157 protein-coding genes, 1 tRNA gene, 1 rRNA gene and 1 riboswitch (1 of these 160 running past the window's edge) are annotated in these 170,389 nt (G+C 45.4%); of the genes, 71 read left to right on the forward strand and 88 right to left on the reverse strand.

Annotation, left to right across the window (positions count from 1 at the left end; all coding sequences use genetic code 11):
• From MHN00_RS18270 to MHN00_RS18285, 4 genes are all read right to left on the reverse strand, one after another.
• Window positions 1–27, reverse strand: partial view of a sodium/sugar symporter gene (locus MHN00_RS18270; RefSeq protein ID WP_014975374.1) — the 5' end (the start) only. The gene continues 1,536 nt to the left of window position 1, outside the view; the window shows 27 of its 1,563 coding nt (coding positions 1–27); the start codon lies at window positions 25–27; the stop codon falls past the left edge of the window.
• A 357-nt stretch (window positions 28–384) separates the two neighbouring features.
• Window positions 385–1,524 (reverse strand): galactokinase, encoded by a 1,140-nt coding sequence (gene galK / locus MHN00_RS18275; RefSeq protein ID WP_039217399.1) that lies wholly within the window; start codon window positions 1,522–1,524, stop codon window positions 385–387.
• A complete protein-coding gene (locus MHN00_RS18280; protein ID WP_014947878.1) occupies window positions 1,517–2,572 on the reverse strand; it encodes a UDP-glucose--hexose-1-phosphate uridylyltransferase in 1,056 nt (351 codons plus the stop codon). The genes galK and MHN00_RS18280 overlap by 8 nt, the downstream gene beginning before the upstream one ends.
• 172 nt (window positions 2,573–2,744) lie before the next feature.
• Entirely contained in the window at window positions 2,745–3,764 is a 1,020-nt protein-coding gene (locus tag MHN00_RS18285) for an aldose epimerase family protein (RefSeq protein ID WP_014975371.1), read from the reverse strand.
• A gap of 328 nt (window positions 3,765–4,092) precedes the next feature.
• On the opposite strand from MHN00_RS18285, the gene MHN00_RS18290 reads away from it, so the two are divergent.
• Window positions 4,093–5,094, forward strand: coding sequence for a LacI family DNA-binding transcriptional regulator (locus tag MHN00_RS18290; protein WP_014947876.1), 1,002 nt, complete (start codon window positions 4,093–4,095; stop codon window positions 5,092–5,094).
• Window positions 5,095–5,506: 412 nt separating this feature from the next.
• Here MHN00_RS18290 and MHN00_RS18295 read toward each other — a convergent pair whose 3' ends face one another.
• Entirely contained in the window at window positions 5,507–6,370 is an 864-nt protein-coding gene (locus tag MHN00_RS18295) for an alpha/beta hydrolase (RefSeq protein WP_014947874.1), read from the reverse strand.
• 232 nt (window positions 6,371–6,602) lie between these two features.
• On the opposite strand from MHN00_RS18295, the gene MHN00_RS18300 reads away from it, so the two are divergent.
• Window positions 6,603–7,217, forward strand: a complete 615-nt coding sequence (locus tag MHN00_RS18300; RefSeq protein ID WP_239302016.1) for a hypothetical protein — start codon at window positions 6,603–6,605, stop codon at window positions 7,215–7,217.
• A gap of 74 nt (window positions 7,218–7,291) precedes the next feature.
• On the opposite strand, the gene MHN00_RS18305 is transcribed toward MHN00_RS18300, so the two are convergent.
• Together MHN00_RS18305 and MHN00_RS18310 are read right to left on the reverse strand one after the other, a co-directional pair.
• The gene (locus MHN00_RS18305; RefSeq protein WP_069943537.1) at window positions 7,292–7,876 is read right to left on the reverse strand and encodes a beta-phosphoglucomutase family hydrolase; all 585 of its coding nucleotides are present in this window, start codon (window positions 7,874–7,876) and stop codon (window positions 7,292–7,294) included.
• Window positions 7,877–7,940: 64 nt separating this feature from the next.
• Window positions 7,941–9,278 (reverse strand): MFS transporter, encoded by a 1,338-nt coding sequence (locus MHN00_RS18310; protein ID WP_069943536.1) that lies wholly within the window; start codon window positions 9,276–9,278, stop codon window positions 7,941–7,943.
• A gap of 344 nt (window positions 9,279–9,622) precedes the next feature.
• Between MHN00_RS18310 and uvrA the strand changes: the two genes are divergently transcribed.
• Window positions 9,623–12,454: an excinuclease ABC subunit UvrA gene (gene uvrA, locus MHN00_RS18315; protein WP_069943535.1), complete on the forward strand. Its 2,832-nt coding sequence runs from the start codon at window positions 9,623–9,625 to the stop codon at window positions 12,452–12,454.
• A gap of 203 nt (window positions 12,455–12,657) precedes the next feature.
• The gene (locus MHN00_RS18320) at window positions 12,658–12,825 is read left to right on the forward strand and encodes a hypothetical protein (protein WP_012516741.1); all 168 of its coding nucleotides are present in this window, start codon (window positions 12,658–12,660) and stop codon (window positions 12,823–12,825) included.
• Between the two features lie 77 nt (window positions 12,826–12,902).
• Here the strand turns inward: MHN00_RS18320 and MHN00_RS18325 are convergent, their stop codons facing one another.
• From MHN00_RS18325 to MHN00_RS18335, 3 genes are all read right to left on the reverse strand, one after another.
• On the reverse strand, window positions 12,903–14,405 hold the full coding sequence (locus tag MHN00_RS18325; protein ID WP_014975364.1) for an Hsp70 family protein: 1,503 nt from the start codon (window positions 14,403–14,405) through the stop codon (window positions 12,903–12,905).
• A gap of 76 nt (window positions 14,406–14,481) precedes the next feature.
• On the reverse strand, window positions 14,482–15,717 hold the full coding sequence (locus MHN00_RS18330) for a S41 family peptidase (protein ID WP_069943534.1): 1,236 nt from the start codon (window positions 15,715–15,717) through the stop codon (window positions 14,482–14,484).
• A gap of 11 nt (window positions 15,718–15,728) precedes the next feature.
• Window positions 15,729–16,205 carry a hypothetical protein gene (locus tag MHN00_RS18335; protein ID WP_014947866.1) on the reverse strand — a complete coding sequence of 159 codons (477 nt, stop codon included), beginning with the start codon at window positions 16,203–16,205 and terminating at the stop codon, window positions 15,729–15,731.
• 213 nt (window positions 16,206–16,418) lie between these two features.
• Here MHN00_RS18335 and MHN00_RS18340 point away from each other — a divergent pair, with 213 nt between their 5' ends.
• Complete coding sequence (locus tag MHN00_RS18340) at window positions 16,419–16,838, forward strand: thioesterase family protein (protein WP_014947865.1); 420 nt, start codon at window positions 16,419–16,421, stop codon at window positions 16,836–16,838.
• Between the two features lie 22 nt (window positions 16,839–16,860).
• The gene (locus tag MHN00_RS18345) at window positions 16,861–17,559 is read left to right on the forward strand and encodes a 2OG-Fe(II) oxygenase (protein WP_069943533.1); all 699 of its coding nucleotides are present in this window, start codon (window positions 16,861–16,863) and stop codon (window positions 17,557–17,559) included.
• Here MHN00_RS18345 and MHN00_RS18350 read toward each other — a convergent pair.
• The 4 genes from MHN00_RS18350 to MHN00_RS18365 form a co-directional block, all read right to left on the reverse strand.
• Window positions 17,556–18,503, reverse strand: coding sequence for a dihydrodipicolinate synthase family protein (locus tag MHN00_RS18350; RefSeq protein WP_069943532.1), 948 nt, complete (start codon window positions 18,501–18,503; stop codon window positions 17,556–17,558). The genes MHN00_RS18345 and MHN00_RS18350 overlap by 4 nt on opposite strands.
• Before the next feature lie 27 nt (window positions 18,504–18,530).
• Complete coding sequence (locus MHN00_RS18355) at window positions 18,531–19,016, reverse strand: DUF3299 domain-containing protein (protein ID WP_049587082.1); 486 nt, start codon at window positions 19,014–19,016, stop codon at window positions 18,531–18,533.
• 141 nt (window positions 19,017–19,157) lie between these two features.
• Window positions 19,158–19,688 (reverse strand): inorganic diphosphatase, encoded by a 531-nt coding sequence (ppa, locus tag MHN00_RS18360; RefSeq protein WP_014947861.1) that lies wholly within the window; start codon window positions 19,686–19,688, stop codon window positions 19,158–19,160.
• Between the two features lie 130 nt (window positions 19,689–19,818).
• Complete coding sequence (locus tag MHN00_RS18365) at window positions 19,819–20,796, reverse strand: class 1 fructose-bisphosphatase (RefSeq protein WP_014947860.1); 978 nt, start codon at window positions 20,794–20,796, stop codon at window positions 19,819–19,821.
• 311 nt (window positions 20,797–21,107) lie between these two features.
• Here MHN00_RS18365 and mpl point away from each other — a divergent pair, with 311 nt between their 5' ends.
• The 3 genes from mpl (at window position 21,108) to MHN00_RS18380 (ending at window position 23,982) form a co-directional block, all read left to right on the forward strand.
• On the forward strand, window positions 21,108–22,466 hold the full coding sequence (gene mpl / locus MHN00_RS18370; RefSeq protein WP_239302018.1) for a UDP-N-acetylmuramate:L-alanyl-gamma-D-glutamyl-meso-diaminopimelate ligase: 1,359 nt from the start codon (window positions 21,108–21,110) through the stop codon (window positions 22,464–22,466).
• Window positions 22,467–22,537: 71 nt separating this feature from the next.
• Window positions 22,538–23,170, forward strand: a complete 633-nt coding sequence (locus tag MHN00_RS18375; protein ID WP_014975357.1) for a flavin prenyltransferase UbiX — start codon at window positions 22,538–22,540, stop codon at window positions 23,168–23,170.
• A 2-nt stretch (window positions 23,171–23,172) separates the two neighbouring features.
• The gene (locus MHN00_RS18380; RefSeq protein ID WP_069943530.1) at window positions 23,173–23,982 is read left to right on the forward strand and encodes a S1/P1 nuclease; all 810 of its coding nucleotides are present in this window, start codon (window positions 23,173–23,175) and stop codon (window positions 23,980–23,982) included.
• A 31-nt stretch (window positions 23,983–24,013) separates the two neighbouring features.
• On the opposite strand, the gene MHN00_RS18385 is transcribed toward MHN00_RS18380, so the two are convergent.
• On the reverse strand, window positions 24,014–25,255 hold the full coding sequence (locus MHN00_RS18385) for an extracellular solute-binding protein (RefSeq protein WP_069943529.1): 1,242 nt from the start codon (window positions 25,253–25,255) through the stop codon (window positions 24,014–24,016).
• An 88-nt stretch (window positions 25,256–25,343) separates the two neighbouring features.
• Window positions 25,344–25,829, reverse strand: a complete 486-nt coding sequence (gene rraA, locus MHN00_RS18390; RefSeq protein ID WP_014947855.1) for a ribonuclease E activity regulator RraA — start codon at window positions 25,827–25,829, stop codon at window positions 25,344–25,346.
• A gap of 352 nt (window positions 25,830–26,181) precedes the next feature.
• Here rraA and MHN00_RS18395 point away from each other — a divergent pair, with 352 nt between their 5' ends.
• The 9 genes from MHN00_RS18395 to MHN00_RS18435 all read left to right on the forward strand — a co-directional run bounded on the left by MHN00_RS18395 (window position 26,182) and on the right by MHN00_RS18435 (window position 34,190).
• Window positions 26,182–26,700, forward strand: coding sequence for a phosphatase PAP2 family protein (locus tag MHN00_RS18395; protein WP_014947854.1), 519 nt, complete (start codon window positions 26,182–26,184; stop codon window positions 26,698–26,700).
• A gap of 1 nt (window position 26,701) precedes the next feature.
• Window positions 26,702–27,769, forward strand: a complete 1,068-nt coding sequence (locus MHN00_RS18400; protein WP_239302019.1) for an MJ1255/VC2487 family glycosyltransferase — start codon at window positions 26,702–26,704, stop codon at window positions 27,767–27,769.
• A 12-nt stretch (window positions 27,770–27,781) separates the two neighbouring features.
• Window positions 27,782–28,018: a lipoprotein gene (locus MHN00_RS18405; protein WP_069943528.1), complete on the forward strand. Its 237-nt coding sequence runs from the start codon at window positions 27,782–27,784 to the stop codon at window positions 28,016–28,018.
• Entirely contained in the window at window positions 28,018–29,268 is a 1,251-nt protein-coding gene (gene lysA, locus MHN00_RS18410; RefSeq protein ID WP_014975352.1) for a diaminopimelate decarboxylase, read from the forward strand. The genes MHN00_RS18405 and lysA overlap by 1 nt, the downstream gene beginning before the upstream one ends.
• Window positions 29,269–29,303: 35 nt before the next feature.
• Entirely contained in the window at window positions 29,304–30,134 is an 831-nt protein-coding gene (gene dapF / locus MHN00_RS18415) for a diaminopimelate epimerase (protein ID WP_014947850.1), read from the forward strand.
• Window positions 30,131–30,826, forward strand: coding sequence for a DUF484 family protein (locus MHN00_RS18420; protein WP_014947849.1), 696 nt, complete (start codon window positions 30,131–30,133; stop codon window positions 30,824–30,826). Before dapF ends, MHN00_RS18420 begins: the two co-directional genes overlap by 4 nt.
• 5 nt (window positions 30,827–30,831) lie before the next feature.
• The gene (xerC, locus tag MHN00_RS18425) at window positions 30,832–31,752 is read left to right on the forward strand and encodes a tyrosine recombinase XerC (RefSeq protein WP_239302020.1); all 921 of its coding nucleotides are present in this window, start codon (window positions 30,832–30,834) and stop codon (window positions 31,750–31,752) included.
• A 20-nt stretch (window positions 31,753–31,772) separates the two neighbouring features.
• On the forward strand, window positions 31,773–32,513 hold the full coding sequence (locus MHN00_RS18430; RefSeq protein ID WP_014947847.1) for an HAD-IA family hydrolase: 741 nt from the start codon (window positions 31,773–31,775) through the stop codon (window positions 32,511–32,513).
• Window positions 32,514–32,681: 168 nt separating this feature from the next.
• A complete protein-coding gene (locus MHN00_RS18435) occupies window positions 32,682–34,190 on the forward strand; it encodes a diguanylate cyclase (protein WP_202285854.1) in 1,509 nt (502 codons plus the stop codon).
• 97 nt (window positions 34,191–34,287) lie between these two features.
• Here MHN00_RS18435 and cysE read toward each other — a convergent pair whose 3' ends face one another.
• On the reverse strand, window positions 34,288–35,094 hold the full coding sequence (cysE, locus tag MHN00_RS18440; protein ID WP_014947845.1) for a serine O-acetyltransferase: 807 nt from the start codon (window positions 35,092–35,094) through the stop codon (window positions 34,288–34,290).
• A gap of 463 nt (window positions 35,095–35,557) precedes the next feature.
• On the opposite strand from cysE, the gene uvrD reads away from it, so the two are divergent.
• Both uvrD and MHN00_RS18450 read left to right on the forward strand, forming a co-directional pair.
• Window positions 35,558–37,729, forward strand: a complete 2,172-nt coding sequence (uvrD, locus tag MHN00_RS18445; RefSeq protein ID WP_239302021.1) for a DNA helicase II — start codon at window positions 35,558–35,560, stop codon at window positions 37,727–37,729.
• 42 nt (window positions 37,730–37,771) lie between these two features.
• Complete coding sequence (locus MHN00_RS18450; RefSeq protein WP_014977963.1) at window positions 37,772–39,049, forward strand: diguanylate cyclase; 1,278 nt, start codon at window positions 37,772–37,774, stop codon at window positions 39,047–39,049.
• Window positions 39,050–39,114: 65 nt separating this feature from the next.
• Here the strand turns inward: MHN00_RS18450 and rarD are convergent, their stop codons facing one another.
• The 3 genes from rarD to MHN00_RS18465 form a co-directional block, all read right to left on the reverse strand.
• Complete coding sequence (gene rarD / locus MHN00_RS18455; protein WP_081333945.1) at window positions 39,115–40,029, reverse strand: EamA family transporter RarD; 915 nt, start codon at window positions 40,027–40,029, stop codon at window positions 39,115–39,117.
• Between the two features lie 229 nt (window positions 40,030–40,258).
• Entirely contained in the window at window positions 40,259–41,596 is a 1,338-nt protein-coding gene (locus tag MHN00_RS18460) for a magnesium transporter (RefSeq protein ID WP_014975345.1), read from the reverse strand.
• An 87-nt stretch (window positions 41,597–41,683) separates the two neighbouring features.
• On the reverse strand, window positions 41,684–42,196 hold the full coding sequence (locus MHN00_RS18465) for a thioesterase family protein (protein WP_081333944.1): 513 nt from the start codon (window positions 42,194–42,196) through the stop codon (window positions 41,684–41,686).
• 213 nt (window positions 42,197–42,409) lie between these two features.
• Between MHN00_RS18465 and recQ the strand changes: the two genes are divergently transcribed.
• Entirely contained in the window at window positions 42,410–44,251 is a 1,842-nt protein-coding gene (gene recQ / locus MHN00_RS18470) for a DNA helicase RecQ (protein WP_014975343.1), read from the forward strand.
• 85 nt (window positions 44,252–44,336) lie between these two features.
• On the opposite strand, the gene MHN00_RS18475 is transcribed toward recQ, so the two are convergent.
• Window positions 44,337–45,005: a glutathione S-transferase gene (locus MHN00_RS18475; RefSeq protein WP_014975342.1), complete on the reverse strand. Its 669-nt coding sequence runs from the start codon at window positions 45,003–45,005 to the stop codon at window positions 44,337–44,339.
• A 105-nt stretch (window positions 45,006–45,110) separates the two neighbouring features.
• Between MHN00_RS18475 and MHN00_RS18480 the strand changes: the two genes are divergently transcribed.
• The 4 genes from MHN00_RS18480 (at window position 45,111) to MHN00_RS18495 (ending at window position 50,688) form a co-directional block, all read left to right on the forward strand.
• Window positions 45,111–45,428 carry a hypothetical protein gene (locus MHN00_RS18480; protein ID WP_069943523.1) on the forward strand — a complete coding sequence of 106 codons (318 nt, stop codon included), beginning with the start codon at window positions 45,111–45,113 and terminating at the stop codon, window positions 45,426–45,428.
• An 88-nt stretch (window positions 45,429–45,516) separates the two neighbouring features.
• Complete coding sequence (locus MHN00_RS18485; RefSeq protein ID WP_239302022.1) at window positions 45,517–48,363, forward strand: EAL domain-containing protein; 2,847 nt, start codon at window positions 45,517–45,519, stop codon at window positions 48,361–48,363.
• A gap of 132 nt (window positions 48,364–48,495) precedes the next feature.
• A complete protein-coding gene (ribA, locus tag MHN00_RS18490; RefSeq protein WP_014947836.1) occupies window positions 48,496–49,110 on the forward strand; it encodes a GTP cyclohydrolase II in 615 nt (204 codons plus the stop codon).
• A gap of 135 nt (window positions 49,111–49,245) precedes the next feature.
• Complete coding sequence (locus MHN00_RS18495; protein ID WP_239302023.1) at window positions 49,246–50,688, forward strand: DUF3300 domain-containing protein; 1,443 nt, start codon at window positions 49,246–49,248, stop codon at window positions 50,686–50,688.
• Between the two features lie 81 nt (window positions 50,689–50,769).
• Here the strand turns inward: MHN00_RS18495 and MHN00_RS18500 are convergent, their stop codons facing one another.
• Window positions 50,770–51,642, reverse strand: a complete 873-nt coding sequence (locus tag MHN00_RS18500) for a hypothetical protein (RefSeq protein ID WP_239302024.1) — start codon at window positions 51,640–51,642, stop codon at window positions 50,770–50,772.
• Window positions 51,643–51,815: 173 nt separating this feature from the next.
• On the opposite strand from MHN00_RS18500, the gene MHN00_RS18505 reads away from it, so the two are divergent.
• The 3 genes from MHN00_RS18505 (at window position 51,816) to MHN00_RS18515 (ending at window position 54,715) form a co-directional block, all read left to right on the forward strand.
• Window positions 51,816–53,297, forward strand: coding sequence for a methyl-accepting chemotaxis protein (locus MHN00_RS18505; RefSeq protein ID WP_239302025.1), 1,482 nt, complete (start codon window positions 51,816–51,818; stop codon window positions 53,295–53,297).
• A 36-nt stretch (window positions 53,298–53,333) separates the two neighbouring features.
• The gene (locus tag MHN00_RS18510; RefSeq protein WP_171336953.1) at window positions 53,334–53,852 is read left to right on the forward strand and encodes a DUF6436 domain-containing protein; all 519 of its coding nucleotides are present in this window, start codon (window positions 53,334–53,336) and stop codon (window positions 53,850–53,852) included.
• 122 nt (window positions 53,853–53,974) lie between these two features.
• Window positions 53,975–54,715 (forward strand): glutaredoxin, encoded by a 741-nt coding sequence (locus tag MHN00_RS18515; protein ID WP_069943519.1) that lies wholly within the window; start codon window positions 53,975–53,977, stop codon window positions 54,713–54,715.
• Between the two features lie 95 nt (window positions 54,716–54,810).
• Here MHN00_RS18515 and MHN00_RS18520 read toward each other — a convergent pair whose 3' ends face one another.
• From MHN00_RS18520 to MHN00_RS18545, 6 genes are all read right to left on the reverse strand, one after another.
• Window positions 54,811–55,791, reverse strand: a complete 981-nt coding sequence (locus MHN00_RS18520; protein ID WP_014947830.1) for a histone deacetylase family protein — start codon at window positions 55,789–55,791, stop codon at window positions 54,811–54,813.
• A complete protein-coding gene (locus MHN00_RS18525) occupies window positions 55,788–57,629 on the reverse strand; it encodes a bifunctional acetyl-CoA hydrolase/transferase family protein/GNAT family N-acetyltransferase (protein ID WP_014947829.1) in 1,842 nt (613 codons plus the stop codon). The genes MHN00_RS18520 and MHN00_RS18525 overlap by 4 nt, the downstream gene beginning before the upstream one ends.
• 113 nt (window positions 57,630–57,742) lie before the next feature.
• Window positions 57,743–58,240: an alpha/beta hydrolase gene (locus MHN00_RS18530; RefSeq protein ID WP_014947828.1), complete on the reverse strand. Its 498-nt coding sequence runs from the start codon at window positions 58,238–58,240 to the stop codon at window positions 57,743–57,745.
• A gap of 56 nt (window positions 58,241–58,296) precedes the next feature.
• Window positions 58,297–61,395, reverse strand: a complete 3,099-nt coding sequence (locus MHN00_RS18535; protein ID WP_014947827.1) for an efflux RND transporter permease subunit — start codon at window positions 61,393–61,395, stop codon at window positions 58,297–58,299.
• 21 nt (window positions 61,396–61,416) lie between these two features.
• Window positions 61,417–62,562 (reverse strand): efflux RND transporter periplasmic adaptor subunit, encoded by a 1,146-nt coding sequence (locus MHN00_RS18540; protein ID WP_014947826.1) that lies wholly within the window; start codon window positions 62,560–62,562, stop codon window positions 61,417–61,419.
• A 316-nt stretch (window positions 62,563–62,878) separates the two neighbouring features.
• On the reverse strand, window positions 62,879–63,556 hold the full coding sequence (locus tag MHN00_RS18545; protein WP_239302026.1) for a DNA-J related domain-containing protein: 678 nt from the start codon (window positions 63,554–63,556) through the stop codon (window positions 62,879–62,881).
• A gap of 196 nt (window positions 63,557–63,752) precedes the next feature.
• Between MHN00_RS18545 and MHN00_RS18550 the strand changes: the two genes are divergently transcribed.
• Window positions 63,753–64,469, forward strand: a complete 717-nt coding sequence (locus MHN00_RS18550; RefSeq protein WP_239302027.1) for a DUF1499 domain-containing protein — start codon at window positions 63,753–63,755, stop codon at window positions 64,467–64,469.
• Between the two features lie 74 nt (window positions 64,470–64,543).
• On the opposite strand, the gene MHN00_RS18555 is transcribed toward MHN00_RS18550, so the two are convergent.
• A complete protein-coding gene (locus MHN00_RS18555; RefSeq protein WP_014947823.1) occupies window positions 64,544–64,861 on the reverse strand; it encodes a multidrug efflux SMR transporter in 318 nt (105 codons plus the stop codon).
• A gap of 115 nt (window positions 64,862–64,976) precedes the next feature.
• Window positions 64,977–65,579 (reverse strand): LysE family transporter, encoded by a 603-nt coding sequence (locus MHN00_RS18560; protein ID WP_014975330.1) that lies wholly within the window; start codon window positions 65,577–65,579, stop codon window positions 64,977–64,979.
• Window positions 65,580–65,756: 177 nt separating this feature from the next.
• On the opposite strand from MHN00_RS18560, the gene MHN00_RS18565 reads away from it, so the two are divergent.
• On the forward strand, window positions 65,757–66,641 hold the full coding sequence (locus MHN00_RS18565) for an ArgP/LysG family DNA-binding transcriptional regulator (RefSeq protein WP_171336954.1): 885 nt from the start codon (window positions 65,757–65,759) through the stop codon (window positions 66,639–66,641).
• Between the two features lie 41 nt (window positions 66,642–66,682).
• Here the strand turns inward: MHN00_RS18565 and MHN00_RS18570 are convergent, their stop codons facing one another.
• The 3 genes from MHN00_RS18570 to MHN00_RS18580 all read right to left on the reverse strand — a co-directional run bounded on the left by MHN00_RS18570 (window position 66,683) and on the right by MHN00_RS18580 (window position 70,085).
• Window positions 66,683–68,230 carry a diguanylate cyclase gene (locus MHN00_RS18570; protein ID WP_239302028.1) on the reverse strand — a complete coding sequence of 516 codons (1,548 nt, stop codon included), beginning with the start codon at window positions 68,228–68,230 and terminating at the stop codon, window positions 66,683–66,685.
• 208 nt (window positions 68,231–68,438) lie between these two features.
• The gene (locus MHN00_RS18575; RefSeq protein WP_041693652.1) at window positions 68,439–69,626 is read right to left on the reverse strand and encodes a diguanylate phosphodiesterase; all 1,188 of its coding nucleotides are present in this window, start codon (window positions 69,624–69,626) and stop codon (window positions 68,439–68,441) included.
• 150 nt (window positions 69,627–69,776) lie between these two features.
• Window positions 69,777–70,085, reverse strand: a complete 309-nt coding sequence (locus MHN00_RS18580; RefSeq protein ID WP_239302030.1) for a hypothetical protein — start codon at window positions 70,083–70,085, stop codon at window positions 69,777–69,779.
• Between the two features lie 224 nt (window positions 70,086–70,309).
• On the opposite strand from MHN00_RS18580, the gene MHN00_RS18585 reads away from it, so the two are divergent.
• The 3 genes from MHN00_RS18585 (at window position 70,310) to MHN00_RS18595 (ending at window position 73,578) form a co-directional block, all read left to right on the forward strand.
• The gene (locus tag MHN00_RS18585) at window positions 70,310–70,777 is read left to right on the forward strand and encodes a hypothetical protein (protein ID WP_014947817.1); all 468 of its coding nucleotides are present in this window, start codon (window positions 70,310–70,312) and stop codon (window positions 70,775–70,777) included.
• A gap of 137 nt (window positions 70,778–70,914) precedes the next feature.
• A complete protein-coding gene (locus tag MHN00_RS18590) occupies window positions 70,915–71,586 on the forward strand; it encodes an OmpW family outer membrane protein (protein ID WP_239302032.1) in 672 nt (223 codons plus the stop codon).
• Between the two features lie 177 nt (window positions 71,587–71,763).
• Entirely contained in the window at window positions 71,764–73,578 is a 1,815-nt protein-coding gene (locus MHN00_RS18595; RefSeq protein WP_239244778.1) for a sodium:proton antiporter, read from the forward strand.
• A 34-nt stretch (window positions 73,579–73,612) separates the two neighbouring features.
• Here MHN00_RS18595 and MHN00_RS18600 read toward each other — a convergent pair whose 3' ends face one another.
• From MHN00_RS18600 to MHN00_RS18615, 4 genes are all read right to left on the reverse strand, one after another.
• Window positions 73,613–74,656: a succinylglutamate desuccinylase/aspartoacylase family protein gene (locus MHN00_RS18600; RefSeq protein WP_061438987.1), complete on the reverse strand. Its 1,044-nt coding sequence runs from the start codon at window positions 74,654–74,656 to the stop codon at window positions 73,613–73,615.
• A 3-nt stretch (window positions 74,657–74,659) separates the two neighbouring features.
• The gene (gene rimK, locus MHN00_RS18605) at window positions 74,660–75,568 is read right to left on the reverse strand and encodes a 30S ribosomal protein S6--L-glutamate ligase (RefSeq protein ID WP_061438984.1); all 909 of its coding nucleotides are present in this window, start codon (window positions 75,566–75,568) and stop codon (window positions 74,660–74,662) included.
• A 127-nt stretch (window positions 75,569–75,695) separates the two neighbouring features.
• A complete protein-coding gene (locus MHN00_RS18610) occupies window positions 75,696–76,808 on the reverse strand; it encodes a DUF21 domain-containing protein (protein ID WP_239302033.1) in 1,113 nt (370 codons plus the stop codon).
• A gap of 32 nt (window positions 76,809–76,840) precedes the next feature.
• The gene (locus tag MHN00_RS18615) at window positions 76,841–78,181 is read right to left on the reverse strand and encodes a magnesium transporter (protein WP_061438980.1); all 1,341 of its coding nucleotides are present in this window, start codon (window positions 78,179–78,181) and stop codon (window positions 76,841–76,843) included.
• Between the two features lie 203 nt (window positions 78,182–78,384).
• On the opposite strand from MHN00_RS18615, the gene MHN00_RS18620 reads away from it, so the two are divergent.
• From MHN00_RS18620 to MHN00_RS18640, 5 genes are all read left to right on the forward strand, one after another.
• Window positions 78,385–78,657, forward strand: coding sequence for a hypothetical protein (locus MHN00_RS18620; RefSeq protein ID WP_203229262.1), 273 nt, complete (start codon window positions 78,385–78,387; stop codon window positions 78,655–78,657).
• A 1-nt stretch (window position 78,658) separates the two neighbouring features.
• Window positions 78,659–79,519, forward strand: coding sequence for a mechanosensitive ion channel domain-containing protein (locus MHN00_RS18625; protein WP_061438978.1), 861 nt, complete (start codon window positions 78,659–78,661; stop codon window positions 79,517–79,519).
• Between the two features lie 8 nt (window positions 79,520–79,527).
• Window positions 79,528–80,127: a sigma-70 family RNA polymerase sigma factor gene (locus MHN00_RS18630; protein WP_171336956.1), complete on the forward strand. Its 600-nt coding sequence runs from the start codon at window positions 79,528–79,530 to the stop codon at window positions 80,125–80,127.
• Between the two features lie 94 nt (window positions 80,128–80,221).
• The gene (locus MHN00_RS18635; RefSeq protein WP_171336957.1) at window positions 80,222–81,049 is read left to right on the forward strand and encodes a glucosaminidase domain-containing protein; all 828 of its coding nucleotides are present in this window, start codon (window positions 80,222–80,224) and stop codon (window positions 81,047–81,049) included.
• A 48-nt stretch (window positions 81,050–81,097) separates the two neighbouring features.
• The gene (locus tag MHN00_RS18640; protein ID WP_171336958.1) at window positions 81,098–81,970 is read left to right on the forward strand and encodes a mechanosensitive ion channel domain-containing protein; all 873 of its coding nucleotides are present in this window, start codon (window positions 81,098–81,100) and stop codon (window positions 81,968–81,970) included.
• 72 nt (window positions 81,971–82,042) lie between these two features.
• On the opposite strand, the gene MHN00_RS18645 is transcribed toward MHN00_RS18640, so the two are convergent.
• Window positions 82,043–82,561: a hypothetical protein gene (locus MHN00_RS18645; RefSeq protein ID WP_061438967.1), complete on the reverse strand. Its 519-nt coding sequence runs from the start codon at window positions 82,559–82,561 to the stop codon at window positions 82,043–82,045.
• A gap of 43 nt (window positions 82,562–82,604) precedes the next feature.
• Complete coding sequence (locus tag MHN00_RS18650; RefSeq protein WP_061438965.1) at window positions 82,605–82,817, reverse strand: hypothetical protein; 213 nt, start codon at window positions 82,815–82,817, stop codon at window positions 82,605–82,607.
• A 152-nt stretch (window positions 82,818–82,969) separates the two neighbouring features.
• Between MHN00_RS18650 and MHN00_RS18655 the strand changes: the two genes are divergently transcribed.
• A complete protein-coding gene (locus MHN00_RS18655; RefSeq protein WP_171336960.1) occupies window positions 82,970–83,170 on the forward strand; it encodes a LapA family protein in 201 nt (66 codons plus the stop codon).
• Between the two features lie 53 nt (window positions 83,171–83,223).
• Here MHN00_RS18655 and MHN00_RS18660 read toward each other — a convergent pair whose 3' ends face one another.
• The 13 genes from MHN00_RS18660 to gmk all read right to left on the reverse strand — a co-directional run bounded on the left by MHN00_RS18660 (window position 83,224) and on the right by gmk (window position 97,220).
• A complete protein-coding gene (locus tag MHN00_RS18660; RefSeq protein WP_239302034.1) occupies window positions 83,224–84,405 on the reverse strand; it encodes an NAD(P)/FAD-dependent oxidoreductase in 1,182 nt (393 codons plus the stop codon).
• Window positions 84,406–84,407: 2 nt separating this feature from the next.
• A complete protein-coding gene (locus MHN00_RS18665) occupies window positions 84,408–85,439 on the reverse strand; it encodes an ABC transporter ATP-binding protein (protein WP_239302035.1) in 1,032 nt (343 codons plus the stop codon).
• Entirely contained in the window at window positions 85,439–86,959 is a 1,521-nt protein-coding gene (locus tag MHN00_RS18670; RefSeq protein ID WP_014975321.1) for an iron ABC transporter permease, read from the reverse strand. The genes MHN00_RS18665 and MHN00_RS18670 overlap by 1 nt, the downstream gene beginning before the upstream one ends.
• On the reverse strand, window positions 86,956–87,990 hold the full coding sequence (locus tag MHN00_RS18675) for an extracellular solute-binding protein (RefSeq protein WP_014975320.1): 1,035 nt from the start codon (window positions 87,988–87,990) through the stop codon (window positions 86,956–86,958). Before MHN00_RS18675 ends, MHN00_RS18670 begins: the two co-directional genes overlap by 4 nt.
• 9 nt (window positions 87,991–87,999) lie before the next feature.
• A complete protein-coding gene (locus MHN00_RS18680) occupies window positions 88,000–88,809 on the reverse strand; it encodes a hypothetical protein (protein ID WP_014947811.1) in 810 nt (269 codons plus the stop codon).
• Between the two features lie 431 nt (window positions 88,810–89,240).
• Window positions 89,241–89,714 carry a peroxiredoxin gene (locus MHN00_RS18685; RefSeq protein ID WP_014947810.1) on the reverse strand — a complete coding sequence of 158 codons (474 nt, stop codon included), beginning with the start codon at window positions 89,712–89,714 and terminating at the stop codon, window positions 89,241–89,243.
• A gap of 1 nt (window position 89,715) precedes the next feature.
• Window positions 89,716–90,501: a class I SAM-dependent methyltransferase gene (locus MHN00_RS18690; protein ID WP_239302036.1), complete on the reverse strand. Its 786-nt coding sequence runs from the start codon at window positions 90,499–90,501 to the stop codon at window positions 89,716–89,718.
• The gene (gene recG, locus MHN00_RS18695) at window positions 90,494–92,566 is read right to left on the reverse strand and encodes an ATP-dependent DNA helicase RecG (protein ID WP_014975318.1); all 2,073 of its coding nucleotides are present in this window, start codon (window positions 92,564–92,566) and stop codon (window positions 90,494–90,496) included. Before recG ends, MHN00_RS18690 begins: the two co-directional genes overlap by 8 nt.
• Before the next feature lie 194 nt (window positions 92,567–92,760).
• On the reverse strand, window positions 92,761–93,468 hold the full coding sequence (gene trmH / locus MHN00_RS18700) for a tRNA (guanosine(18)-2'-O)-methyltransferase TrmH (protein ID WP_039226916.1): 708 nt from the start codon (window positions 93,466–93,468) through the stop codon (window positions 92,761–92,763).
• A gap of 3 nt (window positions 93,469–93,471) precedes the next feature.
• Window positions 93,472–93,858: a RidA family protein gene (locus tag MHN00_RS18705; protein WP_014975316.1), complete on the reverse strand. Its 387-nt coding sequence runs from the start codon at window positions 93,856–93,858 to the stop codon at window positions 93,472–93,474.
• A gap of 24 nt (window positions 93,859–93,882) precedes the next feature.
• The gene (gene spoT, locus MHN00_RS18710; protein WP_039226917.1) at window positions 93,883–95,994 is read right to left on the reverse strand and encodes a bifunctional GTP diphosphokinase/guanosine-3',5'-bis pyrophosphate 3'-pyrophosphohydrolase; all 2,112 of its coding nucleotides are present in this window, start codon (window positions 95,992–95,994) and stop codon (window positions 93,883–93,885) included.
• 142 nt (window positions 95,995–96,136) lie between these two features.
• Window positions 96,137–96,409 (reverse strand): DNA-directed RNA polymerase subunit omega, encoded by a 273-nt coding sequence (rpoZ, locus tag MHN00_RS18715; protein WP_014947805.1) that lies wholly within the window; start codon window positions 96,407–96,409, stop codon window positions 96,137–96,139.
• A 169-nt stretch (window positions 96,410–96,578) separates the two neighbouring features.
• Entirely contained in the window at window positions 96,579–97,220 is a 642-nt protein-coding gene (gene gmk, locus MHN00_RS18720; protein ID WP_156077709.1) for a guanylate kinase, read from the reverse strand.
• 206 nt (window positions 97,221–97,426) lie between these two features.
• Between gmk and MHN00_RS18725 the strand changes: the two genes are divergently transcribed.
• Window positions 97,427–98,098 (forward strand): alpha/beta fold hydrolase, encoded by a 672-nt coding sequence (locus MHN00_RS18725; protein ID WP_239302037.1) that lies wholly within the window; start codon window positions 97,427–97,429, stop codon window positions 98,096–98,098.
• Between the two features lie 195 nt (window positions 98,099–98,293).
• Here MHN00_RS18725 and MHN00_RS18730 read toward each other — a convergent pair whose 3' ends face one another.
• Window positions 98,294–99,355, reverse strand: a complete 1,062-nt coding sequence (locus MHN00_RS18730) for a GGDEF domain-containing protein (protein WP_014947802.1) — start codon at window positions 99,353–99,355, stop codon at window positions 98,294–98,296.
• Window positions 99,356–99,551: 196 nt separating this feature from the next.
• On the opposite strand from MHN00_RS18730, the gene hemC reads away from it, so the two are divergent.
• The 11 genes from hemC to MHN00_RS18785 all read left to right on the forward strand — a co-directional run bounded on the left by hemC (window position 99,552) and on the right by MHN00_RS18785 (window position 111,988).
• Window positions 99,552–100,490 (forward strand): hydroxymethylbilane synthase, encoded by a 939-nt coding sequence (gene hemC / locus MHN00_RS18735; protein ID WP_014947801.1) that lies wholly within the window; start codon window positions 99,552–99,554, stop codon window positions 100,488–100,490.
• A 63-nt stretch (window positions 100,491–100,553) separates the two neighbouring features.
• Window positions 100,554–101,285 (forward strand): uroporphyrinogen-III synthase, encoded by a 732-nt coding sequence (locus tag MHN00_RS18740; protein ID WP_131137854.1) that lies wholly within the window; start codon window positions 100,554–100,556, stop codon window positions 101,283–101,285.
• A complete protein-coding gene (locus MHN00_RS18745; RefSeq protein WP_239302038.1) occupies window positions 101,286–102,458 on the forward strand; it encodes a uroporphyrinogen-III C-methyltransferase in 1,173 nt (390 codons plus the stop codon).
• The gene (locus MHN00_RS18750; RefSeq protein ID WP_239302039.1) at window positions 102,455–103,630 is read left to right on the forward strand and encodes a heme biosynthesis HemY N-terminal domain-containing protein; all 1,176 of its coding nucleotides are present in this window, start codon (window positions 102,455–102,457) and stop codon (window positions 103,628–103,630) included. Before MHN00_RS18745 ends, MHN00_RS18750 begins: the two co-directional genes overlap by 4 nt.
• Window positions 103,631–103,741: 111 nt before the next feature.
• Window positions 103,742–103,853: riboswitch (TPP riboswitch) on the forward strand.
• Window positions 103,854–104,128: 275 nt separating this feature from the next.
• Window positions 104,129–106,039 carry a phosphomethylpyrimidine synthase ThiC gene (gene thiC, locus MHN00_RS18755; protein ID WP_239302040.1) on the forward strand — a complete coding sequence of 637 codons (1,911 nt, stop codon included), beginning with the start codon at window positions 104,129–104,131 and terminating at the stop codon, window positions 106,037–106,039.
• Window positions 106,036–107,637: a thiamine phosphate synthase gene (gene thiE, locus MHN00_RS18760; RefSeq protein WP_239302041.1), complete on the forward strand. Its 1,602-nt coding sequence runs from the start codon at window positions 106,036–106,038 to the stop codon at window positions 107,635–107,637. Before thiC ends, thiE begins: the two co-directional genes overlap by 4 nt.
• Window positions 107,630–108,424 carry a HesA/MoeB/ThiF family protein gene (locus MHN00_RS18765; RefSeq protein ID WP_239302043.1) on the forward strand — a complete coding sequence of 265 codons (795 nt, stop codon included), beginning with the start codon at window positions 107,630–107,632 and terminating at the stop codon, window positions 108,422–108,424. The genes thiE and MHN00_RS18765 overlap by 8 nt, the downstream gene beginning before the upstream one ends.
• Complete coding sequence (thiS, locus tag MHN00_RS18770; protein ID WP_014947794.1) at window positions 108,421–108,630, forward strand: sulfur carrier protein ThiS; 210 nt, start codon at window positions 108,421–108,423, stop codon at window positions 108,628–108,630. The genes MHN00_RS18765 and thiS overlap by 4 nt, the downstream gene beginning before the upstream one ends.
• 1 nt (window position 108,631) lies before the next feature.
• Window positions 108,632–109,402, forward strand: coding sequence for a thiazole synthase (locus MHN00_RS18775; RefSeq protein WP_239302045.1), 771 nt, complete (start codon window positions 108,632–108,634; stop codon window positions 109,400–109,402).
• Entirely contained in the window at window positions 109,399–110,532 is a 1,134-nt protein-coding gene (gene thiH, locus MHN00_RS18780) for a 2-iminoacetate synthase ThiH (RefSeq protein ID WP_101563236.1), read from the forward strand. Before MHN00_RS18775 ends, thiH begins: the two co-directional genes overlap by 4 nt.
• Before the next feature lie 229 nt (window positions 110,533–110,761).
• The gene (locus MHN00_RS18785) at window positions 110,762–111,988 is read left to right on the forward strand and encodes a threonine/serine exporter family protein (RefSeq protein ID WP_014947791.1); all 1,227 of its coding nucleotides are present in this window, start codon (window positions 110,762–110,764) and stop codon (window positions 111,986–111,988) included.
• 98 nt (window positions 111,989–112,086) lie between these two features.
• On the opposite strand, the gene MHN00_RS18790 is transcribed toward MHN00_RS18785, so the two are convergent.
• The 4 genes from MHN00_RS18790 to MHN00_RS18805 form a co-directional block, all read right to left on the reverse strand.
• Complete coding sequence (locus MHN00_RS18790) at window positions 112,087–113,199, reverse strand: YcjF family protein (RefSeq protein WP_239302046.1); 1,113 nt, start codon at window positions 113,197–113,199, stop codon at window positions 112,087–112,089.
• Between the two features lie 2 nt (window positions 113,200–113,201).
• Window positions 113,202–114,587 (reverse strand): YcjX family protein, encoded by a 1,386-nt coding sequence (locus MHN00_RS18795; protein ID WP_239302047.1) that lies wholly within the window; start codon window positions 114,585–114,587, stop codon window positions 113,202–113,204.
• A gap of 213 nt (window positions 114,588–114,800) precedes the next feature.
• The gene (locus tag MHN00_RS18800) at window positions 114,801–115,562 is read right to left on the reverse strand and encodes an MBL fold metallo-hydrolase (RefSeq protein WP_014947788.1); all 762 of its coding nucleotides are present in this window, start codon (window positions 115,560–115,562) and stop codon (window positions 114,801–114,803) included.
• 137 nt (window positions 115,563–115,699) lie between these two features.
• A complete protein-coding gene (locus tag MHN00_RS18805) occupies window positions 115,700–116,623 on the reverse strand; it encodes a LysR family transcriptional regulator (RefSeq protein WP_075177690.1) in 924 nt (307 codons plus the stop codon).
• Between the two features lie 213 nt (window positions 116,624–116,836).
• Between MHN00_RS18805 and MHN00_RS18810 the strand changes: the two genes are divergently transcribed.
• Window positions 116,837–118,057: an acyl-CoA dehydrogenase family protein gene (locus MHN00_RS18810; RefSeq protein ID WP_239302048.1), complete on the forward strand. Its 1,221-nt coding sequence runs from the start codon at window positions 116,837–116,839 to the stop codon at window positions 118,055–118,057.
• A 73-nt stretch (window positions 118,058–118,130) separates the two neighbouring features.
• Here MHN00_RS18810 and MHN00_RS18815 read toward each other — a convergent pair whose 3' ends face one another.
• The 3 genes from MHN00_RS18815 to MHN00_RS18825 all read right to left on the reverse strand — a co-directional run bounded on the left by MHN00_RS18815 (window position 118,131) and on the right by MHN00_RS18825 (window position 121,474).
• Window positions 118,131–118,658 carry a hypothetical protein gene (locus MHN00_RS18815; RefSeq protein ID WP_239302049.1) on the reverse strand — a complete coding sequence of 176 codons (528 nt, stop codon included), beginning with the start codon at window positions 118,656–118,658 and terminating at the stop codon, window positions 118,131–118,133.
• 24 nt (window positions 118,659–118,682) lie between these two features.
• Window positions 118,683–119,213 carry a hypothetical protein gene (locus MHN00_RS18820; protein ID WP_039227006.1) on the reverse strand — a complete coding sequence of 177 codons (531 nt, stop codon included), beginning with the start codon at window positions 119,211–119,213 and terminating at the stop codon, window positions 118,683–118,685.
• A gap of 167 nt (window positions 119,214–119,380) precedes the next feature.
• Window positions 119,381–121,474 (reverse strand): TonB-dependent siderophore receptor, encoded by a 2,094-nt coding sequence (locus MHN00_RS18825; RefSeq protein ID WP_239302050.1) that lies wholly within the window; start codon window positions 121,472–121,474, stop codon window positions 119,381–119,383.
• Window positions 121,475–121,967: 493 nt separating this feature from the next.
• Here MHN00_RS18825 and MHN00_RS18830 point away from each other — a divergent pair, with 493 nt between their 5' ends.
• On the forward strand, window positions 121,968–122,696 hold the full coding sequence (locus MHN00_RS18830) for a sce7726 family protein (protein ID WP_239302051.1): 729 nt from the start codon (window positions 121,968–121,970) through the stop codon (window positions 122,694–122,696).
• Between the two features lie 12 nt (window positions 122,697–122,708).
• Here the strand turns inward: MHN00_RS18830 and MHN00_RS18835 are convergent, their stop codons facing one another.
• The 3 genes from MHN00_RS18835 to MHN00_RS18845 are packed head-to-tail and all read right to left on the reverse strand — an operon-like array spanning window position 122,709 to window position 124,996.
• Entirely contained in the window at window positions 122,709–123,833 is a 1,125-nt protein-coding gene (locus MHN00_RS18835) for a beta family protein (protein WP_239302052.1), read from the reverse strand.
• Between the two features lies 1 nt (window position 123,834).
• A complete protein-coding gene (locus MHN00_RS18840) occupies window positions 123,835–124,335 on the reverse strand; it encodes an ImmA/IrrE family metallo-endopeptidase (protein ID WP_239302053.1) in 501 nt (166 codons plus the stop codon).
• Window positions 124,325–124,996 carry a hypothetical protein gene (locus tag MHN00_RS18845; protein ID WP_239302054.1) on the reverse strand — a complete coding sequence of 224 codons (672 nt, stop codon included), beginning with the start codon at window positions 124,994–124,996 and terminating at the stop codon, window positions 124,325–124,327. The genes MHN00_RS18840 and MHN00_RS18845 overlap by 11 nt, the downstream gene beginning before the upstream one ends.
• Window positions 124,997–125,457: 461 nt before the next feature.
• Between MHN00_RS18845 and MHN00_RS18850 the strand changes: the two genes are divergently transcribed.
• A complete protein-coding gene (locus MHN00_RS18850; RefSeq protein WP_014947779.1) occupies window positions 125,458–125,706 on the forward strand; it encodes a DUF2960 family protein in 249 nt (82 codons plus the stop codon).
• A gap of 136 nt (window positions 125,707–125,842) precedes the next feature.
• On the opposite strand, the gene MHN00_RS18855 is transcribed toward MHN00_RS18850, so the two are convergent.
• The 4 genes from MHN00_RS18855 to MHN00_RS18870 form a co-directional block, all read right to left on the reverse strand.
• A complete protein-coding gene (locus tag MHN00_RS18855) occupies window positions 125,843–126,472 on the reverse strand; it encodes a hypothetical protein (protein WP_239302056.1) in 630 nt (209 codons plus the stop codon).
• Window positions 126,473–126,611: 139 nt separating this feature from the next.
• On the reverse strand, window positions 126,612–128,381 hold the full coding sequence (locus MHN00_RS18860) for a BCCT family transporter (RefSeq protein ID WP_239302058.1): 1,770 nt from the start codon (window positions 128,379–128,381) through the stop codon (window positions 126,612–126,614).
• Window positions 128,382–128,484: 103 nt separating this feature from the next.
• Window positions 128,485–129,897, reverse strand: a complete 1,413-nt coding sequence (gene nhaC / locus MHN00_RS18865) for a Na+/H+ antiporter NhaC (RefSeq protein WP_239302060.1) — start codon at window positions 129,895–129,897, stop codon at window positions 128,485–128,487.
• Between the two features lie 192 nt (window positions 129,898–130,089).
• Window positions 130,090–130,166, reverse strand: a tRNA-Arg gene (locus tag MHN00_RS18870).
• Between the two features lie 264 nt (window positions 130,167–130,430).
• On the opposite strand from MHN00_RS18870, the gene MHN00_RS18875 reads away from it, so the two are divergent.
• Both MHN00_RS18875 and MHN00_RS18880 read left to right on the forward strand, forming a co-directional pair.
• Window positions 130,431–130,838: a c-type cytochrome gene (locus MHN00_RS18875; RefSeq protein ID WP_014947775.1), complete on the forward strand. Its 408-nt coding sequence runs from the start codon at window positions 130,431–130,433 to the stop codon at window positions 130,836–130,838.
• A 103-nt stretch (window positions 130,839–130,941) separates the two neighbouring features.
• Window positions 130,942–133,542 carry an EAL domain-containing protein gene (locus tag MHN00_RS18880; protein ID WP_014947774.1) on the forward strand — a complete coding sequence of 867 codons (2,601 nt, stop codon included), beginning with the start codon at window positions 130,942–130,944 and terminating at the stop codon, window positions 133,540–133,542.
• 45 nt (window positions 133,543–133,587) lie between these two features.
• On the opposite strand, the gene rep is transcribed toward MHN00_RS18880, so the two are convergent.
• Entirely contained in the window at window positions 133,588–135,603 is a 2,016-nt protein-coding gene (gene rep / locus MHN00_RS18885; RefSeq protein ID WP_039226949.1) for a DNA helicase Rep, read from the reverse strand.
• 112 nt (window positions 135,604–135,715) lie between these two features.
• On the opposite strand from rep, the gene MHN00_RS18890 reads away from it, so the two are divergent.
• A complete protein-coding gene (locus MHN00_RS18890; protein ID WP_014975278.1) occupies window positions 135,716–135,967 on the forward strand; it encodes an accessory factor UbiK family protein in 252 nt (83 codons plus the stop codon).
• A 101-nt stretch (window positions 135,968–136,068) separates the two neighbouring features.
• On the opposite strand, the gene ubiA is transcribed toward MHN00_RS18890, so the two are convergent.
• The gene (gene ubiA / locus MHN00_RS18895) at window positions 136,069–136,926 is read right to left on the reverse strand and encodes a 4-hydroxybenzoate octaprenyltransferase (protein ID WP_239302061.1); all 858 of its coding nucleotides are present in this window, start codon (window positions 136,924–136,926) and stop codon (window positions 136,069–136,071) included.
• Entirely contained in the window at window positions 136,923–137,492 is a 570-nt protein-coding gene (locus tag MHN00_RS18900; protein ID WP_239302062.1) for a chorismate lyase, read from the reverse strand. The genes ubiA and MHN00_RS18900 overlap by 4 nt, the downstream gene beginning before the upstream one ends.
• 148 nt (window positions 137,493–137,640) lie before the next feature.
• Between MHN00_RS18900 and MHN00_RS18905 the strand changes: the two genes are divergently transcribed.
• Window positions 137,641–138,054 (forward strand): flagellar basal body-associated protein FliL, encoded by a 414-nt coding sequence (locus MHN00_RS18905; RefSeq protein WP_039226957.1) that lies wholly within the window; start codon window positions 137,641–137,643, stop codon window positions 138,052–138,054.
• A gap of 55 nt (window positions 138,055–138,109) precedes the next feature.
• On the opposite strand, the gene glpG is transcribed toward MHN00_RS18905, so the two are convergent.
• The 7 genes from glpG to MHN00_RS18940 all read right to left on the reverse strand — a co-directional run bounded on the left by glpG (window position 138,110) and on the right by MHN00_RS18940 (window position 145,906).
• A complete protein-coding gene (gene glpG / locus MHN00_RS18910) occupies window positions 138,110–138,973 on the reverse strand; it encodes a rhomboid family intramembrane serine protease GlpG (protein ID WP_039226959.1) in 864 nt (287 codons plus the stop codon).
• Between the two features lie 140 nt (window positions 138,974–139,113).
• Window positions 139,114–139,425, reverse strand: coding sequence for a thiosulfate sulfurtransferase GlpE (gene glpE, locus MHN00_RS18915; RefSeq protein ID WP_014947767.1), 312 nt, complete (start codon window positions 139,423–139,425; stop codon window positions 139,114–139,116).
• Window positions 139,425–140,450: an L-threonine 3-dehydrogenase gene (tdh, locus tag MHN00_RS18920; protein ID WP_014947766.1), complete on the reverse strand. Its 1,026-nt coding sequence runs from the start codon at window positions 140,448–140,450 to the stop codon at window positions 139,425–139,427. Before tdh ends, glpE begins: the two co-directional genes overlap by 1 nt.
• Window positions 140,447–141,643, reverse strand: a complete 1,197-nt coding sequence (locus MHN00_RS18925; RefSeq protein WP_014977894.1) for a glycine C-acetyltransferase — start codon at window positions 141,641–141,643, stop codon at window positions 140,447–140,449. The genes tdh and MHN00_RS18925 overlap by 4 nt, the downstream gene beginning before the upstream one ends.
• 163 nt (window positions 141,644–141,806) lie before the next feature.
• Entirely contained in the window at window positions 141,807–144,251 is a 2,445-nt protein-coding gene (locus MHN00_RS18930; RefSeq protein ID WP_239302063.1) for an EAL domain-containing protein, read from the reverse strand.
• A 9-nt stretch (window positions 144,252–144,260) separates the two neighbouring features.
• Complete coding sequence (locus MHN00_RS18935; RefSeq protein WP_039226964.1) at window positions 144,261–145,436, reverse strand: hypothetical protein; 1,176 nt, start codon at window positions 145,434–145,436, stop codon at window positions 144,261–144,263.
• A complete protein-coding gene (locus tag MHN00_RS18940) occupies window positions 145,433–145,906 on the reverse strand; it encodes a hypothetical protein (protein WP_039226966.1) in 474 nt (157 codons plus the stop codon). The genes MHN00_RS18935 and MHN00_RS18940 overlap by 4 nt, the downstream gene beginning before the upstream one ends.
• Before the next feature lie 479 nt (window positions 145,907–146,385).
• On the opposite strand from MHN00_RS18940, the gene MHN00_RS18945 reads away from it, so the two are divergent.
• On the forward strand, window positions 146,386–147,117 hold the full coding sequence (locus tag MHN00_RS18945; RefSeq protein WP_014977890.1) for a 3-deoxy-D-manno-octulosonic acid kinase: 732 nt from the start codon (window positions 146,386–146,388) through the stop codon (window positions 147,115–147,117).
• A 98-nt stretch (window positions 147,118–147,215) separates the two neighbouring features.
• Window positions 147,216–147,704, forward strand: coding sequence for a pantetheine-phosphate adenylyltransferase (gene coaD / locus MHN00_RS18950; protein WP_131138286.1), 489 nt, complete (start codon window positions 147,216–147,218; stop codon window positions 147,702–147,704).
• A gap of 18 nt (window positions 147,705–147,722) precedes the next feature.
• Here coaD and mutM read toward each other — a convergent pair whose 3' ends face one another.
• The 9 genes from mutM to radC form a co-directional block, all read right to left on the reverse strand.
• On the reverse strand, window positions 147,723–148,532 hold the full coding sequence (gene mutM, locus MHN00_RS18955) for a bifunctional DNA-formamidopyrimidine glycosylase/DNA-(apurinic or apyrimidinic site) lyase (protein WP_014947759.1): 810 nt from the start codon (window positions 148,530–148,532) through the stop codon (window positions 147,723–147,725).
• The gene (locus MHN00_RS18960) at window positions 148,533–148,997 is read right to left on the reverse strand and encodes a hypothetical protein (protein WP_239302064.1); all 465 of its coding nucleotides are present in this window, start codon (window positions 148,995–148,997) and stop codon (window positions 148,533–148,535) included.
• 266 nt (window positions 148,998–149,263) lie between these two features.
• Window positions 149,264–149,419 (reverse strand): 50S ribosomal protein L33, encoded by a 156-nt coding sequence (gene rpmG, locus MHN00_RS18965; protein ID WP_012516577.1) that lies wholly within the window; start codon window positions 149,417–149,419, stop codon window positions 149,264–149,266.
• An 11-nt stretch (window positions 149,420–149,430) separates the two neighbouring features.
• Window positions 149,431–149,667, reverse strand: coding sequence for a 50S ribosomal protein L28 (gene rpmB, locus MHN00_RS18970; protein WP_014947757.1), 237 nt, complete (start codon window positions 149,665–149,667; stop codon window positions 149,431–149,433).
• A gap of 337 nt (window positions 149,668–150,004) precedes the next feature.
• Window positions 150,005–152,107, reverse strand: a complete 2,103-nt coding sequence (locus tag MHN00_RS18975; protein WP_014977887.1) for a YjbH domain-containing protein — start codon at window positions 152,105–152,107, stop codon at window positions 150,005–150,007.
• Complete coding sequence (locus MHN00_RS18980; RefSeq protein WP_039236677.1) at window positions 152,104–152,853, reverse strand: capsule biosynthesis GfcC family protein; 750 nt, start codon at window positions 152,851–152,853, stop codon at window positions 152,104–152,106. The genes MHN00_RS18975 and MHN00_RS18980 overlap by 4 nt, the downstream gene beginning before the upstream one ends.
• Window positions 152,853–153,542, reverse strand: coding sequence for a YjbF family lipoprotein (locus MHN00_RS18985; RefSeq protein WP_014947754.1), 690 nt, complete (start codon window positions 153,540–153,542; stop codon window positions 152,853–152,855). Before MHN00_RS18985 ends, MHN00_RS18980 begins: the two co-directional genes overlap by 1 nt.
• A 94-nt stretch (window positions 153,543–153,636) precedes the next feature.
• Window positions 153,637–153,990, reverse strand: coding sequence for a hypothetical protein (locus tag MHN00_RS18990; RefSeq protein ID WP_239302065.1), 354 nt, complete (start codon window positions 153,988–153,990; stop codon window positions 153,637–153,639).
• Window positions 153,991–154,082: 92 nt separating this feature from the next.
• Window positions 154,083–154,760, reverse strand: a complete 678-nt coding sequence (gene radC / locus MHN00_RS18995) for a DNA repair protein RadC (RefSeq protein WP_014947752.1) — start codon at window positions 154,758–154,760, stop codon at window positions 154,083–154,085.
• A gap of 209 nt (window positions 154,761–154,969) precedes the next feature.
• Between radC and coaBC the strand changes: the two genes are divergently transcribed.
• Both coaBC and slmA read left to right on the forward strand, forming a co-directional pair.
• Window positions 154,970–156,199: a bifunctional phosphopantothenoylcysteine decarboxylase/phosphopantothenate--cysteine ligase CoaBC gene (gene coaBC, locus MHN00_RS19000; protein WP_239302066.1), complete on the forward strand. Its 1,230-nt coding sequence runs from the start codon at window positions 154,970–154,972 to the stop codon at window positions 156,197–156,199.
• Window positions 156,200–156,314: 115 nt separating this feature from the next.
• Window positions 156,315–156,902: a nucleoid occlusion factor SlmA gene (gene slmA / locus MHN00_RS19005; protein WP_012516568.1), complete on the forward strand. Its 588-nt coding sequence runs from the start codon at window positions 156,315–156,317 to the stop codon at window positions 156,900–156,902.
• Between the two features lie 257 nt (window positions 156,903–157,159).
• On the opposite strand, the gene MHN00_RS19010 is transcribed toward slmA, so the two are convergent.
• Window positions 157,160–158,797 carry a M28 family metallopeptidase gene (locus MHN00_RS19010; protein ID WP_014947750.1) on the reverse strand — a complete coding sequence of 546 codons (1,638 nt, stop codon included), beginning with the start codon at window positions 158,795–158,797 and terminating at the stop codon, window positions 157,160–157,162.
• Between the two features lie 189 nt (window positions 158,798–158,986).
• Here MHN00_RS19010 and MHN00_RS19015 point away from each other — a divergent pair, with 189 nt between their 5' ends.
• From MHN00_RS19015 to MHN00_RS19055, 9 genes are all read left to right on the forward strand, one after another.
• Window positions 158,987–159,322 (forward strand): DUF1820 family protein, encoded by a 336-nt coding sequence (locus tag MHN00_RS19015; protein ID WP_239302067.1) that lies wholly within the window; start codon window positions 158,987–158,989, stop codon window positions 159,320–159,322.
• A gap of 38 nt (window positions 159,323–159,360) precedes the next feature.
• Window positions 159,361–161,112: a DUF885 domain-containing protein gene (locus MHN00_RS19020; protein WP_239302069.1), complete on the forward strand. Its 1,752-nt coding sequence runs from the start codon at window positions 159,361–159,363 to the stop codon at window positions 161,110–161,112.
• A 2-nt stretch (window positions 161,113–161,114) separates the two neighbouring features.
• Window positions 161,115–161,624, forward strand: a complete 510-nt coding sequence (locus MHN00_RS19025; RefSeq protein ID WP_061438886.1) for a hypothetical protein — start codon at window positions 161,115–161,117, stop codon at window positions 161,622–161,624.
• Window positions 161,625–161,871: 247 nt separating this feature from the next.
• The gene (locus MHN00_RS19030) at window positions 161,872–162,621 is read left to right on the forward strand and encodes a recombinase RecA (protein WP_239247523.1); all 750 of its coding nucleotides are present in this window, start codon (window positions 161,872–161,874) and stop codon (window positions 162,619–162,621) included.
• Window positions 162,621–164,108 (forward strand): DNA polymerase Y family protein, encoded by a 1,488-nt coding sequence (locus MHN00_RS19035; protein WP_239302070.1) that lies wholly within the window; start codon window positions 162,621–162,623, stop codon window positions 164,106–164,108. The genes MHN00_RS19030 and MHN00_RS19035 overlap by 1 nt, the downstream gene beginning before the upstream one ends.
• A 36-nt stretch (window positions 164,109–164,144) precedes the next feature.
• Window positions 164,145–167,234 (forward strand): error-prone DNA polymerase, encoded by a 3,090-nt coding sequence (locus tag MHN00_RS19040; protein ID WP_239302071.1) that lies wholly within the window; start codon window positions 164,145–164,147, stop codon window positions 167,232–167,234.
• A gap of 130 nt (window positions 167,235–167,364) precedes the next feature.
• Entirely contained in the window at window positions 167,365–168,168 is an 804-nt protein-coding gene (locus MHN00_RS19045; RefSeq protein WP_231506374.1) for a hypothetical protein, read from the forward strand.
• Window positions 168,149–168,979, forward strand: a complete 831-nt coding sequence (locus MHN00_RS19050; RefSeq protein ID WP_239302072.1) for a substrate-binding domain-containing protein — start codon at window positions 168,149–168,151, stop codon at window positions 168,977–168,979. Before MHN00_RS19045 ends, MHN00_RS19050 begins: the two co-directional genes overlap by 20 nt.
• Window positions 168,980–169,115: 136 nt before the next feature.
• Window positions 169,116–169,655 (forward strand): acyloxyacyl hydrolase, encoded by a 540-nt coding sequence (locus MHN00_RS19055; protein WP_239302073.1) that lies wholly within the window; start codon window positions 169,116–169,118, stop codon window positions 169,653–169,655.
• A gap of 390 nt (window positions 169,656–170,045) precedes the next feature.
• Here the strand turns inward: MHN00_RS19055 and rrf are convergent.
• A 5S ribosomal RNA gene (rrf, locus tag MHN00_RS19060) occupies window positions 170,046–170,161 on the reverse strand.
• Window positions 170,162–170,389: the final 228 nt, after the last annotated feature.

A 170,389-nucleotide genomic window follows, 5' to 3' on the forward strand; every position in this document is an offset into this window, starting at 1 on the left:
CGTGATATCTATTGATGCTAATTTCATAGTTTTTCCCAAAGTTCTTATTTTGGGTGCGGCGATTGTTATGCAGGGTACACAGGTGAAAAATTGTTTTTATTATTATATTGGTTGTTGCCACACCAGTGTCACGTTATTAAAACGCGTTTCGCAAAGCACAATAAATCATAAATGGGTGAAAAACTCACCGTTAAACTTATCGCGTTATTGCGGGTAGTATTAGTATCACACTTTGTTTACTTTTTTTAACTAGAAATGTGCACTTTTTGTAAAAAAAAAGCCGCAACCAATGGATGCGGCTTAAGGGACACAAACAATTCTAAAGAATAGGATTGTTTAGAAAGGGGAGAGGTTTGTGCATTAATGCTGTATTTAAATCGATAATTAGGCAAACGCGCCCTGTGTAGCCGTACACACATAAATGTCAGCACTGTATCCTGTTTCATCAGAGTACTTGTCGGCCACGACTTGCTTCACCGCTTCAACTTTGTCGGTAGGTACAAGGGCCACTACGCAGCCGCCGAATCCACCGCCAGTCATGCGAACACCACCCGATTTACCCAGCACTTCACCAATGATCTCAACCAAGTAGTCGATTGGGCGAACGGTAATTTCAAAGTCATCACGCATGGAGATGTGAGATTGCGCCATGGCTTCACTCACCGTTTCGATGTCGCCAGCTTTTAAGGCTTGGCTTGCTGCCAGTGTTCTAGCGTTTTCGGTAACAATATGCTTCGCGCGGCGATAAACCACCTCTGGCATATGTGCTTTAGCGCCTTCTAGCATTTCCATAGTTGCTTCGCGTAACGATGACACACCCAATAACGACGCGCCTTGTTCACACTGCTGACGACGCAAGTTGTATTCACTGTCAACCAAACCACGTTTAACATTCGAATTGATGATAACGATTTGATGCGAGTCTGGTAGTGGTGAATGCTCAATGGCTAGCGACTGGCAATCAAGCAGCATTGCCATGCCTTCATTACCCATAGCAGAGATTAACTGATCCATAATTCCGCATGAGCAGCCTACGAACGTATTCTCGGCTTTCTGGCCTAGCAGTGCAGCCTGTACGCCATCGAGGGGCAACTCATACAGCGCGCTTAACGCTTTTAGTATAGCCACTTCAAAAGATGCCGAAGAGCTTAACCCAGCACCTTGTGGCACATTGCCCGTAACCAATAAGTTAGCGCCGCCAAAATCTGGCATGGCCTCTTTAAGTACTTTCACTACGCCGCGAACATAGTTTGCCCACCCTTGTTCTTCGTCATAGTTAATGTCTGACAACGAAAACTGGTTTTGCTGATTTTCGTAATCCATCGCGGTAACCACGATGTCATTATCTGCGCGCTTTGTTGCCGCAACCCACGTTCCAAAGTTGATTGCAGCCGGAAATACGAACCCTTCGTTATAATCGGTGTGCTCACCAATAATGTTCACTCGACCCGGCGCATGTGCGATTAACGCTGGCGCCTCGCCGTAGTGCGTTTCAAAATTAGAAGAAAGTACTTGATTATCCATTCGCATTCTCACGTTTCTTATAGTGCACTGTGGATAGTGCTTTTAATCTGTCTGCCGCTTGTTCAGGGGTCAAATCTCGCTGTGCCTCTGCCATCATTTCGTACCCAACCATAAACTTGCGTACACTTGCTGAGCGCAGAAGTGGTGGGAAGAAATGCGCATGTAGCGTCCATTCAGGGTGCGCTTCACTATCAAATGGGGCACTGTGCCATCCCATAGAGTATGGGAAAGACGTTTCAAATAAGTTGTCGTACTTCGCTGTAATTTCGCCAATGATCTTAGCAAGAGATAGCGACTGAGAATCCGAGAGCATGTGCATAGATTGCACGTCAAATCTCGGTAACAGTAGCGTCTCAAAAGGCCAAGCGGCCCAGTATGGTACAACTACAACCCAATCATCATTTTGACACACGACTCGCTCTTGCTTCGCTACTTCTTGTTCGGCATAGTCCAACAGCATAGGCGTGCCGTTATCACCAAAGTATTGCTGTAGCTGCACGACTTTTTTCGCTGGGTCGGTAGGCACATGCTGCTGCGCCCATACTTGACCATGAGGGTGAGGATTTGAACACCCCATCATTGAGCCTTTGTTTTCAAAAACTTGTACCCAGCGATAGGTTTCACCAAGTTCAGCGGTTTGTGCTTTCCACGTGTTGACTACGTCTACGCGTTCTTCATCGGAAAGCTCAGGTAATGTTTTGCTGTGATCAGGGGAAAAACAAATAACACGACTGCAGCCTTGCTCAGTTTCGAACTGAAACAGCCCCTTTTTCTCACTGGCTTGTTCTGTATCTTGCTTAAGGGCAGCAAAATCGTTTTGAAAAACAAACGTACCTTTGTAATCAGGGTTAACTTCACCATTCACGCGGGTGTTTGTTGGACATAAATAACACGTAGAGTCGTAAGATGGCTTTTGTTCGTTGTTTGGCTCTTCTGAGGCTCCCTGCCAAGGGCGCTTCGCTCTGTGAGGCGACACTAACACCCACTCACCCAACAAAGGGTTGTAACGGCGATGTGGATCGTTGGTAGGGTCGAAAGGGGTTCCCATAATCACTCTCTCTGAATTAGCCTGCTACGCTCTAATGCGCAACATTAAATAGGGTTAAACGTTTACCCTGATAATGATATAGCAAGCTTCTACGTTTATCAATTGCGTAACAAAGAAAATTAATTGTTAAATTGATAACAAATAATTTTCTTTTGTCACTACATAACGATTTCTATGCGCTGAACTTGTATCGCATACTTGCTTTGAAGGTTTCCCCGGGTTTTACGAAACAGTTTGGAAACTCGGGCTTATTGGGTGCATCCGGGAAATGCTGTGGTTCTAAGCACAAGGCACCAAGCTGATCGTCGGTTTTCAACCCGCCAGTATAAAACTGCAAACCCGGCAAGTTAGTAAATAACGACATAGCAATACCTGTATCAAGTGCTTTTACGGTTGCTTGTGGGGTATGCTCAGGCGTATCACGGAGTACATAGTTGTGGTCGTAGCCTCCCACCCTATCAAATAATGGATGGGAATTAGATTGCTCTGCCCTTTCTTTTATTGCTGTAGGTTTCGTGAAATCAAAGGGAGTATTGGCAACTTCGACCAGTTTTCCAGTTGGCAGCAAGGTGCTATCTGCGTCCGTTACTTTGTCAGCATCTATATGTAGCAATGTATTACCCACTTGCGGGTCGTTGCTCAACGTGAAGTAAGCATGCTGCGTGAAACTAAGCGGGGTTTCTTTGTCTGTGTTTGCGGTGATCACAAGAGATAACTCGTTGTTTTGATCAAGGGAATAGCATGCCTCTACATTAACAGTTCCGGGAAAGCCACCTTCCCCATCAGGACTAGTTAAGGTAAATGTTACAGCCACACTGTCTGTCGTCTCTTGGACGCTTGCCGCCCAAACCTTCTTATGAAATCCAGCTAGGCCGCCGTGTAGATTATGTTCACCGCCATTTTTATCTAAGGTGTACTCTGTTCCATTTAACGCAAACGAGCCATGTCCAATTCGGTTTGCGTAGCGTCCTACGATCGCACCGCGATAGCTCGGGTCATCTATATAGTCTTGTAGAGTCTCGAAAGTTTGGACACAACTTACCGATTCACCTTCTGCATTCGGGAAGTGAATTTCTTTAATAATTCCACCGTAGTTAAGCAAGGTAACTGACATGCCGTTGTCGTTAGTTAACGTAAAGGCGTTTATGACTTCGCCTTCAACTTCACCAAATGCAGATACATTTATTTTCATAACAAAATTTTTACCTTAAGACGTGCTTAGTAAACTGACGCGTTCCAACCTACCACACATTTTTTATACATTAATGAATAATGCAATCTTTCAGAATGCCTAGGAGGTTATACGTTTTCCATTCTTTTTTACAGCGGTTTGATTAACAATCATAGAAGGTAAAACCACTTAGGTAATCTAACGCTCTTCATCTCTCTAATGCATCTCAGCCCCGTAAAAGACACCACAAGCTAAGCGTTAGAATTTTATCTTTTTTTGTAAATATAATGTACGCTATGGCAATCAGGTCAATCGACACTCCACGCAATAAAACGAAGTTTGAAAGAAAATGGCAACAATAAAAGATATCGCCCAAGCCGCTGGCGTTTCATTAGCGACCGTATCAAGAGTTATTAATAATGGTCCTAAAGTGGGCAATGATACTCGCAAGCGTGTCAAAAAAATCATGGAAGAAATGGGTTATCGTCCCAACGCTAATGCGCGGGCACTTGTAACCAAACGTAGCGCATCTTTAGGCGTTGTCATTGCTGAGCTCCACGACCCATTTTTCGCTATGTTAGCCCACGGTGTGGAGTCCATTACTCGCAAAAATAACGTTCAAATTTTATTAAGTGCCGGCTCTATTGAAAAAGAGACTGAACTTCGCGCTATTGAAACACTGCTAGAGCATCGAGTAGAAGCCATGGTAGTGCACAGCAAAGCACTTGATGACGAGACCCTGATCGGTTTTGCAAACCAAGTTCCAGGCTTTGTATTAATTAACCGCTATATACCAGAAATAGCAAATCGTTGTGTGTGGCTTGATAACGTTACCGGTGGTCGCCTTATGGCGGAATATGCCATCAACCAAGGCCATGAACATGTCGCGGTGATAAGCAGTCAGTATCGCATAGACGATCCTAATCATCGCCTCGAAGGGATTAGAAACGCAGTTAACAATGCGAATTTAAGCTTGCCTGAAAGCATGATTGAGTATGCTACGCCCGATCAGGAAGGTGGTGAACTGGCAATGCAAAACTTGCTTGCTACTGGTGCAAAATTCACTGCTGTTTTGGCTTATAACGATGCTATGGCATCTGGTGCTATGACCATGCTGCAGGATCATGGTATTTCAGTTCCAGAACAAGTTTCTGTGATGGGATACGATGATGTGCTGTTAGCAAAGTACTGTCGTCCTAAATTAACGACTCTGCGTTATCCAGTAGAAATGATGGCGGCAAAAGCGGCGGAACTTGCATTGAAGTATGCATCGGGAAGCAAACCAGAAGATGGGCTTACCTTTAAATATACTCCTACAGTAGTAAAACGAGATTCAATGGTTAGGGTTTAGCTGTTCGTTTTCCTTTCAAAAATTAATAGACCAAAAAAAGTACCCGCCTATGGCGGGTATTTTATTTAATCACTTACAAGCCAGTTTGATGGATGATTAATCGTAATTCGATGTATAGTTGAGCAACTGTGTTCTAAAAATTTCATGACACGAAACTATTGACAAAAATACCCGCTTGATCGTTTTGCCTCGAACTTTTATCCCCAAAGAGCAAAATTGCCTGATCCTGCACAGCTTTACGATCAAAAAAGATTAAGATCGAGCACAGTTGCTCTACAGCGCTTGATTTAACTGACATTTCGTGATCCGACCAGAAAGTGGTGAAAAGATCGTGATCTGTTGTTCTATATGGCTATTAACAGACTTACCAACAAGGTTTTCCACTACTTATCCACAACGAGTAAGGTTTCTATTACTGAGTGAATCTTGCTAAAAACTGCTTGTACTCTTGTATGGCATAGTCACTTTTTAGCGTTGCGTTGTGCGTCGCACCAGGAATGACCGAAATATACTTTTCGCTACTTGATGCATCTTCTAATAGCTGCTGACTAATCGGGTAAGGCGTTATTTTGTCTTCCTCACCCACCACCAGCCATAGCGGTCCCTCATAGTGACGCAAGATTGGGGCTATTTGCATACTATGAACTTCATCGTGAAGCTTCATGTTTGTGAATGAATTAGAGAAGCCTGGCACCATGTTGGCAATTAAATCAGAGATATTATTGAAAGCGCCGTCTAATACTAAAGCGTCTATCTTTCTATTTGCAGCAACATAGCTTGCGAAATAGCTGCCTATACCTCGGCCGTGAACGATAGTGGGAATTGAGGCGTCAAACGCACTTGCTACATAGTCAAACTGGGTTAACGCATCTTGTTTAATAGCGTTAATACTTAAGTCCTTCGCTTTATCACTGGCTCCTACTCCCTGATAATCGAGCCACAATATATTAGCGGGCAACTTACCCAGTCTATGAATAACGCTGTTGTTTTCGCTTACAGGCATACGATTGTCTGCAAAGAAAACAATGTTAACAATAGGGTCAGGGTAAGAAACAGCAACGCCTCTCAAAGTTAACCCAGCGTCATTTTTAACTTCAACACGGGTTATGCCCGCCGAGGTTTTGTCTTTTTGAATTGCCGCGTGTAGCTTCGTAGTATCAAGGGGCTTTTGCTGAGTGTCTTGATAAAAGAAGGCCGAAGGGGACACGTTAATTGCGCACCCAATAAGTGACACACTTGCAACTACACTAATTACCGCGTTTTTTAAGCTCATCATTAAAGAACTGTCCGTGTTGAATGGTTATGGCGAAATTTTTATTCAGGTTACATAGGTGTAATGGTTGTGTCGCTGATCAAAAACTCGCTCAGCAAAATCAACAGTCCCACACCTATGCTAAACAAGCTGTAACAGTTTGCAACAGTTGTTCTGTTTCTTAGCGATACAAACTTTCTTATACTAAAGACAATATTACTTGCATAATTTATCTGCATAAAACAAAAATAATTTAATGAAAAGTAGAACATTTTCCATGTCTTACGCTACATCACCAGCTCGACTTATTGTTGCCTGTTGTGCCCTACCCTTACTTATTGCCTGCGAGTCTACGCCACCCGAGCTTGACTCATCATTAATTCCTGCGTCGCAGAGAAAAGACTATCAGCTAACCATGTCTAAAGCGAAAGCTTGTCCAATTAACTTGGCAGAACTAATCGACATACGGTCGAGTAAAGACTTGCTCGTTGGAAGCAGTAATGTAACAGAAGACACGCTCTATTCACTGCTACAGCAAAGCTTAGAAGCGATGAATGTCAGCCCAGATATTGAAGCAGCCAACAGCGTGAAAGTAGTACTAAACCGCGCGTTTATAAAAAGCTTAGGAAGTAATATGGTTGCCACCGTGGTGCTTAATGTTAAGTACAAACCTGACTATGCCGATGAGTATTCACCCGCCACCACCTTCAGAGGGCAAAGCATGAGTGTGAACGCCAGTGTCAGTGAAAAAGAGAGCAGTCAGATTGCTATCGATGCAATGAAAACCGCCATTGATGATGCCACCAAACGTATAAAGTCTTCACTGTTACACAACTGCGGAAATGCGCTAAGCGAACTAGAGGCGGTATAAGCCTAAGAAACTATAAAGTGAACGCGATTGAGTGAGCGTAAGCCCTAAGCTCGAACTTTCAATCAGGGTAAGATTCAGTAGATAAGCCGCGTATTGTCGACCATAAAGCACGCCATGCCACCGTCAACCGCCGCTTTTCGTCCCATGTCGGTATCTTCAAACACCACACAATGCTGTGGTGCTACACCCATTAATTCTGCCGCACGCACAAAGGTTTCAGGGTGAGGTTTACCTTGAGTGACGTCATCGGCTGTAACCAGCGCAGATAGTTGGGCTAGAAGGCCGTGTTCATTTAACACCATTTGAGCGTGCTGCCTATCTGAGCCTGTCCCCACTGCAATGGGCATGCTTCCCTTATAATGGTTAAACACGTCCAGGGTATCTGGGATAAGCCTTGGCAAATGGTCTAGCCCTTCAAACGCCTGTTTTTTATATAGAGCAACCTCTGCTGGATCGTGGCTTTTTCCATACTTTGCATTCATAAGATGTACGGTTTCAAAGGTAGGAACACCACCTAAACTGTATTGGTAGTCTCGGTCGAAGGGATAACCAAACGCATCGCACGTAAGCTGCCACGCATCAATATGCGCGCCCATTGAATCGACCAAGGTGCCATCCATATCAAAAATAATGGCTTTGTAGCTGCTTAGGTCAATCATGGTGTTCGCTTCCTTTTCAAAATGGTGTAGTGCTAGCCCTTCATGGTTGCAATGCGATGAGCAACTATGCAGACAACACGTCTCGCGCTTTTACCGCATCAAAATCACGATCAACTTTCAGGTATACCGCGTTATTTTGGCTGTTTAATGTCACTTCCAACACACCAGGCACTAACAGCAGCTCGGCTTCAATGCTGGAAACATTTGAACTATCAAAATCTCCATTCATCATCACACGCTTAACCCGGCTCACTTCTTTAACACCAAGAATAATAAAAAGCCAAAGCAGAGTGCTAGCAGCACCAATGCCATAAGCTAACTCTTGCGACCAAATATCGGTGACGAAACCTGAAATTACACCGCCCAAAAATGCACCAAAAAATTGAAAACTGGCGTAGAGGCCCATGGCCGTTCCTTTTTGTCCCGCAGGCGCAATGCTCGACACCAATGCAGGGAAATTCGCTTCCAAATAATTAAAGCCAGTAAAGAAAAGCACCACGGCAGCGGTAACCCACCACCAGCTATGGTCCTCTAAACTCAGCGCCAAAAACGCGCCGCCCATTAATACAACGCCGGTTACAAGGAGCGATTTAGGCGTACGGCCTCTTGCTGCCCCCATCATGATAATTAGACCTACAATTGACGCGCCTAAAACGGGTAAGTAAACCGTCCAGTGACTATCTAGCGTCATATCAAAATTCAGTAGCGTTACGGGCAGTTGAACAAACAACAGCGTTATCATCATATGTAGAATCATCACGCTGATATTTAAACGCCATAACTGAGAAGAAAAGATTAAGCGCTTTAGCTGGTCTTTTTGTGGCAGTGTATCGCCACTGCTCAGCTGCACACCGTTTGGCACTACCCATTTAACCAGCGGCATGCAAAGAATCGCCAGAATACCAGTAATACCAAACACACCAGCAAGCCCGTAGCTGTTCGCAATAAGAGGTCCTAAAATAACGGCTAAATAGAATGAAAAGCCAATGGCTATGCCTATGATAGCTAACACTTTGGCTCGCTGACTTTCCCGGCTTACATCCGTAGCCAGCGCCATTATCGCTCCTGCAATTGCCCCAGCGCCTTGAAGAATACGCCCAACAATCATCATGGCCATACTGTCGGCGTTTGCTGCTACAAAGCTTCCTAATGCAAATACAGCAAGCCCTAGCAAAATAACGGGTTTACGCCCCCATTTGTCAGACATCATACCCATAGGAATTTGCAGCGCAGCTTGGGTTAGGCCATATCCACCCACGGCAAGTCCTACCAACAGCGGCGAGTAATCCGGGTAGTCCATTGCGGCTACAGCCAACACGGGCATAACCATGAACAGCCCCATCATGCGTAATACGTAAACGGAGGCGAGTGCAAGCGCAGCGCGTAATTCCAAAGCGTTCAAAGCGTCTGTTTCCCTCAATAAATAAAATCAAAAAAACATAAAAGCGCGCAGAGAACACCTGTTTCTGCTGCATTAAGAATAAGGTCGCGAAGTGTAGCATAATACAATTGGTATTTTCTTCTGCTCGCGAGGTAGATTTAGCCCTCTCGCACTACTCTTTTTCTTACTAGGGGTTTAAAAGTGGGGATAAAATCACCCTTTTGCAATGTCGATAAGCGAGAGCTAATCGTAAGCTTATGTCCGTGAGGTGATCTGCTTACTCCGCTTACAGTATAACTTGAATGTCATATCACTTTACTTGACACCTATGGCATACTGATTCTTTTTCTCTCATTTAGGCTTCAATGGATAAAATCGAAATTCGCGGTGCTCGCACCCACAACTTGAAAAACATCGATTTAACACTGCCACGAGACAAACTGGTGGTGATAACCGGCCTTTCTGGCTCGGGTAAATCGTCTCTTGCATTCGACACGCTTTATGCAGAAGGCCAGCGTCGTTACGTTGAGTCTTTGTCTGCCTATGCTCGTCAGTTTCTATCTATGATGGAAAAACCAGATGTTGATCATATTGAGGGTTTATCACCAGCAATATCCATTGAGCAGAAATCAACATCGCATAACCCCCGTTCAACGGTGGGTACCATCACTGAAATATACGACTATCTGCGTTTGATGTTCGCGCGAGTGGGCACGCCACGCTGTCCAGACCACGATGTACCGCTAGATGCACAAACGGTCAGCCAAATGGTCGATAAAGTGTTAGCAATGCCCGAGGGCAGTAAGTTAATGCTGCTAGCGCCTATTGTTAAAGAGCGAAAAGGCGAGCACGTTAAGACGCTGCAAAACCTGTCTGCTCAGGGCTTTATTCGCGCGCGTATCGACGGTGAAGTGTGTGATCTATCCGATCCGCCACCTCTCGATTTGCACAAGAAGCACACCATTGAAGTTGTGGTCGACCGCTTTAAAGTGCGCGACGATATGGCACTGCGTTTGGCTGAATCATTCGAGACGGCGCTTAGCCTTGCTGGCGGCAACGCGGTTGTGGCTGATATGGACGATAAAGACGCAGAAGAAATTGTATTTTCTGCTAACTTCGCCTGTCCACACTGTGGTTACAGCATTAGTGAACTTGAACCTCGTCTGTTTTCATTTAATAACCCAGCGGGTGCATGCCCAACTTGTGACGGGCTAGGTACAAGACAGTTTTTTGACCCAGCACGCGTAGTCGGCAATACCGAATTGAGTCTGTCTGGCGGCGCTATTCGCGGATGGGACAAGCGCAGCTATTACTATTTTCAAATGCTACAGGCAGTAGCAGACCATTATAAATTTAGCCTTACCGCGCCATTTGAAGAGCTCGATAAAAAGCACCAAGACATTGTGCTTTACGGGTCTAAAGGCAAGTCGCTGTCGTTTAAGTACATAAACGAGCGTGGCGACGTGATGGAGCGTAAGCATCCATTTGAGGGCATTATCCCTAATATGGAGCGTCGCTATCGCGAGACCGAGTCAAACTCGGTGCGAGAAGAGCTAGCAAAATATTTAAGCCAACAGCACTGCAGTAGCTGTAACGGCACGCGTCTGCGCGTTGAAGCACGTAATGTATTTATACAAGACACCAACCTGCCAGCCATTGCTGACATGTCAATTGCCGACGCGTATGGCTTTTTCGAGACACTCAACCTTGAAGGCCAACGTGCTCAGATAGCTGAAAAGATTTTGAAAGAAATCATGGACCGCTTGCGCTTCTTGGTAAACGTAGGTCTTAACTATCTTTCTATGTCGCGCAGCGCCGATACCCTATCGGGCGGTGAAGCTCAGCGCATTCGACTGGCAAGTCAAATTGGCGCAGGCTTAGTAGGCGTTATGTACGTGCTGGATGAGCCCTCTATCGGACTTCACCAACGGGATAACGAGCGCTTACTTGGTACGCTTACGCATTTGCGTGACCTGGGTAACACTGTGTTAGTTGTAGAGCACGACGAGGATGCCATTCGCGAAGCCGATTACATTGTAGATATTGGCCCGGGGGCGGGTGTACATGGCGGTGAGATAATTGCCGAAGGTTCGCTGGAAGATATTAAGAACAGTGAACACTCACTTACTGGAAAATACTTATCTGGTAGAGAGAAGATTGATATTCCTGCAACACGCACACCGGTTAAAGACGACAAGTGGCTAGAGCTTTTAGGCGCTACCGGCAACAACTTGAAGTCTGTTGATTTACGTATACCTACCGGTGTAATGACCTGTGTGACGGGTGTATCGGGCTCGGGTAAATCAACGCTGATTAATGACACCTTCTACAAAATTGCGCAGCGCGAGCTGAACAAGGCGACCACGTCTGAACCGGCACCGCATAAGTCGATGACCGGATTAGACCAGCTCGACAAAGTGGTCGATATTGACCAAAGCCCTATCGGCAGAACACCGCGCTCTAACCCAGCGACTTACGCTGGCATTTTCACTCCAATTCGTGAAATGTTCGCCGGCACACAAGAGTCGCGTTCACGAGGTTACAAACCTGGCCGCTTTAGCTTTAACGTGAAAGGCGGTCGCTGTGAGGCGTGTCAGGGTGACGGCGTAATTAAAGTGGAAATGCACTTTTTGCCAGACGTATATGTGCCTTGTGACGTGTGTCAGGGCAAACGCTATAACCGTGAAACCCTTGAGATAAAATACAAAGATAAGAACATCCACGAAGTGTTGGAAATGACGGTGGAAGATGCCCGTGAGTTCTTTGATGCTATCCCGGCTATTTCGCGTAAATTGCAGACGCTCATGGACGTGGGCTTGTCATATATTCGACTAGGCCAAGCAGCCACTACCTTATCAGGTGGTGAAGCGCAGCGCGTAAAATTGGCGAAAGAGTTGTCAAAAAGAGACACTGGGCAAACACTCTATATCTTGGATGAGCCAACCACCGGGTTGCACTTCCACGATATTAAACAGTTATTAGCCGTCCTTCACAGACTGCGCGATCACGGTAATACCGTTGTGGTTATTGAGCATAACTTAGATGTGATTAAAACCGCAGACTGGATTGTTGACCTTGGACCCGAAGGTGGATCCGGAGGTGGCCAGATTATTGCAGAGGGAACACCTGAGCATGTGGCACAACAAGAAGTTTCGCACACAGGTCGATTCCTGAAACCCATGCTCACACAAGCTTGAGCCGGTAACGAGGTAAATCCGTTAGCGTAAAGCGCACTCGTTTTCTATTTTGTTGCTGTGTAATTTACACAGCAACTTGTAAGAAGTGCGCGTTGACGTTTATTTACACGTTTTTCCATGCTGGTCAGAGCTTGTATTGGCAAATCATACGTTACGATGATTTTTGTGTATTTTTGCAGTAAGAATTGCTGGAGCGACAACTAATGAACCAAACGCCGCCATTAGCCTTAGTGAAAACATGGTATCACCTACTGTCATCATCAGAAGACAATGATGTGAAAGCACGCGCACAAGAAATGCTGTTAAAAGCCTTCGAGTCGCCTGAGGCCATCGCGATTTATCTAAAAGAACACAATATCCTTAAGCACTGATCAAAAAAGCCTTAGCGTAGTAAAGGCTACTACGCTAAGGCTTAGTGTTTTTCATATCGAAAAAAGAATAGAAAAGGTTAAGCGTGCTTCGCCGCTTGAATAGCTAATCCTTCGCACACCGAGTTGAAGGCGTCATTCTCTAATCGCGGTAAACCGGTAAGCAGGTTTTCATACAGCGCATCAACGACGATTGGCGATAAGCTCATACCACCTGTGATCATCACCACTTCTGGCTTTTCACTGCTGTTTTCCAAGCATTCCACCACTAGCGCTTTCACTTTATCAAGCCAAGGTTTTAATGCCTTTTTGAGCGAGTCTTGCGAAATCTCCACGTCAAAATCATCTTCGATATAGTGCAGCGGCAAGGTAATGTTCTGCTTACTCGACAGTAGTTCCTTGGCTAATCGAGCCGAGTTCACCACACGGGCAGACAACTTGTTCTCCTGAACAATAAGCAAGCGTTCTAGTTGGGCTGGCTCTTTAATCACAGACATGGTTTGAGAAATATCTAACCCGTAATCGTCAGAGAAAAAGCGAGTAAGAGCAGGAATGTTATCAACCGCACACATGTCAGAGAAGTACGTAGGAGGAACAGGAAGCCCGTTAATCATCTTAAGGCCCATTCCCATTTCTGGGGCAATAGCCTTAAGCACCAAGCTTTTATCGCAATCCATACCGCCTAATCGTCTGCCTGTTACCGACAGAACATCATCTTTGCGATCAAGCTGATTTGAACGCTCTGGGGAAAGCTTAATACAGCAAATATCCGTGGTCCCCCCACCAATATCGACAATCAGCGTAGTGGTATCCCTTGGTAGGGTTTGCTCAATTTTATACGCCGCTGCGATAGGTTCATCTAGGAAATTAACCCCTGTAAACCCGGCTTTCGTCGCCGCTTCAGTCATAATTTGAATGGCTTGCGCGTTCCCCTCTTCACCGCGGGTGCCGTGAAACTTAACAGGACGGCCAATAACTGCATTATTAACAGCCTTGCCTAGCTGTTGCTCTGCACACTGTTTAAAATAGGCCAGCTGCTTAGCAATAATACCGATGAATGCTTGTTTTTGGTCACCGTCTAGCGAGGCGCCTAGAAAGTTCTTAGGTGAATAAATTAGACGGCCTTTATCAGGCATTTTAAGAAAGCGTCTAAACCCTTCTTCACCAAACGCAAACTTACCGTGCTCTACCAACCGCAGCAAAGGGATTTCGTCTAGCGACATGGCATGCATCAATTGCGCAATAGCTTTACGCTGTAATGCAGGCTTGTTGTGCAAATCACCGCGCAGCGAGTCGATACGGTCGCTATACATCGCCTGTTCTTTTGGATCTTTTGCCGAATAATAGCCGTCCTTCGCCTTATCTATTTGCTCACTGATGACGCGCTGTAACTGCGCCACTTTCGCTTCAACCATGGCATCAGGAGGCGGCGGCAGTTCATCTTCAAAATAGATGAACACCGAAGAACGGATTTTATTGCCCTTCTTATCTAACGGGTCGAGTTTGATGTGCTGATGGGCCGTTCCATCAAAATACACAACCTCAGAATTTGATGTACCGTAGTCAATCCCAATCGCAGTCATAGTATGTTCGCTCAAAAAGTTAGAAGCGGATTGTAAGTAAATACGAAAGTGCTTTCTAGCTTTGTATGTAATTGAGCTATATTGCTTTTAACAGAGCTATTGCAGCATTTAATTCTGAGTCACTGGCTGTATGCCCGTCCCAAGATACCGCCTGGGGCACAAAGTCCTCTCGATATGAGCCGTTCACATGGTAAAGACGTTCAAAACCCAGCTCTAAAGTTATGGTCGATTCAGGTAGTTGAAATTGATTTATCCCGCCAAGTAAATCAGCCATGGGTGTGCCGATTACCGCCTTTGCACCAATGGCATCAAAGCCAATAGCCATACCTTCTCCCATACTGCCGGTCCAATGACCAACGAGTACCACTACTGGCTTACTGTAATAAGGTAATGAAGGGGTAACATAGGCCAAGTGTAGCTCTGCTTCTTGGTAGGGTTTTCCCGCATTTTGAATTTTGTAACCTTGATATGCGGTTTTGGCATTTACAAAGTGCCCCAAGATAGGCTCAGCTACACCAGTGTTTCCCCCGCTCGGCGTATTACGCAGGTCAATCACTAACCCCTGTGTTGATTCAAGTGACTCAAGAGCTTCTTTGAACGCACGAACGGTTTCAGAATTACCTAGATTGTTATTAAAGCGGATGTACCCGATTCCCTCTTTCTGCTTAACTATCAGAGGGGCTTTTGTTCGAAGTAGATTAATAGCGTCGTAGCTAGCTGCTAATAGCACGCGTTTGGCATCATCAAAATCAGACGCCACTTCAATGTGCCTCTCTTGATTGCGACGCCCACCTAAAGCCACATTAACCGCCCACGTTTTATGTGCGTCAGTAAGCGGTAGCAATGTGTTTCCAAAAACGCGATGTATTGCGGCTTCAGTAGACTCGCCGTCAATACCCACAATCACGTCACCTAAGGCTAACTGGCTATTGGCAGCAGCACTGCCCGCTTTAATACGTGTTATAACAAAGTCATCGCCTTGCTTTTCCACCCAAATATCAGACCCCGTTGGCGTGACGCTGTAGTCCGCTTCGTTTAGCGGTGATACGTTAAAATGCGGGTCGATAAAAAACTGCTTCACCACCTGCAATACGTCGACAAACTCCTCTTGCGTTGTCGCGTTTATTGCAAGGGGTTGGTAGTACGCTTTTAAAGCTTCCCAGTCGGTAGGTGCCGTATCTAAGTAAGCGTAGTTATCTTCAACAGTTTGAACAAAGGCTTGCCAGCTTTCTTTCGTATTGAAACCCTGGCTTTGTGCGCAGCTGCTTAGCGGAAGGAGTAATGACAGCAATATAATAATTCGATAAATCATAATGTTCCCTATTATGAATTGGAGTGATAAGGAAATTGTTCATTTAAGCGCGTAAGAAGCGATTGTTTTTTTAGCGCCTGCTCCATGCTTTTGAGAGAGGCTTCAAGATTGACCTCTATCTCTTCCCAAAGGGCATCATATACGTCTTCAAATTCTTGCATTATCGTCACTATCTGCGCCGCCTCGGCCTTTGCTTTGGGCGCAATATCGTACACGCGCTTTCGCGAGTCTCGTTCATCGGGCACAGAAACAAAAAAGCCGTCTGCAACACTTTGCTTCAACCGACTTTCAATAAGTTGACGTGAAAGACCAATGTGACTTGCTAGCTCAGTTGACGAAAGAGGCCCTTGAGTATGAATCGCCAGTACCAGAGAAATACGATTTGCAGGCAGACTAATATTAAGCGCTTCAAATACCTCTTGGCCTTGAGTTGCAATAAGCTCGCTAGCACGCAAAAGTATTGCGCCAAACTGAGGACTTCTGATCATAAATAGGCACCTTGTGATTTTTCTTCAAACTCATTTATGAAAATATTTGCGCAAAAATTTTCGCAAATCAACTTATTTTTGAATATGTATGTTTTGGTTAGGTGTTAAAAATGTTTTCCAACCGGATCAATTACTGTTTGATAAATGACTGAAATAGCCGCGGCATAATGCTAGAGTGAAAGCTAAATAAACAACGAACCCTACTAAAAAAATATGAGCCATTCAGTACCATTAGTTACGTCATTCGACGTACGTTTTTGTGAAACAGATGCCTTACAACATGTAAGTAACACAGCATTAGTCGCTTGGTTTGAAGCAGCCAGAGAGCCTATTTTCAGAATGTTTACCCCTGAACTAGACTTACAAAATTGGCCGCTAATTTTAGCCAGCTACAAAGTCGATTTTTTAGCTCAAATTTTTTATGGCAAACCTGTGACGGTTAAAACTTACGTTAGCCGGCTAGGCAACAGTGCATTCGACGTGTTTCAAGAGTTATGGCAAGACGATAAGCTGTGCTCAACAGGCATTACCACCATGGTACATTTTGACTATAAAACACAGCGCTCTGCGCCTATCCCGGATAAAGTGAAATCAGAACTACAATCTCACTTTAAAGAAGTACCAACTCAGTAATAAAGCGCAGTACGAGGTCTCCATGAGCGATTTAATTGAAGTTATTGATGATGTGTTACCACCAGAGCTGTGCAAACAACTCATGGAACGCTTTGAAAGCAGCCCTAATTTATCTCAAGGCCGCACCGGTGGTGGCGTCGACTTAGATAAAAAGCGCAGCATGGATGTATCGATAAGTCGCAACCCGGAATTTAAAGACTTATTTCAACTAGTGATGCAGCACACTGGGCAGCAGCTGGTCTCCTACATTGAAAAGTACTATTTTGCGCTTGTTGGGCCCATTGGCTTAACCGTACGCCATCCCAAAACTGGCGAACCGGTGAAAGTAACAGGTGAAAATTTTGATGAAGTGGGTAAACCCAATTTGGCTAATTTGGTGAATTACCTGTTTCGGGTTGGCGATGTAAATGCACAGCGCTACACCGCGGGCAATGGTGGCTACCCATACTGGCATTCAGAAGTCTATCCACAGCTTCAACATAACGATGCGCTGCACCGCGTGTTGCTGTTTATGTACTACTTAAACGATGTGGAAGAAGGCGGCGAGACGGAATTTTATTATCAAAACCGTGCGGTTAAGCCTAAAGCAGGCAGAATGGTGATTGCGCCAGCCTATTTTACTCACACGCATCGCGGCCAAATTCCAAAAAGTAACGACAAGTACATTTTAACGTCTTGGCTTCTGTTTAACCGCGCTGAACAGATTTATACGCAGGGCTAGCTTAACGATAACTTCGAGATGATGTGCTCTAGCTCGCTGTACTCTTTCTTGTCGATAGGTAAAAAGGGTGCAGGCAAGCTAGGCGTTTCACAATAGCCCAAGATTTCTGCTGCGGCAGCAACCACACGCAAACCACCGCCATTGCGCGCAAACATGCTCCATATTCCGCTTAACGCTTGTGACTGAGCCTGTGCATCAACAGCATTACCTGACTGAGCGGCGTCGATAATACGCATTACGGTTCGCGGGAATATTCCCCCTATAACAGAGAGCCAAAGGTCACAACCTTCACTCATTCCTGCTGCGCCAAAACTATCACCACTCACGCCTATAGCAATGTTTGCAGGCATTATCTCTCGTAATGATGCTAATCGACGAGCGCCTTCGCTACTGCTTGCTTCACAGGGTGGGATATCCTTGCTCGAACTATTATCCATTGAGCTTTTGGCAAACGGAGTACCGGGTATTTTAATCGCTCCGATATTCGGTAATTTTCCAATGCGGCGGTATAAATCTTCGCTGAAGGTAAAATTAGTCACGCGAGGATTTTCGTAAACGCAGATAGGCACAGATACCTCGTGACTCACTGCCTCATATAGGCCATACACTTCTTCTTCGTTAAGCACTTGATAGGAAACGGGTGCTAACAGCACAGCATTAACACCTGCTTGCTGCACAGCTTCAACGTTTTTTAGCACGTCATAGGTTCTCAGCGCCCCAACGCCTGCCATAACAGGAATGCCATTTGCGTGGTCGACGGCGAGCTTGGCTACGTCGTACTTTTCCCCTCGCGTTAGATAAGGATACAGCCCAGTAGAGCCTATCGCGCAAATTGAATCTACATTCGCCGAAGCCAAATTCTCAACAAGCCCTTTAAATGCTTTGTAATCAATAGCTTCTTGTTTGAATGGAGTAATGGGAAACGCTGATAATCCTGTAAACACCTGATATCCTTTTTAAACGTTTTATGCTTAAAACCCTTCTACGGCTTCGCCTTTCAAACGGTAACCTACAGACGCAATGTCGCCTTTCCAACCGTCAGTCGACAGTTCGCCGGTTACCCAAATTGCATCGTAAATATTATCTATGCGCACACCTTCTTCAAATTTTACGTAAACAATTTGATTAGACGGCGGCGGTGGTACGTGAATACAGGCTCCGAAATATGGAACAAGTAAGAACTCAGTGGTTAGCTCTGCCGTACCTTCTAGCGGCACAACAAAACCCGGGATTTTCACCCGTTTACCATCAAAGGTATCGACAACCGGTGCGTCAGGCTGAAGCTGACTCATCTCGCCATTGTGTTGAACTGAAGGTGGCGCGAGCTCATTAAAGCCCTCTGGCACTAGGTCTTCCCAGTATACTTCAGTAGGAGTTTCATCTGCCAGTGCGTTGAAAGTTACAACCATCATTATTACAGCAAACAATGAAGTCATGGATAATTTATGGTGAATCATACTGCTCTCTATCGTTGAGTATTTTGTTCGCTTTTTTGTATCGGCTTTTGCTTGTCGTTTTCAATCTTCACTTTTTAGCCACATACAAAAAGGGCTGGTATTACACCAGCCCTTTGTATCATCAATTTAAAGCAGCGTGAATTATTCTGCTTCGAAACGCGCGATGCTTGCGGTAATTTCTTCTTTTGCAGCGGCAGCGTCTGCCCAACCGTCAATCTTCACCCATTTGCCTTCTTCAAGATCTTTATAGTGCTCGAAGAAGTGCTCAATTTGCTTAAGAAGAAGCGGAGGTACGTCTGCAATTTCTTTAACGTCACGATAGATAGTAGAAAGCTTGTCTACTGGTACCGCTAGTACTTTTGCGTCTTTACCAGACTCGTCAGTCATGTTTAGTACGCCAACTGGACGACACTTAATGACAGAACCTGCAAGTAGTGGGAACGGAGTCATTACTAGAACGTCAACTGGGTCGCCATCTTCAGACAACGTGTTGTTCACGTAACCGTAGTTAGTTGGGTAGTGCATGCAAGTTGCCATGAAACGGTCAACAAATAGTGCACCTGTGTCTTTGTCTACTTCGTACTTCACCGGGTCAGCGTGTGCTGGAATTTCGATGATCACATTTACTTCGTCTGGTACGTTTTTACCAGCAGAAATAGCACTTAAGCTCATTCTTTGGTCCTTTCAATGATGTATAAGAAATTTTGGGTTAAGTATACGGTGACAGCAGCAAAATAAAAACGCTTTACGACCCATGTCGTACTAATCTCTTTATTTTTCGTCAAATTTTGCTGCTTTTTCGCTATTTCGCGTTGTCGTTGTAGCTCAAGCACATCTCAACTTCTTCTTTAGAGCCGATAATGCACGGTACACGTTGATGAATTTCTTCAGGCATAACTTCCAGAATTCGGCCTGTGCCTGTTTCTGCTTTTCCACCTGCTTGCTCCATTAAGAATGCCATCGGGTTAGCTTCGTAAAGCAAGCGTAATTTACCTGGCTTAGACGGGTCCCTGTTATCGAATGGATACATAAAGATGCCACCGCGACAAAGCAAACGATGAATATCACCCACCATTGCCGCTACCCAGCGCATATTAAAGTTTTTGCCTCTAGGGCCATCTTTACCTGCTAGAAGGTCGGCAATGTATGCCTGCATTGCAGGTTCCCAATGACGCTGGTTGGACGCATTAATCGAAAACTCTGACGTTTGCTCAGGTACTTGAATATTAGGGTGAGTAAGCAGGAAACCACCGTGGGTTTTATCAAGCGTATAAATATGCGTGCCGCGACCCGTCGTCAACGCCAGCATAGTAGACGGGCCATACAGCACATAGCCTGCAGCTACCATCTGCGTTCCAGGCTGTAAGAAAGCAGACGGATCGTCTGGTTTCATCCACTGTGGCGCATGGGTAATAGAGAAAATAGTACCAATTAGGCTGTTAATTTCAGTGTTTGACGACCCATCTAGCGGATCGAAGCTTACTAAGTAATTACCGTCTGGATTACACGGTACAACGTCATCTTCTTCTTCAGACGAAATGGCTTTTACGTAGCCAGATTCCCTTAGCGTGTCTTTTAAAATGTGGTTAGAGATAACGTCGAGCTTTTTCTGTGTTTCGCCCTGTACGTTTTCTGAAAGGGTTGAACCGAGCACGCCAGCAAGTGCGCCTTGACTCACGCGGAAAGAGATTTCTTTACAGCCCGCTAGCAGTGTACGAATGAGTAAAATTAACTCAAGCGGTGCACCGTCTTGTTGCAATTGGGAATTTAAACGTTTCATTGAATGTAAGCCTTTTTTTCGTGTGTAGGGTGTTGTGCTACCAGTCGCTCAGCTTTCCTTACCGGCGTTTGTCTGAAGCACACACAGGTTTTAAACCTGTGGTTAGATTGTAACCGTGTTCTTGGGTAAGTGGAACACGCGCGTAAAATGTCATACACACACCATACCAGTTTGCACATCATAGATTCATAGGTGTTTAGCGTATTACAACGGCTTAAGGCATTTATTGAATGATTAAAATTGAATTATCTATAGGCCACGGGGTTCTGATACAGTACCCCAATAACATGATAATTCATTGAGAATGCGCTATGCATGTACATATTTTAGGCATTTGTGGAAGTTTTATGGGCGGCATCGCCGCTATTGCTAAATCACTCGGCCACAAAGTAACAGGGTCTGATAAAAACGTTTATCCGCCCATGAGCACCCAGCTTGAAGCATTAGGCATCGAGTTGACCGAAGGTTATTGCGAAAGCCAGTTTGATCCAGCGCCAGATATGGTAGTAATTGGTAACGCGATGTCGCGCGGTAACCCCGCCGTTGAATACGTGTTAAACCGAAACCTGCCTTACACTAGCGGCCCACAATGGCTGCTTGATAACTTACTAAAAGATCGTTGGGTCATTGGTTTATCAGGTACCCACGGTAAAACGACTACTAGCAGTATGGTCGCGTGGATTTTAGAACACGCTGGTCTTAACCCTGGTTATTTGATTGGCGGCGTACCAGAGAATTTTGGCGTATCGGCTCGCGTGGGTGAAAGCCCCTTTTTTGTCATTGAAGCTGACGAATACGACAGCGCATTTTTCGATAAGCGTTCTAAGTTCGTACACTATCGTCCAAAAACCTTGGTAATTAACAACCTTGAGTTTGACCATGCAGATATTTTTGCTGACCTTGGGGCTATTCAAACCCAGTTCCACCATTTGGTTCGCATGGTGCCAGAAAACGGGCTTATTCTTACACCTAACAATACGGCCGCAATTGAGGAAATGCTTAAGAAAGGTTGCTGGTCTTCTCGCCAATCGTTGGGCAAAGAGTGGCATGCAGAACTGTTAAAGAAAGACGGCAGTGAATTCAATGTATTACATAACGGCGTTATAGCTGGAACGGTAACCTGGGCTTTGGTTGGTCAACACAATGTGGACAATGCTTTAATGGCCATAGCTGCCGCCCACCATGCAGGTGTTACCTTACCTGTTGCCATAGAAGCCTTATCATTTTTTAAGAATGTTAAGCGTCGCATGGAGGTAAAGGGTGAAGTAAACAACATCACCCTTTATGACGACTTTGCACACCACCCTACTGCAATTGCGACTACACTTGATGGATTGCGCAAAAAAGTGGGTAATGCCCGTATTCTGGCTGTGCTAGAGCCGCGCTCTAACACGATGAAAATGGGGGTGCACAAAGATACGCTGGCAAACTCATGGCAGAAAGCCGATGAGGTTTACCTTTATGAACCTGAAGGCATGGACTGGTCGTTAGTCGATTCGGTAGCGGACAGCAACGCGCCTACGCACTGCTTCAGAGATGTAGAGAAGATCGTTCAAGGCGTTTGCAACGTAGCACAACCGGGCGATCATATTCTTGTAATGAGTAACGGCGGTTTTGAAGGCATTCATGGCCGAATACTCGACGCCCTAAAAATGAAGTCCAAATTGTAAATAGACAGAATAAAACGAAGTGTTACCCGATAGACAAGCGCATTACGCTTGTCATCTACAGAGGCTATACAATGAAACATGACAAGCAAGTCACGCTTGCTATCACAGGCGCATCTGGCGCGCCTTATGCGCTTACACTATTGAAATCGCTAGTTAACGCCGATTACCAAGTGTATGTATTAATCTCTTCCGCTGCCAAAGTGGTGTTTGCCACCGAAGAGAACGTCAAGATACCCGGGCGACCAGAAGACGCTGCCGCGTTTTTTACCGAGCATTGCAATGCAAAGCCAGACCAAATCAAGGTTTTCGGCAAAGAAGAGTGGTTTTCACCAGTAGCTTCAGGCTCAGCGGCCCCCGCAAAAATGGTGGTTTGCCCGTGTTCAACAGGCACCCTCTCGGCCATTAGCATTGGCGCTAGCGACAACCTTATTGAGCGCGCAGCTGATGTTGTTCTAAAAGAGCGTGGACAACTTATTTTGGTGCCTCGTGAAATGCCACTTTCTTCTATTCATCTAGAAAATATGCTCAAGCTTTCGCAAATGGGTGCTACTATTATGCCTGCAGCGCCTGGCTTTTATCACAATCCTAAAACTATCGATGACTTGGTAGATTTTGTGGTGGCGCGCATACTAGATCACCTAGGTATTGAGCAGTCTCTTGTCGCAAGATGGGGCTACCAGTCTTCCAAACATTCTGAGGATTAACCATGTTCGCGTTTGCAAACAGGATTTGCGCAGTTGCGCTGAGCACGCTATTTACATTGTGTATTTCATCACCCGCTTTCGGATGGGGGCAAACCGGTCACCGAGTGACTGGCGCTATTGCCGAGCAATATCTTAGCCCTCTTTCACAAGCTGCACTAATGGAGTTATTACCACACGGTTCGTTGGCTGAAGCCTCAACTCACGCTGACGAAATGCGTTCTGACCCCAGCGAATTTTGGCAGAAAACCGCAAGCCCTTGGCACTATGTATCTGTACCTGAAGGAAAGACCTACGAAGAAGTTGGCGCACCAAAGCAAGGTGATGCGGTTACCGCGTTAAAGCAGTTTACTGAAACGTTAAAAAGCGACACCGCCACCGTTGAAGAAAAGCGTCTGGCCCTTCAGTTCATTGTACATATTATTGGCGACCTTCATCAGCCGCTTCATGCCGGCAATGGTACTGATCGTGGTGGTAACGACGTAAAAGTGCGCTTCTTCTGGCAAGACTCTAACCTACACCGAGTGTGGGACTCGCAAATGCTAGATCAGCGCGACCTGTCGTACTCAGAGTGGACGTCTTGGTTAACAAAAGCTATTACGGCTAAGGATATTCGCAGTTGGGCCACCACCGACCCCATGGTGTGGATTGAAGAAAGCACCGCTATTCGCGATACCATTTATCCTGATGACGCTAACAATATGAGCTATGACTACTTATACAACCACCTGCCTACTGCAAAAAAGCGTTTGCAGATGGCCGGAATTCGCATTGCCATGTATTTGAACAGCGTGTTTGACGAAGCAGAGCACTAGTCAAAAGTTAAGCTCGATTAGCATCTCGCAGTTAATCGAGCTGATACACTTCCAACCTTAGCGCTTCAAGAGCCTCTGTCGTACTACCTACATCTGCTGATTTCATAAAGTCTCTCAACAGTGTCATGGCAGGTTCTGCGAATTCGTGAGGCACGACCCTATCGAAATATGGACTTGTGCTTTCTGCCGTATTTAACTGCTTAGCGCCCATATCATTAAAGTAATTCGGAAAATGCTCACTTCCCGCCAAAGGAGAAAATCCCCCTGCGTGAAGATTAAATCGCGACTGGGCCTTGTGTGTCGCCATGAACGACAAAAATTGTCGCGCCGCTTTTTGCTTCGAAGAACTAGCCCGAACAAAAAACACATCCAAAGGAGCTAGCTCAATGGTTTCTTGACCAGGACTGAGCTCTGGGAAAGAAAATATCCTAATTTTTGACTCTGCACTTTCAGGAATACGAGAGCTTAGAAAATGTCCAATTAACGTAACGCCTGCCAAGCCTCGGTACAGATAAGGCATGGGATCATACCAGTCCATGTTCTCTCCCGTATCCATGAAATAGCCCTTATCAATGAGTACTTTCCACAGAAGAAAAACCTGCACGACTCGCTCATCTTTATATGAGACACGGCCTGATAACAGTTCGTGGTGAAAGGACTCTCCATAAAGCCGTAAACTAATGAATTCAAACCAGCTTGTTAATACCCACGGCGCATCATACCCAATGGCTATGGGCGTAATACCTTTCTCTTTTAAAGCCTGACAGAGGTGAAGAAATTCGTCCCACGTACTTGGCTCTGCGAGTCCCATAGAATCAAAAAGCTCAGCATTATAAAAAAATGACCACGGATAATGGGATACCGGAATAGCGTAGAAGCGGCCATTAAGGCTAACTTGAGAGGACACCGACACTCTAAACGCATCTGTTAGTCGCTGTGCTTGCCAAACGTCACTTATGTCGCTCACCCATCCACTGCGAACAAGGTCGAGCAGCCGCTCGTCGCCATACCAATAAAGTACGTCTGGCCCTTCACCCGTTTTAAGCCATTTGAGAACTTGCTGCTTATACTTATCGGTATGTACGCCCACCGCATTGAGCGTAATATCAGGCGCTACTTTGGCAAATTCTTGCTCAATGTCAGAGATTAAGTAACGTTCGTTAACGTTATCATTCAGCCATCCGACAGTAAGCGTCTCTGCCTTTGAGGGCAAGGCCAACATAGCCAAAAAAACGGTTAGATAACAAGGATATAACCCGTAAATTGCTCGCACCAAAAGCCCCTGCTTAAACTGAGTTTGCAGAACTTATCGGTTAATAAACGCCAGGTGCGCCCCTAAAATTACGCGCTATTTATGGCACTCAGTCCAGATCGAGAGGTTCAGGAGAGAGAATAACGCCCGTGCTATCAGCATAAAGATGATCTTCTGGTAAAAACGTAACGCCACCAAAGTTAACGGGCACGTCTACCTCACCAATACTTTCACACTCAGCATTTACTGGAATGGCGGCTACCGCCAAAACACCGATATCTAATTCGGCAAGGCTATCAACTTCTCGCACGCTGCCGTATATCACAACCCCTTCCCAATCGTTGTCGATTGCAACTTGAGCAGAGGATGCATCGAACAGTGCACGACGGCTAGAACCACCGCCATCAATAAGCAGTACTTTTCCAGCGCCGGGCTGAGCAAGTACTCGGTCGATAAGGCCTCTGTCTTCAAAGCATTTAATTGTGGTAATTTCACCACCGAAAGAATACCGGCCACCAAAGCTCGCGAAAATTGGATCTACCACGTCTACGCTATCAGCAAACAAATCGCATAATTCAGATGTGTTGTATTCCATCGTTCTGCCTTACTAAAATTGAGAAGACTAAAATTAAGTGAAAACAAAGCGCTGCTTACGCTTCTAAAACTAGCATAGCATTAAATGTGGCAATGCAAACGTTTGATTTAACGCCTTTCGTCGAATTTTCTACTTTTTTCAAAACTCATCAAAACTTGCTCTCCCCTCCCCCAAATGAGCACATATTTTGCTTAGCTTTCTGTCTTTTACAGCCATTCCCAATATCTGTTCGCCAGGACAAAAGAAAAAGTAAAAGCGAAGCTCGCTGTCAAAAAAGTTTCTTTTTTTCGTCACCCACTGGTCACAGATGAACTTTAGCCTGTGCAGTAATTAACCGATAGGGGACAAGGCGATGTTGATTAAATCCTTGACCAAATACGATACTGACTTGTTTTATCGCCTGTACAAACTGACGCAAAAAAGAGACTGCAGAAGTATTATCTGGCTGTCGAAAACCGGCGATGGTTACCTGTACCTTGTTATCGGTGCGCTGCTTTGGGCATTTGAGCCTGAACACGGTGAGCTTTTCCTCTACACAGCGCTGATGGCTTATGCGCTGGAATTACCCATTTATGTGCTGCTTAAGAAAATGTTCAAGCGCCCTCGCCCTTGCGATTTTCTAATGAATTTAACAGCACATGTCACGCCTTCTGATAAATTCTCTCTTCCTTCAGGCCACACGGCAGCAGCCACATTGATGGCGAGCATAGTGGCTCATTATTATCCGTCGTTTGCGGTATTAGCTTACAGCTGGGCCGCGTTAATTGGTCTTTCACGTGTGTTACTGGGTGTTCATTACCCGTCAGACGTGATCGCAGGGACACTTTTAGGCGTTACAATAGCAACGTTGAGCATTTCTATTCTGGGGTAGCATGAGATTATTGTATGGTGTGCAAGGCACCGGTAACGGACACATCGCCCGTGCGCGAATAATGGCTGCAGCTCTGGCACAGCGCGATGACATTAACGTTGACTTTGTGTTTACTGGTCGTCCCCCTGAGAAGTATTTCGACATGGAAATATTCGGAGAATACCGAACCTTTACTGGCCTGAGCTTTATCACCAAAGGAGGCCGGGTTGATAAATGGGCGACCGTTAAAGATGCAAATGTAAGCCAGTTCATTAAAGACGTGAAAGCCTTTGATACCAGCAACTACGATTTGCTGGTCAATGACTTTGAGCCCGTTACGGCGTGGGCAGCTAAACAGCAAGGTCTACCATCTATTTCGATTAGCCATCAGGCTGCATTTGCCTACGATGTTCCTAAAAGTGGCAACACGATTTTCGACTCCTTGCTAATGAAAGTGTTTGCACCAACAGAGATTCAACTAGGCGTGCACTGGTATCACTTCAATCAACCAATTATTCCGCCATTCGTTGCAGAAAAGCCGATTGTGTCTTCGGGAAATGGTCACGTTCTGGCTTACTTACCTTTTGAAGATATTGAAGATGTTCAACAAATGTTGGAACCCCTAAGCGATCAGGTTTTCGAATGCTTTCACCCGAACATCGATGAAGCGAAAGAAGTGGGACATATTCATTGGCACCCTACATCTAAGAAGCACTTTCAAAAAGCCCTACAGCACGCCAGTGGCGTAATCGCCAATGGGGGGTTTGAGCTATCGAGTGAGGCACTTCAACTGGGCAAGAAGCTGCTTATAAAACCTTTACACGGCCAGTTTGAGCAACTATCGAATGTGCTTACATTAAATAAATTGGATTTATGCCACACCCTGTTTCAACTTGATACCGACATTGTTGAAGAGTGGCTAGAAGCTCCCGACAACGAAGCAATTGCCTTTCCAGACAACCCCAACATTCTTATCGATTGGCTTAAAAACAAAGACTTTTCTGATACGCAAAGCCTGTGCGATGCGCTTTGGAAAAACGTTCGATATGGCGATAAAACACAAGAACGATTATTGGCTCTTGCAATTTAACGCCGCAATGCGATGATAGCGGCATTTGTCGTATTCTTCGCGGGATTTTTCGTGCTTAAAAAGTCAGTTGTTTTCTTGCTAACACTCACAGCATTATGTGGCTGTGGTTACAAAGGGGCGCTCTACATTCCTGACGCGCCTGCACAAAACACGTCTGCTGAACCAGCGTCTTCTGAAAATGCAGAAACCGGCGCCGACTCTGACACCAATAACACTTCACCCGCAACTACTTCTGGAGAGCTGAACTAGTGGATTATTTCGCCTACAGCCAAGGTCAGCTTCATGCTGAACAAGTGGCTGTTTCTGATATTGCAGCCCAGCATGGAACGCCGGTTTACATCTATTCACGTGCAACATTAGAGCGTCACTGGCACGCATTTAATGATGCCATTGGTGAGCATCCTCACCTTGTGTGTTACGCGGTAAAAGCGAATTCGAACATCGGTGTATTAAGCGTTCTAGCCAAATTAGGTTCAGGCTTTGATATCGTTTCAGCAGGTGAACTCGCTCGCGTAATCGAGGCCGGTGGCGATGCAAGTAAGGTAGTATTTTCAGGCGTTGGTAAAAAGCATGATGAAATTCGCTATGCGCTAGAACAAGGCATCATGTGTTTCAACGTAGAATCAGAGCCAGAGCTTCATCGAATTAACCAGGTTGCAGGCGAAATGGGCGTGAAAGCCCCTATTTCACTGCGCATAAACCCGGATGTGGATGCCAAAACTCACCCTTATATTTCTACAGGCTTGAAGGCAAATAAATTCGGTATTGCTCGTGAGCGAGCGCTTGCTACCTATGAATTGGCCGCATCGCTACCTCATTTAAATGTTGTTGGTATGGACTGCCATATCGGCTCGCAGCTCACAGAAATCGGCCCATTTGTAGACGCCTTGGAGCGCTTGCTTCTGCTTATTGATGAATTAGCTGAACGCAACATTATCATTGAACATTTAGATGTGGGCGGTGGTCTTGGCGTTACTTATAACAACGAGCAACCACCTCATCCTAAAGCCTATGCACAAGCCATGGCTGAAAAAATGGTAGGCCGTGAAAACCTAAAGCTTATTCTTGAGCCAGGCCGCGCTATTGCAGCAAACGCTGGTATTTTAGTTACCGAAGTTGAATTCATTAAAGAAGGTGAAGAAAAAAGCTTCGCCATTGTCGACGCTGCAATGAACGATTTATTACGCCCTGCACTTTACTCAGCATGGCAAAAAATTATTCCTGTAAAAGAAGAAACTACGGCAACACCACGTATCTACGATGTGGTAGGCCCAGTGTGTGAAACTGGTGACTTTATAGGAAAAGATCGTGAATTAGCCATTGAACCAACAGACTTACTTGCAGTTCGCAGCGCCGGTGCCTATGGTTTTGTTATGGCGTCAAACTACAACAGCCGCTGTCGTCCAGCCGAAATTATGGTAGACGGTGACAAAGCAATTGTGGTTCGCGAAAGAGAAAAACAAAAAGATCTCTGGCAAGGTGAGTACAAACTTCCGTAAACTAGAGACAAACTAACAAGATAGATGCGCGTTTAATGCAGGTTCAATTTTCTAAAATGCACGGTTTGGGTAACGATTTCATGGTTATTGATAACGTTACTCAGAACGTCTTTTTCTCTAAAGAAAAAATTCAGCAACTGGCTAACCGAAACTTCGGCATTGGCTTCGACCAGCTGTTGATGGTGGAACCGCCTTACGATCCTGAACAAGACTTCCACTATCGTATCTTCAACGCGGACGGTTCGGAAGTAGAACAGTGTGGCAATGGCGCACGCTGCTTCGCACGTTTTGTTAAGCAAAAAGGTCTCATTAATCGCAACAAAATTGTCGTAAGCACCAAAGCTGGAAAAATGGTGCTGTATCTTGAGAAAGATGGTCAGGTTACTGTGAACATGGGTAAACCTGAATTCGAACCTGCGAATATTCCACTTAAAGCCAATAAGCAAGAAAACACCTACATATTGCGAGTCGGCGAGAGCACGCTATTCATTGGATCGGCATCGATGGGTAACCCACATTGCGTGATGGAAGTCGACGACGTTGATACTGCTAATGTGGCCGAGATTGGTCCGCTTGTTGAAAAGCACGAACGCTTCCCTGAAGGCGTAAACGTTGGCTTTATGCAAATAATCAATGAGTCACACATTAAACTTCGCGTATTTGAACGAGGTTCAGGTGAGACCCTGGCCTGTGGTAGCGGCGCTTGTGCAGCGGTTGCAATTGGCCAGATTCAGGGTAAATTAGGAAAAGACGTGCGGGTGGACTTACCCGGAGGCAGTTTACGTATACGCTGGCCCGGCCCAGATAACGTGTTAAAAATGACAGGGCCTGCCGAGCACGTGTACGACGGACATATAAATCTATGAGCGAATTATCAGGGCAGTCTAACGCTACGCAATTGATTGAGCCATTTAACGACACAACGGAATTGTCGAGTGCCGATGTGCGCGCGTTCTTGTTACAAAACCCTGAGTTCTTTGCCGAGCACCCCGACCTTCTTGAAAAAATTAAGCTTCCCCACGAGCAGAAAGGCAGTGTTTCACTGGTAGAAATTCAAAGCGATCAGCTTCGAAAGAAAGTTAGGCAGCTTAATTTTAAACTCAATCAGCTGGTGAGCATCGCTAAACAAAACGAAAAAATATATCGCGTTTACACCGATTTAAACGTGCAGCTTCTGCGCTGTGAAAGTGTTGCCGAAGTTCAGTTTACTTTGGAAGATGTGCTTCAAGAGCGTTTACAATTGTCGTCGGCGGTCATTAAAAGCTTTAAAGGTCCGCACGCGATCCCTGAGCTACAGCAACGTTTATTTACTGAAAAACGTTTTAAAAATACCAACTTTTTCTTTGGTCGATTATCTCAGCACGAACGCCAGCTTCTTTTCGGAGAAAGCCCTGCGGAGTCTGTAGCGCTAATGCTGCTTGGTGACAACCGTGAACTCGGTATTTTAGGTATTAGCAGCAGTGACGCCAGCCACTTCACCCCAGATATGGACACCTTGTTACTTCAACAGCTTCAGCAAGTGCTTAATATCATCTTGCCTGAAATGATGGGATATTAGGTGTAGTGTCTACGGACGCATTGATAAGCGAACCTTGCCAGCAATGGCTAGATAAGTTTCTGCTACATCTACAGGTAGAACGTGGGTTATCTCTTCAAACTATCAAAAATTATCAGCGCCAGCTTACCGAAGTTGCAAAGCTACTTGGGCTTTACGAGTGGTCGGGACTAACGCCAAGCGACATAAAGCGGGTAATGGCTGATGCAAAGATGTCAGGGCACAGCCCGCGCAGTATAGCATTGCGCCTATCGGCACTTAGAACCTTCTGCCAATATCTTATCGATCATCAGCAACTATTCAGCAACCCTGTAGAGGGTATTCAAGCTCCGAAACAAGGGAAGCCATTGCCTAAGCAACTAAGCGTAGATGAAATGCAGCAGCTTCTTAATGCCTCCCCCCGAAGCAGTGACGACGATGAGGGTATGCAATTACGTGATGTGGCTATGTTTGAGCTACTTTATGGCTGTGGACTGCGCTTGAGCGAACTGACTGGGCTTAATTTGGCCGACTGTCTAAAGGACGGTACCGTGAAGGTCATGGGTAAAGGAAGTAAACAGCGAATACTTCCGTTAGGCCGACACGCACAAAAAGCACTTAACGCATGGTTAAAGGTACGCCCTGCCTACGCATCACCTTACGAAAGTGCGGTCTTTGTGAGTAAGCGCAAAACCCGCATATCCAATCGACAAGTCGCTAATCGCCTCGATAAAATGGCAAGCGAACAGTCGCTGTCACAAAAAGTAAGCCCTCACAAACTGCGCCATTCCTTTGCTACCCACGTATTAGAATCCAGCGGAGATTTGCGTGCGGTTCAAGAGCTATTAGGTCATGCTAACTTGTCAACGACACAAGTTTATACCCATCTGGATTTTCAGCATCTCGCTAAGGTTTATGACGCGGCTCACCCTCGTGCACACAAGAAATAACGCTACTAGAAGGTTTCCCCATGCAGTTTTTCAGGTCTATCAATAACGTCGAGGCTATGACCTTCGACCTTGATGACACTCTCTACAATAATGAACCTATTATTCGACGCGCAGAGCAAGCCCTTCAAGCGCATATTGCTGAACATCACAAACATGCGGCTAAGCTAACATCACTTGATTGGCTACAGCTTAAACGTGCGGCTATCGCCAAAGACGCGCGGTTGGCTTCTGATATGGGGCAGCTTCGTCGCGTTGTTTTAAACGCTGCACTATCTGGCACGCCAGCAAACCAGTTATCAATAGTCCCTACAGAAGACACTGCATTACGTGCTGCTGTAGACAGCTGCTTTAATTGTTTTTATGACGCAAGAAGCGATTTTGCATTAGCCAGCAATGTTCACCACACCCTCGATAAACTTAGCCAGCACTTACCGCTCGTTGGTATTACTAACGGCAATGTAAACGCGCAAAAAGTAGGGTTAGACCGTTACTTCACGGCGATCTTACACGCCAGTGTGGAACGGCCTATGAAGCCTGCTCAAAACATGTTTGATGAAGCGGCCTCACTGATAAAGGTAACGCCGTCGCACATTTTACATGTGGGCGATAATATTATTAAAGACGTCTTCGGTGCCATTAATGCAGGCTATCAGTCGGCTTGGTTTGCATGTAATCGTCCAATGCAGTTGAAATTAGAACCCGTTTCAGTACTTCCACACGTTCAGCTTGATTCATTAGAAGAGCTTATTCAATTTGTCTAGGCGCTATTTATCTCGAAAATACAGACCTTTACTACTTATTCTTTTGCGGGATGTGAACCTTTGAGTAAGCCGCATTCTTAAAGGTCTTGAGAGCCGCACTTAGGGCGTATAGATTTTAACGCTCACTCGTTATACACTGAAAACTGAAGTCGTAGTTTTTGTGTCCTCATGGAAAAACCTGCTATCTCGAAGTCAAGGTCGCAACAAGCGTCCAAGGTAGATAAGCCAACCTCGAATGTTCATGAACATGCCGAGACAGGTCGTTCTTTTTGGCCGTTTAAGCCACTGTCTGGCTTGTATCAAGATGTATTTATTATCTTGTCTTGGATTGCCATATGGCAAATTGGACGCATTGTTGAATACACTGAACACGCCAGTGTTTGGTTTCCTGCGGCAGGCTACACCCTTGCATGCTTCTTAGTTTTAGGTTGGCGCGCGGTAGTGCCTATTATGGTGGCCGCCATTGCGATTACCGTCTGGAATGGTCATAACTACTCGCTGCCATTAAGTAACGTAGAAATGATGTGGGGCGGCGTGTTATTCGGCGTTGCACATATGCTCCCTTACTATGCAGGAGCCAGTGTTCTCGGCCATCTATTGAGGAAACCCGACGTCACCACACCCCAATTAATCGTCTCGTTCTTGATTATCGGCTGTATTTCGTCGTTAGTTGCCACGCAACTTGTCATTGGTTCACTTGTTCTCACTAATCAGATGTCAGCGGCGGATATTAAAGAGGCAATGCTGCCCTTTTGGATAGGGGATATGGCTGGTGTTGTTGTGCTTGCACCTCTTTTTGCTGGCTTGTTAGTAAAAATAAGTGCGGCTTCTAAAATAGACCTCTTGGCATTTTCTAACTGCGCTTCATCCGATTTACACAGCTACTTTAAGAAAGTGGCAATCAATTTGACCCTCATACTATTCGTCATGTTACTGGCAAAACTTACCCAGTCCCGTGATAGTGCATTTGCTATCTTTTTTCTCGCCATTACCCACATGTGGATAGCGTGTACTGAAAGTACGAAGCGCAATGTTATAAGCCTTGCAATAAGCAGCTTATGCATTGTTTTGTTGGTGCATATATTCGCCTTAATGGATTACGTCAAAGTGTATCAGTTTGCACTCAACGTTATTGCAGCCAACGCGTTGTTTGGTATAGCCATTCCTCAGTTACAAGCAGACAATGCTCTGCTCAAAGACCGTGTTTTTGTGGATACCTTAACCCAAGCTTATACGCGGGAGTATTTGGCCCAGCGCAGCGCACTTGAAATGGCTCAGAGCCGTGAATCGGGAAGCTCGCTTTATTTCGTTATGTTTGATTTAGATAAGTTTAAACGTATTAACGACGAATTAGGCCATGTAGACGGCGACAATGCATTGCGCCGCTTAAGTCAGGTGACGAAGGATATTGTGCGTAAAGCTGATGTTTTTGCCCGTTTCGGCGGCGACGAATTTGTATTGCTTCTGCCTAATATCAGCGAGCAAAACGCCCTTAATTTGGTGGAAAAAGTACGTGAAGGAATAAACGCAATCGTTATTTCAGAAGTGTCATTATCATCGAGCTTCGGCGTCACTCTCATGCAGCAAAGCGATACACTCGAGACACTTATTCAGCGCGCCGACCGCGCACTCTACGCATCAAAAGAAAAAGGCGGCAACACAATAACCCTCAAATAATGGGGTCAGAGTACATTTAATCGCTCAAATACGCTGAAGACAAAAATGTACTCTGACCCCATTATTACGAAAGCAGAAATGTACTCTGACCCCAATTTTATACGTGGGAGTTATCTTCTAGTACGTTTTGGCGCATGGATTCACATGGGCTTTGACAAACCGGTCTCCCAACCACTTTAGCTGGAACACCCACCACAGTAACGTGAGCCGGAACACTATTAAGTACAACGCTACCAGCGCCCACTTTTGAGCCTTCACCTATTTCAATATTTCCAAGGATCTTGGCGCCAGCGCCAATTAACACGCCTTGGCGAATTTTAGGGTGACGGTCGCCCGACTCATTACCGGTACCACCTAATGTAACGCTCTGCAAAATAGATACGTTGTCTTCAACCACTGCAGTTTCGCCCACTACAATGCCGGTTGCATGGTCAAACATGACGCCTTTGCCTATACGCGCAGCAGGGTGGATATCTACACCAAAGCTTGCCGAGTTGCGGCTTTGTAAGAATAAAGCAAGCTGATGACGCCCATGAACCCAAAGGTAATGCGCCATGCGGTGTACTTGCACAGCATGAAAACCTTTAAAGTGAAGTAAAGGAGTGAGGTAATCGTTGACCGCCGCATCCCGCGCCTTAATCGCTAGAATGTCAGCAATAGCCGCTTCGCTGATACCAGGCTCAAGTAAGTAAGCTTCATCGAAAACTTCACGAATGGCGAGCGCAGGCATGACGTCGTCTGCCATTTTGTTCGACAGAATAAAGCTAAGCGACGATTCAAAGTTGTGATGTGCAAGAACACTGGCATGCACATAGCTAGACAGCAAAGGCTCTTTTTCAGCAACAACTTGCGCTTCTTGTTTCAGCGTAGACCAAAAATCGATGGGCGTTGTAAGTGCGGTCATGAGCATGTCCCGTTATATAAAAATGCTGTGTTCTATCAGAAAATTGGGTAAGCAATCTAAACTTGTTCCTTGCTGGGCATATCTATGCTGACAAAAGGGAACGCGTAAAAGTTTACCTGAGTTTGATGTGATGCAATACCGATGTGATACCGACCAAGCGCATAATTCGATCAATTTATCGAATTAATTCGTTATAGCTAATAACCGTATCGTACATGTATACATCGTTAAAGCATTCTGCTCTCTCGCTGCGTCTAACTGAGTGCTTCAATTAATTTAATAGAACGTTCAGAGCGCTCGTATCTTTCATTAAATAATACTTAAAATCATGATTACACACGAACGTATAATGCCGTTGAAGTTTATCTTCACTGGGAAAAACTGGACTGTATAAATTAACAGGCAGGTGGCATAATAGCGCGCTGCTGAATGTATAACACTATCAACTAACAGGTACCACACTATGGATGTATCTCGACTGCTAGACGAGCTAAACGACAAACAGCGTGAAGCAGTAGCAGCCCCACTATCTAACGCCCTAGTTTTGGCTGGCGCGGGCAGTGGTAAAACCCGCGTATTAGTGCATCGCATTGCGTGGTTAATGGAAGTCGAAAACATCGCCCCTTTTTCTATTTTGGCAGTAACCTTTACCAATAAAGCAGCCAAAGAAATGCGCGGCCGAATAGAGTCGTTGATGGGTCGCAGCCTGCACAATATGTGGATTGGTACCTTCCACGGGCTTGCGCATCGCTTACTACGTGCGCACCATGCAGAAGCCAACTTGCCTGAGAATTTTCAGATAATTGATTCGGACGATCAATATCGACTTATTCGCCGCATTCTGAAGGCCATGAACCTGGACGAAAAGCATTGGGCGCCTCGTCAAATTCAGTGGTACATAAATGGCAACAAAGACGAAGGCTTGCGCCCTCAGCACATTGAAACCCACGGCGATCATATTCAAAAGACCATGCGCGAAGTCTATGCGGCATATCAAGACGCTTGTGACCGTTCAGGCTTGGTAGATTTTGCTGAACTGTTGCTACGCGCACATGAATTATGGGCTAAAAACCCAGAAGTATTAGCCCACTATCAACGTCGTTTCCGTGCAGTGTTGGTAGACGAATTCCAAGATACCAACAATATCCAATATGCATGGCTTCGTATGCTGTGTAGTGGTGGTAATAATAACATTATGATTGTTGGCGACGACGATCAGTCTATTTACGGCTGGCGCGGCGCGAACGTAGATAATATTCAGCACTTCCTGAAAGACTTCAACGAGCCTACTACTATTCGCCTTGAGCAGAATTACCGCTCTACAGGAAACATTCTTAAAGCGGCGAACACGGTTATCGACAACAATACGGGCCGTTTAGGGAAAGAGCTTTGGACGGAAGACGCGCAAGGCGAGCTGATTTCTGTATATGCGGGTTTCAACGAGCTAGATGAAGCGCGCTTTATTGTTTCGAAAATCAAAGATTGGCTTAATCAAGGCAACGCCCTTACTGATACCGCTATTCTTTATCGAAACAACGCCCAGTCTCGAGTACTGGAAGAAGCCTTGCTGCACGAAGGGCTGGCGTATCGCATATACGGCGGTCTGCGCTTCTTCGAACGCCAAGAGATTAAAGACGCCCTTGGCTATATGCGCATGGTGAGCCATCCGCACGACGATGCAGCTTTCGAGCGTGTAGTAAACACCCCAAGTCGCGGTATTGGTGAGAAAACCTTATCGCAAGTGCGCGACACCGCGCGAATGCACAACTGTTCAATGTGGCAGGCGTGTCAGTTGCTCATTAATGAAGGTGGCTTTAAAGGCCGCGCGCTAAACGCAATGCAAAGCTTTGTGTTGCTAATTACTGAGCTAGAGCAATCCACGTTAGATGAGCCCCTTGACCAACAAGCCGATAAAGCTATTCGCCAGTCTGGTCTGTACGCCATGTACCAAGCAGAGCGCGGAGAAAAGGCCCAAGCACGTCTAGAAAACTTGGAAGAATTGGTTACTGCATGTAAAACCTTTATCCCGCCTGAAGAAGCCGAAGAAATGTCGCCTCTGGCAGCCTTTCTAGCTCATGCGTCGCTGGAAGCAGGTGAAACCCAGGCGGATAAAGACCAGGATGCCGTGCAAATGATGACCATTCACACCGCTAAAGGCCTTGAATTTCCACTGGTATTCTTAGCAGGTGTAGAAGAAGGCATGTTCCCTAGCCAAATGACTAACGACGAGCCAGGTCGAATGGAAGAGGAACGCAGACTTTGCTATGTTGGTATGACCAGAGCAATGCAAAAGTTGTATATTACTTATGCAGAAAGTCGTCGACTCTATGGCCAAGATAAGTATCATACTGCTTCTCGATTTATTCGCGAAATGCCAGCAGACTGCGTTGAAGAGGTTAGGCTGAAATCGACGATTTCGCGGCCCGTGCACAACCGCTTTAGCCAAGCGACGTCGCACGCCAGTTTTGAAGAAACGGGCTTTAGTTTAGGTGAGCGAGTTGTACACCGTAAATTTGGCGAAGGGATCGTACTTAACTACGAAGGGAGTGGTGAGCACGGTCGAGTTCAAGTAAACTTCGACGAATTTGGCAGCAAATGGCTGGTACTTGCTTACGCAAAGCTGGAGAAAGCGTAACATTATTAATAGGCAAGGTAGCCTAAACCTAAGTTGAAATGTATGCAGCAACACGTGCTGATCATCGAAAATGGTGAAGGCAACCTTGAACTTATAGCGAAATTAGTACGCCGGGCTGGTCTTACCCCCGTTGGCGCAACGTCGCTGACAGAAGGCAAAGCACGGTTTTCGCAAAATATGCCGGAAACCTTTCTGTGTGCTATTGTTGCATACTCGCTTCCCGATGCACCAAAAGGCGAAGCCATCGACTTTACGGTTGAGTCTTTCATTCCCACCATTGCTACAACAGAAAGTTTAGATAGCGCTATTCGCGATAAAGTCCTAGAACGTGACGTTGTCGATTACATTCCCAAAGAAAATTCGCAGAACTACGACTACCTCAATCGTCTTATTAGCCGATTAGAAAAAAACAAGTCTACTGGTGTCGTCGTGGTAAGCACTAATCGGGTGTTGCGCTCAAAAACCGTTTCATTACTTCAGCGCCATAATTTTATTGCGTTTGAATGCCTAACGGCTACAGACGCTATGCAATGCTTGTCTGAACACAAAAACGTACGTCTTGTTATCACTGACAACACGTTGCCTGATATGACAGGCACGCACTTTGTCGCCAGTTTAAGAAAAGCCTTTTCGAAAGAGCAGCTGGCAATTATGGGCGTTGCTGGAGGCAAAGGCATGTTAATGTCTGCGCACTTTATTAAAAGTGGTGCAAATGACTTCTTGCGAGTGCCCTACTGTCATGAAGAGTTCTTGTGTCGCGTGATGCAGAACGTGGAATATATTGAAAGCGTTGAAGAAATTCGTCGTGTGGCCAACACCGACTATTTAACAGGTTTGCCTAACAGGCGCCACTTCTTCTACATGGTTACTGTACAACACCAAAACCTGTCTGAGGATCACGCTCTCGCCCTTATTGACCTAGACTTTTTCAAATCGATAAACGATACCCATGGCCATGACGCAGGTGACATTGTGCTAAAAGCCATGGCGGCCCTTATTGAGTTTTATTTTCCGGACGAAATTATCTCTCGCTTTGGTGGCGAAGAGTTTTGTATATACATGCCGTCAACACCACTAAAAGAAGCCTGTGAGCGTCTAGACGACTTCAGAAAAGTGGTGGAAGCGGAAATTATTCAACTGCCTAAAAGCGACATTAAAGTGACCTGCAGTATTGGGGTAAGTGGCGCGCACACTCAGCGCGTAGATAAGCTACTAAGCCTTGCCGACAAGCAGCTTTACGCCGCCAAAAATAGTGGGCGTAACCAAGTGAAGTGCGAACCACCAGATGTTCCTCAGCAAGAGCAAGCTTCACTGCTTTAGCTTTTCACTCAATCAACCGCCGCTTAGCTGTCCGACGTTTAATTAAAGACTTGTGCGCAAAGCCCCTACTCCACCGCTAGCTTTCGCGCTTTACGCTGACTGCGATAATTAACCAGCGAGTCGGCACTAAACAAGATAAGCGCTAACCACACAAAGCCGAAGGTTACCAAGCGCGACTCTTCAAGCGGTTCGCCGTACAGGTAAACCGCCAGTATGAACATAAGCGTTGGGCCAATGTACTGAAAGAAGCCCAGCGTTGAATACATGATGCGCCTTGCTGCAGCGGTAAAACAAAGTAGTGGCGCAGTAGTTACAATGCCAGCCGCTAAAATAAGGGTATTTAGCGTGGCGTCGTTATTAAATAAGTTACTGTACTCAGAGCCAAAGAAGACCCAGTAAATAATAGCGAATGGCGAGAGCATTAAGGTTTCAATGAATAGGCCGGGTAGCGAGTCTACTGCCACTTGCTTGCGCAATAAGCCATACACGCTAAAACTTCCCGCAAGCACCAAAGCAATCCACGGCACGTGGCCGTAAGAGAAAATAAGAATAGCCACGCCAATAACGGCAAGCCCAACGGCTACACGCTGTAAGTTACGCAACCTTTCACCTAAGAAAAGTCGACCTAGAAATACGTTGATAAGAGGGTTGATGTAATAGCCAAGGCTTGCATCAAGAATATGGTCGTTATTAATTGCCCAAATAAACAAGAGCCAATTCGCCCCGAGTAACAACCCTGCAACGAATAAAATCTGCATAACGCGCTTATTGCGAAGGGCGGCGCCCACTTTGGGCCACTGCTTTAGCGCGGCTATAAGCCCAACCAAAAGCACCACAGACCAAATTACCCTGTGCATCAGGATTTCAGCAGCCGGCAATACCATCAACTGTTTGAAATAAACAGGTGCAACACCCCACATACTATATGCGGCAATTGCACAAATAACGCCGACTTGAGCGGCACTGGCTTGCTTAGACAAGACTGACTCCAACGAAATTCGGGGGAAGAAGGCGCGTATTGTTTATCAGGTTAGGTGAATACACAACCCTTAACGCTTTCCAATGCGGCAAAGGACGTGTAACAAGCGGCATAATTAATGAAACGTAATTAACAAAAAATGAAAAAGCCCCACTAAATGTGCTCATTCAATGGGGCCTAAGATCCGTTCGTCATGAAAAAACAGGACAAGGTTTTTCGCGGGAATGGTGCTACAGCAGAAACAGTGTGCCCAAACCTAAGAATGCTACAAAGCCTACAATGTCGGTTACGGTAGTCAAAATGACCGACCCCGACAGTGCAGGGTCTATTTTCAGCTTGTCCAATATTACAGGCACAAATACGCCTGCAAGTGCGGCAGCTACAATGTTGAACAGTATGGCCAAACAGATAACCAACCCTAACATGGCATCGGTAAACCAGAAATAAGCAACAACGCCAATTACTAAGGCCCAAATCACGCCATTAACGCCGCCTACTTTAAGCTCTTTCACCATCAGCGCCCGTAAGTTGGCAGGCGTGACCTGCCCCAACGCCAAGCCGCGTACAATCAGGGTTAGCGTTTGACTACCTGCAATGCCTCCCATACTTGCCACTACCGGCATCAGTACCGCAAGGGCAACCACTTGTTGAAGGGTGCCTTCGAACAATCCAATAAACCACGAAGCTAAAAATGCGGTAAGCAAGTTAATGCCAAGCCAAAGGGCACGATTTTTCGCACTTTTCGCCACAGGCGAGAATAAATCTTCGTCCTCATCCATACCGGCCGAAGCCATCACTTGGCGTTCGTAAAACTCGTTGACCAACTCACTTGCAGAGGTTACATCTAATCGGCCGAGAAGCTTGTTGTTTTCGTCAACTACCGGCAGCGACGCAAGCCCAGAACGTTGAACAAGTAGCGACGCATTCATAGTGTCGTCAGCCCCTTGAATGGTCGTCACACTTTCTTCCGACAAGTCGAATAGCGACACGTGATCTTGCGCATTGAAGAGGTGGCTAATTTTAACCAGCGCGGAAAATTGACCTGAGCGGTTCACCAAAAAAATGCTGTCACAATGCTGAGGTATGTCACGTCTTAATAAGCGTAGTCCTTCGCGCACTTTCGCGTTCGAAGGCAACACTAACTGCTCGTGGTTAACCCAGTGCCCTATTTGGTTATCGGGGAATTGTGTCGCTTCTCTGAAGTACTTACGCTCTTTAGAATCAAGTGATTCATAGGCCATATCGACAAGGCGTTTTGGCAATGAATCGAGTAGTTCCAGTAAATCTTCTGCGTCAATATCAGCAAAAATAGACGCCCATTCGTCGTGCGGCGTATTGTCGATAAGAATTTCACGAGGGTCGCTACGCATCTCAACCAATACGTCGAGCTTACGGTCGCGAGGAATGCCTTCCCATACCGCCAAACGTTTTTCTACGGGCAACGATTCTAACAGTGATGCGATGTATACCTCGTCCTGCCCCGCAAGGGTGGCTAACAAGGTCGCCGGATCGTCACCCATACTATCGGTAACAATCTCTTCAATTAAGTCTGGTAATGGCTCTGCCATGCTACACCTCCCGTTAATACCGCTCACTTCCTTTACACAGCTTGAAAACAGGCGTGATGGGGTGGTGCAAACCAATTGGCGTGGCTGCTACCCCAGCATGTATGTACCTGTTCCAAAGGCTATATGGTCGCCTTTTTCGTTGTGCAATTCCATTCTGCAAACCACTAATTTACTGCCCTTGCGTATAATCATCGCTGTTGCAATAAAACGCTCACCTCTTCCCGGCCTTAAGTAGTCAACGCGCATATCGACCGTGCCCATGGTGGGCAATCTAACTTGAAGGTCCGCAAGGTGTTCACGTGCGGTTTGTTTGATGGTTTCTACAATTGAAACTAAACCACCGATGGTGTCTAGCATAGTCGCTGTTACACCGCCGTGTAGGATTTTTTGCATTGGATTGCCGGTTAGCGCTGGTTGCCAATCAAGGTGCAGGGAGATCTGTGTATCCAGCCCCTTTCCTTCGGTAACAAATTCCAAGCCCAGCAACTGGTTAAACGGCATAGTATCACGAAAAAGCGCAATTACATGTTTAATCATTAGTTCATGGTTTAGTGTTTCGCTGCCCTTAGCTTCGTCTTTATTAGTCGTTTTGTTATCCACTCGCTTTCCTTGATGAATTGATATTTGTAATGTGCTTATAAGCAACATTACTACCGAACGTAAGTTTGACGGAAATTCATCCAACCAATGATGTTGAATCAAAATAAATTATAAGAGCTGCTGCCCCTCTGATCAGGACTATCGCTGAATTTTAGTCTAGTTTTTTAAATTGCCCCGTGAAGACGTCGCCAAAAACGCGTAAAATCCAGCGCCATGACAACTGCAATAGCTCCATCAGAATTAGCGCCAGAAACGCAACGTGTAAAAACACCAGAAACCGTCTTAAAAGATGTATTTGGTTACGATGCTTTTCGCGACGGTCAAGGCGAAGTCATTCACCAAGTATGTGAAGGTAAAGACGCACTTGTTTTGCTTCCAACAGGTGGTGGCAAGTCGCTGTGCTATCAAATTCCTGCGTTAGTGCGCCAAGGCACCGCTATTGTTGTGTCACCGCTTATATCGCTTATGCAGGACCAAGTAGAACAGCTTAAAGCGCTGGGCGTAAAAGCTGCCTATCTCAATTCAACGCTAGAAGCAGACGAACAAGCACGCATAAATGACGCACTGCAAGCTGGCAAACTCGACTTGCTCTACGTGTCGCCTGAGCGTTTAATGCAGTACTATTTTCAGCAGTCGCTTGCGCACGCCGACATTGCCTTATTTGCCATTGATGAAGCGCACTGCGTTTCCCATTGGGGGCACGATTTCAGGCAGGATTATCGCGCTCTGGGGCAAATAAAATCCCGCTTCCCCTCTATTCCTGTTATTGGACTCACAGCGACTGCAGATTCGGCCACCCAAGCAGACATACTGACGCAGCTAAACCTTAACGACCCGCTGGTTTATAAAGGCAGCTTCGACAGACCCAATATTCGCTACCGCGTAATGAGCAAGTACAAAGCCTTTGATCAAGTTGTTGCTTACGTAAAACAGCAAGAAGGTAGCGGCATTATTTACTGTAACAGTCGCGCTAAAGTCGACGACCTGCACGCTAAATTATTCAGACAAGGCTTTCGCTGTGCGGCCTATCACGCGGGTATGGATAACGACGAGCGAGAGCTGGTACAGCGCCAGTTTCTTAACGACAAAATTGATATTGTGGTGGCCACCGTTGCCTTTGGCATGGGTATCAACAAATCGAACGTGCGTTATGTGGTTCACCACGATGTTCCGCGCAGTGTTGAAAGCTATTATCAGGAAACCGGCCGAGCGGGGCGAGACGGCTTGGAGTCAGAAGCTTTATTGTTGTTTGATGAAAAAGACGCAGCCCGCGTAAAACAGTGGATAGAGCAAGGGGAAATAGCCGAGCGCAACCAAATAGAGTTACAAAAATTTGCGGCTATGGAAGCTTTTTCAGAAGCGCAAACCTGTCGTAGACAAGTACTCCTGAATTACTTTTCGCAGTTCAGCGACAGCGCCTGTGGCAACTGCGACATTTGCCTAGACCCACCTAAGATGATCGACGGTTTGGTGATTGCACAAAAAGTACTGTCGTGTGTACTTCGGCTCTCACAGCAAGCCTCTAGCCAGTATGTCATTGATGTTTTGCGAGGCAAGCAGCTTAGGCGCCTTCAGGAAGCAGGCCACCACCAGCTTTCCACATACGGCATAGGTAAAGATAAGTCGGATAGCTACTGGCACAACATTATCAACCAGCTTGTTCATAAAGGCCTTATACGCGTTGATATTACCGCTCATGCCGCATTGCGCTTAACCGAGGCCGCTCGGCCTGTGCTAAAAGGTGAAGTAGCGGTTCAGCTTGCCGTTCCGCGACTTGAATTTAAGCCCGACAAGAAAAAAGCAAAACAAGCGCCTGCTAACTATGACCGAACGTTGTTCACCCGTCTTAAGCACTTACGCAAAGTGTTGGCCGAAGAAAATGAAGTGCCGCCGTATGTGGTATTTAGTGACGCCACCTTAGTGGATATGGCGTGTAAACTCCCCACTACGCGCAACACCTTACTTGATGTAAGCGGCGTAGGCCAAACCAAACTCGAGCGCTATGGTGAGGCTTTTATCCAGCTTATTGATGATTACATAAATCGAGAGCACTGAGGGCTTGCAGGCCAACTAGACTCTGTTTTCCAGCTGGCCGCAGGGTTTGCACAAAGTAAAAGTGCACGCAGTAGAGATAAACACACTAGGCGTAAGCGTATTCTCCCCCTTTCTCAAGTGCAGCTTTGTAGGCTTCTCTGGCATGAACTCGTTTTACGTAACCCTGAATAGCAGTAAAATCTTTCGCACGCCCGCTGGCTACCAACGACTCTAACGGAAATATCATTTGAACATCAGCGCCGCTGGGTGCGTCACCCGCAAACCAAGTATTTTTCGATAAGTAAGATTCCACATAGCGTAAGCTCTGCGCTAAATTAGGGCCATAATAGGCATTTAAAATACCGTCTATCAGTTTGTTAGTAATTGGCTTAATAAAGAAAGGCTTCGAACCTTTTTGACGCGCTTTCTCCAGCACTAAGTTTGCCACTAGAGGCGGCATTAGCGAACCTTCAGCGAAATGCAGCCAAAACCAATACTGTTGAAGTGCCTCTGGGTCTTGAGGTACAGAAAATGCGTCTGTAGCGTGGTGGCGAACAAGGTATTCCACAATAGCACCAGACTCGGCAATAGCACCGTGCGGCGTAGTAAGCACCGGAGAGCGTCCCAGCGGATGAACAGCGCGCAATGAATCCGGCGCTAGGTTTGTTTTACTGTCTCGTTGATAGAATTCTATTTTGTACTCTACGCCTAGCTCCTCAAGAAGCCACAAAATTCGCTGCGAGCGAGAGTTATTTAAATGGTGAAGTGTTAGCATACCCCGTCCTTAATACGCTTAGATTAACGCTATTGTTTTTGTGTTGTACTATATACACTTTATAAAGCAAGCAGGTTTACAATAACCAGCGAATTGATAAGTTCTATGCAAAATCTCACCAAAGAAGACATTCAACAGCACGCCGTGGTTAACGAACAAAGCGTAGAAATCCGCGTTGCATTACCTTTAACGCCTCTTAAAACTCAGCAGTGGGCAGAGCAGTTTTGTGAACTTTTTCACTTTTCACTATCCGACGCAGATTGGGGAGCTGATCGCTTTCAGGCGCTTGTTACCACTCAATCCAGCAATACAAATTTTCAATGCATACTATGCATTGAGTGGCTTTGCGAGGCGATATGGCTGGAACCGGTAGGCACTCAACAATCACCGAATGCGATCTACCAGTATCTTCAAAACACGTAAGTATTACCGTGCCTTTTTCTTTCTGTTTGGCTTTTAGGACAGACTAGTATTATTCTATAGAAAACACATAATTAGCGCTTCAAGGATCATGCTAGTGCCAATCTCCCAGCTAACAAAGTACGTTGCAGCTTTGCTCATTAGTTGGGTGGTTCTAAGCATAAACGCCTTTGCCAGCCCGCGGCTTGTTATCGATGAGTCTTTCGAAAGGGAAATCATCAACCATTATGCTCGGGTATCAATTGCACCTAATAGCGCAACCTATTTTGATGTATTGACGGGAAGCTCCACAAAAACACCAACAGCAACGGCTTCTTCAACAGAACGTGTGTGGTATTCAACAGAGCTTGTCCACTCTGGCTATAGTGCCATTCCCTTAGTGCTTAATATCGACCGACTAAACGTTGATGATTTGCAGATTTATCTTTTAGACAGCAGCCAGCGAATTATAAAATCGTACCGTTATCAAGCCGGTAAAGGTGACTATTCGTTAAGACAACCGCTTCCAAATATCAGGCTTGCTTTCACCCTTCAACCATACCAAGACGCTCGGTTACTAATCGCAGTGAAAGACGAGGGGCTAAAGTACTTTCCAATGTCACTATGGGAGCGAGACCTGCTTACTCAACATGACACTAATATGCTGACTTTGCTTGGTGCTGTGTCGGGTGTGATGGCACTCATTGCTTCCTATTTTCTTTTTTCCTACTTATATCAGCGTATTCCTACCCGCTTCTGGCTCACCTTGTCGTCATTGGTGCTTATTGCGTTATTGTTCATTACAGAGGGTGGTCTCGCGTTTTGGCCTAGCCTGACTAACGCCAGCGAGCATTTTTACGCCGTATGCTTCGGCGTATTACTACTGTGTATTGGAAAAGTGACTCATCACCTGTTCTCTCGTGTGCCTTTTGTTTTAAGGCTGCTAAATTATGCTCTACCTATTGCTGCTACCATTTACTGTTTTACCGTAAATGCTTATATGGTCACAATCACGCTGCTTATACTCACAGCGGCGATGGGTTTGTATCACGTTACCCTTGCTCTTATCTTTAAAGACAAAGGCAGTAGTGTTGTCAGCACCACTTATATTCTGGCCTGGCTATCTTTCTTTGCGTTTTACGCCTTGGTGACCCAAAACCTTTTCAGCGACCTTATTTATACTGTCGATGTCGCGATGGGAATGCTGTTTTTCTTAACCTTGGGTTTCCTGTGTTTTGGATTTGCGGTCATCACAAAAGAGCAGGTACTCAATCAACATAAGCTCTCCTCTCAAGCTGAAACAATTTCTAGCTTAAATCACTTTTATGACTTGTTCCGAAACTCCGCTGAAGGACACTACACATCAACCTGGGACGGTAAGCTAATTTCAGTTAACCCTGCGATGTGCAAGGTGTTTGGGTATGAGAATGAGGAAGAAATGCTTAGCGAGGGGGCAAGCACAAAAGCCTTTTACGCATCACCAGAAGACAGACATGTATTGTTAGGTGAGATATCACAGCAAGGCCACGTCACCAGAAAAGAGATACGGGGAAAACGTCGGGACGGCACTGAGTTCTGGTTTTCATTGTCTTGCCAGATCCGCGAGAACGATGAAGGAACTTACCTGTACGGCTCAATTATTGATATCACGGAAAAAAAGCAATCCGATTTAAGCCTTCAGTATTTGGCCACTCACGACTCACTAACCGGCGTATACAACAGACGGCAATTTGAATCAGTCTTCAAGGAAAAAGTACATAACCACAGCGCGTTACCTGTGTGCCTACTCTTTTTAGATTTAGACCGATTTAAAGTCGTTAACGACACCTGCGGTCACAAAGCGGGAGATGTACTCATAAAAGACGTCGCCCGCCTGATTGAAAATACGCTGCTACCCAACGCGCAGCTAGCAAGACTCGGGGGTGATGAGTTTGGCGTTATCTATTCAGATTTAGATGCTGATGCGGTTTATCTCAATGCAGTGAAAATTCTCAATGCAGTACAGGCCTATCGGTTCATGTGGGATAACCGAATATTCAACCTAGGCGTAAGTATTGGCATGGTTGTGTGCGACGATAGTAACGTTAGCTCAGGGCAGTATTTAAGTATGGCTGACGCCGCCTGTTATTTTGCCAAAGAGCAAGGCAGAAATCAGGTGCATAGATATAATAAAGATGATGAGAGCATGCAGCGCTATCAGCGTGAGCTGGACTGGGTCTCTTCTATAAACAACGCCTTGGAAGAAGGGCGCTTTGAACTTTATTACCAGTCATTAAGACCTTTGAGCAAAGCCAGCGATGGGCACTATTATGAAGTGCTACTGCGCCTAAGGGAAAAAGACGGAAAAATTGTTGAGCCCGCTAATTTTTTACCCACGGCAGAGCGCTTTGAAATGAATGTAAATGTCGACAAATGGGTAGTCACAAATACGTTCAAATGGCTGTCTGAAAACCCTGAACATCTCGCTGAGTTAAGGCGATGCAGTATAAACCTTAACTGCCATTCATTAGCAGACAGAGATTTTACGCTATTCATTTTAAACGCTTTCGAAACCTTTAATATTCCTTACAACAAGATCTGTTTCGAGGTGATCGAGTCGGTAGCGATAATAAAAATGGAGGACACCCTTGCCTTTATGCGCACTTTTAATCGCCTTGGGTGTTCGTTTGCCCTAGACGACTTCGGTAGCGGCTTCTCTTCGTACAGTTACCTTAAGAGCTTGCCGGTTAATCAGGTAAAGATTGACGGTATGTTTATCAAGGATATGCTGAACGACAGTGTAGATACGGCTATGGTTGCGTCAATCAATGATGTAGCGAAAGCCATGGGTATGCAAACCGTTGGGGAATTCGTTGAAAATGAAGGCACCATGGCACAACTTGGCAAAATGGGCGTTGATTTTGCCCAAGGCTATAGCGTTGCAAAGCCTGCCCCGCTGCGAGAGTTTACGCCACTTTAATAACTGCACTTAATATACGTCTTACGAAAAAAGTGATAGCACTAGCGTCAACTCGCGTATAATAAAATGGTAGACTTGCAAAAAAAGAAGTCATCCCCACTTATTGCCTACTGTCCAAAGTGTAGAAGTAACATGAGTAGCAAACAGCCTAAATACGAATATGTCAGTACCGCAAAATTACCCACTCGCATGGGTGATTTTAAAATACACGGCTTTGTTGAAGCCAGCGGCCAAGAACACGTTGCCCTTTCTTATGGAGAGTGGAAAGAAGACGACGTAGTGCCAATTCGTATCCATTCAGAATGCTTAACAGGCGATTCTTTATTTAGCACTCGTTGTGACTGTGGCTTTCAATTAGAAAAAGCCATGCAAAATATCGTCGATAATGGTCACGGTGTGCTTTTATACCTTCGCCAAGAAGGTCGCGGTATTGGTCTTTTAAATAAAATTCGCGCCTACAACCTTCAAGATAGCGGTATGGACACGGTAGAAGCTAACGAACATCTTGGATTTGACGCCGATTTAAGAAGTTACGATATCTGCAAGCTGATGCTAGATACGCTGAATGTGAAGCATGTTGAGCTTATGACAAACAATCCGAAAAAGTTGGCAGCACTAAAAGCGCTTGGTATAGACGTGGTTGCACGTAAGCCTATTGACCACGGTATCACCAAAGACAACAAGCATTACTTAAAGACGAAAACAGAAAAGCTTGGGCACGCTTTCGACCCCCACGTTTTCAAATAGACAAGTTATTTAAAAACGCCCACACCAATGTGGGCGTTTTCTATTCAGCTTGGGTTAATCATAGACTGGTTATAACGTATACAGACTTACCATTTAGCGCGCGAAAAGCCGTTGCTCATGCGCTAAGGAGAATGTATGAAAAACATAACCTTATCTGTGATTGTCGCACTGTCTAGTGTTTCAGCGCTACCTGTCATCGCCCAGTCGAACGCCAACCTTGCACATGTTTCTGCGTCAACGCAGCAATATTCTGACGCTGAATTAGACAGTGTACTTGCGCCCATTGCGCTTTATCCTGATACCCTGCTTACTCACATACTGATTGCGGCTACCTACCCGCTTGATGTAGTTGCAGCCGACCGCTGGCGCCAAAGCAACAAGCATTTAACCCCGGAACAGGTCGAAAATGTGCTGGCGAGTGTTAACTGGGATCCCAGCGTAAAAGCACTTGCTCCGTTCACCGACTTACTCAGCACCATGGCGAATGATCTTCAGTGGTTACAGCAACTTGGTGATAACGTATTAATTGATCAAAGCCGTGTGCTAGACCGCGTGCAGGTGCTTCGACAACACGCCCTCAACACTGGCAATCTGGTGACCAATGACTACATTGAAGTTGAACGGGAACGTGAGCCTACTCGCGAAATAATTTACATTGAGCCCCGTCAGCGGGAAGTGGTGTATGTGCCTTATTACGACCCTCATGTTGTGTACGGTCACTGGTGGCACACAACTTCACCAGTTCGCTGGCGTCATCACGTAAGCTATCATCATCATAGCAATGTCTATTGGTCTCCAAGCATCCATCTTTCTACGTTCTTTTTCTTTGGTAGCGTGCACTGGCATAACCGTCATGTGGTTATTCACCGCGAGCCTGTACGCCGGTATTATCACGGTAGCCCAAGAAAACGCGTGATAAGCCGAGACTATCGTCGCTGGGAACACAACACGGTGCATCGTCGTGCGCGTTACTCTACTCGAGTAGTTCACAATGCGCCTTCGCGATATGAACATGCGGGTGTGTCGCGGGCAAAGCACTTGTCGAATAAACACGCTAGCACGGTAAACACATCGAAACGCCAAAATGACAGAAATACCGTAAGACCCATCGCGCGTACCGAAAATACCAAGACTGTAAGACGCACTATTGAGCCAAAACAGGTAACGCCACTTAGAGAAAGTCGTTTTCAGAACAAACAAGACTCGGTAAGCCGCAAACAATCCATTGAGCACGCGCTAAAACGCAATCAAGCGGCGAGCAGAAGCGAGAAGCCGACTAGAGACCGGACGCTAAGCCAGTTAAAGCGGGACAAACCCGCTCGGATATCAACGCCGTCAGAGTCGAAGCAATATGCTAATAGAGAAAACACGCTAAAACGCCCAGCTAAACAAAACATAAATCGAGAGCGAATTGAAAGAACGAGTCCGCAAAACAAGCCGGTGGCTCGAGAGAGCAGTAAGCCAAGACGAATTGAGCGTGCGAGGACTTCTTCAGTAAGCCGTGCTCAAGTTAAGAATTCTGAATCAAGCAGAAACAGGACGATAAAGCAGGGACGAACTGAGAAGACGATGCGTTAGCACTAAATTAGAGCGTTAGTTTTATATCAGTAAGCCAGCAAACCTATAGTTTGCTGGCTTCACTTTTCATTTATTCAACGCTTAGGCCCTATTCAAATGAAAGCTTATCAATGCGTCGACAAAGCGCAGGGGAGACTGTTCATCTAAATTGAAGTAAAGAGAGGGCTCAATAAGTTCAAGTTCCATTATCGCCCAGCCACTGCCCTGCCTGACTAAATCAACCCGTGCATAAAGTGCTTCGCAAGGCATTGCTGACAATGCTTTCTGGGCAATATCAAGTTGTTCTTCATCTACGGCAACGGGATGTAAGCTCCCCCCGTGTTCTTCTTGTACGCGAAAATCGCCTTTCTGCGGCACCTTTTTAATGGCATGGCTGTACTTCCCGCCAAAATAGAAAAGCGAGTACTCCCCTTCTTCAACCACGCTATTTAAGAAAGGTTGAATCATGAAATCACGTTGATTAAACGTATCAGAAAGCGCCTGTTGCTGTTCATGCCAATTTGAGACCGAGAGCTTAAACGTATCATCAGCATTAGCGCTAAGCGTAGGTTTAACCACCACAGTGTCGCAATTGAAATGGGAAAAGGCCTCATCAATAACACTGTTATTAAATGCATTACTCCACCGTGTACTTACAATAGGCACGCCCTTGTCCTGTAGGTCTATTAAGTAGTGCTTTTCAATATTCCACTGCATAAGAGGCAATGGATTGAGCAAGGTTGCGCTCGACGCATCAATTTGAGTCAAACAAGCCAGAAAGGCCTCTGGATGCTGCTGATAATCCCATGTACTGCGCACAATCACGTAGTCAAACCTATCCCAGTTCTCTGACTGACTATGCCAAGATATGGTTTCTACAGACCAACCGTTATCATTGAAAAACGGGATCAAAAGCTCGTCGTACACAAAAAAGTCTTCAAGGTGGTCAGTAGAAAGAAAGGCGATGGCAGGCATGATTGTGTCCTTTAGCTTGTTTAGGCATTCGAAGATTAAACTTTTTTAATAACAGTAACTTCTATACAAAAGTTAAATGGCGTAAAAACCGTGACTTACGTAAACTGTGGCGAAGTTAGCACACCCCTTATTTTTAACCTACACTTAATCCCAAATACTTGTCGGAGATTGGCATGCAGTATCCTTGGCTCCTAGAAGGTCACAAGATTTTTCGCGTTGTAATTGTTATCCAACTGCTAATTGCGATTGGCATCGGTTTTTATACTGGCGAGATTCTTCCTGCATTTGTTCTTGGTATTCCAATTGCTGCCGTACCACTTGTCCTTAGTTTGCAAAATCCCTATTCAGCGATAAGTCGCCATGCGATGGCTATCGGTGTTCAACTGCTAGCAGCCCTCCACATCCACCAGTCATTCGGGTTAATTGAAGTCCACTTTGAAATCTTTGTTCTTCTGGCATTTCTTTCCTACTTTAGAGACTGGAAAGTGGTGGCAACCGGCACCGCAGTCGTTGCTGTACATCATATTTCGTTCTTCTTTTTACAAGCGGGCGGCGCGCCGTTATTTATTTTTGAAGAAGGTCACGTAACCTTTCCTATCTTGCTGATGCACGCCGTATTTGCGCTTTCGGAGGGCGGTGTTTTGATGTACATGGCTAAACAAAGCCATCAAGAAGGTGCCGGTGCGGCTGAACTGCGCTTAGCTATTGAGACCATGCAAAAGGGTGACGGTAGACTCGATTTATCTATTGAACTTAATCGAGGCCACAAGATTGTTAGACCTTTCGCAGAGCTCATCGACCAAGTAAAAGCATTAATTGAGCTTGCTTCAAATTTAACAGACGAAGTTGTTAGAGGCTGTGACAAGATGGAGCTGGCGGCAAACAACATGTTTGAAATCAGCAGAAACACTGACCAAGAGATTGCCATGGTATCGGCATCGTCAGAAGAAATCGCACAAACGATGCAGCTGTCTACCGAACAAACAACCCTTGCCAGCGACAAAGCCTCTGCGGCACAAAGTTCTTCGCAGACTACGCGCGACTCTATTTCCAACACAAGCCGCACCATAGATTCGCTGCGCAACACATTAAATGCGGCAGCGCAGACAAACTCGGCGCTTAACGAGCAGTGCGCGCATATTTCTGACGCAATGCGCTCCATCACCGCCGTTGCCGAGCAAACTAACTTGCTTGCGTTGAACGCAGCAATCGAGTCAGCCCGCGCAGGGGAACACGGCAGAGGTTTTGCCGTTGTTGCCGATGAAGTACGTACTTTGGCTATTCGCTCAAAAGAAAGTGCAGACCAAATCACAAGTATTACTGAGCAGCTAGTTGCCCAAACCGCCAGTTCAGTCGAACAAATGCAAACCTGCATTCAGCTGGTTGATGAAGCCGTTGTATCGAGCGATAACGCCACTTCAGCCATGACCCAGATCATGCAGCAAATTCGCGAAGCGAGCGAAAGCATGACCGAAATAGCGACATCAGCGGTGGAGCAAGAAACCGCATCGTCTTCTATAGCGCAAAGTACGGCGCGATTAAGCGAATTCACTTCTGAGGAACTGGCTACCGCTGAATCGCTAGCAGGCGAAGTTGAGGTGTTGTCACAAATCTCTCAACGCATGCGCAGTGCTATCGAGCGATTTAAGCTTTAACCAAAGCGCTAGAAGCACGCTGTTGGCATTTGGGTTATGCATAAAAAAACAAGCTGGATACTTTTGTTGTTATGGGCGGTGAGTTTACTCACCGCCTTGTTGGTTTACGGTCAGCGCCAGCTTTCTTCCTTCGACCCAAATGGTGATTTACTTCACCGCACAACAGCGCCTAATTTTGACGCTTCACTTGTCGAACTACTAAACGAACAAAACATTGCCCCTGGTTCTGTTATTCATGTGGGAACGCAGTCTCATTGCTACTGTGAAACGTTAACTACACCTCACCAAACTCAGCTATTAACAAAGCTAGGAAATGACTTTCATCAAGTCAGAGTGAATATAGAAGACGTACCAGAACTCGCCGCTATGCTTGATGCAGTGCCCGCGCTTATAGTTTTAGACATGCAAAATCAGCTTCGCTATTTAGGTCCATACGCAACGGGCTACGGATGCTTTACCGGAAAGAACCTTGTCGAACAGGTTGTAAGCTATACTACACAACTCCCCTACAACGGTGCGGTAATTAACACTGATGCAACTGGATGCTTCTGTTAAACCCTTGGCATGGATTATGTAACTTATCTTTGTATATCGTGATATCACTATAAACATGGCAGAAGGCGCGCATATTTTGCGCACTAGGTGCCGTTTCGTGAAAGGTTTACAAGGAGTCCACAATGTCAAAGCGCGCCGTTCTTTATCGCATGGTTACCCCTGATCACATTTGTCCCTTCGGACTTAAGTCGAAAGATTTGCTAGAAAGAAAGGGCTACGATGTTGAAGACCATCACTTGTCCAACCGAAGTGAAACTGACGCTTTTAAAGAGAAGCATAATGTGAAAACCACGCCGCAAACGTTTATCGATGATAAGCGAATTGGTGGCTATGATGACTTACGAGATTATTTCAATTTGAAGCAAGAAAGTGAGTTCGGTTCGCGCTACACACCTATCATTGTGATTTTTTCTTTAGCCGCCCTTGTGGTATTTGCGCTCATGCTAAAAGGTGGACTCCCGACAGGTATTGAACCTTTCATAATGAATTTCATTGGCGTCACCATGGTGATCCTCGCATTACAAAAACTACAGGACATTGTAGCGTTCTCAAATCAATTCATTACTTATGACTTACTGGCAATGAAGCACGTAAGGTACGCGTATGTGTACCCTTTCGCAGAAGCGTTTGCTGGGCTTGGTATGCTAGCGGGGCTTCCCGCACTATTAGTTTCACCTGTTTCTATTTTTATCGGCGCAATAGGTGCAGTTTCAGTTATTAAAGCGGTATATATCGATAAACGTGAACTTAAGTGCGCCTGTGTGGGCGGTAATTCAGACCTTCCTCTTGGGTTTATCTCGCTTACCGAAAACCTTGCCATGTTAGGTGCTGGCCTTTACATGCTTACACGATGGATAGCCTAAGTTAAATGAAGGCTGATGCACCGGTGTTGAGCTGGTATCTATTACCGTGTTTACCCGTTGAATTAACAACACGATAATTCACTTGCTATGAGACCCTATTGAGTTTCTTCAATAGGGCGGCTCATACCTTTAAGGTGCGACACCACACTGCGGCCTAGTGCACTTAAATCGTAGCCACCTTCTAACATGCTGACTATGCGACCATGGCAACACTCGTCAGCCACTGCGCGAAGTTGTTGGCTTATCCAGAAATAATCGTCTTCCACCAGTCGCAAATGCGCCATAGGATCTTCTGCGTGGGCATCAAAACCCGCTGAGATAAAAATCAGCTCAGGTTGAAAGTTGCGCAATGCGTTAAACCAGTGCTGCACTTTTTCTCTAAATACTTCACCTGTAGAGCCTGCTTCTAGCGGCACAGAAAGAATATTACTTGCCGACACCGGTGAACCACTGTGTGGATAAAAAGGATGCTGGAAACTGCTGCAAAGCATGATGCGTTGATCGCCAGCAACAATTTGCTCGGTACCGTTTCCGTGGTGAACATCAAAATCGATTATGGCAACGCGCTTTAGTTCATAGTTTTGAAGGGCATAGCGCGCAGCTATAACAATGTTATTAAAAATACAGAAGCCCATGGCGCTGTCGTATGTAGCGTGGTGACCTGGCGGCCTTGTCGCGCAGAACGCCTGCCTGTCACTGCCTTCCATAACCCAATCCACCGCATTACATCCCGCACCAGCCGACTCAAGTGCTGCATTTAAGCTGTGTCGCATCAAGCCGGTATCTTCGTCTAACCATGCCACGTTATCCTTGCGTTCGGAATAGAGCGTTTTTTCGTGGTCGCTAAATATGGACTGAGCCGCATGCTCAAACACACTTTTCACATAGTAAGGGTCGTGGGCTAGCTTAAGATAAGCTTCAGCAATAGGCGTAGCATCAGCGTGCTCACACACCATATCGAGTCCAGAAGACAGTAATTGGTCGTCTATGGCGAACAGGCGATCCGGTGACTCGGGATGATCTTTCCCTAAGTCGTGTTTAGTGCCGTGTTTGCCGCGAAAAATTTTAATTGTCATGCGAGTGATGCCACATCTAGTACTAACTCTATGTCACTGGGGTCGCCAGTGAACTTCCGTTTAAATTGCGCTTGCTCGAAAATGGCAATCATCGGGCTGTTGTCGCCACGCACGTAGGCCATCATCTTTGCAATGCCTCGTTTTTTCGCAACGTTGATCAATTCGTTTAGCAGCCTGCTTGCCATCCCCTTCCCTTGCTGGGTTTCACGGGTAACAAACGCTGCTTCACAGGTATTGTCATTTGGATTGAAGTAAAAACGCCCTACTGCGTGAATGGTAATACGGGAGCCTTCTTGCCTTACAATACATAACGCCGCATCTGAGCTTTGATCCACCGACACCAAATTACACGACTTTTCGCGCGACATTTGCTTCGGGTCGTAGTTGTAACGCAGCCTTAGTGTTTCTTTCGTATGGGAGTAAAAGAATTCCTGCAAACGCCTTTCATCGGCGGGGTTCAGCGGGCGCATGTAATAGGTTTCCCCCTGAATATTCAGTTTTTTAAGCTGAATAGCACCCAGTTCAGGAATATCAGTTGGGTACTTTTCCTGATAATGAGGTACCCAATAATGCTGTCTTACTTCTTCTAAGAGCGCTGCACGGAATTTGGGGTGTGCCACACGAATAAGTTCCAATGCACGCTCTCGAATGCTTTTGCCTTTAAGCGATGCTATGCCGTATTCGGTCACCACGTACTGAACATTGCCCCGCGAAGTAACAACACCCGCCCCTTCACTTATACGGGGTGTGATACGGGAAATGGTTTCATTTTTGGCAGTAGAAGGCAGCGCTATAATCGCTTTCCCACCTTTACTGATAGACGCGCCCGTTACGAAATCAACTTGCCCGCCTATGCCACTGTAAAAGTCGTAGCCCAATGAATCGGCGACGACCTGACCGGTTAAATCCACTTCAAGCGCACTGTTAATGGCAACCATATTATCGTTCTTGGCAATATTGGTGGGTTTGTTTACGTAGCTACTTGGATAAAATTCAATGTGAGGGTTGCTGTCGATTAAATCGTAAAGCTGGCGAGTACCAATAGCAAAGCTAGTAACAATTTTACCGGGGTGGAAAGTCTTCTTCTTGTTGGTGATAGCGCCCGACTCCAACAGTTCAATAATACTGTCGGTGAGCATTTCGCTGTGAATGCCTAAGTCTTTATGGTTACACAGATATTTAAGGGTAGCACTCGGTATTTTCCCAATACCAAATTGCAGCGTTGCGCCATCATCCACCAGCATTGAAACATACTGACCAATTCGCTCTGCCACCGAATCGATAGGCGGCGGCGTTACTTCAACAAGTGGCTCTTCGGCTTCAATGCAGGCCGTTATTTCGCTGATATGAATATAAGAGTGCCCGGCGGTTCTTGGCACCTGAGGATTAATTTGAGCAATGACCTTTTTGCTTTGTCTGATTGCTGACATAGCAATATCCACTGCAGGACCCAGTGAGCAATAGCCGAATTCATCGGGTGGGCTTACGTTAACCAGCGCAGCATCCAGTGCCAGCGTACCGTCGCTGAATAAGCTTGATATTTCAGACAGGAAAACGGGGGTATAGTCAGCACGGCCCTCATCGACCGCCTTACGCATGGCTTCGCCACCAATGAAGAATGTATTCGCTTTAAAGAGGTTTTTATACTCTTCTTTCACCCATCGGGTGTCGCCTAAAGCCAGCATATGAACCAGCTCGATGTCGCTAAACCCTTCGCTGTTATCAATGAGATGCTGCACTAGTGCATGCGGCACCGAGGCATTTCCGCCAACAAAGACACGGCAACCAGACTTTATCAGCGACGACCATTGTGGCGCTTGAGGTAAACTAAATGTCATTTCCATCTGCCCTGTTTTAAGCAATAACTCATCATGCCATAAAAACAGGCGCTTTCCCGCATTTGCGTAAGCGTGAACTATAAGCGATTGGTCGTAGGCTTACCGATTCATCATTAGTATCGAAATTTTTCCAACCAATTTCTGAAAAACGGAGAAATAACAGATTTGCTGTTCGCGAGGCGATGGCCGTCATTAAGTAATAAGAGCTGAGCTTTTTGATGGCGCGCGTACTTTAAGCTATTTTCGATAGGCACGATATCGTCATTCCAGCCGTGCACTAGGCTCACGTAGCCGTCGTAGGGGAACCGTTGAATTTCGTAGTTTGGCAAATACAGTGCAGGAGCCATAAGGAATACGCCTCGTGCCGAGATTTGGCTTGCTGCGGCAAGTGATACATAGCCGCCCATGCTTGAGCCAACCAGAACAACATCATTGCACTTTTCAGCAATAAACTCTTTAAGTCGCGCTAGGCGAGCTTCCGGGCAGTCGAGATCTTGATAATCAATACTCTCGACGCCAAAACCCATATCGCTCGCTACATTTGAAAGCGTTGTTATTTTACTGCCCCATGGACCGCTTTCTTTGCCGTGAGAAAAAACAACGGTGGTCATTACCGATATCCCTATTCAAAAATGAAAAGTTTTTCCCACTCTAGCGCACTTGCTTGTTACTTGTCTTCCCTGTGAAAGAGTTTTTCTACCAGCACATAGAACATGGGCACGAAGAAAATCGCCAAGAAGGTAGCGGCGAACATACCACCCATAACCGCAATACCTATTGCATTTTGGCTGGCTGCGCCTGCTCCGCTAGCTAGTGCTAACGGCGTTACTCCCAAAATAAACGCCATTGACGTCATTAGAATTGGGCGGAAACGCTGAGAGGCTGCATTTGAAACCGCAGTCATTAAATCTTCGCCGTTTTCGTACTGCTCTTTTGCAAATTCGACAATAAGAATAGCGTTTTTCGCCGCCAAACCTACGGTAGTCAAAAACGCTACTTGCAGGTACACATCGTTCGGCAAGTTGAAAATAAACGCAGCGGTTACAGAGCCGAGAATCCCCAAAGGTACCACTAACATAACGGCGAATGGCACAGACCAGCTTTCGTACAGGGCTGCTAAGCACAAGAAAACAATCAAGATTGATAGTGCGTAAAGCATAGGCGCTTGCGAGCCTGCTTCCTGCTCTTCATAAGATAGGCCTGACCATTCAATTGCGAAGCCTGGCGGTAACTGCTCAACCAATTTCTGCATTTCAGCCATTGCTTCACCCGAAGAGATACCTTCAGCAGCACTACCTTGAATATTGACAGACGACACGCCGTTAAAACGCTCTAACTTAGGTGAGCCATAAACCCATTCAGTGGTCGAGAACGTGTTAAACGCCACCATCTCGCCGTCGCTGTTGCGAACAAACCACTTATCCAAGTCTTCAGGGGTCATGCGATGAGGCAAATCTGCCTGCATGTAAACACGCTTAATTCGACCTTTATCAATGAAGTCATTTACGTAGCTGGACCCCCACGCTATTTGAAGCGCGTTATTGATCTCACTTAAATTCAATCCAAGTGCCGACGCTTTCTCGCTATCAATATTGATTTTAAATTGAGGTACATCGCTTAAACCATTGGGGCGAACACCCGCCAGCTTTGGATTCTGCGCTGCCATGCCCAACAGCTGATTACGCGCATTCATCAGCGCTTCGTGACCATTTCCACCACGGTCGACAAGCTGCATATCAAAGCCCGTTGCATTACCTAGTTCCATGATAGGCGGAGGCACTATAGGAAAGGCTGAGGCATCTTGAATTTGGCTAAACGCGCCAAAAGCTCGGTTCATCACTGCAAACGCAGAATTATTTTCGTCTCTTACGCTCCAGTCGTTGAAGTTTAAGAAAGCCATACCCGCGTTTTGCGCCTGACCCGCAAAGCTAAAGCCCACAACCGCGAACATGCCGTTAACCGCGTCTTGTTCTTGCTCAAGAATATAGTCTTCCACTTGCTTGATAGACTCGAGCGTACGGCCAGCTGTTGCACCAGGCGGTGTGCTTACCAACACCATCATACGCCCTTGGTCTTCATCTGGAAGAAACGCGCCAGGAAGCTGGCTGAAAATAAATGCCATACCACCTACCAGCAAACCATAAACAACGAAATAGCGCTTAAAGCGTTGCGCCATATGAGTTGTAGTCTTTTGATAGCGATCGCGGCCTTTGTTAAACGTGCGGTTAAACCAGCCAAAGAAGCCTTTGTTCTTGTCATGGTTTTCCGGATGCTTTTTCAATAACGTGGCGCACAAAGACGGTGAAAGGACAATGGCGACCAATACCGAAAATGCCATAGCCGACACGATAGTAACCGAGAACTGACGATAAATAGCGCCTGCTGAGCCGCTGAAGAACGCCATTGGGATAAATACCGTTGAAAGCACGGCCGCAATACCAACAAGTGCACCTGTGATTTGAGTCATCGACTTTTTAGTGGCTTCGGCAGGTGAGAGACCTTCCTCTTCCATAATACGTTCAACGTTTTCCACCACCACGATGGCATCATCTACGAGCAGGCCGATAGCAAGTACCATAGCAAACATGGTTAGCACGTTAATACTAAAGCCAAATGCCAGTAGCACAGCAAAGGTGCCGAGCAATACCACAGGTACCGCAATGGTAGGAATCAACGTTGCACGCCAATTTTGAAGGAACAGTAGCATCACCAAGAATACCAGTACTACCGCTTCAATAAGCGTATGTACTACCGACTCGATAGAAAGCTCGATAAAAGGAGAACTATCAACCGGGTAAACCACTTTAACTGTATCTGGCAAATTCGAGCGCAGTTCTTCAACTCGGGCTTTTACTGCCTTAATGGTATCTAGTGCGTTTGCGCCAGAGGCAAGGCTTATCGCCATACCTGATGCAGGCTTGCGATCGTATCGAACAATAACGTCGTAGCTTTGCGCACCCAGTTCAACACGCGCAACGTCACGCACGCGAACCTGAGAACCATCGGTATTTACGCGAAGTACGATGTTTTCGAAATCTTCAACGGTTTGAAGGCGACTTTGCGCTTGAATAGTCGCGTTAATTTGCTGATTTTCTATTGCAGGCATGCCACCTAATTGACCAGCAGACACATCTGTATTTTGTACCTGAACGGCGCCTTGAACGTCAGTAGGTGTAAGATTGTAGCTGTACAGTTTATCTGGGTCTAACCATATACGCATTGAACGCTGCGCACCGAATACCCGTACATTTCCCACACCATTAACACGGGAAATCGGGTCGCGAAATTGAGAAACTAACAGGTCGCTCAGGTCATATTGCGTCATTGAGTCGTCTTCAGAATAGAAGCCAACTGCCAATGCAAATGCGCTATTTGCTTTAGTTACGGTTACCCCTTGTTGCTGTACTTGAGTAGGCAACAGCGGCAGTGCACCCTGTACCTTATTCTGAGTTTGTACTTGCGCAATATCAGGGTCAGCACCAGGCTCAAAAGTGAGCGTTATAGACATGCTGCTGTTCGAACTGCTTGCCGAGAAATAACGTAGGTTATCAATTCCCGTCAGACTTTGTTCTATTACCTGAGTAACCGAGTTCTCTACGGTTTCTGCAGATGCTCCAGGATACGTTGCTGAGATAGTCACCGAGGGCGGTGCCACCTTGGGATATTGTTCAATGGGGAGTGAGGTAATTGCCAACACACCCGCCATCATTGTGATAATTGCCAGCACCCATGCAAACACGGGCCTGTCTATAAAGAAACGAGCCATATTACTTAAATCCCTTGTTTGCTATCGTGAGCCACGTGATGATGGTTGCCACTCTGACGGATTAACTTTCGCGCCAGGCTTCACCTTCTGATATCCAGTTACAATTACCTTTTCGCCTTCGCTCACACCGCTTAGGGCAACATATTGGTCTCGATAGATTTTGCCTATTTCCAAAGTACGGCCTTCAACTTCGTTGTTTTGGTTAACAACATAAACTGAAAGCGAACCGTCTGGTTGGCGTGTCGTTGCGCGTTGAGGAACAAGCAGCGCATTTTCGCGTCCAGTAATGACGTGGCCTTTCACAAACAAGCCAGGCAGCAATACACCATCTGGATTTGGCATTTCAGCACGAAGGGTTACCGACCCAGTGGTCTCATCAACCGTTACCTCAGAAAATTTAACGCTGCCTGTTTGGTCGTAACGCTTGCCTGTTACTTCATCTACCGTTAATTCAACATCCATCGAACCTTGGTTTCTCATTGACTGGCGAAGCGTAATAATTGACGCACCTGACTCCTGCATATCAATGAAAACTGGGTCAAGCTGTGTAATGGTTGCAAGTTGCTGAGATTGGTTCGTAGTAACAAGGGTACCTTCAGTAACAAAAGAGCGGCTAATACGTCCGCTGATTGGGGCGTACACTTTGGTGTAACCCATATTAACCTTCGCTACGTCAACAGCAGCCTCAGCTACGCTAATTGCCGCTTGCGCTTGATCTTTCTGAGCAATTACGTCGTCATATTCTTGTTTGCTTACCGCGTTTTGCGCAACAAGGTCGTCATAGCGTCGCGCCTTTGCCTCCAACGTTTTAAGGTTCGCTTGAACACTTTTCAAATCGGCTTTTGCGCTATTTAACTGTGCTAGATAACGGGCTTCGTCAATTTGATAAAGCTGCTGTCCTTTTTCTACATGTGCGCCTTCTTCAAACAAGCGCTCCGTAATAACACCATCTACCTGAGGACGCACCTGAGATTGACGAGACGGGCTTACTCGGCCCGGTAACACCATTTCATGTACTACAGGTTCTTGTTTCAGTGTAACTACCGATACTGAGGGTGCAGGCATACCTTGCTGAGCACCTTGCTGTGCTTGCTCGCCTTCATTCGAACACCCAATAACGCCGACAAGGGTTATTAATGCTGCAGTAACATAAAAAATGCGACTCATAAATTTTCTATTTCCCAATAACTTTTTGTACAGAACACGGCCTTTGCTCTGCATATCCAATTTTAAAATTAAAGCTTATTGCTTCCGGTGCACCGAATTATCTAGCGCATTTCAAAGCCTGAAACTGCGATAATTGGTTTTGAAGTGGCATAGTTAAGCGATCATTGATACGGATCTACGCTCTTATAGGTCATATTGTGCGCATTTATAGATGATAATAAAAGTCAATGAAGTTGAAATTACTGAAGTTGTCGGTCAAATACCTGAGCGTGTATACGTTATACGAATAAAGCGAAATCACAGCGCACTTAACGTTCTATTTTAACGAATAATAACCCAGCAATAACTGGTAGGCGTGAATGACGTCTTGGGCTTCCTGTTGCGTTCCTCCCTTATCAGGGTGAACCAACTGCAGGGCTTTTTTATATACTCGTTTTAGTACCGACAAAGAAACATGTTCATCTTGGGGCAGGCCCAGAAGCGCGTGGGCATCAGCAATATCTTCCTGCTCAAAGGTGTGCGCGTTTCCTGAGGCCATGCGATGCCAAAACGCATTGAGCAGTGCATCTACACTTTTTCTGTCGGCCTTCTCAAAATTGCCCCAGTCCAAGTAGTATTCAGCTAAGGCATCAGCTTCGGTTATTGCTCCAACCTTATCCTGACTTTCTTTATCTTTATAATTGTCGCTGTGGGCACTTTCTTGGTTTAGCTTAATATTAAGAGTATGAATGTCTAGCACGCCTTCGCCCTGCTCTATCCAACGACGTTTAAGTTGATAAAGGGCGTGAAACACAATGAAATGGGTTTTAAAGAGCATTAAAGGCTCTCGTAACGAAGCGTCATCAAAAAAGCGATATGGCGCTTTTTTCAAAATCTCAATGAGCTCATACTCGCTCACACCACGTTGAAAAAGCAGCTTTTGTGTCGATAACGTATCAACAAGTAGTTCGGCTTGAAGCACGTAAGCTTCGCTGGCATCAGGCTGATTTTGCAAAACTAATTACCTTGCTTTAAATAGGGTTCATCCAGGGCCTGCTGGTCTTTGATGTACGTTAAAGACCAACAGCCCTAGTGTACAAACATGTTAAATATTGGCCTAGTACCGATTTTATTGCTAGAAAGTAATCCAAAACGCAACGTTCACTGTTAAAGTAGCTTAGTAAAAATAAAATAATAACTTTGGAGTTCACTTGAAAGCACTCATTGCCCTTACCAGTATTGTCGGTTTTCTTATGGTGGTATTACCCGGCCCCCTTTATCAGTATGCCGGTGTGAGTTTAGGCACCGCATTTACTTCACTGCGATTTGGCGTTTATGTGGGCGGCGCAGCGTTGATACTCATTATTTTGCAGGTTTTGATTAACCGTAAAAACGTTAGCTGGGGAAGCACCTTTATCTGTGCCATTCTTGCCCTGGTTGCTGTAGGAATGCCGGTGAGCATGATGAGCAAAGCCAGCGCAGTTCCTCCGATCCATGACATTACTACCGATGTCACTAATCCGCCGGAGTTCGTTGCAATTGCTCCGCTACGCGAAGGTGCGCCTAACTCCATCGCTTACGAAGGCGGTGAAGTCACTAAGCAGCAACTAGAAGCTTACCCTGAAATTAAAACTCAATTGCTGCCGCAACCTGCAAATGAGGTCTTCATCGCTGCAGAAAAAGCCATAGAGGCGCTTGGATGGGAACGCGTTAATGAAGGCGTATTGCCGAACACCTTAGAAGCCACCGACACCACAGCGTGGTTTGGTTTTAAAGACGACGTAGTTATTCGTCTAACCGCTAAAAGCGACGACACACTGGTTGATATCCGCAGCAAATCACGAGTAGGGAAAAGTGATTTAGGCAAGAATGCTGAACGTATCGAAACCTTTATGGCAGAGCTTAGAAACCAACTTGGATATCACTAAAACCTGACCACCCGCTTAAAAAACAAAGCCCGTTCGCACTAAGCTAACGGGCTTTTTTGTAATTGGACCTAACTTTAGTGGGCCAACTTTAAGACAACAACTCCTGCAACAATAAGCGCTACGCCGAAATATCGTGCCAATGACGAGGGATCGCCATAAAACATAACACCCACTAAAAATGTGCCCGCGGCGCCTATTCCTGTCCACACAGCGTACGCCGTTCCAATTGGAATTTGTTTTTGCGCCATCCATAAACAAAAACCACTGGCAGCCATAAACCCAACCGCAAGTAAAATACCCATTACGCGGGTTTCCGCCTCTTGTGACATTTTTAGTCCAACAGGCCAACCAATTTCCAGAAGGCCCGCCACAATCAAATAAATCCAGCTCACCAGTCTATCCCTCTCTTCGCGCTCATCGTCAACTATCACAGATGCGTAGCGTACCGTCTTAAATCATAAAGCGTACTCGACGCGTCGTAATATTTTGCTATTTAGCGCTTTTGCCTTACAAACTCGCCAACTGAATACTTACCATACCTAATACCGCAGCATTAAGACGGTTAAACCAACGCCAGAAATTAGGGCGCTGCATATGGTGTGCAAAACGTGCGGTTAAGGTACTCAAACCTACGAACCAAACCACCGATGCACCAATAGCTCCACCCACAAACCACCATTTATTTTCTTGCCACTGACTCGCTAAGTTTCCCATCAATAATAAAGTGTCTAGGTAAAAGTGGGGGTTTAACCAAGTTACTGCCAACGCAATGAGCAATGCTTTTTTGAACGACAGTTGCTTTTTCGCCATTTCTAAAACAAGCGCGTCGTTGGCCAAAGATGATTTTATTTTGTTAAAAGCAATCCACAGTAAGAACGCAACACCAGCCCACTTGGTGATAGACACCAGCATTGGGTATTCCTGCAATAGCAAGCCAAAGCCCATCGCTCCTAAGCTTATTGAGATAGCATCGCTTAGGATAAACAGCAGGACAAATAAGGTTGTCCACTGTCGCTTCATCGATTGCTCAATCAAAAAACTGTTTTGTGCGCCTACTGCAATAATTAGGGTACCGCCCATCACGAAACCACTTGTTGCTGCCGCCAACATGATAAATGCCTCTTAGTGTAAATAAGTTCAAACGCCGTAGCTGTAACGCAGGTTAAGGTTACATGCTGAATAATTGGCTTGATTTTATACACCTTGAAAGACTAAATTAAATTAATGATATTTGTTTTGAATAAGCAAAATTAATACTTATAACCTTCTTTTCACAGGTAGTCATTAATGTTGGATTACGACGCGCTTCGATGCTTTCATGAAGTGTTACGCTACGGCGGATTTGAAAAAGGTGCACAGGCCCTAAACCTCACCCAGTCGGCGGTATCGCAAAAAATAAAACGGCTAGAGCAGAGTGTCGGCGGCCCAGTGATGGTTCGCACCAAGCCGCTTCGCGCTACGCCACTGGGAAAAGAGCTGCTGGCGCATATTCAAAAAGTAAGCGTATTAGAAGAAGCGCTGAATATACAAAGTGGATTAGAAGCGTCGGCTGCACCTATAAGCGTTGCCGTGAATAACGATGTGCTGGCTACCTGGTTCTCGCAAGTAATGGCCGCGTTTAGTGATAAGCGTGCCAACCCGATTCATATTGTTAATGCGGATCAAACTCAAACCCGAGACATATTACAGCAAGGCCGTGTAATGGCTTGCATTAGCCAAACAGGTACACCCGTTACCGGTGGGCAATCTTTAAGACTGGGAACCATGCGCTATCAACTTTATGCATCGCCTCGCTTCATTGAGCGATACCTGCATAAAGAAATATCACCCCAGAGCGTGATGAGTACACCGGGTTTGCTGTACGACGAATACGATGTGACTTTGCTGACTGATTATCAACGAGAGTGTTTAAACATAGCCCCCTCTTTTACAACTTGTCATTGGTATCCATCGTCTCATGGCTTTGTCAAAATGGCGCTAGATGGCGTGGTGTGGGCTTTGCTACCCACGCTTCAAGTTGAACAAGAGGTTAACGAAGGCGATCTCGTTCCGTTATTTCCTCAAAAAGAGCTTGGTGTACCGTTATTTTGGCATTGGACAACCCTTGAATCGGCAGCGCTGGCCGACTTGACCAAAGCCGTAAAAAATATAGCGAAAGCGCAGCTTAAATGACCCTAATACACTGCGTGTGTGATACGTTGCTGGAAGGTTAATTAAGAAGACGCCAATTGAGCCGTCTTATGCTTCTCCTTAACGCTGTACATCAGTTTATCTGCTTTATTTAACAGAGTGGTGAGATCTTTGCAGCGTTCATTTGTGATATATGTGCCTACGCTTGCCGTAACAGAAATAACAACGTTATCGGTTCTAATATCCCTTTCCAGCAGACTGGCTTCTATGCGCGCAGCCAAGCGCTCAGATTGTCCTTCACTGTAACAGTGGCTTAGCACCACAAATTCATCGCCGCCAAGGCGCCCTACTGCATCTTGGTCTCGGCATCGGCTCAGCAGAATTTTAGCAATAACCTGCAGCACCTTATCGCCACAATGGTGCCCATATTGATCGTTAATCTCCTTGAAGTTATCAACGTCGATAAATAGCAAGGTTAAATACCCTCCTTCCTTGTTGAAGTTAGTAAGCAGGCTTTGTGCTATTCCTTCCCATCCACTACGGTTTAGCACTTTACACAAGGAATCTGTAGACGCACGTTTGAATGCACTTAGCCTGTCGTCATCGAGCTTTTTTACCTTTCTCGACGTGGCAATAGCAAAAATAAACGCTTCAATAGTTATTCCCACAATAAGTCCGTAGCGGTACATAAACGCTGACACGTCTGAAAAAACCAATCGAAACATCATGGAAAACACCATGACAGCAATACCCATTAATACTAAGTTTGAGCAATGTACTTTGCGGTAGGCGGCGTAAACACAGCTTGATAGCGTACAGGTCATTGTTATCAGCGTGATAAGACTTAGCGTACTATTTACTCTCATCGCATCAGAAGTGGACAGAATGATCTGCACAAATGAAAGTGCCAGTGCCGAACACGCCATTCCCAGAATAAACTGGCGCTGCCATACTTTTAGCAGTGCTTTGAAATCGAGTAGTTGATCAAGAAACTTTACCGCAGCAAATACCGTGATCCCTGCGAATAACAGATGCAGTTTAAAGTTCGAGAAAAAGGCGACATGGGGAAACGCAATGTTCAGTAACCCTTCTTGAAGCAAAAAGAAAATTGCCGCACTGAGCACATAGAAACTGTAGGAGTAAAAGCCGTAGTTGCGCATACTCGTTCCCAGCATTCCTACGTACAAGGTTAACGCTAAGCAAAAGCCGATGAACAAGCTTAATGTGAAGGTATGTATTGACGCCAACGTCTGAAAATCATTTAACGTAGCGATATTTAGCCTGACAGGTCGCTGTACCTGAGAGTTAATATCCAAAAATAGACGCTTATGGGTATTATCTATTGCATAGGACTCAAATGCGCCGGTTAACTTGGGGACTTTTTGCATCTCGCTGTCATACAGCTGATTATAAGAAAGGTAGTTTCTTGGGAAATAGAGAACGTGAGTCGCGTTGACGTCGCAGCTTAACGAAAGTCGCTGTGCACCTTCTTTAAGTACGATAGACAGAGCACTATCGGTATCAGTATCAGAAGTACCATTTTCAGCATTAATGACGCACGCTGCATTGGCAAACGTGCCGAACGTCAGCAAAATCAACCCAAACAACAAGCGAACAAAATTACGCGACACTCCACATGCCATAGATTTGCTTCCTACTGGTACCGCAGCTAAATCCGTGTAGCAAAAATATCCCTGTACGGCTATTACACAAAGATGAGTTATGAGTATTTATATTCTGGTATAAAAACTCACACCCATTAAGCTTAGTTTAAAAATGTGAGAACGCTGAAAAATATCCTGCGGAATGACAAGAAATGTATATTTTTCCTATGCGGAGTTAGCTGCTAGCGCCGTCGAAGGAAAAATCAATACCACTAACACCATTTAATTTGGGCTTTGCGAACAAGAACCCCTGAAATCTTTGTACACCCGCATGTTGCAACCACAGCCACTCATCAATCGTTTCGACGCCTTCTACCACCAAGGGAATTCCCATAGAGTTGGCAAACTCGAGTACAGCCTCGGTTATTGCTTGTCGATGCCCGCTTTCGTGAATGCCTGTCGTTATTTTTCTATCTAATTTAATTTTGTCTGGTGTGAAGTCTGCGAGTAACGATAACCCTGCGTACCCTGCGCCGAAGTCATCTATAGCGACTCTCATGCCTCGTGAACGGATCTGCTCAATTGCTTGGTAAAATGTGTCACTTTCGCTGATTATTTCTGTTTCGGTAACTTCGATAACAAGCTGCTGTGGTTTCAATTTATTGCGTTTAACCAATTCGTGAAGGTAGTCTGCGACGTTGACGGTGGAGGTAATCGCTCCGGGGCATAAATTGATGGATAAAGACTGGTCTGAAGATAGCAACGCAGCGCCTTGCTTAATTGCTATAGCTTTGCTTTTTAGGTCAAAATCGTACTTTTCCGGCCCAACCAGCTCCTCCAAAATAGTCTCAGGGTATCTCCCATCGTTACTTCTGATTAGGGCTTCAATTGAAGAGACACGAGCTCTGTAGGTATCCACAATAGGCTGAAAGGCAAACTGAATGTCAGAGTTTTCGAAGGGTTTAACTGCTTTCTCTGACGTCGTAACGTTAGCTCTTACGTCTTTGCGCGCGTTATCACTTAAACAAGTTCGCCATTTCCCAGAAGCAAAGCTGTTGAGAAGCGCAAATATCCGGCTTTCCCGGCTAATATTAATGTCCGAAGGTAACCAATAGCAGCGGCTTCCTTCTGCGACAGAAAGCGTTCTTAAATGCCAATCTCCAAAATCGCGTTTGTGAATGACCATTTCGGTCACTTTCATAATGTTGCTGTGACGACTGTCTGTTTTTATATGTTCGAAAAGCGCGTTTACCTTCTCACAATCTCCTTCAAGCACTTGAAAGAAGTATTCCCCATCAAACAAAAGAATACCTGTAATGTGGTTTTTCGCATTAAATGGCAGTGAATCGTTTGTTATTTTAAGAAGTTCATTTTCATCAATTTTTACCGTCGACTGACTTCTGTAAACTAACTGCTTAAGCACGGGTTGCCTCTTGTTAAACTTTGTTTTCATCCCTGCTTCGAACTAGCTGCAACCTCTTTTTACAGCTTTCTTTTCATAGTGTGGGGCAAAGTATAGTCTTAGAAACGAGAATCTCGCAAAGTCGGTTTAGGTAACTTTGCTTAACTTGAATTAACGTCTTTCAATTGCGGGAATCTCAATATATGCATCGGGATCAGATTCTTTTAGGGCATTAAGTTTACGTTTTATTGTCGCTCGCTCATCAATAGTTTCACCAAAAACCTGTACATGTAAGTCGGCAATCAGCGCCTTGCCCTGTTCATTGGTAATTATCCCTAGAAGCTCGCCAGCGTGCATAAACCCTTGTACCCGATATTTCTCAGCATCGACCTTTTTACCGTTTTTGCTGGCTGTATAAAGCGCGATAAGCTGTTCGGTACAAGCATCTAAAAAACGTACCTTCTGTTTCTCATCAATCATTATTTTATTCTTTCCTTCGGTGGCTTGTATTCAAACACCTTAGCGAGATTTTGATGTTATGGGTAGATGTAAGCTTAACTATGCGCCTAACGCCGACTAAGTTAGGCCTATCGATTACTTCAACTAAAGTTCATTGGTGAAATAGCCATTTGATGCCTACGCTCTCATTAGTGCTAGAAAGAAACTTTCTAGGTAGTCACCGTTAAATTTATGTGAGCATCACTATGCGAGTTCAAATAGCGTTAGGCTTGGTTGCGGCCTTAGTATTTGCCCCCGTTGTTGTTGCAAAGGGAAATGCTCATCATTGGGAAACGTCACCCCATCATTTATCTGCATTGGTAGGTACCACTTACACAAAAGAGTGCGGAAACGCTTTTACACTAGGTATCGATTACGAATACCGTGTGAGCGACTTTTTAGGCGTAGGCTTTGTGGCTGAATACGCGTTTGAAGACTTAGACGCTTACACCTACCTGCTTGTTGCTGACCTGCACATTACCAATAATTTTATTGCACAAATAGGCCCCGGCGTTGAGTTTCACGGCAGCCATAAAATGGAGGTGGCCCGGTTAGGCTTTTTGTATGAGTTTGAAGTATCGGGGGTTACCATATCGCCGCAGCTTCATTACGACTATCATCGAAATCATAAAAGTGCAGTGGTTGCTGGTCTGGCAATTGGTATGTCGTTTTGATTACAGCGCAATTCTGCGCCGTTTTTAGCTTTTTATATGACGAAGGCTTTTAATCTAACGTTAATCTTCTAGAAAGTTCTTTTTAAGTAAGTCTGTTTAGTCTTATCTGTGTTCAATTATCAGACTGAGAGACTACGATGAAAAACTTAGCTTTAGCACTAACCGCCCTTCCCTTTATTGCTTCAGCATCCAATGCAGTTGCATTTGAAAAAGGCGACATTCTCGTCCGAGGTGGCTTTGCCACGGTTGCACCTGATGAATCGTCTTCAAACATTAACGTGGGTGACGACTTGGGCTTTGGCCTGACCATTGATAACAACACGCAATTGGGCCTCACCGCGGCCTATTTCATCACGGATAGAGTTAACGTAGAAGTATTAGCCGCAACACCGTTCACACATGACGTTAATTTCGCTATCGATAACCCATTAGGAACAGGTAACCAGCTAGGCGAAGTAACCCACCTTCCGCCCACAGTGACGGTTAACTATTACTTTAACGATCCATCAAGTGTTTTTCAGCCCTATGTGGGTGCGGGTCTAAACTATACGTTTATTTATGACGAGCAATTTACGGGAGCTAATGAAGAGGCAGGGCTTAGTGACTTATCTCTTGATAACTCGTTTGGCTTAGCCGCACAAGCGGGAATAGACTATCAGTTAAGCGAAAGATGGTTTTTGAATGCCGCCGTTCGTTGGATAGAAATAGACACAGAAGCAAGCTTCAACCTAGGTGATACCCGGGGCTCTGTGAGCGCTATTGAAATAGACCCCTTTGTCTATGCTATTTCGCTAGGTTACCGGTTTTAGGTAACCGTTTAATGCGTAGGCAGTTATGAGTGGAAACCCAGTCTTGAGCTGAGAAGCCTAAAATAAACAAAAGCTAATCTACGACTTAAGTTTTTATTCATTGAGTTTATGGATAATGTACAAGACTCTGCTAACGCTAATTGTGACTTTTCAATAGTTATCGGCGTCTTGAGTGTTATGAATAACAAACTTGAGGCGTCTATGCATAATTTAGAGCCTATTTTTTTACTTGTTTTAATTGGCTTTTTTTCTATCGCGAGTCAGCTAATAGCCTATCGATTGCGCCTACCTGCGATTTTGTTCTTACTGCTTTCAGGCCTGTTTATGGGGCCAGTAAGCGGCATTTTTAACCCCGATGCGGTATTCGGCGATTTGCTGTTTCCGATTGTTTCTTTATCTGTTGCCATAATTTTATTTGAAGGTGCGTTAACCTTAAATCTTCAGGAACTTGGCAACCATAAGAAAACCGTTATGCGGTTATGCTCATCAGGAGCCATCCTTTCTTGGTTGATTGTAGCGCCTGCTGCATATTATCTAATGGGTTTAACGTGGGAATTAGCCTTTCTATTCAGTGCTATCGTGACGGTAACGGGCCCTACTGTGGTAATGCCCATGATACGCGCCGTTAGACCATCTAAGAATGTTGCTCAAATCTTAAAATGGGAAGGCATTGTTATCGACCCAATCGGTGCTATTTTGGCTGTACTGGTATTTGAATATATTGTGTCTCAGCAAAATGCGTTGAGCCACACGCTGCTTGTTTTCTTTAAAACTGTGGCGGTTGGTATTTTCTTCGGCTTGGCAAGTGGATATGTATTGTCCAAAGCAATCAAGCGAGGATACATTCCTGAATATTTGATCAATACATCTGTGTTGATTTCCGTGCTCATTAGTTTTGAAGCATCAAACTTGCTTGCGCACGAGAGTGGATTACTTGCTGTTACCGTAATGGGTATGTTTTTAGCCAACAAACGTGACATAAAAGTAGACGATATTGTAGAGTTCAAAGAGACCCTTTCCGTACTGCTTATTTCTGGGTTATTTGTCATCCTTGCCGCGCGAATCAAGCTAGAGGAATTATATGCGATTGCTCTTCCAGCAACGCTTTTACTTCTAGTGATGATTTTTATAGCAAGACCGCTCAACGTGTACTTTTCTACAAAGCGCTCGTCGTTAATATGGCAAGAGAAATGGCTGATATCTTGGATGGCACCGCGAGGCATTGTGGCTGCCGCAGTATCTGCGTTATTCGCTATTAAGCTCGACATGATTGGCTACGCAAACGCCGACATTCTTATTACTCTGGTCTTCTTTGTTATTGTGTTTACCGTTACGTTACAAAGCTTAACCTCTACGCACATAGCCAAAGCACTAGATCAAAGAGAAGAAGCTGCTAAGGGTTACCTTATCTTTGGCGGCGGTCACTTCGCGAGAATGCTGGGCAAAGAATTGATGTCGTTGGGCTACACAGTAAAGATTGCTGATACGAACTGGGAATCCATTTGCGCTGCAAGAATGGAGGGAATACCTACTTATTTTGGAAACCCAAGCTCTGCACACGCAATGAGGACAATGGATTTAACCGGCATTGGCAACGTACTGGTCATGTCTAGTTATAAACATTTAAACCCCATTGTTACTCAGCACTTCCAGTATATTTACGGTGATGAACACGTGATGGGCATTAGTCACAACGATCAAAAGGGATTTGAAGGCCATTCTTTGAGCGAACATTACCTGCAATCTTTGGGATTATTTGGAGACACAACTTACTCCAAACTGGCTAGCCAGACTTCCAAAGGCGCGGTGATAAAACGCACTGCATTAACGGCCTGCTTTACGTTTGATGACTACAAAGCCAAGTATATGAGTCAGTTTACCGCGCTTTTCTTTGTGGACTCAAAAGGCAAGCTTACTGCATTTAAGAGTAAAGAGAGTACACCTCCCGGTGAAGGTTGCCAGATTATTAGCCTAATTAGCCAGATGGGTTAAAAGAAGAGCAAAAAAGAGGGGGAATTGCTTCCCCCTACTTCATTTCATCGTAATGAATGGTTTCCTCAGGCATGAGGTTTTCCACCAGCTGGTCGAGGTTGTCGACCACATCCTCAGGCTCTTCAAACAACGCAACGTGGAACATTGCATCACCTTCTTGTACCAAAGGTATGTTTTGTTTACCAATGATGATACCTGAGCGCGGCGCGATGACATCGTGAACGTAAGTGCCTGTAGGACTACAGACCTGCGCTAAGACATCGCCTTTTTTTACGTGATCGCCCAGTTGCTTCACATCACGCACTATCCCGCTTTCAGGTGCACGTATCCAAGAACTTTTATTCGCAATAAAAGGTTCAATTAACGGCTTTTTACGGCGTCGCTTCGCTACCATGCCAAGGCTGGCTAGCACGTTGTAAATACCCTTTATTCCTGCTCTTATTGATAGCTCGTCAAATCTTAACGCTTCGCCCGCCTCGTAAAGCAAAATACGAGTACCAGACTCCGAGGCCGCCTGTCTCAATGAACCATCGCGCAAATTGGCGTTGAGTAACACCGGAACGCCAAACGCTTTGGCTAAGCTTAAGGTGTCTTCGTCAGCCAAATTCGCACGAACTTGTGGCAAATTGCTTCGGTGAATTGCGCCGGTATGCAGGTCGATACCGTAATCGCATTTGCTAACAATTTCAGTCAAAAACAAGTTAGCTAAACGCCCCGTTAATGAGCCTTTGCTAGACCCAGGAAAACTCCTGTTGAGGTCACGGCGATCTGGCATATAACGGCTTTGCGTTAACATGCCATACACATTCACCATAGGCACCGCTATCAAGGTTCCTCGAGTTAGCTTAAAGGTGTCCGACGCTAATAAACGCCGAACTATTTCAATACCGTTAAGCTCATCTCCGTGAATGGCCGCACTTATGAATATTGTCGGCCCCTGACGCTTTGCTCTTATGACTTCAACGGGAATAGACATTTCCGTGTCAGTGTAGAGCTTGGCAGAAGTAAGTGAAAGCTTAACCCTACTTCCCGCTTTTATCTCTGTATCGCCGATAAACAGTGATGGAATACGAGACATGTATTAGCCCTGCCCACGGGTTTTAGTGTTGTGCGGCTTAGCTTTGGTATTTTCGATAAATTCGATGATCATGTTTGCCACGTCTTTATTGGTAGCATTTTCGATACCTTCAAGACCTGGAGATGAGTTCACTTCCATTACCACTGGGCCATGGCTTGAGCGCAATAAATCAACACCACAAACGTTAAGCCCCATTGCTTTAGCCGCTGCTACTGCAGTTGTACGCTCTACCGATGTAAGTCGAATTAGCGTTGCACTTCCGCCGCGATGAAGGTTAGAACGGAATTCACCTGGAGCGCCTTGACGCTTCATTGCCGCGACCACTTTCCCACCGACTACGAAACAGCGAATATCTGCTCCACCTGCTTCTTTAATAAATTCTTGAACCAGGATGTTCGCCTTAATACCCATAAATGCTTCAACAATACTCTCAGCAGCTTTGTTGGTATCGGCTAACACCACACCTATGCCCTGCGTACCTTCTAGAAGCTTGATTACAACAGGCGCTCCACCTACGTTCGCGATTAAGTCTTTAACGCTATCTGGGCTATGCGCGAATCCGGTTCTAGGTAGACCAATACCTTTGCGCGATAACAGCTGCATTGAGCGCAATTTATCTCTAGAGCGACTAATCGCTACTGACTCGTTAACACTAAACGCCCCCATCATTTCAAACTGACGAACAACGGCCGTACCATAGAAGGTAATAGATGCGCCTATACGTGGAATAATGGCGTCGTATTTGGGTAGAGGCTGGCCTTTGAATCGAACCGAAGGCTTGTTACTGGTAATGTCCATGTAGCAATGCAATGTGTCGATAATATCAACTTCATGGCCACGCGCTTCAGCCGCTTCTTTAAGACGTTTGGTAGAGTAAAGACGTTTGTTTCTCGATAAGATAGCGATTTTCATAAATGCTCCTTTGTTTTTTTTGTAGACGATTACGCAAAAACAAAAGTCACAAACTTTTATAAAAAAAGGCGACATCTGAAATGAGTCCAACTTAATGGGGTCACTTCAATCGTCGCCTTTTCTTTATTTACTCTGAAATAGAAGGAGCTGTTTCCTTTTTCTCCGATTGCGCGCTTACCACATTAGAGAGTAATGCCTCTGGCATGGCTGAGCTTATTCCCTTAAGCAACCTACCTAAGATATCGGCGCCCGTGATAATGCGGGGCTTTTCTCCCCACACAAGCACTACATCCACATCAATGGTGCCATCGTGATGGGCATCTAACGATTCCTGCGCTTTTAGATGCCAAATTACATCTCCCAGCGTTAAGTTCTCGTCGCGAACAATTAACGGCCTGTGACAATAATCGTAAATATCAAATGGCTTGTCGGTATCAAACAATGCTGCGCGAAGTGCACCATCCGCGTCTAAAATAAGGTGCGGCTGGTTGTTTTCATCCGCCAATACAACCCAGTTGTGTCCGCTACGGTTAATTCTACGAAGTAATTCGTCAGAACTCTCACGCACAAAATCAGGCACTATTGGGAAGTCCACTTTTGTAGGTAATGAAATAATGGAGTCAGGGTCTAGTAACTCACCTTCTTGAGACACGCGAATATCATCGATTGCCAGAAAGTTCAGTGCTCCAATACCTTCAACGTGATCAACCTCCGCTTCTTCGGCTTCAACGTGCTGTTTTAACACGCGGCGAAGATCACGGTCTCGCATGTATTCCACACCCTCTTTGCCTAACCAGCCATCGAGAATAAGTGCAGAAGGCTTGGCTACAGGATATAAAACCAGCTGATAAAACCGCAGCGCAGGCGACAAGATTGACGCCATTTTCATCGCGTTTCTTGAAAAATAGGCCTGCGGCAAGATTTCACCAAAAATCGTGATAAAGCCGGTAGAGAAAATAAACGCACTGGCACCAACAAGTACCGAGTCAGAAAGCAGCGTTAATAATACGTTTATCCCAACATTACCCCACAGTATGGTAGTAAGCAGAAAGTTCGAATCCTGTCTTAACTTAAGGATTTTCTGCGCGGATTTATGCCCATGAGACACTTCCATCTCTAGCTGCAATCTGTTGAGCGAGAAAAAGGCCAGGTTCAACCCGGAAAACATCGCTGATTGTGAAATACAAAACAATATGCCCAACCAAATGTAGAGCTCTTGTTGAGTAAGAGAAAACTCCATAAAAACGTCCTAAACTTGTAGCGTTAAGTTAACTACATTAGTAACAAAGTACCGAGACCTAGAAAGGCAACAAAGCCCACAATATCCGTCACGGTGGTGAGTATGACCGACCCCGATAACGCAGGGTCAATATTGAATTTTTCAAGTAATACAGGAACAAAAATACCTGCAATTGCGGCGGCAATGATATTAAAAAGGATCGCAAGTCCAATAACTAACCCTAGCCAAGTATTGCCAAACCAAAGCATAGCAACGGCACCAATAACAAACGCCCAAATAACACCATTTAACCCACCTACTTTTAGCTCTTTAACAAGAAGTGCGCTTACGTTTGCTGAGTTCACCTGCTTCAGCGCTAACCCTCGGATGATTAACGTCAATGTTTGACTACCTGCAATACCTCCCATGCTAGCGACAACAGGCATCAATACCGCCAAGGCAACCACTTCTTGCAAAGTAGCCTCAAATAAGCCGATAAATGCACTTGCCAGAAAAGCGGTGAGCAAATTTATCCCCAACCATAACGCACGCCCCTGGGCACTTTTTCTAACCGATGAGAACAAATCTTCATCCTCATCCATACCCGCACCTGCCATCAGCTGGCGTTCATGCTCTTCAAACGAGAGTTCGGCTGCGGTAGTGACATCCAGCCTACCTATCAGCTTTTGATTTTCATCTACCACCGGCAGTGCACCGAACCCAGAAAGCTGCACGGTTTTCGCTGCCATTGCGCAGTCTTCGGTGTCCCTTATAGTGGTCACATCTTCCAACGCTACATCGACCAAAGGTAAATGCTCTGGCAGTCCGTGTATCTGCGATATCTCCACTGCCAAAGAAAATTGACCAGAACGGTTCGTCAAAAACAAGAGGTCGCAGTGTTTAGGGGTTTCCCTTCTAATCAATCGAAGCGCGTCTCTTACTTTCGCGTTGCTTGGCAGCGATAAAAAGGAATGCGACGCCCAGTGACCAATTTCCTCTTCACTATATTCGTTAGCTTGGGTGAAATACGCTTTTTGAACTTTATCCATCGCCAAAAATGCTTGTTCCACTAGCGCTTTGGGTAAAGAGTCAGCCAACTCCAATAAGTCATCAGCCTCAATGTCAAAAAACAACGTCTGCCATAACGATGGGTCTGTTGAATTAATCAAAACCTCTCGTGGGTCGCTGCGCATTTCTATCAGTACATCTAGCTTTTTCGCGTCGGCAATGGTGTCCCATAATGACAAACGCTCATCAATAGGAAGGGATTCCAGTAAAAGCGCCAACTCTTTTTCATCAGCTTGTGCTATCACTGTGGCGCTACCAAGAAGCTCTTCATTTGCGGGCGAGTGTTGAATCACTTCTTCAACCAATGTAGGCAATATTTCAGACATGCCGCATTCCTTAATTCCAAAAACTACGGCTACTGACGAGCTTTGATTCAATAAAGTCACATTTTTTTGTGACTTTTCTTCATGTGCCCTCGTCTTTTTAACCAATACTTAAACTAAAGGCTATCTAGTAGGAGACATCGCAGTCTGTACATAATGTAGTGTCACGACAGACGCATCATCCTAACGGCATATGGGGTTGAAACGTGGACTTAGATGAAGAAAAGCTCAGGCACTTACTAAATGAAGATGTAGACGGGGTTAATGAGAACCAGTCTCTGGAAAAAGTATTATCCGATGGCAAAAAGGTTGTTGCGGTTAAAGATGTGGCGAGCTTATTTGTTGGATGGGTTTGGGTAGTATTTCTAGGGTTTGGCGCCTCTCTCTACTCGGCAAAAAGGCAATACGAAAAGCACGTATCAGCCAAGAAAAAACCTTTAAGAATAAAAAGTGAAACAAATTTAGATAAGGAATATTAGCATGGACCTCAATATATGGGCGCAGTCCTTCAGTAATGCATTTAACCGGTTTTGGACCGAAGTAGCCGGCTTTTTACCTAATTTAATTGCAACCGTAATCGTTGTGCTTTTTGGCCTGTTCGTGTCGAAGGTATTAACTAAATGGGTAGCAAAGCTTCTTGAAAAATTAGGGTTTGACTCGCTCTGCGAAAAGCTGGGTATTCACCGATTAATAAATTCCATGGGATTTAAAACTCGCGGTTCTGAGTTAATTGGCAAATTGCTTCACCTGTTTTTCATTCTGATAATTTTAGTAGCAGCTGCAGAAACCTTAGGGCTCGAACGCTTCTCGGCAATCCTTGACGAATTCATTCTTTATCTGCCTAAGCTATTTGGCGCACTGCTAATTGCCTTAATCGGACTTTTCATTGCTAAGACTGGTAAGAGTCAACTTGAGACGTCTTTAGAGAACGTTGGTGTTGAATACGGCGCCGCGGCAGGACGAGTGTTGCAACTTCTTGTTCTGTTCATAACCTTCTCTCTCGTTATTGGTCAGCTAGAGTTAGAAACAGAATTGTTGAATACAATTTTTACTGTGTTAATTGCGAGTTTAGGCATTGCGCTGGCCTTGGCACTGGGACTTGGTACGCAAACAGTGGCAAATAGTATTGTGTCTGGCATATACGCCCGTGAGCAATTACTGCCAGGCGATGAAGTAGAGTTTGAAGGTTTCGTTGGCAACGTAGTGTCGGTAAGCACAGTAAACACGTTATTGGAAAGCAAAGAGGGTAAACGTCTGAGCATTCCGAACCAAGACTTACTTTCAAGCAAGTTTGTAGTCACCAAGCTTGGAGCTACAAAGCGTACAGATAATAAAACGTGAGATAAGACATGAACGATCTAGAGAACGAAGTGATTCGTCTCTCTGATCGGCTGTCGCAACTCAGTGATGACGAATTAGTGCGTATTGCAAAATTGCAGCTTCCTTATGTGACTACAGCGTATGAAACTATATTTCACCGCTATCATAAAAAGTTACTGCAGATATGCTTCCGTTATTTGAAATCAGCCGAAGAAGCAGAAGAGACGGTAAATGATACGCTTCTGATTGTATTTAATAAAATCAACCAGTTCGAAGAGCGAGCAAAATTTCGAACTTGGTTGTACAAAATTGCACACAATCAAGCATTGACTCGCTTAAGAAAAAAACAAGCAGAACATGTTGAGCTTAATGAAGCGTTACCAGAAATAGAAAAACACGAGGAGCAATCTCAGCAAGACCATACTAATGAGCAACAACAACTGAACAAACTCCTGGACTTACTCAGTCTTGAAGAGCGTTCCATTGTTGTTTTTCGCATGACGGGAAATCTAGAGTTCTCCGAAATATCACAAATACTTGATGTAAAACTCAGTGCAGTGAAAATGCGGTATAAACGAGCCCTAGAAAAAATGGCAGTGTCTGCCAAGAAAAGTCACGTTAGCGAATAAAGTTTTCGGAGTATCAGGTTTATCTTTGCTGCCCTTCCAGCAAGATACAATCCCTTTATAGGGATGATCTGATACTCCCTTTTGGAGACAGACAATGACAAAACTTACTATAAATAAGTCTTGGGCTTTCATGGCGGTACTTTTGGTTGTAACTGCATTGGCGTTACATGCCTATCTGACCGAACGCAGCTCAACAGGGCTTCCCAATATTAACCCTGCTCCCGAAGTGACCTTGCGGTCGATGCCAAATTTTACTTCTATTCAAGATGTTAAAGAGAAAAAAGAACGTTTTTTTAATACGTTATATCCGCTTATTGAAGAGGAAAATCGCCATTTATTAAAAAAGCGTGCCGCGATAATAAAACTGCGCGAACAAGAGGTGTTAACCTCCCATCAATCGAAATGGCTTAATAAAATAATGTCACATTATGCCATTGACGAAACCCTGCCATTAGAGAATAAGTACGAGATTCTATTGCGCCGAGTAGACTATATTCCCCCTTCGCTTGTGTTAACCCAAGCGGCGATTGAGTCGGGCTGGGGAAGCTCTCGTTTTACACGCAAAGCGAATAACCTATTTGGACAGTGGTGTTTTGAAAAAGGATGTGGTGTGGTGCCGTCATCGCGAGATAAGGGCAAACAACACGAGTTGGCTAGCTTCAAATCTGTTAATGGTTCGATACGCGCTTACCTAAAGAACCTCAACACTCACTTTGCCTACATAGAGCTAAGAGAAACCCGGGCATATCTGAGAGAAGCTGATATTCCCCTAACGGGGCTCGCGCTCGCTAAAACCTTAACCCGTTACTCAGAGGAAGGCGATGCGTACGTTGACAAGGTATCAGCCTTCATAAAATTCAATAAACTATCCCGTTTTAATACCAGTTTTGAACAAAGTCTTGTAGCCTCAAACAATGAATAATTTTATTCCGCTGAGCTTGGTACAAAACTATAACGTTGAGGAGACTCGATGAACGATTTCATTGCTTTTGTAAACCGACCTGTCTTCGAGTTTATGTCTCGTGAATTCACGGTTGGCATGCTGATCCTAATCCCGTTAATGCTAATCGTGGCGGTATGGCTACTTAAATTCATTTCTAAAATTATTCCACGCTTGCTTATCAAAAATGGAGTAACACCCGACGCGGTGCACTTAATTAATCGCGTTGTGCAGATATTGGTGCTGGTCATGTTAGTGATAACCACCCTCGATATCTTGAATGTCCCGTTAACTGCTTTCGCCTTTGTATCAGGTGCAGTAGCGATTGGTGTTGGTTTTGGTGCGCAAAATATAATAAACAACTTTATAAGTGGCTGGATCTTGATGTGGGAGCGGCCAATTCGCATTGGAGACACATTAGAAGTAGATGATACCCGAGGCCGAGTAGAAGCCATTAATACCCGCTCAACGCGTATTCGCCGTGTAGATGGGGTGCATATGCTAGTCCCTAACAGCAAGCTGCTGGAAAATACAGTCATTAACTGGAATCTGGTGAATACTGAAACGCGAACCTCGGTAAAGGTAGGGGTTGCGTACGGCTCTTCAGTAAGAGAAGTGGAACAACTCATCTACAGTGCCGTAGGCAAGCTTGACGGTGTTCTAAAAACCCCGGCGCCCGCGGTAATGTTTGACGACTTTGGCGACAATGCCCTTAATTTTGAGGTGTACTATTGGCTAAATGCGAGCTCAGAGATGGAGCGGCGTAAGTCTCGTAGTGACCTTCGCTTTCTTATCTGTGAAGCCTTCGAAAAAGCGGGAATTGTGGTCGCCTTTCCGCAACGAGATGTTCATATTGATGGGGAGCTAGTACTGACTAAAACAGAACAGAATTGGCGTCCTTAATGCTGACACAAGATTTCTGCTAGCTGAACAGCTGCGACGCATCAGTGCATGCATCGCAGCCACGCCTTCGTTTTATTCGATTTCACCGATGATTGGTGCGTTTAATTTTATTCTCTGGCTGTTGCGGATAAACTTACTTCCCTGTTCAATCAATTGCTGGCCTTCCTTAATACGCTCAAATGCTTCCACTTGACGATCTTTGGATTTTTCAATCAACGAATTACCCTTTCTAACTTCATTGATGGCATCTTCCCACCGCTCTCCTATTGAAGAGAGTGTGGTCGCTTCAAACGCAACTTCTTTTGGACTAGTGGAAGCGCCTAGCTGTAGTACAGCCAACTGGTAAGCTTGCTTTGCCGCGATGATTTTCTCGGTTCCGGATTGAATAGATCCTTCACCCTCTCTAAGCATGGCACGCGCCTTCTCTAAATCTTTTTCACCTCTTGTTAATAATTTTTCCCCTCTCTCAGAAAGCTTTTTACCTTCTTCCCACATTCTATCTGGGTCATTTGTATAGTTTTCCATGCTAGGTGTTGAAGTACACCCCAATAGGATTACTACACTTGCAAAAACTAAAACCAAATATTTCATTTAATTCTCCTTACTACTAATCGATTCTAACTTAATTAATCTATTAGCTTTCGCTTTTAAACACGTTGTACTTAGAGTTGGACATCAAGATACCCACCGTCATTCCTATTGCAAATGCAGCACAAATCACAGCCGCAACCGGAACAGATAAACCGTTAAAACTTGACGCTATATAAGTATCTTGTTTACTTAAAAGAACACTTGCCGCAAACAAAAAAAGCAGTAAAAGCGATACCGTAGTTGCAATTACTCTCATTCTTTACCTCGTTTTTCTGGGTCTTGTCGTAATAGATGCGCCCCCGCGATCAAAAGTCACAAAACACGAAAAAATAAAATTAAAATTTTTTATCAAAAGTTGTGACTTCGACGTAGTAAAAATCGTCAGTAAGGGAAAGAAGAGGAGATTATATGAAAACTAAAGTCGCAATTTATTTGTCATTAGTTGCTTTACTAGGCGCTATACTTTTTCAAAATATTGATACAATCAGTCTTCAAATTTTGCTTTTTGAGTTTCAGATTCCGCTGGTTTTGTTAATGGTCGTTATGTTCGCGCTAGGAGCGTTAACCTACGGTTTGCTAGATTATTTTAGCGTTAAAAAGAAGAGGTAATGCGTCACTGACGCATTACCAATTCATGCTAATAACGAGTTGCGGGGTCTGAACTAAACCACCTGCCCTGCTGCCCAACCACTGCTCCACGCCCACTGGAAGTTAAAGCCACCGAGCCAACCAGTAACGTCAACCACTTCGCCAATGAAGTACAGGCCTTCGACATTTTTCGCCATCATGGTTTTTGATGATAGGTCATTGGTATCTACACCGCCTATAGTAACCTCGGCGGTGCGATATCCTTCTGTGCCGTTTGGCTTTATTTGCCAATTCTCTAGGGTGTCAGCAATGGCGTCGCACTCGCCGTGAGTCAGCTGTTTCACCGGCACGTTGCGCCAACTATGATACTCAATAAGGCTCTGTACCATACGCTTTGGAAATACTTTATTTAAACAGGTGGCAAGCAATGCGTCTGGCGTCTCTGTGCGTGCAGTCTGTAGAACCGCCGTAGCATCGTCGTTAGGTAGCATGTTGATACTTAAGCTGTCACCCGCTTCCCAATAGCTGGAAATTTGGAGCATGGCAGGGCCGCTTAACCCTCGGTGGGTAAATAACATCGCTTCTTTAAACGTAGTATTGTTGCAGCTGGCATATACATCAACTGCGATACCGCTAAGCTCTGCCAGTGTGTCTTTATCTTTATCGTGCAAGGTAAAGGGAACAAGTGCTGCGCGAGTAGGTAAAACGTTAAGACCAAATTGCTGCGCTATTTTATAGCCAAATGGCGTGGCTCCTAGCTTTGGCATGCTTAAACCGCCGGTAGCAATTACAAGGGATTCACATTCATACTCACCATTCGAGGTTTTAAGTGAGTACCCACTTTCATTCTTTTCTACACTTAGAATGTCGCAACGAGTGGTAATCGTCACATCCGCTTTGTTGCACTCATTTAGCAGTAAATCGACGATCTCTTTGGCGCTATCATCACAAAACAGTTGGCCCAAGGTTTTTTCATGGTAGGCAATGCCATACTCGGCAACCAAGCCAATAAAGTCCCATTGGGTATAGCGACTGAGTGCCGACTTACAAAAGTGAGGGTTTTGCGAAAGAAAGTTTTCAGGGCCTGCATACATGTTAGTGAAGTTACAGCGGCCACCGCCGGACATTAGGATTTTTCGGCCCACTTTTTTGGCGTGATCAAGCACTTCTACGCTGCGTCCACGCGCGCCGGCCTGCGCCGCACAAAAAAGCCCTGCAGCTCCTGCACCAATAACAATTACATCGCGCTTGATCACAATTAACCTCTAGGAAAAACGGCCAATGGATGTGTGGTTATTAGCTGTACGAAGGCGCGAGTACCGGGCTTTATAGCATTTTCGTGGCTTACTCGTACTTTAAGCTCGTCGCCGCAATCTAAGACAACCGCGTAAAGCCGACTTTCGCCTTCGTAGCGTACCCATTCAACCGTACAGTTAGTTTCACTAAGTGTAGCATCTAAGCTTAAATCGTCAGGGCGTACCAACAAGTCTACGTTGCCGCTTGCACCTTGAAGCGGTGTGCCCGGCACATTACCAATATCGGTAACCACTGTTTTGTCTGTATTTGCTGCGCTGCTATCGAACGTCGCACTTAAGAAGCTCGCCTCGCCCATAAAACGCGCCACAAAACGGCTGGCAGGAGAAGAGTAACAGGCTTCAGGTGTGTCTAATTGCTCAAGCACACCTTTATTAAGTATACCCACTCTATCGCCAACGCTTAGCGCCTCTTCTTGATCGTGCGTTACCCAAATAGCAGGTACGCCTGCTTTTTTTAAGGCATCGCGAATTTCCCAGCGCAAGCTGTCTTTTAGCGCAGCATCAAGGTTTGAAAGGGGTTCGTCTAGCAATACAAAGGAAGGTTCGTGAGCTAGCGTTCTTGCTAGCGCAACACGCTGCTTTTGACCGCCAGAAAGACGTGCAGGTTTTGCATCGCGGAAGTTATCTAAGCCTAATAATTGAAGCCAATGATCGGCCAGCTTAGTGTCTTTTAAACGAAAGCAAACGTTCTGCTGAACGGTAAGATGAGGAAACAACGCAAAGTCTTGAAACACCATACCCACGTTACGCTTTTCAGGCGGAACATGTTTGTTTGCTGTACTTTCCCATTCACCTAGGCTCATAGCACCTTCTGAAATAGGAATAAGCCCAGCCAACGCTTGCAAAATGGTGGTTTTACCGCAGCCGGTTGGCCCCACCAGCATCAGGATTTCGTCTTGTCCAAGCTCAAGATTTAACTTGTCGACAACGCGGGTAGACCCATAATTCACTGACAAATTATTTACAATAAGCATTACGAACGATCATCCTCGGTAACGGTAAACTGGGCTTTTCTTTCGCCCGACAGCATGAGAATTAACCCCACACCTGATAATAAAACAAGTAAAAGCCCTGGCACGGCTGCGCGGCCAAAGTAACCCGCTTCGTAAACTCGCCACATATAGGTAGCTAAGGTTTCAAATCCTGTAGGTCCTAACATAAGCGTTGCAGGTAGTTCGCGCATGGCTTCTAAGAACACAAGCGCTGCACCCGCAATCATACCACGAAGGGTTAACGGCAGCGTAATTCGCATAAATGCCTCACGCGGGCTAGCGCCCAGCACGCGAGCGGCTTTTACCAGACCTGAATCAATATTCTCAGCCGTACTTCTTACACTTCCCACAGCAAGTGGGATAAAGCGCAGCACATAAGCCATCACAAGCAAACTTAACGTTTGATAGAGCGCGGGCAACTGCAGGCCAACATAAACAAGGGCCGTCCCCATTACGATACCCGGAACCCCAAAGCCAAAATAAGTAATGCGCTCCATAAAGCGTCCAGCTTTTCCGGCAATAGCGGCGTGAGCCACCGGAATGGCGAGTAATACAGCAACAATTGCTGCAATAAATGACGCATGAGCTGAGTTCCACGCATAGCTAAATTCAAAACCGCCGGCGCCTTCTCGCACTAACCACAGCGTAAAAATAGCAAGGGGAAGCACAATAGCCATAAATACCACCGGCATAGTAGCCAGCAACATTAGGTTTCGCTGCCAGCGAGCAGGAAACAACGATAAATGCTTACCTGGGCGCTCTTGAGCGCCACTAATACGACTTTCTATAAATAGAATAAGCCCAACAATAACCATTAGCTGAAGGCTCAGCATGGCGGCTTGACTAAGACCGAAGGCGTTATACTCAACAAAAATAACTCGGGTAAAAGTGTCAAAGCCCATTATTGCAGGCGTACCAAAATCGGATAACGCATAAAGTGCAGCAAGGAGTGCCCCTGCGGCAACGCTATTCACAACACGCGGTAAAACCACTCGCCATAAGCTTGCGCCTAAGGTTAACCCTAGCGTGCGCGCCGCGTTAACCAAGCTTGCATCTAAACTCAGTAAGCTTGAACGGGTTGTCATCATGACGAATGGATAAGTATAAAGGCTCATGACCAGCGCAGAGCCCCAAAGGCCGCTGATAGGTGGCGTGCTAATTCCCAGTACGTTTTCAATTTCGCCACCTGTGCCAAATGAAAAGTACATCGCAAATGCGCCAATGTAGCTTGGTAGTGCTAATGGCGCGGCAAGTAAAATGAGCCAAAACCGCTTAAATGGCATCTGCACATAAGCGGTTAAAAAGGCAAGCGGTACTCCGATAAGTACAGAGCCAATAATGGTAAGCACCACCAATGACACCGTGTTCGCTAGTACCCTTAAGTTATGAGTATCAAAAAGTTGCGCACTATCTTGAGCTAGAGAAAACAAAACGCCGACGGGCAATAAAGCCATCAGCGCGATAAGAAGTGCCAGTGGATACGACTTTGGCCAATTTGTCACAGTACGCCAACTTCCCTCATAAGATTAAGTGTAGGGCGTAAGTCAGCCAGTTTACGAAGGTCCATTTCAGGCGGTGACAGCGTGCTTAGGTCAGCTAAGCCTTGCGGCTGTTCAACCCCTTGAACCAGAGGTATTTCGTAGGCTTCGCGAGCAAGATAAGACTGAACTTCGTGCGAAAGCAGGTAACGAATAAAGTTAACCGGCAAGTCACCGTCGCTCAATGCCACAATACCAGACGCATTTACTAGGCAACCTGCGTCGCTTTTACTGTACGCAAGCGCTACGTTTGCATTCGGCTTACCTGATTTAAGGCGAAGGGTGTAGTAGTGATTCGCAAAGCCAATATCGACTTCACCACGTTCAACGCCCATCACTACACCAAGTTCACCTGCGTACTTTTTCGAGTGCTTATTAATGCCTTTAAGCCATGATTTAGTGGCTTTATCACCCTCTAAAATGCGCATTGCAGTGACAAAAGACTGAAACGATGAGTAGGCTGGCGCCCAGCCAATTTTTAAATCGCTGTCGGCTAACGCCATCACGCTTTCAGGGATTTGCTCCGGTTTAACACGCTCAGTGTTGTAAGGCAGTGTACGCACACGACCTGTTACCGGTGACCAGCTCGGGTACTGAAAATCTTCACGCAGCTGCGCAGTAAGGTCGTCTGGCAACGGCTTAGCCGCGCCAGCATCAGTTACCATGCCAATCGAGCCCGTGTCTACGGCCCAGAAAAGGTCAGCGCGTTTAACGCCTGCCTTAGTCTCAGCTACGATGGTGTTGGCCAATGCCGCAGAGCCGCCGCGTCTTATTTTAAGATTAAGCTTTGGGTTGCGCTTTTCAATGGCCTTTAGAACATTCTCGTACAAGCCACCTTCACCACGACCTAAGTAAAGTGTGAGATCACCTTCTAATTTAGGCAATGACTCAACTGACACACTGCCTGTTTGTGTCATAGCGTGAGCAAAACTAAACGGCAAACCAGATAATGCACCGGCCGCTGCTAAGCCTTGTAAGAATGTTCTACGTTGCATACACCTTCCTTAAAATACGTCTTTACGACTTTGTTCTACTTCAACCAAAAGTGCGCGAGCGCGGTCAAGTTTGGCCTGCATAGACTCTACGACCTTACGAACTGAATCAACGCCAGTGTCTTTTGAGATAGCTTGTGGAAGCGTTACGTTAAAGTCTTTCTCCAAGTCTTCAACCAAAGCTGCGTTTTTCGCAATCAAATCACCTTCCACACCTTCAAATCGTTGAAGGTAAGTATCGTGAACGAGTGTAGTTGCTACTTCGTGAAGCTGTTCCGCGTACTTAGCAACAACACGATCAAGACGTGTTTTAATGTCGTCGATAACTTCAGGGCCTGTGGTAGGTTCTTTTTCGGTGGTCTGAACCTTGTTCACTAAGCCTTTCTTTTGATACTGGGACGCAAGTTTAACTGCGCCTAACGCCTGCCACAAGGCATGATTTAGCTTCTCTTGCTCTACGCGCACGTCTGCAACAGGCTTGCCTTCATCAATGGCGACTTTCACACCATAAATACCTTGCCAAATAGAGGCGTAAATAGGCACATACTGGGTTTCAATAGCAGAGTGAAAATCCACCTCTTCCCAATACTCAATCAGTGCATCGGTCTTAAGCGATTTATCTTTTGCTTCATACGCATCAACAACACTGCCAAACTTGCTTTCTAACCAATGTACCTCTTCCGTATATTCGCCGATGTGCGCGTGAAGATTGTTCACGTGATCGCCAATGGCACCGTTAGCAAGCGCCTGAGAAGATAGCATCGAGAAAGTGACCGCAGAAGCCAGTACCAAAGCACTCATTTTTTTCAGTGTTGTTGTCATAATTATTCCTAAAACGTTTGTCTTTTCACGCAAATGATACTTATTATCATTAAGCAAGTAAAGGTAACTGAACGAGCCCACATGCTAAGTAACGTAGTGTGTTAGCCCTTATTTTTTCTGCACTTTCGACACAGAATACTACATGTTAGTTCATTAACCTTCACTGAACGTACTGATATTCAACGCTATTTACAGAGCGCCAGATCATACATAGGTTACATTTTAATGAAAATGGCAACCAAGTATACGCTTAACTAAAGAATACCAAGCTGCATAGATAGTTGCCCACTCAGAAGCTTGCCAGACCTTCTCGAAGTGCGAGTAATTAACTATGCGGACTGGTATGAACGAACCTTCACAAACATCTAAACGAAAAGAGCCCGCAACCTTAGTTGCGGGCTCTTGATATTATTAACGCCGTAATTTCGGTGTTACAGGCTATCTAACATGGTTTGCGCATCGCTAACGTCGAAACGACCTGGGTCTTCAACGTTTAGCTTTTTCACTTCGCCATCTTCCACAAGCATGGAATAACGTAACGAACGCAAGCCGCCGAAATTGCCCGTGCTCATGTCTAAGCCAATTTGCTTGGTAAAGAAACCATTGCCGTCTGCCAGCATTATGATCTCTTCAGCGTTGCTCGCTTTGCCCCATGCATCCATAACAAATGCATCGTTCACGCTTAAGCAAATAATACTATCAATACCTTTGGCTTTAAGCTTATCAGCAAGCGCTACATAGCCCGGTAAGTGGGCTTGAGAACAGGTCGGTGTAAATGCACCGGGTACCGCAAACAATACAACGCGTTTATCCGAAAACAGTTCGTTCGTTCCTGGGTTGGTTATTTCGCCGTTTTCTAAAAGGCTAAAATCTACTTCAGGCAAAGTGCCCCCAACTTGTATCATGCTACTCTCCTAGATTTTTTTGACACAAATACACATCAAATCTGTGTTTTTTGCTTTCAATAGCCATTGATGCTTTTATTCCTGCCAGCACGTCTGCACTGTTTGGGCGTTTCACCACTACCCGGTGCGTGGCTAGCTCTAGTGCTGGCGGTAACAGCGCATCTGCGTCTGGGTCATGACCAAGCAGTTGCTGAAACAGCCGCATTTCCTTTTTCACCAAGGCTGACTTCTTTTTGTGTGGGAACATGGGGTCTAAGTAAATAGCGTTCACATTCTCACCAGTGAAGTATTGCATTACCTCAGCACTATTTCCATGTTGAAGCGACATTTTAGCTGCAAGTTCCGGAAAACTAAGCGCTAATCTGCGAATACCATCTTCAAGCAAGGCGGCAACCACGGGCGATCGCTCTATCATAGTGACCTTGCAGCCAACGCTTACCAATACAAAGGCATCACGACCTAGCCCAGGCGTTGCATCCACTACGTGCCATGCTTCATTGCCTTTGAGACCAATTGCCTTAACAATGGGCTCTTTGCGCCCTCCGCCGTGCTGCTTGCGATACAAACTTGCCGGCGAAGCAAAATCAACCTCTACCGGATTCACTTTTTTCTCACCTGCGTCGGCAAGCCCTAGCACGCCGTTTTGAACCTGCAAATACAGGCCTTCGATAGGCTTTTCACTGCTGCTAACAACAGGAAAACCCCACTTTTCGCTGATTGCACTAATTAATGCAGCGTCATCCCTATTGGCGTCATCACAAGTAATTAAAGGCACATGATTAAGCATGACCGTACTGCTCCTTATGCCCTATCCATCTATTAATGATGGCTTGAGCGTGAGAGGGGTATTTGTCCCAAAGGGTATAGGCAATTTCCTGAACCTTAGGGATAAGAGCGGCGTCGCGTACTAGGTCTGCTATTTTAAGCTCGGCCATTCCCGTTTGCTTAGTACCCATAAATTCACCCGGGCCACGAATTTCCAAATCGCGCTGGGCAATATAAAAACCGTCGTTAGATTCGCGCAATACGCCAAGGCGCTGAGTAGCGGTTTTCGATAGTGGGCTCTGGTACATAAGTACACACTGACTTTCTACCGCACCACGCCCCACTCGGCCTCTAAGCTGGTGAAGCTGCGCTAAACCCAATCGTTCAGGGTTTTCAATGATCATGATGCTGGCATTAGGTACGTCTACGCCTACTTCAATAACGGTAGTCGCTACCAATAAATCCAGCTTTCCGTCTTTAAAGTCGGCCATAACCTGCGCTTTTTCTGCAGGCTTTAAACGCCCGTGTACCAAACCAACGTGTAAGTCTGGCAGCGCAGTACGAAGGGTAACCGCAGCGTCTTCTGCTGCCTGACACTCCAACACTTCCGACTCATCAATTAGCGTACATACCCAGTAGGCTTGGCGGCCGTTTTCTTTACAAGCCTGACGTACGCGCTCTATCACATCGGCGCGGCGTGTATCGGGTAATACCACGGTTTGCACCGGTGTTCTGCCCGGTGGCAACTCATCAATAACCGAGGTGTCTAAATCGGCATAGGCTGTCATGGCCAACGTTCTTGGAATAGGCGTCGCCGTCATAATTAGCTGATGAGGGTAGCGACCTTGCTGCTCGCCTTTATCTCGCAGGGCCAAACGTTGATGCACACCAAAGCGGTGTTGTTCATCTACAATAACCAGCGCTAGCTGCTGGTAATTTACGCTTTCCTGGAAGATGGCGTGAGTACCCACCAACATTTGAATATCGCCAGCTTCTAAGCGGGCTAATACTTCATTGCGGGCTTTGCCTTTCAGCTTTCCGGCAAGCCAACCTACTTCAATACCTAAAGGTTCTAGCCAGCCACGAAAGTTATTGGCATGCTGTTCAGCCAACAGCTCAGTAGGTGCCATTAACGCTACCTGATGCCCTGCACCAATGGCTGATAGCGCGGCCAGTGCCGCAACTAAGGTTTTGCCCGACCCTACATCGCCTTGTACAAGGCGCATCATAGGCCGCGCGTGCTGCATATCTTTTTGAATATCTTCCACTACCCGAGCCTGCGCCCCCGTTGGTGAGAATGGCAGTTGAGCGAGCATTTTATCGATAAGCGGCTGATTCACCTTAATAGGGATACCGGGCTGGGCGTCAGATAGCTTGCGTACTTTCAACACACTTAGGTGGTGTGACAATAACTCTTCCAGAATTAACCGATACTGAGCAGGGTGCAGCCCCTCTTCCATTTCGTGTACGTCTACATCTGGTGGCGGGCGATGCACCAAATGAAGCGCCTCATTAAGGCTAATTTGGTCATCGTAAATACCGTCGGGCAGTAGGTCGGCCAGCGCGCCTTTATCTAGTAGTTTTAAGGCCTGATCAGTTAAATTGCGAAGGGTTAACTGCTTAACACCGTCTGTGGTGGGGTAAACTGGCGTTAGTGATTCTTCTGATGGTGGCGCGTCTTCATCCACTAATTTAAATTCGGGATGCATCATTTCAATGCCCCACTTTCCAGTACGCACTTCTCCGAAACACCGCACCGTGTTTCCCGGCGTCATAATAGACCGCTGCACTGCACCAAAGTGGAAAAAGCGTAAGGTTATGGTACCCGTACCGTCGCTAAGCTTAACCACTAGCATGCGCTTCTTTCCGTACTGAATATCGGCGCTCATTACCTCGCCCTGCACGCTTACATGGGTAAACGGGCGGCACTCTGCCACGCTATAAATACGGGTTCTGTCTTCGTAGCGGTGAGGGAGATGAAACAGAATATCTTGAAGGGTAAACAAACCTATTTTGTTAAGCTTTTCTGCCACCTTTGCGCCTACGCCTTTAAGCGCAGTAATGGGTGTAGTGGCCAGTGCTTGCATCAAGCGATATCCTTCTTTTGGAACATTAACTATTTAACCTTTGAATTGGCACAAGCTGGTGTTATTCAACGTGTTATAGGAAAAGAAGTGTAAAGGATTGTTGAGAGGTTGGCGAGTACGCTTTAGGCCAGTTTTTTACGCTGGCCCTTATACAAGTAAGAGCAAAACTAAAAGTGCAACCAATAGGTTAGGCCCTAGTCGGCCTCTAGCGCGTTTGCTTCTGCTTTTGTGATCTGCATTTCTTTCCACCAGCTATCGTCGGCATCCACTTCACCAATGGCGTTAATAGCAGGCAAAGGCAAACCTTTGCGTTGGCAAAGTTTATACAAACGCGGGTAACCATTTTGAAAGGCCAATGCTTGGCACTCTTCTTCTGATAACTGCTGGGTGTTATACATACCTGCAATTGTACGTTGGCGCTGGGCTTCGTAAAGTACTAACGCTGCGGCTACCGATACGTTCAATGACTGCACCATGCCCATCATAGGAATAACAATGTCGTGGTCGGCAACGGCTTTCGCCTCATCAGAAGCACCATACTTTTCCTGACCAAACAAAATAGCCGTAGGCTTGGTGTAGTCAATATCACGAAAATCGACCGCGGTATCAGATAAGTGGGTTACCAGCACCTGCATGCCTTGGCCTTTTAGTTCAGCCATCGCGTCGTTGATATTATCGTGATTGGTTTGACGCACCCATTGTTGGCTGCCCATAGCAGTGCCGCGACGAAACTGATATTTCTTTTCCCACACGGTGTGAACGCGATGAATACCCACTGCATCACAGGTTCTCACTACTGCAGATACATTATGCGGCTTGTGTACATTTTCAAGGCAAACCGTAAGATCAGTTTGCCTTCTTTCCAGCACTTGTCTTATGCGCTGGTAACGCTCAGGTGACATGGCTTACTCCGGCAGTTCCATTACACCATCAATTTCAATTTGTGCACCTTTAGGCAATGCAGACACCTGAACGGCTGCGCGTGCTGGGTAAGGCTTGGTGAAGTAACGACTCATAATTTCATTAACCGTTGCAAAGTGACCTAGGTCGATAAGGAAGATGTTCACCTTCACTAAGTCGTTTGTAGTGCCGCCCGCAGCGTCACACACCGCTTTAATGTTCTCAAAAACTTGTACAGCTTGCGCTTCAAAGTCGTCAGAAACCATTTCCATAGTTTCAGCAACAAGAGGAATTTGACCTGAAAGATAAACGGTAGTACCTGCTTTAACCGCTTGGCTGTAAGTACCAATAGCAGCAGGTGCCTTATCGGTCTGAATAATAGACTTAGACATAGTAGTTCCTAAATAGTGTAGTAATTAGTGTCGTGATTGACTATGACGAGACACTCTTTGAACTTCCGGCATAGTACGTATTTTCTTCATTACGCGAGCCAGGTGCACACGGTTGTGCGTGGTTAGTTCAAGGTCAATAAAGTAGATATTACTCTCTTTCTCTTCAGTTTGCAGACCAATGATATTGGAATCGCACCCTGAAATGGTGTTCGTTAAAGTTGCCAGTGTGCCCTGATGGTTAAACAACTCTATACGCAATGACGCTTTAAATTCGCCTTGCGGGTTGTCGTCCCACTGCATGGGCAATACGCGTTGAGGTTCTTCTCGCGTAAGCTTGCGAATATTGTTACACCCAATTTGGTGAATAGTCATGCCGCGGCCTGGGCTTAAAACCGCTACAATTTCATCGTCTGGAATAGGATGGCAACAACGAGAATAGTGAACAAGCAGGCCTTCTGTGCCGCGAATAGCCACATTACCTTTCTTGTCTGATAAGTCTGTTGTGCTTTCACCCAATAAACGGCGCGCTACAATTGCGCTTAGCTCGTTACCAAGCCCGATATCTACTAGCAAATCGTCAAAATTAGCATGCTTAGTTTCGGCCACCACACGTTCGATATCTTCGTTTGGAATATCGTCTAATTTCACGCTGCCTAACGCATGGCGAAGTAGACGGTTACCCATGTTGACCGCTTCTTGAGAGTGCTGTTTACGCAGATACTGACGAATACGGGTTCGCGCGCGAGCGCTCACAACAAAGTTTAGCCAGTTCGCATTAGGCTTCGCTTTCGGCGAGGTAATAATTTCCACGGTTTGACCGTTTTCAAGCGGCTTGCTTAAGCTAAAGTTTCTGCGCTCTACGCGCACACCTACGCAGGTATTACCCACATCGGAATGCACGGCATAAGCGAAGTCAACGGCGGTTGCGCCCATTGGCAACTCGATAATACGTCCGTCTGGTGTAAATACGTAAATTTCATCAGGGAACAGGTCGGTTTTTACCGATTCGATGAATTCAAAGGATGAGCTGGCCGATTGCTGAAGCTCAAGCAGGCTTTGCATCCACTTGCGCGCTCGAAGCTGTGCAGTGGTGCCATTATCGCCAGGCTCTTTGTAAAGCCAGTGCGCCGCCACTCCTTTGTCTGCCATTTGGTCCATTTCCTGGGTTCGAATTTGAATTTCCACAGGAATGCCGTGCGGGCCAATTAATGACGTATGCAACGACTGATAGCCGTTGGTTCGAGGGATAGCGATATAATCTTTAAAACGGTTTTCAATAGGCTTGTACAGCCCATGCATAGCACCGAGGGCGCGATAACAGTTATCTACCGATTGAACAACGATGCGAAACGCATAAATATCCATTACCTCATTGAACATAAGTTCTTTGTTTTTCATTTTGCGGTAAATGGAATACAAGTGTTTTTCGCGACCCAATACATTCGACTCAATTTGGTAGGCGTCTAAACGAGTGTTCAGCTCTTCGCGAATGTTTTCGATAATCTCTTTACGATTACCGCGGGCCTGGCGCACAGCAGACTTTAGTGCGCGATGGCGCATAGGATACATGGCCTGAAAACCTAAATCTTCAAGCTCATTTTTAATGTCGTGAATACCCAAGCGGTGGGCGATTGGCGCGTAGATCTCTAGCGTTTCTAGCGCAATGCGGCGGCGCTTGTCTGGTCGTAATGACCCGAGCGTGCGCATGTTGTGCGTGCGATCAGCAAGCTTGATAAGAATAACCCTGATGTCTTGCACCATGGCCATCATCATTTTACGGAAGTTCTCCGCCTGCGCTTCCTGTTTAGTGCTAAACGCGAGTTTATCTAGCTTACTAACACCTTCTACCAGTTCAGCAACGGTATCGCCAAAAGCTTCGGCTAAGTCTTCTTTGCTGTAATGGGTATCTTCAATAACGTCGTGAAGGAGTGCCGCCATGATCGTTTCGTGATCAAGGTGCATGTCAGCCAAAATACCGGCAACTGCAACTGGGTGAGTAATGTACGGATCGCCGCTTGAACGCATTTGTCCGTCATGCGCTTCTTGCGCAAGCACAAAAGATTCTTGTACCAACTGAACGCGGTCGGCTGGTAAGTACTCTAAAACTTTCTGCTTTAAACCTTCAAACAAATACACAGTGAAGCGTGACCCTTATCTAACGTTACAACCCTAAGAATACGTTTAATTGTGCAAGAAGCCAATACGCCAAAAGTAAAGCGCCAGTGCTTTTTTCAAAGCACTGGCGCTAAAATACCGATAAAACCGTTAAAAAGAGGTTTTATTGATCAGATAGGATGTTTGCTACTGATGCAAATTCAGCATGTTCTTGCTGCTCTTGAGCTTGAAGTTCTGCTTGTTCAAGCGTAGCAGCCGTTACCAAACCTTCTTCAATTTCACGAAGTGCTGTAACAGTTGGCTTATCGTTTTGAACGTCAACCATAGGATCTTTGCCTTCAGTGGCAATTTGACGTGCACGGCGTGCAGCAACAAGCACTAGGTCAAAGCGGTTACCAATTTTATCTACGGCATCTTCTACAGTTACGCGAGCCATGTATTTCTCCGAAAATTAGGTTGAGCAAGTTATTCAAAAAACGGCCGCGTAGTATACACAGATACGTGGCGCGATCCTAGCGTTTTGTTTGAATTTGAAGCAGTCAGATCATGCAATTTATGCAGCGATCGTTCGATGCTAAAACAAAACACGTGTTGTTAAGTTAAGCTTACGCGCTACCGAGCAGTTCGTCCAATAGCACTTGATGGCGCATTTGTTGTTTTCCCGTGCGAAGTCGCTGTGCTGTAACGATGGCTTCCAAATCGTTTAATGCAGTCGCGAAGTCGTCGTTGATAATTACACTTTCGAATTCATTGAAATGAGACATTTCAGCTACGGCTTGCGCCATACGCCCTGCAATGACTTCTTCACTGTCTTGACCGCGATTATTTAAACGCTGCTCTAGCACGTCGAGTGAAGGCGGAAGAATGAAAATACCGCATGTGTCTGGCATAAGCTTTTTAACTTGGCGCGCGCCCTGCCAATCGATATCTAGAAATACGTCAATGCCACGGTGCAAAGTTTGTTCAATTGTCACGCGGGATGTGCCGTAATAATTGCCAAATACTTCTGCGTATTCAAAAAACACACCCTGTTCAATCAGCGCTTCAAACTGCTCTCGGCTCACAAAATGGTAGTGCACGCCGTCGACTTCACCCGGACGAGGTTGACGTGTTGTATGAGATACAGACACCTGCATTGGCGTAGCTGTATTGCTTTCATACTTTTCCATTAGCGCCTTTATAAGGCTTGATTTTCCTGCTCCAGAAGGAGCTGCAAGAATGAATAAGTTGCCGAGTAGTGAAGCCATAGGGTATTAAAATTCTTTCAAAATGTGGTGATTTCAAGTGGCAATGATAGCATATTAAGCGGTTGTGCCGTACCTTTCATTGCATAGTGAAAACTTGGATCACTCTACCAAGCTTATGCCGATGGGTTACCACAGCAAAAATTAATGGGGTCAGAGTACTTTTCTGGCCCTAAATGTACTCTGACCCCAAAACTAGGAAATAAAGCATGACTCAGCAACTTCTGCCGTGCGTAGAGATAAACCCATCCACTACGCCTGATGCCTGCGTTATCTGGCTTCACGGTCTTGGCGATTCAGGCCATGGTTTTGCGCCTATTGTGCCCGAGCTAAAACTGCCCGAATCAATGGCGGTTAAATTTCTCTTTCCTCACGCTCCAGAACGCCCTGTGACTATCAATGGCGGCATGAGAATGCGCGCTTGGTACGATATTAAATCGTTAGATTTTGAAAGCCGTGCGGACTTAGAAGGTGTAAAAGAGTCGGCTGCTCAGGTAGAAGCGCTTATCGAAGCACAAATTGAAAGTGGCATTCCTAGCGAACGTATAGTACTTGCAGGATTTTCTCAAGGCGGTGTTATTGCTCTGCACTTGGCACCTAGATATGCCAACAAATTTGCAGGTGTTATCGCTCTATCTACCTACATGTGCGAGCCATCACTTCTTGAAAGCGAAGCAAAAGACACAAACCGCGAAACGCCAATTATGATGGCACATGGTGAGCAAGACGAAGTGGTGCCGGTATTTATGGGCAATGCTGCGTTTAAAACGCTGAGCGAAAGTGGCTTTAATGCCACATGGCAGACTTACACTATGCAGCACAATGTTTGTATGCAAGAGCTTAACGACATAAGTGCGTGGCTTCAAAAAGTTCTAGGGTAATGCCTTAAGAGCCTGTTGGCCCTTGCTGCAAATTACGTTCATATAATAAAACCCAACAGGCCCTAGTATTTGAACAAAAGAGAAAGCTGGTGACGCAACAAAAGCCAGCTTTATTCTTAGCGTAAGTGGGTACACGTCTATCGATTGCAAAGTTGCGCCTTCCGTCTCTTCTTTATTTCGCGTTTATTCCAATAACTATTCGACGACTCTGTTGCGCCCCGCATTTTTAGCTTTGTAAAGATTGTCATCGGCCTGCTTCAAACAAGCGTGCAAGTTTGTATCAGTAAGCGCTGTGGCTACACCAAAGCTTGCGGTTATGGAGTGATTAACATCACCCTCTACAAACGGATTAGCTTCAATCACCTTTCTCATTTTTTCCGCTAATTTTACCGCTTGGCTCAACGTTGCATGAGGGAATAGAACCAAAAACTCTTCACCACCGGTTCTTGCCACCACGTCAGTAGTTCTTACTGCTTCTTTCATTAGGCGAGTGATGTGTATAAGCACTTCGTCACCAATATCGTGGCCATAGGTATCGTTGATTGTTTTGAAATGGTCAATATCTACCACCACCGCACTTAAAGGGAAATGAGCACCGGGATCTTGCATTGCGCGTTCAAAAAAAACAGCTTCAAGGAATCGCCGGTTAGGAAGTTTTGTAAGCGGATCGGTATTAGCCTGCCGCATGCGCTCTAAATTTTCACGCAGCATTTCTTTTCTGCTTTGATGCCAGAAATTTTCACCTATAAAGGCGACGCAAATGAAACAGAACGTAGCGATTAAGAAGCGGGAGACATGCTCTGCTGGGTACTCAGCCACTATTTTTTCTTGATTGTAGAGCATAAAAATAGCGATACCCATGGTCACTGCTACGTAAACCATGGCGGGCTTGAAACGCACAACAACTATCTGAATAAAAAGCAGGGGAAAAATAAAATAAAGCCCAGTGTTATTGAGTCCGCCGGTATAAACCAAGCCGTTTATGGTAAATGCTACCACTAAGCCTGCTAAATAATAGAAGACATCAACGCGAGGGAACATATGGGATAACGCCACATTGGCGTACACAAAAGCGGCTGACCCCGCCAGCGTTCCAACGAGCAATGGGTTGTTTGTACCCATGTTAATCCACGCCATAAACGCCATAATTGTGCCACCAACATAGGATATGAAATATAGCGTTAAGCGCCTTCGTTTTGCTTCCGCTTCATCTTGCTGAGCACTTCTAAGTAATTGACGCAACGACGAACTGTCCATAAAAAGACTTATCTCCGCATTTAAAACTAATTGACCATTATTCCTTTCAGCATAGACTGAATGTCTAATAATAACCAAGGAGAAAACTGCGCCTAATTTCAAACATTAATACAGAAAATGCGTATACTACGGGGTATATCGTATGACGTTATGTGATACATCGTTTTAGTTTCTTTTTATATAGTTTGGAATAGCCATGAGTCACCTCAACACTACCCGCACCGTTCGAATTGCTACTAGAAAAAGTGCTTTAGCGCTTTGGCAAGCAGAGTATGTGAAGGCAAAATTGTTGGAGCATTATCCGTCAATGACCGTTGAGCTTGTGCCTATGAGCACGCAGGGCGACAAAATTTTAGATACACCTCTGGCGAAAATTGGTGGTAAAGGACTTTTCATAAAAGAGCTTGAAATTGCCATGCTTGAAGGCCGTGCCGATATTGCCGTGCACTCTATGAAAGACGTACCGGTCGAATTTCCTGAAGGTTTTGGCCTTCACGCTATTTGTGAGCGAGAAAACCCGTTCGACGCCTTTGTTTCAAATAACCACGACAGTTTAGATGCCCTACCCCAAGGCGCAGTAGTAGGTACGTCTAGCCTTCGCAGGCAGTGCCAAATTCGCAAGTATCGCCCTGACCTTATTATCAAGGACCTGCGCGGAAACGTGAATACTCGCCTAGCCAAGCTAGACGCAGGTGAGTACGACGCTATTATCTTAGCTTCTGCTGGCCTTATTCGCCTTGAAATGGAATCTCGTATTCGCATGCCGTTACCCGCTGATATTTCACTACCCGCCGTTGGACAAGGTGCCGTAGGTATTGAGTGCCGTAACGACGATGAAGAGCTAATTAAGTTGCTACAGGCGCTGAACCATACGGACACCAATACGCGCGTTACTGCGGAACGCGCCATGAACGAGAGATTGGAAGGCGGCTGCCAAGTACCTATTGGTAGCTTTGCTACGCTTGATGGAGATGTGCTGACACTAACCGGTATGGTTGGTAAGCCAGATGGTTCAGAACTGCTCTTTGCTTCTGCTACAGCGTCGCGAGAAAAAGCCGCAGATATTGGTGTTGAAGTTGCGGAATCCCTTCTTGAGCAAGGTGCCGGTGAAATCTTAAAGGCGCTTTATAACTAAGTTATAGTTTGTCGAATGCGTGCAGGTTTACGCAGTAAAATAAAAGGATGAAAATTCGATAGTATGTTGCTGTTTACACGCCCACTGCCAAAGTTAAAAGCAAGCGCTTCTGCCTTTGAAAAAGCCGGAATTGACGCGGTAGGCGTTGCCACGTCTAACATCATTGATATTTCGTCTGAAAGAAAAGCTGCTGCAGAATTTTTAGCGTCAAATGCAGTAAACGCAATTGTTGTTACCAGCGTATATGCTGTAGACACCGTTATTGAAGGCTTACGCGAAACGGCTAACGACTTACCATTGATCATAGCTGTGGGCGATGCCACTGCACGAAAATTACAAGCGGGACTTCAGGCGTTTTCATCGACGCAGGTTGCTATTCCCGAAGCCCATACATCCGAAGGTATACTGGCAATGCACCAACTTAATGAGGCAAACTGTCAGCATGTCGTTATCATTAAGGGTGAAGGTGGGCGCGACGCCATAGCCACTGGATTAGACGAAAAAGGTATTTTAGTGAATAGCTTTTGCGTTTATAAAAGAGAGCAACTTACAAGCCCAATTTACACAAAACGGTGGAAAATGGGCGAAGTTAGCGGCATTATCGCTACAAGCGAAGCAATGGCACTGCAACTAATTGCGCAATTTGGCCAAGCACTTAAATCAATTAAATGGTTAACAGTGAGCGACCGAATTGCCAAAACCCTCACTAGCCAAGGCATTAAAGAGGTAGCGGTTTGTCAGCGAGCCACCGATCAGGCACTCATCGCCTGGGTAAAGGATAACTGGGAGTATTGAATGGCCAACAACAATGAAAGTAGCCCACAAAAAGAGGAACTCGTGAAAGTGGAAGCTGAAAAAGACGTTATCGAATCTTCTGCCACGCACAGTGAATCAACATCGTCGGGGGCTGCTAAAAAGAAATCGTCGGGAAATGGTCTACTGTGGTTTGTTGTAATCATCCTTTTCCTTATTGTGCTTGGTATGGCTGGCGCAGGTTACTGGTATTACATGCAGCAACAGTCGGCAAGCAAGGACTCTGAATCTGCACTTCAAACGACGACCTCTCAGCTAAACACTATTGAGCGTGAGCGCGCTGGTCTTGTTGCCTCTATCGACAAAGTAGCTCGCACCAACCAGACGTTAGAAAGCACGGTAGCCGAGTTAAAAGCGCAAAACGAAAAGCTGACGCTGCAAGCTGAATCGACGCTTGAACAACTAAACAATATGGAAGGTCGCCGCCCGGCAGACTGGCTCATTGCTGAAGCTGATTACTTAGTTCGCATGGCAGGCAGAAAGCTTTGGTTAGAAAACGACGTACGCACAGCAATTTTGCTGCTAGTTAACGCAGATAAACGCTTAAAGTCGTTGGCCGACCCATCGGTACTTCCGGTTCGCGCAAACCTTGCTGAAGACATTCAAACACTTCAACAGCTTAACCCTGTATCACAAAGCTCCGTAGCCCTTGCGCTTACAGGCATGATAGCGCAAATAGATAAGCTACCACTTGATACCTTTGAAAAACCACAAGACGCCAATGCAGAAGACACGATCTTATCGGAGTCAGCTGACGACTGGCAGGAGAACCTTGCAAAAGTGTGGCGTTCACTGGTGAACGATTTTCTTACCATAAAAACCATTGAAGGCCCGGTTGAACCAGTGCTTTCACTGGAAGCGCAGTTTTTAGCAAAAGAACAACTTCGTCTGCAGCTTATGCACGCGCAAACTGCCGCGCTTCAGGGCGATGCAGGACTTTACAGCCAGTCGCTTCAATACGCTCAAACGTTAATTATTGAAAAGTTCGACACAGAAAAAAGCCAAGTAACGGGCTTTGTAGATGCACTACAAAACCTCATTGCTACCGATGTATCGCGCCCAATACCTACAGAGCTAGCGTCACAAAAACCGCTAGAGCGTCTATTGGATAGCCGCGTTAAACAGGTGTTCGGACAAGGAGCAAGTGCACTATGAAATGGTTAGCTGTTGCCCTTGCGGTATTAGCCGCATTCGTTGTTGCACTAATTGTTGGCCCGATGTTGTTAGGCGATAAGGGCTACGTACTCATATCACTGGGTAATACCGCTGTTGAAATGACGGTGATTAGCTTTTGTATTTTAGTGATAGGTGCCGTCATTGCCTGGTACGTACTATCTCGACTTGTATTGTGGGCGTTAAGCCTGATCACAGGTTCACATAAATGGTTCGGCACTTTGGGTGAGCGCAAACGTAAGCGTGCGTTTTACGACGGCTTACACGCAATGGCTGCAGGTGATTTTGATACGGCTCAAAAGGCGCTAAGCAAAACCACCAACGGCGATTTCGAAGGCGTTAACTATTTGGCGTCAGCGCAAATTGCTTTTGCCAATAACGATTTAGCCAAAGCCCGTTATTTCCTTGTTCAGGCAACTGATTTTCCAAAAGCAAAAGTATCCGCAACGGTCATGCACGCGCGTATTGATATGGCTGAAGAAAAATACGATGCGGCACTAGAGAAACTTAACGAGCTTGACGAGCAAGACCGTGAAAACAAGCAGGTTGTGCAGTTGAAAGCGCAAATTCTTGCCAAGTTAGGTAAGTGGCAAGTACTTCAGGAGAATTTGTCAGGCTGGCGTAAAGCATTGCCCAAAGCGGATTACACCGCATGGAGCCAGCGCATCGCCAAAGGTAAGTTTGCCGAAATTGCCAGCAAACAAGGCGCTGTCGAACTTAAATCGTATTGGGAAACCCTACCTCGTAAGCTTCGTCACGACGATGCTTACCGCGCGGCCTACATTCAACAGTTACTTGACCAAGGTATGCATGCTGACGCACAGAATTTGCTAGTTGAATGGCAAAAACGTGGCCCGAACAGCGCCCTGTTTCCGCTGTTCACGCAGCTTAATATTCCTGATGCATCGCCATCACTACGACTGCTTGAAAGCTGGATAAAGCAAGACGAAGAAAACGTGTCGCTATACTCCACGCTAGGCCAAGTTGCATTTAACTCAGGCGATGATGTGTTGGCGGAAAAAGCCCTGCTTAAAGCCACCAAAATGAAGTCGCGCAAAGAAGACTTATTGCTGCTGTCTGCAATTAGCGAACGCAAGCACGACACAGCCACTGCACTTCAGCTTTACAAGGAAGGTCAGCAGCTAGCCAGCTAGATGAATATTCATTTAGCTTTCTGGTAGTACTTGTATTACCCGTAAAATTGAAGATATAGTAAAAAGGAATTCTCAATTCGGGTTGTTTCAACAACAACCCGAATTGACTTAAACAACTTGTCGGAGTGCTTCACTGTTAACCCAGTAAGCTGAGACCGCGAAAGTGGGATCCGTAGAACCTGATCAGGCTAATACCTGCGAAGGGAACAAGAAAATACAAAGTGCACAATGTTAAACCGTGGTTTAGCGTTGTGAAGCGAAGTTGTTTTGCTGTTGATGATACAAACACACCCATTACGGTGCTGCTCGTCACTCAAGGTAAACTGTTCAAGTTTATCCCCAAGTCAACATCAACGGTGTAAAGGGCTGTAATCACCAAAACCTTTACCGACAATCTCGCTAAAGTAACGGGATTATTCCCCTTCTACACTTACACTTTGTATTCTCCTTCACTCCTGACAAGCATTTTTAGAACCTAAATTAACAAGGTAAAATGCTATGTCGAACAGACGCGAACAGCGCCAACAAGCACAACAATTCATTAATGAACTTGCGGGCGAAGCTTACCCAAATTCAACGCGCCACTACGAGTGTGGCAGCCGTGACGATATTCGTGTGGCCATGCGCCTTATTCACCAACACGACAGTTTAGTGGGTGGAACCGAAGACAACCCTATTTTAGAGCCAAATCCGCCAATTCCTGTTTACGACACTTCAGGCCCCTACGGCGACCCAAAAGAAAACATAGATGTGCACAAAGGCCTAGCTCCGCTTCGCCAAACGTGGATTGAAGAGCGTAGCGATACCCTTGAATTAGAGGGCGTTTCATCAAGCTTTGCAAAAGAGCGTGAAAACGACATATTTACCGAAGATTTCCGCTTTATTCGCAGCCGCAAACCACTAAAAGCAAAAGCAGGTAAAAACGTAACCCAGCTTCACTACGCAAGACAGGGCATTATTACTCCAGAAATGGAATACATTGCCATTCGCGAAAACATGGGCCGCCAAGCCATTAAAGATGCCGAACTGACGCAGCAGCACAAAGGCGAACACTTTGGCGCGAATTTACCCGAGACCATCACGCCTGAATTTGTACGCCAGGAAGTGGCCGCAGGCCGCGCCATTATTCCATGCAACATCAACCACCCCGAGTTGGAACCAATGATTATAGGGCGCAACTTTCTAGTAAAGATTAACGCAAACATTGGTAATTCAGCAGTCACCTCGTCTATTGAAGAAGAGGTAGAGAAGCTGGTGTGGTCAACGCGCTGGGGCGCTGATACCATCATGGATCTATCTACCGGCAGAAACATTCACGAAACACGCGAATGGTTGCTGAGAAATAGCCCTGTTCCCCTGGGCACCGTCCCCATCTATCAAGCGCTAGAAAAAGTAAACGGTGTAGCCGAAGATTTAACGTGGGAGATGTTTAAAGACACCCTAATTGAGCAAGCTGAACAAGGCGTAGACTACTTCACCATTCACGCTGGCGTGCTGCTTGAGTACGTACACCTTACCGCAAAGCGGGTAACCGGCATTGTATCGCGCGGCGGTTCGATAATGGCAAAGTGGTGCTTAAGCCACCACCAGCAAAGCTTTCTGTATGAGCACTTTCACGATATTTGCGAAATTTGCGCTAAGTACGATGTGGCGCTGTCGCTAGGTGATGGCCTGCGCCCTGGTAGCGTAGCTGACGCTAACGACGACGCGCAATTCTCTGAATTACGTACCCTTGGTGAGCTGACGAAAATTGCATGGGAGTACGATGTTCAGGTAATGATTGAAGGCCCGGGACATGTGCCAATGCATATGATTAAAGCGAACATGGAAGAGCAGCTTAAGCATTGCCACGAAGCGCCGTTTTATACCCTTGGCCCCCTCACCACCGATATCGCTCCTGGCTACGATCACTTCACTTCAGGTATAGGTGCTGCCATGATTGGTTGGTATGGCTGCGCAATGCTGTGCTATGTAACACCTAAAGAGCATTTGGGCCTACCTAACAAAGAAGACGTTAAACAGGGGCTGATCACCTACAAAATTGCAGCCCACGCTGCCGACTTGGCGAAAGGACACCCAGGTGCACAAATTCGCGACAACGCCATGTCGAAAGCACGCTTTGAATTCAGGTGGGAAGACCAGTTCAATTTAGCTCTCGACCCGCATACCGCGCGCGCTTATCACGATGAAACTTTGCCGCAGGCGTCTGGCAAAGTTGCGCATTTCTGCTCTATGTGCGGCCCTAAATTTTGCAGCATGAAAATTTCTCAGGAAGTGCGCGATGTGGCTAAACAAGCAGAGCAGCAAGAGTTTGAGAAAGAAAAAGGAATGAAAGACATGGCCCAGGCATTCAATCAGTCTGGCGCAGAGCTTTATCACACTGCAGATAGCAAGGTAGAGCTACCATGATGGCGAAAGCGTCCATAAGCCCTGCATCCAACAACCTCACCACTGCACTTCCTGTAGTGTGGTGTGTGGGAGGCGTTGACTGTAGCGGTGGTGCGGGCGTTACCCGCGACGCCATTACATTGGCCGATCTGAACATCCATGCTTGTGTGCTCACTACACAGCTTACCGTGCAGTCCAACTCAATCATGCTTAGTAAGGAAAGCATGTGCGCGTCGGCATTAAATCAGCAGTGGCAGGTGCTGTTTGAAGATACCCCGCCACGCGCTATTAAGATTGGCGCTATTGCTAATGATGAGCAAGCGCTGTTGTTGTGTGCACGTATTCAAAAAACATCTAACCCTCGCCCCTTCGTTGTATGGGACCCTGTACTGTCTACCTCGTCCGGTGGCGTGCTGAGTGAGTTAAGCGAAAGCGTAGTTGACGAACTGTTGAATACGGTAGATATCGTTACGCCAAATATCGATGAGCTTGCGTGGCTCACTCATTTGCCAGTTGTTGATGAAGCGAGCTTGCTAACTGCAATCAATCGGCTAAGGGGTAAAGGCGCAAAGAGCGTGTACGTGAAAGGCGGTCACGCCCACTGGCAAAAAAACGTGAGCGATATTTTTGTTTGTGCCTCTCACACTCTTCGTTTTAGCCAGCCGAAATACGCTAACGGCAACCTTCGCGGCACAGGCTGTATGTTAGCCAGTGCAGTAGCGGCATTCATTGTGCACGACTACTGCATTGAAGACGCACTTACGCTTGCTAATGCTTACGTCAGCGAAGTTCGCAACCATACACTACCAAAGCAATGCGCAGCGGCTAACGCAAACGCCATAAGTAACGTATTAACCGCCTACTTTGCACGAACCAACGGCTTTCCCGCAAAACCAGAGAGCTTTCCGCTGGTGACCTTTCACCAACGTGGCGCCACTGCCAATGAAAAAGAGCGGGATAAGGATACCCTTCTTGAAGCCTCGTCTTGTAAAGCAGCCCACTTTCCTGCACTTACTCATACTCATTTAGGCATCTACCCTGTAGTGGATAGTGTGCAATGGATAGCCCGCCTCTGGCCAACGGGCGTTAAAATCATGCAGCTGCGGGTTAAACAAGGCTCCCAAGAAGACATTCGTCAGCAAATAAAAGAGGCAATAGAATTGGTGAAACACACCGACTGCCAATTATTCATTAATGACTATTGGGAGCTGGCCATAGAACTCGGGGCTTACGGAGTTCATTTGGGACAAGAGGATATCGACACCGCAGACCTAAACGCCATCCGTAGTGCGGGTTTACGGCTTGGAATATCAACGCACGGCTTCGCTGAAATTCAACGTGTTCGCGCTTTAAACCCGTCTTACATTGCCCTTGGTCACATCTTCCCCACCAATACCAAAGACATGCCTTCAAAGCCGCAAGGTGTAGCACGTTTAGAAAAGTATGTGCAGCTTTGCGATGGCATTCCCACCGTTGCTATTGGTGGTATTAACTTATCGCGCATAAGCGATGTTGCTAAAACCGGTGTTAACGGCATAGCTGTGGTAAGTGCAATCACTCAGGCAGCACACCCGCTGAAAGCCTACCAAGCATTAGTTCAGGAGGCAGGGTTTGCTTAGCCATTCAGCTACTCATTCAATTAGTCACTCGGTAAGCCGAAAGCTTGAGCATCAGGATATACGTCGCTACAGCAGACAACTTTTGCTCGATTGCATTGATCACGACGGACAGCTTAATTTGGCGAGTGCACACGCTGTTATCGTTGGCTTAGGAGGATTAGGCAGCTTAACCGCCCGCTATTTAGCAGGCGCAGGCGTGGGCAACATTACACTTATAGATGGTGACACCGTCGACATTAGTAATTTGCAGCGCCAAATAAGCTACAACGAAATGCACCTAGGCGAGCTTAAAGCTAAATCGCTTTACAATGAACTGCGTAAAGTGAACTCGCATTTAAACATCCAGTTTAAAAGCTTATTTGCTGATAGTAACAACTTACCAACATTAATTGCATCAGCCACCTGCGTGCTGGATTGCACCGACAACGTTACGGTACGAAGGCAGATAAACCTGGCCTCGTTTCGCGCCTCTATTCCGCTTTTTATTGCAGCAGCCAGTGGGCTTACCTGGCAAGCGCTGAACTTGCCTCAAAACTCAGCCACCTGCGGTTGCTACGAGTGTTTAGTGAATAATGTTGCCATACGCGAAGATTGCGTTAGCAAAGGTGTACTAGGCCCAGTAGTAGGCATGGCAGCATGCCACCAAGCTACCCAAGCCTTGTTATTTCTGGCAAGAGGCTTCGATGCCGATATTAAATGGGGCCATTACGTAAACGCCCATGCAGGCCAAGGTACGCTTCAAAGTTTCAAGCTTCCCCCCTCTTCTTCTTGTGAGGTATGCCAATGACCCAAATTAATATCAACGTGAACAATCAACCAATGAGCGTGATTTCTCCTATATCACTTAGTGAATTAATTGCTCTTAAACAATTGAAAGACGAAGGCACCGCCGTTGCCAAAAATGCCGCCATTATCAGCAAGAATGAATGGCCAACAACCTACTTAAGTAACAACGATACCGTGGATATCTTCACCCTAGTGGCAGGAGGCTAAAATGCTAACACTCGCAAATCACACCTTCCCTTCCCGCCTGTTAACTGGCACTGGCAAATTTAGTAACCCAGACACCATGAAAAACGCGGTACAGGCAGCCAAGAGCAGCATGGTGACCTTGGCAATGAAGCGTGTCGCCAGCCATAGTTCACAAGATGAAACGCTTTCGGCATTAAAAGCATTGGGCGTTACTCTTTTGCCGAATACGTCGGGAGCGAAGAACGCGAAAGAAGCCATATTCGCCGCCGAACTTGCATACGAAGCATTAGGTAGCCCTTGGGTGAAGCTGGAAATTCATCCAGACCAACGCTACTTGTTGCCCGACCCCATCGAAACCCTGCTTGCCGCAGAGGCACTGGTTAAAAAAGGGTTTCACGTTTTGCCTTACTGCGGAGCAGACCCCGTTTTATGTAAACGCTTAGAAGAGGTAGGCTGCGCTGCCGTTATGCCATTGGGCGCGCCTATTGGCAGTAATCAGGGATTACAAACCAAACCCTTTTTGCAAATTATTGTTGAGCAAGCGTCGATACCCGTCATTGTAGATGCAGGCGTTGGTAAGCCAAGCGAAGCTATGGCGGCCATGGAGCTGGGAGTAGACGCGGTACTGGTAAATACGGCCATCGCCACGGCTAAGGACCCAGTTGCTATGGCAGCAGCTTTCGCAAGCGCCGTAGAAACGGGGCGAAATGCCTTTGAAGCTGGACTTGGTGCTACCAGCAGTTTTGCCCAAGCCTCTAGCCCGCTTACCGCCTTTTTGGAGCCGGCGGTATGAAGGTAGCGCAGGCATTAATGCAGCAAGACTTGTCGCATGTGGCTATGTCGATAAACAGCAAAACAGCGGGCGACGTAGAACGAGCGTTAGGTAAAGATACACTTTCTTTAGACGACTTCATGGCGCTGATCTCTCCCGCTGGCGCTAAGTACTTAGAAGCCATGGCCTATCGCGCTAAAGCAATTACTCGCCATCGCTTTGGCAATACCATGCAGCTGTTTGTACCTTTGTATTTATCAAACTTGTGTGCCAACGAATGTACCTACTGCGGCTTTACAATGAGCAACAAAATAAAGCGCAAAACCCTGTCTATAAGCGAAGTGTTGACCGAAATTGAAGCCATCAAAGATTTAGGCTTTTCACAGGTGTTACTGGTTACTGGCGAACATGAAACCAAAGTGGGGATGGAATATTTTGAGCAAACACTAAGCGCCATTCGCGAAAAGGTGAGCTACCTTATGATGGAGGTACAGCCTTTAAAGCGCGAGCAATATGAAACCTTGAAGCACCTGGGCTTAGACGCAGTGTTAGTGTATCAAGAAACCTACTCACCCCAGCATTACGCTAATTACCACACTCGAGGAAAAAAACAGGACTTCTTATGGCGCTTAGAAGCCTCCGATCGCATAGGGAAAGCCGGCATTGATAAAATAGGCATTGGCGCACTACTGGGTTTAGGCGACTGGCGGGTTGATAGCGCCATGACCGCCCTTCACGGCAAATTAATACAGCAACACTACTGGCAAAGCCGTGTATCTATTGCTTTTCCGCGCCTTCGTAGCTGTGAGGGTAACAGCACTGGCGGCAACGCCCTCACCAACAGTAAACTCCCTAACGAGCGAGATCTGCTGCAGCTAATATGCGCCCACCGCATTTTTAACCCACAAGCAGAACTCTCGCTGTCTACCCGAGAGTCGGCAGTATTTCGGGATGGCGTAATGCCGCTTGGCATAACGTCTATGAGTGCAGCGTCGCAAACACAGCCTGGCGGTTACAGCGCCCCATCGAAGGCACTAAATCAATTCGATATTGACGACAACCGATCTGTATCAGACGTCGTGAGCGCACTTTCAATGAAAGGACTGGAACCCGTATGGAAAGACTGGATGCCGTTTACAGAACGTGTTTAAGCGCAAGAATACCTGTATTTTTCGTTTGAAAACTCGCGCTAAAATAGCGCACTTTTAATGGATTAATCGATTAGTTTTTGTAAGGGAAAATAAGAGAAAATTTGTTTTGCTTTCGTGCAAAACCCTCCGTACAATCCGCCCAAATTTTAGCCAGACACTTTACCTATGCGTCTGGCTTTTTTGTCTCATTTATCTCATATTAGATTTATCAAAACTAAAGGGCAGTGCGTTGGATACCGTTGAATTTATTCAAATTCGTAGATTTATAGTGAAGCTAGGCAAAATGCTGCACAAGTACGGTACCCCTGCGTTCCGTCTTGAAGCTTACCTAGGTGAAGTCGCTAAGTATTTAGGCGTACACGCTTCATTTATTTCAACGCCAACTTCACTGACTTTTGTTATCTGGAGTGACCGTCACGAAGACGAATATAACCATGCTGCGCGTTTGCTTCCTGGCGAATTAGACATGAACGCGTTGTCGCTTACCGATGAACTGGCCAGCGAACTGCTGTCGGGCAAATTAACCTTAAGTGAAGCTGACAAGCGCTTAAATGAAATAGATGCCATGGGCAGCCCTTATGGTAAATGGGTTACAGGCGTAGCCTTTGCTATGGCCACCGGCGCGTTTGCTATGCTAATGGGTGCAAGCTGGAGTGAAATTGGCTGGTCGGGTGCCTTGGGTATTGTGGCTTATCTTTGGACCTTATGGGCACAGCAGTCTAAACGCGTAAACTTGATGCTAGAGCCTGTCACCGCGTTCGTTGGCGGCATTCTTGCCTGTGCTATTGGTCAATACGTTGACCCTGGCATTAACATTCCGCTGGTTGTGCTTTCATCGGTGATTGTATTTGTACCCGGACTAGCGCTGACTATGGGCCTTGCCGAGCTTTCATCGCGAAACATGGTGTCGGGCACGGCTCGTACTATGGACGCCATCATGCAGCTGTTTAAGCTGTATTTCGGTGCTTTTTTGGGTGTATCAGTGGGCTTTAGTGCGTTTGGTGAAAACGTGTATACCCCTGCAGAATCGCTGCCTTACTGGGCTACTTGGCTAGCGGTATTCTTGCTGTGTATTGCCCTAGTTGCGATATTCAGAACGCGTATTAAACACATTCCATGGGCATTGGCCGCAGCATTTATTGCCTACAGTGCTACCGCATGGAGCTCTGACTACATGAGCCCTGGGCTAGGTGCGTTCGTGGGTGCGTTTGCATTAGGCATTTTTGCTAATGCGTTCACCCGCATTGCTAACCAACCCGCAACCATTGTGGCTATGCACGGGCTTATAGTGCTGGTGCCGGGGTCTAAGACCTATATTGGCTTGAACTCGTTTATGACAGGCCAAGACTTTGTGAAGGCCGACCATTTGGGGCAGGAAGTATTTCTTATCTTTATGTCACTAGTGGCGGGATTAATCTTTGCTAACGTGGTGGTGCCCACTAAAAAGGCGCTATAACGTAAATACAGTAACCTAAGGGTTTCACGCTAGAGCGCGGCTGGTGCCACTAGGCTGCGCAAAATCACTAGCGCAGCCTAACAAGCGGGCAAAAGGCGCTATTTAAGTAACTTGATCAACGCTCGCCCTAAACGGGCGTTGAGCGCGCCCGCAGCAATCGCTTCAGCAGAATTTTCCATAAACTTCGCCGACAAGCTGCCGCCAATTTGATTGGCAACTTCGTCGGTAGCTAAGTCAAACACGCCTTGCGCCGCAATGTTTTGCGCCAACACTTTAAGCAACTTCCAGTTGCCTGCTGTACTTGGCCTTAGCCCATACACGCGGGCCATTCGACGAATGGTACGAAAGCTAATCCATACCACAGCAAAAGTTTGAATAAGATTATTTGGGCTTATAAACGCAAGGCTTCCGGCGGTCACCGACTCTTTATTCAGCACCTTGTGCGCCTTTTCCTGAACAGGTTTTAGTACCGTGTCTTCGTACAGGCCTAATCTTTCTGGGCCTGACATATCGTCTTGAAGCTGCTGCTTATAACGGTCGAAACAATGCGCCGCGTAAGACCCTCGCGAAAAGCGTTTGCCGTGCTGGCTTAGCACGCGATCAATTTTCTGTGGCGATGCTTCTGTTCCCGCTGATGGCTTTTGTTTCGCTGAAGACCCCTTTTGCGCTGAAGGCTCTGCTCCCTTGCTAGCCAGCAAATCTCGGATAACGCTTGCATCTTCCATCGCCGTATTTACTTGCTTGTAGCCTCTCCACTCTTTAAAACTCAAAAAGCTAAAGCAGCTTACAAAACCAATCAGTAATGCGCCTAGTACGCCCGTACCGATGGGGTGTTCTGATACATTTGCCGCAAGGGTGGTATAAGCTTCAAAAACAAAAAAGCCAATTAATGAAACCACGCCAAACCCTAATGTTGCCGCACCTAACGACAGGCCACCTTTTTTAGTATCCACTTCCCATACATCCTCGGTAACTTGTTGCGGAAGTTTGGTTTCAGGCTGCGCTATGTCTAAGGTTTGTGTTTTAACTTTAGTTTTGTACTGTGGTTTTGTTACCGCATCCCTTTCATGGTCATTATTATGTTTACCATATCCAGTCACCGCATTATGCTGATCTTCCTCACCGGCATCGCCGTTAATTGCATCGCGTCTAAGCCTAGACTGGCTTGTTTCTTCTGGGCTTTCGTCAAATGTATAAGGTTTATCGCTCATTCTTACTCTCCTTTGCCCAGTAAAAACTGAAGCAATCTATCTACGCCCTTACCCGCTAAAATACGCGCCTTAAAATCGCTAGGTACACTCACATCAGGTACTGGAAAGTGGCTACCCTCTTCCATCTCTTTCAAAGTGCTGGGAATAGGTTCGAACGTAGACTCTACATAGCGGCCATCAGTGTCTTTGTAACGAATAGCATCATCATTACTACCTTCGTCGGTTACTTGCATGCTAGACACTAAAAAATGCTCGAATTGTATGGGTTTACCGTCAAACCGTGCTCTCGCCCCTTCGGTTATCTGGGTAAGTAAATTAAGTAAGTTAGCGCGCTGACTTACAGGCACTAAATCAGACTTAGTGGCCACAAACGCCACTCTGCCTATTTGTTCCTTTTTCAGCACATTGCGTGAAAACCACGTGCTTTGCCCGTACACAAAGGTGTCGGCCAGATGACTAAGAGTTTCCTTTAACTGATACAAATGCTGTCTGCTGTGGTTAAGCCCTTCAAACAAATCGACAAGAATAATTTGCTTGTCGGTTTCTTTGAAAATGGACTGCTTCAGCGGCGTTAACCACCCACTTTGGAATTTAGCAAAGTGCTTGTCGAATATTTTAAACCAAGGATGTGATACATCGCTGGTGATGCTAGACGGAAGCGGCGTAAAGCCAAAGGCCTGACAATCGAAGTCGCTCGATTCCAATAAAAAACTACCCGGTTGAAGAAGAGATATGCCGTTAGCCTTCGCTTCTACTAAATAATCGCGATAGGCATTAACCAGCAGCTGAATGTGCTGTTCGGTTGGCTCTTGCTCAAAATCAAACTGATTAACAAACGCTTTCCACTGGTTGGCAAAATACTGCTGCGGCCCACTGCTAAGCTGAGCCCACGCAGAGTCTGACCAATGAGCATAGGTTTTACTTAGCATGGGAATGTCGGTCACCCATTCTCCAGGGTAATCGATAAACTCAAACACCACATCGCTATGAGGCAGTACATGACGCTTCAATGAGGCGGTTTCTTTTAAACGCACCACCAGCTTAAAACCGAATGCTTCTTCGGTGGCTTTAGGCCATTGGCCGTTTTCAAGATCAGCAATGTTCTGTATATGCGGGAACGGTTTGTAGCCTTCAATGGGCTCTATGCGCATATCAAGCACTTGGGATGGCGGCAAATAACGTAGCAAAGGCAAACACGCATAGCCCTCTTCACTGCGGCTTTTCAGCATAGTGATAAGGCTGGTGAACAGCATAGATTTACCGCTTCGACTTAGCCCAGTAATGGTGAATCTGTGAGTTTCTTTGTTAAACACACTGCTAAGTTTGTCGCCAGTTAGCGACGCCATTGCCCGAGTCTTGTCAAAAAGCGTAGCGATATTTTTTTGCATTATTTTGTTTGTATTCTGCCTTTGCAGTTCCTATTCCCTTAAACCTAAACCTTTAAAAATAATATCCAGAGAGTGCGGCCTATACATTATTGCCCTCTCGTTATTATAGATATGCCTATAGGATTAATGTGGTTATTAAGGGGGAAAAGCAAGGGCAGTGCCAGCTAAACACGCCGCTGCGTAAAATAAGTAAAGCTAACGACGGCTAATAAACTAATGCTCGCGAGTCTTATTGAATAGCTTTTTCTTTATGCGATTTTTACTGGAGTGCCAGTGATTCTTAGGTTTGCGCGGCGCGTTTTCAATAACGTGTTCAAAATCGATATCCGACTTTTTGGTGGGCGGAACGTGAGCACAAAAGAATGTATCAATATGTGACTGGGCCAGCTTCTTTAAGCTTTCGCGATATTGGTTTGGGTGACATAACGGATATGGCGGTACTAGTTCACCTTTCACCTGTACCAATACATCGGCAATGTAAGCCTGCTGCGTGGGAATGTGCTTAAGCGTTAAATCGTGGTCGGTATGACCCGGCGTGTACATAACCTGCCAGTCAGGAAAACCGGGCAGTAACTGATTGTCGGCAAGCGTCATGTCTGGCGCTAGTATTGGGTTGTACCAAATGGGCATTCTTGGCTTGCCAATACGATTGGCCACCCACCAGGTTAGCAACAAATCTATGCCGTGAGCAGTACGCCCAGCAAATCCAGCATACCAATTAATGGCTTTGGGGTGAGATGCCACCTGCGCACCAGTACGTTCACGCAGTTTAATGGCGCCTCCGGCGTGATCTGGATGCATATGTGTAACCACAATCAGCTTTAAGTCACTTAACGGACGACCTAAGGTTTGCGTAATGTATCGACACACGTTGTCTACATCGGCGCGGCTACAGCCATCAAGCAATAGCAACCCCTTGCTGTCTTCAACAAGATAAATATGCTGTATGTAGCCTGCAAGTGTGTGAATATTCATTACTGCTTCCTTTTCACCAGAACACGCGCCAACCGTGCTATCTGACATAACTCATGCACGCTAGCACTGACCCCCACTAAGCGCTGGCAAAGTGTGGGCTGCGTGATAATGCCTATAGCGCTGAATCCTATCAGAACCTATCTGGTAAGACCAGATTCAGCGAACAAGTGTAGCATTAAATTGCGTAACCACATTAGCCCGGGCTCGCCTTCCTGCTGGCTATGCCAGTAAAGGTGTGTTTCCAACGCGGGTAGCTGATACGGCAGCTTGGTGCTAATCAGGTTATCATCGCTTACCGCATCAGCCACAGAGCCTGGCAAAGTTAACAAAGCGTTAGTGCTAGCCACCACATCTGCCGCGGCGCGATAGTTTTGGCAACGCCATAATGAAGGACGGCTTATACCTAGTTGCTGCAGCGCAATTTCTTCTACCGACGCCCCTTTTGCTCGATTCGACACCGTTATATGGCGTGCCGCCACATACTTCTTCTTATCTATATTTTGTGCCAACGGGTTTTGCTTATTCATAAGCACCTTGTAGGTGTCGCGGCGCAATAGTGAGTGAGAGATGGGCGCAGCAACAGCGCGACCAATATCGATAACAAGGTGGAGGTTTCGATTTGTTAAGTCTGCCAGCATTGTATCTCGATGTAAGCGAGTGCTTACTATTTCGACATTAGGTGCTTGTTTTTCAAGGGTCGAAAGCAGGACAGGTAAAACGCCTAATTCAAGAGACTCTTGCATGGCAATAACAAAGCGCTGATGGCTGTGTAACGGGTCGAAGTCGGCAAACTCCCCCAATGCTTTTCGAATATCGCTTAAGGCTTTTAGAATAGCGGGCGCTAACCGTTCGCAGGCCGCAGTAGGCAACATGCTTTGTTTTTCTTTAACAAAAAGTGGGTCGCCCAAAATATCCCTGAACCTGCGCATGGCATGGCTAACGGCCGATGGCGTAATGTGAAGCGCTTCAGCTACGCGGGTCATATTCCTATGCTGCCAAAGCGCTTCAAAAACCTTTAGCAGGTTTAGATCCAACTTCTCGAATTGTCTATTTTCGAACATTGCCACCACCATGAATGAGATTCACACCATTCAAGGATTATATTTCATTTCATTCACTTAACAACTTTCTCTACTATGCGTTTAACGAACAGTTATCGCACGCTTTAGAGACAGTCCCTACATTTTAACTTGCGGCGACCCAAGTGCGAGATGCGAAGCAAATACTCTCTATATTTAATTAGTACAATTTCAACGAATGTAAAAAGGTGCCCTATGGATTTTTCACATAACGACAAAACCAAAGCCTTACTAGAGAAGCTCGATAATTTTATAGCCGAGCATATAGCGCCAATTGAAGATGAAGTTTACGACTTTCACCACAAAGAGAATAATCACGGCGACTGGAAAACCTGGAAGCTGCACCCTGGTACTGAAGCGCTTAAAGCTAAAGCGCGTGAAGCAGGGTTAGCCAACCTGTTTTTGCCCGATGCCGAGCTAGGCCAGGGTCTTACCACGCTTGAATATGCCCCTATGGCAGAGCGCATGGGAAAATACCTCTTTGCACCAGAGATTTTTAACTGTAATGCGCCTGATACCGGCAATATGGAGGTGCTGTATCACTTCGGCAGCGACGCCCAAAAAGAGAAATGGCTTAAACCATTGCTTGCAGGTGAAATACGCTCAGTGTTTGGTATGACAGAGCCTGATGTTGCATCGTCTGACGCCACCAATATGGCCGCCACCATTATTGAAGATGGCGATGACGTAGTCATTAATGGTAAAAAGTGGTGGTCGACAGGGTTAGGCCATCCTAATGCTGCTATAACTATATTCATGGGTTTATCTAACCCTGATAACGACAAGCACAGTCGCCACAGTATGGTCGTAGTGCCGCTTGATACACCGGGAATTACCATTAAGCGCATGCTAGATGCCTACGGCGATTACGATGCGCCTTACGGCCACGGGGAAATGCATTTCGATAATGTGCGGGTGAGCAAAGACAACCTAATTATGGGTTTAGGCAAAGGCTTTGCTATTGCACAAGGGCGCTTGGGCCCAGGCCGTATTCACCACTGCATGCGCGCTATCGGCATGGCAGAAAAAGCGCTAGAGCTTGCTCTTAAACGCGGTCACGAACGGGTTGCGTTTGGTAAACCAATCATACGCTTAGGTGGCAACTTAGAACGCGTAGCCGATGCACGCATGGCTATTGAGCAAGCGCGTTTGCTCACGCTCCACGCCGCTTGGAAAATTGACAACTTAGGCGTAAAGCACGCTATGACCGAAATCTCAGCCATTAAAGTGGTGGTGCCGAATATGCTACAAAGCGTGGTAGATATGGCACTACAAATTCACGGCGGTGCGGGTATGTGTAGCGACTTCCCACTAGCGCGATTTGCCGCAGGCGCAAGAGCCCTTCGGTTAGCTGATGGCCCTGACGAAGTGCATAAAGGCATGGTGTCACGACTAGAGCTTAAGAAGTATCAGTAGTTATAATTGATACAAAAAATGCGGCTTCATTAAGCCGCATTTTTTATAGGTTAAACAGCTGCACCAAACAGCGCTAGTTGCCTTCTTCCCGCTGCTTTATTTTACGGTGAATAGCATCAAGCTTTTTGAAGCTTTCCCATAACTCTGGGTGTGTTGCGATTAATGCTGCAACATGGTCGTGATTTTCTTCACGAGTATTTTTGGTAAGAAATTTAATGTCGTCATCATGAGGTAATAGACCAAAGTTGATATACGTATTATCGCTTGTCGACGTATTGCTGGCTTTTTGTATCATCATAGCCCTGTAAGACTTCAAATACCTAGGCTCGCAATGCTTACGTACAATTTGGCTACCGGTGGGCTTACTGCGATGACATATCATGTCAAACTTAGCAACGTTATTAATTTCGTTGTAGAGCTCCAAAAAAGCAAAGCGCTCTTGCTCAAAAGCTGTTACGAGTTGAGGCGTTGTTTTCTGCCCCACAACATCAATTCGCTCTACTTTCTGCTTATCTAACTGGGCCATTGCGTGGCCACTGGTTAGTGAAAAAAGCGCTAAAGCAGCGCTTAGTGTGAAATGTTTTTTAAGAATACGGTTCATTTTAATTCCTGTGATTTTCATGAATTAATCTTCGTAAACTTCTTCTTTACGCTGCTCAATGCGCTGGTGAATAGCGTCTAGTTTAGTAAAGCTATCAAATAGTTCTGGATGGGTGGCAATCAACGCTGCAACATGCTCGAATGCATCTTCTCTCGTGTCGTTAGTAAGAAAGCGAATATGGTCATCGCTGGGTAAGCGGTTAAAATCAATTCCCGGGCCAGTAGACGAGACTTGCATCATCATTGAACGAAAGTCTTTCACATAACGCGGTTCGCAACTTTTACGGGCAATTTGGCTTCCAATTGGCTTGTGGTATTTACAGATTACGTCGAACTTTGCGACCTCATTAATGCTGTTATACAACTCTAGGAACTCGAAACGCTGCTTGTCGAATGCACGCTTCAGTTGGGGAGAAGTTTTCTCACCTACTACGTCGATTGTTTCGTAGCTTTGTTTATCGGTCTGTGCGGCGAGGTGGCCGCCAAGAAAAACACCTAACGTTAGTACTGACAACTTAACGGCATTTGGGAACACTTTGTTTAAGTGTTTATTCATTTGAAACTCCATCTTCTGAACGTTTTAAAACAATAGCAACTGGTCTAATTTTAATCAATTAATAAAAATTTAAATTAAGAGTCTAGGAAAACTGCTTCATTAAAGAAGGATCACAAACAAAAAATGCGGCCTAAGCCGCATTTTTATTATTCATGTTTTAATTCATATTAGAACGTATATGATGCACTCAACTGAGCGTTGATACCCGCACCGTAGTAACCAACCGTATGTAGGCTGTTAATGTACTTCTTGTCGAAGATATTGTTGATGTTCATGCGAACGGTGAAATCTTCTGTAAACGCATGTGAAGCATAAACGTTGCCTAAGAAGTAAGCGCCCTGCTTAACATTGTAGTCTACGTTGCTAATTTCAGACTGCCATCTACCACCAAAACCTACTTCAATTTCCGGCGCTTGCGGTACGGTGTAACCTAGTTGGAACGTCACTACATCACGTGGTGCCCATAGGTTAGCGTCGTTACCTTGCTCGTCTTCTACATCAATGTTGGTGTAAGACGCGTTAATGCGTAGATCATCAGTTAACTGACCCGCTAGCTCAATCTCAAAACCATCAGACTCTACCGATACGCCTTTGTAGTAGTACTGAAGAGTTTCAGGGTTAGTACCTGCATATGCTGCCAAGTTATCTTGTTCAGCGGTGAAGTAAGCGAAAGTTGTTAGTAGTCTGTCGTCGAACCACTGTGCCTTGAAGCCCGCTTCAAAGTTCTTACCTTTAGTTGGGTCAAGGTATTGGCCGTTTACGTCATACTGTTCTTGTGGCTGGTAAACGTCAGAGTAGCTCACATACGCATTAACATCTTCTGTTACCGCGTAAGTCGCACCAACATAAGGGCTGGCTTCGCTTTCTGAGTTATCGATAACCGCGCCTGCGTTTTGTCCGGTACGCTCGAAGTCGATCGCGTTAAAACCAGCAATGATGTGCATTGCGTCAGTTACGCTGAATCGAGCAGAGCCGAAGTAACGCGTTAGTGTTTGCTCAATATTTGAGTACTCAGACACACCTAACCACTCTGGCTCAGCAATCGCATCCAAGCCGTATGGAAATGCTGGTGTTGGGCCGTATGCAGGAGTAGTAGCGTAGTCAAACGCATGAACAAAAGACACGTCGTCGCTAGTAGCGTGACTTACACCAAAGTTAACTTCATGGCTGCGACCAAACAGCTCGAAATCACCGAATACACGGCCTTCTAACAGGTGAGAGTCAATTTCAGAATCGTAACGACCTGGCCAGCCAACTAAGCCTAGGCCAGTCTCTTTATCAATGGCACCGTAAGCATAAAACAGCTTACTTTCATCTTCGTAACCACGGAAGTTATAGCTAAGTAGCAATTGCCAATCGTTGTCGAACTCATAGTCTAGTTCAACAAAGGCGTTAGTGGTTTCAGTATCCCACTTAGTCCATTTTTGCGTAGTGGTGTCATTAATATCCCACTCAGCTTGCGTACCGTCGGTATAGTTGAATACTAGCCCGCCCCACGTGTTGCCGTCGGTATTGGCATCTTGGTATGACAAACCGAAGGTTATCGTTGCGTTATCCGTTAGCTGACCGTCAATAACGCCGTATACAAAGCCGCGATCGTTTTCTAAACCATCTAGGTGAGACTCTTTATCTTCAAAGCTACCTACTACACGCGCCGCCCAGCTGCCGTCTTCTGTAAGCAGCATAGAGTAGTCGCCTTGAACGCGCTTGAAGTTGTAAGAGCCAATGCTTGCACCCACTTCGCCGCCTTCTTCGTTAGTAGGACGCTTGCGCACATAGTTGATGGTGCCTGACGCGTTACCTACACCAGTAAGCAGGCCGTTCGCACCACGAATAACTTCAATTTCTTCGTAGCCGTAAGCTTCAACCGAACCGGTGACAATACCCCAGTCGTTAGGCAGGCCTACACCATCAATTTGGGTGTTTTTAATTTCAAAACCACGTGCGGTGTAGTTAGTACGGTTAGTTTCCCACTCTTCTACGTTGATCCCTGGTGCTAGCTTTAGTGCGTCGTTAATGTTGAACGCACCGAACGACTGCATAAGGTCTTCAGAAAGAATACTGATAGACTGAGGCGTTTCACTGATTTCCATGGTTAAGCCAGTTGCACCGCGGCTAACACGGTTTTGGCGAACACCTACAATACGAATTTTTTCTACGTCTGCTTCTTTAACTTCTACTGTATCGCTTTGAGTTGTTTGCGCATTTACCGACAAAGCAAACGCGATAGGCGTTAGTGCAAATAAACTGCTTAGTTTCATGGTTTTCTCTGTTATTTGGTTATGAAGGGTTAAGAACTTTACGGCGGGGGAGTATAAGATAAATTAAAGCTAATTTAAATGATAATTATTGCTATTTAAGTTTCTAAAAAGAGATTTAACAAAATGGTAAAGGTCGTCTTTCCAATACACTTGAGCGGATAAAGGCAAGTGGGCAGAGTTTGTAAAACTTATGGGTGGAGTATTCTGCAAGCGCAATGAACAGGCCATTCGGCCTCTTTATAAAGAAAAAATTGATACGGAAACAGGTGAACTAAAACAGAGTCACTTTGATGGGATAGTTTCAATTTCGCTTCGAGGAATAAAGCTAGGCGAAAAAGAAGTTATTACTAGAGTTCACGAATGGCGATTAGAAAAACGTGGCACTAGAGCCGCATAGCGGCTCAGATGCTTTTACTTGGAGTTCTGTAAATAAGTGTACTAGCTAACATTATTGGCATTTAATTGAAACAAAAACTAAGTTAAAATACTGTATATGCATACACAAGAAATAGTAACACCAAATAATCTTCACGAAGCAGAGATGAAAGCATCTCTCCTAGATCATTGGAGGGCGATGGGTAAGATCACGGTCACTGATACTATTATCAACGAATTTACTTTTAATGGCCTTAATAGACGTATCGACCTCGCCATTGTTAAAGACAATGAATTAATTGGAGTGGAAATAAAGAGTGCAGCCGATACTTTGGAGCGCTTAAGTGGACAACTCAAAGAATACGGAGAGTTCTTCGATAAAATCTATATATTTGTTTGTGAGAAACATGAGAATAAGTGTCTATCCTTACTAGGCGCTAAGCACGAACTACTGGTATTGAAAGGTAAAAATATTAAAACCGTCAAGCGAGGACGGAAGCAGCTGGTATCTGAAAAGCTAAGCTATATCAAAATGATGAGGGCTAATGAGCTTGCGCAGTTATTAAAACGTAACAATGAAAAGAGCAACTTAAAAGGTCGAAAGCAGCTTGAAGCTTTGGCGCTGAACTTGCCTAAATCGCAATTAAGGAAAAGCTCTTTTCTTTGTTTAAAACACCGTTTTTATGACAGTTCATTGGAGTTTTGGAAAACGTTAAATGAGAATGTTACTGTAAGTAACATACACTCGCTACAAAGAAACAGGACCAATGCCAAGAAAAGATTAAGAAAAGATAGTATTTCAAATACTATTAAAAATGGCAGTTGGAGTACTAGGAACCACCTCTAAAAGTTAGTTGAGTTAGTCTACCCAGTCCTCGTCTGTATCATGGGAATCGCTGTCGTTTTCATAATTGAGTTGTTGATAAAGGTGCAGATTTATTCTTACTGCCGTAGCATCTTGAGCGCTGGTAATACCATAAGAATCGCCCTGAGCAGTTAACTCAATCATTTGAGTCCCCCACAACTTCAAGTTTTCGATCCAGTAGTCTTTAGCAATCATTTCGTTCGCGATTTTCTTATATAGCCCGTGCTTCTCTCCTTCTTGAATATCGCGGCTATCTTCAAATTCTTCACGAATGAATTTCCATTCAATTTTCAGTGCATAATCAATTCTTGGCGGCGGTGTACCACTTCCCCCTGACATCCTTCCGGCTCTTGTGCTTCCATGATCAGCGTAAGTGAGTTTCTTAGGGGCAAGGGAACGACTTAGGCTCTGAAAGAGTTGCCTTTCATAAATAGACGCTTCGCCGTTTCTTTGTCCGCTAAAAGAGTAAGGGAAAGATGTTGAGGCTACAGCGATATCGCATTCGGGGAAACGGTCAGAGATGTGCTTTAAAATATCTAGATAAGCAGGTAGCTCAGCAGTATATTTACTGTCAATGTCACCTACGTCTATGACGAATATCTCATTTTCAAGCGCACAGTTTTCAAGTGTATCGAGCTTTTTTTGTAATTGTCTTGAATTCAACTCATAAAGCTTTAGATAAACGACCACCCTTCTACCGAGTCTTTTTAATCGCGATATTTGTACTTCCACCTCAGTCAAAACCTCAGTTTGAATACAGGGAATTAAATTATCGTGACTAGAGATAAAGTTGCACCAATTGCGATATCCATCAGTTGAATCAGCCAATGCAACTATTTCATGGAATACTTCTCTCGCTTCTTCCTTGACTAGTATTTCCCTCTTGGACTTTTCTAGAAAATCCGAATCTATATCAGTTATCCAAGGCCTCTTGTTAAATGAACGTTCTACTCTTTCTATGGCTTTGTCTAGAGTTTTAGCGCTCATCCAACCTTTGAGGGGAAATAATGGTAGTATTTCATCTTTAACTTTCTCGGGAAGCTCTTCAACTGCTCTCATTTCTGAAAGGCTGATCGAAAGAAGCGGTAGATATTGATAATCATGACCATTAACGAGCATACTATAACTTCCCCAACCTAATTTTTAATGCGGTTGTAGAAACTTCTGCTTCAGAAGCTACAGCTTCGTAGCGTTGCTCGTTATCCAAGTCTTTATATTTCGCTAAACTCATCTCAATCAGATGGAACGGCATTAATAAATCCGCAGCCATTCTATTTGCCTGTGCTTCTAGCGTATCTGATAGATTGGAACGGTAAAGTATATCATCTACAATTCCATCCCCTATTCTATCTCTATGAAGCAGTAAGTGCCCTATTTCGTGAGCTAAGGTAAATCGCTGTCTGGGTTTACTGTCGTGGCGATTTATACGAATAATAATTTCACCATCCGTATTTTTTATTTCACCAGAGATACCTGTATCTAGGGTAGCGCTTTTGACAACAGCACCAAATTCTCTAGCTATGGCACCTATTTTTATCGGGAGCTGGCTTTGATGAGCTAGAATTTTGTTTTGCTCTGCTTCAGTTAGAGTAGTCCACTCGGGCGAAAACTTATAATTCATGTTGCTCATTCCTTGTGCTTGAATTTGATTCGTACTCATTTAAGCTTATTCCGCGATAGATAACTTTTGCGACTGCATCAAGCAAAAATTTTCTAATCGGTTCTAACTTTTTATATTCATTTGAGTCAGAGTCACTCATAGCTTGTTTACTGAACAAATTCTCTAATTCGCTCTTTGTAGTTTCATGAATCTTATTAACGACTTCTCTGCCTGCTACTTCAGTAGCGGTCGTCTTTGCAGAGTCTAGTACTTTCTGGTAACCAATAAATGAAAAAACGGCTAAAACGATACCTAGAACAGTTAAAATAAGCGCAACACTAGCGAGCATAATACTACTCCACTGAGCGTAATCCATTGATTCATTTTGATTGCTAAGATTCTCAATCAATTCTGTTTGCTTTTTGAGGTCATTCTCTAACAAATTAACTTTTTCAGACAACTTAGAGTTTTGCTTCTGAAGCAACTCAATCAATACTAATCTATCGTCACTACTTTGATTCGTCTTAGAAATAGATAAAGGCGCACTAGATTCGCTTACAATAGGTCTTAGTTCGTGGAGTTGGGGGTTATTTGCAAACGCTAGTGTAGGATTTATGAGAATCAGTAAGAGAACCAAAATTATGCTAGTGGCATGAAATAATAGAGTTTTCGCAAACGACATATAGATATATCCATTATCTAGAATGATTGGAATTTACAATATGTAAGCTCAAATAGCTAATAAAAGAAGAAAAGCACTGCTACATATTTCAAAAAAGAGATTTTTAGGAAAATATAATCAGGCTACAGCCCTTTAAAAATGGCACACCCAGCGCGATTCGAACGCGCGACCTTTGCCTCCGGAGTGAAAAGCCATTGCTCAGCTTTTCATGGGTTAACTCTCAATCGCCCTATCAAGGCTTTCATCATTGTCGAAATAAAGCTGGCTCAGCCGGCTTTTCTTTATTTGGTATGTCGCACTGGCAAGGCTAGCGCTTCTTTAAAGCTACTATATTCTTCATCGGACACCTCGCGCTATGGTTTTGCCACCCGCTTTTTTAATACGGGTAATTATTAGCGCTAATTGAGTTTATAATACCGGTTAAACAGTTTTAGAATTACATCGACCAACTTGAGTAGAACATGGCCCATAAAGTACGTTATAAGTTTAAAGGTGTGGCAAAAGAGATAAATTTTTCTTACAGCCGCCATCAAAATATGCATGAAGCCGTGGCCGAAGCTGAGGGAATAGATCTTTCCCAGTTCCTGCAAACTGAACAGCAACTTGCCGCTATCAGTAAAGACAAAAAAACCGTAAGAAACTTCAGAGATACCGAATTTGCAAAAATGGGGTTTTCTGATTTGTACTTTTTAAAAAACGGGCAAGAATGATGGTTGCGCCCTTTCAACACATACTAGACCTTTGAGCTACTTTGCTTTTGGGGATTAACGGCCAAACCTTAAAAAATGGAGGGCTCGATAGTGTTCGAACCTCTGACACCGAAGTGCAAAGCTACCAATAAGCGCTTTATTGGTTACCCTCAACCAACTCATGAAAAGCCTCAATCGCCTTATCAAAGCTTTCATCATTATCGAAATAAAGCTGACTTAGTCGGCTTTTCTTGATTTTGTAGGTAGCGCTGGCAAAGGCTAGTGCTTCTCTAAAGCTGCTAAACTCTTCGTCGAACACTTTAAACACCTCGCGTTGTGGTTTTGCCACCCGCGTAATACTCCCATTCACTTCATAATCGAACCCTGAAAATTGAAGGCGGGAAAGGGTTTCTTTGCCTAATCGCATGCCACCTTTTAGGCTTATTTGAAATGCCGCGTCCATTTCTTCAATTTCTTCCATACTCCAGTGGTTAAACACCCGAATGGCCTTTTTGTACTTTTCCGCCAACCGCTTTTTTAACACGGTTATTCTGGGTTCTAGCGTGGCGTTGTTTTCATTTTTTAAAAGATCAGTGCATTCGTTGCATGCAGGCACGGAAATAAAGTCGGCCTGTAGATGTCCGTCTTGCCAGTCGTGAATGAATTTTATGGGTGGAATAAAGTCTTGCCGTGCAGCTTCGCAGCCGCAGTAAATGCAGCGATTAAAATCAGCCGAACGTACCGCGTTTAGTGGCTGATAGAATTTCTGATAATTCTTAACTGACATTCTGCTACATGCGTAAAGTTGAAAGGGTGCAAACGGTGATTACAGTACCACAGTCGCTTTTTTAGGGTACGCTAATTGTGCTCAGCTAATACAAACGCCGCCCTTGTGCGGCGTTTGTTTCATTCAGATACGATAAAAGCTACAACCGCGACGGTCTGCTGTGCGGGTCGCCCTCAACGTGGCCTTTTGGCGGTCTTTGTTTAGGCTTTGCGGCAATAGGCGTTTCACCATCACTCTCTTCGCCTTCTTCATCAATATCCCATGTACCTTCTTCGCTCCACGGGTCGTCGTCGGGGAATTCCCCTATATTGATTTCTTTTACCGAGTAATCGGGCTGGTAACGCATGTCATAATTGGCCGCCCGCACTATGGCAATACATAACATTAAGGCCACAGCTAATAGCGGAACACCCCCTATTATCGACGCCGTTTGAAGCGTTTCTAATCCACCTACAAACATAAGCACTATAGGCATAAACGATAACGCGAATGCCCAGAACAAACGGTTCCACCGCAATGGCTCTTCGTCTACTTCTTTTTGCACTACAGCTGCCAGAATGTAAGAAATGGAGTCGAAGGTAGTTGCGGTAAATATTAGCGCTAATAAAGTGAATACAAAAATGACTATGTAGTCCAATGGCAGCGTATGTAGCATGGCGAAAATCGCGGCCGTAGGGCTTTCTTGGTTAAGAATACTCACCACGTCTAGTTCACCCGAAAGCTGCAAATACAAGCCATAATTTCCCATTACCATGAAGAATAAAAAGCAGCCCATAGTGCCGAAGAACATAGAGCCCGCCACCATAGTACGAATAGTCCGCCCCCTTGAAATGCGCGCGATAAAAAGCCCTACGCTTGGTGCAAATACCAACCACCATGCCCAGTAGAATATGGTCCAGTCTTGAGGGAAATGCGTGTTTTGAAAGCCATTAAATTCGGCAAAAGGCTCTAGCCAGGTAGCCATTTTAATAATGTTGCTAAGTACTCGGCCCAAAGCATCTAGGCCGGTATTGGCCATAAACAACGTAGGTCCCACAACAAATATAAATAGTAGCAATCCTATGGCCAGCCAAAAATTAATGTCTGACAGCAGCTTAATACCCTTCTTTAAGCCTACATACGCGCTGTAACCAAAGATAGCAGTACAGGTTACTAGCACCAGAACTTGGGTGGTAAGCGATTTAGGTACGCCGAATAGTTCATGCACCCCTTCGTTGATCATAGGCGCAGCCAAACCTAACGTGGTCGCCCCGCCGCCTAACATTCCGAAGATAAAGCTGATGTCGATAATTTTACCCAGCCAGCCATGAGCCATTTTCTCGCCAATAACCGGCATAAGGGCTTCAGATATTTTAAGTACGCTGTGATTGCGCACATAGTAGAAGTACGCAATAGGTACGGCGGGAATGAGGTAAATTGCCCAGGCAAGCGGGCCCCAGTGGAAGATACCGTAGGCTGCAGCCCATTTTGCGGCTTCGGGGGTTTCACCTTCTACGTGAAACGGTGGCGCTTGGTAGTAGTACACCCATTCAATCATGGACCAATACAAAATAGACGCGCCTATGCCTGCACAAAACAGCATGGCAGCCCATGATACTGGCGAGAACTCGGGTTTCTCTTCCGGGTCGCCTAGTTTTATTTGTCCAATGTCGCTGAACATGATGTAAACCATGAACCCACCAGCGCCAACGCCAAGCAAGAGGTATAAAACACCTAGTTTACTGGTTACGAAGTCTTTTGCGGCTGCCACCCACTGTGCGCCTTGGTCCGGCCAAATAATTAGGGGAATGGTGACAGAGAGAAGAAGAATAAGAGAGCCAAAAAAAGTGGGCTTGTCGATTACGCTAAACGCGCCTTCCTGTTTAATAATGGCCTTGGAGGAGGCCGCATCTCGGGTATTACTACTCATACACGATCCTTTGTTTTGTTTTTATAGATGCCCTATACGTTTGGCTTTAAACGGGCGATCTTAAAAAACAGTTTATCAGAATTGTGTTAGCTATTGGGCTGCTTCAAATCGGTGTGCGTTTATTCATTCGTGCTTTGGTTGTTAGCATGCCCATGCCCAATGCGGCCATGGATACTGCAATAACGCCGTTTAGATAGTTGAAGAACGCGTAGGGCACGTAATCGAGCACGTCAACGCCCAGGGTGGCAGAGTAAAACGCACCAGCCGTTGTCCATGGAATAAGGCCTGTGGTCATAGTGGCACCTTCTTCTACCGACCGAGATAGCACAGCGGGGTCAAGGTTCTGCTGTTCATATTTCGGTTTAAACAGCTGGCAATTCAAAATGATAGAGATATAGGCCTCGCCCATGGCCACATTGCCTAGAAAACCAGACGCAATGGTCACGGCAATTAGGGTTGCTGTGCGTTTTACCCGTTCAATAATGCCTTTCAGTAACGCAGCTAGAAAGCCTGCACCGTGCAGTATGCCGCCCAATGCGATTGCCATTAAGGCGAGGAGCAACGTCCAGCTCATGCTACTAATGCCGCCTCGTCCTAGTAAGGCATCTAAATTTGCGATACCCGTATTTTGAGGGGTGTTTTCCCACAATGCGTTAAGCACGCTAATGGTATTGGTGTCTTGATAGAAAATGGCGATGATAACGGCCAGCAAAACACTGCACGACATGGTTACTTCAGCCGGCACTTTCTTGATACTCATTACCGTAAGCAACACCAGCGGCAACAGTGTTATATAGGGTGCAAGGTTATAGTGACTGGCGAGTGCAGCTTTTATTTTGATTATTTCGTCAACATTTAAGTTTTGGTCTGCATAGCTAAAGCCTATTACCAAGAAAATTACAAAAGTTAGAAGAAAGCTAGGCAGTGTAGTTAGCAGCATGGCGTACATATGCCGATACAGGTTGGTACCCGCGCTCATGGATGCGAGATTGGTGGTATCAGACACCGGGGACATTTTATCGCCAAACGTCGCACCACATACCACCATGCCTGCCACAATGGGCAGTGGTATGTTCATAGCAGCGCCAATACCCATCAGCACTACACCCATAGTGCCCACCGTCCCCCACGATGTGCCTGTAGCCACCGACATTACCGCACACAAAATTAATCCCACCGCAAGAAATATGCTGGGGTTTAGCCAACTTAAACCGTAATAAATTAGCGTTGAGATAGTGCCACTTTGCATAAAGCTGGCGATAACCATACCAATGAGGATAAAAATATAGATTGCTGGCATGGCCCGGGTTAATGCGCTGGTCATTAAATCGCGGATTTGCAGGTACTTGTACCCCAAGCTAAAGGCATTGATACCAGCCCATAGCAAACACAGAAATAGTAATGCATGCAGGCTAATGCCCAGGCCAAACAATCCGCCTGCTATCAGTGCGACAATAACACCAAAACAAAGTAGTGACTGAGTAAAGCTTGGGCGTTGAATAGACTGCGGCGACATTATAGGCACGTTGATACGCTTTAAAATGAACTAGTGAAAAACAGTATAACGACTTTGCTATGCGTTGGAATGACTTTGATGTTGCATTGGATTGGACGTTAGAGTTGCAGCCACGTCTAAGGTAGGCGTGCTCGATTCTGATATAGAAAGGCTGAAGGAGATTATTCCTTCATAGGTCACTAGAAAAGGAAATGGCCCGCCCTAGAGGATTCGAACCTCTGACCTCGGCCTCCGGAGGGCCGCGCTCTATCCAGCTGAGCTAAGGGCGGATCGTGCTTCGGTTGTAATAACCGTGTACGTTCGCAAAGAAAAAATACGCAGTTAAATGTACGCTGCAAACGGGGCGTAATAATACTTACGCGGTGGGTTGGCTTCAACTCATTTATTAAAATCTCTTTAGGTGGCTTGGAACAAGTGTTAAAAATCCTTACTTTTTATGGGTAATTGGCTTCAAATAGTTGTTCAACCCCAATTAACCGTTATAATCTGGCCAGTTATATTTTAAACAAATTCATCATTGCCTGGAGACAGATGTGAAATTAAAGACTTGGTTAACTGTTGCTGCTACTGCGCTAACTGTTTTTGCAGCACAAGCACAAGAAATGAGTAACGATGAAATTGCCGATCGCATTAAGCCGGTAGGTCAGGTACACGTTGCAGGCGCAGCGGCTGAAGGAAGTGCTGGCGCAGCTGGCGGTGCAAAGTCTGGTGAAGACGTTTACAACTCTGCATGTGTTGCATGTCACTCAGCAGGCGTTTTAGGAGCTCCTAAAGTTCACGTTGCAGCAGACTGGCAACCACGTCTAGACGAGCGCGGTCTTGATGGCGTATGGCAAAACGCATTGAACGGTATTAACGCTATGCCTCCTCGTGGTACATGCGGTAACTGTTCTGATGACGAAATTAAAGCTGCAATCGAGTATATGATTGAAGGTATCTAATACCCGCTAAATCGTAACAACTTGATGGAAAAAGTAGCGTTTTACCCTCTAATCGGGTAATTTAACTCTTTGGGGAAACGTTACTTTTTTACTGGCGAGCGGAATGTCACAAGATTCGACGCAACATGAGTTGACGGAAGAAGAACTGCGCGAACTTATACCGCAGCTTCAGCAACTCACTGACAAGTACAAGCGCGCTGAACGTGTTCAGAAGGCGCTTTTCGACATTTCTGAACTTGCCAGTTCTGTAAGTCACCTTAATCGCCTTTATTCCGCTATTCATGAAATCATTGCCGATTTTATGAATGCCGATAACTTCTTTGTCGCCTTTTACGAACCCGACAGTAACGTTGTCGATTTCGCTTACTTCATTGACGAATTCGACGAACAAACCGTTCGCCAGCTCCCCGCTGAATCGTTAATGGACGGCATGACCGGTTACATTCTTAAAACCGGTGATCATCTATTTTACAAACGTGACGATGAAGAAAACTTTGCCTCTCAGCATGATATAAAGCTAGTTGGCTCGCAGCCTTTTGAGCTGCTGGGCGTGCCCCTTAAACGGGGAAGCCAAGTCATAGGTGCCATGGTAGTGCAAACTTATGATGAAGGTGTGCACTATACGCAAGAAGATTTAGAAGTACTGCTGTTCGTTTCTCAACACATCGTTACCACGGTTGATAGAGTAAAAAACCGTGAGCTCACTGAACGCACCATCCGCGAACGCACCCGCCAACTGCGAAAAATTAACGACGACCTCCAAGAAGAAATATTAGAGCGCCAAAAAGTAGAGTCGCTACAGCAGGCTTTATTCGAGATATCTGAGCTGGCGGCTAACCTTGAAGGCGATATGGATGTGTTTTACTCCAGTCTGCACGAAATTTTAGCCAGGCTAATTAGCGCACCTAACTGTTACATTGCCATTCTTGATAAGGAAAAAGAGCTACTCGCATTCCCGTATTTTAGTGACGCACAAGAAAAGAACATAAGTTCAAGGCCTTTGGGGCTTGGTCTAACTGAATTCGTATTGCGAACGGGGCAAGCTGAGCTGGTCAATCCGCCCAGAGTATTGGAGCTTGCAGAGTCTGGCGATTTGGATGTGTCGGTTGCGCAAACTATGCTAAACAGTGCGAACTCGTGGTTAGGTTCGCCGCTTGTTGTAGATGGAGAAATAGCAGGTGTTATTGCTGTACAAACCTACGGTAAACACGCTAAATACAATTCTCGCGACCAAGAGCTTTTGCGCTTTGTATCACACCATATCGCGGTAGCCATTGAGCGTAAGCGCAATACCGAGTCGATGCAGCGCTATAACGTTGAGCTTGAGGAGCGCGTTAAAGAACGCACAGCCGAGCTAAACCGTGCTAATAAGTTCTTAAAGCAACAAATTGAAGAGCGTAAAGAGATTGAGCTTAAGCTTATTCACGATGCGCATCACGACTCGTTAACTGATTTGCCTAACCGTGCCATGTTCACTAGCCGCTTAGAGCTGGCTATTGCCAGTAAGCAGCGTTACAGCGAAAACATGTTTGCGGTGCTGTTTATCGACCTAGACCGCTTTAAAGTTATTAACGATACCCTAGGTCATCACGCCGGCGATGAGTTCTTAATTGAAGTAGCTAGACGTATTGCACTGTGTATTCGTGGTCACGACCTGCTAGCGCGCTTAGGCGGCGATGAGTTTGTTGTACTGCTTGATAACTTTGAAGATGAAGCAGACGTAGAAGAAGTGGCTAGCCGTATAATTTCATCTATTTCCGAACCGTTCTTGCTTGATGGTCGAGAGATGTATTCAGGTGCAAGTATTGGTATTGCGCACTTAGAAACCTATTATCGCGCCGCTGATGAAGTGCTTCGTGATGCCGATGCCGCTATGTATCAAGCGAAAACGCTAGGCCGCGGACGCTTTGTTATGTTCGACAAGAGCATGCGCGACAGGCTTATTGAAGAACTTGAGCTTGAAAATGAGTTCAGACGTGCACTGCGTGAAGAAGAGTTCGATTACTTCCTACAGCCCGTTATAAAGCTTAATGACGACAGCACGCTGTATAAAGAGATGTATATTCGCTGGTCGCACCCTGCCTACGGCAAGATTGCCAGAGAGCAGTTTAGACAAGTGGCAGAACATAGTGGCCTTACGCTAGATTTAGACTTGTTCCAGCTAACCAAAGCCTGCGAGCTGTTAAACCATTATAAAAACACCGACGACCCGATAAATAAAATAGCGGTTAACGTTTCAATTAATCATTTGCTACAGGCATCTATGGTAAACCAGATGATTAATGTGATTGAAACATCAGGTATTACGCCTAGCCAGCTGGTATTTGAGTTTGATGAAAACGACTTAAATCGCCGTTCTCAGTTCATTCTTCCTGCTATTAAGAAGCTAAAACGTGCGGGCGTAACTTTGGTGCTGGATAACTTTGGAAGCGGATTGGCTTCATTGAGTTATTTGTTTGCCTACCCCTTCGACTTCATCAAAATTGATCATCGCTTTGTTAAGTCACTGCCTCGCTCTCAACGAAACTTAAAACTTATTCAGTCTGTTATGCTTATTTCAGAGCACTTGAAGTTTCAGGTTATTGCTGAAGGCGTAGACTCACAGGCGCAGCTAGATGCACTTAATGAAATTGAATGCATTTATGGTCAAGGCAAAGTATTGAAGCACGCCAAAGTGCTGGATATGACGTCGCTAGCAAGCTGATAGTTAGTACTTACTTGCCAGCGTAACCTCGTCTCAAATAGGAGGCTACTTTTTCCCTAGAATATCTCGTAGGTTAGCAATTCCCACCTGTGCCTTTTGCTGGCGTTCTTCTTTTGTTGCCTTCGGTTTCTGATTTTCCCACTGTACATCGTCAGGCGGCAATTCGAACAGAAAGCGGCTTGGCTCTGGGTTGATAACTTCACCAAACTGTCGACGCTCTTTAGCAAGGCTGAATATAAGCTCGCGCTGGGCGCGAGTAATTCCCACATAAGCAAGTCGGCGCTCTTCTTCTACGTTGTCTTCGTCAATGCTGCTTTGGTGCGGCAATAAGCCTTCTTCCATACCCACTAAAAATACAATAGGAAATTCCAAACCTTTTGATGCGTGCAGCGTCATTAATTGAACTTGATCCCCTTCCCCGTCGTCTTCGCCGCGCTCCATCATGTCGCGCAATATCAGACGGTTCACCACTTCGGTTAAGGTCATGGGTTGGTCTAGGTCATTACCTTCCAGCATATCGTTAACCCAACCGAATAAGGTACTTACGTTGGCCATGGCCATTTCGGCGGCTTTGGGGCTGGCGCTGGTTTCATATAGCCATTCTTCGTAGCCCATAGTGCGGATCATGGTGCGAACCGCGTCAGCGGTGTTGCCACGCTCTGCATTGTCCGACAACTCCACTACCCAGCGGGCAAAGGTAGAAACCGAATGAAAAGCTTTATCGGGTAACACGCTATTTAAGTTAGGGTGCGTCGCCGCTTCGAACATAGACACGCCCAAGCTATTGGCAAAGTTACCCAGCTTTTCTAGCGTAGCACGGCCTATACCGCGCCCTGGCGTGTTAATAATGCGAAGCAAAGCGTTATCGTCGTCTTGGTTCACCAACAGCCTTAAATAAGCCATGATGTCCTTCACCTCGGCACGGCCAAAGAACGACATACCGCCGCTAATTTTGTACGGAATGCGGTTACTCATTAACAGCTTTTCGAAAATACGACTTTGATGATTCCCGCGATACAAAATGGCGTAGTCTTTAAACTGGGTGCGGTTCATGAACTTATGCGCCAGCAGTTCTGCCACCACGCGCTCACCTTCATGCTCTTCGTTCTTCGCCTCTATTACTTTTAGCGGCTCGCCGTACTGCAGCTCTGAGAACAGGGTTTTATCGAACAAATGCGGATTGTTCTGAATAAGAATATTCGCGCAATGCAGAATACGACCTGACGAGCGGTAATTTTGCTGTAGCTTAATGACGTTTAAGCGCGGAAAGTCTTGCTGTAATAGGTGCAAATTCTGTGGCTTAGCGCCACGCCATGAATAGATAGACTGGTCATCGTCGCCCACCACGGTAAAGCGCGCACGCTCACCTACTAATAGCTTTACCAACTCGTACTGACTGGTATTGGTATCTTGGTACTCATCCACCAGCAAGTAGCGAATTTTGCTCTGCCATTTGGCTCTTATTGCTTCGCTACTTTTTAAAAGCAATGTAGGTAATAAAATTAGGTCGTCGAAGTCTAGCGCGTTATATGCCTTAAGGTTGTCTTGGTAACGCTTGTAGGCTTCTGCAAACTCTCTCTCGCCCGTGCTGGTTGCTGATTTTAATAAAGCATCAGGCAAGATAAGGTCGTTTTTCCAGTTCGAGATGCAGCTTTGTAAAAGCTGAAGCTGATCTTTATCACCATCGAGGGTGTCGGACGTCAAATCGTTAAGCAACGCGAACGAGTCTTTATCATCGAATAACGAGAAACCTGGCTTTAAGCCAAGATCTTTCACATGCGCTTTAATAATGGTTAAGCCCATGGTGTGGAAGGTCGACACTTTTAGCCCGCGCGCCTCTGGCTTGCCCAAGGTCTGCGCTACACGTTCTTTCATTTCACGTGCTGCTTTGTTGGTAAAGGTTACCGCTGCAATGTAGCGAGCTGGCATATCGCAGTTTCTAACTAAATGAGCAATCTTATTGGTAATTACGCGCGTTTTACCACTACCCGCCCCAGCCAGCACCAAACATGGGCCAGACACAAAGGTTACGGCAGACTCTTGAGCTTCATTTAGTTTCATTTAATACCTAGAACAACGTACATTTTTGGCGCGACACAGTTTTCATTGCATGTCGTGTCGATACCGATAGAATAGCTTTCATAATTTGAGCTGCGCATTATAAGGGAATTCCATGTTGGATCCGAAGAAACTCGAAGATTTAGCGAAACAAATTGCTGATGCCGTTCCACCTGGCGTTAAAAATATGGCTGAAGAAGCCGAAGGTCGAGTAAAGGCGGTATTGCAGTCGCAGCTGTCTAAGCTTGATTTAGTGACTCGCGAAGAGTTCGATATTCAAAGCCAAGTGCTTATTCGCACTCGTGAAAAGCTAGACGCTATGGAAAGCCGCATTGCTGAGCTTGAAGCGAAGCTAGCGGAAAAGTAGGCGTTCAAAGCTTACAGAAACTCAAAAAGCGCCTTTATGGCGCTTTTTTTGTGGCTGAACACCATTAACAATGGTTTGTATTGGGCTAGTTACTTTTACTGTTACACCAAATAAAAATGCAGTGCCGTTCCTAGCGTGATGGCTAAACCAATATAGTGGTTTTCAATAAACGCGGTGAAACAGCCTTCACGCTGACGGCGTTTAATAAGCTGATACTGGCGCACGCATAGCAGAGCCGAAAACAGCACGGCTAAGTAGTAAGGCCAGGTTGCGTTAATAGCACAGCCTATACACCACAAAATGACAAGGGCAGCGGCCTGTAGCAGCATGACTATGAGCACGTCGTTTTTGCCGAACAATATGGCCGTAGACTTGATGCCTATTTGTAAGTCGTCATCGCGGTCTACCATGGCGTACATGGTGTCGTAAGCTACCGTCCATAGTAAGTTAGCAATAAACAACCACCAGCCGTACGCTGGTACTGTTTCTATCACAGCCATAAATGCCATAGGAATGGCCCAACCGAACGCGGCACCCAATACCACCTGCGGTAAATTGGTGTAACGCTTCATGAAGGGGTAGCTTGCTGCTAGAAGTAAGGCTACCACCGACAACGCAATGGTTTGCCAATTGAGGAATAACACTAAGACAAATGCTAAAGCGATAAGCGCACCAAAAAGTTGTAGCGCTTGTTTAGCCGACACTTCTCCGGTTGCAAGCGGACGCTGGGCAGTGCGCTTTACGCTACCGTCTACTTTTCTGTCTGCATAATCGTTAATCACACACCCGGCTGAACGCATGACAACTACGCCAGCTACAAAAATGAGCGTAATGCCTAAAGGCGGTAAACCTTGTGCGGCCATAAGAAGCGCCCACAGCGTAGGCCACAGCAGCAAGTAAATACCGACTGGTTTATCAAGGCGCATCAGTCGCGCATAGGCGTTCCAATTGTGCTTCATAATTGCTTTTCGCTTTCCTTTTCGTTTTTAGCAGAGCGGCTATAGGCCGGTGAGGACGGAAGAAATACCTCTGCTACTATCATGCTGTAGTTGCCTAACGTAAACAACGAGCGCCTGCCCCACAAGGTTTGATTACTGTTAATACCAAACTGCGAAGCTGGCACTGTACACAGTTGAAACTCTGAGCGTGTAAAGCGCTTATCATTAAACAGGCGTTTTCCCAAAGGCTCCCGGCCAAGATCTGAAAGCTCGCTATCAACAAAGGCTTGAGGGATGATAGAACGTGCAAACACCCACGGCTTATGATCGCCACATAGGAGAATTTCTCTCGCTTGATAATGGGTTTCACCGTTGTCGAGTAACAACGACAGTTCATTGTCGTGAGGAATCTGCTCGTGCTGGCCAATAAGCTCTAGAGAAAAGTGGTTGCTTAAAGACTGCACTCGCTCGGTTAACGACCCAGTGTCTAACAGCCAGTTTTTTAGCTGTTCATTAGGAATTGTGATGCCAGAAGGTGCTTGCCAGTCAACCGCCAAACCCACTGGAAAAGTGGCATTAAAACTCACACGAAAAGCCCGAATAATGAATCTGTTAGTATGATAACACGTCATGTTCAATTATTTTCACTCGGTTAAACTTTTGCAGTAGTGTGTTTAATCAGAGTTTTGCTACACTACCAAGTGAATTTATTACTTTGGTGTTTCGGACTTCACTATGCTTAAGTCTTTAGTTTTACGCGTTTTTGCGGTTAGTTTTTTCGTTCTTGGTTGTAACGCAGCAATGGCGCAAGACAAGGCCAACTATGCTTATTTGGGCTTAGAGCCAGAGATTGTTACCAACTACATTAGCGATAGCGCACAAAAGCTAGGCTATGTACGCGTGTCAGTTGAATTGATGATCCACGATGTTAATCAGCTTGAAATTGCTGAACACCACATGCCGTTACTGCGCTCTACTGCCATTGAAATATTTGGTCAGCAACCGGCAGAGAAAGTTAAATCACTAACTGGTCGTGAAGACATTCGCCGCGCTATTCTTAAAGCGTTGCAAGAGCACATGAAGCAAGAGACAGGCGGCGAAGTGGTGAAGAACGTTATCTTCACCAAATACTTATACCAAGGCGGTTAAAAGTAGATAACGGGCTAAAAGGCTAACGTTCGCCTTTTAGCTACATATTGCGCCACTAGCGTTTACCCGACCCAAGACTTAAGGCCCCGGCGAGCAAACATCCAGAAATAAGCCCCGCTGTATGTGCAGCATTTGCCATGTTTACCCACAAAATATCGGCATAACCTAGTACCAACCACACCAACATAAAGCCCACAATTGAATTTGGCAGCGACAAGCCCCAACTTGGTCGCAACCAGCCTAGCCACCACACAAAGCCCATTACTGCATACACCACACCAGACAAGCCGCCAAACAAGAACAGGTTGCCTTGCACAGGGTCACTAAATAAGGCTTGTGCGGCGTTCGAAATAGTGGCCGACACTAAGAACACAATAAGTAGCATGCTCATGCCAAGGGTGCGTTCAATTTTAGCTCCCAGCATGCCCCACCACAGTAGGTTAAATATAATGTGCAGCGCCGAAAAATGAATGAACGCAGGGCCTAGTAATCGCCACCATTCGTGATTTTGCGACAAAATGGAAAATGGCTGCATCAATAAATGCTGTGCGATAGGGGCAAACAGTCCAAACAATGACAGTAAATAAACCGCAACACACAGAATAAATACCACCGAGGTAAAAGGCGCTTTCACGGCATCGGCAATGATATTACCCACGGAAAAGCCATTACCCGAAGGCGCCAGCCGTACGTTCTTGCCATTATCCCATGCGGCTTGCTGGTACTTCGGATCGGTAGGGTTTGCCAAAAAGCCATCCGCAATAATTTTTGCACGGTCGAGATGGTCGTGATTATCTAATACCACCACGAACTCTTTATCGTGCTGTATTACAGCGGCCTGAATGTGCTGACTGGTTAAATAATTGGCGAGAAGATGTGCAGGACTTTGCTGATTGAACGCAATTAAAGGATGAGCCATAAGCTAGTTGTTACCCCGAAGCAGAAGAATATGAATGCGATATGACATATACCAAGGGCGCGGTATATAACCTCTTTATACTGAAATACTGCAGTAGCTGCAAAAAATAAAGGTGCACATTGTGCACCTTTATCAAATCGCTATGCCGTGACTACCGGATTTGCCAGTCGCCATGCTTCGAAGCCACCGTCCATACTATAAACGGTTTCAAAGCCTTGCTGTGCAATCACTTGGGCCGCCTGCTGGCTGCTTACGCCGTGGTAGCACACTACAACCACTGGGATATCTTTGGGCGTTTGGTCGATAAACGCTGCAAAGTTGTCGTTGTTCAGCTGCGCTGCGTTAGGCATGTGTCCATTAGCAAACGATTGAGGATCGCGAATATCCACAATGGTTACGTCACCTTGAAAGTTTGCAACGTCGTTTACGCTAATGTGTGAGAATGTTGTCATTATTGCCAGTCCAGAATAACTTTACCTGAGTGTCCAGACCCCATGGTATCAAACCCTTTCTGAAAGTCATCAATAGAAAAGGTGTGTGTGATGATAGGCGATAGATCTAAGCCGCTCTGCAGCAAGCTCGCCATTTTGTACCATGTTTCGAACATTTCACGGCCGTAGATACCTTTTATCACTAAGCCTTTGAAAATAACCTGGTTCCAATCGATGGCAACATCTTGTGGAGGTATTCCCAGCATGGCAATTTTGCCGCCATGGTTCATTTTATTCAGCATGTCTCTGAAAGCCACCGGCACACCAGACATTTCCAGACCCACATCGAAGCCTTCTGTCATACCAAGTTCGTTCATTACGTCTTTCAAGTCTTCCTTGCTTACGTCAACGGCGCGGGTTGCACCCATTTTTTTAGCAAGCTCAAGACGGTAAGGATTAATGTCGGTAACCACAACATGACGAGCACCTACATGCTTTGCAACTGCAGCAGCCATAATACCTATTGGGCCGGCACCTGTTATCAGCACGTCTTCACCCACCAAGTCGAAACTTAGTGCAGTGTGAACAGCGTTGCCAAACGGGTCAAAGATAGACGCAAGGTCGTCACTAATGTTGTCTGGAATTTTAAACGCGTTAAATGCAGGAATTACCAAGTATTCAGCAAAAGCGCCCGGGCGGTTTACGCCTACGCCTTCAGTGTTGCGACACAAATGTACACGACCTGCACGACAGTTACGGCAATGGCCACAGGTAATATGGCCTTCGCCCGAAACACGGTCGCCAACCTTAAACCCTTTCACTTCTTGGCCCATACCTACGACTTCGCCCACATACTCGTGGCCTACAACCATAGGTACCGGAATGGTTTTCTGTGACCATTCGTCCCAGTTGTAAATGTGCATGTCGGTGCCGCAAATGGCGGTTTTGCGAATTTTAATCAGTAGGTCATTGTGCCCTACTTCAGGTTCTGGCGTGTCTTGTAGCCAAATACCTTTTTCTGCTTTCGCTTTAACTAGCGACTTCATGAAATTACTCCCAATTCACGGCCAACTTCAATAAATGCATCTACCGCTTTATCAACATGTTCAAGGCTATGACCTGCTGACATTTGCGTACGAATGCGGGCCTGACCTTTCGGCACAACAGGGTAAGAGAAACCGATAACATAGATGCCTTTCTCAAGCATCTTGTCTGCCATTTCGCTAGCTAAACGGGCATCGCCTAGCATAACAGGAATAATAGCGTGATCTTTACCAGCTAATGTGAAGCCCGCTTCTTCCATACGCGTACGGAAGTGATTGGCGTTGCGCCATAAATTAGCGCGAAGCTCGTCACCTTCTTTCATCATTTCAAACACTTTAAGCGATGCTGAAACGATAGGTGGCGCAACCGAGTTTGAGAAAAGATAAGGACGCGAGCGTTGACGCAACCACTCTACGACTTCTTTTTTACCCGAGGTGTAACCGCCAGACGCGCCGCCTAGTGCTTTACCTAGAGTACCGGTGATGATGTCTACACGACCCATAACGCCACAATACTCATGGCTGCCTTTGCCGTTTTCGCCAAGGAAGCCCGTTGCGTGACAATCGTCTACCATTACCATGGCGTCATACTTGTCAGCCAGGTCGCAAATAGAGGCTAAGTCGGCAATCACGCCGTCCATCGAAAACACACCGTCGGTGGCAATAATTTTGAAACGTGCGCCATCGGCATCAGCTTGCTTCAACTGTTCTTCTAATGCTGCCATATCGTTATTGGCGTAGCGATAACGCTTAGCTTTACATAGGCGCACACCGTCAATGATACTGGCGTGGTTTAACGCATCAGAAATAATGGCATCTTCAGGGCCTAATAGCGTTTCAAATAAACCGCCGTTCGCGTCGAAGCACGATGGGTACAAAATGGTGTCTTCTGTACCGAGGAAGTCGCTGATAGAGGCTTCCAGTTGCTTGTGAATGTCTTGTGTACCGCAAATGAATCGTACAGATGCTACACCAAAACCATGGCTATCCAGGCCTTTCTTTGCTGCTTCAATCAAGCTTTCATTGTTTGCAAGACCAAGGTAGTTGTTGGCACAAAAGTTAATAACGTGCTCGCCGTTAGCAACACCAATATCCGCTTGTTGTTGCGACGTGATAACACGCTCTTTTTTGTACAAACCATCTTCTTTCGTGGCTTCAATTTGCGATTGCAAATGAGAAATAAATGCCGCAGACATGCCATTCTCCGAGTGTAGGTATATTAAAACCGTTAGTTTAATGAAAGCGCGGTAGAGGGTACACACCCTTGCGCTGTATTTAATGGGTTTGTCGACTAAGTTTGTAAATTATTCAGCACACTACATTGATGAAGCGTGCACCTTTTGAAACGGTAAAGTCGCCCTAGGCGGATTCTTTCCAAAAACCAAACTCTACTTTGTCGCTTAACACGTCCCAAATGTTAACCTCAGGAATAGGTCTGCTGATAAGGTAGCCTTGACCTAGGTTGCAGTCGAAATGACACAGCAACTCGTACTGTTCACTGGTTTCAATTCCTTCTGCCACCACTTGCATTCCCATGTTGCGCACCATAGAGATCGTAGAGTGAACAATATTTCTATCATCAGCACTGCTGGCGATATTTGCCACAAACGAGCGGTCAATTTTGATGTAGTCGGCGGGTAACGATTTAAGATAACTCAACGACGAATAGCCCGTGCCGAAATCGTCGATAGCCAGCATGCACCCCATGTCGCGAATATTTTGCATGATGGTGGTTGCACGCTTGATATCTGATACCAATACCGTTTCGGTTAACTCTAAGCAAACTTGGTCGGGCGCTATGTCATTTTTGATAATTTGCTGCTGCAAGAATTCAGGCAAACTCGGGTCTAAGAACTGACCCGCTGACAAATTAATCGCCATCTTCACGTCGGAGTAGCCGCTATTTTTAAGCTCTCTGATTAAATAAGTTGAGCGCGTAATTACCCAGTAATCAAGCTCAAGCATGAATGACGTGTTTTCAAGAAGCGGTATGAAATCGGCTGGGGAAATATTACCCTTTTTAGGGTGTTGCCAACGCAATAGCGCTTCAAAGCCCACCAGCCTTCCCGTGTGCATCTCAATTTGGGGCTGAAGCGCTAAGCTAAACTGGTTGTCTCTAAGGGCTTCACGCGCCTCTGACTCCAGCTCAACCTTCTGCATTACTTTAAGGTTCATGGTGGCGTCATACACGCGATACTCCGCCCCTTTTTTGGCTTTGGCTTCGTACATCGCAATATCAGCATGACGCAGCAGTTCTACTGGCGTGGCGCGAGAGTGGTTGGTAATAGCAATACCGATACTGATAGAAACGTAAAAGGTTACGCCATCTACAATGATTGGCTCTTTAAACTCTTCTATCAGCTTTTTGGCTACCGTATCTACGTGCTTTTTGCTTTCGATATTTGAAAGTAAAATAACAAACTCATCACCGCCAAATCGAGATGCAATATCCGACTCTCTGATCGGCTTAGAAATACGCATAGCAGCAGCTTTTAAAAGTTTATCGCCGACGTCATGACCGTGACTGTCGTTAACCTTTTTAAAGTCATCAAGGTCCATGAACATCAGTGCCACTAACCTATCGTCGCGAATTGAACCAGCTAGCTGCTTTTCTATTTGAAACGTCAGCATATTACGGTTGGGAAGTCCGGTTAACACATCGAACATCGCCATTTTTTCAAGCTTCGCGGTGTTAATAGCCATTTGTCCGTCAAAGCTTTCTAGCTGGCGCGCCAGATTATTTGCCGCGTCTTCAACTACGTCCAATTCATCTGTGAATTTGAAAATAGGCGACTTCCTTCGTTTAGCTGCAATGGTGTAAAACTCGCTAAACTTGTGTTCGGCCAGCATAGGCAAACGTTCGCTTACATCTAACAAGCGTATTCTGTATTGATTTAGAAAAAGGTAAAGCAGCGAAGAGAAGATAAAAAATAGCGCAACAGCGCTAGAAATAACGATGTACTGGTATTGTTCGTTTTGACGCACCATGGCCGACACGTCTTGCACAATGAGCAAGTAAGGATGATCACCTGATGCGTGATTAAAAGGCAGTAAACTAACCAGCAACTGCTGATTTTCCAGCGCAACGTTCATGCCTCTAATAACTAAATCGTCAATTCGCCAATTATCGGGTAACGCATCAAATAGAGATTGAAAGTATTGTCGATTAGCCGCAGACACTTGGCTTGCCACCCTTAATTCTGACAACTCAGATGAGGTTTCTTTGTGCTGGACGACAGCAACTTTGTGTACATCGGTAGCGCGACTAAACAGGTATAGCAGTTCTCTCATCGACGTGGACACAACGATGACAGGCAAGGTTTCACCGTTTGCCATAATTGGAATTGAAATGTAGTGCGTGCATACCGAGTCACAGGACAATAGTGAGCGGCTTTCAAACGACGCCCGAGTGGTATTCACTAGCTTTTCAATGGTTTTATTTACTGGCTGTAGCGGGTTGCCAACAACGCCGTGTTCGTCAAACAAATACAGCGATTCAACTTGAAAGTTAAGGGTCAGGTATTCACTAAGACCGCTAAGCGTTTGTTGTAGCGATTCAAGGCTATCTGCGTTGCCTCCACTCTTATGGCTGATGATATCAATAAGCGTGATCATTCTGCCGTGCAGAATGTCTTCAAAAAGCTGAACCCGTCGTTGATTACTAACTTGGTTTTCCCTTTGCTGGAGCAGAATTCGAGCGTCAGACTCCTGAATAAGAACCGTTGATATAACTACAGCCACAGTTAATACCATAGCCAACAAAATTGTGATGGTTTTAGTGGTGAAAGATACCTGAACCTTCATCTAATGCCCTTAAAACCAATACATCAATTGCACTGACCACATTTCCCAATGCTTATCGGCATGAGACGCCACATCTAAGTTCAATAAGCTCACTACCCTTGTCGCACCTTCAACCCAATGATACTCACCTTGAAGTCGCCACTTCGGTGCAATGTCCCAACGCAAGCCTAGGGTATACGTATCTTGATAGCCAAAGTAGGCGGGGATCACGCCGCCTGTCATAGCCTCTAACTGCTTTCCGTCTCGATCTGACCTGTCGTTGATGTATGTGTCGTAGCCAATAAGACCACTTACATTGTTATTAAACAAATACCTAAACTGAACAAAACCGCCTTCGCCTGTGCGTTTAAAAGCAAAACCAGGGAAGAATAGCCCTTTGCTATCCTGGACTTCTCGAATTAGCTCAGCCGACACTTCCCAGTTTTCTGCAAAGTATTGCGCAGACAACATAATACGCTCTATGTCTGCATTACCTGCAATACGGTTGTCATTCTGAGAAGGTGTGTACCTGAAATCAGAACTCAACCAGCTGGCACCTAGTTTCCATGTCATGGTAGCCGGTTGCCAGAACACGCTGGCTTGATGAACAAAGTCTTGCTTGATGTCGCCTTTTGCTTCGTCGCCGAGTAAAAAATCTCTCTGGGAGTCGTTAATATTAGAGCGACCGTAACTCCAGTTTAATTCCCAGATATTCTGAGCACCATAGTGTGAGAAACTGGTTTGGATACCGTTGCTTCCCAAAGCAACGTCGCGAAACCCGTCAAAGTACACAGACTGGGGAAGAACAGACGTGTAACGTGTTTGTGGCACATCTCTGGTCACTGAGTACAGCCAGTGGCGGTTTTTGAAGCGACCAATGTGGACTTGTCCTTGCCATTTACCGGGCAAGTCAGGCAATTTCCAGTCAATAAACAAATAATCTAAACGAGCGCCCTGCTCAAAACGATTCCCGCCGTCTAAATAATTAATTTGCCCGGCAACAGAGATGTTTTCCGCTATTCGATAGTAACCATTTAGCCCAACTTCGGTGAGCTCACCTGTTATTGCGTTATCGTCAGTTATAAAGTTACTTCCATGTGACTGAGTTACACCTTGAGAGACATAACCGTGCCACGAAAAATCTCCCTGTGAAGCAAGGACAGGCATGCTTATCATGCCAAACGCGAGAGCGATGTATTTATTCATTCTGTTCCTACCTCTACGCGTCTTAATTTCACAATTTCGGTATGTTCAACATAGCCGATAGCGCCTGTGGTACTTTCTAACGCCTCTATCAACGCTTGGTAAGACGTGACCCTAACGGGTGTAACGCCCTGCCCAGAATAGGTGATTTGATCCCATAAGCGAGATAATTGATAAGGGAACATCTGAAGTACTTCACGACAAAACTGCTTGTGGAGCTCATCGTTATCTTGCAATACAAATACCGTGATTTTAGTACCATCGCTCCAATATTGACGATGGCCGGTAAATATCTGACGAAGCTCAGAGCGGTTTAGCTCTGAAACCATGACACTCTCATTAACCATGACGTTTAGTTCTGCTGCGTGTGCGGCAGGCACGCCTGAAAACAGTGCAATATTCAGCAATAGCACCAGTCTAAATTGAGTATAAGCAAGAACAGTGGATAGCCATCGCAAAGCGGGCTTTTTCATTCAGTAACGACTCCCTGTTATTTCAAAGGAACACTTCGCAACGCTAAGTGTAGATAATAGTTGATAGTTTTACCTTACAATTAAGTAAATTAAGCGACAATTAGCTTGTGATGGTGCCCTGGTCTATCAACAGTATTTTTTCCTATTGTTCGTATCTTTTGGCAAGCGCTAGGTGAAGCCTATTTGCTCGAGTATTACCTATTCGCGCCATATAAATGCTTATTTTTCAGATAGAACTCTCCGGGCCGCCGCAATTTAACATGCTCATTCTAAAATGATGAATATGGTCAACGATACTCGCGTATGAGCATAACGACTTAGGTTTTTATACTTAAGACGTTGAATTAGATTCATTATTTCAACAAATAATCTTAGTACGTAAAAACTATGAGCGCGTAAACAGACTTTTTTACCTCTGAAACGCGGTCGTTGCTGAAAAACCAAAATAAATCATTAGAATAAAGAATTTACCATAAGTTGTGGGCGACATGGCGACAATACGACGAGACATAGGTGCTGGGCACCACTTTATTTTCGACGACACTTTAGTCAGTCATCCCAACGCGGAGATGTTTACCCCCGACTTTTGGCAGCTTCAAGACAAAATAACAGGTCAAGCCAAGGGACGTGGTACAACCATTTTCATTGAGCATGAGGGTCAGCGCTGGGTTTTACGCCATTTCAAACGTGGTGGCTTGGTCGGCAAAGTACTGAGCGACCAATATCTGTTTATTGGTGTTGAGCGTTCTCGCCCGTTTGAAGAGTTCAGGCTGCTCGAATATATGCGAGCACAAGGTCTTCTTGTGCCTGTTCCTGTTGCGGCGCGTATACACCGCCGAGGCCTGATTTACCGCGGCGATTTAATTACTTTAAGTATTCCAAATAGCAAAGATTTACACCACGCACTTTGCGATAAACCACTGGATAAAGATGAGTGGTATGAGGTTGGCCGAGCACTGGCAGCTATGCACAATTGTCAGGTGTACCATCATGATGCCAACGTTCGAAACATCATGATTGATAGCGATAAGCAAATATGGCTTATTGATTTCGATCGCTGCGAGCAGCGTCAAGGTAACAGCTGGAAACAAGGTAATTTAGACCGGCTGCTGCGCTCTTTACATAAAGAGAAAGCGAAGAACCCTGTCTTTCACTGGCAAGAGAGCGACTGGTCAGCGTGTATGAATGGTTACCGCGAGGCAGTGAAGTAATAAAAGCACATGTGGTAAGCGGATTGGTATAAGCTAATAATGTGTTACATTAGCCACGTTGAACACATAAACCCTCTACAACGAAAAGATTCGACTTTATGCACACTAGAGCACTTTACCCTGGTACTTTCGACCCGATCACTAACGGTCATGCCGACCTTATTGAACGCGCATCTCAGTTATTTTCTCATGTGATTGTAGCGATTGCTTCTAACCCAAGTAAAAAGCCACTGTTTACGTTAGAAGAGCGCGTAGAAATGATAAAAAAAGTCACTGCTGACTTACCAAATGTTGAGGTAGTGGGATTTACTGGTTTATTGGCTGATTTTGCTGACGAACAAAATGCCACGATTCTCATTCGTGGTTTACGCGCAGTTTCTGATTTCGAATACGAGTTTCAACTCGCAAATATGAATCGCCGTTTAAATCCCAAACTAGAAAGTGTTTTTCTTACTCCTGCTGAAGAGAATTCTTTTATCTCTTCCACCTTAGTAAAAGAAGTCGCTCTTCACCGCGGTGCAGTGAGTGGCTTTTGCCACCCAGTAGTAGAGAAAGCTTTAAAAGACCGGCTGAGCAAGAAAGGTTAAGCACCAATAATAAGTATATTAGCGTTGGCAGTGAGTACAGAAAAAGGTATTTCGCTGCCCAATAACCTTACTTTCGATGGCTTTGCCACACACTTCACAAGGCTCGCCTTTTCTCCCATACACATTCAAGTGCTGTGCAAAATACCCAGGCTTACCGTCGGTTTGCGCAAAGTCTTTTAATGTTGTGCCGCCTTGTTCAATGGCTTTGGCCAATACTTGCTTAATGGTTGCAGTTAGCGACTGATAGCGAGCAGCGCTAATGTTTCCTGCGGCTCTTCGCGGGTCTATACCAGCTAAAAACAGTGCTTCGTTCGCGTAGATGTTTCCTACACCTACCACAATGGCGTTATCCATAATGAAGTTTTTAACGGGGCCTTTTCTATTGCGCGATAGTTTAAATAAGCGCTTATCGTCAAAGTCGTCTGTAAGCGGCTCTGGGCCCAAGTTATCAAGCATGGCTATTTGCATATCAGGGGCCTGAAATAACACAGCACCAAAGCGCCTTGGGTCGTTAAAACGTAAGCACTTACCGGTGTTTAAAACAATGTCTACGTGGTCATGCTTAATAATTGGTGTCGACGCATCGATAACGCGTAATTTACCCGACATGCCTAAATGCAAAATTAACGTGCCTTTGGCTGTTTCAATAAGTAGATATTTAGCGCGGCGTTTTACAGCAATAACGCTCTGCCCTTCAACGTTCGCTACCTCTTGTGGAATGGGCCAGCGCATTCTTCGCTCACGCACCACCACCTGCGTAATGGTATTGCCAATAAGATGTGGAGAAACGCCCAAACGGCTTACTTCAACTTCTGGTAGTTCAGGCATTTACAGTATCCAAGGTAAAAGATTATCAAGTTCAGTGTTGGTTAATGTGTACCAATTATTTTCAAATTTGATCACAACAGGTGATGTATTCGGATAGATGGCGTAAACATTGCCGTTATTATTGCCTGCGAGCCATACTACGACGATGTAAGGCTGTACGTTGGTAATCGCTTCGGGTACGTCAATGGCCGGCTCAAGCCTTGCCCGCTGCCAATGGGAAAACTGAACATCCGGCTTGATGGCGAGGACTGTATTTTGACCTGACTGGCGCCACTGCTGTCCAACTCGCTCTAAGCTATGGCCATCGTGCTCTATTTTTAACACATAAGCGTCTTCAGGTAGCAGGCTGCGAGATTGAACAACGTCCTTCTTAGGTACAAGACTGTCTAAGTTAAACAATGCAATCATGATAAGCATGGCAATAATGACCACGTTATTCATTGCTCGCTGAGAAATTCTAGCCACCTGACGTTCCGTTAAATATGAGTCCTGAAATTAGGAATATAGTAATACCTAGCCGATACATAAGCTAACTCAATTCAAAGAAAACCTAGGACCTGCTGGAAAAAAGTAAGTGGGAGAAAGCAGTGATCGCAAGACAAACACAAGGGATCGCGGTTCGTCGAATGTGGGATCCGGTGGGATCGTGACGTGATGAAGTAGAAATATCTTCTTCAAAAAGCAAAAAACCCAGCAAGGGCTGGGTTTTCGTGGAGACAAAAGCAAGCTAATTACTTGATTTTGGCCTCTTTGAACATAACGTGCTTACGCACAACGGGATCATACTTTTTGATCTCCATTTTGCCAGGCATGTTACGCTTGTTTTTATCAGTAGTGTAGAAGAAACCTGTACCTGCTGAAGAAACTAGTTTAATTTTATCACGCATTGTCGGCTTCCTTAGATTTTCTCACCACGGGTACGGATGTCAGTTAGTACTGAATCAATACCTTTCTTGTCGATGATACGCATGCCTTTTGCAGACAAACGTAGTTTTACAAAACGGTTTTCGCTCTCAACCCAAAAACGGTGTGTTTGAAGGTTTGGCAAAAAGCGACGACGAGTCGCATTTCTTGCGTGTGAACGGTTATTACCAACCGTTGGACGCTTACCTGTTACTTGGCATACTCTTGACATTGTATTTGTCTCCAGAACAACGATAACTGTCGCGTCAGTTAATCCCAAGCGCTCAAACAGTGGTTGGGTCAAATGACGTATTACTATAAATTAGAGGGCGCATTTTATACAGCAAAGGCAGGATCATTTCAATAAGAAAGTACAAAAAGGTTACTTTTTGGCTTTTTTTTGCTCGAAAAACTACCAGCTCTCATTTTTCACGGCCCGTATTGTACTTTTCCCTAAGCGGTTAGGCTATGAATAAATACGCAATCTACGCTTTAATTTTATATTCGCATTGCAGCATCTAAGATATCCGCACGAGAATAAACGCCACGCGAACGCGGCGTATTTCTATTTAATCAAAAAATGGTGACCTTATTTCAGTCATGTCAATCAAACGAGTGGGTCGACGCAGCATTTGACCGCCATCACGAGAAATCGGCACCCATGGGAATAATCCGCGACCTTTGGTAGGTTCTAACAAGAACAGATCTGTAGGTATGGAAATGTAGAAGCCTTTGGTGAAGCTTCCCTCGCCGTATTCTTCTGACGATACATCAGTGAATGCCGCATATGCACCAACAATGATACCGCTATCGAAACGCTTCGCATAATCGATATTCACGCCTTTATCTTTGGCTAAGAATTGTCCAGCACTTACGGTAATTTGCGTGTCGTCTAAGAATTCTGGCTGCCAATAGACACTAGCGTGTCCAGTGACCGCTGTGTAGTCTTCCAGACCTGTTTGACTGTAAGGATCGCGCTGTTTTACGTAAGCGATATCAAGTCCGTAAGCTAGATTACTATCAACGGGACGATACAGTATTTCACCGCCTACACCAGCAAACATGGTTTCTAGATAACCCGCGTACGCTTGAGCATAGAGGTCTTCTGCAATGGTGTCTTTGTAATGTAAGAATGTTGTATCTAGCCATACATCGTTTGCTGACACATATTCACGAACTCGAGTACGCACGCGAGGTAGCGACACTTCTTCGTTATCTACCAAGTAGTTAAACTTGTCGAAGTTATCTAGAAGCGTAACCCTGGCACTGCTCATGATTGCAAAGTTTTCGTTAAAAGCATAACCGCCGTTTAGCAATAATCCGGTTTGATACAGATAGAAATCTTCTGGATTACCGAATGATTGGGTAAAGAAGAAATCTGCGCTGTAGTAGAAGCCAGATGTATTGGCAGGATCATAGGCGTCGAGCACTTCTTTTGAGGGTGATGTTCTGACGTAGGTTTCAGTGATATCTGCGTCAACAGATTCGTAACGCGCTGCAGCAATAAAGGCCTCGGCATCCACCTGCGTGTCAACTAAAGGAAGACCTGCGCGATTATCTACTACATGATAGGTTTTTACGGAATCTGGAAGCTCTGAGGCCGCCACGCGACCAATTCGCTCAATGGCTTCATCCTGGTCACGATAGGCAACCTGTGTACCGTAAAACGTAGCGCTGTCCTCTTTAATTTCAGCATCAGACAGTACAAAGCCCCCCGACCGGTAAAGGTCGTTGTAAAGACGGGATTTATCAACATCTTTCACGTCTTGTGGCACCTTTCTTCCCATCAGGTTCTTAGGTGGTTCATCGAACTTTATTTGCGAAGCCGTATTCATATTAAAGCGATACGTAACGCCGAAACCAACAGTATTACCTCGCTGATAGTTCAACGTGAAATCGAAGTCTTTATAACGATACACTGCACCAACATTCCAGCGAGAATCTTGCTCTAGCTGTCCAGCTCTGTCACGAGAATAGTCATTCCCTTCGAACTCAAGCTTTAGCGTTAGCGGCTCCCATGGTGTCTGGTATTCCACACCACCGAAAAATGCGGTTGTTCCTTTGAAAAACTGGTCGTAGTCTACCTTACCACCGCGGCCAGAGAAGCCCCCTGGGCGTTCACAGAAGCTGTCTTTAAGCTCGCAAAACGGGTTGCTGATGTCATCGGCTGTACCGAGATATCCCCAGCCTAAGCCAAGGTGAAAGTCGAATGGACCGATAGATTTACTGGCGTTGACGTATTCACTTTCAAAAAAGCCTGTTCCACCAAAGTCTCTGAAGCCGACACTGATATCTGGCAGATAGTAGCTTTCTTTCCATAATCTGAATTTAACGTCTAAGCCTTTATCTTTCAGCGTTTGATCACCACTGAATGATTCAACTTGACTGTAAAGTCTTGTGCGCACGTCAGTATAACGGGCTGTTGCTTCCATCCAATCATAAAGCTGAATGTTAACAGACCAGAAGCGATATTCGCCGTTGTCGGTATAGTTAATGGCCATTCCACCTTCGTCTCGCATACGAGCCGTTGGTGTTTGAATAAGACCATTTCCGCCCTGCACCATCTGCGAAGGAGTAACGCGAACTTGAGTATCAGCAAAAGCGGTAGAAGAAAGCGCGCTGCCAATTACAAGCGCAAGTGTTTTTTTCTTAGAAAGTAGTGGCGCACTCATTGAGGTAAAACCCTATGTACTGCTAAAGCGGCTACGCGCTCATTTAATTGCTTAAGTTTATTGCTAAAGAGTTCTGATGAGATAGGAACATAGACTTGGCTGCCCGGCATAAGCTGCCCAAAATCTAAATTCCAATAAGCAATACCCTTTTCTTCAATATTTCCCATTGGATCAATTACGTAGACATGACTTCTGTCGGCATCAACCGCTTTTTTCACCGTGTGAACAGCCGTATAAACCGACGTATCACTTTGATGCTTGTACGCACCAGGCTTTACAACAGCACCAGAGAAATGCACAACGTCAGGTCTTCCATTTAGTCGAATCCAGTATTTGCCTGGCTGAAACATAGGATTGTCTTCAAAAAACAACCTTGCTCGATTGTAGGAAATTGGCATGTCTATGCGTGTAGACACCGTCCATGAGCTTACCTGATCATAGAGATTTTGAAGGGCTTTATGTGTTTCAGAATCGGCATCAAATTGATTGAGCAGTCCGCTAATTTGAGATAGCGCTATCTCTTTCTCTTCTTCAGCTTTAGGATTAGCTAAATCAAAGGCTGAAGCTGAAGGCCAGTACCAATCACCATTATCAGCGACAATGGACAGTACGCTTGATAGTCGTATTGGCCTGTCGAACTGATAGGTTTGCTTGTTTATCATGACACTAACAAGGTTATCATTTGCATATAACTTGGTAGCTGCAGTAAGGCCTAGGGCAATAAAAAGCGTATAGATATACTTCATTATTGCGTTGCTCCTTGTGTCTTCATCTCACGTACTACTCGGCTTAAATAAACCATATCGTAAACGTCTCCTTCAGGGCTGAACTGCTGCTTTGAGGCCAGAAGTTCTTTCGAGTATTTGTGCAAGAAATATGTGTTTTCCCACGACAACCCTACGTCGATAAATGGCGTGTACTCAGAAAATTCTACGGTTTCGATAACCTTAATTACCGGAACAGAAAAACCTAAATATTCGCGAGTTTCTTCCCCTTCTATTCGCCAAGATGAGTCAACCGGCACACCGTAACCGATGGAAGCAATATCAACTTTGCGTTTCCAATTGAATGGCAGAACATTGTTGGTGGCAAGCGGGTTGTGCTGAAGATTTCCCGTGTAGTATAGGTCGTGATCCAAACCTTCAGTTTTAACGATAATGCCATGGTGCATGGTGAAGATGACTTTATCACCAGATACCCACCGGTACTTTTCACCATCGATATACGCAAGGGCAAGCGAGGCTGCATCTCTTCCGCCCGCTTTAATTTGCATAAGATCAGCTTTACTAGCAGCAATCTCTTCAACGGTATAACTAACTGTTCTATCTTTTAGCGCGAGCTTCAGCGTGTTGTAATACGCTAGTGACGTGGTGGAACATCCGGAAAGAAAAAGGCAAACAACACCCGAAAGGGCAAATAAAGTGTGTAGTTTCATTAAAATGCGCCGACAAAAACTAAAAACAAATGAACTTTGCTATAAAAATAAAAAAAGCCGCTAAAAAAAGCGGCTTTTTCGAATACTCTTAAATTTACTGTACGGTCGGTGCGTAAGTAAATGTAACAGGTACGGTGATGGTTTTTGTTACAGAACCAGAGGTAGTTACAGTAACAGTTTCGGTTGTACCTACGCACACACCATCAACGATTTGGTCGTCACCTTCACAAGTAGGTTGACCTGGATCAGTACCGCCATTTCCTGGTGCATCAGCAGAGTTGTTGTTTACAACACCCGCAATGATACCCGCAACAACAACACCAGACGCGATCATACCGCCGCTTACGCCACCAGCACCAGTGGTACCATCACCACCTTGGCCGTCTTGTGCGTTAACGCCTGCAACCATAGTTGCAGCTGCAAATAATGCAATGATTGACTTCTTCATAACAGTCCTTTAATAAAATAACCCACTAAATCCTATGCTAAATCATTTTCAACCATTTGACTAGATTATAATCGACAAATGACTTAGATTTTTTATCTTAACAAGCCTCGCTGTGCGAATGAAACAGTTTCTTTATCACCAACCACAAAATGATCTAAAACTGGCACATCGATCGACGCCATTGCGCTTTTGATCTCTGCGGTTAATCGTATATCCGCATGACTAGGCTCAGCAACGCCTGAAGGATGATTATGAACCAAAATGATCGCGGCTGCATTATCGATCATTACTTGTTTGATCAATTCTCTTGGATAGACCGCTGCACTGTTTATCGTACCGTTAAACATAGTGCGAAAAGCAATAAGCTGATGTTGGCTATCAAGCATTAAAAGCGCGAACTTCTCACGTTCACAGTCTCTTAGCTTTGCCTGTAGATAACGTTTAGTATCATCTACATTATTAAAAACGTCCTGACGCTTCAGCTTTATTTCCAAATTGCGTTTAAATATTTCAAAGCCCGCCTGAAACTGCGCATACTTGCACGGTCCAACTCCCGTTATTTTGGCAAACCGTTCTTTCGTTGCTGTTACCACACCCCGTAAGCAGCCTAGCTCGTTGAGAAGTTCATGTGCAACAGACACAGCGCTTTTTCCTTTCACACCTTTTCCCAGCAAGACAGCGATGAGTTCAGCATCACTTAAGCTTTCAGCCCCGTGCTGCAATAATTTTTCTCTTGGCCTTTCATTCTTTGGCCATACTTTTATCGACATTCATCTAGCCCGACTATTCTATAAAAGGTTGTTTATAGATGAATGGTGACAAAGAAACGACTGTATAAAAGGCGGGTTTATTATTGATTTTTGACACCTGTAGGCACTGTTTACATGCCACTGTCGAAACAAGACCTACTTTCGTTCAGCTATCCGATTTTTTGTCACCATGGTAGGCTAACGCTAATTTCGAGATTTTGTGTTCTTCTATGTCTATTGCTAATAAAAATATTTTGCTAGGTGTTACTGGCGGGATTGCCGCTTATAAAGCACCTGATCTTGTGCGCAAGCTTACTGCGTTAGGCGCAAACGTGCGTGTGGTTCTAACAGACTCTGCCGCAGAGTTCGTTAGTTCATTATCACTTCAGGCTGTGTCAGGAAATCCAGTGCATCACCAGCTGCTTGCTCCTGCTGCTGAAGCCGCAATGGGGCATATTGAATTGGCAAAGTGGGCTGATATCTTACTTGTTGCCCCCGCAACCGCAAACACCATTGCTAAGCTTGCTCACGGTATGGCAGATGACTTGCTGACTACATTGTACCTTGCAACAACAGCGAAACTCTTTATTGCTCCTGCCATGAATCAACAGATGTGGAAAGCGGTAGCAACAAAGCGCAACATCGATATTTTAAAAGAGCACGGCGTAAACTTTATTGGCCCGGCAAGTGGTGAACAAGCCTGTGGCGATGTGGGTTCAGGTCGAATGGTTGAGCCTGTTGATATTGCCAATGTAATAAATGACGCAGAGAGAGACGCTTTATCCCTTTCTTCGTCGCTAAAGGCCTTATCGGGAAAGAATATTACGATAACAGCGGGGCCAACCAGAGAGCCTTTGGACCCTGTACGATATATTTCAAATCACAGCTCAGGAAAGATGGGGTTTGCCATCGCTCAGGCAGCAGCACTCGCGGGGGCAAATGTAACCTTAGTGGCAGGTCCTGTGTCGCTTGAAACGCCCGAACGCTGTGACCGTATTAATGTCACTACCGCAGATGAAATGCTTAATACTTGTCAAACGCTTAAAGCCTCCACAGATATATTTATTAGTACGGCTGCTGTAGCAGATTACAAGGCCGTGAGCGTTGCCGACAATAAAATTAAGAAAACCGGTGATGAGTTAACACTTACTTTTGTTAAAAACCCTGATATTCTAGCAACCATATCCACCAGCCAAGACAGACCATTTTGTGTGGGCTTTGCGGCCGAAAGCCAAAATGTAGAAGATTATGCGCGCTCGAAGCTAGCCAAAAAGAAGCTAGACATGATTGCGGCTAACGATATTACTGCCGAGGGTCTGGGGTTTAACAGTGATAAAAATGCACTGCACGTAATATGGCAAGATGGTGATAAACGATTACCTGCAACCAGTAAAAGCGAGTTAGCGGGTCAATTACTTGCACTTATTGCAGAGCGCTACGCTTTAAACAATAAAAACTAACAGATGCTTATTAAGTGTCGATAATAAAAACGATAAATATAAACGCTTTGGTGTAAGCCAACTTAACATGGAGCCCGAGTTGCTATAACTCGGTAGCGGAGGAAATACTTTCGTCATGCCTGCTGTCAAAAAAACAAATCGCAGAGCTCAAATTCTGCAAGCACTTGCTGGAATGTTAGAAACCAGCCCAGGTCAACGTATCACTACTGCTAAATTAGCGGAAAAAGTGGGAGTGTCTGAAGCGGCACTTTACCGTCACTTTCCAAGTAAAGCGCGAATGTTTGAAGGGCTTATCGAGTTTATTGAAGAAACACTTTTCACGCGCATCAATAAGATTGTGAATGAAGAGAAAGACTCGCTTACGCGTTGTCAGCTTATTCTTCATCTTATTTTGGGCTTTGCTGAGAAGAACCCGGGTATTACTCGAATATTAAATGGTGATGCGTTAATGGGTGAACAAGACCGGTTGCGCGCGCGCATAGCAAAGCTTTTCGAGCGTTTAGAAACGCAGCTTAAACAAGTGCTAAGAGAGCGCAAGCTACGGGAAGGTAAAACCCTTTCTGCAGATGAAGCGATTATCGCCAACATGATGATTTGCTACACCGATGGCCGTATTAATGGCTTTATCCGCAGTGGATTTACGCGTAAGCCAACCGAGCAGTTCAATGAACAGTGGGCTGCTTTCAAGCAAATGTTTGTTTAGAACCCAACTAAGTTACGACTAAGGGTTACGACTAAGGCGCTTTCAAGCGCCTTTTTTATTGCTTTTTTCTCATTCTATATTGCATTGACACTTTTCAAAATCAATGCAAAAAGTGCAATTAAATCAGACAGCTGTCGAGTTCAGCTTTCAGCGTTCCAACATGCACATAATTCATTATTTCAGTCACTGTCCGTAAGCTACAGGCACAAAAAAAGCAGCATAAAAATGCTGCTTTTTAATGTTTAATAAATATGGACTTACTTGCTAAACGTGTTTCCAAAGAAATCGCCGTCGTTCCACTTAGGCTTGTTCTTTTGGTTTGCTAGTGTCCAACCAATTTGCGCGTTAACCTTGGTGAAAGTCTCTGCCGCATTCCAGTTGAATGGCTGGTTAATGTCGTCGCTAGGCTTATGGTAGTGCGTAGATAAGAACTGACCAAACACCTTGCTGCCATCTACGTTAGGATCTTTAGACTTCAGACCCGGCACCATAAACACTGAAGGCACACCTTGCTTTACAAACGCATAGTGATCTGAGCGAGTGAATAACGCTTGCTCAGGCCATGGGTCAGGGCTTAGTTCAATGTTGGCATTCGCCGCCGCTTTTTCCACTGACTCTTGCAAATCACTGTGGTTAGCGCCAAACGCAATAACGTCTGCAAACTCGTAAGTCAAAATTGGCATATCTAGATTTACGTTCGCCACCATTGAAGTAACCGGTACAGTTGGATTACGAGCAAAATAGTCTGCACCTAGCAGGCCCTTCTCTTCACCCGTTACCGATACGAACAGAATTGAGCGCTTTGGCTTTTCTTCCATTTCGCTAAACAGGCGTGCAGTTTCTAACATCACTGACGTACCAGACGCATTGTCCATGGCGCCATTGTTAATGTTGTCTTTCTTTACGGTCTTGGCAAAACCAATATGGTCAGAGTGAGCAGAGAAAACCACATACTCGTTTTTAAGCTCTGGGTCAGAACCTTCAAGTACACCCACAACATTTGGGCTAGTGATGGTGTCGTGTACGCTCGTCTTACTGATATCAACCACACCGTTTAACGCAAAGCCTTGCGGTACTTTGTCGGCTTCAAGCTGTGCATAAACGTCATCAAGGCTCTTTTCTGCGCCTTCAAATAACTTACGCGCAGCGCCTTCACTCATGTAAGCGCCACCTTTAAGCTGAGAAAAGCTGTTTGCAGGCTGACCACTGTCGTCTAACCATGCCATACGCGGCGTATGGATGTAGTTCAAACGGCTTTGATAAGGGCGTACCTTTTCATTTTTAGGCGTTGTGATAGTGATCATGCCAATAGCGCCATTGTCTACCGCATACTTTTGCTTTTGATAGCCAGACGCAAAGTGAGCGCCCTCTTCTGATGGAAAGTCGCTTGGCTTACCAGCAAGCGCTACAACAACCTTACCTTTTACATCTAAGTCTTTGTAATCGTTGTGAGATAGCTCATCAGCCACAATGCCGTAGCCCACAAAGACCATTTCACCTTTTACATTAGCCTCAGTGCTAAGCAAGCTCGGGCTAGCTAGATATTCTTTCGGGTAGTCAAAATCGACGGTTTCGCCGTTTTGCGTGAAAGTAAACTTGGGAGACTCTTGAACCAGATTCGCTTTGCGAAACGCTACGTTTTGCATGTAGCCGTCTGTACCCGCTGGCTTCAAACCATATTTAGCAAATTCGGTCGCAATATATAGCGCCGCAATTTCATGGCCACGAGAGCCCGTGTCACGACCTTCAAGCAAATCATCTGCTAGGAAAAACAGGTGCGATTTGATTCGCTGTGTATCAGGGTTAAAAGCATTGTCTGTCGATGCGTGGTTATGGGCAGTAGCAGCAAAGGTCATTGCTGTCATTGCACTACCTATAAGGAGTTTTTTTATCATTCTAATTTCACCATATAACTAAGTGTGCATCATGGTAACGCAGTTAATAGGCGGAATACCATTAAACTACTTACGTTTACCATGTGTTTCCTACCGTTGCTCGCATTTTATGAGCAAGGTAAAATTGTCAGTCGCATGCCGGCTCCGTTTCCGGATATTGTTATGTTTTTTTAGTGAAGAGCAGCATCTATGTCGAAAGACGATATTCTTTACCGCGTTCAGTTCATCAGCAATGGAGAACGTTACGAACTTTACGTTAGAACCCTTACTCAGGGCGCTTTGTTTGGCTTTGTCGAGATAGGTGACTTTGTGTGGGACACCCACACAAGTGTTGTTGTAGACCCTAGCCATGAAAGGTTGAAAACCGAATTTTCTGAAGTAACAAAAACTTATGTTCCGATGCACAACATTTTGCGCATTGACGCCGTAAATAAAAAAGGTTCAGCCAAAATTACTAAATTAGAAAATAAATCTGATAAAGTAACTGCTTTCCCTAGTCCAATATATACACCAACGAAAGAGTAACCGCCGGGTCATTCCGGTGAAGGTTGCCGGAGACCCTTATGTATCGCTATGTTTTAGCAGCATTATTATTTATTTGCAGCGTTAGCTCATCTGCAAAGGACCTTAACGATGAAAGCTTGTATCAACTACTTGATGACATTTGGCAATACGAGCTTTCGGTTTCCCCGCTTCTAGCTTCTCGCGAAGGAGATACTTCACTCGCTCACGTATTACCAGATAATTCTCCCAAAGCTCTAAAAGCACAAAATGAACAATGGCGTACTTTTCAAAAGACCTTAAGTCAGTATAAAAAAGAAGACATCTCTACTGATGCTTATATTGCCTTGCTGATGCAACAATATCGTTTAGCTAACTATGTGGACGAATATACGTATCGCGCGCATTTAGTGCCTATCAATTCAGAATATGGCTTTCACGGTGCAATGGCCTCACTTCCTAATTTATCCACCTTTAAGCGCGTAGAAGATTATCAGGCCTACATTAGCCGCCTAAATGCGCTTAAGCCTTATTTTGACCAACAAATTGCGTATATGAAACAGGCGCTAAAAGAAGGCTACACGCAGCCTAAAGTCGTGCTGAAAGGGTTTGAGAACTCGGTGGCGTCATACATTGTTGAAAATGCCGAGGACAGTGGCTTTTATTCTCCATTTACCCGCTTTCCAGAGTACTTTACTGCCGAGCAAAAATCAGCGCTAACGGAGCAAGGCAAGGCTGCCATAACCAGCAGCGTATTGCCTGCGTATCAAATGTTCTACGATTTCATGGTAGACGAATACATTCCCAACGCCCGTGAAGATATTGCCGCGAATAACTGGCCTGATGGCGTGGCGTATTACGCCAATAGAGCCAAGCATTACACCACCACGGATATGACGCCTCAGGAAATCCATGATTTAGGTTTGTCTGAAGTAAAACGCATTCGCGCGCAAATGCAGCAAATTGTGGATGAGCTTGGCTTTGATGGCGACATTAACGACTTCATTGCGTTTTTACGCGAAGACCCGCAATTCTATGCCACCAGCGCTGAAGATTTACTAAAAGAAGCGTCGTTCATTGCAAAGAAAATGGACGCAAAGCTTCCTTCGCTCTTTGAGTATCTGCCAAGAACGCCTTACGGTGTAGCGCCTGTACCAGACGCTATCGCGCCCAAATATACAACGGGCCGTTACATTCATCCTAGCCGCGATGATCAGCCAGGATATTACTGGGTAAACACGTATGCCCTCGATAAGCGCCCTTTGTATGCATTGCCTGCACTGACCTTGCACGAAGCAGTGCCTGGCCACCACCTTCAAATATCGTTGGCAGCAGAGCTTGAAGACTTACCTATGGTACGTCGTAACACCTATATTTCAGCGTTTGGTGAAGGCTGGGGTCTGTACTCTGAGTTTTTAGGTATTGAAGCAGGTATTTACGAAACGCCGTACGACAACTTCGGTCGCTTAAGCTACGAAATGTGGCGTGCGTGTCGCTTGGTTGTGGATACCGGTATGCACACGATGGGCTGGAGTCGTCAACAAGCGGTTGATTATATGATGGAAAACACCGCGCTTTCAGAACACAACGTAAATACTGAAATAGACCGCTATATCTCTTGGCCAGCGCAAGCCTTGTCTTACAAGATTGGTGAAATCAAAATTAAAGGCCTTCGCAAGAAGGCAGAGAAAGCATTAGGCGAGCGTTTTGATGTGCGTAAATTCCACCGCGCCGTGTTAGAAAACGGCTCAGTTCCACTGTTTATCTTGGAGCAAAACATCAATACGTTTATAGAAGAACAAAAGGCACAATAGACATGATCGTTGCATTTGGTGTTATTGGATTACTTATCCTGTTTTTAATTTACTTTGTGCTGCGAGCGCAGAATTTACAGAAAGAGCTGGCGCTATTGCGTCACTCGAATAAACAGACCAACAACAAGGTTACGTATGCTTATCGCAACCTTGTTCTTGTTACAGATGCGTTGGAGAAAAATCTTACTGCGCGTATTGAAAGCGCCTATAAAAGCCGCCTTATCGACCAAACTCAATACAATGCGCTGCACCCGCTTATGCGCAACTTTTCGACTATCGTCATGGCCTGTTGTGAGAAAGGGATGTCATTTGAGGAGTCACTGAATAAGGTGCTGCTTAATGAAGAAGTGACGCTTGAGGAAATTCGTGAGGTGGTGAAAGCACTCCCTAGCAACGTACGTATGGTGTGGTCAAAAAATACGGCCGACGGCTTCATTGCTTTTTGCCAAACCGTTACAGCAACAGTAAGTGGCACGACTACAAAGGCTCAAAAAGAACCATCTGAAGAGTAACATTTTACTCTATGTCTCTCGTTAGCGCTTATACAGCGCTAACTGTATGGCAGGGTCGTCTGCTTTGCTATGTAGTAAAGCCTGCGACCCTAGCCATGTTCCCACTCTTTTAAAAGTTTAATCTTTTTACCTTTCCAAACTAATCAGTAAGTTAGCGTTTAAAACAACAAGTCAAAAACCTTTTGTCTTGAAAAGGGTTATTGCTGCACTATAATACTGTATAAAAATACAGTTTATTTTGAGTGCCATGAATAAATCGTTATCCGTGCTTAATAACCACCCGCATATTTGGCGGGCCAGAGATCAGAGACAAAGTGAAACCAAGTTTTCACTGGGTTTTCCGCGTCTGGATAAAGCACTTAACGGTGGCGTTACATCTACAGGCCTTGTCCGTATCTCTTCGTTAACCGGCATGGGTGAACTTTCACTCTTTAAACAGGTTATATGCCAACACCGTACGCATAAGCTGGTGGTATTTATTAACCCTCCCGGGCTACTACAGTCGCCGTGGTTAGAAAATTTGGGGCTTAAAGCGCAACAAGTGCTGGTAGTAAAACCAGGTTCTGAACAAGAGTCGTTGTGGGCAGCAGAGCAATGTTTAAAAAGTACGGCTTGCCACTGCGTAGTGCTGTGGAGTAATGCTGTAAATCAAAAAGAAGCGCGACGCCTGCAGGTAGCGGCAACGCATAATGATGCGCTGTGCTTACTGTATACTCCACCGCAACAGCAGGCCTCACAGTTAGGTTACCCGAAGGCCAGCTCAAGTGATTCACAAGCCAACCTGTCGAATGAAAGCGACAGTGCATTACCCATTACGTTGGATATTGCGCTAAAAGGTAAACCCCACGCTTTGGCGGTGAACATACGCAAGCAGCGTCATGGGTGGCCCAAAGATAACATTGTTATTTCCCATCGGTGGACCCCCGACAATCACGCCATTAAATGGGCCATGGCACACAACACGCTTTCCGATCAGGCATTACACTCTGTGAGCTAATGATGCTGTGGGCTTATATTCATTGCTATCAACTTACTTTAGACAGCCATATCAAAGCGGCTAGAAGTAAGCGTGCACATAGCCAATTGCCGAAGCACGAAACTAACAACCAGTATTCAGCGTTAGCGTCGAATACTCCCGTTGCAGTGTACTGCAGTAAAACAAACAAAATTACGCAGTGTAATGATATTGCGAAAAAAGAAGGCATTGAAATTGGGCATGGGCTAGCTCAAGCGGCGGCGCTATGCCCTTACGTACATATTCTGCCTTTCAGTGAAGAAGCCGAAAAGCATATGCTGACGCAGTTAGCCCATCGGCTTTACCCACTGGCTTCTGACATCGTATTAGACAACCACCTTCACTCGAATAGTGTCAGCGGTCTGGCAGTAAGGCTAGATAACCTAACTCATTACTATGGCGGCCATACGCCACTGTGGAAAACATTAACTCAAGCTCTGGCAGAAGCAGATATTCGTTATCATTTTGCTAGCGCATGGACAATTGAGGCCGCAAAAGTATTAGCGCTTCATAAATTTAATACCTACTTGCATACATCCGATGACATAAAAAAAGCGCTAAGTACGTGCCCGCTTTCTATTACGGCTCTATCACCTAAAGTCATTGACTCGTTGGCAAGGGTGGGCGTTTCCTGCGTACAACAGCTGTTGGCAATGCCGGTACAAGAACTGGGTCGGCGCTTTGACAATAACACTATTATGTATCTTACTGCGTTAAGGGGAGAAACCTTTCCACGCGTTACGTTATTTAGGCCTTTGGAGCACTTCGATAACTTTATCCTATTGCCTTTTGATATTGAAAACACGCAGCATCTAACCCCTTTTGTCAGCCAGCAGTTTGAGCATTTGTCTCACTATTTACGGGCAAGAAACTTATATACATCCAGCATCAGTGTACATATTCATTTCAGAGAAGCACCTGTAATGGATATTAATATACGTTCGGCACTGCCTCAGTCTTCAGTACAAAGTTGGCTGCCCTTGTTTAGTCTTAAAACTGAGAATCTGGTGTTGCCTGAGCCAGCTACAGCCATTGCGCTTACCTGTCAGCAATTTGAAGAAATGGATACGCAGAATGGCGACTTTTTTAGCGACAGATTTAACGATATTGCACAAAAGCAATTAATTGGGCGCTTAAACGCGAAGCTAGGCGATAACAGTACGTTTCAACCTCGCGCTGCCGACAGCCATCAGTTTGAATATATGACGGTGACGGAGTCGAGCACCGGTAACTGCACCCGTAATTATGCTTATAGCAGTGACATTACGCCCACCTTCACTTTTGATGTACCTAAACCGCTTATTCAGGCTACCCAAATTTGCTTTGGCCCCGTGCGATTACATAGCGAGTGGTGGCATGACAGCCCAACAAAGCGTGATTATTTCATCGCCCAAACTGAGCAATGCGTAAAGCTTTTAGTGTTTAAAGATGAAGAGAGCCGCTGGTGGGTGCAGGGCCTTTTTTGCTAGCGGTATGCGGTTAAAGAAAAAGGTAAAGGCAATATCATGAAATACAGTGAGCTCTTTTGCCAAAGCAATTATAGTTTTCTTTGCGGTGCCTCTTCCCCCGCAGAGCTTGTTACCACGGCTTCTTTCCTTGGTTACGACGCACTTGCCATTACCGATGAATGCTCAGTAGCGGGAGTGGTACGGGCTTTCGACGAAATTAAGCATCAGGGCCTACCGATTACGCTTATTGTGGGTAGTTACTTTGTATTTGATGACACTTTATCTTTTGTGCTGTTGTGCCCGAACAAAGCAGCCTATAGCGAACTATGCCGAATTATTACTAACGCGAGGCGTCGCTCTGATAAAGGTGAATACCAACTAGCTGAGTGGGACTTGCGTACCATTCGCCATTGCAAATTCATTTGGCTACCAAGCGGCAAAGAAGCTAAAGACAAGCATTGGGCTGAATGGCTGCAAAAACACCCTAGTATTGATGCCTATATTGGCGCTCAGCGCCTATTAGACGGAAGGGATCACCACAGGTTTGCGCATTACAATCATCTGCAGTCTGCCTATCCTTTTCCTGTTATTGCCTGTACAGGTGTACTCATGCATCACGCTGACAGACTGCCGCTTCAACATGTATTGCATGCTATTAACGTGCATACCAGTGTAGACAAAATAGGTCGGGATGCGTTGAGTAATGCAGAGCGTAGTCTGCGAACCGTACAAAAAATTAAGAAGCTTTACCCTGAGAAATGGATTGCCAATACCAATGCCCTTGCTCACGCTTTCACATTTTCTTTAGAAGAGCTGCGCTACCACTATCCTGCGGAGCTTGTACCTGAAGGGTATACGCCCACTTCGTATTTGCGGGAACGTGTAGAGGCCGGTATAAAAGTGCGCTTTCCTGAAGGTATAACCCCTGATATTCGCCAAACCATAGAAAAAGAACTTACGCTTATTGCCGAGCAAGAGTATGAGTATTTCTTTTTAACCATTTACGACATTGTTCAGTTTGCCAAGCGACAACGTATTTTGTATCAAGGGCGCGGCTCTGCGGCCAACTCGGTAGTGTGCTATTGCTTGGAAATAACCGCAGTAGACCCAAGGCAAATAAGTGTGCTGTTCGAGCGCTTTATTTCCAAAGAGCGTAACGAACCGCCAGATATTGATGTGGATTTTGAGCATCAACGCCGTGAAGAGGTCATCCAATACATTTATCAAAAGTACGGCCGGGAAAGAACCGCTATCGCGGCTACGGTTATTTGCTATCGCTTTAAGTCGGCTTTTAAAGATGTGGGCAAGGCGCTGGGCTTTAGCGAATCACAGCTTGATTTTGTGGTAAAGCAGATTAATCGCCGAGACAGCGTTATTCCGTGGAAATCTCAGCTGGCGGGGCTTGGGCTAAACCCTGAAGAGCCTAGGGTGCAGCAGTTAATTACCCTTACCGAAGCTTTACTGGGCACGCCCCGACATTTGTCGCAACATGTAGGCGGTTTTGTTATTAGCGCAGGGCCGCTCTACGATCTTGTTCCTGTTGAGAACGCCGCGATGGAAGAGCGTACTATTATTCAGTGGGATAAGGACGACATTGAAACCTTAGGCCTTTTAAAAGTGGATGTACTGGCGCTTGGGATGTTGAGCGCTATACGTCGTGCATTCTCTCTTATCAATAAACAATACCCTGTTGAAACCAGTATTCCGTTCATTACTAAGCTCGGAGATGACAAACAGGTTTTCGATATGATTTGTCGGGCCGATACGGTAGGCGTTTTTCAAATAGAATCACGAGCTCAGATGTCTATGCTGCCAAGGCTAAAACCTCGTCGCTATTACGACTTGGTTGTACAAATAGCCATTGTACGGCCAGGTCCGATTCAGGGTGATATGGTCCACCCTTATTTGATACGCCGACACGGTAACGAAACCATTAGCTACCCATCTAAAGATGTGGAGAAAGTTCTGTCTCGCACCATGGGCGTGCCTATCTTTCAAGAGCAAGTGATTCAGCTTGCCATGGTTGCAGCTGGCTTCAGTGGCGGAGAAGCCGATCAACTGCGGCGCGCAATGGCGAGCTGGAAAAAAGACGGTAGAATTTTTGAGTTCAGAGACAAGCTTATTAAGGGGATGACGGATAAAGGCTATGACAGTACGTTCGCCCACAACTTATTTGAACAAATAAAAGGCTTTGCAGGTTACGGCTTTCCTGAATCGCACTCAGCATCTTTTGCCGTATTAGCTTATGTATCTTGCTGGTTGAAGTTTTACTTTCCCGTTGAGTTTTACGTAGCGCTATTAAATAGCTGGCCCATGGGGTTTTATTCCCCGTCCCAGTTAGTTCAAGACGCTAAGCGTCATCACATACGGGTAGAAGCGCCCTGTGTTAACCAGTCTGACGTTGAGCATTCTTTGGTGGTACAAGGCCAGGAAAAACACATTCAGCTTGGTCTTAAGCTTATTAAAGGCTTAAGTGAAGCATCGTCTCAGCTTATCGTGGAAAACCGTTCAGACAAAAGCTACACCAATGTTGAACAATTACAGCAGCTATCGCTTAAAAGTCACGAACTAGAGGCACTAGCCAGCGCCGATGCCCTTCGCACGATTTCAGGCAATCGATATGAAACTCGCTGGCGAATTATGGATACTCAAACGCGTTTACCACTGTTTGATACTGACGATTTTTATGCAGATAAAAATGCCACACCGCTGGGTGCTGCACCGACCGAGGCAGAAAACTTACTTGAAGACTATGCCTCAACCGGCTTATCAGTAAATAACCACCCTATTTCTTTACTCAAAAAGCAACATAAGCTTAAAGACATAAGCTGGTCCAATTCGCTTAAAGACAAGACCAATAAATCTGTTGTAAAAGTACTCGGCGCAGTAACAGGTCGACAGGCCCCGGGTACAGCCGCAGGCGTTACCTTTCTAACTTTAGAAGATGATATAGGCAATATGAACGTTGTGGTGTGGCAAGCTACCGCTCGTGCTCAGCAACAAACATTCTTAAAAGCTAAACTGCTACAGGTAAATGGTATTATTGAACGCTCCAAAGAGGGAGTTATTCATATCATCGCAGGTAAGCTTATTGATCGGACGCCGTGGCTCGAAAAGCTGTCATTAAGTTCAAGAGATTTTCACTGAGTATTTTACACCCGCAAAACGATAAATTATGGTGTATAGATACGCGATTTATTTTTGTATTAAAAAACTTCCTCTCAAGGAAATGCTTCAAAGATAATTTATTTGTATATTGTAAATTGCTGTAGTCATTTTGGAGTTTAGAATGATGCGATGTATTGGGCTTTTCATTGGCTGTTTGTTTAGCCTTAATATTTATGCAGATAAATATGTGATTGGCGCACAAAACTTAGCTTATTTCCCCCATTACGATTTTGCATCATCAACAGATAAAGGGGTTGCCTGGTCAATTTTAGAAGCTTTTTCTGAAGCTTCGGGACACGAGTTTGTGTATTTAAGCTTGCCCATAAGACGGCTTCAACTCGAGTTAGTTAAAGGCAATGTTGACTTTGTATACCCTGATAATAGAGGCTGGTATAACAGCATTACCACTTCAAATGACAAGTACTTTTCCCTCCCATTAACCAGCGCAGTAACGGGGACAATTGTAAAACGACAGAACGCTGGGAAAGGCATCGAAAAGATAAAAAACCTCGCCATGCCGTTAGGCTTCACACCGGTAAATTGGCAAGAGAGAATAGACACTCAACGTACCCAAATAACTTGGGTTACGGATATTCAACAAGGCTTGGCGCTTTTGTACCAAGAACGTGTAGACGGGTTAGATTTAGAGTATTTCGTTAGCCAGCGATCTGCTCCTCTATCATATGAGCAAGATGCATTTACTTTAGATTTGACGCTTCCACATAATGAAATTCCTTTTTCCCTATCTACGCTTTATCATCAAGACATTATTAGTGAACTTAATAAGTTCATATCCTCAAATCCAGAATTAATTGATAGTATAAAAACAAAATACGGAATAACCCCTTTCGAGCAGTTGTCTCAGAAGCTTTTGATAGAACAAGGATTGAAAATTGAAGAGGTTTGGAAATAGTATTCGTCGCTTTGTGCAAATGGCGGTATTGCCAGTTACATGCACACTTTCAAGTCCTTTTGTTTCAGCCGACACCTATATCGTAGGCGCTCAAAATATTGAATATTATCCGTATTACAACTTTTCATCGGATCATGAAAAGGGGTTGGGTTGGGCTATTCTTGAAGCATTCTCAAAGCAAAGCGGACATCGCTTTGTATACTTGAGCATGCCAGTTAAACGCCTTCAAATAGAATTGAAAAAAGGCAATGTAGACTTTGTCTTTCCTGATAACGCCAGATGGTATGATCAAATAACCCATAGCCTCAACAAAGTGTATTCTGAACCTCTGGCAGAAACATTCGCCGTGACTTTGGTTAAAACAGATAACCTTGGTAAAGGAATTACTCACATCACAAAACTTGCCACGCCAGACGGATTTTCCCCTGTAAAGTGGGAACAGCAAATTAAGAACGGTACCGTTAAAGTAACCGGCGTAAACAGTATTTATGATGGGCTTAATCTTCTACAGAGCGATAACGTAGATGCTTTAGATGTGGAATATAATGCCGCTAAAAACGTTGCTCGTCGCTTTCCGCAAATGGGACCATTTGCCGCTGATTTAACCCTGCCACACAACGTTGTCTCATTTTCGCTATCAACCTTAAAACACCCCGAGATCCTTGCCGAGCTCAATACATTTATACTTTCAGAATCTGAAAGCATAAATAAAATTAAAGCGAAGTATGGTATTGAAGATACAAAGCAACTGATCGAGCGTCTGATGGAAGAGCAACATGTAAGTGCAGATACACGCTGGACACCTTTGTAAAAACTTCAACAGTGTCAGTAAATTACACTACTCGCGTGGAATAGTTCGGCATTTAGTTTTTATTATCTCTTTGAAATTAAAATAATTTTTAATTGGAAAAAATTTTGCTTGTTGATTATCAGATCAAGGAGCAATTATGAAACAGGCATCACTACTTCTATTTTCTTTTTTCATTATTTTCATTATTTTCACCGCAAGTAGCGTACAAGCGAAACAAACCGTGAGTGTAGATTATATGCACGGCTTTGACGATATCGATGGTATGCGCTTCGCGTACAGGCCACTTGAACAAACGCTTACTACTGATTGGTTTGGCGACCTAAAGCTATACTGGGAAGTGAGTGCCGTAGTGTGGGAGTATGGTGAAAACGATACGCATAGTACAAGCTACGGTGCGTCATTAACTCCTGTATTTATGAAACAGGTTTCAACGCTCTATGACAAATATCCCGTATATATAGAAGCGGGGATAGGAGCGAGTTACATAGGTAATCAGAAAGTCGCTGGTAAAGATATTGGATCTAACTATCAGTTCGAAGACAGATTAGGTGTGTTTGTAGAGATCGATAAGAAACAACATGTCGCACTGCGCTATATGCACTTTTCAAACGGCGGCTTCAACAATGACAACCCCGGATTAGACTTCCTGAACCTATCCTACGCCTACCACTTTTAAAGAAATGGGGTCAGAGTACATTTCTACACTGCAAACAACGAAGCTAGGCTGTGTTGTTACGCTGTTAAGATCATTCATTCAAAAAAGTACACTGACCCCATTATTCTATATTTGAGATGATGTGCCTCAACCTCTTTATGATAAGGGAGTAAAGCCTTTAGGCTGCCCATAAAATGGGATGGAAAAACTTTGGGGTCAGAGTACATTTTCATTTCCCGAGCATTTCGTTAAGGGCTGATTTGATTTCGAGGAGTATTAGAAGTATTAATGTACTCTGACCCCTTTTTGATGTTTTAAAGGGGGAAGATTGGGGATTAATGTACTCTGACCCCATTTTTTGTTCCTTCCAAACGCAAAAAACCCGCCGTAAGGCGGGTTCTTCTTAATGGGACCTGGCAGTGTCCTACTCTCACATGGGGAAACCCCACACTACCATCGGCGCTAATACGTTTCACTTCTGAGTTCGGAATGGGATCAGGTGGTACCGTATCGCTATGGCTGCCAGGAAAAACTGGTTTGCAGTAGCGTTTACTGCGTAAAGCTGATGCTTTATCAACTTTACTAAATTCTGTGAGCTCGCATACATAAAATGCTATAGCTTCTATATAAAGCAAAAAACCCGCCGTTAGGCGGGTTTCTTTAATTGGGACCTGGCAGTGTCCTACTCTCACATGGGGAAGCCCCACACTACCATCGGCGCTAATACGTTTCACTTCTGAGTTCGGAATGGAGTC

The sequence above is a fragment of the Alteromonas sp. Cnat2-8 genome, from assembly GCF_022348355.1.
GTDB lineage: Bacteria > Pseudomonadota > Gammaproteobacteria > Enterobacterales > Alteromonadaceae > Alteromonas > Alteromonas macleodii.

What these genes read in the sequence shown, in the direction of transcription:
- galK (WP_039217399.1), bottom strand. Translation starts at nt 1,524, where the DNA reads ATGGATAATCAAGTACTTTCTTCTAATTTTGAAACGCACTACGGCGAG.
- MHN00_RS18280 (WP_014947878.1), bottom strand. Translation starts at nt 2,572, where the DNA reads ATGGGAACCCCTTTCGACCCTACCAACGATCCACATCGCCGTTACAAC.
- MHN00_RS18285 (WP_014975371.1), bottom strand. Translation starts at nt 3,764, where the DNA reads ATGAAAATAAATGTATCTGCATTTGGTGAAGTTGAAGGCGAAGTCATA.
- MHN00_RS18290 (WP_014947876.1), top strand. Translation starts at nt 4,093, where the DNA reads ATGGCAACAATAAAAGATATCGCCCAAGCCGCTGGCGTTTCATTAGCG.
- MHN00_RS18295 (WP_014947874.1), bottom strand. Translation starts at nt 6,370, where the DNA reads ATGATGAGCTTAAAAAACGCGGTAATTAGTGTAGTTGCAAGTGTGTCA.
- MHN00_RS18300 (WP_239302016.1), top strand. Translation starts at nt 6,603, where the DNA reads ATGAAAAGTAGAACATTTTCCATGTCTTACGCTACATCACCAGCTCGA.
- MHN00_RS18305 (WP_069943537.1), bottom strand. Translation starts at nt 7,876, where the DNA reads ATGATTGACCTAAGCAGCTACAAAGCCATTATTTTTGATATGGATGGC.
- uvrA (WP_069943535.1), top strand. Translation starts at nt 9,623, where the DNA reads ATGGATAAAATCGAAATTCGCGGTGCTCGCACCCACAACTTGAAAAAC.
- MHN00_RS18320 (WP_012516741.1), top strand. Translation starts at nt 12,658, where the DNA reads ATGAACCAAACGCCGCCATTAGCCTTAGTGAAAACATGGTATCACCTA.
- MHN00_RS18325 (WP_014975364.1), bottom strand. Translation starts at nt 14,405, where the DNA reads ATGACTGCGATTGGGATTGACTACGGTACATCAAATTCTGAGGTTGTG.
- MHN00_RS18330 (WP_069943534.1), bottom strand. Translation starts at nt 15,717, where the DNA reads ATGATTTATCGAATTATTATATTGCTGTCATTACTCCTTCCGCTAAGC.
- MHN00_RS18335 (WP_014947866.1), bottom strand. Translation starts at nt 16,205, where the DNA reads ATGATCAGAAGTCCTCAGTTTGGCGCAATACTTTTGCGTGCTAGCGAG.
- MHN00_RS18340 (WP_014947865.1), top strand. Translation starts at nt 16,419, where the DNA reads ATGAGCCATTCAGTACCATTAGTTACGTCATTCGACGTACGTTTTTGT.
- MHN00_RS18345 (WP_069943533.1), top strand. Translation starts at nt 16,861, where the DNA reads ATGAGCGATTTAATTGAAGTTATTGATGATGTGTTACCACCAGAGCTG.
- MHN00_RS18355 (WP_049587082.1), bottom strand. Translation starts at nt 19,016, where the DNA reads ATGATTCACCATAAATTATCCATGACTTCATTGTTTGCTGTAATAATG.
- ppa (WP_014947861.1), bottom strand. Translation starts at nt 19,688, where the DNA reads ATGAGCTTAAGTGCTATTTCTGCTGGTAAAAACGTACCAGACGAAGTA.
- MHN00_RS18365 (WP_014947860.1), bottom strand. Translation starts at nt 20,796, where the DNA reads ATGAAACGTTTAAATTCCCAATTGCAACAAGACGGTGCACCGCTTGAG.
- mpl (WP_239302018.1), top strand. Translation starts at nt 21,108, where the DNA reads ATGCATGTACATATTTTAGGCATTTGTGGAAGTTTTATGGGCGGCATC.
- MHN00_RS18375 (WP_014975357.1), top strand. Translation starts at nt 22,538, where the DNA reads ATGAAACATGACAAGCAAGTCACGCTTGCTATCACAGGCGCATCTGGC.
- MHN00_RS18380 (WP_069943530.1), top strand. Translation starts at nt 23,173, where the DNA reads ATGTTCGCGTTTGCAAACAGGATTTGCGCAGTTGCGCTGAGCACGCTA.
- rraA (WP_014947855.1), bottom strand. Translation starts at nt 25,829, where the DNA reads ATGGAATACAACACATCTGAATTATGCGATTTGTTTGCTGATAGCGTA.
- MHN00_RS18395 (WP_014947854.1), top strand. Translation starts at nt 26,182, where the DNA reads ATGTTGATTAAATCCTTGACCAAATACGATACTGACTTGTTTTATCGC.
- MHN00_RS18400 (WP_239302019.1), top strand. Translation starts at nt 26,702, where the DNA reads ATGAGATTATTGTATGGTGTGCAAGGCACCGGTAACGGACACATCGCC.
- MHN00_RS18405 (WP_069943528.1), top strand. Translation starts at nt 27,782, where the DNA reads ATGATAGCGGCATTTGTCGTATTCTTCGCGGGATTTTTCGTGCTTAAA.
- dapF (WP_014947850.1), top strand. Translation starts at nt 29,304, where the DNA reads ATGCAGGTTCAATTTTCTAAAATGCACGGTTTGGGTAACGATTTCATG.
- MHN00_RS18420 (WP_014947849.1), top strand. Translation starts at nt 30,131, where the DNA reads ATGAGCGAATTATCAGGGCAGTCTAACGCTACGCAATTGATTGAGCCA.
- MHN00_RS18430 (WP_014947847.1), top strand. Translation starts at nt 31,773, where the DNA reads ATGCAGTTTTTCAGGTCTATCAATAACGTCGAGGCTATGACCTTCGAC.
- MHN00_RS18435 (WP_202285854.1), top strand. Translation starts at nt 32,682, where the DNA reads ATGGAAAAACCTGCTATCTCGAAGTCAAGGTCGCAACAAGCGTCCAAG.
- cysE (WP_014947845.1), bottom strand. Translation starts at nt 35,094, where the DNA reads ATGACCGCACTTACAACGCCCATCGATTTTTGGTCTACGCTGAAACAA.
- uvrD (WP_239302021.1), top strand. Translation starts at nt 35,558, where the DNA reads ATGGATGTATCTCGACTGCTAGACGAGCTAAACGACAAACAGCGTGAA.
- MHN00_RS18450 (WP_014977963.1), top strand. Translation starts at nt 37,772, where the DNA reads ATGCAGCAACACGTGCTGATCATCGAAAATGGTGAAGGCAACCTTGAA.
- MHN00_RS18460 (WP_014975345.1), bottom strand. Translation starts at nt 41,596, where the DNA reads ATGGCAGAGCCATTACCAGACTTAATTGAAGAGATTGTTACCGATAGT.
- recQ (WP_014975343.1), top strand. Translation starts at nt 42,410, where the DNA reads ATGACAACTGCAATAGCTCCATCAGAATTAGCGCCAGAAACGCAACGT.
- MHN00_RS18475 (WP_014975342.1), bottom strand. Translation starts at nt 45,005, where the DNA reads ATGCTAACACTTCACCATTTAAATAACTCTCGCTCGCAGCGAATTTTG.
- MHN00_RS18480 (WP_069943523.1), top strand. Translation starts at nt 45,111, where the DNA reads ATGCAAAATCTCACCAAAGAAGACATTCAACAGCACGCCGTGGTTAAC.
- MHN00_RS18485 (WP_239302022.1), top strand. Translation starts at nt 45,517, where the DNA reads ATGCTAGTGCCAATCTCCCAGCTAACAAAGTACGTTGCAGCTTTGCTC.
- ribA (WP_014947836.1), top strand. Translation starts at nt 48,496, where the DNA reads ATGAGTAGCAAACAGCCTAAATACGAATATGTCAGTACCGCAAAATTA.
- MHN00_RS18495 (WP_239302023.1), top strand. Translation starts at nt 49,246, where the DNA reads ATGAAAAACATAACCTTATCTGTGATTGTCGCACTGTCTAGTGTTTCA.
- MHN00_RS18500 (WP_239302024.1), bottom strand. Translation starts at nt 51,642, where the DNA reads ATGCCTGCCATCGCCTTTCTTTCTACTGACCACCTTGAAGACTTTTTT.
- MHN00_RS18505 (WP_239302025.1), top strand. Translation starts at nt 51,816, where the DNA reads ATGCAGTATCCTTGGCTCCTAGAAGGTCACAAGATTTTTCGCGTTGTA.
- MHN00_RS18510 (WP_171336953.1), top strand. Translation starts at nt 53,334, where the DNA reads ATGCATAAAAAAACAAGCTGGATACTTTTGTTGTTATGGGCGGTGAGT.
- MHN00_RS18515 (WP_069943519.1), top strand. Translation starts at nt 53,975, where the DNA reads ATGTCAAAGCGCGCCGTTCTTTATCGCATGGTTACCCCTGATCACATT.
- MHN00_RS18520 (WP_014947830.1), bottom strand. Translation starts at nt 55,791, where the DNA reads ATGACAATTAAAATTTTTCGCGGCAAACACGGCACTAAACACGACTTA.
- MHN00_RS18525 (WP_014947829.1), bottom strand. Translation starts at nt 57,629, where the DNA reads ATGACATTTAGTTTACCTCAAGCGCCACAATGGTCGTCGCTGATAAAG.
- MHN00_RS18530 (WP_014947828.1), bottom strand. Translation starts at nt 58,240, where the DNA reads ATGACCACCGTTGTTTTTTCTCACGGCAAAGAAAGCGGTCCATGGGGC.
- MHN00_RS18535 (WP_014947827.1), bottom strand. Translation starts at nt 61,395, where the DNA reads ATGGCTCGTTTCTTTATAGACAGGCCCGTGTTTGCATGGGTGCTGGCA.
- MHN00_RS18540 (WP_014947826.1), bottom strand. Translation starts at nt 62,562, where the DNA reads ATGAGTCGCATTTTTTATGTTACTGCAGCATTAATAACCCTTGTCGGC.
- MHN00_RS18560 (WP_014975330.1), bottom strand. Translation starts at nt 65,579, where the DNA reads ATGTTGGCGGCAGCAACAAGTGGTTTCGTGATGGGCGGTACCCTAATT.
- MHN00_RS18565 (WP_171336954.1), top strand. Translation starts at nt 65,757, where the DNA reads ATGTTGGATTACGACGCGCTTCGATGCTTTCATGAAGTGTTACGCTAC.
- MHN00_RS18580 (WP_239302030.1), bottom strand. Translation starts at nt 70,085, where the DNA reads ATGATTGATGAGAAACAGAAGGTACGTTTTTTAGATGCTTGTACCGAA.
- MHN00_RS18585 (WP_014947817.1), top strand. Translation starts at nt 70,310, where the DNA reads ATGCGAGTTCAAATAGCGTTAGGCTTGGTTGCGGCCTTAGTATTTGCC.
- MHN00_RS18590 (WP_239302032.1), top strand. Translation starts at nt 70,915, where the DNA reads ATGAAAAACTTAGCTTTAGCACTAACCGCCCTTCCCTTTATTGCTTCA.
- MHN00_RS18595 (WP_239244778.1), top strand. Translation starts at nt 71,764, where the DNA reads ATGAATAACAAACTTGAGGCGTCTATGCATAATTTAGAGCCTATTTTT.
- MHN00_RS18600 (WP_061438987.1), bottom strand. Translation starts at nt 74,656, where the DNA reads ATGTCTCGTATTCCATCACTGTTTATCGGCGATACAGAGATAAAAGCG.
- rimK (WP_061438984.1), bottom strand. Translation starts at nt 75,568, where the DNA reads ATGAAAATCGCTATCTTATCGAGAAACAAACGTCTTTACTCTACCAAA.
- MHN00_RS18610 (WP_239302033.1), bottom strand. Translation starts at nt 76,808, where the DNA reads ATGGAGTTTTCTCTTACTCAACAAGAGCTCTACATTTGGTTGGGCATA.
- MHN00_RS18615 (WP_061438980.1), bottom strand. Translation starts at nt 78,181, where the DNA reads ATGTCTGAAATATTGCCTACATTGGTTGAAGAAGTGATTCAACACTCG.
- MHN00_RS18625 (WP_061438978.1), top strand. Translation starts at nt 78,659, where the DNA reads ATGGACCTCAATATATGGGCGCAGTCCTTCAGTAATGCATTTAACCGG.
- MHN00_RS18630 (WP_171336956.1), top strand. Translation starts at nt 79,528, where the DNA reads ATGAACGATCTAGAGAACGAAGTGATTCGTCTCTCTGATCGGCTGTCG.
- MHN00_RS18635 (WP_171336957.1), top strand. Translation starts at nt 80,222, where the DNA reads ATGACAAAACTTACTATAAATAAGTCTTGGGCTTTCATGGCGGTACTT.
- MHN00_RS18640 (WP_171336958.1), top strand. Translation starts at nt 81,098, where the DNA reads ATGAACGATTTCATTGCTTTTGTAAACCGACCTGTCTTCGAGTTTATG.
- MHN00_RS18645 (WP_061438967.1), bottom strand. Translation starts at nt 82,561, where the DNA reads ATGAAATATTTGGTTTTAGTTTTTGCAAGTGTAGTAATCCTATTGGGG.
- MHN00_RS18650 (WP_061438965.1), bottom strand. Translation starts at nt 82,817, where the DNA reads ATGAGAGTAATTGCAACTACGGTATCGCTTTTACTGCTTTTTTTGTTT.
- MHN00_RS18655 (WP_171336960.1), top strand. Translation starts at nt 82,970, where the DNA reads ATGAAAACTAAAGTCGCAATTTATTTGTCATTAGTTGCTTTACTAGGC.
- MHN00_RS18665 (WP_239302035.1), bottom strand. Translation starts at nt 85,439, where the DNA reads ATGCTTATTGTAAATAATTTGTCAGTGAATTATGGGTCTACCCGCGTT.
- MHN00_RS18675 (WP_014975320.1), bottom strand. Translation starts at nt 87,990, where the DNA reads ATGCAACGTAGAACATTCTTACAAGGCTTAGCAGCGGCCGGTGCATTA.
- MHN00_RS18680 (WP_014947811.1), bottom strand. Translation starts at nt 88,809, where the DNA reads ATGACAACAACACTGAAAAAAATGAGTGCTTTGGTACTGGCTTCTGCG.
- MHN00_RS18685 (WP_014947810.1), bottom strand. Translation starts at nt 89,714, where the DNA reads ATGATACAAGTTGGGGGCACTTTGCCTGAAGTAGATTTTAGCCTTTTA.
- MHN00_RS18690 (WP_239302036.1), bottom strand. Translation starts at nt 90,501, where the DNA reads ATGCTTAATCATGTGCCTTTAATTACTTGTGATGACGCCAATAGGGAT.
- recG (WP_014975318.1), bottom strand. Translation starts at nt 92,566, where the DNA reads ATGCAAGCACTGGCCACTACACCCATTACTGCGCTTAAAGGCGTAGGC.
- trmH (WP_039226916.1), bottom strand. Translation starts at nt 93,468, where the DNA reads ATGTCACCTGAGCGTTACCAGCGCATAAGACAAGTGCTGGAAAGAAGG.
- MHN00_RS18705 (WP_014975316.1), bottom strand. Translation starts at nt 93,858, where the DNA reads ATGTCTAAGTCTATTATTCAGACCGATAAGGCACCTGCTGCTATTGGT.
- rpoZ (WP_014947805.1), bottom strand. Translation starts at nt 96,409, where the DNA reads ATGGCTCGCGTAACTGTAGAAGATGCCGTAGATAAAATTGGTAACCGC.
- gmk (WP_156077709.1), bottom strand. Translation starts at nt 97,220, where the DNA reads ATGGCTTCACTACTCGGCAACTTATTCATTCTTGCAGCTCCTTCTGGA.
- MHN00_RS18725 (WP_239302037.1), top strand. Translation starts at nt 97,427, where the DNA reads ATGACTCAGCAACTTCTGCCGTGCGTAGAGATAAACCCATCCACTACG.
- MHN00_RS18730 (WP_014947802.1), bottom strand. Translation starts at nt 99,355, where the DNA reads ATGGACAGTTCGTCGTTGCGTCAATTACTTAGAAGTGCTCAGCAAGAT.
- hemC (WP_014947801.1), top strand. Translation starts at nt 99,552, where the DNA reads ATGAGTCACCTCAACACTACCCGCACCGTTCGAATTGCTACTAGAAAA.
- MHN00_RS18740 (WP_131137854.1), top strand. Translation starts at nt 100,554, where the DNA reads ATGTTGCTGTTTACACGCCCACTGCCAAAGTTAAAAGCAAGCGCTTCT.
- MHN00_RS18745 (WP_239302038.1), top strand. Translation starts at nt 101,286, where the DNA reads ATGGCCAACAACAATGAAAGTAGCCCACAAAAAGAGGAACTCGTGAAA.
- MHN00_RS18750 (WP_239302039.1), top strand. Translation starts at nt 102,455, where the DNA reads ATGAAATGGTTAGCTGTTGCCCTTGCGGTATTAGCCGCATTCGTTGTT.
- thiC (WP_239302040.1), top strand. Translation starts at nt 104,129, where the DNA reads ATGTCGAACAGACGCGAACAGCGCCAACAAGCACAACAATTCATTAAT.
- thiE (WP_239302041.1), top strand. Translation starts at nt 106,036, where the DNA reads ATGATGGCGAAAGCGTCCATAAGCCCTGCATCCAACAACCTCACCACT.
- thiS (WP_014947794.1), top strand. Translation starts at nt 108,421, where the DNA reads ATGACCCAAATTAATATCAACGTGAACAATCAACCAATGAGCGTGATT.
- MHN00_RS18775 (WP_239302045.1), top strand. Translation starts at nt 108,632, where the DNA reads ATGCTAACACTCGCAAATCACACCTTCCCTTCCCGCCTGTTAACTGGC.
- thiH (WP_101563236.1), top strand. Translation starts at nt 109,399, where the DNA reads ATGAAGGTAGCGCAGGCATTAATGCAGCAAGACTTGTCGCATGTGGCT.
- MHN00_RS18790 (WP_239302046.1), bottom strand. Translation starts at nt 113,199, where the DNA reads ATGAGCGATAAACCTTATACATTTGACGAAAGCCCAGAAGAAACAAGC.
- MHN00_RS18795 (WP_239302047.1), bottom strand. Translation starts at nt 114,587, where the DNA reads ATGCAAAAAAATATCGCTACGCTTTTTGACAAGACTCGGGCAATGGCG.
- MHN00_RS18800 (WP_014947788.1), bottom strand. Translation starts at nt 115,562, where the DNA reads ATGAATATTCACACACTTGCAGGCTACATACAGCATATTTATCTTGTT.
- MHN00_RS18805 (WP_075177690.1), bottom strand. Translation starts at nt 116,623, where the DNA reads ATGTTCGAAAATAGACAATTCGAGAAGTTGGATCTAAACCTGCTAAAG.
- MHN00_RS18810 (WP_239302048.1), top strand. Translation starts at nt 116,837, where the DNA reads ATGGATTTTTCACATAACGACAAAACCAAAGCCTTACTAGAGAAGCTC.
- MHN00_RS18815 (WP_239302049.1), bottom strand. Translation starts at nt 118,658, where the DNA reads ATGAACCGTATTCTTAAAAAACATTTCACACTAAGCGCTGCTTTAGCG.
- MHN00_RS18820 (WP_039227006.1), bottom strand. Translation starts at nt 119,213, where the DNA reads ATGAATAAACACTTAAACAAAGTGTTCCCAAATGCCGTTAAGTTGTCA.
- MHN00_RS18825 (WP_239302050.1), bottom strand. Translation starts at nt 121,474, where the DNA reads ATGAAACTAAGCAGTTTATTTGCACTAACGCCTATCGCGTTTGCTTTG.
- MHN00_RS18830 (WP_239302051.1), top strand. Translation starts at nt 121,968, where the DNA reads ATGCATACACAAGAAATAGTAACACCAAATAATCTTCACGAAGCAGAG.
- MHN00_RS18835 (WP_239302052.1), bottom strand. Translation starts at nt 123,833, where the DNA reads ATGCTCGTTAATGGTCATGATTATCAATATCTACCGCTTCTTTCGATC.
- MHN00_RS18840 (WP_239302053.1), bottom strand. Translation starts at nt 124,335, where the DNA reads ATGAATTATAAGTTTTCGCCCGAGTGGACTACTCTAACTGAAGCAGAG.
- MHN00_RS18845 (WP_239302054.1), bottom strand. Translation starts at nt 124,996, where the DNA reads ATGTCGTTTGCGAAAACTCTATTATTTCATGCCACTAGCATAATTTTG.
- MHN00_RS18850 (WP_014947779.1), top strand. Translation starts at nt 125,458, where the DNA reads ATGGCCCATAAAGTACGTTATAAGTTTAAAGGTGTGGCAAAAGAGATA.
- MHN00_RS18855 (WP_239302056.1), bottom strand. Translation starts at nt 126,472, where the DNA reads ATGTCAGTTAAGAATTATCAGAAATTCTATCAGCCACTAAACGCGGTA.
- MHN00_RS18860 (WP_239302058.1), bottom strand. Translation starts at nt 128,381, where the DNA reads ATGAGTAGTAATACCCGAGATGCGGCCTCCTCCAAGGCCATTATTAAA.
- nhaC (WP_239302060.1), bottom strand. Translation starts at nt 129,897, where the DNA reads ATGTCGCCGCAGTCTATTCAACGCCCAAGCTTTACTCAGTCACTACTT.
- MHN00_RS18880 (WP_014947774.1), top strand. Translation starts at nt 130,942, where the DNA reads ATGTCACAAGATTCGACGCAACATGAGTTGACGGAAGAAGAACTGCGC.
- rep (WP_039226949.1), bottom strand. Translation starts at nt 135,603, where the DNA reads ATGAAACTAAATGAAGCTCAAGAGTCTGCCGTAACCTTTGTGTCTGGC.
- MHN00_RS18890 (WP_014975278.1), top strand. Translation starts at nt 135,716, where the DNA reads ATGTTGGATCCGAAGAAACTCGAAGATTTAGCGAAACAAATTGCTGAT.
- ubiA (WP_239302061.1), bottom strand. Translation starts at nt 136,926, where the DNA reads ATGAAGCACAATTGGAACGCCTATGCGCGACTGATGCGCCTTGATAAA.
- MHN00_RS18905 (WP_039226957.1), top strand. Translation starts at nt 137,641, where the DNA reads ATGCTTAAGTCTTTAGTTTTACGCGTTTTTGCGGTTAGTTTTTTCGTT.
- glpG (WP_039226959.1), bottom strand. Translation starts at nt 138,973, where the DNA reads ATGGCTCATCCTTTAATTGCGTTCAATCAGCAAAGTCCTGCACATCTT.
- glpE (WP_014947767.1), bottom strand. Translation starts at nt 139,425, where the DNA reads ATGACAACATTCTCACACATTAGCGTAAACGACGTTGCAAACTTTCAA.
- tdh (WP_014947766.1), bottom strand. Translation starts at nt 140,450, where the DNA reads ATGAAGTCGCTAGTTAAAGCGAAAGCAGAAAAAGGTATTTGGCTACAA.
- MHN00_RS18925 (WP_014977894.1), bottom strand. Translation starts at nt 141,643, where the DNA reads ATGTCTGCGGCATTTATTTCTCATTTGCAATCGCAAATTGAAGCCACG.
- MHN00_RS18930 (WP_239302063.1), bottom strand. Translation starts at nt 144,251, where the DNA reads ATGAAGGTTCAGGTATCTTTCACCACTAAAACCATCACAATTTTGTTG.
- MHN00_RS18935 (WP_039226964.1), bottom strand. Translation starts at nt 145,436, where the DNA reads ATGAATAAATACATCGCTCTCGCGTTTGGCATGATAAGCATGCCTGTC.
- MHN00_RS18940 (WP_039226966.1), bottom strand. Translation starts at nt 145,906, where the DNA reads ATGAAAAAGCCCGCTTTGCGATGGCTATCCACTGTTCTTGCTTATACT.
- coaD (WP_131138286.1), top strand. Translation starts at nt 147,216, where the DNA reads ATGCACACTAGAGCACTTTACCCTGGTACTTTCGACCCGATCACTAAC.
- mutM (WP_014947759.1), bottom strand. Translation starts at nt 148,532, where the DNA reads ATGCCTGAACTACCAGAAGTTGAAGTAAGCCGTTTGGGCGTTTCTCCA.
- rpmG (WP_012516577.1), bottom strand. Translation starts at nt 149,419, where the DNA reads ATGCGTGATAAAATTAAACTAGTTTCTTCAGCAGGTACAGGTTTCTTC.
- rpmB (WP_014947757.1), bottom strand. Translation starts at nt 149,667, where the DNA reads ATGTCAAGAGTATGCCAAGTAACAGGTAAGCGTCCAACGGTTGGTAAT.
- MHN00_RS18975 (WP_014977887.1), bottom strand. Translation starts at nt 152,107, where the DNA reads ATGAGTGCGCCACTACTTTCTAAGAAAAAAACACTTGCGCTTGTAATT.
- MHN00_RS18980 (WP_039236677.1), bottom strand. Translation starts at nt 152,853, where the DNA reads ATGAAGTATATCTATACGCTTTTTATTGCCCTAGGCCTTACTGCAGCT.
- MHN00_RS18985 (WP_014947754.1), bottom strand. Translation starts at nt 153,542, where the DNA reads ATGAAACTACACACTTTATTTGCCCTTTCGGGTGTTGTTTGCCTTTTT.
- MHN00_RS18990 (WP_239302065.1), bottom strand. Translation starts at nt 153,990, where the DNA reads ATGAAGAAGTCAATCATTGCATTATTTGCAGCTGCAACTATGGTTGCA.
- radC (WP_014947752.1), bottom strand. Translation starts at nt 154,760, where the DNA reads ATGTCGATAAAAGTATGGCCAAAGAATGAAAGGCCAAGAGAAAAATTA.
- coaBC (WP_239302066.1), top strand. Translation starts at nt 154,970, where the DNA reads ATGTCTATTGCTAATAAAAATATTTTGCTAGGTGTTACTGGCGGGATT.
- slmA (WP_012516568.1), top strand. Translation starts at nt 156,315, where the DNA reads ATGCCTGCTGTCAAAAAAACAAATCGCAGAGCTCAAATTCTGCAAGCA.
- MHN00_RS19010 (WP_014947750.1), bottom strand. Translation starts at nt 158,797, where the DNA reads ATGATAAAAAAACTCCTTATAGGTAGTGCAATGACAGCAATGACCTTT.
- MHN00_RS19015 (WP_239302067.1), top strand. Translation starts at nt 158,987, where the DNA reads ATGTCGAAAGACGATATTCTTTACCGCGTTCAGTTCATCAGCAATGGA.
- MHN00_RS19020 (WP_239302069.1), top strand. Translation starts at nt 159,361, where the DNA reads ATGTATCGCTATGTTTTAGCAGCATTATTATTTATTTGCAGCGTTAGC.
- MHN00_RS19025 (WP_061438886.1), top strand. Translation starts at nt 161,115, where the DNA reads ATGATCGTTGCATTTGGTGTTATTGGATTACTTATCCTGTTTTTAATT.
- MHN00_RS19030 (WP_239247523.1), top strand. Translation starts at nt 161,872, where the DNA reads ATGAATAAATCGTTATCCGTGCTTAATAACCACCCGCATATTTGGCGG.
- MHN00_RS19035 (WP_239302070.1), top strand. Translation starts at nt 162,621, where the DNA reads ATGATGCTGTGGGCTTATATTCATTGCTATCAACTTACTTTAGACAGC.
- MHN00_RS19040 (WP_239302071.1), top strand. Translation starts at nt 164,145, where the DNA reads ATGAAATACAGTGAGCTCTTTTGCCAAAGCAATTATAGTTTTCTTTGC.
- MHN00_RS19055 (WP_239302073.1), top strand. Translation starts at nt 169,116, where the DNA reads ATGAAACAGGCATCACTACTTCTATTTTCTTTTTTCATTATTTTCATT.